We start from the raw sequence: 224106 nt of genomic DNA on the forward strand, positions 1-224106 counted from the left end.
CCGCGAAGCCGGTTGCTCCGCGTTGATGCTCACCGCCGACCTGCAGATCCAGGGCCAGCGCCACCAGGACATCAAGAACGGCCTCTCGGTGCCGCCCCGCCTCACCCTCTCCAACGCCTTCGACATGGCGCGCAAGCTGCCCTGGCTGTGGCATGTGCTGCGCGGCCCCAGCCGCAGCTTCGGCAACCTGGAAGGCTTCGTGCGCGGCGCCCAGGGCACGCAGACGCTGGCGCAATGGGTGGGCGGCCAGTTCGATACCTCGCTGTCGTGGAAGGACGTGGGCTGGATACGCGACCAATGGCCGGGCAAGCTTATCGTCAAGGGCATCATGGACCCGGACGACGCCCGCGAGGCGGTCGGCCAGGGCGCGGACGCCATCGTCGTCTCCAACCATGGCGGCCGCCAACTGGACGGCGCGCCCTCCACCATCGCCGCCCTGCCCGGCATCGTGGATGCGGTCGGCCACCGCACCGAGGTGCTGTTCGACGGCGGCGTGCGCAGCGGCCAGGACGTTTACAAAGCGATGGCGATCGGCGCCCGCGGCACCTTCATCGGCAAGGCCTTCCTCTACGGCCTGGGCGCCATGGGCCAGGCCGGCGTGAGCACCGCGCTGGAGCTGATCCGCAAGGAGTTGGACATCACCATGGCGCTGGGCGGCATCCGCGATGTCGCCCAGCTGGATCGGAGCGCGTTGTGGCAGCCCTCAGCAGAAAGCGCCAGCGCCGTGCCGGCGCCGGTGAACCTGCTGGACGCGGCCTGATCCGCGCTGCCCCCGCTGCGAAACGGCGCCCCGGGGGCGCCGTTCCCGTTTCAGCCGGGCATGAAGCACGGGGCTAGCGCTGGTAACGCTGCGCGATCTGCAGGGCCGACTCCAGCCTCTGCAGGGCGGCTTCGTCGCCACGCGAGCGGGCGCCCTGGATGCCGTCGCTGAGCTTCCCGAGGAAGTCGTAGCGGGTGCTGTCGCTTGCTGCCGGCACCTCGGCGCCGGAGCCGCCCACCGGAATCTTCATGGTCATCGCCATGAAAGCCTCGCTGCCATCGAGCGCCATCTTGCCGCTGCGGATCTGGCCGTTGAGCCAGTCCCGCATCTCCTGCCGGGTCATGCTGGTGAAATCCACCTTCTCAGCGCCACCGGCCTGGGCTGCGCTCAGCGCGGCGGCGAAGGAGCCATCGGCCGAACGCCCACTGGCGGCGGCCTGTGCCGCTTGATTCGAATAGGAATTGCCGGTTTCGACTTTCATGGAAGCCTCCTCTCGCACGCATGAGTCGGATCGCTCCATCCGCAAGTCCCGAGCCAGCAGCAATCCGGCGAGGAACGCCCGCGGTGAAAAGCCGCGATCTCCCTTGAGCCACACAGCATCCGTGGCCGCACGAAAGCCAAGCCAGCTGGGCCCCGGGGCCGCCGGGGAGCCGGGGAGCGGCAAACCCTCGCCGGCGGGGCGGCAATCCTTGCCAGGCCCTTGTCGCGCGGGCACCCGGCCACTCCACATTGCCTGGAGCAAGCCATATAGGGCACTATTCATCCAATCATTGGATGAATAGGCCTCTTCATGCCCGCCTCCTCCCCCAGCCCGGCACCGCTGCTGGGCAAGACTTCCTTGGTCGACCTCGCGGTCGCCGCGCTGCGCGAGCGCATCAGCCGGGGCGAGTGGCCGGTCGGCAGCCGCATTCCCATCGAGCCGGAACTGGCGACCCTGCTGGGCGTAAGCCGCAACACGGTGCGCGAGGCGGTACGGGTGCTGGCTTTCTGCGGCCTGCTGGATGTGCGCCAGGGCGACGGCACCTATGTCGCCAGCCGGCTGGACCCCTCCAGGGCGATGGCCGGCCTTTGCCGCGCCAGCGTGCTGGAGCACCTGGAAACCCGCGCCATGCTGGAAGTGGAAGCCGCCCGACTGGCCGCCCTGCGCCGCACCGAGGATGACCTGGCCGCGCTGCGCGCCACCCTGGCCGCGCGCAACACCCACCATGAGGGCGAAACGCCCGAGGCCTACGTCGCCCGCGACCTCGCCTTCCACCGCCAGGTGCTCAGCGCCGCCCATAACTCGGCGCTGGCGGCGCTCTACGACTTCTTCTCGGACGCCGTACAGCACGTAGTGCTGCTGATGCTGGCTGACGAGTCGGTGACCAACCCGGACGACGATGCCCACACCGCCATCGTCGACGCCATTGCCGCCGGCGATGCCGAGGCCGCCGCCTGCGCCGCCCGCCAATTGATCAAACCACTACAACAGACGGCCCCCCAGCCCAACGGAGACTGCGCATGAGCCCACCCAGCCCGAGCCCCGGCTCAACCACCGGCACGAGCACGCCGCCCGCACCCACGCACGTCGCCATGCATCCGGCGCTGCTGCTGATCGGCATGGTGCTGGTCGGCCTCAACCTGCGGCCGGCGCTGTCCAGCGTGGCACCGGTGCTGGGCCCGCTGTGCGCAGACCTGGGCCTCTCGGCCGCCGCCGCCGGCCTGCTGACCACGCTGCCGGTGCTCTGCCTCGGCCTGGCCGCGCCGCTGGCACCGCGGCTGGCACGCAGCCGCGGGCCGGAGCTCACCGTTTTCCTGGTTCTCTTCCTGCTGGCCGGCGGCCTGCTGTTGCGCACCGTGGGCGGCGTGCCTGGCCTGTTCGCCGGCACGCTGCTGGCCGGCGCCGGCATCGGCATCATCGGCGTGCTGCTGCCGGGCATCGTGAAACGGGATTTCGCCCACAAGCCGGGCGCGGTCACCGGGCTGTACACCATGGCGCTCAGCCTGGGCGCGGCCATAGGGGCCGGCGTCAGCGAGCCGCTGCGGCTGGCGGCCGACGGCCGCTGGCAGCCGGCGCTGGGTTTCTGGGCGATTCCGGCGGTGGTGGCAGCGCTGGTGTGGGCCTTGCAGCTGCGCCGCGGCTCGCATGCGCTGGGCCGGCGCGGCCATACCGTGCGGGGGCTGTGGAACGATCCGCTGGCCTGGCAGGTGACCGCCTACATGGGCCTGCAATCCTCGCTGGCCTACTGCGTGTTCGGCTGGCTGCCGACCATCCTAGTGGATCGCGGCTACTCGGCGCAGAGCGCCGGCTACCTGATGTCCGTCTCCATCCTGGTGCAACTGATCACCGCCTTCGCCGGCCCCTGGCTGGCCACCCGCGGCCGCGACCAGCGCTCCACCATCGCGCTGATGGCGGTGCTGACCGCCGCCGGCCTGCTCGGCTGCCTGTATGCGCCGCAGGAACAGACCCTGCTGTGGGCGGTGGTGCTGGGCCTGGGCCAGGGCGGCAATTTCAGCGTGGCGCTGACGCTGCTGGTGCTGCGTGCCGGCGACTCCCACATCGCCGCCCACCTCTCCGGCATGGCCCAGGGCGTGGGCTACACGGTGGCGGCGCTGGGGCCCTTTGCCATCGGCCTGCTGCACCAGTTCACCGGCAGCTGGGACGGACTGGGCTGGCTGTTCGGCCTCATCTGCCTGGCCACCCTGGCCGCCGGCATGGGCGCCGGCCGCAAGCTGCATGTGGGCGCGGTCAGCGAGCCCGTGCAGTGATCGGGAAGACGCAGCAGTTGGCCGGCGGCGGCAGGCCTCGGCTCAAGGCAGTACCGGGCTGAAGGCGCGCGGCAGGGCACCCGCCGGTGGCGGCACCGCGGCCAGCACCGCTACCAGCAGCCGCCAGGCCTTGCCCACCGACTGCACAGCCACCCGCTCGCCCGGCGCATGGGCGCCACGGATGTCCGGACCGAAGGAAATCATGTCCACCTCCGGATACTTGGCAGACAGGATTCCGCACTCCAGCCCGGCGTGGATCACCTTGACCGCCGCCTCGCCGCCGAACTCCTGCGCGTAAACCCGCTGGAACAGCGCGAGCAGCGGCGAATCCGGATTAGGCGCCCAGCCGGGATAGGCGCCGCGCGGCATGGCCTGCGCACCGGCGAGTTCAAACAGCCCGACGATCTCCCGCGCCAGCGTGGCAGCGCCTTCGTCCCGCAGCGAGCGCACCATGAAGGTGGCCTCGAACAGCGCCGGCGTCAGCCGCAGCACGCCGAGGTTGTCGGAGGTCTCGACCACGCCGGGCACCCGGCTGCTGTTGCGGCGCACGCCGTGGGGCGCGGCATCCAGCGCCGCCAGCAACTCGCGCTGGGCTTGCGCATCCAGTACGCCGTCCGGCGGCACGGTGGCGGGAGCGACGCCCAGGCGGAAGCCTTCATCCACCCCGGCGAGTTCGTCGGCGATCTCCCGCCTCGCGGCAGCCAGCGTCTCTTCCAGCAGGGCTTGCGCTGCCGGCGCCAGCAATAGCGTGGCTTGCGCCTCCCGCGGCAGCGCGTTGCGCGCGGTACCACCGGCCAGCGCTGCCAGGCGGAAATCCACTCCGGCCTGCGCCAGCCCCTGCAGCGCCCGCACCAGCAGCTTGATGGCGTTGCCGCGCTGCAGGTGGATATCCACGCCGGAGTGGCCGCCGCGCAGCCCATCCACCGTCAGCACGACGGCCGACAAGCCCGCCGGCGCGGGCTGCGGCTGCAGTTCGCGGCGGACGTCCACATCCATGCCGCCGGCGCAGCCGAGGTAGAACTCGCCCCAGTCCTCGGTATCGATGTTGATCAGCAGCTTGCCCTGCAGCAGCCCCGGCGCCAAACCCTGGGCACCGCTCATGCCGGCCTCCTCGTCGGCGGTCAGCAGCACTTCCAGCGCCGGGTGGGCGATGTTGTCCGCCTCCAGCGCCGCCAGCGCCAGGGCGACGCCGATGCCGTTGTCCGCGCCCAGCGTGGTGTGCTCGGCCTGCAGCCAGCCGTCCTTCAGCACCGGCTTGAGCGGATCACGGAAAAAGTCGTGATCGCAGCCGGCGTTCTTCTGGCAGACCATGTCCAGGTGGCCCTGCAGGATGACGCCGGGGCGGTTGTCGTAGCCGGAACTGGCCGGCTTGCGGATCAACAGGTTGCCGGCCGTGTCGATGCTGGTGGCCAGGCCGCGCTCGGTCGCCCAGTTGGCGATGGCGTCGCGTATGGCCGACTCGTGACCCGAGGGGCGGGGGATGCGGCAAAGGGTGGCGAAATGCCGCCACACGGCAGCGGGCTGCAGGCTGTCGAAGTCCATGATGAGGGCGTAAGGAAAATTGGAGACCGCCGAATGTTAGCGGCTACCGCCCGCCGCTGCCTCCCGGTCCCCGCCGGCTGCGTTGGCGGCCCCAGGGCCGGGGGAACGCCCTTGCCTTGTTCCGCCCCGCTGCCGCCCTGCCAGCGCCTTGCCCAACAGCTGTCCGTTTCTCGACAGCGGGCTGTCCGCTTCAAGCATGGGCAGCGCCGGCGGCTCGCTAGAATGCCGCCCATGCCATACGCCCGCTCTTCCGGCGGCCCCGCCGCCCAGACCTCCTGGCCTGCCGTGCTCGCCGCCACGCTGTGCGGGGTGGCGGTCGCCGCCAATGTCGGCAAGGTCGCCATCACGCTGGACCTGCTGCGCAGCCACTTCCACCTCGACCTGCTGCGCGCCGGCTGGGTGTCGTCGGCGATCAACTCGCTGGCGGTCAGCGTGGCGCTGGCCTTCGGCATGCTGGGCGACCGGCTCGGCGCGCTGCGGCTGTGCCTCTCCGGCCTGTGCGTCGCCCTGCTGGGCGGCGTCGCCGCGCTGTTCAGCACCGACTACGCCAGCCTGCTCGCCTCCCGCATCGCAGAGGGCGCCGGCTACATGGCGGTGGCGGTGTCCGCCCCGGCGCTGCTGAGCGCCGCCAGCACGCCGCGCGACCGCCGCTTCGCGCTGGGCATCTGGGGCGCCTACATGCCGGCCGGCATCGGCCTGGTGATGATCCTCACGCCGCTGCTGACCCGGCTGGGAGGCTGGCAGGCGGTATGGCTGTTCACCCTCGCCCTGCTGGCCGCCACCGCGGTCGGCTTGCTGCGCTTCCGCACTCATTACCGCATTCCGCCGCCGGCGCCGGACGCCGCGCCCATCCTGAGTTCCGCCCGGCAGGCGCTGGGCAATCCGCTGCCCTGGCTGCTGGCTTTCTCCTTTGCCTGCTGGTCGCTGCAGCACTTCACCCTGATCGTGTGGCTGCCGACCTTCCTGCGCGACCAGCGCAGCCTGTCGCCAGAGTGGGTCGCGCTGCTGTCCTGCGTGATGGTGCTGGTGAATGTGCCGGGCAACCTACTGGGCGGCACGCTGCTGCAGCGCAACCTGCCGCGCGGCTATCTCATCGCCGCCGCCAGCGTGGTCACCGGCTTGAGCGCGGTCGGCGTGTTCAGCCCCGGCCTGCCGGATGCGCTGCGCTATCTCTGCTGCCTGCTGGTGTCCTTCACCGGCGGGCTGGTGCCATCTTCCGTGCTGTCCTCCACCGCCAGCCTCGCGCGCAGCCCCCGCCAGATCGGCACCTTGCAGGGCCTGTTCATGCAAGGCGCCAACCTAGGGCAGTTCGTCGGCCCGCCGATGATCGCCGCAGCGGTCGCTGCCCGCGGCGACTGGCAGGACGCGATGGCGTTGCCGGTGGGCGCGGCCATCATCGCCATCGGCCTGGGCCTGGCGGTGCACCGGCTGGAGCGCCGCCAGCAGCGGGCGCAGGTGGCCACCGCCTGAGCCGGCTCAGACCGCCGGCGCCGGCAGCACGCCGTCTACCTCGAACTGGCTGCGCAGGTAGCGATGCACACCGCCAGCCTCCGCACTATAGAAACTCACCCCGGCCAACGCCGTTTCCGCCAACCAGGCCTGGGTAGACAGCGGCCGGTTGCCGGACAGCGCCGCAGGCGCGAACAGCGCGACGTTGATGCCCTGCGCCGGATCCCGCGCCGACGGGTACTCGAAAGCCTCTATGCCGGCCTCGCGCATCGCGCTGCCCAGCCGCTGAGGCACGCGGTAATCCACCGGATCGACCAGCGCCGCGCGCACTGCATCGAAAGGTGCCACCTGCAGCCGCAGGCCCCGCCGGGTGGCGATGCCGGCGGAAAACAGGGTGTGCTGGGTGCGCAAAGGCTGAGCGGGCGGGGTCGCCATGCCGGCGAAGAACAGCAGGCGGTAGTAGGCGGACTCCGCCAGCACCGTCTCCAGCCGGCGGGCGCCGTAGAACAGGCTGGGCTCGAAACGGCCGCCGAAGCGGGACCCGTGGCGCAGCGGCGGATAGCGGAAGGGCGTGGCGAGCAGGTAATGCAGGCGGTGGCTGCCGGCCGGCGCCGGCGGCTTGGAGGATTCCAGCAGGGACTCCAGCAGCGCCTGCTCTTCCAGCGAATCCACCAGCCGGTTGGTGGCGACCTGTTCCTGGCTCTCCACCAGGCGCAGCACCGTGCCGCCCAAGGCGACGACCGGTGCCTGCGGCAACAGCTCCACCAGGTCCGTCATAGCTTGCCGCGCATCGCGTCCAGGTATTCCACCACCCGCAGCAGTCCCTGCACGCTGGCGACCTGCTCAGCCGGCACGCCGCCGGTGTGCAGGTTGTGTGTGTGCATCCAGTGGCGCATCTGGCCCGGCTCACCGCCGACCAGCACGAACAACGCACGGTAAGCGCGGATCAGCAGCAGTGCCAGTTCGCCCGGCTTGGAGGCGGGATCAATGCCGCCGCGGCTGATGGCGCTGCGATCCTTGCCGACCACCGCGCCCAGCGCAGCCTGGGTGAGGCCCAGCTCCTTGCCGGCATTCATCAGTGCCCGGCCGAGGACTTCGGCGGGATCGGCATGAGCGAGCGTAGCGGTTTTCATGGCAGCGCCTCCGATTTGTGCATATTCACATTTTTCCACTTAAATCGTGCATATGCAACAATTCAGAACCCCCAACGTACGTCGCGCCCAGCCTGGCAGCAAAAGACCTCACGCGGGATCCAGCCGCAGCACGCGGCCGTCGCTGTCGTCCAGCACCCACAGCTTGCCGTCCGGGCCCTGGCGCACGTCGCGGATGCGCTTGCCTTCGCCCTGCAGCAAGCGCTCCTCGCCTTGCACCGTGTTGCCGTCCAGCGGCATGCGGGATATCAGCGCGAATTTGAGCGCGCCGCTGAACACGCTGCCCTTCCAGGCCGGATACACGTCGCCGGTGTAGAAGGCCAGCCCGGATGGCGCGATGGACGGCGTCCATTGGTGCTGCGGCGGTTCCACATCCGCGCGGCTGGTGCCTTCGCCGATGCGGGAGCCGGTGACGTATTCGCGTCCATAAGTGATCACCGGCCAGCCGTAGTTCTTGCCCGGCAGCACCCGGTTCAGCTCGTCGCCGCCCTGCGGGCCGTGTTCGTTGATCCACAGCTCGCCGCTGACCGGATGCAGTGCCGCGCCCTGCACGTTGCGGTGGCCGTAGGACCAGATTTCCGGCAAGGCGCCCTGACGGCCGACGAAGGGGTTGTCCTGCGGCACGCTGCCGTCGGCTTCGATGCGCACGATCTTGCCCAGGTGGCTCCCCAGGTCCTGCGCCTTGTCGCGGCCGCTGTAGCGGTCGCCCAGGGTGACGAAGAGGCGGCCGTCGCGGCCGAACACCAGGCGCGAGCCCCAGTGATTGGCCCCGGAGAGCTGGTCGCGCTGGGCGAAGATCACCTTCACCTCGCTCAGCCGCAGCGCCTGCGTATCCAGCCTCGCGCGCGCCACCGCGGTGCGGGCGCCCTGGGCGCCGGGCTGGGCGTAGCTGAAGAAGATGGTGCTGTCGCGGGCGAAGTCCGGGCTCAGCACCACATCCAGCAGGCCGCCCTGGCCGCGGGCATAGACCTCGGGGACGCCGGCGATGGGCGCGGAGAGCTTGCCGTCCGCACCGACCAGCCGCATCCGCCCCGGCCGCTCGGTCACCAGCAGGCGGCCGTCCGGCAGGAAGGCGAGCGCCCAGGGGTTCTCCAGCCCCCGCGCCACCTCCACCGCCTTGATGGCCTGCCCACCGGTGGCAGGGTTCTGAGCGTGAGCGGCAGGCAGCGCGAAGGCGGCGGACAGGGCGACGGCGAGTGCGGGCAGCAGGGGTGGTCTGGGCATGTTCCTCTCCACTTCATTGCGTATCGGCAGGATGGGCGCGACCGGCGATAATCTCGGCACCCGCAAGGGACAGCCCGCCCCGCCGGATAGTTCGGCCGCTGCCCCTCCCCTTCCCTCACGGAACCGCACCGATGCCCGACAGATTCGCCACCGTCCTGCGCCTGGCCTTTGCCGCCGCCCTCGTTGCCGTCTTCGTCCTCGCCCTGCTGCCGACGCCCGATCTGGTTCAATTTGTCTCCTGGCAGGACAAGATCGAGCACGCCGGCGTGTTCGCCACACTCTCCCTGCTCGGCCTGGCTGCCTGGCCGCAACATGCCGGCCGCCTCGCCCTAGCCCTGCTGGCCTACGGCGCCGCCATCGAAATCGCGCAGTCCTTCACCGGCTACCGCATGGGCGATCCGTGGGACTGGTTGGCCGATGCAGTGGGGGTCGCCGTTCTGCTGCCGGCGCTGATGTGGCGCCGCCGCCCGACCCCTGGCGCGGCCTGAAAAGCGGAGTGCCGAAACCCAGCGCGGCCAGGGCCATTCGTCCGTCTCTTGCCATTTCCGGCCAAAGCGGCGATTTCCCGGCCCACCCACGGCGGTATCATTGCGCGCCATAACGATTCCACGCTCGCCCCCTACAGCCATGCCCGAGAACCGCCGCATCCTGGAACTCCTTGCCCCGGCGAAAAACGCCGATTTCGGCATCGAAGCCATCAACCATGGCGCCGACGCCGTCTACATCGGCGGCCCGGCCTTCGGCGCGCGGGCAGCGGCCGGCAACACGCTGGAAGACATCGAGCGCCTCTGCGCCCACGCTCACCGCTACCACGCCGAAGTCTTCGTCGCCCTCAACACCATCCTGCGCGACGACGAACTGGAAGACGCCCGCCGCCTGATCTGGCAGATGTACGAGGCCGGGGCCGACGCCCTCATCGTGCAGGACATGGGCCTGCTCGAGCTGGACCTGCCGCCCATCCAGTTGCACGCCAGCACCCAGACCGACATCCGCAGCGCGGACAAGGCGCGCTTCCTGCAGGACGTGGGCTTCTCCCAGATCGTGCTGGCGCGCGAGCTCACCCTGAACCAGGTGCAGAAGATCGCCGCCGCCACCGACTGCCAGCTCGAGTACTTCGTGCACGGCGCCCTGTGCGTGGCCTTCAGCGGCCAGTGCTACATCAGCCACGCCCACACCGGCCGCAGCGCCAACCGCGGCGAATGCTCCCAGGCCTGTCGCCTGCCCTACGACCTGGCCGACAAGGATGGCAATATCCTCGCCCGCGACCAGCACATGCTGTCCATGAAGGACAACAACCAGAGCGCCAACCTGCGTGCCCTGGCCGACGCCGGCGTTAGCTCCTTCAAGATCGAGGGCCGCTACAAGGACCTCTCCTACGTCAAGAACATCACTGCCCACTACCGCCAGTTGCTGGACCAACTCGTGGATGCCTCCGGCGGCCACTACCGCCGCGCTTCCTCCGGCCGCTGCGAGTTCCTGTTCACCCCGCAGCCGGACAAGACCTTCAACCGCGGCTACACCGACTACTTTGCCAACGAGCGCCAGCACGGCATCGAAGCCTTCGAGTCGCCCAAGTTCGTCGGCGAGGCGCTGGGCCGGGTGGTGAAGATAGACAGCCGCCAGCGCCGCTACTTCGACATCGAGCGCACCGCGCCGGTACACAACGGCGACGGCCTGGCCTACTACGACCCCAAAGGTGAACTGGTGGGCCTGCGGGTGAACAGCGCGGAAGCGCAGGCGGACGGCATGGACCGGGTGTTCCCCTCCGAGCCCCTGCCCGCCGACCTGGTGCCCGGCACGCCGGTGTTCCGCAACCACGACCATGCCTTCGAACGCATGCTGGAGAAGAAGTCCGCCGAGCGCAGGGTGAAGGTCCGGCTGCGCCTCTACGACACCGAGGACGGCTATGGCGTGGAAGCCACCGACGAGGACGGCATCAGCGCCTGTGCCACCGTGGTCGCCAAGCGTGAGCCAGCCCGCCAGCCGGAACGCGCCCTGGAAGGCCTGCGCGAGCACCTGGGCCGCCTGGGCGGCACCATGTTTGCCGAAAGCGGGATCGTGCTGGATGTGGCCGGAGCCCCCTTCCTGCCCACCTCGGTGCTCAATGGCCTGCGCCGCGAGGCCTGTAGCCGGCTGGAGGCGGCCCGCCTCGCCTCCCATCCGCGCCCGCCGCGCCGCGCTGCGGTGGAGCCGCCGGCGCCCTACCCGCAGGACGCCCTCTCCTACCTCGCCAACGTGCTCAACGACAAGGCACGCGCCTTCTACGCCAGGCACGGCGTCAAGCTGATAGACGCCGCCTACGAGGCCAACGAGGAGCGGGACGACGTTTCACTGATGATCACCAAGCACTGCCTGCGCTACAGCTTCAATCTCTGCCCCAAGGAGGTGAAGGGCGTGCGGCCGGAGCCGATGACGCTGATCAACGGCAACGAAACGCTGACGCTGCGCTTCGACTGCAAGCGCTGCGAGATGCATGTGGTCGGCCGGCTGAAGAAGCATGTGGCGCGGCTGCACGACAGCGTGCCGGCGCAGAAGGTGGACTTCTTCCCCGCCGGCCGCCGCAGCGGCGCCCGTGCGCCGCAGTGACGCTCCTGTGAATCAATAGTGCGGCGGAATTTCGTCCTCCGGCCGCAGGCGCGCGGCCGGCTGGGCGGACTGCACCTGTTGGGCCAGCTGGCGTAATTGCTGCTGCAGCAGATCGATCTGTTGCTGCTGGCGGTAAACGGTGCGGTTCAACTCCTCGACCTGGTCCTCGGCGTACATCAACTTCGATTCCAGGCGTTCCAGGCGGTCTTCCATTGCGGGTATCAGGTCAAGACGGCGAGCATGCTCGCGGGGATGGGATTCTAGCCCTTCGCCGCAGGGGCTCGCGGCTTGTTTACTGACCGGCCGGGAGACCCGAACTGGCGGTAGCCCCCCTCAGGAGGGCACGCGGTTCGCCAGAGCCGATACTACCCAGAGAGCGCGTGGCACTTCTTTTCCCCTCTCCCCTCGCGGGGGAGAGGGGGAACAGCGGTTGAACTGGCGTCGAGCCGCCCCTTCGGGGCGCCCCCTCTCCCTCAAGGGGAGAGGGAGAAGCGCCGCGCCTCTCCTTCCTATCACCTCCTGAGAAAAAAGCGCGCCGTCCTCACCACCAAGCGGCTCATCCAAGCCTATATCGCCGCTAAGCCGTCCCCTCCAGCGCCGCCACTGCCGCCGTCAGCGATGGCACGATCTCCGCGCCATCGCCCGCATCCAGCAATTCCCTGGCGTGCTCGATCAGCGCGCGAGCCTCGTCCGCCTGGTCGCTGCTCCGCAACTCGGCGGCGAAGCGGCCTATGCTGCCGGCCACCAGGCGGGTGATGCGGCCGTTTTCGCCGGTGACCTTGGAGGTCTTGATCGCGTTGGCGATCAGGTCGGTGACGACGGCGTGGTAGTCCTTTTCCGCCATGGCCGCCCCCTTACTCCTCGACCAGCTCGGCGCTGTAGTTCTTCAGACGCTGGCCGGCGGCGACGCCGAGGATCTTCGCCAGCCAGGGCGGCGGCGAGTCGGTCATCATGCGCTGGAACTCGGCCAGCACCACCGCCGCCTCGCCGCCCTCGATGCGCTTGATCGGATAGATGCCGCCCTTGATCACCTTGGCCGCCGCCGGCCCGCCGACCGAGACCACGTAGAGCACATGGCAGTCGGAGATGAGCTGCACACGGAAGCCGTTCTTGTCCTCGGCGAAGTCCGCCTCCAGCGCGTCCCGTATGTCCACCAGCCGCGCCTCGGTGGTGGAGACTTGGTAGACCAGGTAGCGCACACAGGAGCCGAAGTGGCCGTTTAGCGCCTCGCCGCTGTCAGAGGCCAGGGCCACCCGCACCGAGCCGGGCATGTCACCCTCTTCATAAGCCAGCATCGGTGGCAGCGCCTCGCCTTCTGAGTCGCCCCAGAGAATGCGCACCGCCAGCTTCATCGCTTCCAGGCCGATGCCGATGTCTTCGCCGTCCTCCTCGCCATCGGCACTGGCGAAAGCGGTCTTGAGGTCGGTGACGGTAACGGTGCGCAGATCGTCCACGTCGATGTGGTCGCTGCCGAGGCGGTTCTGCAGTACGTCGATCAACTGCGGCAGGCTGATGCCCGGCAGCGCACGGGCGGCAAGAGCGACACGCAGCGCGGCGTCGCGGGTGATGGGTGGCAGGCTCTGTTCCATGGGGCAAGGCTCCTCTTCGTCGGGAATTTCCCCTTGCCTCTGCAGATTGGGTGCCAGCTCGAGGGCAGCGGAACTTAGCAGCCAATCACTTGATTCAATGCGTTTTCTCCGCCTACGGCCGCGTGCTCCGCCGCGCTGGAGCTGTCGGCTTCTCGACAATCCACCGCCCGTGCCGTCGCGCAATACGCCAATCAGGCCTGCGAGCGACGAACGCGCCTGTCGGCCGCCGAGCTGGCGGGAAGCGGCTCGGCGGCAAAGGCCGCCGACAGGAAATCGACGAAGGCGCGCACCCGGGCCGGCAGGTTGCGGCGGGCCGGATAGACGGCGTAGAGGTCCGCCGCCGGCAAGGTCCAGTCCGGCAGCACCACCCGCAGGCGGCCGCTTTCCAGATACTTCGCCAGGTCCCACTCGGAGCGGATCAGGATGCCGTGGCCCTCCAGCGCCCAGCCCAGCACCACGTCGCCATCGTTGCTGGCGAGGGTGCCGCGCACCTTCACCGTTTCCGTCTGCCGGCCGCGCGACAGGCGCCAGGTGCCCCAGGCATCGTCGTTCTGGCGGTGCAGGATGCAGGCGTGGGCGGCGAGTTCGGCCGGCGTCTGCGGCTCGCCCCGCGTCTGGAGATAGGCCGGCGAAGCGCACAGGAAGCGGCGGTTGGACATCAGCTTGCGTGCCGCCAGCCGGCTGTCCGGCAGTTCGCCGAAGCGGATGCCGAGGTCGAAGCCGCTCGCCACCAGGTCCAGCGGCGCGTCGGTGAGTTGCAGCTGCACCTCCACCTCCGGATGGCGGCGGGCAAAGTCGGAGACGATGGGGGCGATGGTGGTGCGGCCGAAACCCAGCGTCGCATTCACCCGCAACAGGCCCTTGGGCGCCGCCGCACGATTGCCCAGCGACAGCTCCATCTCCTCGATGTCCGCCAGGATGCGGTGGGCGTGCTCCAGGTAAAGCTCGCCCTCGTCGGTCAGGCTCACCCGCCGGGTGCTGCGGTTGAGCAAGCGCACGCCCAGGCGCTGCTCCATCTGCGCCAGCCGTTTGCTCACCGCCGGCGGCGTCAGGTTGAGTTCGCGGGCGGTAGCGGTGAAGGAGCCCTTGTCGGCCAGCAGGGCGAAGAAGGCCAGTTCGGAAGTCGCTTCCATTATTAACTTTAACGACTAAATGATTTGAATCTTCCTCGATTCTATCCTTTCCGGAATTCAATAACATGCCGCCATCTACCCCCGCACGGCGCTCGCCGGCGAGGCCCAACCCAAGGAGAGCAGCGCAATGAAGATCGTCGACATCCGCGAAGTCGCCAAGCCGATCAAATCCAACATCCGCAACGCCTACATCGACTTCAGCAAGATGACGCTGAGTCTGGTGGCGGTGGTCACCGATGTGATCCGCAACGGCAAGCCGGTGATTGGCTACGGCTTCAACTCCAACGGCCGCTACGGCCAGGGCAGCCTGATCCGCGAGCGCTTCCGCCCGCGCCTGCTGGAAGCGGCGCCGGAAACGCTGATCAACGACGCCGGCGACAACCTCGACCCGCACAAGATCTGGGCGACGATGATGACCAACGAGAAGCCCGGCGGCCACGGCGAGCGCTCGGTGGCGGTGGGCACCATCGACATGGCGGTGTGGGACGCGGTAGCCAAGATCGCCGGCAAGCCGCTGTACCAGTTGCTGGCCGACGAGTACGGCAACGGCACGCCCAATCGCAAGGTGTTCGTCTATGCCGCCGGCGGCTACTACCACCCGGGGCAGGACCTGGAAGCGTTGAAGAGCGAGATGCGCGGCTATCTGGACCGCGGCTACAAGGTGGTGAAGAAGAAGATCGGCGGCGCGCCGCTGGCCGAGGACCTGCGCCGCATCGAGGCCATCCTTTCCATCCTGCCGGCCGGCTGCAAGCTGGCGGTGGACGCCAACGGCCGCTTCGACCTGCCGACCGCGGTGGAGTACGCCAAGGCCCTCAGCCAGTACGACCTGTTCTGGTACGAGGAAGCCGGCGATCCGCTGGACTACGCCCTGCAGGCCGAACTGGCGAACCATTACGAAGGGCCGATGGCCACCGGCGAGAACCTGTTCTCGATGCAGGACGCACGCAACCTGATCCGCTACGGCGGCATGCGCGCCGACCGCGACTGGCTGCAGTTTGACTGCGCGCTGTCCTACGGCCTGGTCGAATACCTGCGCACGCTGGAGATGCTGAAGGAGAATGGCTGGTCGCCCAGCCGCTGCATTCCGCATGGCGGCCACCAGATGTCGCTCAACATCGCCGCCGGCCTGGGCCTGGGCGGCAACGAGTCCTACCCCGACCTGTTCCAGCCTTACGGCGGCTTCCCCGATGGCGTCAAGGTGGTCGACAGCTACATCGAGATGCCCGAACTGCCCGGCATCGGCTTCGAGGGCAAGTCCGATCTCATCGTCGAGATGCGCGCCCTGGCAAGCTGATCGATAACGGCACGACCACAAATCATGCATGCGCGGACGGCCACCCGCCGCCCGCGCATCGCCGCTTTCAGGCTTCGACGTCCGCCAGGACCGCTTCGTCGTCGTCGCCCATGTTCGCAAGGTCGCGAACGTTCTTCTGCACGGCAATCGCCGAGAACAGGCTCAGCACGAAAGACATCGCGTAGAAGCCTTTCTCGCTCAACGCCAGCGTTGCGTTCCACAGGCCGATGGAGAGCAGGAGCACCGCAAGTCCGAAAGACGTCCAGCACAGCCCGTAGTAGATGCCGGTGACCCTGATGCCTTCCATGCGGTCGCGCACCGTCTTCTGCAGGGACACGGCGGAAAACAGGCCGTAGAGCAGCACGGTCAGGTAATAACCCTTTTCGTTGAGCTGCATGTCGGCATTCCACAGGCCGATCAGATAGGCCAACGTGCCGATGAAGAGTACCGCCCAGGAAGCACCGACAAAGGCACCGGTGGGCTTGTGAAGCTGCTGCTGAACCGCCATGGCAATCTCCGCCTTTATGACAAACGCCAAATATATGCCAATTGCAAAATCCTGCGAAGATTTTCTTGCGCGGGCGGATCCGTTCCGCCTCCACCGTGCGGGCGGCAGGCTGCTCCTGTTTGTTCACGGCTGGTGCTGTGCGAAGATCTCGGGCTTATTAACCACCTCACCGATATGGTCATGAGCAGCGATTCCCTCACCACCCGCCACTTCGTCACCTACAGCGGCGTCAAGCTACCCTTCAAGCTGGTCAACGAACTCACCGAAGCCGAACTCGACAACCGCAACACCTACTTCCGCGGCTATTTCGACGCCGAGGCGCGGCTGACGGGCTTCGACAAGATCGTGTATGGTGAGGTGGAGCTCGCCCACCGCTATGCGTACCACGGCAATGGCGCGCTGAGGCAGGCCGAGATCACCGATGCCGACGAGGAAGTCACCGTCCTCGAGTTCGGCACCGACGGCCAGCCCTGCTGAAGTTCGCCTTCGTCCCCGAGGAAATCGACCGACATCGACGGGTCCGGCGTCCCTCAGCGCGGTGCGCCTGGCCCCTTCGGAATGGCGCGGCGGCGAGCCTCCCCAACCACAAGGAGAAGGCCATGGAATCGCCCCTACATCCGATGAGCAGCCTGTTCGCCCAGCTGGGACTTCCCGCCGATGGCGCAGCCATAGACCGCTTCATCGCCGAGCACTCGCCGCTGCCCGGCAACATCCCCCTTGCCGAAGCGCCCTTCTGGACGCCCGCCCAGGCCGCCTTCCTGCGCGATGAGATCCGCGAGGACGCCGACTGGGCGGAGATCGTCGACCAACTGAATACCCGCCTGCGCGGTTGAGCAAGCCGCCTCTCCCGGCTTCGGCGGCCATGCGCCGCCAACCTCCTTTTCCCGGCCAAGCCCCTCCGGCTCACGCCCAAGCCCTGTTGCGCTGATCGGTATTGCGGCAATTCCGCTGCGCCGCAGCAGGGCGCAAACGCTATCATCGCGCCACTCCTACCCTGCGCCCGCTTCATGTCCGAACCCGCTGCCCCACCTTCCTCCTCCGCGCCCCTCATCCCTCGTCACAGCCTGCTGGATGATGCTCAAGGGCTGGTGGTCGGCACCCTTTTCCTCGCGCTGGCGGTGACCCTGTTCCGAGAAGCCGGCCTGATCACCGGCGGCACCGCCGGGCTGGCCTTCGTCATCCATTACGCCTTCAAGCTGCCTTTCGGCATCGTCTTCTTCTTCGTGAACCTGCCCTTCTACGTCTTCGCCTACCGCGCACTGGGCAAGGAATTCACCTTCAAGACCTTCTTCACCATCCTGCTGATGTCGCTGTGCGCCGACTGGCTGCCGCGGCTGATCGACGTTGCCCACGTGGAACCGGCCTTCGCCGCTGTCATGGCCGGCCTGCTGTCCGGCACCGGCCTGCTGATGCTGATACGCCACCGTTCCAGCCTGGGCGGCATCGGCGTACTGGCGATCTACCTTCAGCAGACCCGCGGCTGGCGCGCCGGCTGGGTGCAGATGGCCTGCGACCTCGCCATCCTCTCCCTCGCGCTGTTCGTGGTGGATCTACCGCTGGTGGGGCTGTCGGTGCTGGGGGCGGTTGCGGTGAATTTCGTCATCGCGGTCAACCACCGCCCCGGCCGCTACTTCGGAATGTAGGCATGGCCGTGCAGATCGCCGAGTTGCGCCGCTGCCCGACCTGCAACCGCTGGGGCGGCAAGCGCAATCTGGGCGCGGACGGCTTCAGCGTGGAACTGGACAGCGAAGACAACCGCGGCCCCTGCCGCGAAGGCCCGTGGCATGGCTCCCCGCGCGGGCCACGCAACGCCTGTGGGCAATGGCTGCGCTGGGTGGAGATCCGGCCGGCGGACGAGGAGCAGAAGCCATCGCCGGCGCCAATGGCTGCAACAGTACCGGCGCTTGCCTCAGGCACACCCTCCGCACCAGAAGCCGGATCCGGATAACCCAGAATCCGACCTGCTACGGCAGCCGGGAGTAATACAAAGTCGCCAGCATGACCGCCACCGGGGCGGCCATGCGGCCTGCCAAGCGGGATTGGGGAGCACCAGGCCGGCGGCGGTCAAGGCGGCCGGGGTGCTTCACGCCCCGCTTTCGCCTTCGTCCTGTGCCGCAGCCTCCTGCGCTGCTTTCTCGGCGGCTTGCCGCTCCACCATCGCCGCCCGCGTCTCCGGCGTTTCCAGGCTGATCCGGCCCAGCGCACCGCTGCGGTAGTCCACCAGCAGGATCTGCGCTGCCTTCTCCAGGTCCAGCCCGCCCCCCTTGACCAGGCAACCACGGCGGCGGCCTATGGCTTCCACCAGCGCCGGGCCATCCATCCCTTCCACCTTGATCTTGTAACGTGCCGCCAGCAGGTTCGGATAGCGCGCCAGCAGCACCTCACCCAGGAAGGCCGCCACCTCCTCGTCGATCACCGCGTTGCGGCCAATGGCGTGGCTGGCGGCCAGCATGTAGCCGTCGGCGTCATAGTCGATCTTCGGCCACATCAGGCCGGGGGTGTCGGTCAGCGTCATGCCGGCGCCCAGGTCCAGCGTCTGCTGGTGCTTGGTCACCGCGGGCTCGTCGCCCACCTTGGCCACCTTGCGCTTGAGCAACGCATTCATCAGCGTGGATTTGCCGACATTTGGGATGCCCATGATCATCATCCGCAGCGGTTTGGTGCCGTCGTCGCGGTGCGGCGCCAGGCTGCGGCACAGCGCCGGGATGCGGGCAACCTCGGCCGGGTTCTTGGCCGAGATCTGCACCGCCTTCACATCCGGCTGGGCGTTGTAGAAGTCCATCCAGGCGCGGGTCGCCGCCGGGTCCGCGAGGTCGGACTTGTTCAGCAGCTTGAGGCAGGGGCGGTTCCGGAACTTGCGCAGTTCGGCGATCATCGGATTGCTGCTCGCCTCCGGCAGACGGGCATCGGTCACCTCGATGACGACGTCTATCGCGGCCATGCTTTCCGCCGCATTGCGACGCGCCGAGTTCATGTGACCGGGGAACCACTGGATGGGCATTTCTGATCCAAAACGGGGACGGGAGGCGCATTATCTCCCAGTAGGCCTCGGCCGCCGCACCCACCGCAAGGAGGCGTGACGATGAAGGATGACAGTCAGATGCTGCGGGACCGCCTACGCGAAGCCCACCGCTGCGACGAAGCCGAGGCCCTGCGCAACTGCCTCGCCGTCGCCGCCGTCGATCCACTGACCAGCGAGCGCATTGCGGGCCGCGCTCGCCCGCTGCTGGAAGCGGTGCGCAACGCCGGCGCGGAGGGCCACGGCATAGACGCCTTCCTCCACGCCCACGCCCTCTCCAGCCGGGAGGGCATTGCCCTGATGTGCCTCGCCGAAGCGCTGCTCCGGGTGCCCGACGCCGCCACCCGCGACCGCCTGATCCGCGACAAGCTGGGCGACGCCGACTGGGGCAGCCGGCTGGGCGCCTCTTCAAATCCCTTCGTCAACGCCTCCACCTGGGCGCTGTTGCTTACCGGGCGCCTGCTCCGCCAAGACGAAGATGAAGACACCAGCGCCTCCAGCCTCGGCCGCAGCCTGCGCCAGCTGGCCGCCCGTGCCGGCGAGCCGCTGGTGCGGGAGGCAGTAACCGGCGCCATGCGCCTGCTGGGCAGGCAGTTCGTGCTCGGCCGCGACATCGCCGAAGCACTGCGCCACGCGGCAGACGCCGAGCAACGAGGCTGGCGCCATTCCTACGACATGCTGGGCGAGGCCGCCCGCAGCGCCGCCGACGCCCGCCGCTACTTCGACGCCTACGCCGGCGCCATCGCCGCCCTGGGCGCCAGCGTCCGCCCCGGTACCCCGCTGCATGCGGCGCCTTCCATCTCGGTCAAACTTTCGGCGCTGCATCCCCGCTACGAGCCGCGGCAGCACGAACGCGTGATCGCCGAACTGCTGCCACGGGTGCTGGAACTCGCCTGCAGCGCCCGGGAGCAGGGTATCGGCCTCACCGTAGACGCGGAGGAAAGCGAGCGGCTGGAACTGTCGCTGGACCTGATGGAGGCCTTGTGCTGCACACCCGAACTGAGCGGCTGGAGCGGCCTCGGACTGGCAGTGCAGGCCTACCAGAAGCGCGCCCTGCCGCTGATAGCCTGGCTGGCCGACCTCGCCCACCGCAGCCATCGCCAACTCCCGGTACGGCTCGTGAAGGGCGCCTACTGGGACAGCGAGATCAAGCGCACCCAGGAACAGGGCCTGCCCGACTATCCGGTGTTCACCCGCAAGAGCGCCACCGACGTTTCCTACCTCGCCTGCGCCCGCAGGCTGCTGGCCGACCCGGTCGCCTTCCGCCCCGCTTTTGCCACTCACAATGCCCACACGGTGGCCGCCATCGCGGAACTGGCGGCCTCGGCGCCGCCCGGCGGCGACTGGGAGTTCCAGCGCCTTCATGGCATGGGAAAGGCGTTGTACGAGCGCATCGTGGGCGAGAACGGCTGGAACCGGGCCTGCCGCGTCTATGCGCCCGTCGGCAGCCATGAGGATCTCCTGGCCTACCTGGTGCGGCGCCTGCTGGAGAACGGTGCCAACTCATCCTTCGTCAACCAGGCCGCCGACACCAGCCTGCCCCTGGATAGCCTGCTCGCCGACCCGATAGAGCGCGCTGCCTCCCATCTGCTTGCGGGCCAGGCCCGCAATCCTGGCCTGCCGCTGCCGCGCGACCTCTACCTGGCCAGGGAAAACAGTGCCGGCCTGGACCTGAACGACGCCCCCACTGTGGAGAGCCTGCGCCACGCGGTGCAGGACGACCGCGGCACACCACACGTTGCCTGCCCCTTGATCGACGGCCAGTTGCGCCCAGGTGAGCCTCGCGCCCACCGGGCGCCGGGAAACCGGGAGGATGTGGTGGGCGGCACCGTGTTCGCCGACGAGGAAGACATCGCTCGCGCCCTGGATGCGGCAGCCCGCGGCTTCCCTTCCTGGAGCGCCACGCCAGCGGCCAGACGTGCGCTTGCGCTGGAACGGGCGGCCGGTCTGCTGCAGGAGCGCATGCCGGGCTTCATCGCCCTCATCGTCCGCGAAGGCGGCCGCACACTGCCGGCCGCCCTGGCCGAAGTGCGGGAGGCAATCGACTTCTGCCGTTACTACGCCCAGCAGGCGCGGCAGCACTTCGGCAGCCCACTGCCACTGCCCGGCCCCACCGGCGAGAACAATAGCCTGCAGTTGGAAGGCCGCGGCGTGTTCGTCTGCATCAGCCCATGGAATTTCCCGCTCGCCATCTTCACCGGGCAGGTTGCAGCCGCGCTGGCCGCCGGCAACACGGTGATCGCCAAGCCGGCGGAGCAGACGCCGCTGACCGCGATGGCCGCGGTCAGGCTGCTGCACGAGGCCGGCATCCCTGCCGGCGCGTTGCACCTGCTGCCGGGCGCGGGCGAAGTCGGCGCCGCACTGGTCGCCGATCCGCGCTGCGCAGGGGTCGCCTTCACCGGCTCCACCACTGTGGCCCGCGACATCGCCCGCCGTCTGGCTGCGGGCAATGGGCCGCTAGTGCCGCTGATTGCCGAGACGGGAGGCCAGAACGCGCTGATCGCCGACTCCACCGCGCTGCCAGAGCAGATTGTCCGTGACGCCCTTGCTTCCGCCTTCGATTCCGCCGGCCAGCGCTGCTCGGCGCTGCGCCTGCTGTGCCTGCAGGCCGACATCGCCGACCGCGTCATCACCATGCTGGCCGGCGCGATGGCGGAACTGGTCATTGGCTCACCAGAAGATCCGGCCACCGACGTCGGCCCGGTCATCGACGAGGAAGCCCGTGCCGCGCTTGAAAGGCACGTCCGCGGCCTGCAGGCACATGCCCGCCCCGTTCACGTGTGCGCGCTGGACCCGGCCCGTACCTCCGCAGGCACCTATTTTCCTCCGCAGGCCTGGGAGATAGACAGCGTCGTCCGTCTGCAGGGCGAAGTCTTCGGGCCGGTACTTCATGTGCTGCGCTGGCAGCCGGACGAACTGGACGCGCTGTGCGACGCCATCGCCGCCACCGGATACGGCCTCACCCTCGGCATCCACAGCCGCATCGGCCATACGGTGGCCCACATCCGCAACCGGCTGAAAGTGGGAAATACCTATGTGAACCGTAACATCATAGGCGCGGTCGTCGGCAGCCAACCCTTTGGCGGAGAAAGACTTTCAGGCACGGGCCCGAAGGCTGGCGGCCCTCATTACCTGCTGCGTTTCGCAACAGAGCGTACGCTCTCGATAGACACCACCGCAGCCGGGGGCAATACGGACCTTCTCGCCACTGATCCGGACCTTGGATGAGCATGCCAGAGCCCATCCAAATGGAATCGCCACGCCCCGCAAACCCCCGTGACACGTACTGATACATCTTTCCAACCCGTGCCGTTAAATAAATCCCCACCTCCCCCGGAAAGCGTGTATTGTGGCGGCGCAGTCGATTCAAGTAGTGGATTTCCTGGTGGTCCTTCTCCGCGTGTTCGTTCCGCGAACCCTTCCGGTCTGATTCCCTCGATCACGTTTCTTGATCGTTCCTGCAATCCCGGGCTGCGGCCCTAAAACCTAATCAATTCGGAACGCAAACATGAGCACTCAAACCGGTAAGGTCAAATGGTTCAACGATGCCAAGGGCTTCGGCTTCATCACCCCGGATAACGGCGGTGAAGACCTGTTCGCCCACTTCAGCGAAATTCAAGCCAAGGGCTTCAAGTCCCTGGCTGAGAACCAGCCCGTTGAATTCGAAGTGAAGACCGGCCCGAAGGGCCAGCAGGCGGCGAACATCCGCCCGCTGTAATCAGCGCCTCAGCTGATACTCAAAACGCGGCCTCCGGCCGCGTTTTTGTTTTTGTTGCCGCTGTACTGCAAGAAGCCGCCGTCATGACCGATACCATTTCCCGCTTCGACGAGCTCGACCTCCCCCCCACCCTGCTACAGGCCCTGGCGGATGTCGGCTACGAAACCCCCTCGCCCATCCAGGCCGCTTGTATCCCGCATCTGCTGGCGGGCGCCGACATCCTGGGTGAAGCCCAGACCGGCACCGGCAAGACAGCCGCCTTCGCGCTGCCGATGCTGGCTCGCCTGGATCTGGCCGACCGTCGCCCGCAAGTGCTGGTGCTGACACCGACGCGGGAACTGGCAATCCAGGTGGCGGAAGCCTTCCAAAAGTACGCCGCCCGCCTGCCGGACTTCCATGTGCTGCCGCTCTACGGCGGCCAGAGCATGGTGGTGCAGCTGCGCCAGCTCTCCCGTGGCGCCCAAGTCATCGTCGGCACACCGGGCCGCGTCATGGACCACCTTGAGCGGGAAAGCCTCAAGCTGGACAGCCTGCGCGCGCTGGTGCTGGACGAGGCCGACGAAATGCTGCGCATGGGCTTCATCGACGACGTCGAATGGATCCTGGAGCACACGCCGGAGAGCCGCCAAACGGCGCTGTTCTCGGCCACCATGCCGTCGGCCATCCGCGAGGTTGCCCACCGCCATCTGCGCGAACCGCAAGAGGTGAAGATCCGGTCGGCCACCGCCACCGTGTCCCGCATCCAGCAACGCTACTGGCAAGTACGCGGGGTGGACAAGCTGGATGCGCTCACCCGCATCCTGGACTCCGAAGCCACGCTGGATGCCGCCATTGTCTTCGTCCGCACCAAGATCGCCACCGAGGAACTGGCCGAGAAGCTGGCCGCGCGCGGCTATGCGGCGGCGGCGCTCAATGGCGACATGACCCAGGGCCTGCGCGAGCGTGTCATCGAGCAGCTGAAAAGCGGTGCGCTGGACATCGTCATCGCCACCGACGTCGCCGCCCGCGGCATCGACGTGCCGCGCGTCAGCCACGTCATCAACTACGACATTCCCTACGACACCGAAGCCTATGTGCACCGCATCGGCCGCACCGGCCGCGCGGGACGTGAGGGCACTGCCATCCTGTTCGTCGCCCCGCGCGAAACGCGCATGCTGAAGGCGATAGAGCGCGCCACCCGGCAACCGATCGAGCCCATCGCCCTGCCCAGCCGGGAAGCGGTGTCCAACCTGCGCGTCAGCCAGTTCAAGCAGCAGATCCTGGCGACGGTGCAGGAGGAAGAGCTCGGCTTCTTCATGGATGTGGTGAACCGTCTGGCAGAAGAGGAAGGCGTCGGCATCCATGAGATCGCTGCCGCCTTGGCCTTCCTCGCCCAGCGAGAACGTCCCCTGCAGATCGAGGAAAGCGGCCGTGGCTGGGACGTTGCCACCGCCTCGCAGGAGAGCGGCGGCCGGGGCCCGCGAGCCGAACACTTCACCACCGGCGTCACCCGCGAACGTGCTCCGCGACCGAATCGCGACGAGATCCTCGCCCGCCGCCGTGCCTTCTCCGAAGGTTCGCTGGTGCGCTACCGCATCGAAGTCGGCCGCAGCCACGGCGCCAGCCCAAAGGAGATCGTCGGTGCCATCGCCAACGAGGGCGGCATCGAAGGCCGTTTCATCGGCCAGATCCACCTGTTCGACGACTACAGCACGGTGGAGCTGCCTGCCGGCCTGCCCGGCGAACTGCTGGCGGTACTCAAGCGCACCCGGGTACGCCAGTGTCAGCTGCAGATCCGTCAGCTCAGCGCGGCCGAAGCCGCCGCCGAACCAGCCCGCCGTCCACCGCGTGAAGGCGGCAAGCCGGCCGAGCGCGACGCACGCGGCAAACCCTTCCCGCAATGGAAGGACAAGCCGCAGGCACCGCGCGAAGGTGGCGACAGCCAGCGCACGCCGCGCCGCGCCGGGCCGCCGACGACGGGCAAGCCGGCCAAGCGCCGGGAGAAATATTGATGCTGCGTCGCCTGCTCGCGCTGGCCGCCTGCCTGCTGCTAATCGCCTGCGGCAAGGAGTCGCCGCGTTTCGAGGCACTGCCGCCCGGCACCGCGGTGATGGCCTTCGGCGACAGCGTCACCTGGGGCACCGGCGCCAACCGTGGCGAGGACTATCCCAGCCAGCTGGCGGCGCTGACCGGCTGGTCAGTCATCAACGCCGGCATTCCGGGCGACATGGCGCAAACCGCGAAGCAGCGCATCGCGGCCGATCTCGGCAGCCATCAACCCCGTCTGGTGCTGATCGAACTCGGCGGTAATGACTTCCTGCGCCGTCGCCCACACGCTGAAGTTGCCGAAGATCTGCGCACGCTGATCCAGGCGGTGCGCGCCGCCGGCGCGACGCCGGTGCTGATCGCGGTTCCCGCTGCCTCACCGCTGGCCGCCGCTGCCGGCAGCCTGACGGATGCCGACTTGTTCCGGCAACTTGCCGAACAGGAAAAGGTGCCGCTGATCGAGTCCATCTTCTCCCAGGTACTGTCCGACCCAGCGCTGCGCACCGACCCCATACACCCCAACGCCGAAGGCTACCGCCGGCTGGCCGAAGGTGTGGCGACCGCCCTGCATCGCTTCGGCTTCGCTGCCGAAGCGCAGACGCACTGAGGCAGCACGACGCCGCGGCGATGACCCAGCCCATGACCCAGCCCTCTACCACGCCACCCTTCGCCGTCCTCACGCCGGATTTCGTGCTGGACGCGATCGAGTCGCTCGGCCTGCTGACCGATGGCCGCCAGTTGGCCCTCAACAGCTACGAGAACCGCGTCTACCAGGTCGGCCTGGAAGACGCGGCGCCGGTAGTGGCCAAGTTCTACCGTCCGGCGCGCTGGAGCGACGAAGCCATCCTCGAGGAACACGCCTTCAGCGTCGAACTCGCCGAGCGTGAGATCCCGGTGGCCGCGCCGCTGCTGATCGACGGCCGCACGCTGCATCAGCATGAAGGCATGCGCTTCGCCCTCTTCCCCCGCCTCTCCGGCCGCGCGCCCGAGTTGTCCGACCCGGCCACGCTGGAATGGCTGGGGCGCTTCCTCGGCCGCATCCATGCCGTGGGCGGGCTGCGGCGCTACTGCGATCGACCGGCGCTGGACATCGGCAGCTTCGGCATCGAGCCGCGCGACTGGCTGCTGGCCCACGACTTCATCCCGCCCGACCTGCTGCCCGCCTGGCGCAGCACAGTGGACCAGGCCCTGGACGGCGTACACCGCGCCTATGAACGCGCCGGCGACGTCGCCACACTGCGCCTGCATGGCGACTGCCACATGGGCAACGTGCTGTGGCAGCCGGGCGATGGCAATCGCCCGGAAGGCGGGCCGCAGTTCGTCGACTTCGACGACAGCCGCAACGGACCGGCGGTGCAAGATCTGTGGATGCTGCTCTCCGGCGAGCGCAGCGAAATGGCACTGCAACTCGGTGACATCCTGGAAGGCTACGAGGACTTCCGTGACTTCGACGACCGTGAGCTCTACCTGGTGGAGGCGCTGCGCACCCTGCGCCTGCTTCACTACTCCGCCTGGCTCGCGCGGCGCTGGGACGACCCCGCCTTTCCGGCCGCCTTTCCCTGGTTCAACAACCAGCGCTACTGGCAGGAACGCATTCTGGAACTGCGCGAACAGATCGCGCTGATGGACGAAGAGCCGGTGTGGCCGGAATGACCGCGCCAGCGGGCGGGACTTGCGCAATGCACCATCCGCGCTGGAGTCGCTAAACTGGGGGCTTCGCCTCCCTCGTTCCTCCAGAATCATGCAGCTGCAGCCCTGGTATCACTCCTGCTCGGCCGGCTTCACCCTGCGGGGTGAACACTCGGCGCCTTCCGGCAAACCGGTCCTCCATTTTGTGCATGGCAATGGCTACTGCAGCCGCACCTATCAGCCCATGCTCGAATTGCTGGCGCCGCACTTCGACCTCTTTCTCAGCGATGTGCAGGGCCACGGCAACAGCGATCACGGCGGCCGCTTCCACGGCTGGAACCGTACTGCCGACCTCTGCCTGGAAGCCTGGCGCTCCAAGGCGGCCTTGTTCGGCGACGTGCCGGTCTATGCCGTCGGCCACAGCTTCGGCGCGGTCCTCACAGGCCTGATGCTGTCGCGTCACCCCAACCGCTGCAAACGCGCGGTGCTGCTGGACCCGGTGCTGTTCACCCCGGCCATGATCGGCCTCATGGCGCTGTCGGACGTGGTCGGCCTCTATGCCCGCAACACGCTGGCCCAGCGCGCCCGCAAGCGCCGCGCCCACTGGCCGGACCGGGAAACCGCCTTCCGCGCCCTGCACGAGCGCGGCATGTTCAAAGGCTGGCGCGAGGAAGCGCTGTGGGCCTATGTGAACCATGCGCTGAAAGACGTGGAGGGCGGTGTCGAACTCAAGTGCAAGCCCAACCGCGAGGCGGAAGTGTTCGGCTCTTACCCGCGCCGGCTGTGGGCCGCACTGGAGCGGGTGCACACCCCGACGCTGGTACTGCGCGGCGACCGCAGCTACCCCTTCGCCGCCAAGGCCATCAGTCGCTGGGCGGCACAGAATCCGTCCATCCAGGAGCAGGAAGTGCCCGGCGGCCACTGCTTCATGCAGGAAGACCCGGAGACCAGCGCTGCACTGATCCGCGGCTTCCTGCTGCAGGAAATGCGCGCCGCCGCCTGATTCCCCGGCGGCCTGCTGTCGCAACCCGGTACTACCCGCCCTCCTCCGCCCTGCCGCAGACTTCGCCCACCGGCCCCGCCCGGGGCTGCCAGCGAGGAGACGATCATGGCCAAGAAGATTCTGATGATCTGCGGCGACTACTGCGAGGACTACGAAACCATGGTGCCCTTCCAGACCCTGCTCGCGGTAGGCCACACCGTGCACGCGGTCTGCCCTGGCAAGAAGGCGGGAGAGCACATCGCTACCGCCATCCATGATTTCGAGGGCGACCAGACCTATTCCGAGAAGCGCGGCCACAATTTCACCCTCAACGCGACCTTCGCCGAGGTGCGCGCGGAGGACTACGACGCGCTGGTGATCCCCGGCGGCCGCGGGCCGGAGTACCTGCGGCTGAATGAGCAGGTGTTGGCCGCAGTGCGGCACTTCTTCAGCGCCAACAAGCCAGTGGCAGCCGTCTGCCACGGTGCCCAGTTGCTGGCCGGCGCGCGGGTGCTGGAAGGCCGGCGCTGCTCCGCCTATCCCGCCTGCCGTGCCGAGGTCGAACTGGCGGGCGGCAAGTATGCCGATATCCCGGTCGATCAAGCGGTCACCGACGGCAACCTGGTGAGCGCACCCGCCTGGCCGGCTCACCCTGCCTGGCTGTCGCAGTTCCTCGCCCTGCTGGGCACCCGCATCAGCCACTGAGGACGGGCGCGCATCCCCGCTGCCCGCCCCGGCATCGCCGGGTTGCCGGCAGACGCGGGATGCGCATGCCGGCGGGCGCGCCTAGAATGCGGCATCGCCCGCCACCGTCCGGAGCCTGTCATGTGCCAGCTGTTCACCGGTGCCCGCCCCCAGCTCTACGCCTCCCGTGTCCGCTCCATCCGCCTCGGCGGCGTGGCCACCAGCATACGGCTGGAGAACATCTACTGGCAGGCGCTGGAGGAGATAGGCGCCCGCGACGGCCTCACCGTGCCGCGGCTGGTTTCCCGGCTGCATGAGGAACTGGCTGCCGCCGGTACGCTGGGTGACCGCGCCAACTTCACCTCCTTCCTGCGGGTGAGTTGCACCCGCTATCTGCAGTTGCAGGTTGCGGGACTGGTTCCGACCGATTGTTCGGTGCCGATACGCGACCTGGACAGCCGAAGCATTCTCGCCGCGGAGCGCGCCACGGCTGAGCGCACCGAAAAGCAGGCGCTGGCGGCCTGATACCTTCCGCCTCTTCTTCCGGCGTTACCGACCGGGCTCCGGCCGGCGCCTAACCAACCCATCTGCGCGAAGAAGCCCGTCCGATCTTGGTCGGAGGGAACCCCTCCGACTGGCCACCTGGCCGACCGACAAACCATCATGCAGCGAAAGCGATATTCCCGCGCTGTTGCCGAAGCGCCTATCGCTCGCTAGAATGCGCGCCGTCATTGGGGAGTAGCCTCCCTCCGGATGGAGAGGGGATCGCGTCAACAGACTTGCCTTCCAGGCATGGCGCGATCGGTTCCCGAGCTTGGCGAGACCTTTGACTGCACAGCCTCCGCATTGGGCCGGGGAAGCCGTGCAGTCATCGGTGTTCGTTCCGGCCCAGGGAAACTCATGGAAGCCCTCCTGATCTCCACCGGCATCGTCGCCCTGGCCGAAATCGGCGACAAAACCCAGCTCCTCTCGCTGTTCCTCGCCGCCCGTTTCAAGCGGCCGCTTCCCATCATCTTCGGCATCTTCTTCGCCACGCTGGTGAATCACGCCCTGGCCGGCGCCGTGGGCGCATGGCTGTCCGCCCGCCTGGGGCCGGACGTGATGCGCTGGATACTCGGCGTCTCCTTCGTTGCAATGGCGGTGTGGATGCTGATCCCGGACAAGCTGGACGAGGATGACGCCAAGCGCGCCGCCCCGCGCTTCGGCATCTTCGGCGCCACCCTGATCGCCTTCTTCCTCGCCGAGATGGGCGACAAGACCCAATTCGCCACCGTGGCCCTGGCCGCGCGTTTCGACTCGCTGGCCGCCGTCGTCGTCGGCACTACCCTGGGCATGATGATCGCCAACGTTCCCGCGGTGCTGCTGGGCGATGCCGCCGCCAAGCGGCTGCCGGTCCGTCTCGTCCACGCGGTGGCTGCGCTGATCTTCGCCTGTCTGGGGATTGCCGCGCTGTGGGGCACGGTGCCGGCCGTGCTGACCGGCCAGTAAAGCAGTGAGCAAGCGGCGCTGCCCACAGCCTTCAGCGGGCGGCCCGCAAGCCGGCGGTGAAGGCTGCAGCGTCGGCGAGGAAGGCGAGGCAGTCCGCCTCGAAACCGGCGTAATCGGCCACCAACTCTTCGCCTGCACCGGCCAGAGGATTTGGCTGGCGCAGGCGGTGTTGCGCCATGCCGTCCAGCGCACGGGCAATACGCGCCGGCTGCCGGTAGGCGCTGAACCAGTCCTCCGCCACCATGTGCCGCAGCATGCCGAAGAACACCGGCGGTAGCGGCAAGCCCGCCGTCTGCTCGTTCAGCAGGCGGTAGCTGTCGGCGGCGAAGTCCTCCAGCGGCTGAGAACTGAAGAACGGCCAATGCAGCGCGAGAAAGTGGTCGTAAAACATGTCGACCATGATGCCGGCCACCCGCCGCCGCGCCGGGCTGACGCGCTCACGGCTGCGGCGGAAGGCGGGATGAGCGTCAGCATAGCTATCTATGCGGCGATGCAGGGTTACGCCGGCCAGGAGTTCGGTGGAGTAGCCGGCCGGCGGCGGCTCCAGCCGGCCTTTGACGAAATCCCCTATCACCCCGCCCACTCGGTCCGCGTCCGCCGGACCGGCCAGAAAAGCATGGGCGAGGAAGTTCACGCTGGCGCTTCCTTGCTCAGGCCGCCGGCGCCATTAGGATTTCAGGATGCACTTCCACCGACTCGCGACCGTCCGTGACCAGGACCGCACCGTCCTGGATGGTGAATTGCAGACGCATGCTGCGCTCGGTGAGTCGCGCCAGCGCTGGCGCCGCTTCCGGCGGCAGGTTATAGACGCGGAGATTGTCCTGGCGCGCCAGCTTGCCGCGCACGCCGTTCCACCAGATGTCGGCTGCCCGGCCGTAGCTCAGCACCGCCACTTCGTCGGCCCGGCCACAGGCTTTGCGTATCCACTTTTCGTCCGGCTGGCCGACATCTATCCAGCACTCGATGGCGCCGGTGAGGTCCTTGCGCCAGAGGTCCGGTTCGTCTTCGACACAGAGACCTTTGCCGAAGGCGAGCGCCGGATCGGCGAACAAAGCGAAGGCCAGCAGCCGCACCATCATCCGCTCGTCGGTCTCAGAAGGATGGCGGGCCAGGGTGAGGGAGTAGTCGGCGTAGTGATTGCGGTCCATGTCCGCAATCTGCATGTCCGCCTTGAAGATGGTTGCCTTGAGGGCCATGGGACATCCGCGGGCCGCGAGGGCCGAAAAAGGCACTGATTCTACGCCAGCGGCCGGCAGGACCGCGGCCGTTTCAGTGCGGCCGGCGGGCCTGTTGCCAGGCTACCGCGGCACGGCCAGCATGGGCCATGACGGCATCGCGCACATCCGCCGGCAGCTCGCGCGACAACGCGGCGAACAGGGCCTGGGTAGCCTCCTGGCCGATGCCGTCACTGGCCAGCCCATCAGCCAGGCAGCGGATCTGGATATGCGCCAGCGCATCCGCCACCAGCCGCCAGCCGACCACCGGCATGGCTTGCGTCAGCCCGAGCAGCAGCCCGCCCAGGCTTGCGGTGAGGCGCATGGCTTGGTCGCGCTCCTCGGCAGCGATCGCCGAGTGCCACAGCGCCAGATGGATGCCGCGACGCAGTTCGACCTTGAAGTCCATGCCATTGCCCTCCTCCTTCGCCAGCGCGTCGTACTGCCGCAAGAAGCGCGCCTCTTCCTCCGGCGGCAGGGCAGTACGCAGATCGCCGATGAGTTTTGACAGGCCCGGGATCGCAGCGAGGCCAAAGGCTTCGGTCCAGGCCAGGCCCCATTGGTCCATGCCCGAAAGCAGCATCGCCAGCCGCAGCGCCCGGCCGTCCTCGCCGTCACCAGCGCGGGCCCAGTTACCCAGCGCAGTAGCGAGCTCTCCCTCTCCGCCCTCCTCCTGCCCCACGCTCTGGCGGAAACAGCGGCCAAAGGCGTCCTGAGCCATGTGGGCGGCCTGCCGCTGGGCGTCGGTGCCGGCAAGGTGGGCGAGATGGTCTTCGGGAAGCGGAGTATTGACGGCGGTATTCATCCGGCGCGGGAGGACGGGGGAAAGGGGCGCCATTGTGCCGCCCGGCGTCCGCACATGGCAAACCGCGCCATTGCCCGCCGCGGGCAATCCATCCAGGCAGCATGTCATTCCACTCATTCAGAATGACGTGCCCCCTCGGAGCCCTCATGCCCACGTATGCCGCAACCTCCGCCCAGCTGGGCATCGGCCCTTCCCGGCTCGTCCCCAGCCTCTGCATACTCGGCATGCTCGCCGTCATCTTCGCCGCCATGGTTACCTGGCTGCTCTATCTCGGCGATCTCCGCCGCCAGGAAGAAGAGCTCGCCCAGGCAGCGATACGCGCCGCCACCGTCCTCGACCACAACCTGACGCTGCGCGCCCACAGCCTGAGCGCGATGCGCCTCACCGCCGAGCAGTACCTGGATGGGCACGCCCAGCTGACGGTGAATCCGGCCACCGCGCTTTCCAGCACGTCTGGCGGCTATCTGCTGGCGGAGCTGTCCGGCTACCGCGGCGAGGAACTCGGCCACCTTGCCGGCCGCGGCGCCGCCCCTGGCGCGCAGTCTGCCGCCGCGCGGGAGATGGCGATGGCGCTGGCGTTGACGCCTCTTTTCCGTACCGTGATCCGCCGGGACTCGGACACCTTGCGGGTCAGCTACATCTCCGAGCGGAACTTCTCCTATGTTCTGCCGGTGTACGAAGCGCGGCCACCGGATCTGGAACGCACCCGCCGGTATTACGAAACCGTCGAAGCATCTGGCCAGTCGGTGTTCTGGACCGTACCGCACCAGGACGAAGACAGCCGCGGCCTCGTCGTCGGCGTCGGTATGCCGGTGCGCGACGGGGGGCGCGTGGTCGGCGCGGTAGTGGCCGACCTCGCCATTTCCAGGTTGATCCACCTGCTGGACGACCACGACCTCAAGGGCGCCAAGCTGCTGCTGACGACCGAGGACGGCATCTACCTCGCCGGCGATCCCTCGCACCTGCAACTACTCGGCGGAAACGGAGCGGCAAGCAGGCAGGTGGAGGGTGAATTCCTGCTCCTTCGGCAGAGGCTGGACGCCGCGCCCTGGACCCTGCAGTTGGTGGCGCCGAGGCCGCAACTGCGGCGCAACGCCATCCGCCAGGCCCTGCCCTTTGCCTTGGTCACCGTCCTGCTGTGCGGCAGCGTGGTGCTGCTGGTATGCCTGGCCCACATGCTGCGCAAGATCGCCACCCTGTCCATCCGCGACGGACTTACCGGCCTGCACAATCGCCGCTTCTTCGACGCCGTGGCTGCTCCGGCGCTACGGCGGGCACATCGCGACGCCAAGCACTTCGGCCTGATCCTGTTCGATGTGGATCACTTCAAGCGCTTCAACGACAACCACGGCCACCAGGCCGGAGACACCGCCCTCAGCATCGTCGCCACCAGCGTGGCCCGGCGGCTACGCCGGGGCGCGGATCTCGCCTATCGCGTCGGCGGTGAGGAATTTGCGGTTACCTGCGAGGCGACGAGCGGACTGGCCATCGAACGCCTGGCGCAGGAACTGCGCGAAGCGGTGGCCGCCGCCGCCCATGTCTTCCCGGAGAGCGAGTTCGGTCACCTCACCGTATCGGTGGGCGTCGCCATCGCCCCCCCCGGCGAGGAAACCGACATCGAAGCGCTGTATCGCCGTGCCGACGCCGCCCTTTATCGCGCCAAGGCCAATGGCCGCAACACCATTGAATGCTGTCGGGCCGGAACGGCCGAAGCTTGAGCGCCGGCCGCGCCAGGCATCGCATCCAACCTTCCGGGCCAGGCACAAGCGCTGCCTACCGACCGCAGGATGACTCCGCCGGCAGTTGCGCCTGTCCTCGCGCAAGCTCGCTCGAGCAAGACCGGCAGGGGAGCCGGGCATTCCCTAAGCCCACCTTGCGCCGGCAGGCGGAGCCGCTCAGCCCCAGTCCAGTCCGGAGCGGGGGCGCGCTACGGGCGGCACGCCGTTGCGAAAGCCGTTGAGCATGCGCCTCAGCGCCTCGGCATCTTCCTCGATGAAGCCGCGCTTGAAATCGGTGAGCACCAGGCGGGAGCGCGTCAGCCAGTTGCCCGGTGCGTCGTCCAGCGCACACCAGGGCGCGCTGTCCACATCCGCCTCATGCTGCGACAGCCAGGCCATCGCCTCACGCTCGCGCATCCCGTGCAGGTCGGCGCCCTTCTTGGGCAGAATATGCGGCGTGGCGCCGGCGATCCGCGGCCGGATGTCCTCCGAGAAGCGCAGCACCAGCTTGGACAGGGAGAACAGCATCCGCCAGTCGGAAGCGATCACCACCCGCGCCTCCTCGAACTCCCGCAACACCGACTCGATCAGCGGCAGGCAGCGGAAGTCCTCGACCTCGCCCCAAGGGTGGGTCACGCCATCGAAATCCATGAATATGTACGAGCTACGGGTCATCGGCTGTTCTCTGCTGCGGGAACAAGGGCTGTCCGCCGCGGTTCAATGATGTTGCGATGCGGAATATACTTCAAAGCCTGCCGTCCGAAGCGCTCCTGCTAAGGCATTCAGGGATGGTCAGTTATCCGTAACCCCGGCATGGTCAAATACGCCGGCATCGTTCTGCACCCAATGGCCATTCAAAGCCACTTCATCCCACTCCCAATCGCACTCGGAGGATTGTCCATGGCCCCCATCATCAACCTCGAAGGCAAGGTCGGCCTGATTACCGGCATCGCCAACGAAAAGTCGATCTCCACCGGTGTGGCGGAAGCGTGCGCTCAAGCCGGTGCCACCCTGATCGTCACCTATCAGAACGAGAAGACCCGCGCTTTCATCGAGCCGGTGATCCACCGCCTCGGCATCAAGGACGTGTTCCTGCTGGACGTCACCCAGCCCGAGACCATGGACACCGCCTTCGCCGAGATCGAGGCGCGCTACGGCAAGCTGGATTTCGCCCTGCACAGCATGGCCTTCGCCAAGCGCGACGACCTGCACGGCCGCGTGGTGGATACCTCGCCGGACGGCTTCGCGCTGGCGATGGACGTCTCCACCCACTCCTTCATCCGCCTCGCCCGCAAGGCCGAACCGCTGCTGGAGAAGGCCGGCGGCGGCGCGCTGGTGACCATGACCTACCTCGGCTCGGAGAAGGTCATCCCCAACTACGGCGTAATGGGCCTGTGCAAGGCCGCGCTGGAAGCCGCCACCCGCTACCTGGCCGCCGAACTGGGCGCCAAGAACATCCGCGTCAATGCCGTCTCCCCCGGCCCGCTGATGACCCGCGCCGCCTCTGGCATCGCCGGCTTCGATGGTCTGATGGCCGCCGCGGTGGAACGCTCGCCCATGCACCGCCTGGTGACGCCGGAAGATATCGGCGCGCTCACCGCCTTCCTCGTCTCCGACGCCGGTAAGCTGGTTTCCGGCGGTGTGCATTTCGTGGATGCCGGCTACAACATCATGGGCTGAGGCCGCCTGAGATGGACGAACTCGCCGCTGCCCGCGCCCGCTTCGGGCGTGAAGTCCTGACCCTGGACGACCCGGTTCCGCCGCATCCGCTGCTGGACGGCAAAGCCGAGATCGGCCGCGGCGAGTACTCCATCGTGCTGGACAAGGGCGACGGCGAGCGGGTGTACAAGCTCGTCAGTTCGCCCGCCGACTACTTCCTCTACACCGCGGACGACCGCCCGCGCGGCAAGCATTTCCCCATTGTCTATGCAGATCACGGCATCGTCGGTCGCGCCCGCTCCGGCCACCCCTTCCATCTGATGGAGATGGAGCGCCTCTACCCGCTGGACGACGGCTCTCCGGCCGGCGAACTCGCGGCCAGGCTGGCCGGCTTTTACTGGGCCGCCTGCGAGCAGTGGAGCCGCCTGGGCGCCGACATGGGGCGCATCGCCCTGCACCATCTCACCGTCAGCCCGCTGGAACTGGACGAAGGCGTGAAGGAAGCGCTGCAGGCACTGTCCGACTTCGTCGAGGAATACCAGGTGCTGCCGGACCTGCTCAACGCCAACAACCTGATGATGCGCAAGGACGGCACCCTGGTGTTCGCCGATCCGGTTTTCATCGCTTGAGAGCTCCGCGGCGCGCGCTCAAAAGCCGATCTTGCGCTTGCCCTTGGCACGACCGCCGTCGAGATCCTCAGGCTTCAGCTCGTCCCGCCCCGCCAGCTTGGCCGCGCCGAAAGCGGACATCAGCGCACGCCGCTGCTCGCGTGGCGGCAAGGCCGCCAGCACCTCCATCACCGCCGCCGGTGGCTCCTCCGGGAAGCCCCAGTCGTGGGCGGCAACGATGTCGCGGTACAAGCGGCAGGCGATGGCGAAGGATTCATCCGCATCCGGCCGCGGCACCGCGTACACATTCATGCGGTTGAGGATGGGCTCGGGGATGTTGCGCTCGTCGTTGGCAGTGGTCACCCACAGGATGTGGGAGGCGTCGATCTCCACATCCACGTACTCGTCGCGGAAGCGGCGCGCGGTGTCGTGCTCGAACAGCTCGTACAGCGGCCCCAGCGGGTCGTAGCGGCTATCGCCGCCGGCCTTGTCCACCTCGTCCAGCACCATCACCGGGTTTGCCACCTCGCCGCCCACCAGCGCCTGCGCCACCTTGCCCGGCTTGGCGTGGTTCCACTGCGCAGAGGCACCGGAGAGTATCCAGCCGGCGGTCAGCGAACTCATGGAGACGAAGTGGTAGCCGGTACCCAACTGCTCGGACAGCGCACGGGCGAAATGCGTCTTGCCGATGCCGGGCTCGCCCAGCAACAGCATGGGCGCGAAGGACACCGGCTCGTTGCCGGACACCGCCAGCGCCAGCGACTTGCGCACATCGTCGATGACCTCGCCGAAGTTGGGGCAGCGCTCGTACAGGGAGGACAGGGCGTCCGCCCGGCTGGGCTTGACCACATAGCGGGTACCGCCCGCCTCCTTCATCCGCCCATAGAAGGCGGAGAGCGCTTCGTTGCGAGCAGGCGCATTCTGCTCCAGCGCCTTGTCCACATCCTCGACGCGGTAGATCTGGCGTGCATCGGCCAGGGGAATGCAAAACTCGCTGGGTGCCATCCAAGCCTCCGTCGCAATCCATGGTCCAGGCCCGGAAGCGGGCCGCGGGTGCCACTATGGACAAGCAGAACGCATGCCGGTTTTCGCCTCGCTTCATCGGGCGTGGCCATGCATCGGCGTATGATCGACCGTAACAGGACAGAGAGCCGGGCCACAACATGAACGCCAGACACGATCACGACCATGACCATGCCGCCGTGCCGCCACCGGCCGGCATCGGCATTCCCCGCCAGGGCAGCTTCGACCCGATAGCCTTCGAGCGCGCGGTGGGCGACCTGCTCGCCGCCTGCGGCGTGGCGCCGGACAGCGCACACACCGGCCGCACCGCCCAGCGCGTCAGGGAACTATGGCAGCGCCGCCTGCTGGGCGGCTACGACATGGACCCGGCGGATGCACTGGGCGATGGTTTCGAAGATGAACGCCGCGACATGGTAGTGGTGCGCGGCATCGCCATCCACGGCGTCTGCCCCCACCACCTGGTGCCCTTCCGCGGCGTCGCCCATGTGGCCTATCTGCCCGGCGGCCGGCTGCACGGCTTCGGCCGCATCGCCCGTCTGGTGGACGCCATCGGCCACCGCTTCACTTACCAGGAATGGATGACACGCGACATCGCCGACGCGCTGATGCACCACGGCAGGGCACAAGGCGCCGCCTGCGTGATCGAAGCGGAGCAGCTGTGCCTGCTGCTGGGCGAGGACAGGCGCGGCGACGAGCGCGTCGTCACCCAGGCCTATTCCGGCGTGTTTGCCGAATCGGATCAGTTGCGCAATGAATTCCTGCGCGCGGTGGATCGCCGCATGCTGTAAGGCACCAACGGCTGGAGCGGCCTATTGCACCAGCCGCAGGCCGCGGTGGGCAGTCAGCTCCAGCACCGTCACCTCCCGCCCGAGCAGGGTGACAGAACCACGGAAACGGTCATAGCCGGACTCCGAGTACTCGAACTCGAACACCCGCTGCAGCGCCATGCGCCCCTCGTCGTTGCGGACGAGGCGCAGGCCGCGGCCGGCCACCGTCTCGTCCAGCAGCTGCAACCCCTCACGCAGGCAGGCCTGGCTGGCGGCGGCCACGCCGGCTTCCCTGGCTTTCAGACTATCCAGCCAGAACCAGGCCAGCAGGCACAGCAGCGCCAGGGCGAACACTTCGGGAAACTCCATTGCTGCTCAGCCTTCAGGCGACGAACATGCCTCGAATCATGAAGAACAGCATGGCCGCCATCAAGGCTGAGGCGGGCACCGTCACCACCCACGCGGCTGCGATGCGGATGATCTGCGAGCGCTTCACCAACTCCTGGCGATAGACCTTGCGCAGCCGCTTTCGCTCTCCCTTGGAGAAGTGGGCGGGGTCCATCTTGCGCTTCTGACGCTTCTTCAGATCGCGCAACATCTCGCCCTTCTGCTCGATGGAGGCGGCATCGAAACGCAACAGGAAGGCATCTATCTCGGCCTGGTCCGCCTCCGGGTGGTGGGCCTTGATCTCCGCCACACGGCGCGCGTAATTGCTCTTCAGGTACTCCCGCAGGAAACCGACCCCAAATACGCCCCCCACCGCGATGTGGGTGGAACTCACCGGCAGGCCGAGCTGACTGGCCACGATCACCGTGATGGTGGCCGCCATGGCGATACAGAAGGCGCGCATCTGGTCCAACTCGGTGATCTCGGAACCCACCGTGCGGATCAGCTTGGGACCATACAGCGCCAAGCCCAGTGAAATGCCGGCCCCGCCCACCACCATGACCCAGAAGGGAATCTCGGCAACCGCCGCTACGTCGCCGCCGTGGCGGACCGCATCGACGATGGCCGCCAGCGGGCCAACCGCATTGGCCACGTCGTTGGAGCCATGGGCGAAGCTCAGCAAGGCGGCGGCAAACACCAGCGGCAGGGTGAACAGGCTGTTCACGCCATCCTTGGTATTGGCGATCAGCCGGTCGCTGCGGGTAAGCCGTCTGCGCACCAGGATGAAGATCGCCAGCGCCAGCATCAGCCCGTAGAACACTGCGGGGCCGAACTCTACTGTCCAGACCTTGTTCAGGCCCTTCAGGAGCAGATAGGTGGAGAAGGTCCAGGCCATGGCGGCGACGATCCAGGGCACCACCCGCCGCGCGGCCTCCGCCATGTCCGGTTGATAGGTGATGCTGCGCTTGATCAGGTAAAGGAAGGCAGCGGCGAAGATGCCGCCCAGCACTGGCGAGATCACCCAGCTGGCAACGATGTTGCTCAGGGACGACCAATCCACCACCTCGAAGCCTGCGGCGGCCACGCCTGCGCCCAGCACCGCGCCGACGATGGAATGAGTGGTGGAAACCGGCGCGCCGATCGCGGTGGCGATGTTCAGCCACATTGCGCCGGCCAGCAAGGCGGCGAGCATGACCCAGATGAAGGTCTGCCTGTCCTGCAGCGCAGCCGGATCGACGATGCCGCTGCTGATGGTGCTCACCACCTCTCCACCCGCGATCAGCGCACCGGCAGCCTCGAATACCGCGGCAATCACCAGCGCCCAGAGCATGGAAAGCGCCTTGGAGCCAACCGCAGGGCCCACATTGTTGGCAACGTCGTTGGCGCCGATGTTGAGCGCCATGTAGCCCCCGATGATGGCGGCGGCCACCACGATCATGCCGCCCTCCCCCACGCCCTGCATGATCGCGTAGAGCATGACCAGAACGAGGAAGACGAGACCGATGCCGAGCCGCAGGAGTTCGCCCCGGCCACGCTGGGTGGCACGCTCGATCTCGCTGATATGTTGCAGTTCCACGCGATTCCTTCAGCAAATCAAAGAGCCGCGTATTGTTTCAGAAAAGTGACAGCCGCCAAAACGCAAAAGGCCCGGCGGTACGCCGGACCGTCAGCGCGACGCCTGGGCCAGAGGCCCTAGAGCTGATCGTACTTGTCGGCGCGGCCTCGGGCCTTACCCAGCGGATAGCGCTCCTCGTTGATCGCCAGCTTGCGGGCTGCAGCCTCCGCGAGGTCGACTTCCAACACATCGGCCAGGCGCACCAAGTACATGAGCACGTCCGCCAACTCCAGCGCCACCGCCTCTCGCAGTACTGCGTCCGGGGCCGCGGATTGCTCGGCGGTCAGCCACTGGAAGTGCTCCAGTACCTCGCCCGCCTCGCCGGCGAGCGCCATCGCCAGATTTTTCGGCGTGTGGAACTGCATCCAGTCGCGCGCCTCGGCGAACTCGCGCAGCCGGGCCCGCAGTGCCAGCAAACTGTCGGCCGGCAGGACTTGCGACGATCCACTCATTCGATATGGTGCTCCAGATCAAAGCCGGCCTCGTCGTCCTCGCCCAGTGCCTTCACCAGCCAGGGCATCACTGCCTCCAGCCGCTCCGGCAGCACCCACGGGGGGTTGATGACAAAGAGGCCGCTGCCGAACATGCCGAAGCCATCCGGCGACGGGCCTTTCACCGCCAGGCGCACGTCCAGCCAGCTCTCCGCGCCCAGTTCCGCCAGACGCTCCGGCAGTTGCCGAGCCTCCGGCCGAGCCAGCAGCGGATACCAGACCACATAGGTGCCTGAGGCAAAACGCTTCATCGCGTCCTTCAGCGTATCGACCACCCGACGGTAGTCCTCCTTGACTTCGTAGGGCGGATCGATCAGCACCACCGCCCTGCGGGTGGGAGGCGGCAGCAGGCCGCGCAGACCGGCGAAGCCGTCGGAGCGGCGCACCACCACCTGATCGGTCTCGCGGGCAAAGGTCTGCTGCAGCAGTTCCACGTCGGCGGGATGCATCTCGAACAGGCGCAGCCTGTCCTGCTCCCGCGCCTGGGTCATCGCCAGCGCGGGCGAACCGGGGTAGAACAACAGCCGGCCATGGGGGTTGAACTGCTCCACCGCTGCGATATAGGCCTTCAGCGGCTCAGGCAAGTTCGCCCTGTCGCGCCACAACCTGGCGATGCCGCCGTCGAACTCGGCGTTCCTGGCCGCCTGTTCGCTGTCCAGCGCATAACAGCCGGCGCCGGCGTGGGTATCGATGTACCACCACGGTTTGTCCTTCCGGGAGTAATACGCAAGCAGTTCAATGAGCAGGTAGTGCTTGAGCACATCGGCATGGTTGCCGGCGTGGAAGGCGTGGCGGTAGCTGAGCATTGGGATGGGTGGAAAGCGCGGGCGGAGAATGCTACCACCGCCCGCGGGCGACGAGTGCGGCAGGCAAAGGCTGCGGAAGATTTGGAGAAAAGCGCCAAAATCGTGACAATTCCGCCCCTGGGAGACGCGCAGCCCCCGGCCGGACCGGCACTTGCTATGATTCCCGCCCCCGCGCTGGCGCCTGCGCCGACGAGACAGCGAGAGAAAACAATGAGTATCTATGCCTTGGGCGATGTCGTGCCCCGCTTCGGCGAAGGCTGCTGGGTCGCGCACAATGCGACCGTGATCGGCAATGTGGAGGCCGGTCGTGATGTGAACATCTGGTACAACGTGGTGATCCGGGGCGATCACGACCCCATCGTGATCGGCGATGGCACCAACATCCAGGACGGCTCCGTCCTGCACAATGACGAAGGCGTGCCGCTCACCATCGGCAAGGACGTCACCGTCGGCCACAAAGTCATGCTGCATGGCTGCGCCATAGGCGACGAGACGCTGATCGGCATCAACGCAGTGGTGTTGAACAACGCGGTGATCGGCCGCAACTGCATCATCGGCGCCAATGCGCTGATCCCGGAAGGCAAGGTCATCCCCGACCGCTCGCTTGTGGTAGGTTCGCCCGGCCGCATCATCCGCGAACTGTCCGACCAGGACATCGCCTATCTCAAGGCCAACGCCAAGCACTACGTCGCCAATGCCCGCCGCTACGAAGTGGAACTCCAGACAGTGGACGTGGATGGCCTGCGCAGCCAACCGCGCTGACAGGGCCAGGCGACGGGAAGAGCATCATCACAGACTCATACAGGTCCTTACACCTCGGCGCCCCCCGCCTGTGATTGATGGGGTATAAGTCTCGGCCATCTTCACTGCGCCATCTTGCCAACGCCATGACTGTCGCCCGCCATCTGCCTCTCGCCGCGCTCGTCGCCGCACTTGCCACCGCCCTCGCCTTTTCCCCTCCGGCTCTCGCCGCCGAGGAAAAAGCGCGCACCGTGGACTTCTCCGCCGAGGCCAGCCGCCCGGCCAGCAACGATCTCGCCGTGGCCCAGCTCTACGTGGAGCAGTCTGGCGGCGATCCTGCCGCGCTGGCCCAACAGGTTAACCGCGTCATTGCCTCCGCGCTGGCGACCGCCCGCGCCTATGGCGACGTCAAAGTGCAGTCCGCCGGCACTTCCAGTTCGCCGGTATACGGCAAGAACGGCAGCAAGATCGAAGGCTGGCGCATGCGCTCCGGCCTGCGCCTGGAAACACGCAACGTCGGCCAGCTGTCGGAGTTGATCGGCAAATTGCAAGGCAGCCTGGCAGTCGCCCAGGTGTCCATGCAGCCCGCGCCGGAAACCCGCCGCAAAGCAGCGGATGAAGCCACCACCGATGCCATCCGCGCCTTCGAACAGCGCGCCGGCCTGGTCTCCTCGGCCATGGGCAAGCGCTATACCATACGCCACCTCAATATTTCCGACGGCGGCTTCCGGCCTCCCCAGGTCTATGCCCGCATACAAGCCTCCTCGGTGATGATGGACTCCGCACCGGCGCCGCTTGAAGGCGGCGACAGCGAAGTCAGCGTCACCATCAACGGCACCATCGAACTCATCGACTGATCATCGTCATCCATGCTTTTCAAGAATCGTCTGCGTACATTCAGCATCGCCCTCATCATCGGCGCCGGCAGCCTGGCCGGCACGGCCTGGACCCGTGACAGCGCCCAGGTCGCCAACTACAGCTGCGCCAACGGCGAGCGCTTCTCGGTGGAAACCCACTCCCGCCACATCCGCCTGCGCACCGGCGCCGGCATCTTCGCCCTCACCGCGGCGCCCACCGCGGATGGACTGAAGTACACCGATGGCCAGACGGTGTTCTCCAGCCATGGCAGCGTGGCCAGCCTGCAGCGGCCGGGGCTGCCGGAAAGCAAGGACTGCCGCCGGGACGGTGCCAGCCTGTGATCGCGCTGATCCAGCGCGTACTGGAAGCCCATGTCGATGTGGCCGATGAGAGGGGCGAGGGCCGACAGACGGTGGGCCGAATCGGCCCGGGCCTGCTCGCACTGATAGGCGTAGAGAAGGGAGATGGCCCGCGCAATATGGAACGGCTGGCCGAGCGCCTGCTGGGCTACCGGGTGTTTTCCGACAGCAGCGGACGCATGAACCTCGGCCTGCGCGACACCGCTGGCGGCCTGCTGCTGGTGCCACAATTCACGCTGGCGGCGGACACCCGCAGCGGCACCCGCCCCAGCTTCTCCACCGCCGCGCCACCCGAGGAAGCCAGGGCGCTGTTCGATGCGCTGGTCGCCCGGCTGCGGGGTCTGCATCCGGTGGTGGAAACCGGTCGCTTCGGCGCGGAGATGTTCGTCGGTCTGCTCAATCATGGGCCGGTTACCTTCCGACTGGACGCCTGAAAAGGCATGCCCTATCTTTCGGGCATGCCGATTTCTGTCGCCCGCACCTTGCAAACCCTTCTGCCAACTCGTTCCACCGCTTTTCGCAGCACAGGTGCCATAGGCGCCTCCCACCGTCTTCCCGCCTCTTCGCGCGTGGCGGCCCTGCTTGTCCTTGGCCTGATCGCGGGTTGCAGCAGCCTGCCTCCCCCGGCCCCTTCCACGGCGCCTCCTTCAGCACCATCAACGCCCAGCACCAGCGCTCCCGCGCGCGACTATTTCGCGCTGGAGGACGATGCGCAGACGCAGGAGATGGTGATCTTCGCCATGGGCCTGCTGGACACCGGCTATCGCTTCGGCGGCCGCAACCCTGAAGCGGGGCTGGATTGCAGCGGTATGGTGAGCTATATCGTCGAGCAGGTGAGCGGCAAGCGCCTGCCCCACAACGCGCTGCAAATCGCCCAGCGCACCCGGCCCATCCAGGTGAGCGAACTGCAGCCCGGCGATCTGGTGTTCTTCAATACCCAGAAGCGTCCGCATTCCCACATGGGCATCTACATCGGCAACGGCCGCTTCATTCATGCGCCCTCCAGTCGCGGCGCGGTGCGCATCGAGCGCATGGACAATCCCTACTTCTCTCCCCGCCTGGACGGCGTCCGCAGCCTGCTCGCCGCGAATTGATGGGGTCACCCCCACCTTGCGCCGCCCGCCTCCCCTATCTAGTGTGAAATGCCCATAAGGCGTTTTCTGGAGGAGGAAAGGTGATGCCAATGCGCAAGATTAGCGAGGTGGTGCAAGGCCAGAACATACTGACCGCCACCGCAACCCTGCCGGTACGCGAGGCGGTGCGGCAGATGACGAGGGCCAGGGTGGGCGCGATCATGATCGTCGAGCACGATCAATTGACCGGGATCTTCACCGAGCGCGACCTCCTCACCCGGGTCGTCGCCGAGGGGCGCAACCCCGACCTCACCCTGTTACAGGAAGTGATGACGGTGGCGCCGCAGGCCATCACCGGCGACAAACCGCTGGGGCATGCGATGCACCTGATGTACGACGGTGGCTTCCGCCACGTCCCCGTGGTGGACAATGGCCGCCCCGTCGGCATGGTGTCGGCCCGCGATGCGCTGGGGATGGAGATGATGGCCTTCGAAGGCGAACTGGAGCAGCGGGAGCTGATCACCGAGTTGCTTTGAAGCAGGCGCTTCGTGGAAAAGCACTCAAGGAACCGCGCCCAAGCGCGGTTCAGTGTTTCTGGGGAACCTGGACGAAGGTTTCGCCCGGCTTGGTCATGCCCAGTTCGAAGCGCGCCAGTTCCTCGATCGCCTCATTGCCTGACTTGAGGTCGCGTACCTCCGCTTCCAGGCTGGCATTGCGCTGCTCCAGGCGGAAGTTCTCCTCGCGCTGGGCCTGTACCTGGCGATCCACGTCCCACACCCGCAGCCAGCCGCCCTTGCCCAGCCACAGCGGATACTGCAGCACGACGACGAGCAAGAGAAGGATGATGACTGGCCAGCGCATGTAAGGGCTTTGCGAAGAGACGGAAGGGACGATGAAAGGGGCCGGCGGATTATCCGTCGGCCCCCTGGTTTCGGCAAATACGCCGGCCTTACCGCTTAACGGGCACGCAGGTTGTAGAAAGCGCGCTTGCCCGGATAGCTGGCGGTATCACCCAGATCTTCTTCGATACGCAACAGCTGGTTGTACTTGGCGATGCGGTCGGAACGGGACAGGGAACCGGTCTTGATCTGCATCGCGTTCAGGCCGACCGCGATGTCGGCGATGGTCGAGTCCTCGGTTTCACCTGAGCGATGCGAGATCACCGCGGTGTAGCCCGCGCGCTTGGCCATCTCGACGGCGGCGAAGGTCTCGGACAAGGTGCCGATCTGGTTGATCTTGATCAGGATGGAGTTGGCGATGCCCTGCTCGATGCCCTGCTCCAGGATGCGGGTGTTGGTAACGAAGAGATCGTCGCCCACCAGCTGCACCTTCTTGCCCAGCTTGTCGGTCAGCAGCTTCCAGCCCGCCCAGTCGCCTTCCGCCATGCCGTCTTCGATGGAGACGATGGGGAACTTGTCCGCCAGCGTTGCCAGGTAGTCGGAGAAGCCGTCGGCGCTCAGGGTCAGGCCTTCGCCGGCAAGCACGTAGCTGCCATTCTTGTAGAACTCGCTGGAGGCGCAGTCCAGCGCCAACAGCACGTCGCGGCCCGGCTCGTAGCCGGCGGCGGAGATGGCTTCCTGGATCAGGTTCAGCGCTTCTTCGGTACCGGACACGTTGGGGGCGAAGCCGCCTTCGTCGCCGACGGTGGTCGGGTAGCCCTTCTTGTCGGTGATCTTCTTCAGGTGATGGAAGATCTCGGCGCCGCAGCGCAGAGCTTCGCGGAAGCTGGTCATGCTCACCGGCATAATCATGCATTCCTGGATGTCCAGGCTATTGTTGGCATGCTCGCCGCCGTTGATGACGTTCATCATCGGCACCGGCATCGCCATCGGGCCGGAGCCGCCGAAGTAGCGGTACAGCGGCAGGCCGGCTTCCTCGGCCGCGGCCTTTGCCACCGCCATGGACACTGCCAGCGTGGCGTTGGCGCCGATGCGGGACTTGTTGTCAGTGCCGTCCAGCTCGATCAGGGTGCGGTCAATGAAGGCCTGCTCTTCGGCGTCCAGGCCAATGATGGCTTCGGAGATCTCGGTGTTCACGTTCTCGACAGCGCGCAGCACGCCCTTGCCGAGGTAGCGGCCGGCCTCGCCGTCACGCAGTTCGATGGCCTCGCGCGAGCCGGTGGAGGCGCCGGACGGCACCGCAGCGCGGCCCATGACGCCGGACTCGAGCAGCACGTCGGCTTCGACGGTGGGATTGCCGCGGGAATCGAGGATCTCGCGGGCGATCACATCAACGATTGCACTCATGGTTCTTCCTGTTTCGGTTACGGTTCTGGATCGGAACAAGCACCTGCGGGTCCGGCCTCAGAGGCCTTCGACCAGCAGCATTTCGAACTCGGCCGCGCCTTGCCGGGCCGCACGCGCGGCACCGTACTCGGGCGACTCATAGAAGCTGCGCGCCGCCGCCATCGACGGGAAGGCGACAATCACCACCCGTTCCGGCGACCACCCGCCTTCCAGCGTTTCACAGGCGCCGCCGCGCACCAGGTAGCGGCCGCCGTACTGCTCGACCGCCACCGTGGCGAGTTCGCGGTAGCGGGCCATGGCAGCCGCATCATGGATGCGGCCATCGACGACGATGTAGGCCGGCCGCTGGGATTCGCTCAAACGCCGCGCTCCTGCAGGTCGCCGGTCTTCACGAACGCGTCGAGCTGCTTGAGCGTGGTGAGCAACGCCTTCATCTTCGGCAAAGGCCAGGCGTTCGGACCGTCAGAAAGCGCCTTCGCCGGATCGGGATGGGTTTCCATGAATAGGCCGGCCACCCCCACCGCCACTGCCGCTCGGGCCAGCACCGGCACGAACTCGCGCTGGCCGCCGGAAGCGGTGCCCTGGCCGCCGGGCAGTTGCACCGAATGCGTGGCATCGAACACCACCGGGCAGCCGGTGTCACGCATGATCGCAAGACTGCGCATGTCGGAGACCAGGTTGTTGTAACCGAAGGAAACGCCCCGCTCGCAGACCATGATGGTGTCCGCGCCGCCGTTGGCTTCCTTGGCCTTGTCTACCACGTTCTTCATGTCGCCGGGGGCAAGGAACTGGCCCTTCTTGATGTTCACCGGCTTGCCGGAGGCGGCGACCGCATGGATGAAGTCGGTCTGGCGGCAGAGGAAGGCCGGGGTCTGCAGGACGTCCACCGCCGCCGCCACCGCCTCGATCTCCTCGATGGCATGCACGTCGGTCAGCACCGGCACGCTCAGGGCCGCACGTACGTCGGCCAGGATCTCCAGGCCCTTGTCCATGCCCAGGCCACGGAATGACTTGCCGGAACTGCGGTTGGCCTTGTCGTAGGACGACTTGTAGATGAAGGGCACGCCTACCTCGGCGCAGATCTCCTTCAGCGCGCCGGCGGTATCGAAGGCCATGTCGCGAGACTCGATCACGCAGGGGCCGGCGATGAGAAAGAAAGGCCGGTCCAGGCCGACCTCGAAGCCGCAGAGTTGCATGCTTGCTCCTTCAGCCCTTGCGCGCCAGCGCCGCACGCACGTAGGCGGTGAAAAGCGGATGTCCCTTGCGCGGGTTGGAGGTGAACTCCGGGTGGAACTGACAGCCGACGAACCAGGGATGGACATCCGAGGGCAGTTCGACCATCTCGCACAGATCGGTTCCCGGCGCACGGCCAGAAACGATCAAACCCTTCTCTTCCAGCTTGGAGAGCAGGGTGTTGTTCACCTCGTAACGATGGCGATGGCGTTCCATGATCTCCGGCGCACCGTAGATCTCGCGGGCGAGCGAGCCGTCCGCCAGACGGCAAACCTGGCCGCCCAGGCGCATGGTGCCACCCAGGTCGGAATCCTCGCTGCGCTTTTCCACCTTGCCGCTGCGGTCCTGCCACTCGGTGATGAGGCCGATGACCGGGTAAGGCGAGCCGGGTTCGAACTCGGTGGAGTGGGCACCGTCCATGCCGGCGACATCACGAGCGAACTCGACCACGGCCAGCTGCATGCCCAGGCAGATGCCCAGGTAGGGAACCTTGTTCTCGCGGGCGTAGCGGATGGCAGCGATCTTGCCCTCGGTGCCGCGCTTGCCGAAGCCACCGGGCACCAGGATGGCGTCCATCTTCGCCAGCACCGCGCAGCCGTCGCGCTCGATGTCCTCGGAGTCGAGGTAGTGGATGTTCACCTTGCTCTCGGTGTGCATCCCGGCGTGGTTCAACGCCTCGATGAGCGACTTGTAGGATTCGGTGAGATCCACGTACTTGCCCACGAAGGCGATCTCCACCGAAGCCTTGGGGTTCTCCAGCGCGCGGATCAGGTTCTCCCACACCGACAGGTCGGCGGCGCGGGCGAGGATGCCCAGCTTGTGGCAGACGATCTCGTCCAGCATCTGGTCGTGCAGCTGCCCGGGGATCTTGTAGATGGAGTCGGCATCCAGGCACTCGATTACCGCCTCCGGCATCACGTTGCAGAACAGCGCGATCTTGCGGCGCTCGTCGGCCGGGATGTTGCGGTCTGCGCGGCACAGCAGGATGTCCGGCTGGATGCCGATTTCGCGCAACTCCTTCACCGAGTGCTGGGTCGGCTTGGTCTTCAGCTCGCCCGCGGTCGGGATGTAGGGCAGCAGCGTCAGGTGGATGAAGCAGGTGCCGTTGCGCCCTTCCTCGATGCCCATCTGGCGGATGGCCTCCAGGAAAGGCAGGGATTCGATGTCGCCCACCGTACCGCCCACCTCGACGATGGCGACGTCTGCGCCCTCGGCGCCGCGCTTGACGTAGGTCTTGATCTCGTCGGTGATATGCGGAATGACCTGCACCGTCTTGCCCAGATACTCGCCGCGCCTTTCCTTCTTGATCACCGCCTCGTAGATCTGGCCGGTGGTGAAGTTGTTGCGCTTGCTCATCTTGGCGCTGGTGAAGCGCTCGTAGTGACCAAGGTCCAGGTCGGTCTCGGCGCCATCTTCGGTGACGAAGACTTCGCCGTGCTGGAACGGGCTCATGGTGCCCGGATCGACGTTGATGTAGGGGTCCAGCTTGAGGTGAGTCACCTTGATGCCGCGGGACTCCAGGATGGCCCCGAGCGAGGCCGCCGCGATGCCTTTGCCCAGGGAGGACACGACACCGCCGGTAACGAAGACGTATTTGGTCATGGGAATTGTGCTGCGGGAAAGCGCGATGATAACCGAAGTGCCGGTACGCCCGGAAGCCGGCCCCTGCCTTGCCGCCCCATCCTGCGCCCCGGAAGGAGCAGCCGCGCCTCCAGTGCAGGGCGCCGGCTCGACGCCCCCGAGGCTGGGCGGAAGCGCCCCCTCAGCCCCCCGCCGCAGCTCAGGAGGGGAGAAGACAGCGAGCCGCCTCAGCGGATGAAATCGCGGCTGACGGCACGGAACAGTTCGGTGCCGCCGCGCTGCAGCCACTCGAAAGCCACCATCTCACGCGACACGATGTCGACGCCATGGGCGCGCATGCGGGAGAAGGCCAGCTCGCGGTCGGTGCTGCGGCGCGAACCGGTGGCCTCGGCGACGACGAACACTTCCTTGCCCGCCCAGCGCAACTCCAGCACCGTCTGCAGCACGCAGACGTGGGCTTCGGCACCGCACACCACCACCTGCCGCCGGCGCTCGATCTCGCTGGCGCGCAGTACGCCCTCGCCCGCCGCGGAGAAATGCGTCTTGGACAGGTAGGGGGCACCGGCGGTCGCTTCCTTCACCTCCGGCAGGGTCGGCCCCAGTTTGTCCGGAAAATGCTCGGTGACCACCACCGGCACGCCCACCCGGGCCGCCACTTCAGCCAGCCACACGCAGTTGGCCACCAGCTGGGTGCTGCCTTCCAGCACCGGCGCCAGCTTCTGTTGCACGTCTATCACCAGCAGGGTCGAGGTCTCGTGCTTCATCAGCATGTTCGGTCTCCGGCGCGGCGGCAGGCGGGCTCAGCCCCCCTGCACGCACGCTGAATGTCAGTCCTGCAGTTCGGGGCGGCCCTGGAAGAAGGCCAGTGCTTCCGGGTTGGCCAGCGCTTCCTGGTTCTTCACCGGGCGGTCGTGCACCACGTTGCGCACCGCCAGTTCCACGATCTTGCCGCTCTTGGTGCGCGGAATGTCCGCCACCTGCAGCACCTTGGCCGGCACGTGGCGCGGCGTGGTGTTGTCGCGGATGGTGCGCTTGATGCGGTCGGCCAGCGCATCGTCCAGCGTCAGCCCCTCGCGCAGCTTCACGAACAGCACCACCCGCACATCGCTGGGCTGCTGCGGCGGCCAGTCCTGGCCGATGACGATGGCCTCGACCACTTCGTGCAGCTTCTCCACCTGGCGGTATATCTCGGCGGTGCCAATGCGCACCCCGCCCGGGTTCAGCGTCGCATCCGAGCGGCCGTAGATGATCAGGCCGTCATGCGCGGTGATCTCGCAGAAGTCGCCATGGCACCAGACGCCCTCGAAGCGCTCGAAGTAGGCCGCACGGTACTTGCTGCCATCCTCGTCCTTCCAGAAACCGACCGGCATCGCAGGGAAGGGCCGGGTGCATACCAGCTCGCCCTTCTCCTCCCGCACCGGGCGGCCTTCGTCGTCCCACACGTCCACCGCCAGGCCGAGGCCGCGGCACTGGATCTCGCCACGCCACACCGGCAGCACCGGATTGCCGAGGACGAAGCAGGACAGGATGTCGGTGCCGCCGGAGATGGAGGACAGCTGGATATCGGACTTGATGTCACGATAGACGTAGTCGAAACCCTCCGGCACCAGCGGGCTGCCGGTGCTCATCAGCGCCCGCAGCGTATCCAGACAATGGGTTTCCCGCGGCTTGAGGCCGAACTTGGCGGCGGCGTCGATGAATTTCGCCGAAGTGCCGAAGTGGGTCATGCCCTCGGCGTCGGCGTAGTCAAACAGGATCCGGTTGCCGGCGGCGAAAGGCGAGCCGTCGTAGAGCAGCAGCGTGGCGCCGGCGGCCAGGCCGGAGACCAGCCAGTTCCACATCATCCAGCCGCAAGTGGTGAAGTAGAACACCCGGTCGCCGGGCTTCACGTCGCTGTGCAGCCGGTGCTCCTTCAGGTGCTGCAACAGCGCGCCGCCGGCGCAATGGACGATGCATTTCGGCACGCCGGTGGTGCCGGAGGAATACATGATGTAAAGCGGGTGATCGAAAGGCAGCGGCTCGAAGGCGATCTCGGTCACGCTGTGGTGGGGTGCGACGAAATCCGCCAGCCACAGTGCATGCGGAATGCCCTGCAGGGCATGCTTCGCCTGTACATAGGGCACCACCACCACCCGCCGCAGGGAGGGCAGCTGCGGCACGATCTCCGCCAGCTTGCCCAGGCAATCCACTACCTTGCCGTTGTAGTAGTAGCCATCGCAGGCCAGCAACACCTTGGGTTCGGTCTGGCCGAAGCGGTCCAGCACGCCCTGCACGCCGAAGTCCGGCGAGGCGGAGGTGAAGATGGCGCCCAGGCTGGCCGCCGCCAGCATCGCGATCACCGTCTCCGGCATGTTGGGCATGAAGGCGGCGACGCGGTCGCCCTTGCCCACGCCCTGCTCCCGCAGCGCGGCGGCGAAGCGCGCCACCCGGCGGTAGAGCTCGCCGTGGCTGAGCCTGTCCTTGACCCTGTCCTCGCCCCAGAACACCAGCGCATCGCCGGCGTCCCGCGAGCGCAACAGGTTCTGAGCGAAGTTCAGGCGCGCCTGGGGAAACCAGCGCGCGCCCGGCATGCGGTGGCCATCTTCCAGCACCACCTCGCCGCGTTCGCCGATGACACCGCCGTCCTCCCATACGCTCACCCAGAACTGTTCCGGCCGGGCGACGGACCAGGCGTACAGCGCGGCATGGTCGGGCAGATCGGTCTGCCAGCGTTTCTCCGCCTCCTGCCGGAAGGCGGTGAGGTTGGCCTGTTGTATGCGCTCCCGGGACGGCGTCCACAGGGGCCGCTCTGCGGCGGTGCTCATGGGGGTCTCCTCCGTATTGTCTAATTTATTTGTTAATGTCTAATCAAACCTCGCGCGCAGTGTATCCGGCAAGGGCACGGATTTGCCAGTCCGGGTGTCCATCCACACCACTTTCGAGGAACCGGTGGCGTAGAGACGCTCGTCGCCCTCTACATAGAGCTCGTACCAGGTCATCACGCTGCTGCGGCCGGGCTGGCCGGCGTACATCTTCACCAGCACGGTGGCGGGGTAGTTGACCGGCAGCAGGAAGGTGCAATCGGCATTGATGATCACCGCGCCGGTGGGCACGTCCGGCCCGACGCGGAAGCCCTCCCCTTCTATCCACTCCACCCGCGCCTGTTCGAAGAAGCGGAAATAGACGGTGTTGTTCACATGGCCATAGAAATCCATGTCTCCCCAGCGCACCGGAATCCGGGTGGTAAACAGATATTTGCGGTCGGTCTCCACGGCCTTTATCCTCTGTTGGTTTGTTTGTGCGACCTACTGTAACATACGCTACCGTATGTTAAATCCACCAGCGGAAGCCTGCGCGCATGCCGCCTGCAGAGCGGTCTGGATGCGCTTCCCCAGCTGGCCCCCGCCGAGAGACGCCGAAGAGCGCAAATATTAGGAGAATAGAATGGAACGCGAATCCATGGAGTTTGACGTCCTGATCGTCGGAGGCGGCCCTGCGGGCCTCGCCGCGGCGATCCGGCTCAAGCAACTGGCCGCGGAGCAGGAGCGGGACATCTCGGTGTGCCTGATCGAGAAAGGAGCCGAGATCGGCGCGCACATTCTCTCCGGAGCGGTCATGGACCCGCGGGCGCTCACCGAACTCTTCCCCGACTGGAAGGAACGCGGTGCGCCGCTGAACACCGCCGTCACCGAAGACAAGGTCATCTTCCTCAATGAGACCGGCGGCCGCCAGGTGCCCACCAATCTGCTGCCGGACTGTTTCGTCAATCACGGCAATTACATCGTCCGCCTGGGCAATGTCGCCAAGTGGCTGGGCGAGCAGGCCGAGGCGCTGGGCGTGGAGATCTACCCCGGCTTTGCGGGCGCCGAGCTTCTCTACGACGAGACTGGCGAAATGAGAGGCGCGGTGAAGGGCGTCGCCACCGGCGACATGGGCCTCACCCGCGAGGGCGAGCAGGGCCCGAACTACCAGCCGGGCATGGAGTTGCACGCCAAGTACACCCTGTTCGCCGAAGGCTGTCGCGGCCACCTGGGCAAACAGCTGGAGGCGAAGTTCTCCCTGCGCGAGGGCGTCGATCCGCAGACTTACGGCATCGGCCTGAAGGAGTTGTGGGAGGTGCCTGCCGAGTGCCACCGCCCCGGCCTGGTGGTGCATACCGCCGGCTGGCCGCTGCCGGCCGACACCTATGGCGGCGGCTTCGTCTATCACCTGGAAGACAACCTGGTCGCGGTCGGCTACGTGGTCGGCCTCAACTACAGCAACCCCTTCCTGTCGCCCTTCGAAGAATTCCAGCGCTACAAGACCCATCCGGAGATCCGCAAGTATCTGGAAGGCGGCAAGCGCCTGGCCTACGGTGCCCGCGCCATCGCCGCCGGCGGTCTGCAGAGCCAGCCACGGCTGGTGTTCCCCGGCGGTGCGCTGATCGGCGATGACGCCGGCTTCCTCAACGCCGCGCGCATCAAGGGCAGCCACGCGGCGATCAAGTCCGGCATGCTGGCTGCCGAAGCGGCCTTCGAGGCGCTGGGCGCCGAGCGCCAGCGCGACGCGCTGACCGCCTTCCCCGCTGCCTTCCGCAGCTCCTGGCTGTACGACGAGCTGCACAAGACGCGCAACTTCAAGCCCTACATGAAGAAGGGCCTGTGGCTGGGCTCGCTGCTGTTCGGCATCGACCAGAAGCTCTTCGGCGGCAAGGTGCCCTGGACGCTGTCCAACACCGCCGACCACACCGCGCTGAAGCCGGCGGCCGAAAGCACCCGCATCGACTATCCCAAGCCGGACGGCGTGCTGACCTTCGACCGCCTCTCCTCGGTCTTCCTCTCGAACACCAACCATGAGGAAGAGCAGCCCTGTCACCTGCAGCTGAAGGACGCTGCGGTGCCCATCGCGGTGAACCTGGCGAAGTACGACGCCCCCGAGCAGCGCTACTGCCCGGCCGGCGTATATGAAATCGTCAGGGACGGCGAGAACAACGCGCCTCGCCTGCAGATCAACGCCCAGAACTGCGTGCACTGCAAGACCTGCGACATCAAGGATCCCACGCAGAACATCAACTGGGTGGTGCCGCAAGGCGGCGAAGGGCCGATCTACCAGGGCATGTGATGCCCTTGGAGCGGGCGCTCTCCCCGCGGCCCGCTGCACAATGAAAAAGCCCGGCTGAAGCCGGGCTTTTTCATTTCCGCCTGCGAGAACTCACCACTCGTAACCCAGGCCCACCTGCAGGCTGATATCGGTGGCCTTGCGGTCGTCCGCCGGCTTGCCTTCCCAATCCAGCAGCGCCTGTACCTGGGCGCTCAGGCGGTCGACGATGGGAAGCCGCAAGCCGGTACGGGTACGCAGGGTGACGTCCTTGGTGTCCTCGGTATTCATGTAGCCGTCCTGCTCATGGAAGAACTCCGCCGAACGGCCGATCAACCAGTGCCGGTAACGTATGCCCCAACCGAAGGCGGGATAAGCCTGGCTCTCGTCCTCGTAGCGCAGCTCGCGCACGTAATCCAGACCCCCCTTGACCGACAGGTTGGTGTCGTCCGTCTCCACCAGTTGCAGACCGTAGCCGGCACCGAGGGCATAGCGCCCGCGCAGATCGCGGAAGTGGTCACGCTCGAAGGAGGTACGGCCATAGACGAAGCGGCGCTTGTCGATGAACCAGTCCTTGTCGCCACTGGCCAGCCAGTTGTTGGCGGTGTCGTTGCCGCCCTCGTTGCGTTGTTCCCCGCGCAGCCGCGTCATGAAGCGCGACTCCTTGGCCACGCCCTCCAGCTGGGCCTCGGCGATCACCTGGCGGGTATCGCTGTTGCCGCTGTTGGCGCTGCCCGCCACGTTGAGCCGGCCCTTGTACTCGGTGCCTTCGCCCGACTGACTGGGCGTGGGGTTGAGGTATGCGATGCGGTCCAGCTTCAGCGGCGGCACTTCCGGCGCCTCGGTGAGCTTGACCGTACCCGGGTCGGAGGGCTCCAGCCTCGTCTCCAGCGAGCCTTCGTCACGCCGCATCAGCACGGTCACCGGCTGGTCGGTCTTCAGCGTCTCGACCATGCGCCAGTCGATCTTGACCCTGCCGGCGTAGCTGGTCTGCAGCACGAGGCCCTCGGGCGTCTTGTTGAGCACGGTGCCGGTCAGGCGGTCGCCGTTGGTGAGCACCACTTCGTCGGCCAGCGCCGCCGGCGCGGCCAGAGACAGCAAAAGGAATGGGAATAGCAGCCGCAGGCTGCGATAAGCAAAAGCGGGTTTCATGGCAATTCGGGGATTCGGCATCGGGGGAGGGAGAGGCGCCGTGCGCCATGGGGCGGAAGACTAGGCCCATCCTTCGTCGTTTTGCAATGCAGCGTAACGCCTGTTTGCAAATATGAAACACCGGACAAAAACCAAGGCCAGCATGGACTTGGCGCCGCCTTACCCGATCTGGGTGAGCATCGGGGCCTATTCGGATTCAGCAGATCGGTCCGAAGATCAGGTCCAGTTCGGCAGCGAACCTCCCGCCGATGTCCAGCACGCCCGCCTGCCGGAACAAGCTGGTGTGCAGCATCCCCAGCCACAACGGACCGCCCAGGATGTGAGGGAAGCGCGCCAACGCATCGCTGCGCAGTTCGCCCTCCGCCACCGCCTCCCGAACACCATCGTTCCCATCCTGGGCGCGGGCCTCCTCGCCGACCGCATCGGCCCGGACCTGGCGGTCTGCTTCTGCACCGCTGCCGGGCTGCTGATGGCGGCGATGCTGTGGCAGACACGCCGGCTGCTACCACTGCGCGCCGCCTAGTCCAGAGCCCGGACAGCCGCCGGCGACAACTCGGCCAGGCGCCCCTGCTCCAGCCGCAACACGCGATCGAAAGCGGCGAGGCCGGCCGGGCGATGTGTTACCCAGATCAGCGTGCGGCCGCGCAGATGCTGGCGTACCGCGGCGACGAGCGCGGCTTCTGCGGCCGGGTCCAGGCCCTCGGTCGGTTCGTCCAGGAGGGTGATGGGCGTCTCGCGCAGCAAGGCACGGGCCAGCCCGAGGCGGCGGCGCTGGCCGCCGGAGAGGCTGGCGCCTCCCTCCTCCACCCAGGTCTGCAGGCCGTCGCGCCAGGCGGAGACCATGTCCGCCAGCCCGACCAGCCGCAGCACGGCCATCATCCGTTCGGCATCCGCCTCCGGAGCGGCCAGGCGCAGGTTCTCCGCCAGCGTCGCCGCCTGCGCCCAGGAAAACTGGCCGGCGCAGCTCATGCGGGCGCGCAGCGTGGATTCGTCCAGTTCGGACAACTCGACGCCACCCAGCCGGATCTCGCCAGCGTCCGCCTCTTCCAGCCGCGCCAGCAGACTCACCAGCGTGGACTTGCCGCCGCCGCTGGGGCCCAGCAGCGCGATGTGCTCGCCCTCGGCCACCGATAGCGACAGCCCTTCAAACAACGGCAGCTGATCCGGCCAGGCGAAGGCCAACCCGCTCACCGTCAGCCCGTTGCCGGGTGGCTGCGCGCCGGCTGTGGCAAAGGCCGGGCGCGGCATCTGGCTGGCGAGACCTTCCAGCCGCGCGGCGGCGGCGGCGGTGCCGGGCAGTTCCAGGCAGGCCCCGGGCAGCGCCTGCAAGGCTTCATGCGCGCCCAGCAGCACCAGCACCACCGCCGCCAGCCAGGGGCCGGGCGCCTCGGCTGTGCCGCCCCGTGCAACAAGCATGAGCGCGCCCCAGGCGGCTGCACCGGTGAGCAGCACCGTCAGCGCCCGCAGCCAGGCGCCGCGCCGCTGCAGGCTGCGCTGCTGCTTCAGCCAGTGCCGGCTGCTGGCGAGCGCCGCCGCCCGTCGCGCCTGCCAGGCCGGCTGGTGCAAGGCGAGGTCTTCCAGGCCGTCCACGCAATCCAGCAGTTCCCGCCTCAGCCCGGCGCGACCGGCCACCCACGCGCTGGCCGGCCGGCGCCCCGCCAACCAGCCGGCCAGCGGCAGCACGAACAGCGCGAAGGCCGTCAGGCCCAGTGGCAGCCAGACCAGCACCGGCGCCATCTGGCCGACCAGCAGGGCCAGCACGGCGAAGCAGAGCAGCGCGGCCGCCAGCGGCAGCAGCAGACGGGGGTAGAGGTTGTCCAGCGCATCCACGTCCCGCACCAGCGCGTTCAGCAGATCGCTGCCGTGGTGGCGGCCGAGCTGCGAGGGCGACAGCCGGGCCAGCCGCCGGTACAGCCACAGCCGCAGCCCGGCGATCAGGCGGAAGGTGGCCTCGTGGCTCACCACCCGCTCGCCCCAGCGGCTGGCGGTGCGCAGCAGGGCGAAGAAGCGCACGCCGGCGCCGGGCAGGAAGAAGTTGAAGGCCTGGGCGCTGGCCGGCGTCAGGCCGGCGATGGCGGTGGCGGACAGGAACCAACCGGACAGGCCCAGCAAGCCCAGGCTGCCGGCCAGCGTAGCGCAAGCGAGCAGGAGCGCGCCGAGCAGCCAGGGGCCGGCGCCGGCGAGGCGGCCGGCGTAGCCCAGCAGCACGCGGAGTTCGCGCCAGCCGGCCATCAGCCGCCCTCCCCTGCCAGCTCAGTCGGCCTTGCCGGCTGCAGGCGACCGCCCTCCAGCCTCAGCACCCGGTCGGCCAGCCGCAGCGGCGCCCGTCTGTGGCTCAGCACCACCACTGTGCGGCCATGGCGCAGTTCGGCCAGGCGCGCCACCACCAGCGCTTCGGTGTCGCCATCCAGGCTGGCGGTGGGTTCGTCCAGCAGCAGCAGATCCGCCGGTCGCAGACGCACCCGCGCCAACGCCAGCCGCCGCAGCTGGCCGCCGGAGAGCTGACGGCCCCCCTCGCCCAGCACAGTCGCCAGGCCTTGCGGCAGGGTCGCCAGCCAGTCGCCCAGGCCGGCGAAGTGCAGCGCCTCGCTCATCGCCGCGGCGTCCGCATCCTGCCGCGCGATCCGCAAATTGTCGGCCAGGCTGCCGGCGAGCAGGCGCGGATGCTGGCTCATCCAGCCGATGCGCTCACGCCAGTGCTGGAGGTCCAGCGCGGAAAAAGGAAGGCCGTTGGCAGCCAGCATGCCGGCCTGCGGCTGCAACTGGCCCAGCAGCAGCCGCAGCAGCGTGGTCTTGCCGCCGCCGCTGGGGCCGACGATGGCCACCGCCTCGCCCGCCGCCACCTCCAGGTCGCAGCCCTGCAGCACTGGCTCGCCTCCGCGGTGAGCGAACACCAGGCCGGACATCCGCAACCCCGGTGCGCCCGGCGCCAGCGTGTTCATGCCGCCGGCCGGCTGCGGCGAAGGCGTCTCCAGCACCGCCTGCAACTGGCCAGCGGCCGCCAGCGCTTCGGCACGGGCGTGGTAGTGGGTGCCGAGGTCGCGCAGCGGCTGGTAGAACTCCGGCGCCAGCAGCAGGATGAAGAAGGCCAGCCGCAGGTCAGGCGCGGCGCCGTGGAAACCGAAATCCAGGTAGCCCAGCAGGCTGAAACCCAGGTAGACCGCGGTGAGCGCGATGGCCACCGAGGCGAAGAACTCCAACACGGTGCCGGAGAGGAAGGCCAGCCGCAGCACGCTCATGGTGCGCTGGCGGAAATCCTCGCCGATGCGCGCCACTGCCTGCGCCTGGCGCTCATGGGCGTCCAGCAGGCGTAGCGTGGGCAGGCCGCGCAGCAAGTCGAGGAAATGGCCGCTCATCCGCTGCAAGGCCAGCAATTGGCGGGTCTGACGGACGCGGGCGCCCCAGCCGACCAGCACCATGAACAGCGGAATCAGCGGCGCGGTGAGAAAGAGGATGCCGGCCGCGGCCCAGCTCCGGGGCAGCACGGCGGCAAGGATGAACAGCGGCGCGAGCACCGCCAGCCATTGTTGCGGGCGATAGCGGGCGTAATAGCCCTCCACCGCCTCCACCTGCTCCAGCAGCAGGTTGGCGAGAGCACCGGCCTGGCGCCGTTCGCGCCAGGCCGGGCCGAGGTGATGCAGACGATCCAGCAAGGCCTCGCGCAGCCTGCCGCGTATCCGTTCTGAAGCGCGCTGCCCTGCCTCTTCCTTCAGCACGCCGGCCAGCGCACGCGCCAGCAGGCATGCAGGCAGCGCCCACCAGGCCGCCGGCTGCGCGAAGGGATTGCTGCCTTCGACGATCAGCATGTGCAGCATCCAGGCGAGCACGCCAGCCTGGGCGATGGCGGCCAGCACCTGCAGGCCGCCGCCGAGCACGGCCAGCCGGCCCCAGGCGCCTGCACCGCGCGCCTGGGCGCGCAGCCAGCGCAGGGCGGCCGCGTCCGGGCCGCCGCGGCTGTCGGCGGCGGCTTCGGTCTGGGTCATCTCGTCATTGCTGCGCATGGGTCAGGGCCTGGCACCTGCGGACGCCGGAAGTCCGTCGTTCAGGCATCGCCGCTGCGGTCGCGCTCTTCCTGCGACTCCAGCCACATGGCGTTGACCACCGCGAAGAGGATGGCCATGGCGGTGCCGAGTATCCAGCTGAAATACCACATGATTTTCTCCTAGGATTCTGTCAGTCGGTGCCGCTTGGCGTGATCAGTACGCGCTGCGGCTGTTGGCCTGGATGTGTTCCACCGTGACCTTGCCGCGCATCACCCGGTAAGCCCAGCTGGTGTAGGCGACGATGACGGGCGTCATCACCAGCGCCACCCAGAACATGATGCCCAGCGTGCGGTGGCTGGAAACGCAGTCCCACAGCGTCAGGCTGCTTCTCGGGTCGGAGCTGGAGGGCATGACGAAGGGGAACAGCGAGGCACCGGCGGTGAAGATGATGCCCAGTTCGGCAATCGAGGTCGCAATGAAAGCCAGGCCGCCACGGCGCAGCGCGACGAACAGCAGGCTGAGCACGCCGCCGGCGAAGCCCAGCAGCGGGAACAGCCACAGCGCCGGCTGGGCGGCGTAGTTGGCCAGCAGCGCACCCTTCTGCATCACCACCGTCTTGTCCAGGGGACTGAGCACCGCGCCGTGGTCGATGGCGGAGGTGATCACATAGCCCGGCAGTTCGCCCACCATCAGGCCGGCGACGGCGAAGGCAGCCATCATCGCCCCGGTGGCGATCATGGATGCGGCGCGCGCCCGCTTCTGCACCGTGCCGACCGTGCGCAGCACCAGGAAGTTGGCGCCGTGCGCCACCAGCATCGCCAGGCTGACCACGCCCGCCACCAGGGCGAAGGGGTTGAACAGCGCCCAGAAGCTGCCGGTGTAATAGGCGCGCATGGTGTCGTCGAAATGGAAGGGCACGCCCTGCAGCACGTTGCCGACGGCCACGCCGAATACCAGCGCCGGCACCGCGCTGCCGATGAAGATGCCCCAGTCCCAGGCGCCACGCCAGGCCGGGTTGGGCAGCTTGCTGCGGTAGTCGAAGCCCACCGGGCGGAAGAACAGCGCCCACAGCACCGCCAGCATGGCCCAGTAGAAACCGGAGAAGGCGGTGGCATACACCAGCGGCCAGGCAGCGAACAGGGCGCCGCCGGCGGTGATGAACCACACCTGGTTGCCGTCCCAGTGCGGGCCGACGGTGTTGATCATCACCCGGCGCTCTTCATCCGTCTTGCCGACGAAGGGCAGCAGCGCGCCCACGCCCATGTCGTGGCCGTCCATGATGGCGAAGCCCAGCAGCAGCACGCCGAGCAGGCCCCACCAGATGAGCTTGAGGATCTCGTAGTCGATCATGATTTACTGCACTCCCTTGGAATCGTGCGGCGCGGCCGGGGCCGCCATCAGCGCGGCGCCACCGGCCTGCGGCGGCGTTTCGCGGTGGTACCTGCCGGTACCGAGGCTGGAAGGACCGAGGCGGGCGTACTTGAACATCAGGTACATCTCGGCGATCAGCAGCACGGTGTAGAGCGTGACGAAGCCGGCGATGGAGAGGATCAGCTCGCCGGAGGTCAGCGTGGAGGTGGACAGGAAGGTGGGCAGCACGCCGTCTATGGTCCAGGGCTGACGGCCGAACTCCGCCACCAGCCAGCCCATTTCGCAGGCGATCCACGGCAGCGGCAGGCCGTACAGCGCCCACTTCAGCAGCCAGCGCTGCTGCTCGAAGGTGTTGCGCGCGGCGTGGTAGAAGGACAGCGCGAACAGGGCGAGGAAGGACACGCCCAGCGCCACCATGATGCGGAAGCCGAAGAACAGCGGCGCCACCGGCGGGATGGTGTCGCTGGCAGCGGCCTTGATCATCTCCGGCGTGGCCAGGCTGACGTCCTCGGTGTACTTCTTCAGCAGCAGGCCGTAGCCCAGGTCCTGCTTCACCTCGTTGAAGTTGGCCAGCAGTTCCGGGTTGCCCTTGTCCTTGCGCAGCGCTTCCAGCGCCTGCACCGCCAGGATGCCGTTGGTGACGCGCTCCGCGTTCCTCTCCTCGATCTCGGCGATGCCGGGCACCGTCTTGTCGATGGAGCGGGTGCCGATCAGGCCCAGCACCCAGGGCACGTGGATCTCGGCCAGGGTGCTACGGGTGGCTTCGTCCGGGATGCCGAACAGGGTCAGGCCGGCGGGGGCCGGCGCGGTCTCCCACATGCCCTCCATGGCGGCCATCTTGGCCTGCTGGGTTTCAGCGGCGTGGTAGCCGGACTCGTCGCCGAGCACGATCACCGACAGGGTAGAGGCCAGGCCGAAGGAGGCGGCGATGCGGAAGGAGCGGCGGGCGAAAGCCACGTCCTTGCCCTTCAGCAGGTACCAGGCACTGATGCCGAGCACGAAGCCGGCGGCGGTGACGTAGCCGGCGCTGATGGTGTGCACGAACTTGGCCTGCGCCACCGGGTTGAACAGCAGCTCGAAGAAGCTGGTCATCTCCATCCGCATGGTCACCGGGTTGAACTCGGCACCCACTGGGTTCTGCATCCAGCCGTTGGCGATGAGGATGAGCAGCGCCGACAGGTTGGAGCCGATGGCGGTGAGGTAGGTGACGGTGAGGTGGCCGACCTTGGACAGGCGGTCCCAGCCGAAGAAGAACAGGCCGACGAAGGTCGATTCCAGGAAGAAGGCCACCAGGCCCTCGATCGCCAGCGGCGCGCCGAAGATGTCACCGACGTAGTGGGAGTAATAGGACCAGTTGGTGCCGAACTGGAACTCCATCGTCAGGCCGGTGGTGACGCCCAGCGCGAAGTTGATGGCAAACAGCTTGCCCCAGAACTTGGTCATGTCCCGGTAGATTTCCTTGCCGGTCATGACGTAGGTGGTTTCCATGATGGCGAGCATGAAGGACATGCCCAGCGTCAATGGAACGAACAGGAAGTGGTACAGCGCCGTGATCGCGAACTGTAGTCGCGACAGGTCTACAACGGCTTCGCTCATTGTTTTCGGTATTCCTTGGCAGGCGTGCCGCGCGGGCACGCTATGCAACGCACGGGCACAGCGCCGCCCTGCCCTGAAACAGCCAGGCATGGACGGACGACGGCCAGCCGCCGCCGGCAGGCAGATCAAGGCCGGCGCGGCGCGTGCGTCATCAGCGGAACCGCGCAGCCGGCGGTCCGCACCTGCCATCCGCGCGGGATGGCACAGGGAGAAAAAGGGAGATCAGGCGGGCAACGGAGGCGCGCGCGGGGACTGCTCCACCCACATGCGTTTGAAGCGCAGCACCCGCTCAGGCTCGCGCTGGCTGGCGCTGGCGAGCACGCGGGTGAGCACCGGCAGCGGACGCAAGGCCGGCAGGGCGATGCCCATGAAGCCGGCGGCGCAGAAGTCGCAGTAGGGCTTGCCCATGCCCTCGGCCGGATTCACCGGCTCGCCGGTTTCCCCCACCACGACCTTTTTCAGGCCGAAGGAGGAACAGACTTCGATGACCTTGGTGCCATTCACCGCGGCCAGCAGATAGCTGGCGGTGGCCGAAAAGCCATGCAGCAGCGCGGCGAACAACGCAGCGTGCAACAGGAAACGGCGGAAGCGGACTGACAGGGTAGGCACGGCAGGGTCGGGGGCAAATGGTTACGGTGCCTTCACGCCGGCCCTGCTGCGCCCATGTTTCCCGCCTGAGCAGGAAAACCGGAAGCCTGGGCTTCCCGGGCAACGCTGGAGCCGTGCGCGGACATCTCTATAACCACAGTATTGTCACGGTTACTTTAGACCTCGTCTATCGTAGTTTTCCCTATGGATAGCGGGCTTCCGGCGATGCGACAGGATTGGAAGCCCGCTTTCGTCTATTACGGAAGAACTACTTCAGCGCCAGCTGGAACTTGACCCAGACGGTACGGCCCGGCTCCTGGATGCGGGTATTGACCGGCACGACGAAGCCCGGCAAAGCGCTGCCGGTGCGCGACAGGTGCTCCGAGTAGCTGCGGTCGAAGAGGTTATCGATGCCCGCCGTCAACTGGGCGTCCTTGGCGGGCCGCCAGCCGGCGTTGATGGAGAACACCGCAAAGCCGGGCGAGCGGCCGATGTCCTGGCCGTTCATGACGATGTTGCCGGAGCCGATGTCGTAGCGATTCTGGTCCGCCACCATCCTCAGCAGGCCGCCGGCCGAGTACGTGCCATTGTCGTAGTCCAGCGCCAAGCGGGCTTCCAGCGGGGGCTGCTGGGCCAGTGCGGTGTCATCGGTGTCGTTCTCTCCACGCACCCAGGCCAGGGTGGCGGTGGTCTTCCAGTTGCGGGTGAAGCGCCAGCTGACGTCAGCCTCCAGGCCGACGACGGTGGCGTCGATGTTGCGCACCCGCGTGGGGGCGATCCAGGTCATCAGGATGTAGTCCTGCACCTTGGCGTAGTAGCCGGACAGCGCCCCGCTCCACGCCCCCGCCTGCCAGTTGAGCCCCACGTCCAGCTGCGTGGTCTTCTCCGGCTTCACGGTGAGGAAGGCGCTGTTCAGCGTGTCCTCGTCCCGCAGCAGGCGCTCCCAGTAATCCGGAAAGCGTTCCGCATGCCCCAGCCCGGCGTAGTAGGTGCCCAGCGCTGCGTTGCCCTCGTAGCGCACGAAGCCGCTGGTCAAGGTAGCGCGGTCGGTTTCACCCCGGGTGTGGTTTACCGGCGCGCCCATGCACATGCCTCCCATGTACATGCCGGCCACGCAGCGCCTCGAATCCTTGGCCGAGTGTTCGTCCACACGCAGGCCGGCGACGATGCGGCCCGCTTCGTCCAGGCTGTAGCTGCCTTCGCCGAAGACGCCGAACTGGCGGAAGCGCATGTCCTCCTCGTAAGGCAGGCTGCGGTAGTAGTCGTCGGCGGCATCCGCGCTGGCGCGCCCCATGGCATTGCGGGTGCGATGCACGTCCTGCTTGGTGTCCAGCCCCAGGGTGAGCCGCAGCGGCTCGGTGGGTGTCAGGCTCACGCCGACCCGGGCACCAGTGGTGATGCGGTCCGGGTTCATCGCCGAAAAGCCATTGGCGTTCAGCTGGTCGCGCAGGCTGTAGTTGTCCATCACATGATCGACATAGTTGTAGTAAGCCTGGGCGAACACCTCGTCCACCAGGGGCGACACCTTGCTCTTGCTGAACTTCAGCGCCACGTTGTCACGTGCGAAGCGAGAACCATCCATGCTCCGGTCCGCGTAGGCGGCCTCGCCATTGCTGCGGGCGAACGAGAGCTCAAGCAGCGTCTGCTCGTCCGGCGTCCACCCCAGTGCCGCGGTGCTGCTCCAGCGGGTGTAGTTGGAATGCACCTTGTTGCCGTCGCCATCCTTGTAGTCATCGGTGTGCGAGCGGGTTGCACCGGCCCTCACATAGAAGCCCGGCGCCCCGCCGGTGACATCCAGCACCTGATCGTTACGACCGAAGCTGCCCAAGGTGAGGCTGCCATAGGCTTCCCACGCCGCCTTGTCGAAGCGCGGCGCATCACGCTCGAACAACACCACGCCGGCCGACATGCCGGCGCCGTAGATCACGCTCTGCGGCCCTTTGAGCACGGTGACGCGATCGTAGCTCTCGGGATAGACGTAGGCGGTCGGCGGGTCCATGCGGCCGCCGCAGCCGCCGTAGATTTCCTGGCCGTCCAGCAGGATGCCCAGGCGGGAGCCGGACATGCCGCGCAGCAGCGGATCGCCGTCGGTGCCGCCTTTGCGGATCACCGAGAAGCCGGGGATGCTCTTGAGGAAGTCGGCGCCATCGTGGGCGGGAATGGGCTGGCGCGGCGCCTTGGGGTCGGTAACGACGGTGAGCGGCGCATCCATGGTCGGCGCGGTGACCACGACCGCGCCCAGCGCGGTGTCCTCCTTTGTGGAATCTTCCTGGTGTTCACGCAACTGAGCGGCGAAGACAGGTAGCGGCAGGGCGAAGCAAAGAGCGAGCGCCAGCGGCAGCCGGCGGAGTTTCGGCGACATCTTGATTCCTCGTTTTCCTTGTATTCCCGCCGGCAGCATGCGGAGGCCGGGCGGGAGGGTCCGCACCGCGTGGCGGGGGCCAGCGGCGTCGGGGCTGCTCGAGAGCCGGATCCAGCACGGTCCGGATGAAGCGGGACGGGTATCGCGCCATTTCCCTTTACCGGGGAACGGCGCGAAACGGGCTGCCCCTGGGGCGCTCCGCCTTCCGCCGGGGATCAGGGAGGACGGCGTGGCATCCGCTGCTGCAGGGCGCGCTGGACTGGCTTGCGGGTCAGGAAAACGCGGGCGGACCGCGAGGTACGGCGGAGAAGAACGGCGGGCGTGGCGGCGGGCCGGCCCGTTCCGGCAGCGCCGGGCGTGCTGGCGGCAGAATTGCGCGAGCGGGCGGCAGCTCCGCCGGCGGCGGCATCCAGGCCTGGGGCTCCCAACGGCACAGCGGACAATGCCCATGGCCGTCGTCCACCGCCACTTCGCCCACCGGCGAGGAGGCAAAGTGGCCGGCGCCGCAGATGTCCGCCATCGCCAGGGTTTCCGCCATTGGCAGCGCACGCGGCAACACCGCGCCCAGGATCGCGACGATGACGATCCAGGCGAGGCGGACGCGGTGGCGCAGCAGGCGGTGCATGGCGAGGCTCAATGTTGCGGGAGCGACGGCTCAGGCGGCGTTCAGTGCTTGTGCTCGTGCGCCATGCCTTCGTGGGCCGGCGCGGCCGGGGCGGCCGGGGCGGCAGCGCCTGCGGTCAGCGAACGCGCCGGCGCCTGCACTTCCACCGTTTCACGCTTGCCGTCCTTGCCTTCCACCACCAGGCTCAGCTGCACCGTGTCGCCCTCCTTGATCTGGTCCTTCAGCCCCATCAGCATCACATGGTAGCCACCCGGCTTCAGCTCCACCGCCTGGCCAGCGGGCAGCGCCAGCGCGTCGATCTGGCGCATCTTCATCACGCCGTCCTCGGTCTTCATCTCGTGGAGCTCGGTGACATTGGCCACCGGCGAGCTCACCTTCACCAGCCTGGAATCGCTGGCGGCGGTGATGCGGAAGAAAGCCCCGGAAGCCTTCTGCGCGGCCACCGTGGCCCGCACCCAGGGCGACTCGATCTGGACCTGCGCATGAGCGGCAGGCACGGAAGCGGCAAACAGCAGGGCAAGCATCAACTTCTTCATGATGGAACTCCTCGACAGTGAAAACGCCCACGGGCGGCAGAAGGCGCAGCGCCGCAGGACGGATGCCGGGCAAAGCCGGCGATGGATTCAGCATGGCCGCCAGCCCTCCCCGCTCTCGGACATGAAGCAGGACAGCCGGCGGGAACAGCAAGGGGAAAACAGGCTGCGCACCGGCCAGGGCCTGGACCGGCGGCGGTGCGGCGGGCGGCGCTCAGCCCAGGGCGGGCGGCGCGCGCGGCCTGGCGGTGGGCCAGGCAGAAGAGGAAACGTGGGGAGTTGGCGCCTGGCTCAGCTCGAAGCCGGCATCGGCCGGCGGCACTGCCGGCAGCCAGGGAGAAGCCGGCAGCGCATCGAAGGCGGCCTTGTGTACGCAGTAGGGGCAATGTTCGCCACCCGCCAGCGCCTTGGTCGGCACGCCGGGCAGGATCTCGCCGGGCAGATGGACCACGCCGGCAGCGGTACAGATGTCGATGGTGCCGCCGCCCTCCGCCATCGCCGCATTGACCGCAGGCGCCAGCGCCGCCAGCAGGATCGCGGCGAAGGCGAGCCAGCTTACGAAGCGTTGCCTGCAGGCGGAGAGGCGGAGCAAGGAAGGCAAGACGGTAGGAGCGGGAGGAAAACGTCCGTCATTCTAGCCGGCGGCGGTGCGCTCGCCCATCCATACCCCGAAAGTAATCGGGGCCTTGCGGCCCCGACGTTCACACTACACCGTCTTGGATCCGGCAATCAGCCCAGCCAGCGGCGGGCGTTGCGGAACAGGCGCAGCCAGGGCGAAGCGTCCGGGCTTGCGTGGCGCAGTTCCTGCGGCGCCCAGGACATCTGCAGGGTGCGGGCGGTGCGTTCCGGGTGCGGCATCATGATGGTGAAGCGGCCGTCCGGGGTGGTGAAGCCGGTCTGCCCGCCGGCGGAACCGTTGGGGTTGGCCGGGTAGCGCTCGGTCGGCTTGCCGGCATTGTCTACATAGCGCAGTGCGGCGATGGCCTGGGCCGGATCGGCGCCGGGCGCGAACACCACCCTGCCCTCGCCGTGGCTGACCACCACCGGCATGCGGCTGCCGGCCATGCCGGCGAGCAGGATGGAGGGGCTTTCCAGCACTTCCGCCATGACGAAGCGGGCCTCGAACTGCTCGCTGCGGTTGCGGTGGAAGGTCGGCCAAGCCTGGGCGCCGGGGATGATGGGTGCGAGGTGGGCCATCATCTGGCAGCCGTTGCAGACGCCCAGCGCGAAGGTGTCGCTGCGGCCGAAGAAGGCCTCGAACTGGACGCGCAGCGCCGGGTTGAAGAGGATGGACTTGGCCCAGCCCTGGCCGGCGCCGAGCACGTCGCCGTAGGAGAAGCCGCCGCAGGCCGCCAGGCCGTGGAACTGCGCCAGGCTCCGACGGCCGGACTGCAGGTCGGACATATGCACGTCCACCGGCTCGAAGCCGGCGCGCTCGAAGGCGGCCGCCATCTCGAACTGGGAATTGACGCCCTGCTCCCGCAGCACCGCGACTTTGGGCCGCACGCCGCTGGCGATGAAGGGCGCCGCCACATCTTCGGTGACATCGAAGCTCAGGCTGACCGACAGGCCGGGGTCGGCGGCGTCGGCCAGCGCGTCGAACTCCTCGCGGGCGCAATCGGCGTCGTCACGCAGCGCGGCGATGCGGTAGCTGGTGTCCGACCAGGCCTGCAGCAGCTCGACGCGCGAAGCGGACAGCACCAGCTTGGCGCTGCGCCAGAAGCGCAGCTCGTCCTTGTCGTTGGGCTCGCCGATGAAGTGGTAGGCCAGTCCGGCTTCGCGCAGCAGCGCGGTGATGCGGGCGCGGTCGTCGCGGCGGATCTGCACCACCGCGCCCAGTTCCTCGGCGAACAGGCCGCCGACCAGGCGGTCGTCGAAGCGGCCCTTGAGCGTGTCCGGCTTCTTCTCCAGGCCGTCCACATCGTTCATGTAAGGGTCGTAGCAGACGGTGTCCAGCACCAGCGACAGGCCGCACCTGGAGGCGAAGGCCATCTCGCACACCGCGGCGAACAGGCCGCCGTCGGAGCGGTCGTGGTAGGCCAGGATCAGGCCCTCGCGGCGCAGGCGCTGCACCGCGGCGAAGAAAGCGGCCAGTTCGGCCGGCGCCACGTCAGGCGCATGCTCGCCGACCGAGTTGAACACCTGGGCCAGCACCGAGCCGCCGAGGCGGTTGGCGCCCTTGCCGAGGTCGATCAGCAGCAGCTCGGTGGCCACGCCTTCGGGGAACTGCAGCTGCGGCGTCAGGGTGTTGCGGATGTCGGCGACCGGCGCGAAGGCGGTGGCGATCAGCGACATCGGCGCCACCACCTGCTTGTCCTCGCCACCTTCGTTCCAAGCGGTACGCATGGACAGCGAATCCTTGCCCACCGGGATGGAAAGGCCGGCGGCGACGCAGAATTCGGACACCGCCTTGACCGCGTCGTACAGCTTGGCATCCTCGCCGCGGTGGCCGGCGGCGGCCATCCAGTTGGCGGAGAGCTTGACCTCGCCCAGTTCGCCGATGTCGGCGGCGGCGATGTTGGTCACCGCCTCGCCGATGGCCATGCGGCCGGAAGCCGGCGCGTCCAGCAGCGCCAGCGGGGTGCGTTCGCCCATGGCGAAGGCTTCGCCGCGGTAGCCGTGGAAACTCATGGCGGTGACGGCGACGTCGGCCACCGGCACCTGCCACGGGCCGACCATCTGGTCGCGCGCGGTGAGGCCGCCCACCGAGCGGTCGCCGATGGTGATCAGGAAGCGCTTGCTCGCCACCGTCGGGTTGCGCAGCACGCGCAGCGCGGCGTCCTTGAGGTCCAGCCCGGCGACGTCGAAGGGCGGCAGGTAGACGGCGCGGCGGGAGACGTTGCGGGTCATCTTCGGCGGCTTGCCGAGCAGCACCTGCATCTCCATGTCCACCGGCTTGTTGCCGAAGTGGCGGTCGGAAACGGTGAGCTGGCCGTCCGCGGTGGCTTGGCCCAGTACCGCGAAGGGGCAACGCTCGCGTTCGCAGATGGCGCGGAACACGTCGAGATCGGCCGGCGCCACCGCCAGCACGTAGCGCTCCTGCGACTCGTTGCTCCAGATTTCGCGCGGGCTCATGCCCGGCTCTTCGATGTGCACCTCGCGCAACTCGAAGTGCGCACCCAGGCCGGCGTGGTCGGCTAGCTCCGGCATGGCGTTGGAGAGACCGCCGGCGCCGACGTCATGGATGGCGATGATGGGGTTGGCGCTGCCGCGCTGCCAGCAGGCGTCGATCACTTCCTGGCAGCGGCGCTGGATCTCCGGGTTGCCGCGCTGCACCGAGGCGAAATCCAGGTCGGCGGTATTGGTGCCGGTGGCCATGGAGGAAGCTGCGCCGCCGCCGAGGCCGATGAGCATGCCCGGGCCACCGAGCTGGATCAGCAGCGTGCCCGGTGGGAACTTGGGCTTGTCCGCCTGCTGCGCCTGGATGTTGCCGACGCCGCCGGCGATCATGATGGGCTTGTGGTAGCCGCGTACCTCGCCCTGCACTTCCTGCTCGAAGGTGCGGAAGTAGCCCGCCAGGTTGGGGCGGCCGAACTCATTGTTGAAGGCCGCTGCGCCCAGCGGACCTTCGATCATGATGTCCAGCGCGGAGGCGATGCGCTCCGGCTTGCCGTAGGCGCGCTCCCAGGGCTGCACCGCGTCCGGCAGATTGAGGTTGGACACCGAGAAGCCGGCCAGGCCAGCCTTGGGCCGCGAGCCGCGGCCGGTGGCGCCTTCGTCGCGGATCTCGCCGCCGGCGCCGGTGGAAGCGCCCGGGAAGGGCGAGATCGCGGTCGGGTGGTTATGGGTTTCCACCTTGGCGAGGATGTGGGTTGCTTCCTCGTGGTAGCGGAAAGCGCCGTCGGCATCCGGATACAGCCGCGGCACCACCGCGCCCTCGATCACCGAGGCATTGTCCGAGTAGGCCACCACGGTGCCCTGCGGATGCGCCTTGTGGGTGTCCTTGATCATGCCGAACAGGCTCTTCTCCATCGGCCGGGCATCGATCACCCAGTCGGCGTTGAAGATCTTGTGGCGGCAGTGTTCGGAGTTCGCCTGAGCGAACATCATCAGTTCGACGTCGGTGGGGTTGCGGCCGATGCGGCCGAAGTTCTCCACCAGGTAATCCACTTCGTCCTCGGACAGGGCAAGGCCCAGCTCGCCATTGGCCTGCTCCAGCGCAGCGCGGCCGCCGCCGAGGATGTCCACCGAACTCAGGGGCTGCGGTTCGTAATGGTGGAATAGCGCCTCGGCCTGATTCACGTCCGCCAGCACCGATTCGGTCATGCGGTCATGCACCAGCGGCAGCGCCAGGGCGCGGCGCGCCTCGTCCAGATCCTTGCCGGCCACGGTGTAGGCGGTGCCCCGCTCCACCCGCACAATCTTGTCGAAACCACACTGGCGCACGATGTCGCTGGCCTTGGATGACCAAGGCGAGATGGTACCCAGGCGCGGCACCACCAGCAGCAGGCTGCCCTCCGGCGCGCTGCCCGCCGGGCGCGCATCCAGCAGGTCGACCAGGCGGTCCAGCTCTTCCGCCGTCAGCGGCGCGGACAACTCGACGAAGTACCAGTGCTCGGCCGCCACGCTCTTGAACCTGGGCAGGGCGGCAGCAAAACGCCGGGACAGGCGCTCCAGACGGGATGAAGACAGCGCCGGAGCGCCACGCAGCTTGAGGATTTCGGTCATTTCGATGGGAAATGGAGGGGAAATTGAGGTCCGCCGACAGGGAAGGGAACGCCGGGGCGTGCGGCGGATCGAAACGGCGGATTATACCCGAGCCCCCGGCACCGTTCGCCGGCAACACCTCCGCCCGGCCACCGAAAACCGGCAAAGCGGAGCAATCGGATAAAATCACGCGTTTGCACCGACCCGCTGGCCGATGACCGTACCGAATTCCCCTCCCCGCCCGTCCACCCTGCCGTCCGCGGCCTGGATCTTCCTTCCGTCGATCCTCTCCGGCGCCCTGGCCTTGTACGTGTTCTTCGGCGGCCGCAATGAGGACTGGTTCGTCATCACCAACGCGGCGGCGCAGTACCTGCTGCCGGCGGCGCTGTGGGCCGGCATCACCAATTTCGGCGCCACGCTGGGTGCCTTTTCCATGCTGGGGCCGGTGTTGCTGTGGCGTCCCCGCTGGGTGGCGTCGGCGGTGCTGGCCGCCCCGGCGGCCATCCTCTATGCGCAAGGCCTGAAGGCGATCTTCGCCGAGCCCCGGCCAGCCGCGGTGCTGGGCGTGGATGCGATCACCGTGATCGGGCTGCCGCTGCGCACCAATTCCTTCCCCTCCGGCCACACCACCACCGCCTTCGTCCTCGCAGGCGTCTTCACCTTCTGTGCCACCGCGGACGAGCGCCGCTGGGTGGGCTGGGTGGCGCTGGCGCTGGCCGCGCTGGTGGGCTTCTCCCGCCTCGCCGTCGGCGCCCACTGGCCGCTGGACGTTTTCGCCGGCGCCGCCGGCGGCTGGCTGTGCGCCGCCCTGGGCACCTGGTGGGCGGACCGCTGGCGCTTCTGGGAGCATGCCCGGGGGCTGCGTTTCACCGCGGTGCTGCTGTTCATCCTGGCGATCGCGCTGGCGATAGAGGATCTGGGCTATCCGGAAGGTCTGTGGTCGCAATACCTGCTGGTGGCCTGCGGCCTGCTGGGCGCCGGCTGGGCCTGGCTGCATCCGCGCGCGGCGGGCAAGGCGACGTGAAGGCCAGCCGCCTGCTCGCCCTCGCGGTCAGCATCGCCCTGCTTGCCTGGCTGCTCGCCGATGCGCGCTGGCGCGAGGTGGGCGCGACCTTTGCCCGCCTCACGCCCGGCGTCATCGCGGTGACGGTGGCCGGCATGTTTTGCAGCTACCTGCTGCGGGCACTGCGGGTGTACGACGAGTTCCGCCATGATGCCCGCGGCCGCTTCGGCGCCTGTCTGCGCATCGTGCTCATTCACAACGCCATGGTGAACGTGGTGCCTTTCCGCGGCGGCGAGGCGGCCTTCCCGGTACTGCTGCGCCGTACCTTCGCCACGCCGCTGCCGCGTGCAATGGCGTCGCTGTTCTGGTTCCGGCTGCAGGATGCGTTGGTGGTAGGCGTGGTGGCGGTGGCGATGTGGCCGGGCGTGCCATTGGCGCTGCGGTTGCTCGCCTGCGCCGGCCTGCTGGTATCCGCATGGGCGCTGCCGCGCTGGGCCCGCCGCCCCCATGGGTGGGCGGAAGGCGGCGCCTTCGCCAGCAAGCTGGGCAAGCTGCGCGACGCTTTTGCCGAGTCCACCCGTCATGCCCGCTACGGTTGGCTGTGGACCATCGCCAACTGGTCGGTGAAGCTTGCCGCCCAGGCCTGGCTGCTGAGCGCACTGCTGGCGGCCGTGCCGGCGCAGGGCGTGGCCGGCGCGCTGGGCGCAGAACTGGCGGCCATCCTGCCGATACAGGGCGTGGCTGGCTTCGGCACCTACGAGGCGGGCGCCGCCGCCGCGCTGGCAAGCACCGGCATCGGCTTCGCAGACGGCTTGCGCGCAGCGCTTGCCCTGCACCTTTTCGTCATCGCCTGCGCAGTCAGTGCCGGCGCCATCGCCTGGCTGTTCCCCAATGCGGGCCCGGGCCGACAGGCCCCGTCCGACGACAACGACGCTCCGGATTCCGCGCCGCGGAACCCCCCGAACATTTCTTGCGAGACCGCTTCGAACCCATGAGCCTATCCCCGCTCCCTGCCGCCGAGCCGCAGATTCCGGCCGGCCTGCCCAAGCACACCTTGTCCGTGGTGGTGCCGATGTACAACGAAGCGGAGAACGTCGAGCCGCTGCTGGAACGCATCCATCTCGCCCTCGGCCCTTACCCCTGGCCGTGGGAAGTGGTGCTGGTGGATGACGGCAGCTCCGACTCCACGCCGGCCGAGCTGGCGCGCTGCGCCGAACTCTACGGGCCGCATGTGCGCATCATCGAGCTGATGCGCAACTTCAAGCAGACAGCGGCCATGCAGGCCGGCCTGGACGCGGCCCGCGGCACGGTGATCGTGACCATGGACGGCGACCTGCAGAACGACCCCATCGACATCCCGCGCATGGTGAACCGCCTGCTGACCGAGGACCTTGACCTGGTCGCCGGCTGGCGCAAGGACCGCCAGGACGGCCTGCTGCTGCGCAAGATTCCCTCGCGCATCGCCAACCGCCTGATCGCCCGCCTCACCGGCGTGCATCTGAAGGACTACGGCTGCAGCCTGAAGGTGTTCCGCGGCAGCGCGATCAAGAACGTGCGCCTGTACGGCGAGATGCACCGCTTCATCCCCGCCTGGCTGGCGACGGTGACCACGCCGCGGCGCATCGCGCAGGAAGTGGTGACCCACCACGCCCGCGTCTTCGGCCAGTCCAAGTACGGCATCTCGCGCACCTTCCGGGTCGTGCTGGACCTGATCTTCGTCTACTTCTTCATGCGCTACCGCACCCGCCCTGGCCACTTCTTCGGCGGCATCGGCATCGGCCTGGGCGCGCTGGGCAGCGCCATCCTGTGCTACCTCGGCGCGCTGAAGGTTTTCCTGGGTGAATCCATCGGTACCCGGCCGCTGCTGTTCGCCGGCTTCTTCCTGCTCATCGCCGGCGTGCAGATGGTGACTTCCGGCGTGCTCGCCGAGCTGCTCGCCCGCGTCTACTACGAATCCGGCAACACCCGCGCCTACCTCGCCCGGCCGAATGCCGAACTGGCGGTCGACGAGGGCTGGCGCCAGCCGGTGGCGCAATGAATCCGGTGCCGCAGGGCGCGCAGCAGCGCCTCATCACCGCGCTCGTCTTCCTGCTGCCGCTGGTCAGCTACTTCCTCTTCCTCGGCAGCACGCCGCTGTTCGATGTGGATGAAGGCGCTTTCTCCGAGGCCACCCGGGAGATGTTCGAGCGCGGCGACTTCCTGTCCACCTACCTGAACGGCGAGCACCGCTTCGACAAGCCCATCCTGGTGTACTGGCTGCAGGCCATCGGTTACCTGATCTTCGGTGCCTCCGAGTGGGCCTTCCGCCTGCCTTCGGCGGTGTGCGCCGCGGTGTGGAGCTATGCCGCCTGGCACTTCGCCCGCGAGCGCTTCGGCCCGGACGCGGCCATCGCCGCGCTGGCGGTGGCGGCCACCGCCATCGGCCCCTTCGCTATCGGCCGCGCCGCCACGGCAGACGCGCTGCTCAACATGCTGCTCGCGCTGTCGCTGTTCGACGCCTGGCGCCACCTGGAAAGCGGCCGCCGTGCGCCGCTGCTGCGCAGCTATGTGTGGATCGGCCTGGGCGTGCTCACCAAGGGGCCGATCGCCCTCATCGTGCCGGGCGCGGTCACCTTCCTCTACTGCGCCAGCAAGCTGGAGTGGAAGCGCTGGCTGCGCTCGGTGTTCGACCCGCAGGGCTGGATCATCCTGGCGGTGCTGGTGGTGCCCTGGTATGCAGCGGCGCTCATCATCCACGGTCAGAATTTCATCGACGGCTTCATCCTCAAGCACAACGTGGAGCGCTTCACCGGCACGCTGGAAGGCCACGCCGGCAGCCTGTTCTACTACGTGTTCGCGGTGCCGCTGCTGATGCTGCCCTGGACCGGCCCGCTGCTGGCCAGCCTGCGCCACCTGCGCAACGACGCCGGCACCGGCGTGCGCCGCTTCCTGTGGCTGTGGGCCGGCTTCGTGGTGGTGTTCTTCTCCCTTTCCGGCACCAAGCTGCCGCACTACGTGCTCTATGGCTCGACGCCGCTGTTCTTGCTGATCGCCGCCCACCGCGACAGCCTGCGGCGCGAATGGCCGCACCTGATCGCGCCGCTGGCTGCGCTGGCGCTGTTCGCCGTCCTCCCGCTGATCCTGCAGGTGCTGTCCACCGGAGATGCCGGCAATACCTACTACCGGGCCCAGCTCGGCCAGGCATTGAGCGCCGCCGGACCAGGCTACTACGCCGCCACCGTGGGCGCCCTCGCGATCTGGCTGCTGATCTGCCTACGCACCCGGATCACACTGTGGAACAAGCTGCTGCTGGGGGCCACGCTGCAGGTGCTGCTGCTCGCCAGCGTGGTCAGCCCCTGGATCGGACAGGTGCTGCAGGGGCCAGTGAAGGCCGCGGCAGCGGTGGCACGGGGCCAGGAAGGCGATGTGGTGGCGTGGAAGATCGACGCCCCCAGCTTCAGCGTCTATCGGCAAGCGGTGACGCCCTCGCGCGAACCCGAGCCCGGCGAGATGGCCATCACCCGCTTCGATCGCGTGCCGGCCGAAGGCTACGAGCAGCTCTTTCGCCAGGGCGGCGTCGCGCTGGTAAGACGCTTGCCGGAACCGCCCGCAGCTGAAGCCCCTCCGGTGGAGGCGCAGCCCCCTGCAAGCCCGCCGCCGGCTGAGAACAATACGGAGACCCCGGCACAATGAGTCGCCTCACCCTCACGATGGTGGTCAGCATGGTGTTCTTCGCCCTGCTGTTCACCCTCTGGCCGCAGTTGGACCTTGCCACCAGCGCCGCCTTCTTCAGCGACGGCAGCTTCAACGGCGAAAAAAACGCATTGGTGATGGCGCTCTACGGCGGCATTCCGGTGATGTCCAAAGCCATCATCATCAGCCTCTTCCTCGCCCTGTTCTTTTTCTGTTTCGTGCGTAGCGAAAAAGGGCGCCGGCGGCGCGCCCAGGTCGGCTACCTGCTGGTGGCGCTGGCGCTGGGGCCTGGCTTGCTGATCGATGTGGTGCTGAAAGACAACTGGGGCCGGGCGCGGCCGGCCAAGGTCAGCGAATTCGGTGGCCAGAGCCACTTCACCCCGGCAATGGTTCCCAGCCGTGAGTGCGACACCAACTGTTCCTTCGTCAGCGGCCATGCGTCCGCCGGCTTCTACATGGTGAGCCTGGGCTTTCTCGGCGGCGCCGTCGCTCGCCGGCGGTGGACGTTGATCGGGATGGTGGCAGGCGGCATCTTCGGGCTCGCCCGCGTTTCCCAGGGCGGGCACTTTCTCAGCGACGTGGTGTTCAGTTTCTACGCCACCTGGTTCACTGCCTGGTTCTGCTGGCTGCTGTTCCGCCGGCTGGGCTGGCTGCCGGCGCAGTCCGAGGCTGGGCACAAGGAAAAAGCGGTCGCCTAGAGCAAGGCCCAGGCGACCGCTTTCCGACAGGGAGCGCCTTTTCAGCGGGAGCCGGAGGCGCTTCCCGCCGCATGCGGCAGATCGACCACCTTCTTGTCCTCGGCGCGGCGCTCCTTCGCGTCGTCGTCCAGCCGGGCAAGCTGGCCCTCCAGCTCGGCACCGCACTCCATCTGCAGCTGACGATAGCTGATGTTGCCCGACACCCGGGCGTTCGCCTGCAACTCCAGGAAGTGATGTACCACCAGATCCCCCTGGATGGTGCCGTTCACCACCGCGTCGTAGGTGCTGACCCGACCCTTGATGCTGCCCTTGTCGCTCAGCACCAGCAGGCCATTGCTGCCTTCCTTGTTCACCACGTTGCCTTCGATGCTGCCATCGACCCGCAGGCCGCCGGAGAAGACCACGTCGCCGACGATCTGCACATTGTCGGCGATCAGGCTGGACAGTTTGGTGACTTCGATGGACTTGCTTTGCTTGCTCTGTTTCTTGCTGCCGAACATGCGCTGCCTCTCGACGATAGTTGGATATCGGTAATCGGTATTCAGCGGCGCTGCAGGCCGCCCTGGGATTTATAGAAGCCGAGCTCGCTCTTCAACTTGTCCGCCTCGCTGCTGAGATCGGCCAGTTGCTTCTCCAACTCGCCGCGGGTCGCATGCTCCATCTGCACTTCGAGCTTGAGGCGCTCCACTTCGTCCCTCAGCTCGGTGTTCCGCTGCTCCAGTTCGGCGAGACGAATCGCAGGCGCCCACTTCTTCTCAAAATAGTGCACGCCGCCGGCAAGCAGCACAAAAAGCAGAACGCCGATGCCGGCAATGGCTGCAACACGGCGGTAGCGGCGGCGCACCGAGAGTTCGAACGCCCCCGCGGTCAAGGAACGGGTGTGTGAGCGGGAGCGGCGGGAGAAAAGCATCGCGCTCCCGGCTCAGGAACTGGCGAGATACAACTCGGGGTTGGAATAACGCCCGCCCTTCAAGACCTCGAAATGCAAGTGCGGGCCGGTGGAGCGCCCTGTCGTCCCGACCGCGGCGATGCGCTGACCCGGCGTTACCACCTCCCCCGCCTTGACCAGCAGCCGGGAGCAGTGAGCATAGCGGGTGACCAGGTCGTTGCCGTGGTCGATCTCGACGGTATATCCGTAGTCGTTGCGGTAGCCGGAATAAATCACCCGCCCACCCGCGCTGGCGACGATGGGCGTGCCCGGGGGCGCTGGGAAATCCAGCCCGCTGTGGAATGCGGCACTGCGGTTGAAGGGATCCATGCGGCTGCCGAAGGAGGAATTCCTCAGGGCGCCAGGCACCGGAATACGGCTGGGGAAAGTCATCAGTTGCAGATTGCGCTCGTCGGCCGCACGAGAAATGGCAGCGAGCGTTGCATTCATGCGGACCAGATCCTGCTCCAAGAGGCTCAGGCCGCTGCCCTGGTCATCGAAACCGCTGGAGGACACAGCTTCCGCGGGCTCGACCACATCCCTCACGCTCCCGCCGGTCAATGGGATCAGCGGCCCGCCTGCGGGCGTACCCGGCTTCGCTCCTTCGTAGGCGCTGGGCGGAGGCAGCTCACGGCTGTTCTGCGCCTCCTCGAACTCCTTGACCACGTCGATGCGCCTGGCCAGGGTCAGCGCTTCATTCTCGAGCCGCAGCAGGCGGCCGGACAGTTCGCCGACGCGGTCTATCAGCATGCGGCCTTCGGGCTGGTCGAACTTCAGACCCATTGCCGGCGGCGGCTCGGGGGTCGCCTGACGGCCCAGACCCAGGCCAAGGGCGAATGCGCCTGCGCCAACCGCGAGCAGGCAAACCGAAACGATCCCCACGGTCATGCGCAGGCTCAGCGTGCGGACCTTGGACTGGGCGAGCGTTCCAGCGGAAAGAATGACCAGTGCCATCCTCGTCCTCCGGTTCGTTCCGCACCCGACCGGGACACAAGTCGTTCAGCGCGGAAGGTGGAATTCGGCTGTCTGACCGCGAACACGGCGGCAAGCGGGCCATCGTGTTCATTTGGTCAAACAGAAAAACCCCGAGAGTGTAGCACCTTTGCCCGCGTCGACAGCCCACCTGCGTCAACGGCAAACGGCGGCACACAGGCCGCCGTTCTCGCGAAAGTCAGGCGTGAGTTAGGCCTTGCCGTGGTTGGCGAGCCTCAACCAGGTGTCCACCACCGTGTCCGGATTGAGCGAGATGGTCTGGATGCCCTCGTCCATCAACCACTCGGCGAAATCCGCATGGTCGGAAGGGCCCTGGCCGCAGATGCCCACGTACTTGCCCAGCTTGTTGGCGGCCTGGATGGCCATCGACAACAGCAGCTTGACCGCGGGATCGCGTTCGTCGAAAGCATGCGCCACCAGGCCGGAGTCGCGATCCAGGCCCAGGGTAAGCTGGGTCAGGTCGTTGGAGCCGATGGAGAAGCCGTCAAAGTGTTGCAGGAACTGATCGGCCAGCAGGGCGTTGGACGGGATCTCGCACATCATGATGAGCTTGAGGTCGTTCACGCCGCGCTTCAGGCCGTGCTCCGCCAGCAGGTCCACCACGCCGGCCGCCTCTTCCAGGTTGCGCACGAAGGGGATCATGATCTGCACGTTGGTCAGGCCCAGCTCGTTGCGCACCTTCTTCATCGCCGCGCATTCCAGCTCGAAGCAGTCGCGGAAGCTGTGGGCGATGTAGCGCGAGGCGCCGCGGAAGCCCAGCATCGGGTTCTCTTCCTCCGGCTCGTAGATGTCGCCGCCGAGCAGCTTGCGGTATTCGTTGGACTTGAAGTCCGACATGCGCACGATGACCGGCTTCGGGTAGAAGGCGGCGGCAATGGTGGCCACGCCCTCCACCAGCTTCTCGATGAAGAACTGCTTGGGCGTCGCGTAGCCGCGGGAGCGGCGCTTGATCTCGTCGCGCAGGCTGGCCGGCACCTGGGACAGCTCCAGGATGGCCTTGGGGTGGATGCCGATCATGTTGTTGATGACGAACTCCAGGCGCGCCAGGCCAACGCCGCCGTTGGGGATCTGCGCGAACTCGAAGGCGAGTTCCGGATTGCCCACGTTCATCATGATCTTCACCGGGATGTCGGGCAGGTTGCCCATGTCAGTGGTGATGACCTCGAAGTCCAGCTTGCCACGATAGACATAGCCGGTGTCGCCTTCGGCGCAGGAGGCGGTGACCGATTCACCCTCTTCCAGCACCTCGGTGGCGTTGCCGCAACCGACGATTGCGGGAATGCCCAGTTCGCGGGCGATGATGGCCGCGTGGCAGGTACGGCCGCCGCGGTTGGTGACGATGGCGGCGGCACGCTTCATCACCGGTTCCCAGTTCGGGTCGGTCATGTCGGTGACCAGGATGTCGCCCGGCTGCACGCGATTCATTTCGGAGGCGTCGGCAACGACGCGGACGGTGCCGGCGCCGATCTTCTGGCCGATTGCGCGGCCATGGGCCAGCGCCTTGCTGTACTGCTTGAGGCGGTACTTCTCCATCACCAGGCCGCTGTCCTGGCTCTTCACCGTTTCCGGGCGGGCCTGCAGGATGTACAGCTTGCCGTCCTCGCCGTCCTTGCCCCACTCGATGTCCATCGGACGACCGTAGTGCTGCTCGATGATCACCGCGTAGCGCGCCAGTTCCAGCACGTCTTCGTCGGTCAGGGAGAAACGGTTGCGGTCGGCTTCCGGCACGTCCACCGTGCGCACCGACTTGCCGGCCACCGCCTTGTCGGCGAAGACCATCTTGATCAGCTTGGAGCCCAGGTTGCGGCGGACCACCGCCGGCTTGTCCAACGCCAGCGTGGGCTTGTGGACGTAGAACTCGTCCGGGTTCACCGCGCCCTGCACCACGGTTTCGCCCAGGCCGTAGGAAGCGGTGATGAAGACCACGTCCTTGAAACCGGATTCGGTGTCGATGGTGAACATTACGCCGGAGGCGCCGGTGTCGGAACGCACCATGCGCTGCACGCCGGCGGAGAGGGCGACATCGGCGTGGGCGAAGTTCTTGTGCACCCGGTAGGCGATGGCGCGGTCGTTGTACAGCGACGCGAACACTTCCTTCATCGCGTGCAGGATGTTCTCGTAGCCGTGGATGTTCAGGAAGGTTTCCTGCTGGCCGGCGAAGGAGGCGTCCGGCAGATCTTCCGCAGTGGCGGAGGAGCGGACGGCGAAGCTGCCCTCGCCTTCGGAGGTGATCTTCTCGTAGGCCGTCTTGATCTCGGTTTCCAGCTTGGCCGGGAACGGGGTATCCACGATCCACTGGCGGATCTGGGCGCCGGTACGGGCCAGCGCATTCACATCATCCACGTCCAGCGCGTCGAGCGCGGCATTGATCCTATCCACCAGCCCTTCATGAGCCAGGAACTCGCGGTAGGCATCCGCGGTGGTCGCGAAACCACCGGGAACCCGCACGCTGGAAGGTAGCTGGCTGATCATTTCACCCAGCGAGGCGTTCTTGCCGCCGACCTTGTCCACGTCGGACATACGAAGTTCGGTGAAGGGGATGACGTACTGGGTCATGGATGGCCTTCCGGAATTGTTGTGGAGAAAGCAAAATGCGATTTTAAGAGTTTTGCTGCTCTGCCGCATCGCAGGGTTTGCCCCAATACCGGATATTCCCTTCCGCCGAGACCCGAAAACCCATGAGCGACACCCCGATCCGCAGCGTCTTCTTCATCTCCGACGGCACCGGCATCACCGCCGAAACGCTGGGTCACAGCCTGCTCGCCCAGTTTCCCGAATCGCGCATGCGGCAAATCCGCATCCCCTTCGTGGACGACCTCGACAAAGCCATCGACTGTGCCAACCAGATCCGGGAAGCCCACGCCAGTGACGGCGCCCGCCCCATCGTCTTCAGCACGCTGGTGAATCCGGAGACGGTCGCCGCCCTGCGCAAGGCGGACGCGCTCTTCCTCGACCTGTTCGAGCGCTTCATCGGCCCGCTTGAAACCGAGTTGGGCCAGCGCTCTACCCATACCGTCGGCCGCTTCCACGGCATCGCCGACAGCATGGACTACAAGAACCGCATCGAGGCGATCAACTTCGCCATGGCCCACGACGACGGCGTTTCCTCCGACGGCGAACTGGCCGAGGCGGACGTGATCCTGGTCGGCGTGTCCCGCTCCGGCAAGACGCCGACCAGCCTCTACCTGGCGGTGCAGTTCGGCGTGAAGGCTGCCAACTACCCGCTGATCCCGGAAGACTTCGACCGCAACAAGCTGCCGGGCGAACTGCACATCTACCGCAACAAGCTCTTCGGCCTCAGCATCTCGCCCGAGCGCCTGTCGCAGATCCGGCAGGAGCGCCGTCCCAACAGCCGCTATGCCTCGCTGGACAACTGCCGCTACGAGATCGACGCCGCGCAGAAGCTGATGCGGCGGGAAAACATCCGCTGGCTGGATTCCACCACCAAGTCCATCGAAGAAATCTCGGCCACCATCCTGCAGAACGTGCGCCTCGTCCGCCCTGTCTATTGAAGCAGGGCGCGCGCGGGCGGAGAGACGGGCCAGTGGGCTAGAATGTCGGCCCCCGTCCGCACGGAGCCCAGGCTCCACCGGACATTCTCAGGACACGAGATGAAAAGAACGCGCCTCAAGCGCCGTGGCGGCCTAGGCCGCGACGCCGAACGACTCGCCTGGCTCGCCACCGGTCTCGCCGAATCCGGCTGCCGGGTGGAGGACCGCTACTGGGAACAGAACCTGGCCGCCGCCATCGACGAGCTGCTGGAAGACAACGACGAAGAAACCCTGAACGCCGCGCTGGATCACCTCTACAGCACCGAAGCCAGCGCCTACGACGAACTCGCCGACCAGATCGAGTCGCGTGCCGAATCCGCCCCCCGCCTGTCCGCCGAGCACGACGTGCTGCTGGTCGCGGCCCCCGTGCTGGCCTGGTCGCGCTACCGCATCCCCGCCACCGCGATTCCGCCGGCGGTGCTAGCCAACCTGCGGGTTCATCTGCAGGCCCACATCCTGGCCGACGGCGTGCGCTTCTCGCTCGCCGACTTCCTGTTCAGCCCGGACCAGTTGCCGCAGGGCTATTGCGGCACCGCCGCCTTCGCCCACGTCATCGGCGGCGCCGCGATGAACGGCCAGGACCTGCACATCGACACCGAAGGCATGCCGGAGACGGCGCAGTTCCTGTCCGACACCCGCTATCTGCTGGCCGCGGTGGCGGTCCCCAGGGGCCAGCCACTGTTCCGCTGGCAGGAGGCCGACGGCAGCCGCGAACAGGCGCTGAACCAGTGGCGCACCCAGGGCGGCGCCTGCCTTGCCCCGCTACTACCCGGCTGCGCGCTGGAAGTGGTTCTGCCGGAGGCCTATTTCGCCGCGAGTCGCAGCGCCGACAAGGACAGTCGGCCCTATGCGGTGCGCGCCTCGGTGGCCTACCTGGGCACCGCTCTAGAGGCGCCGGCGGCCAATCTGCGGGCGGTGATCGCCCCGTTCTGGGACCGCCACCTGGAGGAATACCGCATCGGCCTCACCCTGCGCGACCACGACGAGGTAGTGCATGGCGTCGTCTGGCCGCTGCTGGGCGCGGAGGACGAGAACAGCGACTGCGCCGCCCAGATCGAGGCGGTCCTGCGGGAGTGCGGGGTCAGCGAGATCGTGAACCTGGAGCACCGCTTCCCGCTCGAATACTGCGACGACTGCGGCGCCCCGATGTACCCTTCGCCGGAAGGCGAGATCGTGCATGCCGAGATGCCGGAAGAGCAGGCGGAGCAGCTGCCGCGGCATCTGCACTGAGGCCATCCGGCCCCGCCGGGGCCCTTGCCTGCCAGGCGCCCCGCCCACCAGCGCCCCACAGAGGAGACACCATGAGCCGCAAGATCAAGAAGAGCGACGCCGAATGGCGCGCCGCGCTCACCCCGATGCAATACCACGTGATGCGCGAGAAAGGCACGGAACGCGCCTTCAGTGGCGAATACTGGAACCGCTGGGAAGACGGCACCTACACCTGTGCCAGCTGCGGTGCACCGCTGTTCCGCTCGGAACACAAGTACGACGCGGGCTGCGGCTGGCCCAGTTTCTGGACCGCCGCCGAAGCCCAGAATGTGGAAACCGCCGACGACCACAGCCACTTCATGCACCGCACCGAGGTGCTCTGCCACCAGTGCGGCGCCCACCTTGGCCATGTGTTCGAAGACGGCCCGCAGCCCACCGGCCTGCGCTACTGCATCAACTCCGCTTCCATCCATCTGGACGCCGACGGCGAAAAGGATCCCTCCGGGGAGACGCGCGAAGAGCGCTGAGCGGCTCTCGATGCCCGCTTTGGGCAGCAATCCCTAAACCCGGCAATCCATCGGCCCGTTAATCCGCTTGAATAGCCGGAGAGAGGAGAAATCCGGCTAGCGCCGGCCAGCCTCGCTGCAGGCTGCCGGGACAACAACAAGAATGGGGGAGAAGCCATGAGCTGGTTCAACGATTTGTCGATACGCGGAAAGCTGCTCCTCAATTTCCTCGTGTCCGGTGGCCTCTTCATTGTTGCCATCATCATCTGTTACGTGCAGATCGGCCGGGTGGACAGCCTCGCCAGCGAAGTGGCGCGCAACTGGCTGCCCTCGGTGCAACAGGCAGCCAAGCTCAGCGAACTGCGCCTGCGCTACCGGGTGCGCAGCCTGGAGTACCTGCTGGCGGGACCGGCAGACAAGCCCAAGGTGGAAAAGGCGCTGGGCGAATTGGACACGTCGCTCCACGAGGCCATCGACGCCTACACCCCACTCATCGCCGGCGAAGAAGACAGGCGGCTGATAGAAGCCGTGCGCAGCGCGGCCCGGGACTATGCCAAGGCGGTGAATACCGCCATCGAACACGAGAAGGCCGGCCGCGACAGCGAAGCGCTGCAGGTCCAGCGCGAAACCTGGCTCCCGACCGCCAACCGGGTCCGCGACGCCATAGAAGCCCTGGTGGTGTTCAACCGCCAGAACGCCGACGCTGCCACCGCCATGGGCTCCAGCGCCGCCGCCCAGGCGCGGACCACGGCAATTGCCGCGCTGATCATCGGCACCCTCCTCGCCCTCGCCAGTTCCGTCTTCTTCTCTCGCCTGCTCAGCAACCGCCTTTCCCGCGTGGTGACGGCAGCGCAGCGCATCGCCGCGCGTGACCTCTCCGGTTCCGACCTGCCGCCGCGCAGCGGCGACGAGATCGGTGCGCTGATCGGCGCAGTCGGCGACATGCAGGCCGCCCTGCGCGACACACTGGTATCCACCAGGCAGGGGGCGGATGAGGTGTCCGGCGCCGCCCGCCAGCTCGGAGACGGCGTGTCGCAGATGGAGCAGAGCGTGGCGGTACAGAGCGAAGCCGCCTCGGCCATCGCCGCCAACGTCGAGCAACTCACCGTCTCTATCACCCATGTGTCCGACAGCACCGGCGATGCCAGCCGGCTCGCCGCGGACGCCGGCAGGCAGGCGCTCGAGGGCCAGGGCACGGTGGACAAGCTGGTGGAGGAAATCGGCCGCGTCTCCAATGTGGTGCAGACCGCGGCAGAGCGCATCGCCGGGCTGGAAACCGACTCCCAGCGCATTTCCAGCATCGTGCAGGTGATCAAGGAGATCGCCGAGCAGACCAATCTGTTGGCGCTCAATGCCGCCATCGAAGCGGCCCGGGCAGGCGAGCACGGCCGGGGCTTCGCCGTCGTGGCCGACGAGGTGCGCAAGCTGTCGGAGCGCACCGCCGAATCCACCGGCGAGATCACCGAGATGGTCCGCGCCATCCAGGAATCCACCCGCCAAGTGGTCGCCGGCATAGGCGATGGGGTGGAGGCGGTGAGCAACAGCGTTGGCCATGCGGAACACACCGGCCGGACCATCGCCGCCCTGCAGAGCATCTCCCAGCAAGTCGCCAGCATCATCGGCGAACTGGATGTCGCGCTGCGGGAACAGTCCGGCGCCTCTGCCGAGGTCGCCAAGCGGGTGGAGGAGATCGCCACCCATGCAGAGGAAACCGGCGCCGCCACCGCCGAGGCGTCCCGCTCGGCCCAGGCGCTGACGCAGGTCGCCGACACCATGCTGAGCACCGTCAGCCGCTTCCGCCTGTAGCCGCGCCGGGCCCGGCCGCAGCCGGGACACGGGGGCGCGCTCAGGACTGCAGTGCGCGCAGGGCCGCGGAAGCGAAATCCCCGGTAGAGCACCATGATGATCACCGAGGTCAGGCCGAAATAGTAGGCGCGGATAGCGCGGTTGAACTCGTCGCCCGCCAGCGAATTGACGGTGGCCAGCGGGCGTACGCCGCCTCCCGGGGGGCTCGCCCTCACCGCCGGTGGGCGTGCCGCCGATGAGGATGGACAGCACGTTGAACTGCCGGATGGAGCAGGTGAACTTGAAGTAGGCGACCACGAACGCGCCCAGCAGCTTCAGCTCCCACAGCGCGCGGCTGGGCTTGCTGGCGAAAGGCAGGCCGGCGGCGAAGCTCATCACCTGATCCAGCGTGCCCAACAGCGCCAGCAGCCCGGCGATGATGTAGATGGTGGTGTTGGCAGAGAAGGACACCGTCTGCATCAGGTCGCCGCCCAGCGCCGCATCGCTCACCCGCACTTCCCGCTGCACCATCTGCTGCGCCCAGGCGTGACGGTGGCGGCGGCTCGCCCCTTGCACCCCATGGATGGCCCAGCGGCTGCCTTCGGAGAACCAGCCGTAGCCCATCCACACCATCAGAAACCAGACCAGCGCAGCTGGCATCCACCGCCGGCAGGGGGGCGTACAGCGTCTACAGCATCCGGCTCACGCCTCGCTTTCGAGCAGGAAATCCCTCACTACCGCAATCTGCTCCGCACTCATCAGCATGGGCGCATGGCCGACGCCGGCGAACTCCACCGTGCGGGCGCAAGGGCCACGGCCAGCCATCGCCTGCAGCGTCGCCGGCTCCAGCAGGTCGGAGGCGGCGCCGCGCAACGCCAGCGTGGGGCAGGCGATACGGTCGTACACCGACCAGAGGTCCACGTCGGCAACCAGCGGCGTGTTGCGGAAGGCGTCGCCGATGCCGGGGTCGTAGCACATGGTGTAACCGCCCTCCACCTTACGCACCGAGTGCACGGTGAGATGGCGCCATTGCTCGTCGCTGAGCGCGCCAAAGGGCGCGCTGACCTCGCGGATGTAAGCCTCCGCCGCGGCCATGGAGTCGAAGCGCGGCGCCTTGCCCACGTACTGGCCGATGCGGCGCAGCGAGGCGGCGGTCACCACCGGGCCGACATCGTTGAGCACAAGCCGCCTCACCGGCGTATGCGGCTGGCTGGCAAGCAGCATGCCGATGAGGCCGCCCATGGAGGTGCCCACCCAATGCACCTCCTCCACGTCCAGCCGTGCCAGCAGGGTCACCATGTCACCGACATAGACCGGGAAGCCGTAGTCCGCCTTCACCCCCAGCCAGTCGCTGCGTCCGCGGCCGACCACGTCCGGACAGACGACACGGTAGTGGCTGGAGAGCGCACGGGCGAGATGATCGAAATCCCGGCTGTTGCGCGTCAGGCCGTGTGCGCAGACCAGCACCCGGGGATTGGCCGGATCGCCCCATTCCACGTAGGCCATGCGATGCAGGCCGTGCGGCCCCAGGCACTGCACCTCGCGCAGCCGCGGTTCGTCGGCGGGCGGCGGCGAGACCGGCGGCGGGTTGCGCAGGGGCTGGGGAGAATCGAACAGGCGACGCAAGGCGGAGATCAGGCTCATGGCAGCTCGGCGGTGGTCTGGATGACGGCCGAGTCTAGCAGCCGGCTGCACATGGCGGGCAAGCCCCGCATGCCGTGCATCTCAGGGCTCAGCGGCCATGCCAGTAACGCGGTCGCAGCGCCCGTACCGCCTCCACCGCCAGGCCCTCGCGCCCCATGCGGGCGATCAAGCCGCCCTGCTCATCGGTCCGCCAGTTGCGCGCACCGGCTTCCTGCCAGCGTGCCCACACGGCCGGATGCGGATGGCCGTAGGGGTTACGGTAACCGCTGGAGAACAGCGCCGCCTCCGGCAGCACGCTGTCGACGAAACGCGCAGTGGAGGAACTGCGGCTGCCGTGGTGGGCAACCACGATCAGTTCGCTCGCCAGCGCATCGCCCAGGCGGCCGACGAGCGCCGCCTCGGCGCGAGCCTCGATATCGCCCACCAGCAGCGCCGAGCCGCCGGCCCCGCGGACGCGCAGCACGCAGGAGTCATCGTTGTTGCGCCGAGCCGGGGCGTGACCGGGTTGGGGATGCAGCACCTCGAAGACCACGCCGTCCCAGGACCAGTTCGTCCCGGTCTCGCAGCGGCTCACCGGAAGCCCGGCCGTCGCCAGCAGGGGCAACGTCTCCGAAGCCATCGCCGCCTCCACCCGCATGCCCGCCAGTACCGCCTCGGCGCCGCCGATGTGGTCCATGTCGTCATGGGAAAGCAACAGCAGGTCCAGCCGCTGCACGCCCAGCCCGGTCAGATAGGGCAGCACTACCCTGCTGCCGGCATCCGCCGCTGGCCCGTAGGGCGGCCCGGCGTCGTAGAGCAGGTCGTGCCGCGCCGTCTGCAGATGCACCGACAGACCATTGCCCAGATCCAGCACCGTCAGCCAGAACTCGCCTTCCTGCGGCCGTGGCGGCCGCCAGCTCAGCAACGCGAGCAGCACCGCGACCGCCGCCAGCTTGCCGCCGGCGCCGCGAGGCAAAAGCAGCACGGCCGTCGCCGCCGTGCCGGCCACGATCAGCGGCAGCGGCGGCACAGCCTGTTGCCACAAGGCCCAGGGCGATGCTGCCAGCCAGTCGACCGGAATCATGGTGATCGCCATCAGCCAGTGCGCCATATGCAGCAGCGCGTCCACCGGCACCGCGGCGGCCAGCAGGGCCAGCGGCGTGACCAGGAAGCTGATCGCCGGAATCGCAACCGCATTCGCCAGCGGTGCCACCACCGAAAAGGACTGGAACAGCGCCAGCAGCGCCGGCAGCAAGGTCAGCGTGATGCCCAATTGCAGCCGCGTCGCCTCCCGCCAGCCACCGCGTTTCCCACCCAGCCGTCCGCTGGCCACCAGCAGGATGGTGGCCACAGCGCCGAAGGACAGCCAGAACCCTGGCGCCAGCACCGCCCAGGGGTCCGCCAGCAGCACGCTGAACAAGGCCAGTGCCAGTACCCGGCTGGGCGCGACCTCTCGCCCCAGCATCCACGCGACCGCCAGCACGGCGAGCATCACCAGCGCGCGCTGCACCGGCAACCCCAGGCCAGCCAGCAGGCCGTAGGCAACGCCGCCGGCCAGTGCAGCCACCGCGGCCGCCTTGCGCGCAGGCAGCCGCAGCGCCAGCCAGGGCAAGCGCCGCCAGGCCAGGCCAAGCGCACCACCGGCCAGCAGCGCGAAGAGTGAGACGTGCATGCCCGAGATCGCGACCAGATGAGTGAGGCCGGTGTTGCGGAACACATCCCATTGCGCATTCGGAATCGCACGTTGGTCACCCACCACCAGCGCCACCAGCACGCCGGCGTAGGGCGCCTCCGGCAAGGTGGCGAGGAAGCGGTCGCGCACCTCGCCGCGCAGACCATGCACCCAGGCCAGGAAGCCGCCGCCATCTGCCGCCAGCAAATGGTTGTCCGCGGAGGTGCGCACATAGCCGGTGGCCCGTATGCCCCGCTGCAACAGCCAGGCCTCGTAGTCGAAGCCATTCGGATTGACGAAGCCGTGAGGGCGTTTGAGCCGCACTTTCAGGCGCCAGAGTTCGCCGGCCCGCGCCGGCATGACCTCCTCCTCCACCTCTCCGCCCTCCCCGTCCCCTTCAACCGGTGCGGCTTCGGCCGTGCGCGGCCGCGGACGGTACCAGGAGAGCTGGATATTCTCAGGCACCTGCGGCACGGAGTCCCCCTCCGCGGGCTCCACCACCTCCACCCGGAAGCCGAAGCGCACGCCTTCCTCCATCCTCTGTGGCAGATCTGCCACCCGTCCGCGCAGCACCACGTCCCGCCCTTCCCAGACGGCCGGCAGCCCGTCCGCCAACCGGATTTCCGCCCGCCAAGCGGCCCACAGGAAGCCACCGCAGACCGCCACCATGCCCAGCAACAGCATCGCGGCGGCAGGCGAACTCCGACGCATGTGAAACGCAGCCAGGGCCGCCGCGGTCGAAAACCCACCACAGCCCGTCAGCACCTCGGCCGGAGGCAGTGCCGCCATGGACTGCAGGCCGCAGATACCGGCCGCAAACAGGAGAATCGCCATTCGCATAGAACAACATCATGAACGCCGCCCCTCCGGCCAGGCAAGCCGGGCGTGCTGCAAAAGCACGCCTGGCGGAAGCTCAATTAGAATTCCCGCCGGACTCCGCCATGCGTAAATCACTCAAGCGCTTCCTCCCCGACCACGGCAGCATCCGCGACAACCGCTGGCTGCGGCCCTTCGCCAACACCTTGCTGCACCCCCGGCTGTGGCACCTGAACCGCCACTCCGCCGCCGGCGCGGTGGCGGTGGGGCTGTTCTGCGGGCTCATCCCCGGTCCGCTGCAGATGCCGAGCGCCGCCGTATGCTGCGTGCTGTTCCGGGTGAATCTGCCGCTGGCGCTGCTGACCACGCTCTACACCAACCCGCTGACCATCGTGCCGCTCTACCTGCTCGCCTATCTGCTGGGCGCCCGCGTGCTGGGCGCGGACAGCGGCGGCTTCACCGCGCCGCCGGAGCCCAACGGCATGGGCATGATCGACTGGGCCGGCGCGCTGATCGGCTGGATGAGCGCCCTGGGCAAACCGCTCGCGCTCGGCCTCGTCCTGCTCGCTGCCATCCTGGCTGTGATTGGCTATTTCGGCGTGCGCGGCGCCTGGCGGGCTTGGCTGATCCGGGCCTGGCGGCGCCGCCGCCAGCGCCCGCCCAAGGCTCCGCCGCTGCGCTAAAATGCGCGCCTTTCCCGCCCCGGTTTCGGGGCGGTTGCGTTTCCAGGACCCGAGAATGAACTCCACCGAACTTGCTGCCGCCTATGGCCCGCTGGTGCGCCGCATCGAGAACGAGGCCACCGTCATCGGCGACCGCATCCTGCGCATCGACCACTTCCTCAACCACCGCATCGAGCCAGCCTTCATCCTCGAGCTCGGTCGGGAGATGGCGCGGCGCATCTCGGCCAGCCAGCCGAACGTCATCCTCACCGCCGAGGCCAGTGGCATCGCGCCGGCGCTGGTGGTGGCCCAGGCCCTGAACGTGCCGCTGGTGTACGCGAAGAAATACTCGCCGCAGGTGGAGTCGCCCTTCCTGTCGCGCATCATCCCCTCGCCTACGAAGGGCGGCGATATCAAGCTGGTGCTGTCGCAGCGCTACATCGCCGCCGGCGCCCGGGTCGCCATCGTGGACGACTTCCTCGCCAACGGCCGCACCGCGGTGGCACTGGTGGAGATGGCGCGCGAAGCCGGCGCCCAGGTGATGGCCGCCGGCTTCATCGTCGAGAAGTGTTTCATGCCGGGCCGCGCGCTGATCGATGCGCTGGCGGTACCGGTAGCCACGCTGGCCCAGGTCGAACGGCTCGAAGACGGCCGCGCCATCATGCGCAAATCCTGAGCCCGGCCTATGGCCCAGCGGCGGCTTTCCCCGCGCTGACGCCGGGCCTGGCTACACCTATACTTCCCAAGCGAGCTACACTCGCTTCCGCCCACCACTCGAAGAGCATGGCGATGCAAGATTTCGACTCCCAGGCCAAGGCGTTCTCGGACCAGATCGAGGAAGAGCTGCAGGAAGGCCGGCTCAACTTTCCCACCTCGCTGGACGTTTCCCTGCGGATCAAGCGCCTTGCCGACAACCCCGGCGCCTCCCTGGACGACATTGCCGCGCTGGTGCGCGCCGAACCCGTGCTCAGCGCGAAGACGGTACGGATGGCCAACGCCGTGCTGCTCAATCCCTACAGCGCGCAGATCACCAGCGTGAACGATGCAGTGAAGCGCATCGGCCTCGCCTCCCTGCGCTGCCTCGCCTTCGCCGTGGCTGCCGAGCAACTGGCGCAGGATCACCGCTCCAAGAACATGCGCCTCATTGCCTCCGGCCTGTGGATGCATTCCGTGGACGTGGCCTCCTGGTCCTACGCCTTCGCCCGCCATCTACGCACCATGAACCCGGACACCGCGCTGCTGGCCGGCATGATGGTGGACCTCGGCCAGTTCTTCCTGCTCTCCCGCGCCTCCGCCTACCCGGCCCTGGAGGAAAACATGAACCGCTTCGCCGAGTTCGTCGCCCTTTGGAACGAACCGGTGGGCCGCGCGGTGCTGGAAGCCTTCGAGCTGCCGGAAGACATCCTCGACACCTTCCAGTACGAAGACCCCTACGGCGGCTCCTGGCCGCCCGCCAACCTCCGTGACTTGGTCTTCGTCGCCGGCCTCGCGGCTGAAACACCCAACCCCTTCGAGAACCTGCTGGGCGTCAAAGGCCGGCCGGAACTGCTGGGCAGCTGCATTGCCGGCATCGAAAAAGAAAAGTTCGACGCCCTGCTGGACGCCGCCCGCGACAGCAAACAGGAGATGCTGGCCGCAGTCTGCGGCTGACACCACCGAGGACAAGGCGGCCAAGGTGCCGCGAAGTGCGCGCGGGAAGGAAGCAGCACGGGAATTCGACCGGCGGCTGCCGGTCACACCCTGACCCCAAACAGCCTGGAGGCTGCCATGTCGCCGCTCCCGCCCGGCTTCGCCCACCCCTTCGACGTCGCCACCGCGGATGCCTACCTTGCCGGCTCGCTGCCGGACGTGCTGCAGGAAGTGCGCAGTCACGTCGCCGGCGTGCATCAGGACATTGGCCGCATCGGCGCCTTCCTGTTGTCGGATGACGGCGCCGCCCTCACCTACTGGGCCGACTGCGACGGCCGGGTGCTGCCCTGCCCGGCGCCCTTCTCCGAGCTGCCGCTCAATCCCTCGCTGTCACGCTGTGGCGCCACCGGCCGCGCGCAGACCACCTTCGTCCGCCCCGATCCAGCCCTGGAGTGGGCGGGCGACGGCAACCTGTGTCCGCTGCTGATCCTGCCGATACGCCATCAGCGGGGCTTCTTCGGTTTCCTGGTGTTCGAGTCCAGCCGCACCCTGGCTGCCCCCGCCCGCCTGATCCGGGAGCTGAGCGCCTGGGGCCCCTTGGCCGCCGGCCTGGTGGCGCGCGGCATCGAGTCCATACGCACGCTGATAGACACCACCCGCTTCGCCCACGACCTCACCCTGATGCGCGATGAGGAAACCGGCATGCATCAGCTACGGCTGCGCGACTACGTACGCATCATCGCCGACGAGCTCACCCTGGCCCACGGCCTGCCGGAAGGCTTCGCCGACGAACTGGCGCTGTTCGGGCCGCTGCACGACATCGGCAAGGTCGGCATCCCCGACGAAATCCTCCTCAAGCCCGGCCGACTGGAGCGCTTCGAGTGGGAAAAGATGAAGGAACACGTGGTAAAGGGCCGAGAACTGGTAGACCGCCTGATCGAGGGCTTCGCGCTGCAGGACACACCAGGCATACGCACCCTGCACGACGTCGTCTCCTGGCACCACGAGTACCTGGACGGCAGCGGCTACCCGGACGGTCGCATGGCGGACCAGATTCCGCTCACCACCCGGGTGGTGAGCACCGCGGACATCTTCGACGCCCTCACCGGCGCCCGCCCTTACAAGCCGTCGTGGACGCCAGACCAGGCTTTCGAAGAGATCAAGTCTCTCGCCGGCACCCGGCTGGACGCGGAATGCGTGGCGGCCATGCTGTCGGCCCGCAGCCGCATCGAAGCCGCCTGGCAGGGACACCAGGCCTGAGACCCCGCAGCCAGCCGGCTGCGGCAGCGCTACAGTTCCACCTGCGTGCCCAGTTCCACCACCCGGTTGGGCGGAATGCGGAAATAGTCGGCCGCGCTGCCGGCGTTGCGGAACATCAGAATGAAAAGCTTCTCCCGCCAGCTCGGCATGCCGGAACCGATACGGGACACCAGCGTCTCGCGGCCGAGGAAGAAGGAGGTGGCCATCATCTCGAAGCGCATGCCCTGCTCGGCACAGGAGGCGAGCGCGGCGGGGATGTCCGGATCGTCCTTGAAGCCATACTTCACCTTCAGCCGGTAGAAGCCGTAATCCAGCTCGTCCAGCGTGATTCGCTGGTTCTCCGGCACATAGGGCACGTCGGCCGTTTCCACCGTCAGCAGCACCACCCGCTCATGCAGCACCTTGTTGTGGATCAGGTTGTGCAGCAGCGCGCGCGGCACGCCTTCCAGCCAGGTCGTCATGAACACCGCGGTGCCCTCCACCCGCGGCGGTGGGTTGTGGAACAGGGACTGGATGAAGCCGTCCAGCGGCATGGTGTCGGCACGGATGCGGTCGTTGAGCAGCTCGCGGCCACGCTTCCAGGTCGTCAGCAGGATGAAGATGGCGGCACCCACCAGCAGCGGGAACCAGCCGCCGGCAAGGATCTTCACCGTGGTGGCGGAGAAGAAGGCGACGTCCACCGTCAGGAACACCAGCAGGAACAGGAAAGTCCGCGCCCGGCCCCACTTCCACAGGTAGAGCACCACCACGCCGGCGAGCACGGTGTCTATCATCATCGTCAGCGTTACCGCGATGCCGTAGGCGGATGCCAGGGCGCTGGAGGAGTGGAAGCCGACCACCAGCGCGATCACCGCGCCCAGCAGCATCCAGTTGATGCCCGGCACGTAGATCTGGCCGATCTCGCGTTCAGAGGTATGCACCGTCTGCATGCGCGGCGCGTAACCCAGCTGTATGGCTTGGCGGGTCAGGGAGAAGGCGCCCGAGATCACTGCCTGGCTGGCGATGATGGTCGCCAGGGTCGCCATCGCCACCATCGGGTACAACAAGGGCTCCGGCACCAGCAGGTAGAAGGGATTGCGGACGTTGTCCGGGTGGTCCAGGATCAGCGCGCCCTGGCCGAGGTAATTGAGGTAGAGGGCCGGGAAGACCACCGAGAACCAGGCGTACTTGATCGGCCGCCGGCCGAAGTGGCCCATGTCGGCATACAGCGCCTCGCCGCCGGTGATGGCCAGCACCACCGCCCCCAGCCCCAGCCAGCCCAGCAAGGGCTGCTCGACGAAGAAGCGCACCGCCCACAGCGGATTCAGCGCGCCGAGTATCTCCGGGTGCAGCAGGATGCCATTGACGCCCAACCCGGCCAGCACCGCGAACCAGCACAGCATCACCGGGCCGAAGATGGCGCCCACGCTGCCGGTGCCGCGCTGCTGCATCAGGAACAGGCCGATCAGCACCACCAGTGAGATCGGCACCACCCAGTGCCGTAACGCCGGGGTCGCCACCTCCAGCCCCTCCACCGCCGAGAGCACCGAAATCGCCGGGGTGATCATGCCGTCGCCGTAGAACAGCGCCGCGCCGAACACCCCCAGCGTGGAAAGCACCCAGGCGCGGCGGCCGGCCGGCAGTACCCGCAGGGCCAGCGAAGTGAGCGCCATGATGCCGCCCTCGCCACGGTTGTCGGCACGGGTGATGAAGATCACGTACTTGGCCGACACCACCAGCACCAGCGCCCAGAACACCAGCGAGAGGATGCCGTACACATTGGTCGGCGTGACCGCCACCGCGTGCGGGCCGTTGAACACTTCCTTCAGCGTGTAGAGCGGGCTGGTGCCGATGTCGCCATACACCACGCCGACTGCAGCCACCGCGGTCGCGACCAGGCTGCTCTTGCGATGCGCTCCATGCGGCATCCCCTCGGCCACTGCTTCTCCCTGCTCCACGGTCTGCCTGTCCTGCTCGGCCATTTTTCGCCCTTGTTGTCTAGGTCATACCGCAAGCCTGAGGCTGCGGCGGAGGATAAATGCGCGGCCGCGACAAGCGGCATACATGCTCGCGCGTCTGTCGTGCAATCAGGCCGCGGCGAGCGACAGGCGCTGCTTCAGCCGCTCGCCGATAGCGGCGACGATCTGCGCCGATTCGGGAAAGTACTTGCCCAGCGTCAGGAAGCCGTGGATCACGCCAGGCACCGGAAGCAGCTCGATCTCGCCGTCCTCCTCCGCCACCCGGGCGGCGAAGGCGGCGCAATCGTCCGCCAAGGGATCGAACTCGGCACTCACCAGCAGCATCGGCGGCAGGCTGGCAAGCGAGGCCGCGCGCATCGGCGAAGCACGCCAGTCCTCGGTGCCGCCCTGCGGCAGGTAGCGGGTGAAGAACCACTCCAGCGTGCCCTGGTCGAGCAGGAAGCCTTCGGCGTAGCGCTGGCGCGAGGGCCGGCCGCTGGCCATCTCGGTGCTGGGATAGACGAGGATGAGGTCAGCCGGCTGCACGCCGCCGGCATCGCGCAAGGCCAGTGCGGTGACGATGGAGAGATTGCCGCCCGCACTGTCGCCGCCCAGCGCAACCCTCGAGGGGTCGATGGCCAGCAGCCCGGCATGTTCCTGCACCCACGCGTAGGCGAAGGCGGCGTCGTTCACCGCGGCCGGGAAGGGATGCTCCGGCGCCAGCCGGTAATCCACCGACAGCACCGCACAACCGGAAGCATTGGCGATCTCGCGGCAGAGCACGTCGTAGCTCTCCACGTCGCCCACGCACCAGCCGCCGCCATGGAACCACAGCAGCAAGGGCAGCACTTCCTCCGGCGCACTGCTCAGCGGCCGGTACAGCCGGCCCAGCAGCACCGAGCCGTCGCCGCGCCCCATGGGCACTTCCATGGTGGAAGCCACCGCCGGCGGCTCCGGCCGGAAGGCGTACTGCAGCTTCTGGAAGGAGTGGCGCGCCTGTTCCACCGAAAGTTCGTAGAAACGCGGCGCTCCGGTACGGTAGGCCATGGCCAGCAGGGACTGCGCTTGAGGCGTGAGGGGCATTGGGGGTATCGACCGCCGCGCGCTGAGGCAGCGGCCCTATCTGTCTTATCGAGCCGCGATTCTAACCAGCGCCTACTGCGCCGTGGTGCACTGCATCGTCAACATGGAAAGGCCCTGGAGGCAAATGCCTCCAGGGCCTTGGGCTGTCGCGCTCCAGGCCTTGAGCCCAGGATCGCTCAGCGGCCGCCGCTGTAGATCTGGTCGAAATTCGCGCCGTCGCCGAAGTGGGTCTTGGAGGCCTTCTGCCAGCCGCCGAAGGCTTCGTCGATGGTGAACAAGGTCGCCTTCGGGAACTGGGAGGCGTACTTCTCGGCGATCTTCGGATTGATCGGCCGGTAGTAGTTGCGCGCGGCAATCTCCTGGCCTTCCTCGGTGTAGAGGTATTCCAGGTAGGCCTGCGCCACCTTGCGGGTGCCCTTCTTGTCCACGTTCTTGTCCACCACCGCGACCGGCGGTTCGGCGAGGATGGACAACGGCGGCACCACGATGTCGAACTTGTCCGGGCCCAGTTCCTTGATGGACATGATGGCCTCGTTCTCCCAGGCCAGCAGCACGTCGCCCAGGCCGCGCTCGACGAAGGTCACGGTGGAGCCGCGGGCACCGGAATCCAGCACCGGCACGTTCTTGTACAGCTTGCCGACGAATTCCTTGGCCTTGTCGTCACCGCCGTACTTGCGCTTGGCGAACTCCCAGGCCGCCAGGTAGTTCCACTGGGCGCCGCCGGAGGTCTTGGGGTTGGGCGTGATCACGCTGACGCCGGACTTGACCAGGTCGTCCCAGTCCTTGATGCCCTTCGGGTTGCCCTTGCGCACCAGGAAGACGATGGTGGAGGTATAGGGCGTGCTGTTGTGCGGCAGGCGCTTCTGCCAATCGGCCGGCAGCACCTTGGCCTTCTCGGCGATGGCGTCGATGTCGTAGGCCAGCGCCAGGGTGACCACGTCGGCGTCGATTCCGTCAATCACGGTGCGCGCCTGCTTGCCGGAACCGCCATGGGATTGCTTGATGGTGACCTTCTCGCCGGTCTGCGCTTCCCAGTGCTTGGCGAAGGCGGCATTGAAGTCCTTGTAGAGCTCGCGCGTCGGATCATAGGAGACGTTGAGCAAGGTGGTCTGGGCGTAGGCCGCGCTGCTGAAAGCGGCGCCGGCGACGACTGCGGCGGCCAGCACTGACTTCAGCCGGAAGGGGAAAGCCATGAAGGTCTCCTGTTGGTGTTTGCTAAATGACAGGAAGCAATTAAATACAGGGGTACTTAGAACTCAAAACAACAAATCCTGCGAACGATATCGCCGCCGCTGCTATCACGGAGAAAGCGGCGCCCAGGCGAAACCACCCCGGGCCCGCGCCCCAGGACCTGCTTCCGCAGCGCACCTCGAGCACGCTCAATGCCCTCGGGGGCCAGGCGCGCACATGCGCAGATCCACCTGGCGCCGTCGTCCCGGCCTGGTGCAACGCTCGCCACCGCCAGGCCTGGCTCCTGGAGGGCCTGGCTCGTAGAATCGGGGATTCCATCCTCATCCGGAACGTCCGATGTCCAACGCTGATCGCAAGCCCAAGGCCAGCCCCGAAACCGCGCCCTCTGCCGCCGCCCCCGCCACCACCGCTCGCCGCGGCAATGGCAGCCGCGCGCCGCGCCAGTCGGCCCGCAGCCGGCCAGCCAGCGCCGGCGACATCTCGCCGGACCTGAGCGCCGACGGCCTGGAGCGCTTCGAGGTCAAGCAGGCTGTGGATGCGGCCCGGCAGTCGAAGAAGGCAGCGGTGGACGACATCCTGGAAGCCGCCTCCAAGGGTGACGTGCCAGCGGTGGCCAGGACGCTGGAAGTGCTGCTGGCCGGCGCCTCGCCGGACGACGCCCAGGCGCTGCGGCAGGCACTCACCCAGCCCGCCAGGCCGGCCAGGCCCACCCCGACGGTGAATCCGGACGACGAACTGGCGAACGACTGGCGCCAGGGCGGCTATCCCTACAAGAACCTGATGTCGCGCAAGGCCTACGAGAAACAGAAGTACCGCCTGCAGGTGGAGCTGCTGAAACTCCAGGCCTGGGTGAAGGAGACCGGCCAGAAGGTGGTGATCGTGTTCGAGGGCCGGGACGCGGCCGGCAAGGGCGGCACCATCAAGCGCTTCATGGAGCACCTGAACCCGCGCGGCGCCCACGTCGTGGCGCTGGAGAAACCCTCCGAGGTGGAACGCGGCCAGTGGTACTTCCAGCGCTACATCCAGCACCTGCCCACCGCTGGCGAGATCGTGCTGTTCGACCGCTCCTGGTACAACCGCGCCGGCGTCGAGCGGGTGATGGGCTTCTGCAACAACGACGAGTACAACGAGTTCATGCGCCAGGTGCCGGAGTTCGAACGCAATCTGGCACGCAGCGGCATCCACCTGATCAAGTTCTGGTTCTCGGTAAGCCGCGAGGAGCAACGCCGCCGCTTCAAGGAGCGCGAGCGCCACCCGCTGAAGCAGTGGAAGCTGTCGCCCATCGACCTCGCCTCGCTGGACAAGTGGGACGACTACACCAAGGCCAAGGAAGCGATGTTCTTCTACACCGACACCGCGGATGCGCCGTGGACGGTGGTGAAGTCTGACTGCAAGAAGCGCGCGCGCCTGAACGCACTGCGCTACGTCCTGCACAAGCTGCCCTACGCCAACAAGAACATAGACCGCATCGGCCCGCTGGACCCGCTGCTGGTCGGCCGCGCCAACGTGGTGTACGAGCGCGGAGAGAAGGACGGCGCGGCGCTGCTGTGAGGACTGCGGCCTGACCCCGGCCCCACAGAAAACGCGGCGCCACGGCCCCGCGTTTTTCGTTTCCAGGCAGGGCAATCGCGGAAACCGGCCCGACCAGGGCCGTACTCCGCCGCCTCAAGCCGCCAATACGCCTCCGCCCCGGATCGCCACCCGCGGATCACCATCCAGCGCATAACCCTGCGCCCAGGCGCCATCCAGCGCCGCCACCTCGGCGCGCTGTTCCGCCCGCTCCACCCGGGTGAACACCGGCCGCGCGCCATGCGTCGCCGCCAGTTCGGCGAAGGCGGCAAATTCCTCGCGTCTGAGCCTGCGGCTGTCTATCTTGACGAAGTTAGGTCGCAGTTCACCGAACAGCTTTTCCAGCTCGCCCACCGAGTTCACATTGACCGCCACCTTGAAGCCGTTGAGGCGGTAATTGGAAAGCACGAAGGCGAGCAGTTGCGGATCGGCGCAGGCGGATTCCGGCGTCTCGATAACCACATTGATCGACGGCCGCCCCAGCAGGTCGAGGATGCGGCGGAAGGCGCGGCCGTGATCCTCGGTCACCGCCGCCAGCAGGCGGCCGTGGACGTTGAGGAAGAGGTATTCGTCGCGGACTTCGGCCAGGGGATCATTCAGCGTATGCAGCGTACGGCACAAGCGGTCCAGGCCGACCAGGGCATCGTCATCGGCCACCATGGAGAACAAGCCCCACGGCGACAGGCCGGCGCCGCCGCCGGCGTGGCTGCGTACCAGGGCTTCACGCCCCATCCGACGTACACCGGCCTCCCCTGCCAGCGCCACCACCGGCTGATAAACGCTGGCGAGCTCGGCGGCGAAGAAGCGGCCGACGACTCTGCCGCCCGCGTCGCGCCGCAGGCTCAGGCCCGGCTGCCAGTCGAGCGGCAGCCACTCGAATGCATCGCCTCGTCTGCCCATTTCCTGGTCCCCCGCTTGTCCCGAAACCGCGGCAGTCTAGGGGCGTCAAACCTACGGGGGAACGAAGAAAGCATGCTTAGCTTTCCATGTGGCGCCCGCCCCGCCGGCCCCTTCATGCCCCTCCGCCGGTCACCCGGCTATTCACCGGGGCGCGAAATGCTATGCACAAATAGTTGGTTCATCGGCCCGCTGCCGGGTGGACATACTGCAGCCCGTTTCCGCTGCCCCTGGAGGCCAGACCATGCACACCACGCTCATCGTTCCCGGACTGCACGGCAGCGGCCCGACCCATTGGCAGAGCTGGTTCCAGCAGGTGGAGCCGGACGCCCGCCGCGTCGAACAGGTGGACTGGAGCGTGCCGGATCTGTCGGTGTGGGCCGAACGCGTGCTGGCGGAGATCGACGCCGCCCGCGGCCGCATCCTCCTCGTCGCCCACAGCTTCGGCTGCCTGGCCGCCGTGACCGCCGCCGCCGCGCGGCCGGACCGCATCGCCGGCGCCTTGCTGGTGGCGCCGGCCGATCCGCGCAAGTTCGGCGTCAGCGCGGTCCTGCCGGCCGCCCCGCTGGGCTATCCCGGCATCCTCGTCAGCAGCAGCAACGACCCCTGGGTTTCCAGCAGCACCGCGCGCTACTGGGCCGGGCGCTGGGGTTGCCGCTTCGTCGATGTGGGTGCCAAGGGCCACATCAACATCGAATCCGGCTTCGGCCCCTGGCCGGAGGGCTATGAACTCTACGAACTGCTGGCGGCGGCGGATCGCCGGCCAGGCCCGCGCCAGCGGTCCGCCGCCCCCTCCGCCGACGATCCGCCGCCGGAGCTTCCCGCGGCGGTGCCCACCTACATCCCGCTTTACTACTAAGCCATCCGGGCTTTCCCGGCACCTCACAGACAGGAGATCTTCATGTCCCTCAGACTCGGCGACATCGCCCCCGATTTCGAACAGGATTCCTCCGAAGGCCGCATCCGCTTCCACGAGTGGCTGGGCGACAGCTGGGGCGTGCTGTTCTCGCATCCGGCCGACTTCACCCCGGTGTGCACCACCGAACTGGGCCTTACAGCCAAGCTCAAGGATGAATTCGCCAAGCGCGGTGTGAAGGTGATCGCGCTGTCGGTCGATCCGGCCGACTCCCACCTCAAGTGGATAGACGACATCAACGAAACCCAGAACACCCGGGTGAACTTCCCCATCATCGCCGACGCCGACCGCAAGGTCTCGCTGCTGTACGACCTGATCCATCCGAACGCCAGCGCTACCGCCACCGTGCGCTCGCTGTTCATCATCGATCCGCAGAAGAAGGTGCGCCTCATCATCACCTACCCGGCGAGCACCGGCCGCAACTTCGATGAGATCCTGCGCGTGATCGACTCGCTGCAGCTCACCGACAAGCACCTGGTCGCCACCCCGGGCAACTGGAAGCACGGCGACGATGTGGTCATCGTGCCCTCGCTGCAAGACCCGGAAGAGATCAAGCGCCGCTTTCCCAAAGGCTTTCGCGCCGTGCGCCCCTACTTGCGGCTGACCCCGCAGCCTGACAAGGCCTGACCCCGCCTGCCGCCCCTCTGACGGAAGCGGCAGCGGGCACCACCCCGCCGGCCGCCCCCCCGCCCGCTCCAGCCGCGATGGCCGGCGGCCGACCCGCAGCCAGCCATCGCCAGTCAGCGCCGGTGCGCCATCCCCCGTTCCGGCCGCCCCTCCTCCTCCACCCGGACCGGTCAGCGCCGGTTCCTCTCTCGCCGTAAGGAGCGCCCATGGCCCGTACTCCCGACCGCAAGGCCGGGCTGCTTGCCGACGTCCGCGCCCTCGCCGAGCAGCACCTCGCCCCGCACGCCGGCGCGATAGACACCGAAGCCCGCTACCCGGCTGCCGCGCTGCGCGCCCTGGGTGCAGCCGGCGCCTTCGCCGCCGCGCTACCCGCCAGCCAGGGCGGACAGGACCTGGACCTCGCCGCCCAGGCCGCGGTCATCGACGCCATCTCCGCCGTCTGCGGCTGCAGCGGCTTCCTCGCCTGGTCGCAGGCCGCCGCCGCTGCCACCGTGGCCTTCGGCGACAACCCGGCGCTGCAGCAAGCCCTGCTGCCGGAGCTCGCCGACGGCCGTCTCGGCGCCGGCAGCGGCCTGTCCAACGCCCTGCGCCATCTCGCCGGCCTGGAATCCCTGCGGCTGGGCGCGCGGCACAGCGGCGAGGGCTACCTGATCTCCGGCGTGCTGCCGTGGATCTCCAATATCGCCCCCGGCCACGTCTTCATCAGCGCCGCCGCGCTGGAAGACGGCGGCCTCCTGCTGTTCCTGGCGCGCGGCAATGCCAATGGCCTGGCGCTGGAGCCCTGCCCACCGCTGGCCGGCCTCAATGGCAGCCTCACCCACACCTGCCGGCTGGCCGAGGTCTATGTGCCGGCGGCAGACGTGGTCGCCGGGCCGGAAACCAGCACCGCGCTGTTGCTGCGTCTGCGCGGCTGGCTGGCGCTGAGCCAGACCGGCCTGGGCCTGGGCATCGTCGATGGCTGTCTGCACGACATCCGCGAGGCCGGCCACACCCAGGCCGAACTCAACCGCCACCTGCCGGAACAGGAAGACACCCTGGCCGCCGCCCTGCACAGCGCCCGCGAGCGCACCCGCAGGCTGGCCGCCCAGTTCGACGACCCCGCCGCCTACGCCGACGTGCTGCGGCTGCGCGCCCGCAGCGCCGAGCTCGCCCTGCGCGCCGCCACCGCCGCGCTGCTACATGCCGGCTCGCGCGGCTACCAGTTGCGCCATCCGGCCCAGCGCCGGCTGCGGGAAGCCGGCTTCTTCGCCATCGTCACGCCGGCGCTGAAGCAGTTGCACAAGGAACTGGCCCAACTGGAGCGCGGGAGCCGGCGGGCGGCCTGAGCGCCTGTCCAGCGGGTGGAACCGATGTGGATGCGACGGCTCCAGGCAGCCGCGCAGCACGAGCCGGGTCCGTGCGCGGACGTCGCGGGCGGCAGGCGTTGGGCCAAGCCCACCTCAGCCCGCCCGCGCCAGTCGCGCCGCCTCCAGGAAATCCTGCAGGATGGGGCTGCCATCCAGCAGGCCAGCCTCCTTGGCGTGGAATTCCGGGTGCCACTGGCAGCCGAACAGGTAGGCGGCACCGGTGCCGCGTATGGCCTCGACCACGCCGTCGCCCACCGACAGCGCTTCCACCCGCAGGTCCGAGCCGAGGTTGCGCACCGCCTGGTGGTGGATGCTGTTCACCCGCCGCGGCGCGTCCGGCGGATAGAGGGAAGCCAGGCGGCTGTCCGGCAGCAGATCGATCTCGTGGTAATGGGCGTCGTAGAGGTCGTCATGGCGGTGGGCGGCGGCGCCCGGCACGTACTCGGAAATGTCCTGCCACAGCGTGCCGCCGCAGGCGACGTTGATCAGCTGGGCGCCACGGCATACGCCCAGTACCGGCTTGCCCTGGATCAGGAACTCCCACAGCAGCTCGATCTCGTACAGGTCGCGGATGCGGTCGCCGCCCCATTCCGGCCGCAGCGGCTGCTCGCGGTAGGTTTCCGGCGCCACGTCGGCACCGCCCTGCAAGACCAGACCGTCCAGCGCGCCCACGTAGTCGCGCACCGAGATCTGCGCCCGCCGCAGTCCCAGGTGCTCGCCTATGGTGGGCACCATGAAGGCCAGCGCCCCATGGGACATGATCCAGTGCGCCATCGACTGCTCCAGGTACTGCAGCGTCTTGCCGCGGAAGCCGAGCACCGGCGGCGGCTCGTGCAGCAGCCGCGCCGACAGGCCGATGCGCAAGGGCCCGCTGCTCACCTCCCGCCCCCGCCAGTCACACCACCTCCCCCTCCATCCAGCGGGTGCACTGGGCCATCACCACCTCCGGCAGATTGCCTTCGGCGGCATGGCGCTCGCGCAGCCAGGCGGCGCCATTGCGGCCCTCACGCACTGCCTGGCGCAGACGGCCCAGCACGTGGTCCACACCCAGCTCGATCGCATGCTGCTCGATGCGCGTCAGGCTGGCGTCGATCTCGTCGGCGATGGGGCAGTGCCAATGCGTTTCCGGGTCCACATAGGTGCCGGCATAACCGAAGCGGCAGGCCTGGAAGCGGTTGAAGGTGTAGACGAGGTAATCGTCCTCCGCCGGCTGTATCGGCCGCTCCACCACCAGGTAGCGTGCCAGCGCCTGGATGTAGGCGGTGATGGCGGCCGCCCGCTCCAGCGACAGCGGCGTATCCATCACCCGCACTTCCACCGTGCCGAATTCCGGCTTGGGCCGGATATCCCAGTAGAAGTCCTTCATGCTGGCGACCACGCCGGTGCCGGTCATCTTCTCGAAGTAGGCGCCGAAGTCGGTCCAGGTCTCGACGAAGGGCGCGCGGCCGGACAGCGGGAAGGCGAACACCGAGTTCAGCCGTGCCGACTGGAAGCCGGTGTCGTGGCCCTGCACGAAGGGCGAGGCCGCCGACAGCGCAATCAGGTGCGGGATGTAACGCGACAGGCCGTGGATCAGGTATAGCGCCACGTCCGCCCCCGGGCAGCCGACGTGCACATGCTGGCCGAACACGGTGAACTGCTTGGCCAGGTAGCCGTAGAGATCGGACAGGTGGTGGAAGCGCGGCCGGTCCACGATGCGGCGTTCGCCCCAGTCCTGGAAGGGATGGGTACCGCCGCCGCAGATGCCGATGTTGAGCCTGCGCGCCGCGTCCGCCACCGTGTCGCGCAGGTCCACCAGTTGCTCCAGCAGCATGCCGTAGTTGTCGCAGACGCCGGTGGAGACCTCGATCATGGAGTCGGTCATCTCCGGCTTGATCTCGCCCGGCTTGTCGCCCAGCGCCACCAGCCGCAGCAGATCCTCCGCCGCGCCCACCAGGTCGTAGTCGTGGGTATTCACCAGTTGCAGTTCCAGCTCCACCCCGATGGAGAGCGCGCGCGACGCGGAAAACGCCTGCAGGCTCATCGTGCTTTCCTCGCGGTAGAAAGTCGGATGCGGACATTCATGCCTCTTCTCCCTTGCGGTTTTCCTGCACGTGGATCAGCGCGCGCTGGCTCACCACCGGCCCCAGCACGCCGAACACCGCCACCAGGCAGGCCACCACCGGCAGCACCTGTGCCCCCAGCGCAGGATCCGCCAGTTGCGCCTCGTAGGCCAGCAGCAGCGCCACGCCGGACAGCGGCAGCAGCGCCAGCCCCAGCGCCACGCTCTTGGCGGTGGACAGCCCGCTGGCACGGCCGCAGACGAGCACGCCACCAAGCTTGCCCAGGCTGCGTGCCACCGCCACCGCCAGGGCCAGCAGCAAGGCGGTGCCGAAGTGGCCGATGTACAGCGCCGCGCCGGAGAACATGAACAGCGCCACCACCAGTACGCCACCCAGGCTGCCGAAATGCTGCGCCCACAACTGCGGCCGCGGGTCGCGCAGCTTCACCAGCACACCGGCCAGCAGCGGCGCCAGGATGGGCGGCAGCTTGAGCATGGACAGAATCGCCAGCGCCCCCAGCAGCAGGCCGAAGATCACCACCACCCCCTGCTCCGAAGCCGGGTTGAACAAGCGCCGCAGCAGCGCGAAGGCGCCGGCTACCAGCACCGCCACCAGCAGCGAGCCGGCCACCAGGTAGAAAGGCTGCCACAGCGCCTGCAGCCAGCCGGCGCCGGCCACGCCGCGCGCCAGGTGAAGCAGCAGGGTGAAGAGGATGACCGAGTAAGCGACATTGAGCGCGCACAGCGCCAGCAGCCGGGAGGTGACCTGGCCTTCGGCGCGCAGCTCGGCGGTCACCCGCATTACCACCGCCGGCGAGGTACCGAGCGCGATGGCCGCCAGCAGCAGCGCCGGCGACCAGTCCATGCCGAAGGCCAGCAAGGCGCCCAGCGACAGCAGGAAGGCCAGCGCCGCCTCCGCCGCGCTGGCGGCCAGCAGCCAGGGATTGGCGCGGAACCAGCGCAGATCCAGCCGCACTCCCAGCTCGAACAGCAACAGCGCCAGCGCCAGATCCACCAGGCCGCGGTAGCGCTCCAGTTCCACTGCGGAGAACCAGCCGGTCACCAGCGGCCCCAGCACCAGCCCGGCCAATGCATAGCCGCTCACCCGCGGCAGGGTCGCCCGCCGCGCCAACACCTCGCCCACCAGCGCGGTGAACACCAGCGCCAGAGCAAAGCCGAGAAAGGGATCGAATGCCGGCAGCGGCAGAAAAGCCGGCCACAGGGACAGGCTGGAAGGGGATTCCATCTAGGCCTTACCTCCGTTTGCAGCGCCCGCGGCGGCGGGCGAAGGGGAAACGAAATGCGGCACTTCAGTCGCTGCGCATGTCTCCAGACAGCCGGACGGGCGGGTAATTCCCGCCGGGGGCGGGCCACCGCCGCGGGCGAGCCGCCCGCATGGCATGCCGCATGGTAGCCGCTCAGGGAATTTTCAGCCTTCAAGGGAAACGGCCGCAGCGCTGGCCGCAGCTCAGCGCACGCCCGTCGGGCGCTCCGGCAAGGGCAGGAGCCCGTGCGGACGATGGCCGGTACTCAGCCTTTGTTCAGGAAGGGCTTTCCGTCACCCACGGCAGGATCACGCCGACTTCGAAGCCCTCCGCCCGCCGCCGGACGCTCACCCGGCCGCCATGCGCCTCGGCGATGCCCTTGACCAGCGCCAGGCCGATGCCGGCGCCTTGCGCACTGCGCGCGGCGTCGCCGCGGAAGAAGCGCTCGAACAGCCGCGGCAGCGCTTCGTCGCTCACGCCCCTACCCTGGTCGCGCACCTGCAGCGCAACTTCGTCTGCCTCCAGCGCCACGGTGACGAGGATGTCGCCGGCGCCATGCGCCAGCGCGTTCTCGATCAGGTTCTGGCAGACCTGGAACAGCAGGTCGCGGTCCCCGCGCACCCTCGCCGGCCTCAGTTCGCCGCACAGGCTGCGGCCCTCGGCCTCGGCCACCGCCTCGTAGAGCTCGATGGCATCGCCGGCGATGGCGGCCAGGTCCAGCATCTCGCGCGCCGGCATGGCCGCGCCGGCCTCGATGCGGGCGAGGCTGAGCAGCGCAGCGAAGGTGCGCAGCAGTTCGTCGGTCTGGCCGCGCAGCTTCTCCAGCCGGGCAGCCAGTGCCGGATCGCTGGCGCGGTCGCGGCGGGCTTCGTCCAGCGCGTTGCGCAGCGCAATCAGCGGCCGCCGCATGTCGTGGGCGATGGCGCTGGAAACATGCTTGGCGGCATCCACCAGCCGCTCGATCTCGTCGAAGGCGCTGTTGAAGCGCTGCGCCAGCAGGTCCAGCTCGTCACCGCGCGTGCTCACCGACAGGCGCTGGCCGAGCAGACCGCCCTGGATGCGGCCAGCCTCCTGCGCCATGCGTTCCAGCCGGCGGTGCATCTGCCGCATGAAGTGCCAGCCCAGCACCGCCGCCACCAGGGTGATGAGCGCCGCCGAACCCCACAGCCGCAGGCTCATGCTGCGCTGGAAGTCGGCCAGCGGCGAGCGGCGGCCGACCAGCAGGCGGTCGCCGCCGAACAGCAGGAAGACGCGCCCTTCCAGGGTGCCGCCGTCGGCGGCGGCGACGCGGAACCAACTCTCGTCGCGCACCGCCACGCCCGCCGGCCAGGCGGCGAGGTTGCCCACCAGCGGCGTGCCGGCGGCGTCGGTGAGCAGGTAGAGCGCGGCGCCATCCGCGGTCTCCATGCGCCGTTGCAACACCTCGCGCAGGCCGGCGAGACCGCGTTCGTGGAAGTGGGTTTCCAGGCCCTCGATCTCCAGCTCGATGGCGGCCTGCACCTCGTCGCGGATGTGGCCCTGGGCTTCGATGAACAGCGGATAGAACAGCGCGCCGACGATGAGTGCGATGACCGCCGGCAGCACCAGGGCGAAACGGTAGAACGGGCTGCGCCGCCAGTGGCCGGCGGCGGGTTCAGGCGGCATGGCGCCCCAGCCGGTAGCCAGCGCCGCGCACGGTGTGGATCAGCGGCTCGTGGCCGGGCAGGTCCACCCGGTTGCGCAGGTTGGAGATGTGTACGTCGATGACGTTGGTGCGCGGGTCGAAGTGATAGTCCCACACCGCTTCCAGCAGCATGCTGCGGGTCACCACCTGCTCCGGGTGGCGCATCAGGAATTCCAGCAGCTGGAACTCCTTGGGCTTCAGCTCCAGGCGCTGGCCGCCACGGCTGGCGGTGCGGCGCAGCAGATCCATCTCCAGGTCGGCCAGCTGCAACCGGGTGCTGTCGGCGCTGCCGGTGCCCGGCGCGCCGGCGCGGCGCTGCAGCACCTCCAGCCGTGCCAGCAGTTCGGCCAGGGCGAAGGGCTTGACCAGGTAGTCGTCGCCGCCGGCACGCAGCCCGGCAACGCGGTCATCCACCTCGCCCAGCGCGCTCAGCACCACCACCGGCGTGGCGATGGCGGACGCGCGCAGGGTGCGCAGCACGGTGAGGCCATCCACCCGCGGCAGCATGCGGTCCAGCACGATGGCGTCGAAGTTCGCGGTGGTGGCGAGGAAGAGGCCGTCGCGGCCGTCGGCGGCGTGATCCACCACATGGCCGGCTTCCTGCAGGCCCTTGCGGATGAAACGCGCCTGTTCGGCGTCGTCTTCGACGAGGAGGATCTTCATGGGCGCGGCGGCCTCGGCACGGCGGAGTGCGGCGAAAGACGGTTCAGCTCTTGCCGCCGCGACCGGTGGGGCCACGCGGCGGCGTTTCCTGCACCAGCCGGATCGCGGGTATCACGTCGGGCAGCAGGGCGAGGTCGCGCAGTTTATTCCTGTCCGCCGCCTGCACGCTATCGACCACGCACGCCGCAGCGCCGAACTGCAGGCGGTCGCGCCCGGCCTGCAGGTGGCGGCCGTGCAGCAGCAAGGCGGAAGGCGGCTGGGCGGGCGGGCGCCGGCAGCCGGCGCGCAGGCCGATGAGATACGGCTCATCCACGCCCAGCCACAACAGGCCGGTGCGCGCATCCAGCGAATGCCAACCATACACCCGGAAAACGCGCAGCGCCTTGGGCGGCGGCCCGGCGAGGGCGAGTCTGGCATAAGGCGGGCGCTGCGCCGCCGGTGCGGGGGCGGTGGCCACTGCCGGCCCGGCGGCAGCCGCCCCGCCGGCCTGCGCCAACCCGCATAACGCGGCGGCAACGCCCAGGCAGCCCAGCAGCCGGTAAACGAAAACACCCGCCAGCCATCGATCCGGGGGGGCGGGATCGACGACGGGCGGGAAGCGTCTGCACCGCATGGCGGCTACGGCCAGGCCGATGTGCCGCCGCAAGGCGAACTTACTCGGCGCTGGCCTTCTTGGCCGCGGTCTTCTTGTGGGTGCCCTTCTTGGCGGTGGAGTGCTTGGTGTGCTTCTTCACCTGGGTGGCGCTGGTGGCGGAGGTCGTGGCGCCATCCTCGGCCGGGGCGGCAACCGCAGACAGGGCAAACACGGTGGCGGCGCCGGCCAGAACGGCCTTGAGGTGCTTGGAATTCATGGAAACTCTCCTTTCGGTGGAAAACGACGCTGCTGTCGTCGTGAAGGAGAGTCTGCGCCGGCCCGGATTAAGGCGGGATTCGCGGGAGATTAAAGATCTTTAATGAAGCGGCCGGCAGCGGCGGCAGAGCGCCACCGCCCTGCTCCGGGCCGGCTTACTCCGCTTCGCGATAGGGATTCACCAGCTCGTCGATCATCTCGCGCAACGCGGCACGCACCTGGGCTTCGCTGCAGCCCATCAGCACCGCGTCTTCCAGTGCGTCCTGGGCAAGCTGGCGCAGCTCGCCGTAGTTCTCGTTCAGCACCTTGATCTTTTCGTGGCAGGAAATCGGCGAGCCATCCGGCTTGAGCCAGCGGGGAGCGAGGGAGGTTTCCATGGTCTGGGGAGTCACCTGGGAGCATCAGTAAAAATAGCGGGGCACACCCCGCAGCACGGCAAACATGATAGCCCCGCCAGGGTTCATGGGTATGGCCGCGAACGTGACGGATTTCCACAAAATCAGCGCTTTCCACTACCATTGCGCGAAAAACGCCTAAGGTAAGCACGATTAGTTCCTTGGCACTCGCCACCCAGCCCTTACACTCGGGCCAGCCGTTCCAATCCCCCTTTTCGATGACCGCAGTTCCCCATTCCCCTCCCGCCGCCATTCAGTTGCGCGGCGTCGGCAAGCGTTTTACCGGCAGCGACGGTGAAGCCGTGGGCGTAGCCCCCACCGATCTCGACGTGGCCGCCGGCGAAATCCACGGCATCATCGGTTTCTCCGGTGCCGGCAAATCCACCCTGCTCCGCCTGGTCAACCTGCTGGAGCGGCCGGACAGCGGCGAGGTGATCGTCCACGGTGAGAACCTCACCCGCATGTCGCCGCCGCAGCTGCGCGCCGCGCGCCAGCGCATCGGCATGATCTTCCAGCACTTCAACCTGCTGCATAACCGCACGGTGGCGGACAACGTCGCCTTCCCGCTGCGCATCGCCGGCGCCTCGCCGGAGCGCATCCGCGAGCGGGTGCAGGCCTGCCTCTCCTTCGTCGGCCTGTCCGACAAGGCGGAGGCCTGGCCGTCGCAGCTCTCCGGCGGCCAGAAGCAGCGGGTGGCCATCGCCCGCGCGCTGGCGCCCGAGCCGCACCTGCTGCTGGCGGACGAGCCCACCTCGGCGCTGGACCCGCGCACCACGCTGTCGCTGCTGGAAGTGCTGGACGATGTAAACCGCCGGCTGGGCGTCACCATCCTGCTGGTGAGCCACGAAATGGCGGTCATCCGCCGCCTGTGTCACCGGGTGTCGGTGATGGAGGCCGGCGAGGTGATAGAGCGCGTCGAACTCGCCAACGGCCAGGTGCCGCCGGACTCCCGGCTGGCGCAGTGGCTGACCGAGTTCGGCGGCGCCAGCCCCACCCCCGCGCAGGCGGCGGGTGCGCTGGAGAAGGAGAGCGCCAGTGTTTGATCTCTCGATCTTCGACGGCGTCATCGAGCTGCTGCCGGAAATCGGCAAAGCCACTGGCGAAACCCTGCTGATGATGGCGATCTGCCTCACCGCCGCGGTGCTCATCGGCGGCAGCCTGGGCATCGCCGTCTTCCTCACCAGCCGGGGCCAGGCGCTGGCGCGCTACCGCCGCTTCAACCTGCTGGCGAACGCGGTCATCAACGTCGTCCGCTCCTTCCCCTTCATCATCCTGCTGGTGGCGGTGTCGCCCTTCAGCCGCCACATCGTCGGCACCTCCATCGGCCCGCTGGCGGCCAGCGTGCCCTTGTCGCTGGCGGCGATCTTCTACTTCGCCCGGCTGATAGAGCAGACCCTGCGCGACGTACCGCGCGGCGTCATCGAGGCCGCCGAGGCGATGGGCGCCAGCCCGCTGCAGATCGTCTTCCATGTACTGCTGGTGGAAGCGCGCTCCGGCCTCATCCTCGCCTTCACCGTGCTGACGGTGAGCTTCCTGTCCTACTCGGCGGTGGCCGGCGTGGTCGGCGGCGGCGGCATCGGCGACCTTGCCATCCGCTACGGCTACTACCGCTTCGAGACGGACATCATGGTGGCCACCATCGTGCTGCTGGTGGTCATGGTGCAGAGCATCCAGTTCCTGGGCCAGTGGCTGGCCCGCCGGCTGGACAAGCGCTGACCGCCCCTGTTACCGCATTTCCAGAACAACCCGTTCCCTCAGGAGCCTTCCAGATGAAATTGCTGCGTACCCTCGCCTTCGCCGGCCTCGCCCTCGGCCTCGCCGCCCTGCAGCCCGCCGTGGCGCAGGAGAAGAAGACCATCACCATCGGCGCCACCGCCGGCCCCAACTACGACCAGGTGAAACTCGGCATCAAGCCGGTGCTGGAGAAGAAGGGCTACACGGTGAAGCTGGTGGAGTTCAACGACTACGTGCAGCCCAACATCGCGCTGGCGCAGGGCTCGCTGGACGCCAACGTGTTCCAGCACCTGGTGTACCTGCGCAAGTTCGCCGCCGACAAGGGCCTGGACCTGGTGGACGTCGCCCAGGTTCCGGTCGCCCCCATGGGCCTCTACACCAAGCAGCGCAAGAGCCTGGCCGACGTGCGCGAGGGCGACCGCATCACCATGGCGAACGACCCGAGCAACCTCGCCCGCGCCCTGTTCTTCCTGCAGCAGAACGGCCTGATCAAGGTGAAGGCCGACATCGACCCGCTGAAGGCCACCGAGAAGGACGTGGCGGAGAACCCCCACAAGCTGAAGCTGACGCCGATCGAAGCCGCCCAGGTGCCGCGCACCCTGGACGACGCTGCCTACGCGGTGGTGAATGGCAACTTCGCCATCGCCTCCGGCCTCAAGCTGAGCTCCGCGCTGGCGCTGGAGAAGACGCCGGAGCACTACCTGAACGTGGTGGCGGTGCGCGCTGCCGAAAAGGACAGCTCCATCACCCGCGAAATCGTCGCCGCCTTCCACTCGCCGGAATACAAGGCCATCATCGACCAGCACTTCCAGGGCTACGCCCGCCCGGCCTATCTGCAGTAAGCGCCGCAGCGGCAAACGCCAGAACAGGCCGCCCGGTTCGCCGGTGCGGCCTGTTTTCTTTTGCAGGGCTGTCTCGGCGCAGGGGCGACCGGATGGGACCAGGGCGAAAGCGAGTTGGGCTCAACTTTCGCGGCCGGGTTGCCGTAAAAGTGAATTCGGACCCTCTTGGCGACTGACACGGCACGCTGCGCGACCAGGCCACGCACTTATGCGCATGAAAGCGATGGCGCCCCCGCAGAATCCGTCAGCCCTGAAAAACCAATCCGTTCGACTATGCTCGAAGAATTCCAAGCCGTGACGCCGACGCTCTGCAGACATCGCACCACCCCTTCCTCAGCCCAACCCCGCACAGGTGCCTCATGTTCAACTCTCGCTTGAAGCAGGATCTGCAGTCCCTTCAGGAAAGCATTTCATCCATCGAGCAGGTGAAGCGCAGTCTGGACAACGAGATGCTGGCGATGTCTCTCGATCCCCAGGGGCGCATCCAGTCGGTCAACCCGAACTTCGAACACGAGATGCAATACCGCGCTGCCGAGCTCGCCGGACGCGCCATCGACGATCTGGTGCCGGAGCATGTGAAGGCGCTGGACTTCTACAGCCGGCTCAAGAACGCCATTACCCGCCAGGAACACCTGAGCGGCGTCATCCGGCTGCTGCGGGGCAATGGCCGCGAGGCCTGGCTGCGCGCCATCGTGCAGCCCGTCTTCGGCACCCAGGGCGATCTCAAGCAGTTCTCCGTCTATGCCAGCGACCTCACCCGCACCATAGAGACCTCGCGCGAGTACGAGAACCTGGTAAAGGCGCTGCAGCGCTCCACGGCGGTCATCGAGTTCAACCTCGCCGGCGAGGTGATCACCGCCAACGAACTCTTCCTTAAGGCGATGGGCTACACGCTGCCGCAGATCCAGGGCAAGCACCACCGCATCTTCTGCGAGCAGGCCGAGGTCAATTCGCCCGCCTACGCCGCCTTCTGGGACCGGCTGCGCCGCGGCGATTTCATCACGGACCGCTTCAAGCGCATCGACAGCCAGGGCCGCGTGGTGTGGCTGGAGGCGTCCTACAACCCCGTCATCGACTCCGACGGCAAGCTCTACAAGGTGGCCAAGTTCGCCACCATCATCACCGATCAGGTAAACCGCGAGATCGCGGTATCGGAAGCCGCCACCATCGCCTTCGACACCTCGCAGCAGACCGACAACTGCGCCCAGCAGGGCGCCGAGGTCATCAAGCAGACCGTCAACGTGATGCAAGAGCTCGCCGGTGCCATGGATGACGCTTCCGAGGGCATAGGCGCGCTCAACAAGCAGTCCCAGAACATCGTCGCCATCATCAACAACATCGGCAGCATCGCCGACCAGACCAATCTGCTGGCGCTCAACGCCGCCATCGAAGCAGCCCGCGCGGGCGAGCATGGCCGCGGCTTCGCGGTGGTCGCCGACGAGGTCCGCCAGCTGGCTTTCCGCACCACTACCGCGACGCGGGAGATCGTCGACGTGGTGCATCAGAACCAGAAGCTGGCCGAGGAGGCGGTGCACATCATCGACAATGGCAAGCGCCACGCCGAAACCGGGCTGGTACTTGCCGGCGAGGCCGGCTCGGTGATCGTGGAGATCCAGGATGGGGCGCAGCGCGTCGTCGACGCGGTAGGCAAGTTCGCCAGCCAGCTGTCGAAGTAGGCGCGAGGCGAACGCACCCTTTCTCCAGGGCATCGCGGACACGCCGCCAGAGCAGCCGGCGAACCCGTCTCCCGCCAGGGAAACAGCCCTCGCCAGCCGCTGATGCCACGCCAGGCACCATTTCCCGATCCCGCAGGACGCATGGCCTTGCGCCCGCCCCGGACCGGCCTCTGCCCTGCCTGCGGCCGCTCGCCGCCTTCCCCGCTCGCTCCCGGCTTTCCGCTGCCGGCGGTACCTCCTCCGCCTGCGCGGAAAACGTGGATAGGTTCTGATTTTTTCTTGGTTCGGCTGCCACATTCCGCCGGCTAATGTGGCCGGGTGAATCGCGCCGGCGCGCCGCCGGCTCTCAGCCCGAGGACCAAGCCATGCCTACCCTGCAAGCCGCGCCCGCCGCGCTCAGCCCCGAAGAAGAAAACCTGGAAGCCGCCTTCCGCCGCGCGCAGGCGCAGCGCCTGGGCTATGGCGGCGACATCGACCCGGTCACTGCCTGGAAGCTGGTGAGCAGCGGCCGCGCCAAACTGGTGGACGTGCGTACCGCCGAGGAGCTGAAGTACGTCGGCCAGGTGCCCGGCAGCGGCCACGCCCCTTGGGTGCAGGGCCTGCCGATGGCGCCCAACCCCGACTTCCTGCGCCAGCTCGGCGAGCATGCCAGCCGCGACGACACGGTGCTGCTGCTGTGCCGCAGCGGCAAGCGCTCGGTGGCCGCCGCGCAGACCGCCACCCGCGCCGGCTACCCGCGCGTCTTCAGCATCCTTGAAGGTTTCGAGGGCGACCTGGACGCCACCCGCCACCGCGGCGGCAGCAACGGTTGGCGCTTCCGCCAACTGCCGTGGACGCAGGAATGAGCGAAGCCGCCCTCAACCCCGCCGCGCCGCCGCCGCTGGCTGTGGGCGAACCACGCAACGGCGAAACCGAAGCGCCGGCCTGGGACCTGGAAGACATCGTTGCCCGCCTGCGCGCAGTGCGCCAGCGCTGGCGCGAAGCCCAGCACCGCGACCGCGAGCGCGGCGGCCGCGAGTTCCCCTCCCTGGCCGCGCTGCAGACGGTGATGGAGGGCCTCGCCGGCGCCCTGTTCCCGATGCGCCTGGGGCCGGCCGACCTGCGCCAGGAGAGCGAGGACTTCTACGTCGGCCACACCCTGGACGCGGCGCTCTACAGCCTGCGCCACCAGATCGCGCTGGAACTGCGCTACGCCCATCGCCATGAAACGGCCGCCGCCAGCCCGCTCGCCGCAAAGCAGGAGGCCGACCGCATCGCCGCCGCCTTCGCCGCCGCGCTGCCGGAAATCCGCGCGCTGCTGGACACCGACGTGGAAGCCGCCTTCCGTGGCGATCCCGCCGCCCGCACGGTGGACGAAGTGGTGCTGTGCTACCCCGGCCTGCTCGCCGTGATCCACCACCGCATCGCCCACCAGCTCTACCGCCTGGGCGTGCCGCTGGTGGCGCGCATCATCGCCGAGATCGCCCACTCCGCCACCGGCATCGACATCCACCCCGGTGCCCGCATAGGTGCCAGCTTCTTCATCGACCACGGCACTGGCGTCGTCATCGGCGAAACCACGGTGATCGGCGACCGGGTGCGGCTCTACCAGGCGGTCACCCTGGGCGCCAAGCGCTTCCCGGTGGACGAGGACGGCGGCCTGCAGAAGGGCCTCGCCCGCCACCCGGTGATAGAGGACGACGTGGTGATCTACGCCGGCGCCACCCTGCTCGGCCGCATCACCATAGGCCGTGGCGCCAGCATAGGCGGCAACGTCTGGCTCACCCGCAGCGTGGAGGCCGGCAGCAACGTCACCCAGGCGCACCTGCAGCACACCGCCCACGAAGCCTCCGGGAGGCCCTGATGCTGAGCGCCAGCGCCGAGAACGCGCCCACCTCGCCCACGGCCGGCGCACCGCAGGACGACGAGATCGCCCACCTCGTCGGCATCAACCTGCGCCGCATCCGCAGCGGCCTGCACCTGTCGCTGGACGCCCTCGCCCAGCGCTCCGGCGTCAGCCGCGCGATGCTGAGCCAGGTGGAGCTGGGCCGCAGCGTGCCCTCCATCGCCATCCTGTGGAAGATCGCCCGCGCGCTGGACCTCACCGTGTCCGCCTTCCTGTCGCGGCGGGCCGATCCCGGCGCGGTGCTGGTGCGGGTGGCCGACTCCCGCAGCCTGCTCTCCAACCGCAGCCAGTTCTCCGCCCGCGCCCTGTTCCCGCTGGAGGAAGCGCCGCGCGCCGAGTTCTACGAACTGCGGCTGGGCCGGCTGGCGGAAGAACGCTCGCCGGCCCACGCCGCCGGCACCCGGGAAAACCTGGTGGTGGCGCGCGGCTCGGTGCAGGTGGAAGTCGACGAACGCCGCTACACCCTGGCCACCGGCGACGCGCTCTACTTCGAGGCCGACGTGCCGCATGCCTACCGCAACCTGGCAGATACCGAGGCAACGCTTTACCTGGTGATGACGCGGACAGCGGTCTGACGGGCCAGCGGCAGCAGGACCCGGCAAGCCTTCCTCTGCCGTCAGCCCGGACTGCGCCCTCGCGGGGCGCACGCGGAAAAGCGGAGCGCTGCGGCATCCGCCGGAGCATGCCGTGGCCTGAAGGCCACAAGGCCAGGGCACGGAGCGGGACCGGGGGAAGGAGGCTGACGCCAGGCAGCGCCCTTCGGGCGCGCCCCCTCGCCCCGGCCCTGCCGCACAAGGCGACGCAGAATACCGCCCCGGGTGCCACATGCTCCCCGACCCACGGCGCCAGCGCGGTTTCATCCTGGACCCGCTTCTGCAAGAATTCAGGCCTTCCATCGCTGATGGGCCGGCAAATCTCCAGCGCACACCGCAGCCGGCTCCAGCCAACCCAGCCTCTACCCCGGACACCCGGCAAGAACCCCAATGACCCCCTCCCCGCCCCGCCGCTTCCCTCATCCGCTCGCGCCGCTCGCCGCCCTCGCCGCCGCCCTCTGCCTCCATGCCCTGCCGGCCCAGGCCGGCGCCACGCTGGATGCGATCAAGAAGCGCGGCGAGATCGCCTGTGGCGTCAGCAGCGGCGTGCCGGGCTTTTCGGCGGCGGACGACAAGGGCCAGTGGCGCGGGCTGGATGTGGATGTCTGCCGCGCCATCGCCGCCGCGGTGCTGGGCGACGCCACCAAGGTGAAGTGGGTGCCGCTGGGCTCGCAGCAGCGCTTCTCCGCGCTGCAGGCGGGCGAGGTGGACATCCTGTCGCGCAACACCACCTGGACGCTGACCCGCGATGCCTCGCTGGGCATCTCCTTCGCCGCCGTCACCTACTACGACGGCCAGGGCTTCCTGGTGCCCAAGCGCTTCAAGGTGGCGAGCGCCCTCCAGTTGAAGGACGCCGACATCTGCGTGCAGTCCGGCACCACCACCGAGAAGAACCTGGCCGACTACTTCCGCGCCCAGGGCATACGGGTGAAGCCGGTGGTGTTCGAGAAGTTCGACGCCTCGCTGAAGGCCTTCTTCAACGGCCGCTGCGTGGCCTACACCACCGACGCCTCCAGCCTGGCCGGCATCCGCGCCGGCGAGGCGCCCAACCCGGACGACTACGCCATCCTGCCGGAGCTGATCTCCAAGGAGCCGCTGGGGCCGGCGGTGCGCCGTGGCGACGAGGACTGGCTGGCCATCGTCAAATGGGTGGTGTTCGCCCTGATCGAAGCCGAAGAACTGGGCGTGACCCGCGACAACGCCGAAGCCCGGCTCAAGGGCAAGGACCCGGCCGCCGGCCGCCTGCTCGGCCAGGGTGAAGACCTGGGCAAGGCGCTGGGCCTGGACGCGCAGTGGGCCTATCGCGCCGTTCGCGCGGTGGGCAACTACGGCGAAATCTTCGACCGCAACCTGGGCGCCGGCTCGCCGCTGAAGCTGGAGCGCGGCGCCAACGCGCTGTGGAACAAGGGCGGCCTGATGTACGCCCCGCCGCTGCGGTGAGCGCTGCCCGCACCGGCCGCGCCGCCTGGCTGCTGCAGATCGCGCTGTTCGCCGCCCTCGCCGCCGGCGCCTGGTGGCTGGCCGGGACCGCCGCCGAAGAGATGCGCGCCCGCGGCATCCGCAGCGGCTTCGACTTCTTCGCCCAGCCGGCCGGCTTCTGGATCTCGGAGGGCGTGTTCGAGTTCGATCCGGCCGAGTCCTACCTCAAGGCCTTCGCCGCCGGCCTCGCCAACACCCTGCGGGTGGCGCTGCCGGCCATCGCCGCCGCGCTGCTGCTCGGCACCCTGGTCGGCATCGGCCGGCTGGCGCGCAATCCGCTGCTGCGCGGGCTGTGCACCGCCTATGTGGAAACCCTGCGCAACATCCCGCTGCTGCTGCAGCTGTTCACCTGGTATTACCTGCTGACGGCCATGCTGCCGCCGGCGGCGGAAGCCATCGAGCTGCTGCCCCACGTCTTCCTCGGCAGCGGCGGCCTGGCCCTGCCCTGGGTTGCCGACGGCGGCCTCAGCCTGCCGCAGCGCGGCGGCTTCGCCATCACCGGCGGCGCCCACCTGTCGCCGGAGTATCTCGCCCTCTTCATCGGCCTCACCGGTTACACCGCCGCCTACATCGCCGAATCGGTGCGCGGCGGGCTGCAGTCCGTCTCCGCCGGCCAGCGCCAGGCTGCCGCGGCGCTCGGCCTCACGCCGCGGCAGACGCTGCGCCTGGTCACCCTGCCGCAAGCGCTGCCCATGCTGGTACCGCCGCTGGCCAACCAGAGCCTCAACCTGCTGAAGAACAGCTCGCTGGCGGTAGCCATCGGCTACCCGGAGCTGGTGTCCATCGCCAACACCACGCTGAACCAGACCGGCCGCGCGGTGGAATGCATCGCGGTGGTGCTGGCGGTGTACCTGCTGCTGTGCGCGGTGGGCATCGCCATCGCCCATGCGCTGGAAAGCCGGCTGCGGCATTGGGAGCGGGCGTGAGGGCCGGCGCGGCAGCAATGGCAGGCTGCCTGCGGCTGAGCGCCGCCCGGCCCCGGCTCGCGGCAAAAGGGCAAACGCGCCCGGCCGGAAGCGAGCCAGCAGGGCGAAGGCCCTAGGATGAAGCGCCTGCCGCCACCCGCCCCCATCGGCCTGCTGCCCTGGCTGCGCAGCCGCTTGTTCGACGGCCCGGCCTCGTCCCTGGCCACCGTGCTGATCCTGCTCGCCGCCGCCTGGCTGCTGCCGGGCGCCCTGCGCTGGGCGGTGAGCGGCGCGGTGTGGAGCGCCGACGCCGAAGCCTGCCGCCAGGCGGCAGGCGCCTGCTGGGGCATGGTCGCCGAGAAGTACCGGCCCATCCTGTTCGGCCGCTATCCCTACGAGGCGCAATGGCGGCCGCTGTGCGCCACCGCGCTGCTGCTGGCCGCCATCGTCTTCAGCCTGCTGGCGCCGGCACTCACCCGGCGCAAGCCCGGCCTGCGGCTGTGGCCGTGGCTGGGCGCCGCCTGGGTGCTGGCGCCCGCCGGCTTCCTGCTGCTGATGGGCGGCGGCGCCTTCGGCCTGGCGGCGGTACCCACCGAGCTGTGGGGCGGGCTGCCGCTGACGCTGCTGCTGGCCACCGCCGGCATCGCCACCGCGTTCCCATTGGCATTGCTGGTAGCGCTGGGCCGCAGCGGACCGCTCCCGGCCGTACGGGCGCTGTGCGCGGTGTATGTGGAGACGGTGCGCAGCATTCCGCTGGTGCCGGCGCTCTTCCTCGCCTCCTTCCTGATCCCGTTGCTGGTGCCACCGCGCCTGTCCGCCGACGTGCTGCTGCGGGTGCAGGTGGCCATCACCCTGTTCGCCGCCGCCTACCTCGCCGAAGCCATACGCGGCGCCCTGGCCTCGGTGCCGGACGGCCAGCGCCAGGCGGCCGCCGCCCTGGGCCTGGGCTGGTGGGGCACCCAGCGCCACATCCTGCTGCCGCAGGCGCTGCGCGCCGCCGCGCCCTCCATCGCCAACAGCTTCGTGAACCTGTTCAAGGACACCTCGCTGGTGGTGGTGGTCGGCCTCTACGAACTCACCGGTTCGCTGGAGCTGGCGCTGTCCGGCGATCCACAGTGGCGCAGCTACCACCTGGAAGGCTATCTCTTCATCGGCGCCATCTACTGGCTGGGCTGCTACGCGCTGTCGCGCGCCAGCCGACGGCTTGAGTTCTCCCCGCGCGCCTAGGGCCGCAACAGCTTGAGTGACACCGGCAGCAGGTAGGCCAGGAAAAGGCCGCCAAAGCTGACGCCACCGCGGGCGGCGATCAACCGCAGGTGCAAGTCGTTGTCCAAGTTCATCTCGTCCACCTCGCGGATGACACGAAGGGCGCGTTTGTACAGCGCGACATTTGCCCACAAGCCGATCAGGATGCGGGTGATGATCGCATACACGATGATCACCCCCCAGCTTATCGACGCAGACGGCAGCAAGGGGCTCACCAGGAAATAGAACGAAACCGGCGCAAAGATCTCGACTACAAACGAGAAGACACCGGCACCATAGAGCTTGCGGAAAAAGAACCACTGAATGCCGTAGATGCATGCCCAGGGGTTGAAACCCGCGTAGGCGGACGTGCCTTCATGAAGCCGCCGCCACCTCTCGGGGTATTTGTCATCTCCGGCGAACCGGGCAAGTTCGATAAAGGACACTTGGTCGGGCTCGTCCTTCCCCGACTCGTCTGGCTTGGTGCTCTGCGGGGAGAGCAAGGTAGAAGCGGCGTAATCACTCGAGTTCATGGCGTGTCCATCCATTGCAGGGTCTGCGCCAGCCCACTGCTGCCGATAAAGGAAAACGGCAGCGGGGCTTGACCAATCAGGACATTGAAATAAGTCCGGACGGATAAGGCCATGAGCATGATGAACATTCAAGGGCAATTCTCACGGCGCCCCCAATACGCCTTCCGCATCGCAAGACGAAACGGACTTCACTCTCCGCATGAATCCATCTCTCTTCTGAACGGCCAGCCACATATCCGCAAACGCCGGCTTCTGCAGCCGATGCGCAAGACTTGAGCCGCCTCTATCCCGGCACGGCCTCCGTCCTGGCCCGGGCCTTGTGCAGCTTCTTGTAGCTGTCGATCAGGCGCTGGTGTCTGTCCAGGCCCTCGAGCTTCATGCTCGTCGGCGTCAGGCCGAAGAAGCGCACGCTGCCGTCTACCGAGCCCATCGCCGCGTCCATCCGGGCGTCGCCGAACATGCGGCGGAAGTTGGCCTCGTAGTCTGCCAGTTCCAGTTCATCGTCCAGCAGCACTTCCAGCACCACGTTCAGCGCCTGGTAGAACAAGCCGCGCTCCACGGTGTTCTCGTTGTACTGCAGGTAGGCGCCGATCAGGTCGTGCGCCGCGTCGAACTGCTTGAGGGCAAGCTGGATCAGCAGCTTGAGTTCCAGGATGGTGAGCTGGTCCCAATCGGTGTTTTCTTCGAACTCGATGCCGATCAGGGTGATGATGTCCATGTAGTCATCCAGCTCGCTCTCTGCCAGGCGTTCGAGCAGGGCTTGCAGGGCATCGTCGTCCAGGCGGTGCAGGTTCAGGATGTCGGCACGGAAGGACAGCGCCTTGTTGGTGTTGTCCCAGATCAGGTCCTCCACCGGATAGAACTCCGAATAGCCCGGCACCAGGATGCGGCAGGCGGTTGCGCCGAGTTGGTCATACACCGCCATGTACCCTTCCTTGCCCATGCCTTCGAGGATGCCGAGCAGCGCCGCCGCTTCCTCGGCGGTGGAGTTCTCGCCGGCGCCAGAGAAATCCCACTCGACGAAGTCGTAATCCGCCTTTGCGCTGAAGAAACGCCAGGACACCACGCCGCTGGAGTCGATGAAATGCTCGACGAAATTGTTCGGTTCGGTCAGCGCATTGCTTTCAAAGGTGGGCCGGGGTAGATCGTTCAGGCCCTCGAAGCTGCGGCCCTGCAGCAATTCGGTAAGGCTGCGCTCCAGCGCCACCTCGAGGCTGGGGTGCGCGCCGAAGGAGGCGAACACGCCGCCGGTTCGCGGATTCATCAGGGTGACGCACATCACCGGGAATGCCCCACCCAGCGAAGCGTCTTTCACCAGCACGGGGAAACCCTGTTCCTCCAGCCCCCGGATGCCCGCCAGGATGCCGGGGTATTTCATCAGCACCGCCTGCGGCACGTCGGGCAGCGAACAGATTCCGCGCTCGATATTGCCGGAATTGGTGTCGTACAGATGCAAGCCGCGCAATTCGCCATCCGGGTTATAAATCCGCAGGCAGTATTCATCCAGGATTCCAGCCGGCAATGCATCCTTGCGGCCCGGCTTGAACCAGCGCTTGTCCGGATAGTGGACGAAGGCCGCATTGGCAATATGCTTGCCTCAGAACTGGTCGTTGTAAAAATGATGGCAATTCATCCGCTCGATGAATTCACCCAGCGCCGAGGCCAGCGCGCTTTCCCTGGTCGCGCCCTTGCCGTTGGTGAAACACATCGGCGAATGCGCGTCGCGGATATGCAGCGACCACACATTGGGAACCAGATTGCGCCAGGAGGCGATTTCGATCTTGATCCCCAACCCTGCGAGGATTCCCGACATATTGGCGATGGTCTGCTCCAGCGGCAGATCCTTGCCCGCGATACAGGTCTTCGCTTCGCTATCCGGATTCAGCGTGAGCAAGGCCTGGGCGTCGGCATCCAGGTTTTCGACCTCCTCGATGACGAAATCCGGGCCTGTCTGCACCACTCTTTTCACCGTGCAACGATCTATGGAACGCAGGATGCCCTGGCGATCCTTGGCGGAAATATCCTCGGGCAGCTCGACCTGGATCTTGAAGATCTGCTTGTAGCGATCCTCCGGATCGACGATGTTGTTCTGCGACAGGCGGATGTTCTCGGTCGGGATATTGCGGGTGACGCAATACAGCTTCACGAAATAGGCCGCGCACAGGGCCGACGAAGCCAGAAAGCAATCGAACGCCCCGGCGCCGAACCATCGCCCTTGTAGCGGACGGGCTGGTCGGCGATTACCGTGAAGTCATCAGATTTGGCCTCGAGGCGCAGCTTGTCGAGGAAATTGACCTTGATTTCCATGGGGGAAACCTGAAATGGCGTTCAACAAATTGGCCGCCATTATCTTTCAACCACCCCATGCTTATTCGCAGATTTGAACCTGCCCAGGGCGTGCTGCACTTGCATTCAGCGCCTGCCCGGCGCAGCGCAGTTGGAGACCGGGCTCACAGGCTACAAAGACAACAAAAAGCCCAACCCCAGCAGCGTCAGCATCAGCAGCGACAAGATTGCAATGAATATCAGATGTGCGAGCAAGAGCGCGGCGATGCTTCCTCGGCCACGGTTGGCAACCTCCCGGAGGTGAGCCTCATCGTCCAGCTTCATCCCGGCCACCTCACGTATGACCTTCGAGGCCCTTTTGTAAAGCGCGATATTCGCCCAGATGCCGACGCAGATACGAGGAAGTAATAGAGCACCCAGCAGTGTCCAGGTGCTCATTATCCACCCTGCCCCATGCATAGATGCCGTCATAGCAACGACAAAAAACATCAGCAGCACAACAAATTCGAATGCCACCACAGCCATTCCTTCGACATACATCCTGCGAAAGAAAAACCAGTGGATGCCAAACAGGAAGGCCCAGGGGTTGAAACCAGCAAAGACGGACTTCCCCTCGTGAAGCTTCGTCCACTCCTTTAGGTAGACTTTGTTTCTCGCAAACTGCGCAAGCTCGGCCAAGGAAACCTTGCCCACTGGACCGCCTTCTGTCGTGCTCACTGAAGTGTCAAGCGTCGTGACCGCAGAGGTTGAGCTGTTCGATTCCATTGATTTCCTTTCATATGGGCTGGCGGAAGAGACACTCCGGAATAACACAAAAGCATATATCGAAACTCGGATGAAAGCCCGCAAGGAAAGTCATACGTCATCACCCATGGCTGACAGCAATGTCCGCACATGGAGCAATGCCGTCTTGCGCCAGATGCAATGGAGCGGAAAACCCTCAAGTAGAGGTGATGGCGAACGCAGAACCCCGGCCTCACTGCACCGGCCTGCCGTCAAGCCCCGTAGCGCCCCAGCGCCTGCAGCGGCACATGCGATTCCTCCCGGGCGGCGAAGGCCTCCAGCAGGTATTCCAGCGTCACCCGTACCCGCGGCGCGATCAGCGCCCTGTGGGGATACTGCAAGGCCATCTCATAGCTGACCGGGTGGTGGAAATCCGCCAGCAGCATCTTGAGCCGCCCCGCCTGCAGATGGCTCCAGCCGTGGTGCACTCCCACCTCCGCCACACCGACGCCTGCGCAAGCGATTCCGGTGACGACAAGGTGATTACCACGCTATCGATGCCCAACCTGGTGACGCTGCCGTCCGCCGCGCGGAAGTACCAAAGCGACGCCCGGCCGCCGAGAAAGCGCCGGCTGATCAGCCGGTGGCGGGCCATATCGGCCGGCTCACCCGGAATCCCATGCGCGGCGAGGTAAGCCGACACAGCCACCAGCACCATGGTGGCTGGGCTGCTACGCGCTGTCGCGCGCCAGCCGGCATCTGGAACCGCGCGGACGCTGAGCCTCGCGCCGCGGCCCAGCGTGCCCCTGCTCCCTGATCAACGAACCGGGATGTGTCGCACCCCTCCGCCACCGCAGGCGGGAAGCGCGGGTGCGGTGTCAGTTGCTGGCCGGCGCCGTCCGCCGGCTCCCGGCCCTTCTCTCCGCGCCGGCCTGCGCCCCGCTGGCAGCGCGGCGGAACTTGAAGGCGGCCGCTGCCCAGGCCGCGCCGATGAACAGCATGGCGAGATCGAAGCCGGCGAACACGGCGTCGCCCTGCGCCAGGCTGGCGAACAGGTGCCGTCCGGAGGTCATCGCGTTCAGCGCCGGCAGCAGCAGGTAGGCAAGCGCCGCCACCGCCGCCTGCTCAGCCCACAGGCGCTGGCGCGGGCGCAAGGCGGCATGGAGCAGCATGCCTCCCCAGCCGAGGAAGAGCATGTGCGCCTCCCAGGCCGGGCGGCCGGCGAGGGTTTCCGGCAGCAGGCGGTTGGCCCAGAAGTAGCAGGCGATGCCGATGGGCAAGCCGATCACCGTGCCGACGTTGAGCCGCTCCACCAGGCGCAGGCCGAAATGCGGGCTCTCGCCGCCGCGCTCGGCGCGCTGCCGGCGCTTGGTGGTCCACAGCACCAGGCCGGTGGCGATCATGGCGGCGCCAGCGAGGCCGGAAGCGAAGTACAGCAGCCGCAACGGCAGGCTGGCAAAGAGGCCTTCGTGCAGGCCGAGCAGTAGGTCGTGCGCCGCCTTGGCGCCGGCGGGCGCTGCCGGGCGGGTTTCCAGCAGTTCGCCGCTGACGCCGTCGAAAACCATGATCTCGCCGCGCCGCAGCGGCGTCCGCTCGCCCTGCCACAGCATCACCCGGGCACCGGCATCGCCGGGCTGGCGGATGTCTATGCCGTTGACCATGCCGTCGCCCCAGCGCGCGGCAGCCTGCGCCAGCATGGGGCCGAGCGCGGCCAGCGGCGCCGGCCGGCCGGCGCGGGGATAGGTGTCGCCGCCCTCGAACACTTCCGCCCTGAAGGCCTGCCTGCCGGCGGGGGTGTCGCCGTAGCTGGCCGCGGCGATCAGCGGCATGTAGGTGAAGGCGAAGAAGATCAGGCCCGAGTAGGTGATCATCAGGAAGAAAGGCAGGCAGGTCACCGACAGCACGTTGTGCGCATCCAGCCAGGAGCGCGGCCCCTTGCCGGGGCGGAAGGTGAAGAAGTCGGTGAAGATCTTCTTGTGCACCACCACCCCGGTGATCAGGGCGACCAGCATGCCCATGGCGGCGACGCCGACGATCCAGACGCCGACCGCGCTGGGCATGTAGTGCAGCTCGTAGTGCATGCGGTAGAGGAGCTGCCCGCCGTAGCTGTGCGACAGGGTGAGCGGCTGGCCGGTGGCGGGGTCCAGGAAGGCGGAGCCGCCGGCCGCGGGCGCTTGCGGCCGCCAGATGATGCGCGGCAGCGGGTCGTTGCGGTCCACCGGCAGCACGATGAACCAGCGTTCCGCCTCCGGCGAGCGCTGCTGCAGCTGGGCCAGCGCCAGCTCGGCATACTCCGCCTGGGCCTGGCCGGGCCGGGCTATCGTCAGCCCGGGGTTCATCCACTGGTCGATCTCGGTATCGAAGTAGCCGGCGGTGCCGGTGAGGAACACCAGGTAGAGCAGCCAGCCGAACACCACCCCGGTCCAGGTGTGCAGCCAGGCCATGCAGGCGCGGAAATGGGATCTCATCGCGGGGATCTCATTGCGGGAACCTCATCGGGGTTCAGGGTAAGAGGCGCGCCAGCAGGGCGCCGGCCGCGGCCACCGCGAGCAGGCCGAACCAGGCGCTGCGGGCGCGGCGGGCGGCAAAGGCCCACATCACTGCGCCGGCGTACAGGGCGAAGCTGAGCAGCGTGGCCGCCATCACCCCCTCCGCCCGCGGACCCGGCCACAGCGCGGCGACGGCCATCGCCACGGCGGTGGCCGCCAGGTAGCCGCCGGCAACGGCCGCCAGCAGACGCGAGAGAACGTCCAACCGGGCCGCGCTGGCCCGGGCCGTGCTGGACCGGGCCGTGCCGGACTTGGCGGAGGAAGGCATGAGCGGTATCAGAACTTGAGGTTGGCCGACAGCGACACGGTGCGCGGGTCGCCCAGGTAGTACTGGTTCACCCAGTAGCGCCTGTCGGTGAGGTTGTTGACATTCAGCCGCAGCGTCAGCGGGTAGCCACCCATGGCGGTGAGGTAGCGCACACCGGCATCCAGCAGGGTGTAGGCGGGCATTTTATCGGTGTTGGCGTTGTCGCCGTAGAACTTGCCGGTGTAGCTGATGCCGCCATTCACCGTGATGGCCTCGAAACCGGGGATACGGTATTCGGCATAGATCTTGGCCATCTGCTCGGACACGCCGACCGGGCGCTTGCCCTCGAGCGCCGGGCTCTGCTTGTTCTTGCGCACGCGGGCCTCCATCAGGGTGAGGCCGCCGATCAGGGTCAGGTTGCGGGTGAGGTTGCCGGTGGCGGTGAGCTCCAGCCCGGTATGCACTTGCCGGCCGCTCTGCACGTAGGCGGGGCGGGTGGGGTCGGACACGTCGTAGTACTGCAGACTCTTGTCGATCTGGAACAGCGCGCCGGTGAGCAGCATGCCGCCCAGCGTGGCTTTGGCGCCCAGCACCACCTGCTCGCTCACCAGCGGGTCGAGCACCGCGCCAGCGTTGGTGACCGCGTAGCCGCCGTAGGTGTCGCTGGCGGCGCCGCCAGGCTCCAGCGACTCCATGTAGCTGACGTAGGTGGTCAGGGAGTCCAGCGGCTTGTAGATCAGCGACAGCGTCGGCGTGGTCGCGCTCTTGCGGTAGTGGGTGGGCGTGGCGCTGGGGCTGGCCCAGGTCATGTCGTTATCCACCGTCGCCCGGTTGACGCCGGCGAGCAGGGACCACTGGTCGTTGAAGGCGATGTCGTCGCCCACCATCACGCTGGTCTTGCGATAGGCCAGGCGCTCCCACTTCTGCCCTTTGCCGACCACGCCCCAGGCCGGCTCCGGAACATGGGTGGGCGAGTCCAGGCTGGCGCCGTTCAAGGTGGTCGCGGTGGCGCCATTGAGGACGTAGTCGTAGCGCCGCCAGCTGGTGCTGATGTAGCCGGCGGTGAGCTTGTGCTGCACCGGGCCGGTGGCGAAGCTGAAGTCGACGAAAGCGTTGTAGGCCTTGGTCTTCTGCTCCTGCGGCGCGATCAGCGTGGAGCTCTGGTTGTAGGTGCCGTTCGCCTGCACGGTATTGTCCGCGGCGGCGTATTCGCGCACGTCGTACTGGTTCAGGTAGCCGGCGCGCAGGGCCAGGCGCTTGCTGAGCTTCCAGCTCAGGTTCGCGCCGAAGCGGTTGCTGTCCACATCGGAATAGGCCCAGGGCTGGGACCACAGCTCGGTCGGGTCCAGCGAGCGGGCGGAGGGGCGGGCGACGCCGCTGGCCATATACCAGTAGGGCTGCCGGCTGCTGTGGAATTCCCGCCGCGAGGCATCCACCTGCAGCAGCAGGTCGTCGGTCAGATGCCAGTCGAAGGCTGCGCTGAGGAAATCCTTGTGCACCTTGTAGTGGTCCACCCCGGTCTCGCCATCCTGGGTCACCGCGTTGATGCGATAGCCAAAGCGGCCGTCGGCGTCGATGGGGCCACCAAAATCGCCGTGCAGGTAGAAGTTCTCGCCGCCGGTGTAGCCGAGCGTGACCGAGTTGTAGCGCTCCTTCGTCGGCCGCTTGGAGACGTAGTTGATGAGGCCGCCGACATTGCCCGCGCCGTAGAGGAAACCGGACAGGCCGGTGAGGATCTCGACCCGCTCCACGTCCTCGGTGGAGGTGCCGTGGCCGTAGACGTCGCGCGGCAGGCCGTTGCGGGCGGTGGTGGAGCTCTGGAAGCCGCGCAGATAGACGTAGGGGTTGTCGTTCTGCAGCGTCGGCCAGCTCAGCTGGGTGGTCGGGTTCATCTTGAAGATCTGGTCGGGCGAGATGGCCTGGATGTTCTCGATCAGCTCGGCCGGCACCACGCTGATGGCATAGGGCGTGTCCTGCAGCTCGCGGCCTTCCCACGGACCGACGGCGGAGAGGGTCTTCGCCACATAGCCCAGTTCGGCGCTGCCGTCCCCCGCGCGCTCGGCGCTGACGGTGACCGGCGCCAGCGTCGTCTCCCGGCTGGCCGCGGGCGCCGGCACCGGCGCCGGCAGTGCGCGCAGCGTATAGACGCCGGCGGCGCCCTCCACCAGTTCCAGCCCGCTGCCGGCAAGCGCCGCGCGCAAGGCCTGCTGCGGGCTCAGGCGGCCGCGCACGGCGGCGGCCTGGCGCTTGCCCACCAGGGCGCTGTCCACCGTCAGCGCCAGGCCTGCCCCCCGGCTGATGGTGTTCAGGGTGGTGGCAAGGGGCGCGGCGGGCAGGTCGTAGTCACGGCTGCTGGCGGCGCCGGCCTGCGCCAGCACGGTGGCGGGTGCCGCCGCGCTCAGGGCGAGGATCAGCGCCAGGGCGGCGGGGCGCAGGGTGGCGCGGCAATGAGGGGGCTGGCGATGCATCGGGCGGGCTCCGGAAGGGAAAGGAGTGAGGGTGCTTTCCCTGTTTGCCGAAGCAGCTGGCAAAAGTGATAGAGGGCCGCGAAAAAAATCATTGCTCCGGCGCCTCGATGCGCACCCACCAGTCTCCCCGGCGGACGATGCGGACGGGCAGCGAGGCCGCCAGCGCCGTCAGCGCCCGCTCGCCGTCGTCCAGCGGCAGGGTGCCGGTGACGCGCAGGGCGGCCACTTCCGGCGCCACCTGCAGGAAGCCGGGGCGGTAACGCGCCAGCTCGGCGACGACCGCCGCCAGCGGCTCGCCGTCCACCACCAGCATGCCGTCCTTCCAGGCGTCGCTGTCGGCCTTCGCGGGCACCGCCGCGCCCGGTGCGCCTGCGCCCATCTGCAGGCTCTGGCCCGCCTCCACCCGCCGCTCCCCGGCACAGGCCGCGGTGCTCTCCAGCGCGCATCCCGCCGGCCGCGCCAGCACCGCGGAACGGGTGACGGTGAGCCAGCTCGTCCCCTCCTCCTGGCGGACCAGGAAACGGGTACCCAGCGCGCGCAGGCTGCCCTGCCCGGTGATGACGACGAAGGGCCGCGTTTCGGCCGGATTGCGGCTGGCCGTCTTGATGTGGATCTCGCCGCTGCGCAGGCGGATCGCCCGGGTGTGGGCGTCGAAAGCCAGGTCCACCGCCGAACGGGCGTTGAGCACGATGACGCTCTGGTCCGGCAGCGTCACCGTCAGCCGTTCGCCGGTGCCGGTGCGGTAGTCGGCCAGCAGGCCGTCCAGCGGCTGGTAGCGGTCCGCCATCGCCAGCCCCAGCCCGACAGCCGCCGCCAGCGCCATCGCGGCGGCGCCGCGCTTCCAGCCGGAGGCCCGGCGGGGCCGGCCGATGATGCCGCGCAGCGGCGCATGGGGGCGCAGCGCGACGGCGCCGGCGTCTATCATCGCCAGCTGGCGCCAGGCACGGGCGTGGTCGGGGTCCGCCGCCAGCCAGTCGCGCAGCGCCGCCTCGTCCGCCGGGTTACCGTCGTCCAGCCTCAGCTGCCAGGCGATGGCCTCGTCCAGCACCCGGCCGGATACCGGCCGCTCGTCGTCCTTCCTGTCCTGCATCGGCTCATTCCACCTTGCCGAAGCGCAACTCGTAGCACTGCCGCGCCACCTTGGCGAGGTATTGCCGCACCCGCGGCACCGAAACGCCGAGCAGCGCCGCGATCTCGGCATGCGGCAAGCCGTCGAGGCGGCTGTACAGCCAGGCGGCGCGGGCCCTGGCGGAGAGGCCCTGCAGCAACCGGTCCATTTCCATCAAGGCCTCCAGCACCAGCTGACGCTGTTCGGGCGAGGGCGCGAACTGCTCCGGCTCGGCCGCCAGCGCTTCCAGGTAGGCGCGCTCCAGGTCCCGCCGGCGGTACTGGTCCACCACCAGCCCGCGGGCGACCGCGGTCAGGTAGGCGCGCGGCTCGCGCAACTCGGCGAGCGCCGCCTGGCGGGCGCCGAGGATGCGCAGGAAGGTGTCGTGGGCGAGATCGGCCGCCTGCTGCTGGCAGCCCAGCTTGAGGCGCAGCCAGCCGACCAGCCAGCCATGGTGCCCGGCATACAGGCGGGCGACGGAGTCGGGGGAAGCAGTGGCGTGGCTCAAGCGGATTCTCCGGGAGGTCCTGGCTGGCTGAGCCCACGAACTGCGTCGGTCTCGCTGGCTAATTAGGAATGCTTCTTATTATTGCTTTGATGGCCAGAGACGGTCAATGCACGGTCACGCCAAGGCGCCGCGTCGCCACGGTCCCTCACCACCCGCTGTAGTTCTTTCCGCCAGATGTAAATACGGCCAGTGCCCGGCCCTCCCCCCCGTGCCGGATGCGCCGGCGCTGCCGGCGGCGCACAAGCCGCCAACGGCACGTCGCTTGCTGCACTTCTGCCGAGACCGGGCAAGGCCGCTCCCCCTCCTCCCCCTGCTCCTGCTGCCCGGCGCCGGAAGCGCTGCGCTTCCCCTCCCTTTTTTCCCTACGCGAGCGCCCCGGACCATTCCAACTGGAGACCGAAGATCATGAAGGCTGTCGTATTCCACGCCGTCGGCGACATCCGCCTGGAAGACGTCGCGGACCCGGTGATCGAGCAGGACACCGATGCCATCGTCCGCCTCACCACCAGCGCCATCTGCGGCACCGATCTGCATTTCATCCGCGGCACCATGGAAGGCCTGCAGCCGGGCACCATCCTCGGCCACGAGGGCACCGGCGTGGTCGAGGAGATCGGCCCCGGCGTGCGCAACCTCAAGGCCGGCGACCGGGTCGTCATTCCCTCCACCATCGCCTGCGGCTTCTGCGCCTACTGCCGCGCCGGCTACTACGCCCAGTGCGACAACGCCAACCCCAACGGCAAGCAGGCCGGCACCTCCTTCTACGGCGGACCGCAGCAGACCGGCCCCTTCCAGGGCCTGCAAGCGGAAAAGGCCCGCATTCCCTACGCCAGCGTGAACCTGGTGAAAATCCCGGACGCGGTGAGCGACGAGCAGGCCCTGATGCTGTCGGACATCTTCCCCACCGGCTACTTCGGCGCCGACATGGCCGGCATCAAGCCCGGCCACACGGTGGCGGTGTTCGGTTGCGGACCGGTGGGCCAGTTCGTCATCGCCTCCGCCCGGCTGATGCATGCCGGCCGCATCTTCGCGGTGGACGCGGTGCCGGACCGCCTGGAAATGGCCCGCGCCCAGGGCGCCGAGGTCGTGGATTTCGACGCCGAAGACCCGGTGGCCACCCTGCTGGCGCTCACCGGCGGCATCGGGGTGGATTGCGCCATCGACGCGGTGGGTGTGGACGCGGTGCATGCCCACCACGGCCCCGCCGCCGCCGACCCCGCCATTCCGGAGCAGGAAGCGCTGGCCCCCCGGCTCGCCCCCCACGCCCGTCCCGACGACGGCAACTGGCAGCCGGGCGACGCCCCGGCGCAGGCGCTGGACTGGGCAGTGCGGGCGCTGGCGAAGGCCGGCACGCTGTCCATCATTGGCGTCTACCCGCCCACCGACAAGGTCTTCCCCATCGGCGCGGCGATGAACAAGAACCTCACGGTGCGCATGGGCAACTGCAACCACCGCAAGTACATCCCCGAACTGCTGGAGCTGGTGCGCGCCGGCGTGATCGACCCCGAAGCCATCCTTACCCGCCGCGAACCGCTGACCTCGGCCACCGAGGCCTACGCCGCCTTCGACAAGCGCAAACCCGGCTGGATGAAAGTGAAGCTGCAGCCGGACACCTGAACCTCCACCTCCCCCGCCTCCCCGCGCCTCCGCCGCCCGCCGGCGCGGCGGCGCCTTCCACCCGGCAGGAGCGTGCGGTCCCCCCGGCGGATGCGTCCGTGAAAACGGCTTGACTTAGAGCGTGCTCGAACGCCTAGCATGCCTTCCATGGACACCTTCCTCAGCATCGACGAAGTCGCCCGCCGCACCGGGCTCAGCGCGCACACCCTGCGCTACTACGAACGCATCGGCCTGATCGGGCCTGTGGCGCGCGGCAGCGACGGCCGCCGCCGCTACAGCGCCGCCGATCTGGCCTGGATCGGCTTCCTGCTGCGCCTGCGCGGCACCCGCATGCCGGTCGCCAGCATGCAGGCCTTCGCCCGCCTGCGCGTCGCCGGCGACCAGACCGCCGGCGAGCGCCGGCAGATGCTGGAGAAGCACCTGGCGACGGTAGTAGCCGAGATCGCCACCCTGCAGCAATCGGCGGCCGCGCTGGCCGACAAGATCGCCCACTACCGACGGCTGGAAGACACCGGCGCCGCCCCCCAACCAACCTCCCGGAGAAAAGAATGAGCCCCCTCCCCCTGCCCGAGCCCACCCCGGCCGCCGCCCCCGAAGCCGACCGCTACGCCCGCGGCCTCGCCCGCCTGCGCGAAATCGACGGCGACGCCGGCGAACGGGTGGTGGACAGCCTCTCCGCCATCGCCCCGGACTTCGCCCGCTATCTGATCGAATTTCCCTTCGGCGACATCTACTCCCGCCCCGCCCTCGGCCTGCGCGAGCGCGAGATCGCCACCGTGGCCGCGCTCACCGCGCTGGGCAATGCGGCGCCCCAGCTCAAGGTCCACATACAGGCGGCGCTGAACGTCGGCGTGTCACGGGACGAAGTGGTGGAAACCATCATGCAGATGGCGGTCTACGCCGGCTTCCCGGCCGCCCTCAACGGCCTCTCCGCGGCCAGGGAAGTGTTCGCCGCGCCCGCCGCGGGCTGAGCAAGCCGCCGCTGCGCGCCGGCGCCCGGGTGGCCGCATCGCAGCAGCGCTGCTCCGATCCGGTCACTCCGCCCGCCCCGCCGCTGCGGGAGCGATTCCCCCGGCGCCGACGATTTCCCCGCCAGCGCTGGCACTGCCGCCCACCCGCAAACGCCCGGCATACCGGCACAACCTTTGCCTGACACCCCGCTTCCCCATACGGCGCGCCGCTGTCCGCGTGCCGGAAAACGACAGAGAGAAGCGAGATGCGAGACGAAGCGGAATTGCGCCTGCAGGCGGACGTGCTGGTGATAGGCGGCGGGCCGGCCGGAGCGTGGGCGGCATGGAATGCGGCCAGGGCCGGGGCCAGGGTGGTGCTGGCGGAAAAGGGCTACCTCGGCTCCAGCGGCGCCACCGCGCCGGGCGGCACCAACCTGCTCTACCTGCCGCCGGATGCGGCATTGCGTGAAGCGGCGGTGCAGCAGCGCATGGAGGGCGGCGGCCAGCTCTCCGAGGCGCGCTGGATACACCGGGTGCTGGACCAGGTCTACGAAAGCCTGCAGCTGGTGGAAGCCTGGGGCTACCCCTTCCGCCGCGACGAGCACGGCGTGCCGCTGCGCGACCACCTGCAGGGGCCGGAGTACCTGAAGCTGATGCGCAAGGCGGTGCACAGGGCGGGCGTGCGCATCCTCGACCAGTCGCCGGCGCTGGAGCTGCTGGTGGACGAGCACGGCGTGGGCGGCGCCCGTGGCCTCAGCCGACTGGACGGCCGCCGCTGGGAAGTACGCGCCGGCGCGGTGGTGATCGCCACCGGCGGCTGCGCCTTCCTCAGCAAGGGCCTGGGCTGCAACGTGCTCACCGGCGAGGGCCTGCTGATGGCGGCGGAGACCGGCGCCGAGCTCTCCGGCATGGAGTTCAGCCGTGCCTACGCCCCCAGCGCCGCCTTCGGCACCAACACCCGCGGCCGCACGCTGGGCTGGGCGAGCTACTACGATCAGCACGGCAAGGTGCTGCATGCAGGCGGCCCGCGCTCGCGCGACTTCCTCGCCAAGGCACTGCTGCAGGGGCCGGTGTACGCGGTGCTGGACAAGGCCGACACGCCGGAGAAGCGCGCCATCCTGCGGCGGGCGCACGCCATCTTCTTCCTGCCGCTGGAGCGCGCCGGCATCGACCCCTTCACCCAGCCCTTCCCGCTGACGCTGCGCTACGAAGGCACGCTGCGCGGCACCGGCGGCCTGCGCCTGACCAGCGACGACTGCGCCACCAGCGTACCCGGCCTGTACGCCGCCGGCGACGCGGCCACCCGCGAGCGGGTATGCGGCGGCCTCTCCGGCGGCGGCGCCTACAACGCCTCCTGGGCGATCTGCTCCGGCAGCTGGGCCGGCCACGGCGCGGCGCTGCATGCGCTGGACGCACCGCGGGAACGCAGGCTGCGCCCGGCTGGCGGCGCCGGTCTGCGGCCAGTGCAGGGCAGCGCACCGATAGACAGCGCCGCCCTGGTCGCCGCGGTGCAATCCCAGGTGCTGCCGCTGGAGATCAACTACTTCCGCAGCGAAGCCGGCCTGCGCCAGGCGCTGGGCGCGGTGGACGCGCTGTGGCCGGAAGCCGGCGGACTGCCGGACACCCGCACACCGCAGGCAGCGCTGCGCGCCCGCGAGGCAGCGGCGATGGTCGCCGCCTCGCGCTGGATCTTCAACGCCGCGCTGGGGCGCAAGGAAACACGCGCCTCCCACACCCTGGCCGAGTACCCCGAACTGGACCCGGCGCAGCGCCACCGGCTGATCGTCTCCGGGCTGGAGCGCATCGCGCTGCGTACCGAGCCGGTGCCGGCATGAGCTGGCGATCCACCCGCGCCGGTGGCCAAGGCCGTACGGCCGGCCGATCCGCACCGGTACCGCGCCTGTCCGCCCTCGTCCCCCATCGCCTGCGCCAGGCTTCACCCCAGGCCCGGCCCACCTTCCCAGGAAACGCCCGATGATCGAACTCGTCAGCACCTCCCGCTGCACCGAATGCGGACTGTGCGTCCGCGTCTGCCCCACCAACGTCTTCGACGACCACGACGGCCTGCCGGTGATCGCCCGCCAGCACGACTGCCAGACCTGCTACATCTGCGAGGTGTATTGCCCGGTGGATGCGCTCTACGTCGCCCCCTACGGCGATCAGGCGGTGACGGTGGACGAGGATGCCCTGGCCGCCGACGGCACCCTGGGCAGCTGGCGCGCCGCCATAGGCTGGGGGCGCAAGCGCGTCACCCTGGCGGCGCTGGACACCACGCCTTTCATCGACCGCATCCTGCCCTCGCAGCCGGCGCTGCCGGCGGAGGAAATCGCCTTCATCCTGGCTGCGCCGGCCAAGGAGCCGGCAGAGGCTTGAAGTGCCCCGCTGCCCGCAGCCGGACGGCAGGACGATGATTCGCTTCGCGCTGCTGGCGCCAGCCAGGGGACTTTTGCGGCGCACCCAGCCCAGCGCCGGGGCCGGCTTCCCCCGGCGGCCTTTCTTCGCGGAGCACCAATACCGCTCGGCGAGGGGCGCAACACGCCCTCCCCGCGCAAGGGCCGGGGAGAGCGTGTTGCCCCGCCAGGGGCGGCAGGGCCTATCGGCTCACAGCACTTCGACAACCTGCTCGAAACCCAAGCGCTCCGCGCGCGGGGCGGGCGAGCCGGCAAGGCCGTAGCCGAGGTTGGCGATGAGGTTGACCCTGTAGCGGCCGTCCGGGAAGAAGGTCTGGTTCAGCAAGTCCGCGTTGAAGCCGCTCATGGGGCCGACGTCCAGGCCGAGAGCGCGGGCGGCGACGATGAGGTAGGCGGCCTGCAGCGAGCTGTTGCGGAAGGCGGTGGGGTCGACGAGCGCAGGATTGGCCTCGAACAGCTCGCGGATCTTGGGGTTGGCCACATGTTCGAAGAAGCGGCTGTCCTGGGCGACGATGACCGTCACCGGCGCGGCCAGGGTCTTCTCCTTGTTGCCGGCGGACAGGGCTGGCTCCAGCCTGGCCTTGGCCTCGGCGCTGCGCACGAAGACGTAGCGGCCAGGCTGGGCGTTGAAGGCGGTCGGGCCCCATTTCAGCAGTTCGTAGAGCTGCTGCAGGGTTTCGTCGCCCACGGCGGTGGCTTCGAATTTGCCGTAGGTGCGGGCCTGCACGAAGAGCTGGTCGAGTGCGGCCTGGTGGAGGGGAGTGCCCATGGTTTCTCCTGTTGGATGGGTATGGAAACGCGGGGGAAGATCCGGCCTCGCCGGCCGGGTTGGAAAGTCGGGAAGGCGTTCAGGCCACGGCCAGCGCCACGCCGCGGGAAGCCAGCAGCGCGCGGGCGTTGGCGCTGAAGATGCGCTCGCGCTGGGCGGGCTGCAGCGGCGCCCGCAGGATCTGGTCTATCACCGGCCGCACACTGGGCGCCGGCGCGTAGTCGGTGCCGAGGACGATGCGGTCCTCGCCCAGCACCCGCGCCGCCAGCGCGATGGCCTCGGCGCCGCGGCCGGCGGCGCCGGTGTCGAACCACAGCCGGTGGAAGCGGGCGCGCACCTCGTCCGCACCGGCGCCCACGCCCAGGCGCTCGGCGTTGAGCGCCACCTGCTCGGCTACCAGGGCGATGGTGCCGGCGCCGCCCAGCATGGCGATCTGCACGGTGACGTCAGGGTAGGCGTCGAGGAAATCGCTGAAAGCCAGGGTGATGGCGGCGGCGGCGAAGCTCCAGCCGGTGTCCAGCAGCGCGCGGATCTCGGCGTTGTCGCTGTGCAGGTGCAGCGGCGGCTGGCCGGGCACCGAGGGGTGGGCGTAGCCGGTGTGCAGGTAGAGGTGGCTGCGGTTGCGCTGGGCGACCTCGAACAGCGGCCGGAAGCGCTCGGCGCCGGCCAGGCTGGTGAAGCCATTGACCGGCAGCACGCCGCCTATCAACCCCAGCTCGGCATGCGCCCGCGCCAGCTCGCGCGCCGACCAGGCCACGTCCGAGCTGGACAGCGCCGCCACCGCGCTGAAGCGCCGCGGGTGGCGCCGCACCAGCGCGGCGAGGTCATCGTTGTAGGCGGCCCACAGCGGCAGGGTTTCCGCCGCCGGCAGCGCGGCGTCCACGCCCAGCGTGGTCGGCCAGGACAGCAGCTGGTGCGCGATGCCGTGGGTGTCCAGGTGGTCCAGCCGGGCGTCGATGTCGAACCACTGCGGCCCCACCGGGAAGGCCTCGGAGCGGCCGTGCGGCGTGCCGGGGCCGGCGCGGTGCAGGTGGCGGCGGCCATCTTCGCCGCCGACGAAGCGCGGCGCCACGCCACGGGCGCTCAGCAGTTCCACCGCGCGCGGCGAGAACCAATGGCTGTGGAGGTCGATGAGGCCGCGCGGGGCGGCGGGCGGCGATGCGTCTGAAATCGTGCTCATGGGCACAGTCCTCTGGGCGGGGGGTCAGGTCGGCTTGGGGCGGAAGAAGATGTCGCGCAGCATGCCCCGCTGGGCTTCGAGATCGGCCACCAGGGCATCCGGCGGCGGGCTGCGGTGCAGGCGCCCGCGCTCGGCGGCGCTGCCGGGGTAGAAGGGCGGCGGCGGCGCGTCCGGCATGGTGCCGAGCTGGTAGGCCTGCTGCGCCACCGCCGCCTGGCCGCGCGGCGAAAACAGCCAGCTCTTCAGCAGCCGGGCGCTCGCCGGGTGCGGCGCGCCGCCGACCACGCCGAAGCCGAAGGGCACGTTCACCGAGAAGTCGGGCACGAAACGGATGGCCACCGGCGCGCCCAGCGCCCGCTGCCGCACCACCACCGCCAGGTAGCCCCAGGGGTTGAGCGCCAGCCGGCCCTGGCTGACGTAGGTCACGCCGGCATCCGGCCCGGTGAACAGGCCGGCGCGGTGCAGCGCCTGCAAGCGCGGCCGATCCACCACGCCATCGCGCAGCAGGGTGGCGAAGGCGACGTCGGTGGTGCCGACGGCGGTCACCGGCTTGATGTAGGAGAAGCGGCCCTGCCAGGCCGGCGCCAGCAGCTCGTCGAAGCGCTGCGGCAGCGCATCCGCTTCCACCTGCTGGCTGTTGTAGGCGAGGCCGAAGACCTTGGAGAAGGGGTAGTGGGCGCGGTCCGCCTCGTCTCGGTATTCATCCGCCAGCCCTTCGGCGCTGGCCGGGCGCCAGGGTTCGAAGTAGCCGCGGCGGGCGATCAGCGGCAGCACGTTCACCGGCTGCATCAGCAGGTCGCCCATGCGGTTGCCGGCCTGGCGCTCGGCGTCTATGCGCGACATCACCTGGGTGGGCGAGACGTGCATGTAGATCACCCGCAGGCCGGGGAAGTCCGCCTGGAAGGCCAGCCACAGCGGCTCCCATTCGGCATCCACCGCGGCGCCGTAGACCACCACGGTGCGCTGCCCGCCCTGCAGCGCCTCGCGGTACAGGCCGGCGAGTTCGTCGCGGGTAGCGGCGTTGCCGAACAGGGTGGCTTCGGCTGCTTCGGAAGTCTTAGCGCCCTGCCCTGCTCCGCCGCCCCCACCCTCCGCGCCGCAGCCGGCCAGCGCCCAGCCGGCGGCACCGGCGAGGCCGGCGCGCAGCAGGCGGCGGCGGCCGGCATCCGCATGGGCAAGGCCGGGGATGAAGAAGCGCTTCATGCCGCCTCCGCCACCGCGTCCAGCGCCGCGGCCGCTTCCGGCAGGATCACCGCGTCGCCCGGCGCCAGCGTCACATGGGCTTCGTGCCAGCCTGGCGGGTGATGCAGGTCGCCACGGCCATCCCAGGCGGCCAGCGGCAGGCTGGCGAGCAAGCGCTGGCCTTCCACCGTCACCTCCGCCTGGAAGCGCTCGCCCAGGTAGGCGATGGCGCCGGCGCGGGCGGCGAAGGCATTGGCCGCGCCCTGCGCCGCCACGCCGGCTTCCAGCCGCAGGTTGGCGCTGCGGAAGGCGAGCAGGCCGCGCTGGCCCACCGCCAGGGCGGCCGGCGCGCGGCCAACCACCTCGCGGCGCCATCCATCGGGGAGGAAGGAGGCGCGCTCGCCGTCGCGGCGGGTCAAGCGGCCGGGCAGCAGGTTGTCGAAGCCGACGAACTCGGCGACGAAGCGGGTGGCCGGCGACAGGAAGATCTCGGTGGGCGTGCCCAGCTGCTCCAGCCGGCCCAGGCGCATCACCGCCACCCGGTCGGCCAGCGCCAGCGCCTCCGCCTGGTCGTGGGTAACGTAGATGGAGGTGCCGCCGGCCTCCTCGTGCACCCGCCGCAGGTCCTGCCGCAGGCGCTGGCGCAGCTGGGCATCCAGGTTGGACAGCGGCTCGTCGAACAGCAGCAGGCTGGGCCGCGCCACCACCGCCCGCGCCAGCGCCACCCGCTGCTGCTGGCCGCCGGAAAGCTCGGCCGGGCCGCGGCCCTCCAGCCCGTCCAGGCCGACCAGCTCCAGCGCCGCGCCCACCTCGCGCGCCAGCTGCTCGCGCGACAGGCCCTTGCGCCGGTGGCGCAGCGGATAGGCGACGTTGTCGAACACACTCATGTGCGGCCACAGCGCATAGCTCTGGAACACCATGCCGATGGCGCGCTTCTCCGGCGGCACGAACAAGCCCGCCGCCGGATCGGCGACCACGCCGCCGCCCAGCGCGATGCGGCCGGCGGAGGGTTCCTCCAGCCCGGCGATGCAGCGCAGCGTGGTCGTCTTGCCGCAGCCGCTGGGGCCGAGCAGGACGAAGAATTCGCCGTCGCGTATCTCCAGGTCCAGGCCGTCGATGGCGCCGCGCTTGGGCGCGGTGGTGACCCGCTTGCCGGCGGCGAAATACTTGCGCAGGCCCTGCAGGCTCACGCCACTGCCATTGCTTGCTGTCACTTCTCGGATGCTCCTGTGGGAAATCGGGGAATCGGGGTGTTCATCGGCATGGCCTCAGGCGGAAGCCGCCGCCGGGCGGGAAAGCGGCGCGCCGCTGCCGCCGGCAAGCACGCCCAGCAGGCGGCGACGGCGCTGGCTGCGCACCACCACCCAGGCGCGGTAGCCGGCCCAAGCGATGCCCCAGATGGCCGCCTTGGCCAGCAGCAGGATCACCAGCAGCGCCGAGGCGGCGGAAAAGTCGCCGGAGGAATACAGGCTGTACACCACCGAGGAGATCGGGTTCAGCCCCGGCGCGCGCAGCAGCAGCGGCACCTCCAGGTTGCCGGAGACGATGATGGCGGCCATGAACCAGCCAGCGAGGAAGCTGGGCGCGATCAGCCGCAGCACCACGTCGATGGCGGCGCGGAACGGCGAGGCGCCGGCGATGCGGGCGGCCTCCTGCAGTTCCGGCGACAGCTGCGCCACCGAGGCGTTGGCCACCTGGATGGCGAAGGGGGTGACCACCACCACCAGCGCCAGGGTGACCAGCCAGAAGCTGCCGTAGAGCTGCTTCAGCCCCGGCACGCTCACCACCGCCCAGGACACCGCCAGCGCGGTCACCACGCCCGGCATGGCCAGCGGAATCAGGCTGACGAAGCGCAGCAGCGCCGCCCGCCGCGGCGGCAGCGCCCGCGCCAGCAGCGCCACCGACACCGCCAGCGCCATCGCCGCGAAGCCGGACAGCAGCGCCACCGCGAAGGTGGTCTGGATGGCGTCCACCACCCGCGGCAGCGCCAGGATGTTGCGGTAGTGCTGCAGCGAATAGCCTTCGTAGATGCCAGGGAAAGGCTGGAAGGAGGAGAACACCACCGAGCCTGTCGGCAGGATGGCCGCCAGCAGGAGGTAGAGCCCCACCAGCGCCGCCAGCGGCCAGCGCGCGCGGCCCAGGCGGATGCGGCGGCGGCCGCCGCTCTTGCCGGCCACGGTGACGAAGCTGCGGCGCCCCAGCAGGCGCGACTGCAGGATGCACAGCAGCGCCACCACCGCCAGCAGGGCGATGGAAAGCACGCTGGCGCGGGCGTAGTCCGGCGGTGCGGCGCCGTTGATGAAGCTCATGATGCGGGTGGCGACGACGTCGATGTCCTGCGGCCAGCCCAGGATCAGCACCATGTCGAAGGCCTGCAGGCCGGCCACCACGCCGAGCAGGATGGCGCCGGTGATGGCCGGCGTCAGCGTCGGCAGGTCGATGCGGAGGAAGGTGCCGAACTGGCCGACGCCGGAGACCAGCGAGGCGTCGTTGTGGCTGGGATCCAGCGCGCGGAAGGGGCCGATGAGGAAGAGATAGATCACCGAGGCCTTCTTCAGCACCATCACGGTGATCAGGCCGGTCCAGGTCTCGACGTCGAACCAGGCGGCGCCGGCGCCGAACAGGGTCTGCAGCAGCTTGTTGGCCGAGCCGGTGTAGGCGTTGCCCAGCATGGCGTAGCCCAGGGCATAGAACAGCGCCGGGGTGGCGAACATCAGCATCAGGCAGGGGGTGACGCCGCGCCGCAGCGGCAGGTCGGTGCGCTCGGAGAGAAAGGCCAGGCCCGCGGCGATCAGGGTGGCGGCCAGGGTGCTCACCAGCGACAGCACCAGCGAGTTGCCCATCGCCCGGCCGGTACCCGGGCTGTCGAAGGTGCCGGTCCACGCGGCCAGCGTCCACGCCCCGTCGAAGCCGGGCGCGGCGGAACGGAAGGAACCGGCCACCAGCATCAGCACCGGCCACACCAGGATGAAGAACAGCGCCGCATACAGCGCCAGCCGGGCCAGCGGCCAGCGCCGCCGCGGGCGGAAGTTGGAAGGCGGCAGGCGCAGCGCGCCGGCCGGGGTATCTACTGACATGGGTTCCAGCCTTGATGCTGTTCGGATGAATTGCATGTGCGGCCCTTGCCGCCATTGCCGCCATTACGGCCATTACGGCCATTACGGCCCGCCCTCCCCCGCGCGGGAGAGCGGCGGGCCGGGGCCGCAGCGCGGGCGATGCCGCCCGCATCAGAAGATGAAGTTGGCCCCCGCATACACGAAGCGGCCGGACGCCCCGTTCGGTGCGATGAAGGAGTACGGGTTGATGCCGCTGGCGCGGTTGGTGGTGTCGTACTTGTCCGGGTACTTGTTGAACAGGTTCTGCGCGCCCAGCTCCAGCCGCAGGTTGCTGGTGATGCGGTAGCCGAGGTTGAGGTCCACATACCATTCCGGCGAGAAGGTCTGGTCGTGGTTGCCGTTCACCGCGCCGGCGGCGGCGTTGTAGGTGTATTCGCCGTAGCGCGTCACCGTGGTGTCCACCGTCCAGTCGCGGTAGGTGTAGCGGCCGCCCAGCACCAGCTTGTTCTTGGGCACGCCGTCCTCGATGTCGCGCACGCGGTAGTCGTTCACCACCGTCACCGTGGTGCCGTTCACCGTCACCGTGTCCTTCACGTTGCTGGCCTTGGTGCGCAGGAAGCTGAGGCCGAGGCTGAGGTCCAGCACGCCGGCGCCATCGAAGCGCAGCTTCTTGCGGCCGACGAAGTCGATGCCTTTGGTGGTGGTGTCCCAGCCGTTGAAGTAGTAGCTGGCCTGGGTGTAGCCGTTCAGGCCGATGCCGTTGAAGGCGCTGGTGACGCCGGCGCCGCGCAGGGCGTCGGTGATGATCACCTGGTCCTTGATCTTCAGGTAGTAGGCATCCACCGTCAGCGAGGTGGTGGAATCCGGCGTGAACACGAAGCCGAGGGAGACGCTGTCGGACTTTTCCGGGTCCAGCGACTTGGCGCCGAACACCGCCGCCAGCGGATCGTCCGGCCGGAACTGGCGGGTGCGGCCGGGTTCGGCGAGGCCCAGGCCGGTGTTGGTCCAGTTGCTGGTGAAGGCGGTGGTCTGGGTGCCGAGCTGGCCCAGGCTGGGGGCGTGGAAGCCGGTGCTGACGGTGCCGCGGAAGGCCAGCGCCTTGTTCACCTCGTAGCGGCCGGAAACCTTGCCGTTCACCGTATCGCCGAAGTCGGAATAGTCCTCGTAGCGGCCGGTGACGCCGATCTGGAGTTTCTCGGTGATGTCGGTTTCGAAGCCGAGGTAGGCGCCCTTGACGTTGCGGTCCACCGTGCCGCCGTCGATCGGCATCAGGCCGGCGGAGCTGGAGGCGGTCACCGGGATGCCGTTGCTGGAGTTGGAGAGGCCGCCGTTGGTGTAGGAGGCTTCGTCGCCGAAGGAGTCTATGCCCCAGGTTTCGCGCCGCGTCAGCAGGCCGGCGTTGATCAGGATGGGCGCCGGCGCCCAGCTGGGGCTGATGCTGCGCACGTAGTCCGCCGTCACGCTGGTCTGGGTGGAGCGCCAGCCGCCCATGTCGAAGGTGGTCGGGCTGGCCGCGCCCCAGCTCGGGTTGGTGGTGTCCAGGCCCTTGATCCAGGTGACGTTCTCGCCCCAGCTCACGCCGATGTCCAGCTTGCCGGTGGCTTCCTCGCCGAAGCGGTAGCCGAGCACGCCGGCCCAGTCGGTGGAGTAGTAGTTGCGCCGCGGCTGGTAGCCGTTGGGGTAGATGGCGAGGTTGTTGGAGGTGTTGTCGCGGATGAGGTCGCCGGGCAGCCCGGTGCCGATGACGAGGCGCTCCGGGTTCACATAGTTGCCGGTGCGCTTGTCGGCGTAGTTCACCCAGGCGTAGGCGGTGCCATCGCCCAGCTTCAGCTCGGAGTTGGCGAGGAAGCTGAAGTTTTCCCGCGAGGCCTGGCCCCAGTGGCCGTAGTCCTTGTCATAGGTCTGGTTGCGGGCATCGCCTGTGGGGAAGAGCTGACGCCAGTCGTCCTCGGCGCGGTCCACCTGGCCGCTCTTGAGGTAGTCGAAGCTGAGGTTGACGAAGCCGGCGTCCTGGCCGAGCTGGAAGCCCTTCCAGCCATTCACCGCATGGGTTTCGCCGCCGCCGTCGGTGTAGCCGCCGTAGCGCACGTTCACCGCGCCGCCCTCGGCGGCATCGTTCAGCACGATGTTGATGACGCCGGCAATGGCGTCGGAGCCGTACTGGGCGGCGGCGCCATCGCGCAGCACTTCGACGCGGGCGATGGCGCTGATGGGGATGGTGTTCACATCCACCACGTTGTTCGCCGGCCACGGGTCGGTGCCCTGCAGCAGCGCCTGGGTGTGGCGGCGCTTGCCGTTCACCAGCACCAGCGTATAGGCCGGGCTGACGCCGCGCAGCGAGGCGGAGCGGGTGGCCTGGCCCTTCACCGCGTTCTGGCCCTGGGAGAAGTTGAACGAGGGGTGCAGCTTGCTCAGGGCCTGGTTCAGCGTTACCGCGCCGGTTTCTTCCAGCTCGCGGGCGCTGATCACTTCCACCGGGGCCGAGCTCTTCAGCGTGGTCTGGTCCTGGCGGGAGGAGCCCAGCACCACCACCGCATCCAGCCGGGCGGAATCCTCGCCACCGGCCTCGGCCGCCCGCGGCACCTGCTGCGCATGGGCCGCCGGGATCATGGCGCTGCAAAATGCCGCAATCGCGGTCAGCGCAAACTTTTGCATATACATCCTTTGTCTGATTGGTTTTCCTGCCTGCGGAAGCGGCGGACCTCCAGTCCGCCCGCACGCCGGGTGAGGCGCCGCTCTATCCAGATAGTCATAGATACGGGAACGCGGGGAGGCTCTTAGCGGAAACCGTGCCAGGAAATAATCTCTTTTATTTCAGCATGTTGAAGAGACGATACTGAGCCGCGGCCAGCAAAGCTGCTGCCTGCGCAACTGGGCTGCTGGGAATGGGTCAGGCGCTGCCGGCGGGCACCGCCTTGCTGGGTGGAAGCGGCGGCTTGCGGACAGGCGCACCCGCCGGGCGGCGACGCTGAGTACGCACCGCCCCGCTGACGCGTCAGCCGCCCCGGCCGATGTCCCGCTCCGACCCATGCTCCGACCCATGCCCCGACCTATTCCCCGCCCGGCCCATGCCCCGCCCTATTCCCCCGCTCAGGCCGGCAGCGCCTCGCGCCGCGCGATGCGGATTTCATCCACGCCGCTCAGCACCAGGTGATGGCGCTGCGCCGGATCTTCCTCGGGGAAATCGCTGCGCCGGTGCAGGCCACGGCTCTCGGTGCGGGCGAGCGCGGCGCGGTAGATCCAGCGCGCCGAGGCCGCCAGCGCGGCCGCCTCGCGTGCCTTCAGCAGTTCGCGCGGGCCGGCGGCGGACAGCTCCGCGCGGGCCGCGGTCCACAGCGCATCCAGGCGGCCGAGCGAGGCGGTCAGCTGCTTGCCGTCGCGGAAGAAGTTCTTCTCCAGCGGCAGGATCTCCTCCTGCACCCGGGCGATGGTCTCGCGGCCGCCGGGGCCTTTGCCGGCGCCAGTGGCGCCGCCGCCCGGCCGCAGCCCGCAGGCGCCCGCGCCCTTCACCTGCCGCGCATGCGCGCCCTTGCCCAGCGCGCGGGCAAAGGCGGCGGCGCCCTGCCCCGCCCACTCGCCGGAGGCCACGCACCAGGCCACCGCCGGGCCGGCGCCGCTGAGGAAGGCGCCGGTGAGGCGGCAGCGGTCGGTGACGTCGCCGGCGGCGTACAGGCCGGGCACGCCGGTGGCGCAGCCCTCATCCACCAGCAGGCCGCCGGCGGCGCGCACCGTGCCTTCGTAGGTGAGCTTCACCGGCCAGCGCTGGCGGAAGGGATCGACGCCGCGGCGGCTGAAGTACTGGTAGAAGTTGGGGCTCTGGCGGCGGTGGGTGTCGTGCTGCTCCGGCGCCGCCTTGTCCAGCACCACCCAGGCCTTGCCACCGGACAGCAGGGTGCGGGCGACGTTGGGCACCGCGAACCAGGACGGCAGCGGGTCCAGCCGCGCGCCGGCGTCGTCGTAGATGTGGCCGCTGAAGTACATGCCGCCCTTGGTGCAGCTGCCCTCCGCCGGGGTGAGGCCGTAGTGGCCGGAGAACTCCATGCCCTGCAGGCGGGCGCCGGCCTCGGCGCCCATCAGGTAGCCGTCGCCGGTGAGGCCGTTGGTGCCCTGGGCGCCGGAAAGGAAGGCGTTGCCGCCGGTGGCCAGCACCACCGCGCCGGCGCGCACCCGCCAGGCCTCGCCGCTCTTGCGCTGGATGCCGGCGGCGCCGGCCACCGCGCCGTCGGCGGTCTGCAGCAGCTCCAGCGCCGGGCTGTGGTCCAGGATCTTCACCTTGGCCGCCAGCAGCTGGCGGCGCAGGAAGGCCATGCTGTCCGGCCCGGGGAAGGCGCCCAGGCGGGCGCTGGCGAAGCCGGCCGCGCGCAGTTCGGTGAAGCTGCGGTAGCTCTGGTCGTACACCCGCTCCACGTAGCCGAGGTCGTCCAGCCCGCGGGATTCCTGGTGCCGCACGCCGATCACGCCCTCGCGCTGGGCCGGGTCGTCCGGCAGCGCGTAGTAGCCGCCGACGCTGGCGGCGGCGACAACGCCGGCGGTGCCCATCCAGCCCTTCTCCGCCAGCACCACCCGGGCACCGGCGCGGGCCGCGGCCAGCGCCGCCCAGGCACCGGCCAGGCTGCCGCCTATGACCAGCACGTCCGCCTTGTGGTCGATCTCGTAGTCGCCGGCGGCGATGCGGCGGCCGCTGTCCGTCGTCACTTCGGTATAGGTACTCATCGCGGCCCCTCAGTGACGGTTGATGCCGTTGGCGTAGCTTTCGCTGCGATGCAGATCCTGCGGGCTGCCGGGGTGGCCGCGCTGTATCGCCGGCGCCGCCCCTGCGCGGGCGTCCAGCTCGCCGGGCTTGCGCTGGTCCCAGCCCAGGGCGCGGCGGAAGGCGCCGATGCGGCCGTCGGCCAGCAGCTGCGCGGCATCCAGGCCGGGCAGCGGATAGGCTTCCGGCGCCACGTAGAGGGCATCCGGCGCGCAATAGGCCTCGCACAGGAAGCAGCTGCAGCAATCCTGCTGGCGGGCGACGTAGGGCAGGCCGTCGCCGTCGGCCTCCAGCACGTCGTTGGGACAGACACGCACGCAGGCAAGGCAGCGCACGCAGCGCGGCTCGAGTATCAGTTCGATCACTTCTCGCGGTTCCGGCAGTGGAAAAGCGCGGATTCCGCAAGGGGCGTGCCAAAGACCACTCTCCCAGCAGGGCCGCCTCATGCGCCTGCCAGGGCGGCACGGCACTGCTGCAGACGGGGCAGCAATTGCTGCGCGGCGGGCAGCGCTGGCCGTAGAAAAGCAGCCCCGCCGGCCCCAGTTTCAGGCCAGCTCCAGACCAGCCTCAGACCGCCTCTACCGCCTTCTCCGCCCCTCCGAACTGGCTCCGGTACAGCCCGTGATACACCCCTTGCCGCTGCAGCAATTCCGCATGGGTACCGGCTTCGGCGATGCGTCCCCCGGCAATCACCAGGATGCGGTCGGCCGTCTCTATGGTGCTCAGGCGGTGGGCGATGACGAAGCTGCTGCGGCCGCGCAGCAGCAGCTTCATCGCCGCCTGCAGCCTGGCCTCGCTGCGGCTGTCTATGCTGCTGGTGGCTTCGTCCAGGATGAGGATGGCGGGGTCGGCCAGCAGGGCGCGGGCGATGGTGAGCAGCTGGCGCTGGCCCTGGCTGAGATTGCCGCCGTTGCCGGCCACCGGGGTGTCGTAGCCCTGCGGCAGGCTGCGGATGAAGTCGTCCGCCTGCACCAGGCGGGCCACCTCCTCCACCTCGGCGTCGCTCGCCTGCGGCCGGCCGAAGCGGATGTTCTCGCGCACGCTGACGGAGAACAGCTGCGCCTCCTGCAGCACCATGCCGCAGTGGGCGCGCAGGGCGTCGCGGTCCAGTTCGCGGATGTCGCGGCCATCCACCAGGATGGTGCCGGCATCCGGCTCGTAGAAGCGCATCAACAGGTTGACGATGGTGCTCTTGCCGGCGCCGGTGGGGCCGACCAGGGCGATGCTGCTGCCGGCCTCAGCATGGAAGTCGATGCCGCGCAGCACCGGCCTGTCCGGCTGGTAGCCGAAGGACACGCCGCGGAACTCGACCTCGCCGCGCACCGCCTGCGGCCGCGCGCCGCCGCCGGGCTCGCCGGCCTCGTCCAGGATGTCCAGCACCCGCTCGGCGCCGGCCAGCGCCGACTGGGCGAGGTTGAACTGGTTGGCGAAATCGTTGATCGGCCGCTCGATCTGGCGCGAATAGTTGAGGAAGGCGATGACCACGCCGAGGGAGGTGTGGCCCCGGAGCGCCAGCCAGCCGCCCACCGCCGCCATCAGCGCGTAGGCGGCGTTGTTCATCGCATTCATCGCCGGCCCCATGGTGCCGGCCATGATCTGCGCCCGCGTCGCCGCCTCGCGCACCTGGGCGTTGAGGCCGGCGAAGGTACGCAGCGCCTCGCCCTCGCGGCGGCAGGCCTGCACCACTTTCTGGCCGGACAGGGTTTCCTCCATGAAACCGCTCAGCTCGCCCATGCTCGCCTGCTGGGCGGAGAAATGGCGCCGGGTGCGGCGCGCCACCGCGCGGGTGGCCAGCGCCACCAGCGGCACCACCAGCAGCGCCAGCAGGGTCAGCCAGGGGTCCAGCCACAGCATGATGGCGAGCGAGCCGAACAGCATCACCACGCTGGTGAGCAGCTGCGGCAGCGCCTGGTTGAGGAACAGCGCGATCAGCTCGATGTCGTTGGTGGCGCGGCTCATCAGCTCACCGTGGCTGCGGCGGGCGAAGAAGGCCAGCGGCAGGCCCTGCAGGGTTGCGAACAGGCGGCTGCGCAGCGCGGTCACCGTGCGCTGCGAGACGATGATCATCAGCCGCGACTGCGCCCAGGTGAGGCCGGCGGCGCCGAGGTAGACCGCCAGCAGCCAGGCGCAGGCGCCGGCCAGGCCGTCCAGCGTGCGCGGCACCACGTTGGCATCCACCACCCGGCCGATCAGCCAGGGGCCGAGCAGGCCGAGGCCGGTGCCCAGCAGGGTGAGGACGAAGGCCAGCACCAGGCCGCCGCGCTGAGCGCCGATGCCGGCCCACAGCCGGCGCAGGGTGGAGCCGGTATCGCGGGCGCTGCCTCCGGCGCCGGCGGCGGGCTGGGGGGCGATGCCCTGCAAGGGTTGCGGCCTAATCATGGAACACCTTCTCCAGCGCGGCTTGGCCGCGGTGGATCTCGCGGTAGGCGGCGGAGGTGCTCATCAGCCCGGCATGGCTGCCCTGGGCGAGGATGCGGCCCTGCTCCAGCACCACGACGAAGTCGGCGGCCAGCGCGGCGGCGGCGCGCTGCGCCACCATCAGGCAGGTGGCCTGCGGCAGCAGCGCCTTGATGCCGCCGAGGATGCGCGCCTCGGTGGCGAGGTCCACCGCGCTGGTGGCGTCGTCCAGGATGAGGATGGGCGGCCGCGGCAGCAGCGCGCGGGCGATGGCGAGGCGCTGGCGCTGGCCGCCGGAGAGGTCGGCACCGCGCTGGCCGAGCACGGTGTCGTAGCCCTGCGGCAGGCGCAGGATGAAGTCGTGGGCCTGGGCGGCGCGGGCGGCGGCCTCCACCGCGGCTGCGTCCGCCGCCGGGCTGGCGTAGCGGATGTTGTCGCGCACGCTGCCGGAGAACAGCACCGTCTCCTGCTGTACATAGCCGATCTGCCCACGCAGCCAGGCCGGGTCCAGCCGGCGCAGGTCCATGCCGGCCAGCCGCAGCGCGCCCTCGTCCGCATCGTAGAAGCGCGGCACCAGCCCCAGCAGCGCCGACTTGCCGGCGCCGACGCTGCCGAAGAGGGCGACGGTGGCGCCGGCCGGCACCGTCAGCGTCAGCGCGTCCAGCGCCGGCCGCAGCGCGCCGGGGTAGCGGAAGGTGACGCGGTCGAAGCAGATCTCCGGGCCGCAGCCGCGCTCCGCTACCGCCTGCAGCTCAGGCTGCTGCGGCTGCGCCGGCGCGACGATCTCCGGCCGCTCGGCGAACACCGCGTTCACCCGCTCCGCCGCCACCCTGGCGCGGGAATAGTTCATCAGCAGCATGCCGATGGAGGTGAGCGAGGACAGGATCATGGTGGCGTAGTTGATGAAGGCCACCAGCTCGCCGGCGCTCAGGCTGCCCGCCTCCACCCTCAGGCCGCCGAACCACAGCACGGCGACGATGGCGCAGTTGAGCGCGAAGGTGAGCAGCGGCACGTTGAGGGTGACGATGTGCCAGGCGCGTATCGCCGCCCCGGCGTAGTCGGCATTGGCGGCGTCGAAGCGCTGCCGCTCGCGCTCGCCGCCGACGAAGGCCTTCACCACCCGTATGCCGGCGAGGTTCTCCCGCAGCACCAGGTTCACCGCGTCCAGCTTCTGCTGCACCTGGGCGAACAGCGGCACCGACCAGCGGATCAGCAGGTAGAGCACGCCGAACAGCGGCGGCACCACCGCGAGCAGGATGAGCGCCAGCGCCGGGCTGATGCCCACCGCCATCGCCATGCTGCCCAGCACCAGCAGCGGCGCGCGCACGAAGACGCGCAGCAGCATCATGACGAACTGCTGCAGCTGGGCGACGTCGCTGCCCAGCCGGGTGATCAGCGAGGCGGTGCCGATGCGCTCCAGGTTGCCGAAGCTGAAGGCCTGGGTGGCGGCGAAGAGATCGCGCCGCAGGTCGCTGGAGAAGGCCACCGCCGCCTTGCTCGAATACACCGTGCAGCCCACGCCGCCGACCAGGCCGAGCAGCGCGCACAGCAGCATCAGCAGGCCGCTCCGGCCGACATGAGCGAGATCGCCCTGCATCACGCCCTGGTCGACGATGCTCGCCATCAGCCGCGGCTGCATCAGGTCCATGGACACTTCCAGGACCATCAGCAGCGGCGCGAGCAGGCTCGCTACCCAGTACGGCCTGAGGTAGGAAAGGAGTTTCAGCATGCTTTCTTGTTGTTTGGGAAGGCTGGCGGGGTTGAGAGGGATGGGTTTCAGGCGGCGTGGCTGGCAAGCTTGGGGAGAGTATCGCAGCGACGGGCTTTGCCCCCTCGCCAGCCCCGCGGCTTGCCGGCCACAGAGCGCTGCGGGCGAAGCGATGCTTCGCCTTTTTCCGCCTTGGCCCCGCGAGGGGAAAGGGGAAAGAGGAAAACGCTCCCGTGTGCGCGGCAGCGCTCCCCTCAAATCCCCCCGCTCTCGATCAGCGCATACGCCGAATGGTTGTGGATGGATTCGAAGTTCTCCGACTCCACCCGCCACGCCGACAGCCTGCTGTCAGCACGCAGACGCAGCGCGATATCCCGCACCAGATCCTCGACGAACTTGGGGTTCTCGTAAGCCCGCTCCGTCACCCACTTTTCATCCGCGCGCTTGAGCAGGCCGTACAGCTCGGACGAAGCCTCCTCTTCCGCCACCCGCGCCAGTTCCTCCAGCGTCAGCGGTGCGCGCGGCGCCACCGTCAGGGTGATGTGGGAGCGCTGGTTGTGGGCGCCGTAGGCAGAGATTTCCTTGGAACAGGGACACAGGCTGGTCACCGGCACCACCAGGCTCAGCGTCTGCCGGGGCGGCTCGCCGAGGGCGCCGTCCACCTCCACCGTGGCGTCGATGTCCAGCAGGCTGGCGATGCCGGACACCGGCGCGCGCTTCTCCAGGAAGCAGGGAAAGCGGAACTGGATGCGGCCGCGCTCCGACTCCAGCCGCGCCAGCATGTGGGCATGCAGGGCGGCGAAGGCGGCGCTGTCGAACACGGTGCCGCGCGACTCCTCCAGCACGGCGACGAAGCGCGACATGTGCGCGCCCTTCACCGCGGCCGGCAGCGCCACCGTGCTCTCCACCGTGGCCACGGTGTGCGCCACCGTGCCGTCGGCGCCGCGCAGCGCCAGCGGATGGCGCAGGCCGCGGACGCCGACGCGCTGTATCGCCAGCGCGCGCTCGTCCGCACTCGCCTGCACATCCGGCAGGCGCAGGAAATCCGGTGCATTCACGACTCGGCGGCCTCCTCGCCGGCGGCTTCCTCGCCCGGCGCCTGCCAGCCGGCGCCCAGCAGGCCGAAACGCTTCAGCTGGGCGCGCAGCACGTTGCGGGAGATGCCCAGGCGCTTGGCCGTCTGCACCTGGTTCTCGCGGGAGAAGGCGAAGGCGGTCTTCACCAGTTCCTCCTCCACCGCCTCGTAGAGCCGCTCATGGCCCTGCTCCAGCATGCGGCGGATCACGCAGGCCAGGCGCGGCCCCTCGGCCACCGGCTCGGCGTTCCAGCTGCCCGGCGTCGCCGCCAGCAGGCTGGCCTCGCCGCGCGGCAGGCGCAGGTCGCCCACGTCCACCTTGCCTTCGCGGGAGACGATGAGGGCGTAATGCACCACGTTCTCCAGCTCGCGGATGTTGCCCGGCCAGTCGTAGTTGAGCAGCGCGCATTCGGCGGCGGAACTCAGCGTTACCGACTGCAGCGCCAGCTTGCGCCGGTAGCGGTCCACGAAGTGCCATACCAGCGGCATTATGTCGCCCGGCCGCTCACGCAGCGGCGGCAGCTGCACCGAGGCGACGTTGAGGCGGTAATACAGGTCCATGCGGAAGTTGCCGGCGCGCACCGCGCGGGCCAGATCGACGTTGGTGGCCGCCACCAGGCGCACGTCTATCGGTATCGGCTTGCGCGCGCCGATGCGCACCACGCAGCGCTCCTGCAGCACCCGCAGCAGCTTCACCTGCATGGCCAGCGGCAGGTCGCCGATCTCGTCCAGGAACAGGGTGCCGCCGTTGGCGGCCTCGAACCAGCCGGCGCGGGCCTGGGAGGCGCCGGTGTAGGCGCCGGCCTCATGGCCGAACAGCTCGGCCTCGACCAGGTTGTCGCTGAAGGCACCGCAGTTCACCGCCACGAAGGGGCCGTTGCGACCGCTCTGCTGGTGGATGTGGCGGGCGATCAGCTCCTTGCCGGTGCCGGTCTCGCCGACGATCAGCACGGTGGCTTCGCTGGCCGCAACCCGGCCCACCTCTTCCAGCAGGCCGACCGAGCGCGGATCGTGGAACACCAGCGCGCGCGCCCGGATGGAGAGGGAATGCGCCTCCGGCGAAGAGAAGGTGAGCAGCGGCGCCGCCTCCCGCTTCCCGTCGTCGTGCAGTTGATACACAGATTGGCTCATCGTCGATCCTTCGTTTTGCGTCGCAAAAAGGATCGTCCACCGCCCGAGCGCGGCCAACCAAGATTAAGTGACTTGTAATCCATCGTTTCACGAATATGACCAACGTGTTGCGGCTGCAATGCCCGCCCCGCGCCAGTTCGCGCCCCCTGTTGTTTCGTTTTCGGTACAGGCGGGCGGCGCCCTTGCCCGCTGTTTCCGGGGTGTTCAGCAAGAAGCGCACCCAGTTGCGACCCGCGCGCTCCGCCGGGCCGCATCCCGCGTATCCATGCGGAATGCGCCATGCCAGGCGCGCTTCCGGCCGCTTCCCGTTCGCCGCGCCGGCTGCTGCAAGCGCAGCAAGTCACAACAGGAAATGCTGCGCCTGCAACATCGGCGCCGCCCCCGCAGCGCCGCCAGCCCGCTGCCTGCGGGCCTGGCGCCGTGGACCGCTAATTGCTGAAAGGCCGGCTTCGACTTTGCCGGTCGCACTTCCGTGTCCCTTCCGACTCTCAGTTCCTTGACTCACAGTTCCATTCCAGTCCCCAACGGTTCGCCCGCGCTGATGCCACATCCGCCGTCGGAGCACGCCACCCGGCCCGAACCGGCCGGCCCCGCCCAGGCTCATCCCCAAGGCCACGGCCCGCAGGCCGCGCCCGGGGAACAGCGCGCGCCGCAGGCGCCCGCCCTGCCCGCCTCGCCGCTGCAGTTCGTGCTGTATTTCGCCCGCGAACGGCCGCTGTGGTACCTGGGCATGGTGGCGCTGGAAGGCGGCCATGCCACCTGCAGCATCCTGCTGCCCTACGCCATCTCGGAGATCATCCGCGGCGTGACCGCGCTGGGCGGCGCCGGCACCGGCTGGCTGGAGGCGCTGCGCCTGCCGCTGCTGCTCTTCGTCGCCCTGGCGCTGGGCGAGGTAGTGCTGAGCCGCGCCGCCGGCACGCTGCAGTTCTATTTCGGCCCGCTGCAGCGCCAGGCGGTCACCCGCGCGCTCTACGCCTATCTGCAGCAGCACTCCCACCGCTACCTCAGCGACAACTTCGCCGGCGCGCTGGCGCACCGCATCGGCGAAACCTCGCTGGCGGTGAACCAGATCATGTGGGCCATCATCTTCGACTTCTGGCCGGTGGCCATCGTCATCGGCGTGTCGGTGGCGCTGCTGCTGGGCGCCCACCTGCAGCTGGCGGTGTTCGTGCTCGGCTGGGCGGTGGCCTTCGTCGCCCTGTCCTGGTGGCTGGCGACGCGCTGCCAGCCTTACGCGGTGCAGGCCGCCGCCGCGCGCAGCGAAACCACCGGCAAGCTGGTGGATTCGGTGACCAACCTGTTCTCCGCCCGCCTGTTCGCCCGCCTGGGCTTCGAGCGCCAGCACCTGGACCAGCACCTCGCCACCGAGCTGAAGGCGGTGCGGCGCTCGATGTGGTATTCGGAACGGGTGCGCTGGTTCCAGTTCGCCGCCGCCGCGGTGCTCAAGGTCGGCACGCTGTGGTATGCGCTCAGCCTGTGGAGCCAGGGGCTGATCGGCGTGGCCGAGTTCGTGCTCGCCACCAGCCTGTCGCTGCTCATCATCAACGAGGCGCGCAACCTCAGCCGCCGCTTCCTGGAGTTCTTCGAGTTCATCGGCAATGTGAACAACGGCGTGCGCACGCTGATCCGGCCGCACGAGCTGGTGGACCTGCCGCAGGCGCAGGCGGCCGTCATCCGCCGCGGCGAGATCGAGTTCCGCGGCATCGGCTTCGGCTATACGCCGGAGCAGCGCATCTTCGATGATCTCGGCCTGCGCATCCCGGCCGGCCAGCGCGTCGGCCTGGTGGGCTTCTCCGGCTCCGGCAAGTCCAGCTTCGTCAGCCTGCTGCTGCGCCTCTACGATCCGCAGCAGGGCCGCATCCTGGTGGATGGCCACGACATCCGGCTGATGCCGCAGGACAGCCTGCACGCCCAGATCGGCCTGATCCCGCAGGACCCCAGCCTGTTCCACCGCAGCCTGCTGGACAACATCCGCTACGGCCGGCTGGAGGCCAGCGACGCCGAGGTGGAGGACGCGGCGCGCAAGGCCCATGCGCACGACTTCATCGCCCAGATGAAGGACGGCTACCACGCCATGGTGGGCGAGCGCGGGGTGAAGCTCTCCGGCGGCCAGCGCCAGCGCATCGCCATCGCCCGGGTGATCCTGAAGAACGCGCCGGTGCTGATCCTGGACGAGGCCACCGCGGCGCTGGACTCGGTGACCGAGAAGGCCATCCAGGAGACGCTGGACGAGGCCATGCAGGGCAAGACGGTGATCGTGATCGCCCACCGCCTGTCCACCATCGCCCACCTGGACCGCATCCTGGTGTTCGACAACGGCCGCATCGTCGAGGACGGCAGCCATGCGGAGCTGCTCGCCCGCGGCGGCACCTATCACCGGCTGTGGTCCGGCCAGGCGGGTGGTTTTCTGTCGGACGAGGCGCCGGCCGGCGCCGGCAAGCCAACGCCCGCGCCGGCTGCCACCTCCCCGCTCGCCGATGCGCCGCCCAGCGATCCGCAGGACGCGCTGCCCGCCGACCCCGGCGGCGACCCGGAGGCCGAGGCGCCGCGCCCGGATCACGGCGCTTCCCTGCGGCCGGGCGCGGCGCCCTGAGATGGCGGAGTCTGTCCATCCCGCCGTGCAAACCGATCCGCCCGCGCGCAACTTCATCCTCTTCAGCGTCGGCCACGGCCTCTCCTCCATCGGCTCCTGGGCGCAGAAGACCGGCGTCGGCTGGCTCACCTGGGAGCTGACCCACTCGGTGGCCTGGGTGGGCACCATCGCCATGGCGGACCTGATCGCCGCGCTGTGGGTGGCGCCGCTGGCCGGCGCGGTGGCCGACCGCAGCAATCCCTACCGCCTGTTCTGCCTTACCCAGGCGCTGACGCTGCTGCTGGCGCTGGTGCTGTGCGCGGCCACCGCCACCGGCGCCATCACCATCCACGGCCTGCTGCTGTTCGCGGTGGCGGAATCCACGCTGCAGGGCTTCAACCAGCCGGTGCGCATGCTCATCAACGGCCTGCTGGCACCTCGCGAACGCCTGTCGCAGGCCATCGCCGCCAACTCCATCGCGGTGGCGGTGGCGCGCAGCGTGGGGCCGGCCGCCGCCGGGCTGGCGATGTACTTCGGCCCGGTGGCGCTGGTGTTCGCCCTCAACGCCCTGTCCTTCCTCGCCATCCTGGGCGTGATCGTGCACCTGCGCCGCTGGCTGGACCGCCCGCCGCTGGCGCGCGGCGCGGCGCTGGCCGGCGACGTGGTGGAAGGCTTCCGCTACGTGCTGCGCACACCGGAGATCGCCGCGGTGATCTTCCTCGCGCTGGCCTTCTCGCTGCTGGCGCGCCCCTTCTCGGAGCTCTTCCCCGCCTTCGCTGGCGAAGTCTTCGGCGGCGGGCCGGAGATCCTTTCCATGCTGATGAGCGCCCAGGGCCTGGGCGCCCTGCTCGGCGCCCTGCTGATGCTGCGCGGCCGCGACAGCCAGGCGCTGGCGCGCAGTGTGCTCGTCACCGGCCTGGGCCTCGCCGCCTCCCTGCTGGCCTTCACCGCCACCCCCTCGCTGCAGGTGGCGCTGCCGGCCATGGTGGCCGCGGGCCTGTTCCACGTCATCTGCAACATCGCCATGCAGTCGCTGTGCCAGCTGCAGAGCGCGCCGGCGCTGCGCGGCCGGGTGGTGGCGCTGTACGGCCTGATCTTCCGCACCGGCCCGGCGGTGGGCGCCTTCCTGATCACCCAGGCAGCGCACTGGGCGGCGCTGAGCGCACTGGTGGCCGGCTGCGCCCTGGCCTACGGCGCCCTGCTGATCGCCACCCTGCCGGCTACCCGTCGCGCCGGGCTGCATGCGGCGGCGAGGGTGGAGGAGTGAGTGCGGTCTTGCCCTCTCCCACCTCAGGCTCCCACCTCAGCCTCCCATCTCCCAAAACCATAAAACTCCCACCCGATGGCTCCCCAAGAACTCCCCAAGCGCATTCCCCTAATCGTTGCCGGCGCCTTCTTCATGCAGGTGCTGGACGGCGCCATCATCAACACCTCGCTGCCGCAGATGGCGGCCTCCTTCGGCGTGCAGGCGCTGGATCTCAGCCTGGGCGTGACCATCTACATGCTGGCGGTGGCGGCCTTCATTCCGGCCAGTGGCTGGCTGGCGGACCGCTTTGGCAGCCGCAACGTGTTCGCCGCCGCCATCCTCATCTTCAGCCTGGCCTCGCTGGCCTGTGGCATGGCGGACAGCCTGCCGGCCTTCGTCGCCGCCCGGGCGCTGCAGGGCGTGGGCGGGGCCTTGATGACGCCGGTGGGGCGCATGGTGGTGCTGCGCAACACCTCCAAGGCCGGGCTGCTGCAGGCCACCGCGCTGATCACCTGGCCGGCCTTGATTGCGCCGGTGTTCGGGCCGGCGCTGGGTGGCTTCATCACCACCTATGCCTCCTGGCGCTGGAATTTCCTCATCAACCTGCCGCTGGGCGTGGTGGGGCTGGGGCTGGTGCTGCGCTACATCCCCAACCTGCGGGACGAGGCGCACCGCCGCTTCGACGGCCGCGGCTTCGTGCTCGCCGCCTGCGCGCTGGTGCTGCTGCTCCGCGGCCTGGAATCGGTCGGCCGCGCCGGCGCCAACCTGGTCGTGGCGGCGCTGTGCTGCGCCATCGGCAGCCTGCTCGGCGTCGCCGCGCTACGCCACTTCCGCCGCGCCAGGGAGCCGCTGCTGGATCTCTCCGCCTTCGCCGCGCCCACCTTCACCCTGTCCACGCTGAGCGGCGGCTTTTTCTACCGCATCGCCATCAGCGCCACGCCCTTCCTGCTGCCGCTGCTGTTCCAGATCGGTTTCGGCCTGAATCCCTGGCAGTCCGGGCTGATGATCCTGGCCTATTTCGCCGGCAACCTCGGCATGAAGACGGTGACCACGCCGCTGCTGCGCCGCTTCGGCTTCCGCCAGGTGCTGGTGGGCAACGGCGTGCTGGGCGCGCTCGCCATCGCCGCCTGCGGGCTGCTGCAGGCCGACACGCCGGGCTGGATCGCCGCCGCGCTGCTGGTGGCCGCCGGGCTGACGCGCTCCATGCAGCTCACCGCGCTGAGCACTCTCACCTTCGCAGACACCGAGCCGCGCCAGCGCAGCTCCGCCTCCACCCTTTCGAGCATGGTGCAGCAGGTGTCCATGATCCTCGGCGTGGCGGTGGCGGCGCTGGTGATGAAGCTCTCCCAGGCGCTGCATGGCGCCGACGCGCCGCTGCTGGCGGACTTCCGCAACGCCTTCTTCGTCGTCGGCCTGATCGGTCTGCTGGCGGCGCTGCGCTTCCTGCGGCTGGCGCCGGATGCCGGCGCGGAGGTGAGCGGCCAGGTCGCCCGGCAGGCGGCCTGAAGCCGGCCCGGCGGCCGGCCGGCAGCAGTGCTGCTGCGCGACCACCAATCCAGCGCCGCGGGCTGTTGAATCCGCAGCAGCCCGCGGCGGGGCGGTGGGTACGAAACGCAGCCAAGCACTTGTAGCGACAGGGAAATCCCGCTTTTCACCCCAGTGGTATGGCTCTTGCTGACGGGGTAGCGGAACACGCCGGCGCCGGAGCGCCGCGCAGCCCTGGCCCACAGCGCTTGCCCACTACCTAGCCCCCAACAAGGAGCCATCATGAATCCTCCCGCCGCTGCCCTTTCCCGCCCGGCCAGCCAGCCGCTGGCGGCCAACCCGGCGGGGCACGGACGATGAGCTCGGCGCTGGGCAGGAAGGTGGCGCCGGACGCCACCGGCGGCGCGGGGGCGCAGGCCCACGAGGCACCGGCGATGCATCTGGTGGCCAGCGGCAGCGAGGCGGCGCTGCAACTGCCCGCCGCCGCCGGCCAGGCGCCTTTCGTCTGGGAGCCGATGCTGGCGCGACTGCGGCATGGCGCGCCTCTGGCCGCCCAGTACGCACTGTTCCCGCTCTCGGTGCTGCTGGTGTGGTGGTACGCCAGCGGCACCGAGCTGCTGCCGTCCAACATCCTGCCCAGCCCGGGCGCGGTGTTCGCCAGCTTCCTCGATCTGCTGCATGGCGGCGACATCTCGGAGCATCTCTTCATCAGCCTGTGGCGGGTGGCGCAGGGCGCGGCGCTGGGGCTGGTACTCGGCCTGGCGCTGGGCGTCGCGCTGGGCGCCTCGCCGGCCTTCGAGAGCTGGATAGGGCCGAGCTTCCGCATCCTGGTGCAGATTCCCTCCATCGCCCTGATTCCGCTGCTGATGATGGTGCTGGGCATAGACGACAGCCTGAAGCTCTTCATCATGACCAAGGCCTGCGTGGTGCCGCTGGCGCTGGTGACGGCCGACGGCATCCGCAACATTCCGCCCACCTACCTGGAAGTGGCGCGGGTGATGAAGCTGAGCCGGTGGACGCTGTACCGCCGGGTGGTGCTGCCGGGCGCGATGCCGGCCATCGCCACCGGCGTGCGCCAGGGCGTGGCCCATGTGTGGGTGGCGCTGGTGGCGGTGGAAGTGATGGCCTCTGCAGAAGGCATCGGCTACCTGATGACCTGGAGCCGGCAGATCTTCCAGCTGGACGTGGTGCTGGTATGCGTGGCCCTGATCGGCCTGATCGGCTTCAGCCTGGACTATGGCCTGCGCCGGGCGGAAAGCCGGCTGCTGCGCTGGCGGGGCCGGGAATGAGCGGCGCCGCCCTGCCCATGCTGCTGGCCGGCCTGCGGGCGGATGGCGCGCTCGCCTTCTCGCTTGCCTCGATGGCTGGCAGCGAAGCCGCCCGGCTGGAGAGCGGCCGGCTGGAGAGCGGCCGGCTGGAGACCGGCCCGACGCCCGTTGCCGATGGCGGCCGCGCCACGCCACGGATGCCGGCCGCCCGGCCCGCTCCCGCTCAGGGAGGCGCGCGATGAACCAGTCCGCCGCGTTTTCCCCGCTGCACCGCCTGTGGCACAGCCGCCGTTTCCGCGGCCTGGTGCCGCCCGCCTTGCTGCTGGTGCTGTGGTGGCTGGCCACCACGCATGAATGGGTGAGCCCGCTGGTGCTGGTGCCCTTCGGCCAGCTCTACGACGCCGCGCTGGACCCGCAGGTGTTCCATTCGCTGGCCGAGGGCATCGCCTCCACTTTCGGCCGCCTGCTGCAGGGCTACGGCATCGGCATTGGCATCGGTCTGGCGCTGGGCGTGGGCATGGGCCTGTCCAAAGCCTTCGACCGCATCATGGGGCCCAGCTTCCACGCGGTACGGCAGGTCGCCATCCTGGCCTGGATCCCGCTGCTCACCGCCTGGTTCGGCACCGGCGACCTGTGCAAGATCGTGTTCGTCGCCATCGCCGCCGCCAAGCCGGTGGTCATGGGCGCCTTCGAGGGCGTGCGCAGCACCCCGGCGCAGCTGCTGGAGGTGGGCCGGGTGCTGGGCTTTTCCCGGCTGAAGATGCTGCGCTGGGTGATCCTGCCCTCGTCCGCGCCGGCCATCGTCACCGCGCTGCAACTGTCGCTGATCTATTCCTGGTTCGCCGCCATCGGCGCGGAGTACGTCATTGGCGTGATGTCCGGCGGCATCGGCTCGGTGGTCATGGGCGCACAGGAACACTTCCGCACCGACGTCGTGCTGCTGGGCGTGACCCTGATCGCCGCCACCGGCGTGGCCATGAACAAAGGCCTGCGCGGCCTGCCGGACTACCTGTTCCGCTGGCGCACGCGCGCTTGAACATGCCGGGCGGAACGGCACACGGGCCTTGCCTTCTCCGGCACGCGCGCGGCGCCGGCTGGCGGCGCTTCGATCCGATCACCACGCCGCCACCGGCCTGACTTCCCGTTTTCCCTTCCCGTTTTCCCTTCCCGTTTTCCCTTCCCGCTTTCCCTTCCCACTGCCGTCCCCCGACGGACCTCCCCTTCCCCCAGCCACGGAAACTCCCGATGAAACGCGTCAGCTCCCTCTACCGCCGCGGCCTGCTGCTCCTGCTCGCCGCCCTGCTCCCCGCTGCCGCCAGCGCCGCAGCCAACACCAGCGATGTGCCGGACAAGATCGTGTTCGGCGAGGTCGGCGGCACCAACGTCACCACCACCGGTGGCAAGCCGGTCAGCGTCGGCCTGGTCGCGCTGAGTGAGCACCTGGGCTACTTCGAGCAGGAATTCGGCAAGAACGGGCCGAAGATCGAGCAGATCTTCTTCGCCGGCACCGGCCCGGCGCAGAACGAGGCGCTGGCCCAGGGCTCCATCGACTTCGGCACCTACGGCGGCGTGCCCAACGTCATCGGCCTCGCCGGCGGCATTCCGGCGCACATCGTCCTCACCCGCCGCGCCACCGGCTCCGGCACCTACTATCTGGCGGTGCAGTCCGGCTCGTCCTACAAGACGGTCGCCGATCTGAAAGGCAAGCGCATCACCGTGCAGAAGGGCACCAACCCCTATCGCTCGCTGATCCAGCTGCTGGAATCCAAGGGCCTGCAGGAGAAGGATGTGACGCTGGTGAACCTGCAGGGCGCCGAAGCGCTGGTGGCCTTCAACGCCGGCGCGGTGGACGCGGTGTTCGGCGGGGTGAACCTGCTGATCCTGCGCGACCAGGGCAAGCTGCGCGTGCTCGACGGCACCCGCGACTTCGCCAACGACAACAGCCAGAGCGGCATGCTGGTTTCCAGCAAGTTCGAGAAGGCCCACCCGGACACCGTCCGCCGGGTGGTGAAGGTGCTGCTGCGCACCGCCCACTGGGCCTCGGAAGAACAGAACCGCGAAACCCTGCTGCGCTTCGTCGCCGAACGCAGCGTGGGCTACCAGTACGTCAAGGAAGACTACGAAGGCTCGCTGAAGGCGCGCTTCAACCCGCTGGTGGACGAAACCTCGGTGGCCGCCTACGACGAGCTGGTGAAGTTCGCGGTGAAGCACAAGCTGATCCGCAAGGGCGCCGACGAGCAGACCATACGCAGCTGGTTCAAGCCGGAGTATCAACAGGCGGCGGTGAAGGAGCTGAAGCTGGAGGGGTACTGGACGGCGGAGTGAGGAAAGGCAAGCCGCTCCCCCTGGGCGGCAGCGACGGAAGCCATCGGCGCCAGCCGGTGGCTTTTTTGTTGCCGACCGTCCAGACCCACCAACTGGACGCTCATATCCATACTATGGATACTTCCCGGATCTGAAGCGCCAAGGAGCTCCGCCATGACCATGCACATCAATCTCTCGCCGGAGATGGAGAATTTCATCAAGGGCAAGGTCGCCAGCGGTTTCTATGGCAGCGCCACCGAGGTCATCCGCGACGCGATCCGGCGCATGCAGGCCGAGGAATCCCGGGTGCAGGCCTGGCACGCCGCGATCCAGCAAGGCGATGCCGAACTGGACCGTGGCGAGGGCATCCCCTACACCGCGGATACCTTGGACGACATCACCGCGACAGCCATCAAGAGCCTACGCAGCGGCAAGCGGATGGACCCGGATGTCCTCCCCTGAAGCACCGCGCAGGATCGCCCTTTCACCGCGGGCGAAACAGGACTTCATCGACATCCTGCGCTACACCGGCGAAACCTGGGGACAGGAACAGCTGCATGCCTACCGGAACAAGCTCGACGGCGCCCTTCAGCGGATCGCCCGCAATCCCTCGATAGGAAACCGCGCCCCCGAACTGCCCGAAACCCACAGGCTGTATTTCGCCGGTTCGCACGTCATCGTTTATCGCGCTCAGGATTCGTCGATCGCGCTGGTGCGCATCCTTCATCAGCGCATGAGCCTGACAAGGCACCTCTAGCTCGGAAAGCAGTGCCCTGGCGCCGGCAGCACCTGCCTATCCCGCCGGAGGACACGCCCACCTGAACAGGAGGAAAGCCGCCGGGCAGCAAGCGACACTGCTGCCCGGCGGCTGTTCGTTCATGCCAGTCCACTCCAGATGATGAAGGCCCGATGCAATCCGTGTCCGGCTTGAAAACCCTTGTCCATCAGGCACTGCTGCATCATCAGGGTGTGGAAGCGGTACTCAAGCCGGCACCGCCTCCTCCGCCACCGCCCGCAAGGGCTCCCGCGACACCCGGATTTCGTCCAGCCCTTCGACCAGGATGCGGTCCCGCTGCGCTGGATCGGCTTGCGGATGCTCCTGCAGCCGGTGCAGGCCGCGTGTCTCGGTGCGCTGGCGGGCGGCGCGGTAGATCCAGCGGGCGCCGGCGAGCAGCGCTGCGGTTTCGCGCGCTTCCACCACCTCGCGCACGCTGCCGCCGAGCAGGCTGTGGCGGTGCTGGCCCCACAGGCCGTCGAGGCGCTGCAGCGAGGCCTGCATGCCGCCCAGGCTGCGGAACACGTTCTTCTCGATGGGCAGGATTTCCGCCTGCACCGCGGCGCGCAGCTCACGCACCTGCGCTATTCCGTTCGCAGCGCCCGGCGCGCGCAGGCCCAGGCCACCGAGGCCGACCGCCGGCCGCTGGCGCACCGCGGCGCCCGGTCCGGCGGCGAAGGCGGCGGCGGCGGCGCCCGCCCACTCGCCGGAGGCCAGGCACCAGGCCACCGCCGGGCCGGCGCCGCTCATCTGCGCGCCAGTCATGTGAGTGCGGTCGGTGACGTCGCCGGCGGCATAGAGGCCGGGCACGTCGGTGGCGCCCTCGCCATCCACCACCAGGCCGCCGACGCCGCGCACATGGCCTTCGTAGAGCAGGCCCAGCGGGAACTTGTCCTTGAAGGGGTCGATGCCGGCGCGCTCGAAGAACTGGAACAGGTTGGCGGTGCGGCGGGCGAAGCGCGGCATCTCCGCGTTGCCGCGGTTGATGGTGGCGTAGGCGGCGCCGGTCTCCATCACCGCGCGGGCCACGTCCGGCACCGCGCCCCAGCCGTTCTCCGGCAGTTCGCGGCCGGCGCCGTCGTAGAAGGTGGCGCTGCCGTACCAGAAGCCCTTGGTGGTCTGGCTGCCGGCCGGGGTGATGCCGTAGTGGCCGCTGAACTCCACCGCCACCAGCCGGGCGCCGGCCTCGACGCCGAACAGGTGGCCGTCGCCGGTGACGCCGTTGGTGCCCATGGCGCCGGAACGGAAAGCGTTGCCGCCGGTGGCGAGGATCACCGCGCCGGCGCGCACCGCCCAGCTCTCCTCGCTCTGGCGGTTCACCCCGGCAGCGCCGGTGACGATGCCGTCGCTGGCGAGCAGCTCCAGCGCCGGGCTGTGATCCAGGATGCGCACGCCGGCCTTGAGCAGCGCGGTGCGCAGGAAGTGCAGCGAGTACGGGCCGTTGAAGCTGGTGAGGCGGGGCTCACCGCCGAAGGGGTTGCCGCCCGGACGGCCGGGGTTGGGCTCGAAGCCCATCTCCTTCAGCCGCAGGCCGATGCGGTAGGTTTCGTCATACACCATGCGGGCGAGGCCGAGATCGTCCAGCCCGGCGGCGGCCTCGCGGCGGCCATGGAGCACCTTGTGGTTGTGCTCCTCCTTGCCCGGCACGGTATGCGCGCCACCGGCGGTGGCGGCGGCGACCACGCCGGCGGTGCCGACATAGCCCTTCTCGGCCAGGACCACGCTGGCGCCGGCGCGGCGCGCGGCCAGCGCCGCCCAACAGCCGGTGAGACTGCCGCCGATGACGAGTACATCAGTGCTGAGGTGGAGGTTGTGGCTGTCGCCGCCCACCTCCTGCTGTTGCGGATAGAAGCTCATGCTGTGGTTTTCCCTGTTCAGGCGCGGCGCGCGCCCGGCGCCCAGCCGATGGTGCGCACATAGCTGCCGATGAAGCCGCGCGCTTCCAGCTCGTCGGCGGAGAGGCCGGATTCCGGCGTGGAATAAGGCGACACGTAGAGCGCCTCGGTGGGGCAATACACCTCGCACAGGAAACAGGTATGGCAGTCGGCCTGGCGGCCTATCGCCGGCAGGTCGCCGGGCACGGCCTCGAAAACTTCGTTCGGGCAGACCTGCACGCACTTGTCGCAGCGGATGCAGCGATCATCAAGTATCAGTTCGATCATCGGCGGGAGAGAACGGCGCCGCGCTGGAAGCCGCCGGGATGGCCCTTCGACAGACGCGGTTTCCCGAGCGGTCAGCCAGAACCATGCCATCCCGCAGAATCAAGGAGTTGGCCTCATCCCAGCTACCGAGGTGATGAGTACGCAGCAGTTTCGCGCCGCGGCTGCTCCGGATTCAGCAGCTGGCCGACAGGGCCACGGCACCCGCCCTTGCAGCGCGCTTTCCCCGCCCTTTCACCGGCTACTCCATAAGCAACACTTCCATGCTTGGAACTGCTGCCGAAGCAGCAGCACCGCATGCCGCAGCGAACCGGTGTGCGCCACATCCGGGGTGGAGCACAGAACACAAGCCACTGATTCAAATAAGCAATTCAAGCGCCATCTGCTGCAGAAACACGCCCTGGCAGGCTTTATGCGTTTTGTCCCGGACTTTCCGCCCGCAGCGGAGAGACGACAAGGCCCCGCCCCTCCAACCGAACTGTTCGCAAGAACGATGGGAGCAAGTAGATGGCAAACAGCAACATCGTGGATTTCCCCGCGCCCTCCGCGCAGGAGAGTTTCGACATCAACCTGGTGGCCGACGTACTCATCATCGGCGGCGGTCCGGCCGGTGCCTGGGCCGGCCTTGCCGCCGCCCGCGCCGGCGCCCGCGTGGTCGTGGCCGAAAAGGGCTACCTCGGCACCTCGGGCGCGCAGGCGGCGGCCGGCACCGGCGCCTACTACATCAAGCCGGACGATCCGCAGCACCGCGAAGGCATGGTCAATTCCCGCCTGCCCATCGCCTTCGGCTTCGCCGAAACCGAGTGGATCGCCAAGGTGTATGACCAGAGCTTCATCAACCAGGATCTGATGTCGCGCTGGGGCTATGCCTTCCCCCGCACCCAGGACGGCAAGCAGGAGCGCTGGGGCGGCCTGCGCGCCGGCGACGCGGTGCTGTTCCTGCGCAAGCAGCTGGAGCAGCACGGGGTGACCATCCTCGACCACAGCCCGGCGCTGGAACTGCTGCTGGCCGACGGCGCCGCCGCCGGCGCCACCGGCTGGAACCGCCGCACCGGCAAGCGCTGGCAGGTGCGCGCCGGCGCGGTGGTGCTGGCCACCGGCGGCACCGCCTTCCGCTCCGGCATCGCCGGCGGCAACAACAACACCGGCGACGGCTACCTGCTGGCGGTGGAGGCCGGCGCCCAGCTCTCCGGCATGGAGTTCAGCGGCCAGTACGGCATCGTGCCCAAGGGCAGCGCCTGCTCCAAGACAGCGGTATATGGCTCGGCCACCCTCACCGACGCCCACGGCCAGGTGGTGAGCCGCGGCAAGGGCACCACCATCGCCGAGATCCAGACCGGCCACCTCTACTGCAAGCTGGACAAGTACGACGACATCGGCCGCCAGCGCATCCAGGCCGGCCAGCCGATGACCTTCCAGTACTTCAAGCGCCACCTGCACATCGACCCCTTCACCCAGGAATACGAGGTGGAGCACATCCTGGAAGGCACCATACGCGCCTCCGGCGGCATCGAAGTGGGCGACGGCGCCACCACCACCGTGCCCGGCCTGTTCGCCGCCGGCGACACCACCTCGCGGGAAAAGCTGGTGGGCGCCAACCAGTCCGGCGCCGGCCCGGCCACCGCCTGGGCGCTGGCTTCCGGCTCCTGGGCCGGCCATTCGGCCACGCTGTTCGCGCGCAAGTACGGCGCCGACGCCGCCACCCGCAAGGTGAGCTACGCCGGCACCGCCGGGCTGCGGCCGAGCGAGCAGGCCCGCGCCGATCTGGATGTGAACGCGCTGATCGCCGGCGTGCAGGAGGAAGTGCTGCCGGTGGCCAAGTTCTACCGCCGTGACGGCAAGGTGATGAGCGCCGCGCTGGAGAAGCTGGACGGCCTGTGGCGGGATGCCCGCGGCAGCCTGGCCGGCAACGGCGGCCTGCGGGGCGCCGACTACGCCCGCTCGGTGGTGCGCGCCCGCGAGGCGGCCGCGCTGATCGCCGCCGCGCGCTGGATCTTCGCCAGCGCGCTGGAGCGCAAGGAGAGCCGCGGCCTGCAGCGCCGCGCCGACTACCCGGTGATCGACGAGAAGCAGTACAGCCACGTCATCGCCGGCGGGCTGGACCAGGTGTGGGTAAAGCGCAAGCCCGTCTCCAGCAACGCCCACCTGCATGCGAGGGCCTCATGATCGAGTACGTGTTCGAGGACCGCTGCACCGGCTGCGGCAAATGCGAGGAGCTCTGCCCCACCGGCACCTTCGACCTGCGCGCCGACGGCGTGCCGGTGATCGCCCGCCAGGCGGAATGCCACACCTGCTACCTGTGCGAGGCCCACTGCCCCGCCGACGCGCTCTACGTCGGCCCGCTGCGCACGCCGCAGCCCACCAGCCGGGAGGAAATCCTGGCGCTGGACGTGCTCGGCAACTTCCGCCGCGCGCTGGGCTTCGATCGCCATGAACCCGGCAGCTACTGTTACGCCGGCAACGAGGACAGCCGCTACGCCCCCGAGGGCAGCCGGACGCAGCAGAACCCCAACAGTCCGGATGCGGCCATCTACGCCAGCCTCGCCATCGCCCGCGAACGCGGCCTGATCGAGGTGCACCAGCGCCCGCCGATCACGAACGAGATCGTTCCGTGAGGCAGCGCCCGGCGGCACGGGCGGCGATGCCCTGAGCCTCCGCGCCGGCTGCGGCCGGCGCTCTCCCAAAACCCCAGACGGCACGTCCGGGCCTGCCCTCGGCGGCAGGCCCAGGACCTCTGCTGCCCGTGTTTCCGCATGTTCTTCCCAAAACACAAAAGCCCGCACGCATAAAACCCGCTCCCCACCCCCGACAAGGATTTTCACCACCATGGCAGACCGACAGCCCCCCGGCCTCCCCCACCCCCTGCTGAAGGAACTCACCCGCCACGTCGCCGCCGCCCTGCTCGGCGGCACGGTGGCCGGCGCCGCGCTGGCGCAGCAAGGCGCCCAGGCGCCCTCGGCCGCCGCCGGCGGCGAAGCCACCACGGTGGTCCAGGCTGCACCCACCACCTCATCCACCAACCCGCCGGCGGCCAGCGACGCCGACAGCGAGCAGGCGCTCGATACCGTCGTCATCCGCGCCCGCAACCGCGAAGAACGCCTGCAAGATGTGCCGATCCCGGTCTCGGTCGTCACCGGCCGCGAGTTGGAGCGCGACCATGCGGTGAACATCACCGACTTCGCCCGCCGCACCACCAACGTCCAGGCGGCGGAGCTCAACTCCCGCCGCTCCAGCGTCTCCATCCGCGGCGTGGGCAAGAACGTCAATGGCGAGGAATACGAGGCGGCGGTCGGCGTCATCATCGACAACGTCTTCCAGCCCTATGTCGGCGCCTCATGGACCAACTTCGCCGACCTGGAAAACATCGAAGTCGCCCGCGGCCCGCAAGGCACCCTGCTGGGCAAGAACACCACCCTGGGCGTACTCAACATCAGCACCCGCAAACCCAGCTTCACCCCCAGCAACACGGTGGAACTCACCGTCGGCGAGCGCGACCTCCGCCGCATCCAGGGCACGCTCACCGGCCCCATCGTGGATGAGGTGCTCGCCTACCGCTTCTCCTTCTTCGACGAAAAGGGCGAAGGCAGCATCAAGAACAGCAACCAGAACGACTCCACCTGGTACGACCGCGACCGCTCCGGCGCGCGGCTGCAGTTCCTGCTGCTGCCCAGCGCCGACGTCTCGGCGCGCATCATCCTTCACCACAGCCAGGCGCGGGAGAACATCAACATGAGCCCGCCAGTGGAAGACCCCGCCACCTACCTGGACGGCAGCGCCCGCGCCATCAGCTTCAGCTCCCGCCTGGGCCGCGACTGGTTCGGCAACTACAGCCCGCTGCTGGATAAATTCAAGGTGGATGCCAACTACGTGACGCCATCCAAGGACGACCAGAACGGCATCTCCGCCGAGGTGAACTGGGAGCTGGCCAGGCACACCCTCACCTCCATCACCGCCTACAAGGACAACGAGTTCGTCGCCGACAACGACTTCGACACCACCCGCTTCGACATCCGCCGCGGCGGCGGCGCCCGCACCGACCAGCAGCAGTTCTCCCAGGAAGTGCGGCTGAGCTCCCACCCCGGCGAAGTCATCGACTACCAGGTCGGCCTCTACGCCCTGTACAACGCCTTCGACCTCTCCTCCCACACCCCCTATGGCTCGGACGCCGGCGCCTTCTACGCCAGCAACGCCCAGTACAGCACACTGAACACCAGCGCCGCCGGCCGCGAACTGCTGGGCGCCTCGCTCAACAACGTCTACACCATCCAGAAGAAGAAACCGGAAACCACCAGCCTCGCCGCCTTCGGCCAGCTCAACTGGCACTTCACCGAAAAGGCGACGCTCACCGCCGGCCTGCGCCAGACCTGGGAATACAAGAAGAACACCTGGGAATTCGTCGAACTCGGCCAAGGCGCCGACCTGGACGCCCTGGGCGCCTCCAACAGCGCCACCGCCGCGCAGATCGCCGCCGCCAAGGCCATACGCGCCGCGCAGACCGGCGCCAGCGCCAAGTACGGCGCCGAGCGCTCCATCGACGACCGCAGCACCGCCACCTCGCTGCTGCTCAGCCCCAGCTACAAGCTGAACGAGGACACCCTGCTCTACGCCTCCTTCGCCCGTGGCGTGAAATCCGGCGCGGTGAGCTGGAACACCTCCGACGGCAGCCCCAACGTCACCGAACCGGAAACCGCGCTGGACCTGGAACTGGGCGCCAAGCTCGCGCTGCTCAACCGCAAGCTCATCCTGAACGTGAACCTCTACGCCACCGACATCAGGGACTTCCAGACCGAGCAGATCGTGCCCGATGCCAACACCACCACCGGCACCCGCAACATCATCGGCAACGCCAAGAAGGTGACCCTGCGCGGGCTGGAGGTGGATGGCGCCTGGTCCGCCACCAACACCCTCACCATCCGCTTCGGCGGTGCCATCAACCACGCCCGCTACGACAGCTACAAGGACGCCCCTTGCCCCGGCGACCTTACCGCCAGCCCGCCGGCCCAGTGCGACTACTCCGGCCGCACCCTGCCCGGCGCGCCCAAGTACTCCTTCAACCTCGGCGCCGACTACCGCAAACCGCTGGGCAACGGCCTGGTCTTCGACGCCCACATCCACGACAACTACGCCTCCCGCCACAACGTCGCCCTCAACCTGTCCGACTACGGCGAGGAAGACGCCCGCCACCTCACCGACGTCGGCCTCGGCATAGGCGCCGCCTCCGGCGCCTGGCACCTCGGCCTGTACGCCAAGAACGTGTTCGACGTGGAATACGCGGTGGACGCCAGCACCTTCTCCGGCAACTCGGCGGTGACCAAGCGCTGGGGCGACAGACGCCAGGTGGGAGCGACTTTCAGGGTCAGTTTCTGATCGGGATGTTCACGTAATAACGGCCCCGCGAGCTTCGCTCGCAGAGCCGTTCTCATCTTTGGCAATGCCCGTCACAAGCGCTATCACCGCGCTTCCGGATTCCGAGCCCCCTCACTAAGCCTTTTAGCAGGCTCGATCCTAAACCCCATCACACCAACCACCCATCCCGCAGCAACCAGGACCTTTGCAGCCTTTCTGTTGAGCAGCAACAGACCGAGCGTGTTGATGAAAGGGCAAAGCATCAACAAAAGCAGTCCAATCAGGGCAAATCGGTTCATTCCCAGGAGCCGCCCCATTCGGAAAAAAAGTACAAATGGAAAGGCACCGCGGCCAGGAGAAGGTAATAGCTCGAACACAGCCCAACAAAGCCGAGAAGCACCGTGCACACAGAAAACTTGTAAGTCCGGGCAAGCCTCTCCACATTCATAGCCAAGACCTCAGCAATAGAGTCAAGCCAAGAAACGGCCTTTTATACATTCCCTTTACTCCACCTTCTCTACTTTCAAAATCATGACCACCACCGGGTTTGAAGAACTCAATTTAGAGCCAAACACCCTGACGCTACCCACATCGCCCCCTTATTTCTCCCCATACCTTTCTCATCCTGAAGTAGCGGAGGGCCAAAACTAGCAAAGACAAAAACCATGCGAAGCCAGCCACACTCTCAGGCATCTCGTCTTCAGAAACTGATTCGACAACACCAGCAGAAGCAGCGCCGCAAAGAACACGTACAGAAAACAAGGCCTGCAAACAACCTCGATTTCATTTTCATTTTCATTTCTTTAAAAGAAAAATCATAGCCACTCAAAAAAATCAAATCCGATAATATTAGATCCATTTCAATAAATTAAGAAGACACCTCAAAGTCATACAAGAAGCCCTCTACTTTTCAACCTCAGCACATAGAAAACGACTGTACACATGACAATCATGCCAACAAGAATTGACATGATCACTCCTTTCCAACCCAGCGCCTCTACCGCGTACCCAGCAATCCATCCACTTGTTACCTGAACGGCTGCATTCAGGATTCCAAGCACAAGCACCCCTATAAAAAGTGGAGCGGCTATTTTTCGCATCATAAAAAGAGAAACTGCCGCAGAGAGAGCCAGCAGGGAACTAAAAGAGAAATAGATGATTTGCCAAAGGCTGAGTGACCTGTAGTAGTCACGCCCCCATTGAGCATCGGGATCGCCCGAAAGGAAGGCGTATGCAATACCTATGAGTGAGCCGACCGCCGTCCACGCGATATACGCACAGATTAGCCACACTCCCAATGGACGATTTTTCATTACGTTTCCTCTTCAAAATTCATGCGCTGAGCTTGGCTACAGACAGCCCGACAGCAATTGGAGGCCGTCAGGCTGCCTGAAAGCTAATCTGCGGAGTGAACCGACGAAAGAAATCTGAGCCTCTCAGTGTTCCAGACGCCATCGCGGGCGGCAGACTCAAGCATCCCAAGGGTGATGAGCAGCTTCGGCTTTCTCTTTTTCCATCGGGGAAGAATCCAGAGACTCTCCGGCTCGAAGTAATTCGATGAATCATAGTCCCCCCTATCTACGCCGAACTCCTCTGCATATCTCTCCATGAAGGCGAACGCATCGTCTCCGGTAAGGCCGAGGTCGGAGACGAGATCAGTAGTCCTCTCAAGCGACTTCGAGCCAGTAAGAGATGAAACTCCCACTGTGGGAATTTCCTCAATCAGCGTTAGTAATCGGGGCCAAATGGCGTCTTCTGTATTCACCACAACCTGTCTTCCTGACGGACTCGTGCGTTGTACAGGGATATGGATTTCCGCATTATCTGCAGCACATCGTAAGCCAGAACAGCCCATCCAACACCGGGAACCAGACGACCGACAAATGCACCCAGGCTTCTGGTGAAGGTGATTCTCAGCGTGGTCAGCGTCGCCCCCGTAAGCGTAGGCAAGGCAAACGGAAGTCTCTGTTTGATGAGACGCCGGGAAACGACCGACGCGACTGAGGTTCCCTTTGTTGCTCCAGCAAACTTCCCTCGTGTCGGAAGGAATGGCTGCCCGGAAAGAACAGCAATCGCTGCAACCACATCCTCACCGCCCAGTTGTTCTAATGTCTGATCTACGGCAATCCAGAGGAATAACTCTTCACGGCTGAGGCCAGCAAGGTCGTTATAGGTATATAGATTCAGCATAATTCCCTGAGAAGATAGCTAAAACCTTGATGAGGCACGTCTGCGAACCCGGCTCAAGCACTATTTCAATCATCTGCGGGGGTGGACTATATGTTTTATATATATCCAATATCAATAACCCCATCTCCATTCATCTATTTCCCCGACAGGCGCCTCCAAAACCGAAAGCGTCGAAGCGGACAGCACGCTTGAACTGATTAAGCACTACCCCCTTCCGCCAACCTCTGACTGCATCTGCTGCTGCAACAGCAGCAGCCACGTTGCCTCTGCTGCCCGCCACGCAGCACCCATCCTTCTCCTGCTTCACAAAAACAATCACTTACCGCAGGCACAGGACTTGCCCCTGCGCTCGGCAGAAGCGCGTGCCGGTCAGCCTGCTGGCCGGGCACGGACGCGACTCACCCGGCACCGGCATCCCCGCTCCACCTGCCCGCCTCCCCCATTCCAACACCCTCATCTCCCCACAGGACAACCATGAGCCTCCAACGCCATCTGCATTCCTCGCCGCGCGGCGAGCTGCCTTATCTGCGTGCCGTCGCCAGCGGCAATCCGCCTTCAAGCCCGCTGGTGGTACTGCTGCACGGCGCGCGCGACCGTGGCCGTGATCCGGAGAAGCTGCTTGCCCATGGTCTGGGGCGGCATGTTTCCCAGGCGGCGGAGCGGCCTTACCACTTTCTTGCCTTGCAGATTCCGGAGGAGACCGCCTGGGCGGACTGGGAGGACGAATTGCTGGCGCGGCTGGATGCGGTGATCGCCGAGGCCAATGTGGACAAGCAGCGCATCGTGCTGGCCGGCTTCAGTGCCGGGTCGGCGGCGGTGTGGCACTTCGCCAGCCGTCATCCGGAGCGCTTCGCGGCGCTGGTGGTGGTGGCGGGCCGGCTGCCGGAGACGGTGATCGACGATGGCCTGGCTGCGCTGAAGCGCACGCCGGTGTGGGTCTTCCACGGCGGCCGGGATGAGCGGGTGCCGGAGAGCCAGTTCCGCGCCGATCTCGCCCGCCTGCAGGCGCTAGGGCTGCCGGTGCGCGTCACCTTCTACCCGGATGCGGATCACTTCATCTCGGATGCCGCCTACAGCGATCCGGCGCTGCAGCGCTGGCTGGCCAGCGTGCCGCGGCGCACGCCGGGCGCGGCGCGGCTGGCCCATGGCGACGCCGATCCGCTGTTCGTGAACCGCTGGTCGCCGCGCGCCCTCAGTGGCGAGGCGATAGACGACGCCACCCTGTTCCGCCTGCTGGAAGCCGCGCGCTGGGCGCCCTCGGCCAGCAATTCCCAGCCCTGGCGCTTCATCTATGTGAAGAACGGTTCGCCGCAATGGGCCGAGCTCTCGACGCTGCTCTCCGACAGCAACCGCCTGTGGGCGCCCAAGGTGTCGGCGCTGGTGCTGCTGCTCTCCCGCACCACCTTCGTCCGGCCGGGCGAGAGCGATCCCAGCCCGGCGCGCAACCACAGCTTCGATGCCGGCGCCGCCTGGGCCCACTTCGCGCTGCAGGCCAACCTGGCCGGCTGGCATACCCGCGCCATCGCCGGCTTCGACAAGGAAGCCGCGCGCTCCCTGTTCGAGGTGCCGGAGGACTACAAGCTGGAGATCCTGATCGCTGTCGGCCAGCTAGGCGACGAGGCCGAATTGCCGCCGCAGCTGCGCGAGCGCGAAACCCTCACCCCGCGCCGGCCGCTGGCCGACCTGGTGGCCGAAGGCCGCTTCTTCTTCCCCAACGATGCCGCCCCCGGCACGCCCGTCGGCGCCAGCCGCGGCCAGACCGCCGCCGCCGCGGGCACGCTGGTCGGCACCACCGGCTGAGCGCAGTGCAAGGATGCGACGGCCTGCGAGACGCCGTCGCATCGGGCAATACGATCGCGCCCAAGGCCATGCCACTCCAAGACCGCCCCCTCAAGGCCGTCCTCCCCTCAAGGCGTACTCCCTTCAAAGCCGCGGCACACCCAGCAAGGACACTCGATGAGCAGCCTCACCCAGCCCCCACCGCCCGCCGCCCAGCCCATTCCGCTGCGCCCTCACTTCAACCTGCAGGCCGCCGGCCTTGTCGCGGAGGGCGAGCGCGGCCAGCGGCCCGGCTCCGCCAGCGCCCGGGCCGAGGGGCAAGGCAGCTTCATCCTCGAGCTCGATGGCGTCGGCAAGACCTTCCAGGTGGATGGCCAGCCGCTGGAGGTGCTGCGCGGCATCGACCTGCAGGTGAAGCCGGCGGAGTTCGTCTGCCTGGTGGGCGCTTCCGGCTGCGGCAAATCCACCATCCTGCGGCTCATCGTCGGCCTGGACTCGCCCTCGGCCGGCCGGTTGGCGGTGGCCGGCAAGCCGGTGGATGGGCCGGGGCGGGACCGCGGCATCGTGTTCCAGGAGCACCGCCTCTTCCCCTGGCTGACGGTGGAGCAGAACGTGCTGCTGGGGCTGGATGCCATCGCCCTGCCGGAGGCGGAAAAGAAGCGCGCGGTGGCGGAGCACATCCGCCTGGTGGGGCTGAGCGGCTTCGAGAAGGCTTTCCCCAGCCAGCTCTCCGGCGGCATGTCGCAGCGCGCGGCCATCGCCCGCGGGCTGGTGGCGCGGCCGCAGATATTGCTGCTGGACGAGCCGCTGGGCGCGCTGGATGCCCTCACCCGCACCTACCTGCAGGAAGAGCTGCTGCGCATCTGGGAGCAGAACCGCATCACCACCATCATGGTGACGCACGACGTGGAAGAGGCGGTCTACCTCTCCGACCGGGTGGTGGTGCTGGACCCGCGGCCGGGCCGCATCCGCACGGTGATCGACGTGGATCTGCCGCGCCCGCGCGCCCGCGGCAGCGCTGCCTTCGCCGCGGTGAAGGACGCGGTGCTGAGCGAACTCCGCCACTGAGGCGCCAACGCGCCCCCGGCAGGGCTGTTGCTAGCGCAGCAGCCCTGCTCCCCCGCCTGACTCCCCACCATCACCCAGGCACGTCCAGCCTTCCGCCCCAACCAGCGCAAAACCCTTTTCCGACAAGCGCTTGCACCTCCCGCCCCGCGCCGGCGCCCGACTGGCACGAAGCCTGCTGAAAGACAGGTGGGCGCAGATGCCCACCGGTGGCATTTCCACCGCCATCGCAGAACACGCAGGAAACCCCATGAGTTACGCCCTCCGCCAGCGCGACCCGCGCCGCCACCTCACCGGCATCGCCTTCGTCGTCCTCTTCCACCTCGTCCTCGCCTATGCCCTGCTCAACGGCCTCGCCCGCGAAGTCGTCAAGGTGTTCAAGGACCCGCTGGACGTGCGCCTGATCGAGGAGATCAAGCCACCGCCTCCGCCCCCTCCGCCGCCGCCCGAGCCGGTGAAGAAGATCCTCGCCCAGCCCAGCCCGGTGCCGCCCCCGCCCGCCTATGTGCCGCCGCCGGAAGTGCCGGTGCAGCCCCAGCCCGCGCCCACCATCGCGGTGGTGCAGGCCGAGCCGCCCCCGCCGGCTCCGCCCGCGCCGCCGGCGCCAGTCGCCCCGCCCGAGCCGGTGGCCGCCGCCATCGGCGTCACCTGCCCCAACCACCTCGGCATCCGCAGCTCGGTGCCCTACCCGCCCCAGGCCCTGCGCCTGAACAAAAGCGGCGAGGTACTGGTGGAGTTTGTGGTTGAGACCTCCGGGGCCATCACCGGCGTGCGCATCGCGAAGTCTTCCGATCCGGTGTTCAACAAGGTCGTCACCGATGCGGTCGGCCGCTTCCAGTGCGTCGGCCAGGGGCGGCCGGTGCGGGTGACCGTGCCCTTCCAGTTCGCCCTGGACAACTGAATGGCGGCCGGCGCGAGCCGGCTTCCTTTCCCCGATTCCTTCGCCTTCCTTTTTTGTCCTTTCCCCCGCTTCCTGCTTCCCCGGAGAACCCCCATGTCTGCTTCCCCCACCCTGCGGCGCCTGCGCCGCTTCCTCGCCGCCGCCCTGGCGCTGGCGACCTTCTCGTTCTCTTCCGCGCCGGCGGTGTACGCCCAGGCGGCAGCGTCCGCTCCTGCCGAGGCCGCCGCGCCGGCACCGCTCGCGCCCACGCCCGCCGGCGAGACCGTCACCAACCCCTACGGCCTGGATGCGCTGTGGGCGCAGGGCGATGCGGTGGCCAAGGGCACGCTGGTGATCCTGGTGATCATGTCCGCCGCCAGCTGGTATGTGATCGTCACCAAGCTCTACGAGCAGCAGAAGCTGCGCCGCCATGCGCGCGAGGCCAAGGCCAAGTTCTGGACCGCCGGCGGCGTGCAGCAGGCCACCCAGGCGCTCAACCCCGATGGCGCCTTCCACTTCATCGCCCAGTCCGGCCTGGAGGCGAAGGAGCACCATACCGGTCTGCTGGAGCACATCGACCTGAACACCTGGGTGGGCCAGTCCATCCAGCGCGCCATCGACAATGTGCAGGCCCGCCTGCAGGACGGCCTGGCGCTGCTGGCCACCGTCGGTTCCACCGCGCCCTTCATCGGTCTGTTCGGCACGGTGTGGGGGATCTACCACGCCCTCACCGCCATCGGCATCGCCGGCCAGGCCTCCATCGACAAGGTGGCCGGCCCGGTGGGCGAGGCGCTGATCATGACCGCCATCGGCCTCGCCGTCGCGGTGCCGGCGGTGCTGGGCTACAACTGGCTGGTCCGCCGCAACAAGGCATCGCTGGACGAGGTGCGCGCCTTCGGCGTGGATCTGCACGCGGTGCTGCTGGGCGGGGGCAATGCCCGCACGGCGGCAGCCAAGGTGGTCGCGGTGGCGCGGGGCTGATCATGGGCATGAACGTGGGCCAGGCCGAGGAGGAGGATGGCGTCATCTCCACCATCAACACCACGCCGCTGGTGGATGTGATGCTGGTGCTGCTGATCATCTTCCTGATCACCATCCCGGTGGCGACGCATACGGTGCCGGTGAGTCTGCCCAAGGAGGTGAACCAGCCGCGGCTGACCAAGCCGGAGAACGTGAATCTGTCGGTGACCCGCGACGGCGGGGTGTTCTGGAACCAGGAGCGGCTGTCGAACGCGGCGCTGGTCGAGCGCCTGAAGACGGTGGCGGTGGCCCAGCCCCAGCCGGAGGTGCAGATCCGCGGCGATGGCGCGGCGCCCTATGAGCATGTGGGCCGGGTGGTGCTGGCCTGCCAGCGCGCCGGAATACTCAAGATCGGCTTCATCACCGAGCCGCCGCCGCGCGGCTGAACAAGGAGGGGAACACCATGGGCATGAACGTGGGTACGCCGTCCACCTCGGCCGAACCCGAGGTGATGCTGGACATCAACACCACGCCGCTGATCGATGTGATGCTGGTGCTGCTGATCATGTTGATCGTGACCATCCCGATCCAGCTGCATTCGGTGGAGCTGAACCTGCCGCAGGGCAATCCGCCGCCGCAGGTGGTGGAGCCGGAGGTGGTGCGGATCAACATCGAGGCCAATGGCGACATCCTGTGGAATGCGGAGCCGGTGGCCGGGGGGGCGGCGCTGGAAGCGAGACTGGCCGCCGCGGCCGCGCAGGCGGTGCAGCCGGAGCTGCATGTGCGCCCGGACCGGGCGGTGGCTTATGAGACGGTGGCGGCGGTGATGGCGGCGATACAGCGCAATCACCTGACCAAGATCGGGCTGGTGGGGGCCGAGCAGTTTCTGTAAGGGCGACGGGGGCCGGCGATCTGGTCGCATCATGCAGGTCGCGCGATCGGCTCCCGGTAGCCGATGCCCGGGGAGCCCCGCCACCGCACTCCCTCTCCCCTCGCGGGAGGAGCCCGGGGAGAAGAGGCGTCCGTGAGGGCGTCAGCGCTCATCCAGAGGCTACGCCCCCTCTCTCGCCCCCGCTCCGTGGCCTGCCTGCCACGGGAGCGCTCCAGCGGCCGCAGCAGCGCATCCCCTTGTTCGCCAGCGCCCGGCCACCGCAATAGCGAAACCCTTGCTGGAACGCCGCAGTGCCTGTCATCCCGCCGGCAGGTCGCCCGGGCTCAAACCGTCCTCCGGCGACCGAACCACTCGCCGCACAGCTCCGGCGCGCCTTCCAGCGAACTCAGCAGCATGCATTGCGCCGCCACCTCCTCGCCCGGCTGCACCAGGTCCGGCACCAGGATGACCTGCATGCCGGCCGCCAGCGCCGCGCGGGCGCCGTTCTCGCTGTCCTCGAAGGCGAGGCAGGCGCGCGGGTCCACGCCGAGGCGCTCGGCGGCGAGCAGATACACGTCCGGCGCCGGTTTGCCGTGGGTAACCTCGTCGCCGGCAGCCAGCGCATCGAAGAAGTCCAGCAGCTGCGCCTGCGCCAGCCGGCGCTCCACCTTGTCGCGGTGGCTGGAAGACGCCAGCCCGCAGGCCACCTCGATGCCGCCCAGCCAGCGCAGCAGATCGTGGGCGCCGGCCTTGGCGGCGTAACCCCGGGCGGCGTGGCGCGCCTCCAGCATGTCGGCGACGCGGCTTGCCGCGCGCTGGTAGGCCTCGACGCCGAACACCTCGCCCAGGATCGCGTGCACTTCCTTCATCGTGCGGCCGATGACGCGCTGGTAGGTGGCCACTTCCAGCACCACGCCCAGCTCGCGGCCCACTTCCACCCAGGCGTCGCGTATCGGCCGCTCGGAATCCAGCAGCAGGCCATCCATGTCGAAAATCACTGCCTCGAACTTCACTCGCTCTCCCTGTCCGCGCCCGTGGGCGTGCCTCATCCGCTGAACCTTACACCAGCGGGCGGAAGCCAGACCACGCCCGGCGCCATCCTCGCGCCGTCGCGCGTCGCGGACTCCGCCGCCGGGCGCTTCAGCCCTGCCGGCCCTCCACCTCGGAAGAGCCCCCGGCCGCCACCTTTTCCTGCCGCGCCGGGGGCTCCCGCTTCGCCGCCCCGGCCGCCAGATGCGGGAAGCCGTCCATCCGCGCCAGCGTCGGGAACAGCTTTACCCAGCTGCCGGCCACCGCCAGCGTGGCCGCGCCGCCGAAGATCACCGCCGGCACCAGGCCCATCCAGCGCGCGGTGACACCGGACTCGAACTCGCCCAGTTCGTTGGAAGCGCCGATGAACACCGAATTGACCGCGCTGACGCGACCGCGGATCTCGTCCGGCGTCTCGTGCTGCACCAGGATGTGGCGCACATACACGCTCACCATGTCGCCGGCGCCGCTCAAGGCCAGTGCCGCCACCGACAGCGGCAGGCTGGTGGACAGGCCGAACACCACCATGGCGACGCCGAAGGCCGCCACGCCGCCCAGCATCCAAGCGCCCACATGCCGCCGCAGCGGCCGCCACACCAGCACCGCCGCCGCCAGCCCGGCACCCACCGCCGGCGCCGCCCGCAGCAGGCCCATGCCGGCGGAATCGACCTGCAGCACGTCGTGCGCCATCGCCGGCAGCAGCGCCACCGCGCCGCCGAACAGCACCGCGAACAAGTCCAGCGAGATCGCTCCCAGCACCACCGGGCGCGAGAACACGAAGCGCAGGCCCTCGAACACCGCGCCGGCGCCGCGCGCCGCGCCGGGCGACTGCTCCGCCGGCCGGGTGCGCACCCGGCTCATCAACCACACCGAGCAGCCGAACAGCGCCGCCGCCGACAAGTACACCGCATGCGCGCCGCCGAGATAGATCACGCCGCCCAACAACGGCCCGACGATCACCGCCACATGAAAGGAGGAGGAATGCACCGCCACCGCCTGGGCGAAGCGCGCCGGCGACACCAGGTTGATCAGCACCGCCTGGCTGGCCGGCATCATGAAGGCGCGGGCGCAGCCCAGCAGCACCAGCACCGCGTAGATCAGCCCGACCCGGCCCACATCCGCCAGCGTGATCGCCAATAGCAGCATCGCCGCCAGGCACTGCACCACGTAGCACCAGCCGATGATGCGGCTGCGCGCGGCGCGGTCCGCCACCTGGCCGGCGGGCAGGATGAGCACGATGAAGGGCGCGAACTGCGCCAGGCCGACGAAGCCCAGCGCCAGCACATCGCCGGTGAGCTGATAGACCTGCCAGCCCACCGCCACGCCCACCATCTGCGCCGCCAGCGTGGCCAGCAGCTTGGCCGCCAGGAAGTGCAGGAAAGCCCTCTCCTTGAGGACTTCCAGACGCGATCCGGCGCTCATCGCCCGGCTCCACCACGATCAACAGGGCACACGCCCGCATGCAGCTTCAAATTCCTTCTCCATGAGACAAAAAAGCGGCCCGCCTCTGTGCGGGCCGCCGCACCGGCTCCTGTCGCATCGCCAGCAGCCGGCGCAAGGGCCGCTACGATACGGGCAGCACGCCCGACATCAGCGCAGTTTTCCCGCCAAGCAATGCAGGCCGCGTTCCCAAGCCGGGCGCCTGCGCGCGCGGCCCCGCCGGAAACAAGCCGGGGCACCCTACCAGAGCGCCCCAGCGCTCGCGGCGGGACGCGTCCCGCAACTCAGCCGGCCCTCGATCTTCCCGCAGAATACCGCCTTGAATTATCGTACGATACATCTTACGATAAAAAGCATCATCACTCAGGAGCACTTCATGCACGGACATCACGAAGGCCGCGGCCGCCGCTTCGCGGGCGGATTCGGCGGCGGCATGGGAGGCCGCGGGTTGCGCAGCGGTCGCAAGCTGGGCGGCAAGGACCTGCAGGTGGTCATCCTCGCCCTGCTGGCCGAAGCCCCCGCCCATGGCTACGAACTCATACGCAAGCTGGAGGAACACTCCGCCGGCTTCTACACGCCCAGCCCCGGCGTGATCTACCCCGCCCTCACCTACCTGGAGGAACTCGGCCAGGCGGTGGTGGAAACCGAAGGCAACAAGAAGCGCTACAGCCTCACCGACATCGGCCGCGGCCGCCTCGCCGCCCACCGCGAGGTGGCCGACAGCGTGCTCGCCGAGCTGGCCCGCGTCGGCGCGCGCATGGAGCGCGCCCGCCGCGCCTTCGATGGCGAAGAAGCCGGCGCCGGGGCGGGTGCGGAGACAGGCGCGGAAGCCGGGGACGATGAAGACGATGCCGTCGCCGGCGAACTGCACGCCGCCCGCCATGCGCTCAAGCAGGCGCTGTACGGCACCCTGCCCGCCTGTAGCGGCGAACAGGCTGCGCGCATCGCCGCCATCCTGCGCCACGCCGCGGACGAGATCCTCGCCCTGCGCCAACCCGACCAGCCGGCCTGAACGCCGGCCCACCCCGACAGGAACGAAAAGACATGACAGATACAGAACGCATCAGCCGCCGCGTCCGCCACGAACTGCGCTTCCGCCTGCTGCAGGTGAAGCAGGTTCAGCAACTGCGCCCCAGCATGCTGCGCATCACCCTGGCCGGCGACGAGCTGGAGGGCTTTGCCAGCGCCGCCCATGACGACCATGTAAAGCTCTTTTTCCCGGAGCCCGGCCAGCTCAAGCCACCGCTGCCGGTCGCCACACCGGAGGGCATGAGCTTCCCGGACGGCCGCCCGCAGGCGCGCGACTACACCCCGCGCCGCTACGATGCAGCCGCCGGCGAGCTGGACATCGACTTCGCCCTGCACGAGGCCGGCCCCGCCACCGCCTGGGCGCTGCAGGCCAAGCCGGGCGACTGGCTGGGCGTCGGCGGCCCGCGCGGCTCCTTCGTGCTGGAAAAGACCTTCGACTGGTACCTGCTGGCGGGCGACGAAACCGCCCTGCCCGCCATCGCCCGGCGGCTGGAAGAACTGCCCGCCGGCGCGCGCGCCCTCGTCGTCGCCGAGGTGGACAAGGCCGCCGAGGAACTGGACCTCCACAGCGCCGCCACGCTGGCGCTGCACTGGGTACACCGCCGCGCCGGCGCCAGCCTGCACGAGGCGGTGGCGGCGCTGCAGCTGCCGCCGGGCGAAGGCTATGCCTGGGTGGCGTGCGAATCCGACACCGCCCGCCAGCTGCGCCATCTGCTGGTGGAGGAGCGCGGCCTGCCCAAGAACCGGGTGAAGGCCGCCGGCTACTGGAAACGCGGCGCCGCCGCCACGCATGAGAGCCACGACGACTGAGCTCCGGCCCTCAGCCGGCAGCGTTTCCCACGCCAGGTCGCCAGCCTTGAATCCGGCTCAGGCCGGCCCGCCGGAGCGGAGCGGATTCCCCCGCGGAATCCGCGCTCAGGTGCCGGCCGAAGCCGGCAGCGCCAGATCCCGCGCTATGCGCGGCAGCATCAGCCCCAGCACCAGCCCGCGCAACACCATGAACAGCAGCAGCGCCAGCCACAGGCCGTGGTTGCCCCACAGCGCCTTGAGGCCGAAAGCCAGGACGACGAAGCTGATGGAGCACAGCACCATGGCCTGCATCAGCTCGCGGGTGCGGGTGGCGCCGATGAACACGCCATCGAGCAGGAAGCCGGCCACCGAGGCCAGCGGCAGCAGCGCCGCCCAGGGCAGATAGCTGACGGCGGCGGCGCGCAGTTCGGCCTGGTCGGTCAACAGGCCGATGATGCCCTCGCCCGCCAGCGCATACACCAGCGAGAAGCACGCCGCGCCTATCGCCGCCCACAGCATGGAGACGCGGATGGACGCCCGCAGCGCAGCACGGTCGCGCGCGCCCACCGCCGCGCCCACCAGCGCCTCCGAAGCGTGGGCGAAGCCATCCAGCCCGCAGGCCATGAAGCTCTGGAAGTTCAGCAGCACCGCATTCGCCGCCAGCACCAGGTCGCCCTGGTCGGCGCCGGCGCGGGCGAACCAGGCGAAGCTACCGAGCAGGCAGACGGTGCGCAGGAAAATGTCGCGGTTGATCAGCATCATCCGGCTCAGCGCCGCCGGCGCCAGCAGCCCGGCCCAGGACGGCGGCCCGGCGCTGCGCTCCGGTGCACGCTCCCGCGTCAGCCACAGCAGCGCGATGCCGAGCGCGAAGCCGGCGCCATCCGCCACCGCGGTCGCCGCGCCTATGCCGCCGACGCCGAGGTCGAAGCGATACACCAGCAGCAGCACCACCAGGATGTTCACCAGGTTGATCCACACCTGCAGCAGCAGGCCCACCCGCACCCGCTGGCGGCCCAGCAGGTAGCCCAGGATCACGTAGTTGCCCAGCGCCAGCGGCGCCGACCAGATGCGCGCCGAGGAGTAAGCCAGCGCATGCGCCTGCACCGCCTCGCTGCCGCCCAGCAGCGACAGCCCGCCGCCGATCAGCGGCCCGTGCAGCAGCAGCACGACGGCGCCGATGGCGAAGGCCAGCAGCAGCGCACGCAACAGCGCGTCCCGCAGCCCGGCGGCGTCACGCGCGCCGTGGGCCTGCGCCACCAGGCCGGTGGTGCCCATGCGCAGGAAGCCGAAGCCCCAGAACAGGAAGCTGAACAGCACCCCGCCCAGCGCCACGCCGCCGAGCGCCGCCGGGTCCGGCAGATGGCCGGCCACCGCGGTATCCACCGCCGCCAGGATGGGCTGCGTCAGGTTGGCGAGGACGATGGGAAAGGCGAGGAAGAGCACATGGCGGTGCCACTCGGCACGGCTGGCGGGAAAACGGTGGGCGGTTGCGGACATCGGCTACGAATGGGGAGATGGGAAGGTATTTTTTGGAGGATAAGACCGGTTTCTACCGGCTCAGCGCGGATCGTCCATCGTCTGCCCCGGCGCCGCAAGAAGAAAAACCGCAGGCCGGTCGCGCGCCCGCGGTTCTTGTCGATCCCGCCACGGCCGCCGGCGCGGGGCACGGCCGCGCCCGCTGCGCCGCGGCCGTGCGAACGTCAGACGAGGGGGGCTGCGCCCTGCTTCATCCGTTTCACCAGTACCTCGCCCAGGCCAATGGCACAGAAGCCCAGCGCCACATGCACCACCTGGGTCAGCGCCCGGCTGTCGAACAGCGGCGCCATCAGCTGCATCATGCCGACCACCGGCACCAGCACCGCCACCGCCGCGAGGGCCAGCGCCAGGCCGGGACGCCGGCTCAGGCCCAGCAGGGCGATGCCCAGCAGCGACAGCACCATCAGGCCACCCAGGCCCATGTGGGCATGCAGCGGCACGCCCCAGCCCAGCCAGAACGCCACCCCGGTGCCCAGCGCCAGCAACCAGCTCAGGCGGGCGATCATCAGCAGGATGCGTGCAGTGTTTCCGTTCATCTTTCGTCCTCGGTAGGGGGAATCGGCGATCAGGCCTTGGCCAGTTCGGCATCTATCGCCTGCAGCAGGCGGGGATCGTCGGCAGTGACGTCCGGCGAGAAGCGCCCCACCACCTCGCCGTTGCGGCCGACCAGGAATTTCTCGAAGTTCCACAGCACCGCGGTGCGATCCACCGGGGCCAGGCCGGCACCCGCCAGCCGCTCGCGGAACGGTCCCTCGCCGGTGGCCGCCGGCTGCGCCTGCACCAGCGCGGTGTAGAGCGGATGGCGGTCAGGGCCGCTCACCGAGATCTTGGAGAACAGCGGGAAGTGCACGTCGTAGCTGAGCGTGCAGAACTGCTGGATCTCGGCATCGCTGCCCGGCTCCTGGCCCTTGAAGTTGTTCGCCGGGAAACCCAGCACCGCCAGCCCCTGGGCCTTGCGCGACCGGTACAGCTTCTCCAGCCCCTCGTACTGCGCCGTGAGGCCACACTTGCTGGCGACGTTGACCACCAGCAGCACCTGGCCGCGGAAGCTGGCGAGGGAGTCCGCGCTGCCATCGATGCGCTTGAGGGGGATGTCGTAGACGGTGCTCATGGGGTCTCCTGGGGGAAATGTTGGGGGAAATATGGGACGCAGGCGGGAAGATAGCAGGCACCAGCGGCGGCGGCGCTGGGCGGGGTGGATCGAGGGGCGAGGGCTGGACGGCTCGGACCGGCTTTCTGTTCGGCGGAGTTCGGTGTGCGCCCTCTCCCGCTGCGCGCCGCGGCCCTGCCGCCGCCCTTGCGCTCGCACGAGCAAAGCGGAGCTTCGCTCTCCCCGCCAGCACCCGGCGCGGGGCCGGGAGATGCGCCGCTCGGCAGGGGCGGCTGCGAGTCGGGCTCGCGCGGCGTTCCCCTCTCCCCCCGCCCCTCTCCCGCGAGGGGAGAAAAGCTGCGGCTGCACGGGTTTCGGGGGCGACTCTTCTCAAGGAGGCAACTCTTCCGGGGACCTAGGCCTTTCGGAAGGGTTGCGCTCCTGGTCGCGGCTTGCACCTTTTGCCGCAGTTGTGCCGTTCCAGCCCGTTGTTTTTTCGGGGCCGTTGCGCCTTCCGGCGCGACTGCTTTGAACGAAGCCGGGGGCCTGAGGCGTATGGAGTCCGGTGTTCTCGAACAGTGCGCGGCGCTTCCGGGAAAATACGCCCGGCAGGCTCTCTCGCCCGCCCGAACCGGGCCTGAGGGCCCGGGACAACGCAAAAACGCCGTTCGGCATGCGAACGGCGTTTGGTCCTGCAGCCCTGCAAGCGGCCGCGCGCCTATCCCGCCAGGGCGATCAGACCACCGCGACCGCGGGCCTGGCGTCCATCTCTATCGGCGCGTACTCGCCGTAGCCATCCGGCCAGGGGGTGAGGATTTCGAAGCCGGTTTCGGTGACGGCCACCATGTGCTCCCACTGGGCGGACAGGGAGCGGTCCTTGGTCACCACCGTCCAGCCGTCGGGCAGTTGCTTGGTGTCGGCGCGGCCGGCGTTGATCATCGGTTCGATGGTGAACACCATGCCCGGCTCCAGCTTCAGGCCGGTACCGGCGCGGCCGAAGTGCAGCACTTGCGGCTCGCCGTGGTAGACCTGCCCGATGCCGTGGCCGCAGTACTCCCGCACCACCGTGAAGCCTTCGCGGTGCGCCACCGTCTGGATGGCGTGGCCGACGTCGCCCAGGCTGGCGCCGGGGCGCACCGCGCGAATACCGGCGCGCATCGCCTCGTAGGTGGTATGCACCAGCCGGCGGGCGAGGATGCCGGGCTTGCCGACGAAGTACATGCGGCTGCTGTCGCCGTACCAGCCGTCCTTGATGACGGCGACGTCGATGTTGACGATATCGCCCGCCGCCAGCCGCTTGGCCGAGGGGATGCCGTGGCAGACCACATGGTTGACCGAAGCGCAGACGGTCTTCGGGTAGCCGTGGTAGCCGATGTTGGCGGGGATGGCGCCCTGGACCTTGACGATGTAGTCGTGGCACAGGCGGTCCAGCTCGTCGGTGGTGACGCCCGGCTTCACGTGCTCGCCTATCATGCGCAGCACATCGGCCGCCAGCGCGCCGGCCTGGCGCAGCTTGGCAAGTTCTTCCGGGGTACGCAGCGGGATGTCTTCCTTGGCGGCCATCATGCGGCCCTGCCCAGGGTGTCGGCCGCGAGCCCGGTGCCGGCCAGCGCGGAGGCGGCCTCGCCGTCCGGCGTCAGCAGCAGGCGGCAGATCTCGCCGTAGTTCAGGCCGGGGTTCAGTTCGGCCAGCATGCCGACGCGCAGCCAATGCTCCGCCTGCGCATTGATGGAGCGGCTGAACGCGCCGCTGGTGTGGCGCAGCGCTTCATGCATCTGCTCCGAAATCTTGACGATGCCCATGGCTCACCCGATGTATGGTTTGTATATGGTTCATATACTACCAGACGCACTGGCCACCTGACAGGCCATGTTCGCGGCGAGACCTCCCCATCGGCGCCTCAAGCCATTCGCATATCTGCGGAAACGCCAATCCAAATCGGAATAAATCGGAACGCAGCGGCGGCTGGCGATGCATGATGAGGCCCGCTTGGCACTCCCCGGTGCCGAGTGCTAACAGATGGCGCGCAGCCACCGGTGGCTGCGCGCGGCCGGCGGCGCATCGGCGCCGCATCGCTAACAGGAGCCCCTACATGGCCATTCGCCCTCTCCACGACCGTGTCATCGTCAAGCGCACCGAGCCCGAACGCACCACCGCCAGCGGCATCGTCATTCCCGATTCCGCCGGCGAGAAGCCGGACCAGGGCGAAGTCATCGCCGTCGGCCGCGGCAAGGCGCTGGACAACGGCGAGATCCGCCCGCTGCAACTGAAGGTCGGCGACCGCGTGCTGTTCGGCAAGTACGCCGGCCAGGCGGTGAAGCTGGAAGGCGAGGAAGTGCTGGTCGTGCGCGAAGAGGACATCTTCGCGGTGATCGAGTAAGCGCCCTCTCCCGCCCCTCTCCAATCTCAACCAGACAAAGAAACGGAGTTCTCCATGCCCGCAAAGCAAGTGCTGTTCGGCGACGACGCCCGCGCCAAGGTCGTGCAAGGCGTCAATGTGCTCGCCAATGCCGTCAAGGTCACCCTCGGTCCCAAGGGCCGCAACGTGGTGCTGGAGCGCGCCTTCGGCGCCCCCACCGTGACCAAGGACGGCGTGTCCGTGGCCAAGGAAATCGAGCTGAAGGACAAGTTCGAGAACATCGGCGCCCAGCTGGTGAAGGAAGTCGCCTCCAAGACCTCCGACAACGCCGGCGACGGCACCACCACCGCCACCGTGCTGGCCCAGGCCATCGTGCGCGAGGGCTTCAAGTTCGTCGCCGCCGGCTTCAACCCGGCCGACCTCAAGCGCGGCATCGACAAGGCGGTGGCCGCCGTCGTCGCCGAGCTGCAGCAGATCGCCAAGCCGACCACCACCAGCAAGGAAATCGCCCAGGTGGGCGCCATTTCCGCCAACTCGGACGCCGACATCGGCGACATCATCGCCCAGGCCATCGACAAGGTCGGCAAGGAAGGCGTGATCACCGTGGAAGACGGCAAGAGCCTGGCCAACGAGCTGGAGGTGGTAGAAGGCCTGCAGTTCGACCGCGGCTACCTGTCGCCCTACTTCATCAACAACCCGGACAAGCAGGTTGCCGAGCTGGACAACCCCTTCATCCTGCTGTTCGACAAGAAGATCTCCAACATCCGCGACCTGCTGCCGGTGCTGGAGCAAGTGGCCAAGGCCGGCCGCCCGCTGCTGATCATCGCCGAGGACGTGGAGGGCGAAGCGCTCGCCACCCTGGTGGTGAACACCATCCGCGGCATCCTCAAGGTGGTGGCGGTGAAGGCGCCCGGCTTCGGCGACCGCCGCAAGGCCATCCTGGAGGACATCGCCATCCTCACCGGCGGCCAGGTGATCGCCGAGGAGGTCGGCCTCAGCCTGGAGAAGGCCACGCTGGCCGACCTCGGCCAGGCCAAGCGCGTCGAGGTGCAGAAGGAGAACACCACGCTGATCGACGGCGCCGGCAGCGTCGATGCGATCAAGGCCCGCGTCGCCTCCATCGACGCCCTCATCGGCGCCGCCACCTCCGACTACGACCGCGAGAAGCTGCAGGAGCGCAAGGCCAAGCTGGCCGGCGGCGTGGCCGTCATCAAGGTGGGCGCGGCCACCGAAGTGGAGCTGAAGGAGAAGAAGGCGCGCGTCGAGGATGCGCTGCATGCCACCCGCGCCGCGGTCGAGGAAGGGGTGGTGCCCGGCGGCGGCGTCGCCCTGCTGCGCGCCCGCGCCGCGATCAAGGACCTGAAGGGCGACAACCACGAGCAGGACGCCGGCATCAAGATCGTGCTGCGCGCGGTGGAAGAGCCGCTGCGCCAGATCGTCGCCAATGCGGGCGACGAGGCTTCGGTGGTCGTCGCCAAGGTGCTCGAGGGCAGCGGCAACTTCGGCTACAACGCCGCCAACGGCGAGTACGGCGACCTGGTCGAACAAGGCGTGCTGGACCCAGCCAAGGTCACCCGCTCCGCGCTGCAGAACGCCGCCTCGGTGGCCGCGCTGATCCTGACTACCGACGCGCTGGTCGCCGAACAGGCGGACGACAAGCCGGCTGGTGGCCTGCCCGCCGGCGGCCCCGGCGGCTTCGGCGGCCCCGAGTTCTAAGGCGCCGCCTGCCCTGAAGCGCGCGGGCAGATACTGGAAGAGCGGGGCCGGGATGCACTCCCGGCCCCGCTCTTCCTTTTACGGCTCCCGCCCGCAAGATTCCGGGCGCCGCGATTCATTCAAGGACGCCGCTCGTCGCGGCGCAGCGCCTTCGCCGGCCTAGCGCGGCTCGCCACCATCCACGCCGTCGCCCGCGCCCTGTACGCGCTCCCCGCCCTTCTCCGGCGGCAGCGATTGCAGCCAGTCGCGCAGGATGGCGGTGACCTTGTCCGGCTGCTCCAGCGGCGAGAGGTGGCCGCACTCCGGAATGATCTCCAGCCGCGCGCCGGGAATGGCCTCGGCCATCTCCTTGTGCACCTCGGGCGGCGTCAGGCTGTCGTCGGCACCGCAGAGGATCAGCGTCGGGCAGCGGATGGCGGCGAGCGAGGGGCGGCTGTCTGGCCGGCCGATGATGGCGCGCTGCTGCTGCACGAAGACCTCGTAGCCCACGCTGATCGCCATCGACTGGAAGGCGCTGCCCACCTCCGGCGTGTCCGCGTGCTCGGGCAGCGCCAGCTTGGCCAGCAGGGTCTCGACCACCTTGGGAAATTCCGTCCTGCCCCGCGCTATCAGCGCCTCCCGCCCGGCGGTGGCCTCCTCGGTGTCCGGCCGGGCGCTGGTATCCAGCAGCGCCAGCGCGCTCACCCGTTTCGGCGCGCGGCGCATGATCTCCAGCGCCACGTATCCGCCCATGGACATGCCGACCAGCACGAAGGGCGTCTCCGGCGCCGCCGCCAGCACGTCGTCCGCCATGTCGGCGATGGTGCTGGAGCGGGTGAGATCGCCCACGGTGCATTTGGCGACATCCGCGAGTGCGCTCACCTGGTTCTCGTACAGGGTGGCGTCGTTGAGCAGGCCCGGCAGCATCAGTATTGTCTTTCTATCCATGTCGTGTCTCCCTCGACGATGGCGCGGAGTGACCGCGCAGAGGCCCGGAATGCCAAGGCAGCAGCGGGTTCCGGACGGGCGGCCGCGCACGCACCGGACGCGGCCGTGCCTCTTCGACAGCGCGGGCCGGCGCGCAGGTTCCCGTCGCCCGGCAGGGAAATGCCCGGAAACACCTTCGCCGGAACCCACTACGGGTACATCCGCCCCACGCCTGGGCTTGCCGGCTGGGCTACATTGAATGCGGATATTCCTGCCGTATTCCTGCCGGGCGCCGGGCGCGCCCGCTTCAATGACTAGGAGATGTCATGCCGTATTCCGCCGTCCTCCTCCAGCCATCCTGCAACTCCGGCACAGGCTTGCGGCGCGCGCTGGCCGCCGCGCTGCTCGCCCTGCTGCCCGGCCTTGCCTCCCTCGCGCACGCGGCGCCGCTCTACCGCTACACCTACACCGGGCTGCCCTACAGCCAGGGCGACGGCAACACCTATGGCGGCGGCAACACCGCGGAGAGCTTCCTGTCCGCCGAGATCACCTCGCGCATCCCGCTCGCCGCCGGGCTGGGCAATCTGATCAACACGCCGGGCCTGAGCTTCCGCATGTGGGACGACAATAGCGATTTCACCTACCAGAAGACGGTGACGCCCTACCACTTCGAGGCCAGCATCATCTTTGCCGAGCTGGATGCTGCCGGCGTGCCCATCTCGTGGGAACTGAGCCTGCAGCTCATCACTTACGACCCGGATCGCCTCGACCCATACACCCACGGGCTCTACAGCAGCAACTGGGCCGGCGCCTGGCTTGAACCCCAGGCGGATACCAACTCGGCCGGCGGCAGGGGCGGCGCCGATACCTTCGGCGCCTCCTTCAACAACCCCGGCAGTTGGCAGCTCACCGTCCTGAATGTGCAGGCGCTGCCGGAACCGGCCTCCTCAGCCCTGCTGCTCGGCGGCCTGGGCGCCCTCGCCCTGCTGCGCAAGCGCCGCCGCGCCGCTCAGCCCTGATAAGCCAGAACCTCGCCGATGGAGCGCGCACCCGGCGCCCAGGCCTCCATCGCCAGGCCCGTCAGCACCAGGAAGACCGCCGTCAGCAGGAAAGGCAGCGCCGTGCGGCGGCAGGCGGTCACCAGCCAGTGGTCCGCGTCGTCCCCGGTGCGCCGCAGGCGGCGGTAGAGCGAGTAGGAGAGCACGCCGTCGAACAGCAGTTCGGCGAACAAGGCCGGCGCGAGGTAGATCAGGTAGAAGGACGCCAGCATCAGGCCGAGGCAGAAAACCACTACCGCCAGCGGAATCGCCAGTTCGTCCGCGTCCGCCACCGAGGCCGCGCCCTTGCCCAGGGACCAGCCGCTGTCCGCCTCCGCCGGCAAGGGCACGGCCGCCGGAGCCTCGAAGGAAGCGCTGGCGCCGCCGCCGGCGAAATCACCGCCACCTCCGCTGCGCGGCGCCGCCAGCCGGCCGCCGCTCCCCGGATTCCAGTTGAAATCGCCGCTCACCAGGTCGCCGAAGCCGGGATCGTCGCCGCGGTTGCGCAGCCACAGCCACAGCATGAAGAGGAAGAAACCGTAGGCCAGGCCCAGCGCCAGCGGATAACGCACCGCCATGGAGTCGATCCCGGCCAGCAGCATCAGGAAGGAGCACAGCAGGCCGGCCAGGCCGGTGAGCAGCACGATCAAGGCCATCTGCAGCCGGGGCCAGCCATTCTGTTCCAGCCGGTGTTGCAGGCGCAGCACCGCTTTCGATCGAATCCGCAGTTTTCGGCCCATGAAATCTCCATAGGGGATGAAGGCGAGATTGAAGGCAAACACCGCCGTCCGCAGGGGCAGGCGGCGGCGGATTCTAATCAATCTGCGTTTTTCCCTCTCCCCAACCGGTCACGCTCCATGTCTTTTCCACGGCAAACCCGCGGACATCGCAGCACCAGGCCCGAACCTCCGGGCCGCCCAGCCCTAGGAGGAACACGCCGTGACGAACGCGCCGCCCCGCAGTCGTGCCATCACGAAGCCCCTGTCGAATCCCCAGTCCACCGTGGACAGGTTCGAGATCGACCCCGAGTGGTGCAGCACCTTCTACCCTGCTTTCCCTAGCGGCTGGTGACAGCGGGCTGCATTTATGTCTCCAGCATTTTCCTCTACGAGTTGGATGTCCTCGGCGCGCCGACGCTGTGGAGCGTGGTGCTGGATTACGAGTACAGCGCGGACGATGACCCCGACGTATTCCGCGGGAGATACATGCTCACCGAGAACTGGGGCCCTCCGGCGCGGTCGAGCCGCAGGATCTGCATGTCGCCGGTGCCTGGCCCGCCGGCTGGAGCCCGGTAGGCGCCAGCCGCGACAACCCCGGCTACTGGACGCCGGAAATCCTCGGCGTGCCCGAACCCTCGGCCCTCGCCCCGAGCCTGAACGGCCTGATGGGACTGATCGGCCTGCGGACCGGGGTGCAGCAACGATCTCCGGGTCACCATCCACGATCGAATGACGGCTTCTCGACGCCCGGGCCCCCGGGGGAACGCCGTTTGCTGTATCAGCGCACCGTCTCCTGACTCCGGCCGTCGATGCGCTACTTCGCCCTCGCCTTTCTCCTCGCCCTGCTCGTCCTCGCCTGGCAGTTGCACAGCGGCCGCATCGCCATTCCGCCGCAGTGGAACCCCTGGGCGCCGCTGGAGGTGGCTGCCGCACCCAACTGGCTCACCCGCTACAAGCTGCAGCGCCTGAACGGCGACCCGGTGCGCTGCCGGGCGGTGCTGGAACAGGCCGGGCTGCGGCAAACGGCGGTGCCGGATCGGGACATGGGCAATGGCTGTGGCTGGAAGAACGCGGTGCGCGTCAGCGACGAGCGCTTTGCGCCCGCTTTCACACTTACCTGCACCGCGGCGGTGTCGCTGGCGATGTGGGAGCGCCACACGCTGCAACCCGCCGCCCAGGCCCACTTCGGCCAGCCGCTCACGCGGGTCGAACATCTGGGCAGCTACGCCTGCCGCAATGTGCGCGGCGGCGCCGGCGAAGGAAGCCGCCGCAGCCAGCATGCCACTGCCAATGCCTTCGATGCCGCCGCCTTCCGCCTCGAAAACGGCCGCCGCATCCGCATCCTCGGCCACTGGCACGGCAGCGGCGCCGAAGCGGCCTTCCTGCGCGACGCCCGCGACGGCGCCTGCCGCTTCTTCAACGGCACCCTGAGCCCGGACTACAACCAGGCCCACCAGGACCACTTCCACCTGGACTGGGGCGGCTACCGGATGTGCCGTTAGCGGCGCCCCGGCATGTCAGGCAGGCACCTCAGTTCGCCCGGGTAAGATGCTTGTTGCTGATCTCCCGCGCGGCCGCAATCAACGCGGCGCCGTCCAGCCCCTTGGCCTTCACCTCCTCGATCCACTCGGCTTCCACGCTTTCCGCCGCCTTGCGCATCGCCTCATAGTCTTCCAGCTTCTGTACCACCAGCGTGTTGCCCAGCGCGGCGGCGCGCTTGCGCGAGGCTTCGGTGGCGCGGTCCCAGGAGGCGCCGAACTTCTCGACCAACGGCAGGCCGCTGTTGCGGTCTATGACCGCCTTCAGCTCGGCCGGCAGCCCCTCGTATTTCTTCTTGTTCATCAGCAGCGCCATGGAGACGGCGAAATAGGCCGGCTTGCCGGCGGGCGGTTCGGTATGGAAACGGGCGATCTCGTCGAGCTTGATCGCGGTGACCAGTTCCCACGGCGCCAGCGCGCCGTCGGCCACCCCGCGGGAGACGCTCTCGGTGATGGCACTGGCGGGCATGTTCACCGGCGCGGCGCCAAGAGCGGAGAGCAGCCTGGAAGATACGCGCGAAGGCGAGCGCAGCTTCATCCCCTTCATGTCCGCCAGCGTCTGCACCGGCGCCTTCACCGCGTTCAGGTTCTGGCCGCTGCCGCTGTGCAGGGCCAGCACCTTGTAGCGCTCGAAATCCTTGCGTGCGTGCTGCTCGTAGTAGGCCCACATCGCCCGGCTGCCGCCCAGGCCGTCCGCCGGCACCACGAAGGGCAGCTCGATGGCCTCCATCGCCGGGAACAGGTTGGGGGTGTAGCTGGGAGAGGTCCACACCACGTCGGCGATGCCGTCGCGCACATGGCTGATCAGGTTGGGCGGCGTGCCGCCTATGGCCATCGCCGGATACAGCTCGCATTGCAGGCCGCCACTGGATTCCTCGCGCAGGGTTTCGCACCAGGGCTCCAGCACATCGCGCTGCAGGTTGGAAATCGAGGGCAGGAAGTGGGCGACCTTGATCTTCACCGGCGCGGTCTGCGCCTGGGCCGCCACGGCGGTTGCGGCCAGGACGGCGGCGAGGATGAGCTTGAGCTTCATGCGGTGTCTCCTTGTTCTGAGATGGGAAAGCGGCCCGTCACCGCGGGCCTTGCGTGGCAAAGTGGGCGCGCGGCCCCGGGGCGCTGCGGCCGGGGCTTCCGCACGCGGGCGGGAATGACGCACCGCAGCCGGCATCAGCCGGGGCGGGCAGCCTCAGGGCCTCCAGGCCTTCAGGCCGCCAGCCCGAGCAGCCGGGCGGCGTTGTCCTTGAGGATGCGTTGATGCAGCTCCGGCTTGAAGCCGGCCTCCTTGAAGTCCGCCAGCCAGCGTTCCGGGGTGATCAGCGGGAAGTCGGTGCCGAACAGCACCCTGTCCTTCAGCAGGGTGTTGGCGTACTGCACCAGCGGTTTGGGGAAGTACTTGGGCGACCAGCCGGAGAGGTCTATCCACACATTGGGCTTGTGCAGGCACAGCGACAGCGCCTCGTCCTGCCACGGCCAGGAGGGGTGGGCGATGACGAACTGCATGTCGGGGAAGTCGATGGCGGCGTCTTCCAGGTGCATCGGGTTGGAATACTCCAGCTTCAGCCCGCCGCCGCCGCGCATGCCGGTGCCCATGCCGGAATGGCCGCTGTGGAAGATGGCCGGCAGCTTGTATTCGGCGATCACCTCGTACAGGGGCCAGGCCATGCGGTCGTAGGGGTGGAATCCCATCATGGTGGGGTGGAACTTGAAGCCGCGCACGCCGTGGTCCTCGATCAGCCGGCGGGCTTCGCGCGCGCCCATCTTGCCCTTGTGCGGATCGATGCTGGCGAAGGCGATCATCATGTCGCTGTTGGCCATGGCCGCTTCGGCGATTTCCTCGTTGGGGATGCGGCGGCGGCCGACGTGGGCTTCGCAATCCACGGTGAACATCACCAGCCCGAGCTTGCGCTCGCGGTAGTAGGCGATGGTCTCGGCGATGGTGGGCCGGCGGTCGGAACCGAAGTAGCGGTCGGCCGCGCGGTCGTATTCCTCGCCGTAGGGGTCCGGCGGCTGGCAGCAGGAGACTTCGGCGTGGGTGTGGATGTCGATGGCGACCAGTTCTTCCAGCTTCATGATGCGGTTCTCCTTGCGGCCGGTCAGGCGCCGGCGGGGGCGTTGAGCTGCCGCGCCAGCTCGAGGTAGAAGCCGAGGCTGGCGGGGTTGGCCATGGTGTCCGGGTTGGCGACCTTGGCCGGGTCGCCGCCCAGCAGCAGCTTGCGCACCGGCACTTCCATCTTCTTGCCGGTGAGGGTGTGCGGAATCTCCGCCACCGCGTAGATCTCGTTGGGCACATGGCGCGGCGAGGCCTTGCTGCGGATCTGGCCGCGGATGCGGTCCTTCAGCGCCTCGTCCAGCACGAAGCCGGGGCGCAGCACCACGAACAGCGGCATGAAGGATTCGCGGCCCAGGTATTCCAGGTCCACCACCATGCAGTCGCGTATCTCCGGCAGTTCTTCCACCACCCGGTAGATTTCGGCGGTGCCCATGCGGATGCCGTGGCGGTTGATGGTGGAATCCGAACGGCCGTAGATCACCGAGCTGCCGTAGGGGGTGAAGCGTATCCAGTCGCCATGGCGCCACAGGCCGGGATAGACGTCGAAGTAGCTGTCCAGGTAGCGGCGGTTGCCCTCGTCGTTCCAGAAGAACAGCGGCATGGAGGGCATGGGCTTGGTGATGACCAGTTCGCCCACTTCATCCACCACCGCCTCGCCCGCTTCGTTGAAGGCATAGGCAGCCACGCCCAGTTCGGGGCACTGGATTTCGCCGGCATGCACCGGCAGCGTGGGCGCGCAGGCGACGAAGCCGGAGGCGATGTCGGTGCCGCCGCTGATGGAGGCCAGCCAGATGTCCTGTTTCACCCGGGTGTGCACCCACTCGTAAGCCTCGAGTGGCAAGGGCGAGCCGGTGGCATTGATCGAGCGCAGGGCGGTGAAGCCGGCGTACTCCCGCGGTGCCAGGCCGTCCTTCATGCAGTTGATGAGGTAGGCGGCGCCGCAGCCGAAGTGGGTGAGCCGCGCCTCGTCGATGAAGCGCCACAGCGCGTCGCCATCCGGCGCGGCCGGGTTGCCGTCGTACAGCACCATGGTGGCCCCGGTGAGCAGGCCGCCCACCATCAGGTTCCATACCACCCAGCCGGTGCCGGCGAGGAAGAGCATGCGGTCGCCCTCGCGCAGGTCGTGCTGCAGCACCATGGTCTTGAGGTGGGTGAGCACGATGCCGCCGTGGCCGTGCACCATGGCCTTGGGCAGGCCGGTGGTGCCGGAGGAGTAGACGATCCACAGCGGGTGGTCGAAGGGGAGGCGGTTGAAGCGGAGCGGCGCCGGCTTCTCCACCGCGTCCGCCCAGGTGAGGCGGTTGCGCCAGGGCGGCGGCGTGGTGCCGGCGCCGGGGCCGCGCACATGGATGACGTGGCGCACCGTGGGCAATTGCTCCAGCAGCTCGGCGACCAGGCCGCTGCGGTCGAACAGCTTGCCGTTGTAGCGGTAGCTGTCGATGGCGAAGATGACCTTGGGCTCGATCTGGCGGAAGCGGTCCAGCACCACGCTGGCGCCCATGTCCTGCGCGCAGCTGGACCAGATGGCGCCCAGGCTGGCGGTGGCGAGGAAGGCGGCCACCGTCTGCGGCAGGTTGGGCATGTAGGAGACGACGCGGTCGCCCGGGCCCACGCCCAGTTCGCGCAGCGTGGCGGCGAGGGCGCCGGTGGTGGCGGCCAGCTCGGCCCAGCTCACCTCGTACTGCTCGCCGGCCTCGTTGCGCACGATGAGCGCCGGCCGTTCAGAGGAAGCGCGGCGGAAGATGTGCTCCGCGTAGTTCAGGCGGGCATTGGGAAACCACTGCGCCCCCGGCATCTCCTGCGAGGCCAGGACCGGCTCCGGGCTGCCATCGGCCTGGATGTCGAAGTAGTCCCACACCTCGCGCCAGAAGCTGTCCAGCTTATCCACCGACCATTGCCACAAGGCGCGGTAATCCGCGCCATCCACACCGTGGCGGCTGCCGATACGGCGGCCGAAATCGCTCAACGGCGCCTGCGCCAGCATCCCGGCATCCGGCGTCCACAGCACCTGTCCCTGCGCTATGCCCATGTCGTCCTCCATTCCCTTGTCCGGCCGTCTCTGCCCGACGGGCGCGACAGCATCTGGGGCGGAGTCTATTTTTTGGCGGCGGCGGAGGACAAACTTAGCCGTCCTAGTCCCGTATGATCATGGTCGTCCACCGCCGTCCGCCGGAAACAGCCGGACGCCGCAGCCTCCGCCTTCAGCCTTGCCGGCCCGCCTCGAGCGCCCGACGGTTGGCGGAGCCAGGTGCGCGGCTTCGACAGCGGCAATCCGGGCAGGCGCAGCTTTGCTGCCGGACGGCGGGCAGCGCCCCGGTACAGCGCAGTGAAAACGAGGTGACCGGCAAGCGTCGCCTGACGATAATTAGTCTCGAATGATCATTCCCATCTTCATCGTCTCGCCTGTCCCGCCAAGCCACTCATGAAACCCTCCCGTCTGCACCGCCGAGCCAGCACCACGCCGGAGATCCGCGGCTACATCCGCGACTCGGACAAGACCGTGAGCGCACTGGCCGCGGAGCTGGGCATCAGCCGCAACACCGTGCGCAAATGGCGGGAGCGGGCCTCGGTGGAAGACAGGCCGCACACGCCGCTGCAGCTGCGCACCGCACTGCGCCCCGGCGAGGAAACCTTGGCCCTGCTGCTGCGCCATGTACTCGCGCTGCCGCTGGATGACCTGCTGACGCTGCTGCGGGAAAGCACCGGCTGTGCCGCCTCCCGCTCCGGGCTGGACCGCTGCCTGCGGCGCCACCATTTCGCCCGCCTGCCGGCGGGCAAGGCCGGGCGCGAAGCCTCGCCCGGCATAGTGGAACTGCACTGGCTGCGGCTGCGCACCTTGCCCACCGGCCTGCTGCTCGGCGTGGATCGCCACAGTCGCTGGGCGGGCTGCGCACCGCTGCACACCACCCGCCCGGCCAACTGCCGCGCCGCCCTGCTCGCCCTCGCCGCCGCTGCGCCTTTCCCGGTACGCAACTGGCTGGTCGCCGAAGAGAGTTTCGACCCTGCCCTGCGCTGGCTGGCGGAAGAAGAGCGCTACATCCTGTTCCGCAGCACCATACGCGCCTCCGCCAAGCGGCTGGCAGCCCTGTTCTCCAACGAGGCCCGCGGCGTGCTGGCACCGCTGCTGCCGCGCTTGATAGGCGACGCGCCCTCGCCCAGCCTGCCGCCGGCGCTGCTGCAGGTGCTGGAGCGCTACAACCAGGGCTTCCGCCCGCGCCTGCTGGGCGGGCGCTCGCCGCTGGAAGTCATCGCTGCGGGCCCTGCAACCCAACCCGCAGCGGCCTGGGCGACCAACCCGCCCTCCCCTCGCCCCGCCGCGGAGGCGCCGGGCATCGTCTTCCCTGCCCTCGCCGCCAGCGCCAGCCGGCAACGCAGCCGGCCGGTCTCGCTCGGCGCCCTGCCCGGCCTGGTCGGCTACCGCATCCGCGAGACCCAGCTCGCCCTGTTCAAGGATTTCGAGCATGAAATAGGCGCGCTCAACCTCACCCCCAGCGCCTTCAGCATGCTGGAGCTGCTCAGTTGCAACCCCGGCCTGTCCGCCGCCCGCCTGGCCATGCTCATCCAGGTCGAGCCTGCCGCCCTGGCGCCGGTGGTCGACAGATTGCTGGCCCTGGGCCTGCTGCAGCGCGCCGGCCCCGCCGGCCGCCGCGGCCCGTTGCTGCTCACCGCCGACGGCGTCGCCGCCCACCGCCAGGCCACCGCCCTGATCGCCCGCCACGAGGCCCGGGCGCTGCGGGGATTCAGCAAACGGGAGCTGGCGCAGTTGATGAAGGCGCTGGAACGGGTAGTGGGCAATCTGGCCAGCGCGAAATGAACGGCCGATGCCGCCAGGAAAAGAGCCCCGCCGCTGAACTGGCAGCGGGGCACGGGAAGATCGCCGGGCAGAAGGGAGAGAGGCCAGCCGCGCCGCTGGTGATGGCAAGCCCGGCGGGATGGCGGGGGTAGGGTTGCCGCCCGCCTGGCCCGGCCCCCGTGGCCAGCAAGAGGGCCGGGAAAGCTGCCTGGGTCAGGCAGCTGGAATCAAGCGCCGGCGAACATCGGCGCGGCGCGGCGCCGCATCACGTCGGAGTACTTCAGCTTGCCGCCTGCCACCAGTTCCTTCAGCACCGTCTTCAACTGGTTGTCCAGCGTGCCGGTCAGCGCCTTCTCCGGCGTCGCCGCCATTGCCGGAATGAACACCAGGCCTATCCAGGTGGTGATCGAATCCTTGTTGGTGGCCTTGCTCACCACGGCGCCGCTGGTATCGGCCAGCTTCGCTTCCAGCGTGTAATTGTCGGTGGCCGCCGCCGGAATCACGCCGAAGGTGAAGCCGGAGATGAAACCGGCCGCCATCGCCAGACCGGTGTTGCTGTGGTTATAGATGTCCAGCCGCAGGGTGTAGTCCGCAGCCGCCTTGTCGGCTTCATCGAAGCTGTGGCGGGAGAACATGCCGGAGTCGCCCAGGCTCTTGCCCACCAGTTCGTGGATCTTGTCCCGGATTACCAGGATCTCCGTCACCGGCGCGCCCGGCTCACCGCGGAAGAAATGCGTTTCGACGAAAACCGAAGGCTTGTTTTGATAGCCGGAAACGTCCGGCAGCGCGCCGGCGTCGGCAATTTCGTTGTTCCTGAAAGAGGCGCAGCCCGACAGCACCGCTGCCGCGCAAAGCATGGCAACCCAACCCTTGAATCCCATTTTCGGCACTCACCCTTTGATTTGAAATGAAACGCTGAGAAAGCAGGCGCACAAACGCCGGCACACGTCGGGCCCCGCGGACCGGCCACCACGGCCGTTGTCCGCAAGCCCGCCGGCACACGCTCCCTTCCTGTTCCGGGGGTTGAGCGCGGCCCTCCCTGTTGGTGCCCGCGCGGGCGAAGCGGTGATACCGCCCCGGGGCGCGACGGGGCGGGATTGTATGCACTCTGCAACAAAATGGAAGCGCGCCGGTGGCGCAGCCTGTCATGCGGGGCGGGGAGATTGCCCTGCCGTCAGACGATGCTGTCGACAATTCCGCCCTCCACCCGCAGCGCAGCGCCGGTGGTGCAACTGGCCTGGGGCGAGGCGGCGTAGACACAAAGGTGGGCGACCTCGTCCGGCTCGGCGAAGCGGCCGATCAGCGAGCTGGGGCGATTCTCGGGGACGAAGCGGGCCTTCATCTCCTCATGGCTCAGGCCTCTCTCCGCGGCCATTTCCTCCACCATGGCGCGGGTGCCAGCGGTGTAGGTCGGGCCCGGCAGGATGGCATTCACGGTGACGCCGCTGCCGGCCAGCGCCTTCGCCAACCCGCGCGACAAGCCCAGCAGGGCGGCCTTGGTAACGCCGTAATGCAGCATGTCCGGCGGAATGTTGATTGCCGACTCACTGGAGATGAACTGGATGCGCCCCCAGTGCCGGGCCCGCATGCCCTGGGCGTAGTGGCGCGACAGGCGCACGCCGCTCATGACGTTGACCTGGAACAGATGCTCCCAGTCGGCGTCGTCCAGGGCGAAGAACTCCCGCGTCTCGTAGATGCCGAGCACATTCACCAGGATGTCGGTCTCCGGCTGGGCGACGATCAGCGCGGCGCAGCCCTCCGCGCCGCCCAGGTCCGCCACTACCGCGCTGTAGCTGCCCTGCGGGCTGCGCCTGCGCAGGTCCTCGCAAGCGGCGGCGGTCTTGGCCTCCTCGCGGCCGGTGACGATCACATGGGCGCCGGCCTTGCCCAGGCCCTCGGCCACCGCGAAGCCTATGCCGTCGGTGGAACCGGTAACGATTGCACGCTTGCCGGAGAGATCGATGTTCATGGCGCTTCCTCCCCGCATCGCCGGTGTGGATGGATGCGGCGGAGGAAAGCCGCCCCGCGCCGCCCGGGCGGATCAAGGATGCGGATCACACCCGCCCGGAAGCTGGCAGGCGTGCAAGCGCCATTCCCTGGAGGCGGAACAGGGGAAAGTCGTGGCGGCGGGAAGGAAAACAGGAAGGAGGCGCCGCCGCCAGGGATGGCCCCGCGGGCAGCGTCCTCCGGCCTCGGCGGCCGGCTCAAGCCCAGTGCTCAAGCGCCGGCCAATCCCGCGCCGGAGAGGGCGAAGCTCAGCTACCCGGGAGGCTGCGGCTGTTGTCGCCGGCGGCCGATGCCGATTGCGTCGGCAGCACGTAGCGCAGCTCCGCCGTCGGCGGTGCGGCACTGCCATCGGCCTCCACGCCTTGCGCCAGCAGCTTGTCCTTGATGCGCTCGGCGATCTCGTCCTCGACGGCGGCGCGCTCCTCGGCCGGCATGGCGGCCAGATCCTCTTCGGTCAGGCCCATGTCCCGGAGGATGGCGTCGCGCATGCGCTCGGCCGGCGTCTTTTCCATGTAGTCGCGGAAATCCGCCAGCACCTTCTCTTCGCGCAGGCGCTGCATCTCCGCCTTGTCCTGGGCAGTCATCACCGTCTTGGCCGGCGTCTCGGTGCTGGCGCTGTCGCTGCCGCCGCCCACCTGGCGCGCCTTGGCCAGCGCGGCCTGGAAGCTGGCCTGGCTGTCGCCGCCGGCGGCGGCGGAGGAATAGGTCTTGAACGTGGTGCTGTCGTAGCTGGTATCGATCTTCATGGCGAACGTCTCCACTCGCATTGGCCCCGGCCGCTACGCAAGCTGCGTACCAATCCGGATACATGCATGCAGACACGGGGATTTCGCCTCGCGCCCCGGGCGCGGGAAGCGGCAGACTCCGCCGCTCGCCGGCAAAAGCTGCCGTCTTGGGCGGCCGGCGGGCGGCAACAAACGCCGCGGCCACGCCGCATACCCCCTCCGGGGGATAATCCCGTGCTTGCCCTGCCCTCCATGGCGAAGGAGAACAACATGAGCCAGTCCCGCGACCGCACCCCCGCTCCGCTTGCCGCCCGCGCCCTGTCGCCGCGCACCCTCACCGCCCAGGCCCTGGGCCGCATCGCCGAGCCCTACCGCGACCTGGTGCCGCCGCTGCACCCTTCCACCACCTTCGAACGCGCCGGCGACGGCAGCTACCCCGGCGGCCGCCTGTACTCCCGCGACTTCAGCCCCGCCTACGACCAGGCCGAGGAACTGCTCACCACGCTGGAGGGCGGCCATCAATCCCTGCTGTTCGCCTCCGGCATGGCCGCCGCCACCGCGGTGCTGCAGGCGCTGGAGCCTGGCCAGCGCATCGTCGCCTGCCGCTCCATGTACTGGGCGCTGCGCAACTGGCTGGTGGCCTTCGCCCAACAGTGGAAGCTGGACCTCGCCTTCTACGACAATGCCGACCTGGACGGCATGGTCGCCCTGCTGCGCGAGGCGCCGACCACCTTGCTGTGGCTGGAGACGCCGGCCAACCCGACCTGGGAGGTGATAGACATCGCCGCCGCCGTCGGCGCCGCCCGCGCCGGCGGCACCACGGTGCTGGTGGATTCCACCGTCGCCACCCCGGTGTTCAGCCAGCCGCTGAAGCTGGGCGCGGACATCGTCATGCACTCCGCCACCAAGTACCTCAACGGCCACTCCGACGTCATCGCCGGCGCCCTGGTGTGCCGCGAGGATGGTCCGCTGTGGCAGCGCATCCGCCGCAACCGCAACCTCGGCGGCGCGGTGCTCGGCCCCTTCGAGGCCTGGCTGCTGCTGCGCGGCATGCGCACCCTGCAGCTGCGGGTGCAGCAATCCGCCGCCAACGCGCTCGCCATCGCCCAGGCGCTGGACGGCCACCCCGGCCTGGTGGAAGTGCTCTACCCCGGCCTGCCCGGCCACCCGCAGCACGCCATCGCCGCACGCCAGATGCAGGGCGGCTTCGGCGGCATGCTCTCCATCCGCACCACCGGCGGCGAAGCGCGTTCGCGCGAAGTCACCGCCCGCCTGCAGATATTCAAGCGCGCTACTTCGCTGGGTTCGGTCGAGAGCCTGGCCGAGCACCGCGCCAGCGTGGAAGGCCCCGGCAGCCCCTGCCCGCCAGACCTGATCCGGCTGTCGGTCGGCATCGAGGCGGTGGACGACCTGATAGACGACCTGAAGGAAGCGCTGGCGGACTGAGCGCCAGCCCGCGAGCCGGTGGCGCAGCTCGCCGGCATCGAGCCGGCGGCGCGGCGCAAGCTGGAATACCTGGATGCGGCAGACGATTCAAACGAGCTGCGCACTCCGCCCGACAACAGGCTGGAAGCCTTGCGCGGAAAGCGGACCGGCCGGCGCAGCATCCGTATCAACGCCCCCTGCGGAAGATCCAGCCCCGCCACGCGGCCTGACCCACCGCCTCAGCGCAGCGGCGCGCCATCCCCCGCCAGCAGCAGGTTCACCGTCTTCATCGCCTCCAGGTTGCTGAGGATGCCGGCGTGGCTGTCGTCGAAGCCGTAGATGCGCTCGGCCTGGGTCTGGGCTTCGGCGGCGAGTTCGCTGGCGACGGTGACCACGCCATCGTTGGCGCGGCCGAGGGTGTTGCCGCCACCGTAGGTGAACAGCAGGTGGTGGCGGGTGCCGGCGGGCAGGAACTGCACCTGGGCGCCCGCCTCCTGGCCGGTGTAGAAGAGCTCCCGCAGGTAGCTGCTGCCGGGCACGATGTCGCGCCACACCGGCACCACCACCGGCGAGGAGGTAATGCCGCGCAGGGCCGCCTCGTGCCCACCCCAGGGGGTGGACAGGCTGATGAACAACGGTACTTCGGCCGGCGCGTTGCGCTCGGCACGGCGCAGCAGGAAGCCGCGCGCCACCAGCCCGCCCATGCTGTGGGCGACGAGGTGGAAGCGCTTCACCTGGTAGTGCAGCTCCAGCTCCAGCATGGTGCTGGTGAGGATATCCACCGTGGTATCCAGGCCGAGCCCGGAGGCGTAGGAGAACACCCAGGGCTGGAAGCGCTTGCGGTCCAGCTGGCCGACCAGGGCGGAGAAATCGCGCGGCGAGCCGTTGATGCCATGCACGAACACCACCGGGATCTTGTCCGGGTCGTAAGGTTCCAGCAGGTAGAGGCCGCTGCGGCCGGCGAGGATGAAATCCAGCGGACGCCAGCTGCTGGCGGCGGCGATTTCCGGGTCGAAGCGGGCGTCCTCCAGCGTGGTGACGTCGCCGAAGGAGAGCAACTGGCCGCCGCTGACGGCGGGCCGGTCCACCGCCGGCCGCGGCCGCAGCTGGCCGAGGGTGGGCAGGCCGATCGCCGTCGCCGCGCCCGGCGTCGCCTCCGCCGGCACCCGCAGGGCAATGTCGGCGAAGACCTTGCCGGCGCTGCAGCTCATGCTGCTCCCGGGATCGAAGGTCAGCAGGGGTTCGCCGGCATCGTGGCGGAAGTTGCCATTGCTGTCGCGGAAGGCGGCCAGGCCATAGTTGCCGGGGCCGACGATGAAGCCCCAGGCGCCTTCCCGCTCCATGACGAAGTAATCGACCTGGCGCCAGGCGGGCTGCGCCGCGTCTGAGGCCGCCGCGTCGTCATGCAGCAGCGCCACCACATACGGGCCGGCAGCCCCGCCATCGTCGGCCAGCGTGCCGGCGATGGAGCAGGCGGTGGACATCTGCGCCAGCTGGCCGCGCAGCGAGAACATCATGCAGCCGCTGCTGGCCAGCGCCAGCAGCATCACCGCGAGCAGCGCCAGCGCCCGCCGCAGCGCCGATGCGGTGAAAAAGCCGGCCCCCGGTACCCGGCCCCGGTATGGCTTGCGTGTGCGGAGCGCAAGAGTCGCCATCGGATTTCCCCGCCGTGATGAAAGACGCCATCCGGGACAGGACGGCGCAGGACAAGCGGGATTATCGCGATGACGGCAGGGCAAGGTCCAGCCGGACAGCCGCGCCGGGCGGGCTTCTGCGCAGCGCAGCGGCGGGATTACCCGCGCCCGGCCGGGGGTCCGCCGACCTTGAGCATGGGAAACGCAGCCTCCTTTGGCCGTGGCAATGCCCGCCGGCCGCAGCCGGCGCGGGCTCACATGAAGTTGTAGCGCAGGGTGACGCCCACGGTGCGCGGGGCGGCGGCGGACACGGTGTAGGCGCTGACGGTGTTGCTGCCGGTGTAGTAGTAGCGCTTGTCCAGGGCGTTGCGCGCCCACAGCGACAGTTCCCACACATCGCTGCCGCGGCTGTACTGCCAGCCGGTGGCGAGGTTGAGCACGCCGTAGGCGGGCAGGCGGTTGTAGCGGGAATTGTCCAGCGAACCGGGGGCTTCCGAGCGCCAGGCGTAGTTGGCGCTTACGTACTGCTCCACATGGTCGGCCCACGGCCAGCGGTAGCTGCCGCCGACGTTGGCGGTCCACAGCGGCGCACCCTGCACCTGCTTGCCGCCGAGGTCGCAGCTGGCCGGCGCAACCGGGTTGTTACGCTCGGCTGGACAGGGGGCGTTGTCGAAGGAGCGGTAGCTGGCGTCGTTGTACATGCCGTTGAAGGACAGCGTGAGGCGACGGGTGGGCCGGGCTTCGATCTCCCATTCCACGCCCTTGCTCTCCACTTCACCGACGTTGGTCAGCACTTGGTAAACGACGAGGGAACTGGGTCCGGCGCGCATGCCGGTGGCCTGGTAGTCCTGCACCCGGGCGTAGAACAGGCTGGCGTTCACCCGCAGGCGCTTGTCCCACAACAGGCTCTTGAAGCCGACCTCCAGGCTGCGGGCGCGTTCCGGATCGACCTTGAGCGAATCCTCGCCCATGGTCGGCGCGGCACCGACGCCGTTGATGTTCACCCCGCCGGACTTCTCGCCGTAGGAGAGGTTGGCGAAGGCCAGCACGTCCGGCGCCAGCTCGTAGGAGAGGCCGAGCAGGCCGGAGGGGCTGACATCCTGCACGGTGATGTCGTCCGACCGCCAGGCGCCGACCTGGCTGTTGCGGCCAACCAGCAGCAGGGGCACGAACAGCGGCGCGGCGTTGAGCGGCGCGTCGCGGCGGCTGCGTGCCACCTTGCGCTCGTAGGTGGCGCGCACGCCGGTGGTGAGGTCCAGGCGCTCGGTGAGGTGCCAGTCGGCCTGGCCGAACAACGCGAAGCTGTCGGTCTTCATCTTGCCGTGGGTGGCGGAAGTGATGCCGTTCAAAACATTACTTCCCGGGAAAAGAGTCTGATAAAGCTCGGGCAGAGCCACCGTATCGGCGCCACTCCCGTAGGTCAGCCAGTTGCTGCTGGTGATGTCCTGGTGGAAGTAGTAGGCGCCGACCACATAGTCCATCGTGTCGCCGATGGGCGAAGCGAGGCGGACTTCCTGCGAGATCTGGCTGTCCTTCACCCGGAATTGGGAGTCGCGGAAGATGTCGGCGTTGGTGCCGTCGATATCGTTGTGCGAGCCGAATTCCCAGGAGCGCCAGGCGGTGATGGAGGTCAGGCGATAGCCGCCGCCCAGCTCCCAGTTGGCCTCGGCGGACAAGCCGCCCTGCTCCACCTTCATCTTCTGCGGGCCGTCGATGTTGACGTGGTAGCGGTCCGGATCGATACGGATACCGGTGGCGCCGGCCAGTTGGGCGGCGTGCAACAGGTTGTAGTAACCCGCCGGCGACGGCCCCACGCCGTAGAGCATGGTCGTGCCCTGGCTGCCGTTCTCGTGCTGGTAGTCGGCGATCAGGCGCAGGCTGAAATCGCTGTCCGGGCGGATCAGCAGCTGGCCGCGCACGCCTTCACGGGTCACGCTGTTGAGGCGACGGTTGTCGTTGTCGTTCTTCAGCCAGCCGTCGTCGTGGGTGCCCACCACCGCGATGCGCGCCGCCACCGTATCGCTCAGCGGGCCGGAGATCACCGCCTTGCCCTGGTAGTAGCCGCGCTCGCCGGCGGACAGCTCCACGCTGTTGTCCGGCGAGAAATCCGGTGCCCGGGTGCTGAGATTGAGCACGCCGGCGGTAGTGTTCTTGCCGAACAGCGTGCCCTGCGGCCCGCGCAGCAGTTCCACCCGCTCCAGGTCCACCAGATCCAGCACCGCCATGCCCGGACGGCCGAGATAGACGTTGTCCAGGTAGATGCCGACGCTGCCCTCCAACCCCTCGTTGGCCGGGTTGTTGCCGATGCCGCGCACCGCCAGGCTGAGCTGGCGGCCATTGGCGTAGCTGGCGTTCAGGCCGGGCAGCAGCAGCGGCAGGTTCTGCACCTGATACACGCCCTGCCGCTCCAACTCGGCGCCGTCCAGCGTGCTCAACGACACCGGCACCGACTGGGCGCTCTCGGCGCGGCGGCGGGCATTCACCGTCACCGTCTCCAGCTGCAGTTCGGCATCCTCGGCGGCAGGCGCCCGAGCTGCCTCCGGCACCTGGGCCCAGGCGGCCGGGGCGATCAGGGCCAGCGCCAAGGCCAGCGGACGCCAGACAGGCTGAGGAAGGGGGGAAAGAGCACGGCGGAAGCCGGCGCCCTCAGTCTCGATACGGGCGGTTGGGCGGGATCGGGAGCGCACAGCAGTCTGAAACCAGAAATTTCGGAGGCGGCATTAGAACCCGATACGCCGCCCCTGTGAACCCATGGATGGAAAGGCCTGCCGCGGCGCGTATCACCATGTCCTTGATCGAGTCGGCGGAGACCGCGGGGGTTACACCTGATACCAGGGCAGCCCGGCCGCCCGCCAGCCATTGACCACCCGCTGGCCGGCGGCGTTGGCTTCGCCCTCGAAGCCCTCCAGCACGGTATAGACGTGGCGGTAGCCGCGGGCCGAGAGCAGGCGGGCGGCCTCCGCCGCGTCCCCGGTGCCACGGCCCAGCAGCAGCACGAGTTCGTCGTGGCGCAGGCGGGCTTCGACCTGGGCGAGGAAATCCGGCACCGGCGCCCAGTCGGGAAAGCGGCGGAACTCGATCTCGAAGGCGCCGGGCACGCGGCCAACCAGCGCCCATTCCTCGCGCGAGCGGATGTCCACCAGGCGGGCGTGCGCCCTCGCCTCCAGCACCGCCCAGGCTTCGGCTGGTAGCAGGCTGCCGTTGTAGCCGTAGGCGCCTTCCCGGGCCCGCGCCTGCGCGCGCCCCAGCAGCGCCTCTATGCGTGCGCCCATGTTCCGTCTCCTTTCATCCGCGGCCTCCAGCGGCGCAATGCGCTGCATTGCCGGCCTGGGTTCTTGTGCGGCGAGGCTAGCAAGCCGGCGGGCGGGGAGAAAACGAGCAATCTTCACAAGCTTTCCACCGCCGCCGCTAAGCCGGCGGAACGCCCAGTCGCCGTGCCGATGGAGAATGTCCGTGACCAGGCCTGAGCGGGGGCGCAGTCCGGTTGCCATGACCAGGACCGCGAATTCACCCGCCAAGACGCGCAGCCGCGGCGATCTCCTGCAGCAGATCCACGAAGGCCCGCACCTTCGCGGGCCTGAAACGCGCCGTGGGATACACCGCATGGATGCCGCCTGCGGGCAGTGCCCATTGCGGCAGCACCTGGATCAACCGCCCGGCAGCCAGGTCTTCAGCCACCGCAAAGTCCGGCAGCACGGATAGCCCTGCGCCGTAACGCACGGCCTCGCGCACCGCCAAGGTAGCGTCCATCGACATCGCGGCATGCACGGAGACGTTCTGGCGTTCCAGTTCGCCGCGGGAGAAGCTCCAGCGCGTGGGCTCACGTAGCAAGGTATTGGCCACGAACGGAAGCCCGGCCACGCCCTGGGGGTCTTGCAGAGCGCTCACTTGACCTTGCCACACCGGCGCTGCGACCAGCAGTTGCCGAAACGCGCCAATCTGCCGGGCCTGCACATTCAGGTCTGTCAACCACCCCACGCGGATCGCCAGTTCCACCTGGCCAGACATCACGTCGAGCGACTGATCGCTCAAGATCGCGTCCACCTTGCACCGCGGATAACGGCGTGTGAACTCAGTGACGGCCGGCACGATGCTGGTGATGCCGTAATCCAGCGGAGCCGTCAGCCGTAGCGTGCCGGAAGGCTCCGTCACCCCTGCGCCCAGTTCATCGAAGGCGTCGTGCGCTTCCTTCAGGATCAGGGCGCAGCGCTCGTGAAACGCCTTGCCCGCCTCCGTCGCCGTCACCCTGCGCGTGGTGCGCGTGAGCAGCGTCGTGCGGAACTCCCGCTCCAGCCGCGACACTTGTTGGCTGACCACCGCCTTGGTGATGCCCAGCCGCTCGGCCGCCGCCGTGAAACTGCCTGTCTCGACCACCGCGGCGAAGTACGCCAGACGCTTGAGATTGGCGAGATGGTTGGCGCCGGACTCTTCCATATTGTTTGCTTTTAACATACGAACTATATGCTTTAACGTAATTTATCTGTCAATAGCAGCTGCATACCATCCGTGCAATGAACTGAAAACCGGGCCTCTCCAAGCCTTCGCCTCCGCCATGACCAAGACACTGCTCTATCTCTTCGACCCGCTCTGCGGCTGGTGCTACGGCGCCAGCGGCACGGTGGCGGAAGTCTCGGCCCTGCCCGGCGTCGCGCTGCGGCTGTTGCCCAGCGGTCTGTTCTCCGGCGAGGGCGCGCGCCCGATGAGCGACGACTTCGCCACCTATGCGTGGAGCAATGACCAGCGCATTGAACGCCTCACCAGCCAGCGGTTCACCGAGCAGTACCGCGGCAACGTACTGGCCGACCATAAGCAAATGTTCGACAGCGGACCCGCCACCGTCGCACTGACGGCCATCGCGCTGACCGCGCCCCAGCGCGAGCTGGACGCGCTCAAGGCCATCCAGCTCGCCCGCTACGTCGATGGGCGCGACATCACGTCGCTGGAAACGCTGATGGCCGTGTTGAAGACGCTGGGTCTGGACGAGGCCGCCCGGCGTCTGGCCCAACCGGATGCCGAACTGCTCGCTGCCAACCGTGTCCGCGTCGCCGAGGCGCAGGCGCTGCTGCAGCAGTTCGGCGCACACGGTGTCCCCACCTTCATCCTGGAGCAGAACGGGCAGCGCCAGCTGCTGCCCTCAAGCGCGGTGTTCTCCAACCCGCAGGCCTTCGCCGAGCAGCTGGCCGCCGCCTGAACCTCCCGCCCCTTGCCCCCTCATCTCTTTTGCTCCGTCGCCAAGGATCATCATGATGATTGGCAGAGACTCCGTCCAAACCGCAGCAGCAGGCGGCACAGCCACTGCCCTGGCGGCTTGCGACGCCACTGCGGCGACTGCCGTGCCACTGCAATGGAAGCGCTTTCCGGCCAATGTCGATGTCCTGACCACGGCCATGAACGCGCTGCCCCGACGCTGGCCTGGCGACCACTACAACACCCGTCCCGAGGATTTCGTGGCGTGCATGCGGGACCGTGCCCGTGGGGCGCACTTCGAGAGCCTGTTCGAACGTCTGGTCGGCCCGTTCAAGGCATCTCGCCGCCGAAGGACTGATTGACCCCGTCGCCGTGCCCGCGAGTTGCACGAATGCGGCTCCGGTGCCCGGCGTCCCTCCCCCTCCCTTCCCCCACTCTTGCGAGGCAAGCTTATGCGCAACCCGTTTGATTTCAGTGTTCCCAAAGAAAGCCTGGTCATCCCGGCAATGGCCGGCGTCTATGAGAAATTCGCCCAGCCGCTTGGATGGCTGCTGCTTCGACTGGTCGTCGGCGGCTGGCTGCTGCACGAAGGCTGGCCGAAGATTCTTAACCCCATGGGCCAGGTGCAGTTCGTCGAGATGATCGGCTTTCACCCGGGCTGGTTGTTCTCGCCCATGCTGGCCATCATGCAGGTCGTCGGCGGTGCCGCGCTGATCGTGGGTTTCCTCACACGTCCCCTGGCCTTGGCCAACGCGGTAATGCTGTTCGTGACCGTGTGGTTCCACTTTCACTTTCCCTACAACGCCGAACCGCTGCTGAGCAGCGCGGGCCTGGAGGCGATCAAGGCGCACCCGGAGTTCCTCACCCTCAACGGCGTGAAGCGGCTGATGGACGGTGGCGTCGTGTTCACCAATCTCCTGCAGGACAAGGCAGTCCAGCTGTCCAGCATCTGGGCATTCGGCTGCCTGTTCTTCGCCGCCTTCGGTGGCGGTATCTGGTCGGTCGATCGGCTGCTGAAGAAGTCCATTTGAACCGAGGTGCCGTACCCCGGTTCTTGGGATTTCTCCTGGCCACCCGGTGATCCACTCAGAATGGATTGGAGTTGAGATGAACGGCAATCCGGAACGGATCCGCCGCAGCCGGGAGGGATCGTCCGGGAAGGACGGCCGCAGCTTCAGGGCCGTTCTTCAGCGGCGGCTCGAGGGAAAGGCGGCAGAAGGCTTTCCTCCCGCCGGCAGCTGCGCGGGTACCGACGCGCTGATGGCGGGCGTGTTCTGGCGTCTGGCTGGAGAGTGGATCGATTCCTCCCTTGCCCATCGGCATGCAAGCCAGGACGGAAAAGACCACGAGCATGACGCAGCGCATCGGTACGGCGAGGGTCGCCAAGACGCTGTCCTGGTCCACAGCGTGCGTGCCCCTTGCATTCCTCCGGGGTGGCGCACCGTGAAGCCCTTGCCGTCCGCAGCTTCTATGATCAAGAACGATCGACCTTCCAATCCTGCAGGGGGCTCCGGGGCGTGGCCGAAGGCCGTGCCGTAGAAACGAGCGATGCTCCCCGCCCGCTCTCGCAGGCCGGCAGGGAGTTTTTCCCCATGTGTTCAATGACAGGAATACCCAAATGCCCTTTCTTCCATCACGTCGCACGGTGTTCAAAGCCGGCATTGCTTCGGTGCTGGCCATGACGCTGCATTCAGCTCCCTCCATGGCCGCAGCCAAGCAGCCGGTGGTCACGCTGCGCTCCGGGCGCTTGCGCGGAGTCCGCTCGAATGGCGTGGCCGTGTTCAAGCGCATTCCCTACGCCGCCAATCCTTTCAAGCCGGAAACACGCTTTCAGGCACCCCAACCGGTGGCGCCGTGGCAGGGCGTTCGCGACGCGAGCGCGTTCGGCCCGCCGCCGCCACAGCCCAGCCGCGACCCGAAGGCCGGGCTGTTCGGCGGCGCCGATGACCTGACGCTCAACATCTGGACGCCGGACCCCCAGGCCAAGGACCTGCCGGTGATGGTGTGGATTCCCGGCGGCGCCTTCATCCGCGCCGATGCCAGCGAAGCCGCTTATGACGGCAGCCGCTTCGCCGCGGACGGCATCGTCTTGGTCACGGTCAACTACCGCGTCGGCGTCGATGGTTTCATGGCCATCGACGGCGCACCGGCCAACCGCGGCCTCCTCGACCAGATCGCGGCGCTGCAATGGGTGCGCGACAACATCGCGGCCTTCGGCGGCAATCCGGAGAACGTCACCCTCTTCGGCCAGTCCGCCGGTGCGGAGAGTGTTGCGATCCTGCTGGCGTCGCCAAGGACGGAGGGGCTGTTCAAACGCGCCATCCTGCAAAGCCCGCCCATGCAATCCATGCAGCCCGCCGATGCCCAACGGCTGACGGCCGCGTTCGCCAAGGGGCTTGGCGTCGAGCCGACCGTCGCCGGTCTGGCCGCCGTTCCCCTGGACAAGCTCATTGACGCCAGCGTTGCACTAGTGGGGGTGCTCAAGGACCGCGCCGTATGGGGGCGCCTGTCCCTCGGCGGCACGGCTTTCCTGCCGGTGATCGATGGCGACCTGCTCGACGCCTCGCCGATCGATATGCTGGCGCGCGGCCCCAAGCCCAACGTGCCGGTGATCGTCGGCAGCACCGACGAAGAGGCCCGCATTTACATGGTGCCCGGCGGAGCGATCCGCCGCATCACGCCCACGGACGTCGATCTGTTCATCGGCGATTTGAACCTTCCTGCCCGAACGCTGGACGTTTACAAGAGCGTGGCCAGGGATCAGTCGCCCGGCGAGGTCTACACCGCCCTGCAGTCCGACTACACCTTCCGCATGCCCGCGCTACGCATCACGGAGATGAGAGGCGGCAACCGCATGGCGTGGCACTACAACTTCTCCTGGAGGTCGCCGGGTTTCGGGGGTGAGCTGGGTGCCGCGCACTTTGTCGACGTGCCGTTCGCCTTCGACGCGCTGGGCTCCGCCCAGGCCAGAACCTTCATTGGCGACAACCCGCCCATCTCGCTGGCCGAGGCCATGCACAGCTCCTGGGCCGAGTTCGCCAAGACGGGCGATCCCGGCTGGCCGGCTTACGACCTCGCCGAGCGAGCCACCAGGCGCTTCGATGCCAGCTCCAGCATCGCCATCGACCCGGAAAAGGCGACTCGGCTCATCTGGAAAGACGTGGCGCTCTGAGCATTCCGGCCCGCCATGCGGCAATGATGCGGGCCGGGGCAAACGCCCTGGCCCGACGCGGTGGACGGCAGCCGGCGGGCTTCCTCGCTCCCGGGCTGGACCACGCCATCGCGCTTGCCGCCGGGCCGGACCGCGCGCCGGTCCTCCAGCCCGCCAATCCCCGCCAGCGTAAGGCGCCCCCCGCGGCGGCCGGCCAGAACGAGTTGCGGCCAGATCGCCAGCGCAGGATGCGCGTGATCCAGCCCCAGGCCAAAACCCGATTCCGAGGCGCCTTCCAGGGGCCCGCAGAAGGAAAGCCGAGTCAGGTTTCGGAAAACGCCAGCATCTGCCCTGACGACTTAAGACCCTGATAAACATCATTTTCTCTGCGCAGCCTGGCAAAACACCGGGCTTGGAGTGCAGGGGAAGTAAAAAGCCGGCGCAGGGCGAGCTGCACCCGGCGCCGGCAGCCCGGCAGCCGCAAGCCGCGCGGCGGCGCTCAGTAGATGCGCCGGCTGCCCGCCAGCCGCCACAGCGCGGCGGCCAGCACGTCCACCTCGGCGCAGGTGTTGTAGAAGGCCAGCGAGGGCCGCACCGTGGCTTCCAGGCCGAAGCGGCGCAGGATGGGCTGGGCGCAGTGGTGGCCGGAGCGCACCGCGATGCCTTCCTGGTTCAGCGCCGCGCCCACCTCCTCGGTCTGGTAGCCGTCCAGGGTGAAGGACAGCACGCTGGCCTTGTCGGCGGCGGTGCCCACCAGGCGCAAGCCGGGCACCTCCTGCAGCAGGCGGGTGGCATAGGCCAGCAGCTCGTGCTCGTAGCGGGCGATGTTGTCCATGCCCAGCGCGCTCACGTAGTCGATGGCCGCGCCCAGGCCGACGGCGTCGGCGATGTTGCCGGTGCCGGCTTCGAAGCGGTTGGGTGCCGGGTGGTAGTCGATGCGCTCGAAGGTGACGTCGCGGATCATGTTGCCGCCGCCCTGCCACGGCGGCATGTCGTTGAGCAGCGCCTCCTTGCCATAGACCACGCCGATGCCGGTGGGGCCGAACACCTTGTGGCCGGAGAAGACGAAGAAGTCCGCATCCAGCGCCTGCACGTCCACCGCCATGTGCGACACCGACTGGGCGCCATCCACCAGCACGGTGGCGCCGGCCGCATGGGCCATTTCGACGATGCGCCGGGCCGGGGTGACGGTGCCCAGCGCGTTGGACACCTGGGTGAAGCTCACCAGCCTGGTCCGGGGCCCGAGCAGCTTGCCGTATTCCTCCAGCAGCACCTGGCCGCAGTCATCCACCGGGATCACCCGCAGTTTGGCACCCTTCTCCGCGCACAGCCGCTGCCAGGGAACGATGTTGGCGTGGTGCTCCAGGTGGCTGACGATGATCTCGTCATCCTTGCCGATATTCGCCCGGCCCCAGCTCTGCGCCACCAGGTTGATGGCCTCGGTGGCGCCGCGCACGAACACCACCTCGTTGGTGGAGCGGGCGCCGAGGAAGGCGCGCACCTTTTCCCGCGCGGCCTCGTAGGCATCGGTGGCGCGCGCCGCCAGTTCGTGCGCGGCGCGGTGGATGTTGGAGTTCTCGTGCCGGTAGAAGCGGGCGATGCGGTCCATCACCGCCTGCGGCTTCTGGGTGGTGGCGGCGTTGTCCAGCCAGATGAGCTGACGGCCGTTCACCCGCTCGGCGAGGATGGGGAAATCCCGCCGCACGAGGTTCACATCCAGCGCCGGCCGCGCGCTCAGCGGCACCGCCTGCAGCGCGTCGTGCTGATGGCCGGGCACGCGGATGCCGCCGCCGCCGGGGCGACGCTCATCGAGGAAGTAATAGGCCGGCGCGGCCGCACTGGGCGCGAGCTGGGCCGGGCCGTGGCGAGGCGCGAGCAAGCCGGCCAGTTCGTGCTCGCCGGGCAGGCCGAAGGCGGTGGGGTCGGCCACGCCGGGGTAGCCGCGGGCGGTGTCCAGGCTGGACGGAACCTGAGGAATCGCCGGGATCTGCGGGGAAACGCTAGGCGGTATGCCGCCCAGCGAAGCGCCACCCGACGGAACACCGCCCGACGGAACACCGCCCGACGGAACGCCGCCCGACGGAACCGCCGCAGGCGCCGCCGCCGCGCGGGCGCCCTGCCCTTGCGCCAGGCCCAGCGCTCCCGGCACCGCCGGCAGCGGTCCGGGGGCGTCCGGCGTCAGCGCCGCGGCGGACGTCGGAGCGCCGAACGGCAAGCCCGCGGGCAACCCGCCGACCGCCGCCTGCGGCGAAGCGCCGCCCGGCAGCGCGGCGAAGAAGGCGTTCGCCAGCCGGGTCAGCTCGGCGGCGTCGGGCAAGCCCGTCAGGCCCGGAGACGGCCGCTCAGCGGTACTCATTCTTGTACTCGTGGTACTTGTCCACTTCCACCCCCTCCAGCACCGCCAGCGCGTCGTCGGTCAGTACCGCCAGCGAGCAGTAAAGCGACACCAGGTAGGAGGCGATGGCGCGGTCGTTGATGCCCATGAAGCGCACCGACAGGCCAGGGCTCTGCTCACCCGGCAGGTTGGGCTGGTAGAGGCCGACCACGCCCTGGCGGCTCTCGCCGGTGCGCAGCAGCAGGATGCTGGACTTGCCATCCTCTATCGTCACCTTGTCCGACGGGATCAGCGGCACGCCGCGCCAGGTGATGAACTGGGAACCGAACAGCGACACCGTCGGCGGCGGCACGCCACGGCGGGTGCATTCGCGGCCGAAGGCGGCGATGGTGCGCGGGTGGGCGAGGAAGAAGCCCGGCTCCTTCCACACCTTGGTCAGCAGTTCGTCCAGGTCGTCCGGCGTCGGCGCGCCGGTCAGCGGCGCGATGCGCTGGTCCGGATGCACATTGGCGAGCAGGCCGTATTCCTTGTTGTTGATCAGCTCGCTTTCCTGGCGCTCCTTGATCGTCTCTATGGTCAGCCGCAGCTGTTCGCCGATCTGGTTGTGCGGGCTGCTGTAGAGATCGGAGACGCGGGTATGCACGTCGAGCACGGTATTCACCGCCGACAGCATGTATTCGCGCGGATTCTCCTCGTAGTCCACGAAGGTCTGCGGCAGCTCGCGCTCGTCACGGCCGGAGCAGTCCACCGTCACCTGGTTGGCGTCCTTCACCTTGTTCAGGCGGTAGATGCCGGCTTCCACCGGCAGCCAGCTCAGCAGATGCGTGAGCCAGCGTGGGGTGATGCTGGACATCTGCGGCACCGTCTTGGTCGCATTCGCCAGCTGGCGCGCGGCGACATCGCCAAGCGCGGTATGTACGTAGGACTCCTGGGCCATCTCTGCTTGCTCCCTTCGATTTGCTCGGTTTGAACTCGGATTGGAAAAGCGCTGTACGCCCTCAGGCTATGCTTATTCCATCAAAAGAGAATTGCTTAGCTGTTTGTTTCATATCGATTTTTCTTCCATTCGAGAGGAATATCCGTGAGAACGGAAAAATCATCGCCCGGCAATCGCAATCCGCCGCTGCAATGGAATCCCGGGGGCGGCAGACAATGACGGTGCACTACCACCCTGCCCGCCGGCGCAGGCGCCAACCCAGCCAGGTGAAGGCGAACACCACCGCGCCGAACACCCAGCCGGACAATGCCGCCGCCATCACCCCGGAGAGCAGCGTGCCCACGGTGCAGCCCAGCGCCACCATCGCGCCCCAGCCCATCAGCACGCCACCGCACAGCGCCCGCGCCAGCTCGCCCACGCCGGGCAGGCGCGGGCGGAAATCGCCGGCATACAGCGCCGCCGCCAGCGCGCCCAGCACTAGGGCGACGACGAAGGCACCGTTGGCCGACCACAACGTTTCCTTCACCGTGGTGGCGCAGCCGGCGAAGCTGTCCAGCCCTTCCAGTCGCGCCGGAAACCAGCTGGCGCCGCTGGCCGCAGTCCGCGCCAGGCTGCCCAGCTCCGCCGTCACCCCCAGCGGGCCGACGCGGAAATAGGCCAGCACCGCGATGAAGCCGACCATCAGCCCGCCCACATGCGCCGCCCAGCGCGGCCGCCGACCGGCAGCGCCTCCTGTTTCACCAGCTCGATGCCGCCGCGCCAGCCAGAAAGCGAGCCCGCCCAGCACCGCCACCTGCAAGGCCGCCGAGCCGGCATAGCCCAGCGCGTGAGGCAGCCACAGCACCGGCGCCTCCTGCAGGCTGGAGAGGTAGAGGAAATTCCAACTGAGGAAGCCGAGCACGAAACCCGCGCCCGCCCCCAGCAGCGCCACCGGCGAGGCCAGCGAACCCTCGCCCAGCCGGTACAGATGCGCGCTGATGCAGGAGCCGGACAGCGCCATGCCCAGGCCGAAGCTGGCCGCGCCGGCCACCAGCACCCAGCTCACCGGGCCGATGTGCGCCCCGGGCGGCAGCCGCCCCGGCGCCGGCACCGGCAGGAAGGCGCCGAACAGCAGGTGATAGCCCAGCGTGCCCACCGCCAGCGCGGCCAGGATGCCGAGCAGGCCGCGGGCGTCCCGCTGCTCGAAGAAATCCCGGCTGACGCAGTAGAAGCAGAAACGCGAGCGCTGCAGCACGACACCGAAGGCCGCGCCCAGCAGCACCGACAGCGCCAGCTCGCGGCCCTCGCCCGGCACCTCGGACAACTGGCCTGCAAGCAACAGCGCCACAGCTACGACAAGCACCGCAGGCAGAACCGCGCGCCACGGCGGGAGGGTGAAAAGGGGAAGAGTCGTCATGTCTTGGAAAGAGGAAATGAAATGCGGCTGGGGTGTTCGGCTGGGCAACGACAGCAGGCGCATTGCGCGGCTGCCGCCGGTCCGCGCCGTGCTTTCCCTGCCACACTCGGCGTTTCAGCAGTGGCAAAGGTGAAAAGGGGGCCCCCGCGCCAGCTCCAGCCGAGAACCGCAGGCCGCCGCCCGGTGCGGCATAGGCCTATGGGCGACACGGCATGCAACCGCGTTTCGCCTGCCCAGCGCCATGGAGCGGCGCAAAAAAATGGCGGTGCCGGAGCACCGCCGAATGCACGCACGGATTCACGTACGGGACGTGGAGACTGAACCGGGGGAATCCGGGAGCAGGGGCTAACGTCAAGACAGTTCAAATGGCAGCGTCCTTCTCCTCTCTCCCCTCGCAGGGTGTAGGCGGAAAAAGCGCGCCCGCCGGAACGCCCTGTGACTGGCAGGCCACAGGGCCGGGGCGCGGAGCGAGGGGAGGAGCACGGCGGTGCGGGCTTGCCGGGCTAGCACTTCTGCAGGCCTCGAAGTCATCCGAAGCTGCAAAAGGCTTGCGCCCCGCTCCGCTCCCCGAGGGCTTACTTCCCGCCCCAGACCGTCCCCGCCAGATTGGTCACCGGCACGCCAACAGCATTGCCGTACTCGGTCCAGGAACCATCGTAGTTGCGCACCTCATAGCCCAGCAGCTTGGTCAGCGCGAACCAGGTGTGGCTGGAGCGCTCGCCGATGCGGCAGTAGGTGATGATGGGCTTGCTGCCATCTATGCCCTTGGCGGCGTAGACCTTGCGCAGCTCTTCCACCGGCTTGAAGGTGCCGTCGGCGGCCACCGCCTCGCCCCAGGGCACGTTCACCGCGCCGGGCACGTGGCCGGCGCGGATCGCCAGTTCCTGCACCCCGGCCGGGGCGAAGATCTTGCCCTGGTATTCGTCGGCGGAGCGGATGTCCACCAGCGCCACGTCGCTGCGCTTCTCGGCGGCGGCCAGCACGTCCGGCAAGCGGGCGCGCAGCTTGTCGTTCACCTCCACCACCCGCACATTGCCCGGCACCGGCGCCTTGGCCACCGCCGCCAGCGGGCGGTTTTCCGCTTCCCACTTCTTGCGGCCGCCATCCAGCAGCTTCACGTTCTTGATGCCATACACATCGAACACCCACACGCCCCAGGCGGCGAACCAGTTGTTGGTATCGCCGTAGAGGATCACGGTGGAATCGGTGGACACACCGGCGGTGCGCAGCAGCTTCTCGAAGTTTTCCTTGCCGACGATGTCGCGGCGCACCGGATCGACCAGATCGGTATGCCAGCTGAAATTCACCGCGCCCGGCACATGGCCGCGCTCGTACACGCCGGGGTTCACGCTGACCTCGATGATCCTGAGCTTGGGATCGTTCAGGTTCTTCTCCAGCCATTCGGTGGAGACCAGCACATCCGCCGGCGCCGCCAGGACAGCCTGCAGACCGGCCAGCACCAGCGCACCCGCGGCCAGCAACTTCCTCACGCTTCTCATCTCCCAGACTCCACTCGATATTTTCGGAAGCCGCACTTTGCCCAAGGCGGACAGCCGAGCGGAACCAAGGAAATCAGATATCGAAATCACATGCGCTGAAGCCGGACTGAACGGATGCTGAATGCGCAAGCAGCTGATTTGCTTAGCAGGATTTGCCAGAAGGCGGTGCGGGCTTTCTGTCTAGGATGGCGCGCCGGAGCAGGAATGGAGAGGCTCTCCACCCGCAGCCGGGCCTGCACCGGCCGCCACGCATCCTGCATGGACGCCTGCAGCGCTTCCCCCAATCCAGAACAAAGCCAGACAACGAGACGATGAAGACGATCAATGCCCTGCGCCGCCGCGCCACCCGCCTGCTGCTGTCCGCCCTCGCCCTGCTGCCCGCGCTTTCCGCCGCGCCGGCCTTCGCCGCCGGGCAGGTGGTGCTGCGGGTGGGCGACCAGAACTACTACAACATCCGCGCCTCGGTAGAGGCCGCCAATGCGCTGGAGGGCGCCGGCTACCGCGTCGAGTGGAAGCATTTCCAGGCCGCCGCGCCCATCGCCGAGGCGCTGGACTCCGCCGCGCTGGACCTCGGTTTCCTCGGCGACTCCGGCCTGCTCTTCCTCGCCGCCAAGGGCGCGCCGGTGAAGGTGGTAGGCGTGTCGCGCCAGAACCAGGACGGCGTAGCCCTGCTGGTGGCCAAGGACTCGCCCTACAAGACCCTGGTCGACCTCAAGGGCCGCAAGGTGGCGATCTGGCCGGGCGCATGGAGCCAGCAGCTGGTCTACCGCGCGCTGGAAAAACAGGGCCTGCCGCAGGAGTACGTGGAGTTGGTGAAGGTGATGCCGATAGACGCCAGCGCCGCGCTGCAGGGCGGCAAGATCGACGCCTTCCCGGTGTGGGAGCCTTACATCTCCCAGTTGGTCGTCAGCGGCCAGGCGCGCCCGCTGCTCACCGCCAAGGGGCTGATGCCGGCCATCAGCACCATCGCCGCCAACGCCGACTCGGCCAAGACCAAGCGCGAGGCCATCGCCGACTTCCTGCTGCGGGTGAAACGCGCGCGGGAGTGGGTGAACACCCACCAGGAAGACTACGCCACGCGCTGGGCCCGCACCGCCAAGCTGGAACCGGAAACGGTGCAGCACTGGTTCGCCACCGCGCGCATGGTGATCGAGCCGGTGAACGACTCCGCGGTGGCCGACCTGCGCGACACCGCCGACTTCCTGCACAAGTCCGGCGCCATCGCGACCCCGCTCGATATCGACAAGGTGGTGGACCGCAGCTTCGGGGCCGCGCTGGCACCTTGAGCCTGGTGGTTCTGCAGCCGGGTTCCGGATCGCGGGCCGCGGAGCGCTGCAAGGCTTCGTCCAACCAGGAACGGCAAAGTGCCCACCCCGCATCCTTGACGGGGCACGGATGGCACCGGGTCCTGCTCGCCCACCGCAACGCGCAGCGGCAGGCCACAGAGCCAGTGCTTCAGGAATGGGCAGCGTTCCGCGAGGCGGCCCCCACAGCTCCCCCTGCGGGCGGCAACGCTGCAGTCCCACGCCTCTTTCCTTCTCGCCCGACGCCATCCCTTCCTTGACGGACGATATCAATTTGATATCGTTCACACTACACTTCAAGGAAAGGCCATGAAAGAAACCGACGCTCGCTCCCTGTCCGGCATTCCCGTTCTGCTGGTGCTCATCGTGCTGTTGCTGACGGGCCTCTGGCTCATCGCGCAAGCGGCGGCCGGCCACCGCGGGGTGCTGGTCCTGCCCGCGCTGGGCCTGGTTCCCCTCAGCATTTTCGGCCTTACCGGCCTGTACAAGGTCGAACCCAACCAGGCTGCGGTGCTCAGCCTGTTCGGGCGCTATGTGGGCAGCGTGCGGAATGAGGGCCTGAACTGGAGCAATCCGTTGTTCGCCAAGAAGAAGGTGAGCCTGCGGGTACGCAACTTCGAAAGCGGCAAGCTCAAGGTGAACGACCTCGACGGCAACCCGATCGAGATCGCCGCCGTCATCGTCTGGCAGGTCGCCGACTCGGCGGAGGCGGTGTACAACGTGGACAACTACGAGAGCTTCGTGCAGATCCAGTCGGAGTCCGCGCTGCGGGCGATGGCCTCCGCCCACCCCTACGACCAGCATGAAGACGGCAAGGTCTCGCTGCGCAGCCATCCGCAGGAAGTCTCGCAGAACCTGCAGGAGCAGATCGCCGAGCGCCTCGGCCGCGCCGGCGTGGAGGTGATCGAGGCCCGCATCAGCCACCTCGCCTATGCGCCGGAGATCGCCCAGGCCATGCTGCAGCGTCAGCAGGCGGCGGCGGTGGTGGCTGCGCGCAGCCACATTGTCGCCGGTGCCGTCGGCATGGTGGAAATGGCCCTGGCCGAGCTGCAGAAGAGCGGTACGGTGGTGCTGGACGAGGAGCGCAAGGCCCACATGGTGAGCAATCTGCTGGTGGTGCTGTGCGGCGACCGCGGCACCCAGCCGGTGGTGAACGCCGGCAGCCTGTACTGATATGCGGACCGACCGCGCCGGCCGGCGCGGCCGCCCGCCCTGTTGCCCGCCCCGTCGTCTGCCGGAAACATGCCGATGAGCGAGAAGAAGGCCTATCCCCTGCGCATCAACGCCCGCATCCTGGAAGCGATGCAGCAGTGGTCGGACGACGAACTGCGCTCGCTCAACGCCCAGATCGAATACGTGCTGCGCGACGCCCTGCGCAAGGCCGGGCGCCTGCCGCGGCCGGAAGAGAACAAGGAGGAGAAGGAATGAGCCGGCGAAAGAGCCCGGAGGTGAAGCCGGACCAGAGCAGCATGGCGACGGCGGCGGCGCGCCGCCATGTGCAGGCCGGCGGCGCGCCTTTCGCCCCGAGCCCCGCAGCGCCCTCCAGCCCCCAACCCGGTATTACTCCCAGCGATATCCAATCCACGATTTCTTGGTTTGCCACCGGCAGGCGGCGCGCCACCATGGCGACGTCCCGGCTCCCGTGAACAACGCTATGTGCCAGCTCCTCGGCATGAATTGCAATAAACCCGCCAGCCTGCACTTCTCGCTCGAAGGCTTCGTGCGCCGCGGCGGCGAGACCGACGAGCACGCCGACGGCTGGGGCCTGGGCTATTTCTGCGACGGCGGTGCGCGGGTGTTCCGCGACCACCGCCCTTCCGCCCGCTCTCCCGCCGCCGAGCTGGCCCGCGACCGCAGCCTGCGCTCGTGCAATATCCTCGCCCACATCCGCAAGGCCACCCAGGGCGCGGTCGGCCTACTTCCCCGAATTCAACGAAAGAGGCGCTATCCACCAGCGTCAGCAGGAAATCGCTATTGAGTTGAAAGCCATTGAGGAATTCCTGAATGAGCTGGGACCAGAACCGTGGTGGAGCCTGTTCTGAACGCAGTCCTTGCCCAGGCATGACTGCCTCGACTCATCCCGGCTGCCATGCCTGCACTTTTCAGTCGCAGTCCGGCTCTACCCTCAATCCCACTTCGGCGCGAAATCCGGGCTTGCAATGCGCTCGTTGCGATCCAGCTTGGCGATCTCCGCCATTTCCGCCTCGCTCAGCTTCAAGGCCTGCGCCTTGAGGTTGGCGGCGAGGTTCTCGCGCTTGGTGGAGGACGGGATCACCGCGTAGCCCTGCTGCAGGCCCCAGGCCAGCGCGACCTGTGCCGGGCTGGCGCCGTGGGCGTCGGCAATGCGCTGGATCACCGGCTCCTGCATCACCTTGCCGTAGGCGAGCGGCATATAGGCGGTGAGGTGAATGCCGTGCTCGCGGCAGAAGGCCGCCACCTTGCGGTTCTGCAGGAAGGGGTGGATCTCGATCTGGTTGGTGGCGATCTCGGCTGCGCCCACGGCGGCGATGGCCTGCTGCAGGTGGGCGATGGTGAAGTTGGACACGCCGAGCGCAGCGGTGAGGCCCTGCGCCCTGGCTTCGGCCAGCGCGCCGAGGTATTCCGCCACCGGCAGCGCGTCGCCCGGCGAGGGCCAGTGGATCAGGGTGAGATCCACCTGCTCCAGGCGCAGCTTGCGCAGGCTTTCCTTGAGGCTGGGGATGAGCTTGTCGCCGGCGAAGGAATCGGTCCAGATCTTGGTGGTGACGAAGAGTTCGCCGCGCGGCACGCCGCTGTCGGCGATGGCCTGGCCGACCTCGGCTTCGTTGCCGTAGATCTGCGCGGTATCCACATGGCGATAGCCGAGGGCGAGGCCGTTGCTGACGGCATCCAGGACTTGCTGGCCCTTGAGGCGGAAGGTGCCGAGGCCGAAGGCGGGAATCTGCATGTGGGGGCTCCTGTGTCAGAAACGTTGTTGGAGAACGCAGAGTGTGGCCGCTTTACCTTTGCGGAAAAACCGGGCCACACTCACAAGACCTTTGCGATTGCCGCAACAATGCCGCCTCGAAACGATGAAAACCACGCTGGAAGAACTGCTCGCCTTCGTCACCGTGGTGGATAGCGGCTCCATCACCGCCGCCGCCGAGCAGCTTGGGCAGACGGTGTCCGGCACCAGCCGGGCGCTGTCGCGGCTGGAGGAGAAGCTGGACACCACCCTGCTGCGGCGGACCACCCGGCGGCTGGAACTCACCGAGGAAGGGCTGGCCTTCCTCACCCACGCCCGCGGCATCCTCGCCGCGGTTGATGCCGCCGAAGACCAGATGGCGCTGCGCCGCCAGCGCCCCGCCGGACGGCTGCGGGTGAATGCGGCGGCGCCCTTCATGCTGCACGTGATCGCGCCCCTGGTCGGAGAGTTCCGCCGCCAGTACCCGGAGATCGAGCTGGAGCTGAACAGCAACGACCAGATCATCGACCTGCTCGAGCAGCGCACCGACCTCGCCATCCGCATCGGCCCGCTGCGCGACTCCACCCTGCACGCCCGCCCGCTGGGCGCCAGCCGCCTGCGGATACTGGCCAGCCCCAGCTATCTGGCGCGGCATGGCACCCCGGTGAGCGTCGCCGGGCTGCGCGGCCACAGCCTGCTCGGCTTCAGCCAGCCGGAAACGCTGAACCGCTGGCCGCTGCGCGATGTCGGCGGCGAGGAACTGCAGGTCCGCCCCGCCGTTTCCGCCTCCAGCGGCGAAACCCTGCGCCAACTCGCGCTGGCCGGCGAAGGCATCGTTTGCCTGGCGGACTTCATGACCGCCGCCGACCGCGCCGAGGGCCGGCTGGTGGAGCTGCTTGCCGCCGAAACGCTGGACATGCGCCAGCCCATCAACGCGGTGTACTACCGCAACACCCAGCTGGCGGCCCGCATCGCCTGCTTCCTGGATTTCGTCGCCGGGCAGATGCGGGCGCAGTGAGCCGCCATCGCCGGCCTGGCTCAGCGCGTGGCCTGGGTCTGCGCCCGCGCGCCCGGGCGGTCGAACAGCAGGAACACCAGCAACGCCACGCAGGGAAACAGGCCGCCCACCCAGCACACCCGCATCCACCCGCCATGCGCCCAGGCCCAGCCGCCCAGCGCCGAACCCAACGCGCCGCCCATGAAGAACAGGGACATGAAGAGGCCGTTGAGGCGGCTGCGGATGGCGTCGCCCAAGCTGTAGATTCCGCGCTGGCCGGTGATCAGGGTGACCGCCACCATCGCGTCCAGCACCAGCGCCGCCACCACCAGCGCGATCAGGCCCAGCGCGCCGCCCGGCTCCGCCAGCAGCCCGACGGCGAAGGACAACGCGCCCAGCGTCAACCCGGCGGCGGTCAATCCGCGCGTATAACCGCGATCCGCCAGCCGGCCCACCACCGGCGCGGCGAAGGCACCGGCCGCGCCCACCAGCGCGAACAGCGCGATGCCCTGCTGGCCGAAGCCGTAAGCCGGGCTGGCGAGCAGCAGCGGTGCGGCCGTCCAGAACAGCGAGAAG

At 68.4% G+C, this 224106-nt stretch carries 209 protein-coding genes, 4 pseudogenes and 1 riboswitch (2 of these 214 running past the window's edge); of the genes and pseudogenes, 101 read left to right on the plus strand and 112 right to left on the minus strand.

Annotated elements, in window-relative coordinates:
* Positions 1 to 760: the 3' portion of an alpha-hydroxy acid oxidase gene (locus tag C7389_RS00275; protein ID WP_281275330.1), read on the plus strand. It extends 437 nt beyond the left edge of the window; the window shows 760 of its 1197 coding nt (coding positions 438–1197); its start codon lies off the left edge, out of view; its stop codon occupies positions 758 to 760.
* 73 nt (positions 761 to 833) lie between these two features.
* Here the strand turns inward: C7389_RS00275 and C7389_RS00280 are convergent, their stop codons facing one another.
* Positions 834 to 1241 (minus strand): hypothetical protein, encoded by a 408-nt coding sequence (locus C7389_RS00280; protein ID WP_133587212.1) that lies wholly within the window; start codon positions 1239 to 1241, stop codon positions 834 to 836.
* Positions 1242 to 1550: 309 nt separating this feature from the next.
* On the opposite strand from C7389_RS00280, the gene C7389_RS00285 reads away from it, so the two are divergent.
* Entirely contained in the window at positions 1551 to 2264 is a 714-nt protein-coding gene (locus C7389_RS00285; RefSeq protein WP_133587214.1) for a FadR/GntR family transcriptional regulator, read from the plus strand.
* Entirely contained in the window at positions 2261 to 3508 is a 1248-nt protein-coding gene (locus tag C7389_RS00290; protein ID WP_133587216.1) for a CynX/NimT family MFS transporter, read from the plus strand. The genes C7389_RS00285 and C7389_RS00290 overlap by 4 nt, the downstream gene beginning before the upstream one ends.
* Positions 3509 to 3550: 42 nt before the next feature.
* On the opposite strand, the gene C7389_RS00295 is transcribed toward C7389_RS00290, so the two are convergent.
* Positions 3551 to 5050, minus strand: a complete 1500-nt coding sequence (locus tag C7389_RS00295; RefSeq protein WP_133587218.1) for an aminoacyl-histidine dipeptidase — start codon at positions 5048 to 5050, stop codon at positions 3551 to 3553.
* A gap of 231 nt (positions 5051 to 5281) precedes the next feature.
* On the opposite strand from C7389_RS00295, the gene C7389_RS00300 reads away from it, so the two are divergent.
* A complete protein-coding gene (locus C7389_RS00300; RefSeq protein ID WP_133587220.1) occupies positions 5282 to 6520 on the plus strand; it encodes an MFS transporter in 1239 nt (412 codons plus the stop codon).
* A 6-nt stretch (positions 6521 to 6526) separates the two neighbouring features.
* Here the strand turns inward: C7389_RS00300 and C7389_RS00305 are convergent, their stop codons facing one another.
* From C7389_RS00305 to C7389_RS00315, 3 genes are all read right to left on the minus strand, one after another.
* Positions 6527 to 7276: an RES family NAD+ phosphorylase gene (locus C7389_RS00305; RefSeq protein WP_133587222.1), complete on the minus strand. Its 750-nt coding sequence runs from the start codon at positions 7274 to 7276 to the stop codon at positions 6527 to 6529.
* Complete coding sequence (locus C7389_RS00310; RefSeq protein ID WP_133587224.1) at positions 7273 to 7632, minus strand: MbcA/ParS/Xre antitoxin family protein; 360 nt, start codon at positions 7630 to 7632, stop codon at positions 7273 to 7275. The genes C7389_RS00305 and C7389_RS00310 overlap by 4 nt, the downstream gene beginning before the upstream one ends.
* 108 nt (positions 7633 to 7740) lie before the next feature.
* On the minus strand, positions 7741 to 8874 hold the full coding sequence (locus C7389_RS00315) for a PQQ-dependent sugar dehydrogenase (protein ID WP_133587226.1): 1134 nt from the start codon (positions 8872 to 8874) through the stop codon (positions 7741 to 7743).
* 131 nt (positions 8875 to 9005) lie between these two features.
* On the opposite strand from C7389_RS00315, the gene C7389_RS00320 reads away from it, so the two are divergent.
* A complete protein-coding gene (locus C7389_RS00320) occupies positions 9006 to 9362 on the plus strand; it encodes a VanZ family protein (protein ID WP_133587228.1) in 357 nt (118 codons plus the stop codon).
* A 139-nt stretch (positions 9363 to 9501) separates the two neighbouring features.
* Entirely contained in the window at positions 9502 to 11460 is a 1959-nt protein-coding gene (locus tag C7389_RS00325) for a peptidase U32 family protein (RefSeq protein ID WP_133587230.1), read from the plus strand.
* 12 nt (positions 11461 to 11472) lie between these two features.
* On the opposite strand, the gene C7389_RS00330 is transcribed toward C7389_RS00325, so the two are convergent.
* The 4 genes from C7389_RS00330 to C7389_RS00345 all read right to left on the minus strand — a co-directional run bounded on the left by C7389_RS00330 (position 11473) and on the right by C7389_RS00345 (position 14182).
* On the minus strand, positions 11473 to 11673 hold the full coding sequence (locus C7389_RS00330; protein WP_133587232.1) for a SlyX family protein: 201 nt from the start codon (positions 11671 to 11673) through the stop codon (positions 11473 to 11475).
* A gap of 364 nt (positions 11674 to 12037) precedes the next feature.
* Positions 12038 to 12304 carry a hypothetical protein gene (locus C7389_RS00335; protein ID WP_133587234.1) on the minus strand — a complete coding sequence of 89 codons (267 nt, stop codon included), beginning with the start codon at positions 12302 to 12304 and terminating at the stop codon, positions 12038 to 12040.
* A gap of 10 nt (positions 12305 to 12314) precedes the next feature.
* Entirely contained in the window at positions 12315 to 13049 is a 735-nt protein-coding gene (locus tag C7389_RS00340; protein ID WP_133587236.1) for a dinitrogenase iron-molybdenum cofactor biosynthesis protein, read from the minus strand.
* 191 nt (positions 13050 to 13240) lie between these two features.
* Positions 13241 to 14182 carry a LysR family transcriptional regulator gene (locus C7389_RS00345; protein ID WP_133587238.1) on the minus strand — a complete coding sequence of 314 codons (942 nt, stop codon included), beginning with the start codon at positions 14180 to 14182 and terminating at the stop codon, positions 13241 to 13243.
* 127 nt (positions 14183 to 14309) lie between these two features.
* Between C7389_RS00345 and C7389_RS00350 the strand changes: the two genes are divergently transcribed.
* A complete protein-coding gene (locus C7389_RS00350) occupies positions 14310 to 15476 on the plus strand; it encodes a mandelate racemase/muconate lactonizing enzyme family protein (RefSeq protein ID WP_133587240.1) in 1167 nt (388 codons plus the stop codon).
* Positions 15477 to 15543: 67 nt separating this feature from the next.
* On the opposite strand, the gene yiaA is transcribed toward C7389_RS00350, so the two are convergent.
* Positions 15544 to 15984: an inner membrane protein YiaA gene (gene yiaA, locus C7389_RS00355; RefSeq protein WP_133587242.1), complete on the minus strand. Its 441-nt coding sequence runs from the start codon at positions 15982 to 15984 to the stop codon at positions 15544 to 15546.
* 180 nt (positions 15985 to 16164) lie between these two features.
* Here yiaA and C7389_RS00360 point away from each other — a divergent pair, with 180 nt between their 5' ends.
* From C7389_RS00360 to C7389_RS00375, 4 genes are all read left to right on the plus strand, one after another.
* The gene (locus C7389_RS00360) at positions 16165 to 16461 is read left to right on the plus strand and encodes a DUF6156 family protein (RefSeq protein WP_133587244.1); all 297 of its coding nucleotides are present in this window, start codon (positions 16165 to 16167) and stop codon (positions 16459 to 16461) included.
* A 122-nt stretch (positions 16462 to 16583) separates the two neighbouring features.
* Positions 16584 to 16817, plus strand: a complete 234-nt coding sequence (locus tag C7389_RS00365) for a DUF2789 domain-containing protein (RefSeq protein WP_133587246.1) — start codon at positions 16584 to 16586, stop codon at positions 16815 to 16817.
* Positions 16818 to 16991: 174 nt separating this feature from the next.
* Positions 16992 to 17627, plus strand: coding sequence for a YitT family protein (locus C7389_RS00370; protein WP_133587248.1), 636 nt, complete (start codon positions 16992 to 16994; stop codon positions 17625 to 17627).
* Between the two features lie 2 nt (positions 17628 to 17629).
* On the plus strand, positions 17630 to 17932 hold the full coding sequence (locus C7389_RS00375) for a hypothetical protein (protein ID WP_246034582.1): 303 nt from the start codon (positions 17630 to 17632) through the stop codon (positions 17930 to 17932).
* A 135-nt stretch (positions 17933 to 18067) separates the two neighbouring features.
* Here C7389_RS00375 and ylqF read toward each other — a convergent pair whose 3' ends face one another.
* Complete coding sequence (gene ylqF / locus C7389_RS00380) at positions 18068 to 18985, minus strand: ribosome biogenesis GTPase YlqF (RefSeq protein WP_133587250.1); 918 nt, start codon at positions 18983 to 18985, stop codon at positions 18068 to 18070.
* An 81-nt stretch (positions 18986 to 19066) separates the two neighbouring features.
* On the opposite strand from ylqF, the gene putA reads away from it, so the two are divergent.
* From putA to C7389_RS00425, 9 genes are all read left to right on the plus strand, one after another.
* On the plus strand, positions 19067 to 22231 hold the full coding sequence (gene putA / locus C7389_RS00385; RefSeq protein ID WP_133587252.1) for a bifunctional proline dehydrogenase/L-glutamate gamma-semialdehyde dehydrogenase PutA: 3165 nt from the start codon (positions 19067 to 19069) through the stop codon (positions 22229 to 22231).
* A 280-nt stretch (positions 22232 to 22511) separates the two neighbouring features.
* On the plus strand, positions 22512 to 22721 hold the full coding sequence (locus C7389_RS00390) for a cold-shock protein (protein WP_133587254.1): 210 nt from the start codon (positions 22512 to 22514) through the stop codon (positions 22719 to 22721).
* A gap of 83 nt (positions 22722 to 22804) precedes the next feature.
* On the plus strand, positions 22805 to 24712 hold the full coding sequence (locus C7389_RS00395) for a DEAD/DEAH box helicase (RefSeq protein WP_133587256.1): 1908 nt from the start codon (positions 22805 to 22807) through the stop codon (positions 24710 to 24712).
* The gene (locus C7389_RS00400; protein ID WP_133587258.1) at positions 24712 to 25353 is read left to right on the plus strand and encodes a GDSL-type esterase/lipase family protein; all 642 of its coding nucleotides are present in this window, start codon (positions 24712 to 24714) and stop codon (positions 25351 to 25353) included. Before C7389_RS00395 ends, C7389_RS00400 begins: the two co-directional genes overlap by 1 nt.
* 20 nt (positions 25354 to 25373) lie before the next feature.
* Entirely contained in the window at positions 25374 to 26399 is a 1026-nt protein-coding gene (locus C7389_RS00405) for a serine/threonine protein kinase (protein ID WP_133587260.1), read from the plus strand.
* Positions 26400 to 26487: 88 nt separating this feature from the next.
* The gene (locus tag C7389_RS00410; RefSeq protein ID WP_133587262.1) at positions 26488 to 27378 is read left to right on the plus strand and encodes an alpha/beta fold hydrolase; all 891 of its coding nucleotides are present in this window, start codon (positions 26488 to 26490) and stop codon (positions 27376 to 27378) included.
* Positions 27379 to 27483: 105 nt separating this feature from the next.
* Positions 27484 to 28062 (plus strand): DJ-1/PfpI family protein, encoded by a 579-nt coding sequence (locus tag C7389_RS00415; RefSeq protein WP_211168322.1) that lies wholly within the window; start codon positions 27484 to 27486, stop codon positions 28060 to 28062.
* A gap of 120 nt (positions 28063 to 28182) precedes the next feature.
* Positions 28183 to 28566: a ribbon-helix-helix domain-containing protein gene (locus tag C7389_RS00420; protein WP_133587266.1), complete on the plus strand. Its 384-nt coding sequence runs from the start codon at positions 28183 to 28185 to the stop codon at positions 28564 to 28566.
* A 196-nt stretch (positions 28567 to 28762) separates the two neighbouring features.
* Positions 28763 to 28940, plus strand: a riboswitch (yybP-ykoY riboswitch).
* 1 nt (position 28941) lies between these two features.
* Positions 28942 to 29529, plus strand: a complete 588-nt coding sequence (locus C7389_RS00425) for a TMEM165/GDT1 family protein (RefSeq protein WP_133587268.1) — start codon at positions 28942 to 28944, stop codon at positions 29527 to 29529.
* 31 nt (positions 29530 to 29560) lie between these two features.
* Here C7389_RS00425 and C7389_RS00430 read toward each other — a convergent pair whose 3' ends face one another.
* The 3 genes from C7389_RS00430 to C7389_RS00440 form a co-directional block, all read right to left on the minus strand.
* Positions 29561 to 30163, minus strand: a complete 603-nt coding sequence (locus C7389_RS00430; protein ID WP_133587270.1) for an acyl carrier protein phosphodiesterase — start codon at positions 30161 to 30163, stop codon at positions 29561 to 29563.
* Between the two features lie 16 nt (positions 30164 to 30179).
* Positions 30180 to 30725, minus strand: coding sequence for a YaeQ family protein (locus C7389_RS00435; protein WP_133587272.1), 546 nt, complete (start codon positions 30723 to 30725; stop codon positions 30180 to 30182).
* A gap of 73 nt (positions 30726 to 30798) precedes the next feature.
* Positions 30799 to 31548 carry a hypothetical protein gene (locus tag C7389_RS00440; RefSeq protein ID WP_133587274.1) on the minus strand — a complete coding sequence of 250 codons (750 nt, stop codon included), beginning with the start codon at positions 31546 to 31548 and terminating at the stop codon, positions 30799 to 30801.
* A gap of 146 nt (positions 31549 to 31694) precedes the next feature.
* Here C7389_RS00440 and C7389_RS00445 point away from each other — a divergent pair, with 146 nt between their 5' ends.
* A complete protein-coding gene (locus C7389_RS00445; protein WP_162851613.1) occupies positions 31695 to 33266 on the plus strand; it encodes a sensor domain-containing diguanylate cyclase in 1572 nt (523 codons plus the stop codon).
* Positions 33267 to 33443: 177 nt separating this feature from the next.
* Here C7389_RS00445 and C7389_RS00450 read toward each other — a convergent pair whose 3' ends face one another.
* Positions 33444 to 33941, minus strand: coding sequence for an HAD domain-containing protein (locus tag C7389_RS00450; RefSeq protein WP_133587278.1), 498 nt, complete (start codon positions 33939 to 33941; stop codon positions 33444 to 33446).
* A 225-nt stretch (positions 33942 to 34166) separates the two neighbouring features.
* On the opposite strand from C7389_RS00450, the gene fabI reads away from it, so the two are divergent.
* A complete protein-coding gene (gene fabI, locus C7389_RS00455) occupies positions 34167 to 34946 on the plus strand; it encodes an enoyl-ACP reductase FabI (protein ID WP_133587280.1) in 780 nt (259 codons plus the stop codon).
* Positions 34947 to 34957: 11 nt separating this feature from the next.
* Positions 34958 to 35554 carry a hypothetical protein gene (locus C7389_RS00460; protein WP_133587282.1) on the plus strand — a complete coding sequence of 199 codons (597 nt, stop codon included), beginning with the start codon at positions 34958 to 34960 and terminating at the stop codon, positions 35552 to 35554.
* Positions 35555 to 35572: 18 nt separating this feature from the next.
* Here C7389_RS00460 and C7389_RS00465 read toward each other — a convergent pair whose 3' ends face one another.
* The gene (locus C7389_RS00465) at positions 35573 to 36538 is read right to left on the minus strand and encodes an AAA family ATPase (protein ID WP_133587284.1); all 966 of its coding nucleotides are present in this window, start codon (positions 36536 to 36538) and stop codon (positions 35573 to 35575) included.
* A gap of 158 nt (positions 36539 to 36696) precedes the next feature.
* Between C7389_RS00465 and folE the strand changes: the two genes are divergently transcribed.
* Positions 36697 to 37344: a GTP cyclohydrolase I FolE gene (gene folE, locus C7389_RS00470; protein WP_133587286.1), complete on the plus strand. Its 648-nt coding sequence runs from the start codon at positions 36697 to 36699 to the stop codon at positions 37342 to 37344.
* Positions 37345 to 37365: 21 nt separating this feature from the next.
* Here the strand turns inward: folE and C7389_RS00475 are convergent, their stop codons facing one another.
* From C7389_RS00475 to C7389_RS00490, 4 genes are all read right to left on the minus strand, one after another.
* Positions 37366 to 37692 (minus strand): DUF3301 domain-containing protein, encoded by a 327-nt coding sequence (locus C7389_RS00475; protein ID WP_133587288.1) that lies wholly within the window; start codon positions 37690 to 37692, stop codon positions 37366 to 37368.
* Positions 37693 to 37705: 13 nt separating this feature from the next.
* Complete coding sequence (locus C7389_RS00480) at positions 37706 to 39286, minus strand: inorganic phosphate transporter (protein WP_133587290.1); 1581 nt, start codon at positions 39284 to 39286, stop codon at positions 37706 to 37708.
* 116 nt (positions 39287 to 39402) lie between these two features.
* The gene (locus C7389_RS00485) at positions 39403 to 39777 is read right to left on the minus strand and encodes a nucleotide pyrophosphohydrolase (RefSeq protein ID WP_133587292.1); all 375 of its coding nucleotides are present in this window, start codon (positions 39775 to 39777) and stop codon (positions 39403 to 39405) included.
* The gene (locus tag C7389_RS00490) at positions 39774 to 40622 is read right to left on the minus strand and encodes a 23S rRNA (adenine(2030)-N(6))-methyltransferase RlmJ (RefSeq protein WP_133587294.1); all 849 of its coding nucleotides are present in this window, start codon (positions 40620 to 40622) and stop codon (positions 39774 to 39776) included. Before C7389_RS00490 ends, C7389_RS00485 begins: the two co-directional genes overlap by 4 nt.
* Positions 40623 to 40832: 210 nt before the next feature.
* On the opposite strand from C7389_RS00490, the gene C7389_RS00495 reads away from it, so the two are divergent.
* From C7389_RS00495 to C7389_RS00520, 6 genes are all read left to right on the plus strand, one after another.
* Positions 40833 to 41384, plus strand: coding sequence for a gamma carbonic anhydrase family protein (locus tag C7389_RS00495; RefSeq protein ID WP_133587296.1), 552 nt, complete (start codon positions 40833 to 40835; stop codon positions 41382 to 41384).
* A gap of 125 nt (positions 41385 to 41509) precedes the next feature.
* On the plus strand, positions 41510 to 42220 hold the full coding sequence (locus tag C7389_RS00500) for an SIMPL domain-containing protein (RefSeq protein WP_133587298.1): 711 nt from the start codon (positions 41510 to 41512) through the stop codon (positions 42218 to 42220).
* Positions 42221 to 42232: 12 nt separating this feature from the next.
* Positions 42233 to 42562, plus strand: coding sequence for an MliC family protein (locus tag C7389_RS00505; protein WP_133587300.1), 330 nt, complete (start codon positions 42233 to 42235; stop codon positions 42560 to 42562).
* Positions 42559 to 43014, plus strand: a complete 456-nt coding sequence (dtd, locus tag C7389_RS00510) for a D-aminoacyl-tRNA deacylase (protein WP_133587302.1) — start codon at positions 42559 to 42561, stop codon at positions 43012 to 43014. The genes C7389_RS00505 and dtd overlap by 4 nt, the downstream gene beginning before the upstream one ends.
* Positions 43015 to 43113: 99 nt before the next feature.
* Positions 43114 to 43674 carry a C40 family peptidase gene (locus C7389_RS00515; RefSeq protein ID WP_425455551.1) on the plus strand — a complete coding sequence of 187 codons (561 nt, stop codon included), beginning with the start codon at positions 43114 to 43116 and terminating at the stop codon, positions 43672 to 43674.
* 89 nt (positions 43675 to 43763) lie between these two features.
* Positions 43764 to 44189 carry a CBS domain-containing protein gene (locus C7389_RS00520; protein WP_246034583.1) on the plus strand — a complete coding sequence of 142 codons (426 nt, stop codon included), beginning with the start codon at positions 43764 to 43766 and terminating at the stop codon, positions 44187 to 44189.
* Positions 44190 to 44238: 49 nt separating this feature from the next.
* Here the strand turns inward: C7389_RS00520 and ftsB are convergent, their stop codons facing one another.
* From ftsB to C7389_RS00560, 8 genes are all read right to left on the minus strand, one after another.
* Complete coding sequence (ftsB, locus tag C7389_RS00525) at positions 44239 to 44514, minus strand: cell division protein FtsB (RefSeq protein ID WP_133587306.1); 276 nt, start codon at positions 44512 to 44514, stop codon at positions 44239 to 44241.
* 95 nt (positions 44515 to 44609) lie between these two features.
* A complete protein-coding gene (gene eno, locus C7389_RS00530; protein ID WP_133587307.1) occupies positions 44610 to 45899 on the minus strand; it encodes a phosphopyruvate hydratase in 1290 nt (429 codons plus the stop codon).
* A gap of 57 nt (positions 45900 to 45956) precedes the next feature.
* Complete coding sequence (locus C7389_RS00535) at positions 45957 to 46259, minus strand: DUF1330 domain-containing protein (protein WP_246034584.1); 303 nt, start codon at positions 46257 to 46259, stop codon at positions 45957 to 45959.
* On the minus strand, positions 46256 to 47095 hold the full coding sequence (gene kdsA / locus C7389_RS00540) for a 3-deoxy-8-phosphooctulonate synthase (protein ID WP_133587309.1): 840 nt from the start codon (positions 47093 to 47095) through the stop codon (positions 46256 to 46258). The genes C7389_RS00535 and kdsA overlap by 4 nt, the downstream gene beginning before the upstream one ends.
* Before the next feature lie 10 nt (positions 47096 to 47105).
* Positions 47106 to 48734, minus strand: coding sequence for a CTP synthase (locus C7389_RS00545; protein ID WP_133587311.1), 1629 nt, complete (start codon positions 48732 to 48734; stop codon positions 47106 to 47108).
* Positions 48735 to 48940: 206 nt separating this feature from the next.
* Complete coding sequence (locus C7389_RS00550; protein WP_133587313.1) at positions 48941 to 49483, minus strand: hydrolase; 543 nt, start codon at positions 49481 to 49483, stop codon at positions 48941 to 48943.
* 57 nt (positions 49484 to 49540) lie between these two features.
* Positions 49541 to 51517 carry an acetoacetate--CoA ligase gene (locus C7389_RS00555; RefSeq protein WP_133587315.1) on the minus strand — a complete coding sequence of 659 codons (1977 nt, stop codon included), beginning with the start codon at positions 51515 to 51517 and terminating at the stop codon, positions 49541 to 49543.
* A 39-nt stretch (positions 51518 to 51556) separates the two neighbouring features.
* On the minus strand, positions 51557 to 51964 hold the full coding sequence (locus tag C7389_RS00560) for an acyl-CoA thioesterase (protein ID WP_162851614.1): 408 nt from the start codon (positions 51962 to 51964) through the stop codon (positions 51557 to 51559).
* A 172-nt stretch (positions 51965 to 52136) separates the two neighbouring features.
* Here C7389_RS00560 and C7389_RS00565 point away from each other — a divergent pair, with 172 nt between their 5' ends.
* Positions 52137 to 53792: an electron transfer flavoprotein-ubiquinone oxidoreductase gene (locus C7389_RS00565; RefSeq protein WP_133587319.1), complete on the plus strand. Its 1656-nt coding sequence runs from the start codon at positions 52137 to 52139 to the stop codon at positions 53790 to 53792.
* 90 nt (positions 53793 to 53882) lie between these two features.
* On the opposite strand, the gene C7389_RS00570 is transcribed toward C7389_RS00565, so the two are convergent.
* A complete protein-coding gene (locus tag C7389_RS00570; protein WP_162851615.1) occupies positions 53883 to 54920 on the minus strand; it encodes a DUF481 domain-containing protein in 1038 nt (345 codons plus the stop codon).
* 142 nt (positions 54921 to 55062) lie between these two features.
* Here C7389_RS00570 and C7389_RS00575 point away from each other — a divergent pair, with 142 nt between their 5' ends.
* Positions 55063 to 55443 (plus strand): hypothetical protein, encoded by a 381-nt coding sequence (locus tag C7389_RS00575; protein WP_133587323.1) that lies wholly within the window; start codon positions 55063 to 55065, stop codon positions 55441 to 55443.
* On the opposite strand, the gene cydC is transcribed toward C7389_RS00575, so the two are convergent.
* The 11 genes from cydC to purL form a co-directional block, all read right to left on the minus strand.
* A complete protein-coding gene (gene cydC, locus C7389_RS00580) occupies positions 55440 to 57152 on the minus strand; it encodes a thiol reductant ABC exporter subunit CydC (protein ID WP_133587325.1) in 1713 nt (570 codons plus the stop codon). The two genes, C7389_RS00575 and cydC, sit on opposite strands and share 4 nt — an antisense overlap.
* Positions 57152 to 58903: a thiol reductant ABC exporter subunit CydD gene (gene cydD, locus C7389_RS00585; protein ID WP_162851616.1), complete on the minus strand. Its 1752-nt coding sequence runs from the start codon at positions 58901 to 58903 to the stop codon at positions 57152 to 57154. The genes cydC and cydD overlap by 1 nt, the downstream gene beginning before the upstream one ends.
* Before the next feature lie 59 nt (positions 58904 to 58962).
* On the minus strand, positions 58963 to 59073 hold the full coding sequence (gene cydX / locus C7389_RS00590) for a cytochrome bd-I oxidase subunit CydX (protein WP_133587329.1): 111 nt from the start codon (positions 59071 to 59073) through the stop codon (positions 58963 to 58965).
* A gap of 43 nt (positions 59074 to 59116) precedes the next feature.
* A complete protein-coding gene (gene cydB / locus C7389_RS00595; protein WP_211168323.1) occupies positions 59117 to 60253 on the minus strand; it encodes a cytochrome d ubiquinol oxidase subunit II in 1137 nt (378 codons plus the stop codon).
* A 3-nt stretch (positions 60254 to 60256) separates the two neighbouring features.
* A complete protein-coding gene (locus tag C7389_RS00600; protein WP_133587333.1) occupies positions 60257 to 61870 on the minus strand; it encodes a cytochrome ubiquinol oxidase subunit I in 1614 nt (537 codons plus the stop codon).
* Between the two features lie 222 nt (positions 61871 to 62092).
* Entirely contained in the window at positions 62093 to 62479 is a 387-nt protein-coding gene (locus tag C7389_RS00605) for a DUF2946 family protein (protein WP_133587335.1), read from the minus strand.
* A 247-nt stretch (positions 62480 to 62726) separates the two neighbouring features.
* Positions 62727 to 64820, minus strand: a complete 2094-nt coding sequence (locus tag C7389_RS00610; RefSeq protein ID WP_133587337.1) for a TonB-dependent copper receptor — start codon at positions 64818 to 64820, stop codon at positions 62727 to 62729.
* A 271-nt stretch (positions 64821 to 65091) separates the two neighbouring features.
* The gene (locus C7389_RS00615; RefSeq protein ID WP_133587339.1) at positions 65092 to 65445 is read right to left on the minus strand and encodes a DUF2946 family protein; all 354 of its coding nucleotides are present in this window, start codon (positions 65443 to 65445) and stop codon (positions 65092 to 65094) included.
* Positions 65446 to 65486: 41 nt separating this feature from the next.
* Complete coding sequence (locus tag C7389_RS00620) at positions 65487 to 65981, minus strand: copper chaperone PCu(A)C (protein ID WP_133587341.1); 495 nt, start codon at positions 65979 to 65981, stop codon at positions 65487 to 65489.
* Between the two features lie 211 nt (positions 65982 to 66192).
* Positions 66193 to 66579, minus strand: a complete 387-nt coding sequence (locus C7389_RS00625; protein WP_133587343.1) for a DUF2946 family protein — start codon at positions 66577 to 66579, stop codon at positions 66193 to 66195.
* 128 nt (positions 66580 to 66707) lie between these two features.
* Positions 66708 to 70646, minus strand: coding sequence for a phosphoribosylformylglycinamidine synthase (gene purL / locus C7389_RS00630; protein ID WP_133587345.1), 3939 nt, complete (start codon positions 70644 to 70646; stop codon positions 66708 to 66710).
* Positions 70647 to 70839: 193 nt separating this feature from the next.
* On the opposite strand from purL, the gene C7389_RS00635 reads away from it, so the two are divergent.
* From C7389_RS00635 to C7389_RS00655, 5 genes are read left to right on the plus strand one after another with little or no spacing between them, the layout of a single operon-like run.
* Positions 70840 to 71649, plus strand: a complete 810-nt coding sequence (locus tag C7389_RS00635; RefSeq protein WP_133587347.1) for a phosphatase PAP2 family protein — start codon at positions 70840 to 70842, stop codon at positions 71647 to 71649.
* Positions 71646 to 72623, plus strand: a complete 978-nt coding sequence (locus C7389_RS00640) for a lysylphosphatidylglycerol synthase domain-containing protein (RefSeq protein WP_133587349.1) — start codon at positions 71646 to 71648, stop codon at positions 72621 to 72623. The genes C7389_RS00635 and C7389_RS00640 overlap by 4 nt, the downstream gene beginning before the upstream one ends.
* Entirely contained in the window at positions 72620 to 73666 is a 1047-nt protein-coding gene (locus C7389_RS00645; protein ID WP_133587351.1) for a glycosyltransferase family 2 protein, read from the plus strand. Before C7389_RS00640 ends, C7389_RS00645 begins: the two co-directional genes overlap by 4 nt.
* Positions 73663 to 75300 (plus strand): ArnT family glycosyltransferase, encoded by a 1638-nt coding sequence (locus C7389_RS00650; RefSeq protein ID WP_133587353.1) that lies wholly within the window; start codon positions 73663 to 73665, stop codon positions 75298 to 75300. Before C7389_RS00645 ends, C7389_RS00650 begins: the two co-directional genes overlap by 4 nt.
* Positions 75297 to 75998 carry a phosphatase PAP2 family protein gene (locus C7389_RS00655; protein WP_133587354.1) on the plus strand — a complete coding sequence of 234 codons (702 nt, stop codon included), beginning with the start codon at positions 75297 to 75299 and terminating at the stop codon, positions 75996 to 75998. Before C7389_RS00650 ends, C7389_RS00655 begins: the two co-directional genes overlap by 4 nt.
* Before the next feature lie 41 nt (positions 75999 to 76039).
* Here the strand turns inward: C7389_RS00655 and C7389_RS00660 are convergent, their stop codons facing one another.
* From C7389_RS00660 to ppsA, 4 genes are all read right to left on the minus strand, one after another.
* Positions 76040 to 76498: a bactofilin family protein gene (locus C7389_RS00660; RefSeq protein ID WP_133587356.1), complete on the minus strand. Its 459-nt coding sequence runs from the start codon at positions 76496 to 76498 to the stop codon at positions 76040 to 76042.
* A gap of 41 nt (positions 76499 to 76539) precedes the next feature.
* The gene (locus C7389_RS00665; RefSeq protein WP_133587358.1) at positions 76540 to 76869 is read right to left on the minus strand and encodes a hypothetical protein; all 330 of its coding nucleotides are present in this window, start codon (positions 76867 to 76869) and stop codon (positions 76540 to 76542) included.
* 51 nt (positions 76870 to 76920) lie between these two features.
* Positions 76921 to 77880, minus strand: coding sequence for a M23 family metallopeptidase (locus tag C7389_RS00670; RefSeq protein ID WP_133587360.1), 960 nt, complete (start codon positions 77878 to 77880; stop codon positions 76921 to 76923).
* Between the two features lie 228 nt (positions 77881 to 78108).
* Complete coding sequence (gene ppsA / locus C7389_RS00675; protein ID WP_133587362.1) at positions 78109 to 80475, minus strand: phosphoenolpyruvate synthase; 2367 nt, start codon at positions 80473 to 80475, stop codon at positions 78109 to 78111.
* Between the two features lie 122 nt (positions 80476 to 80597).
* Here ppsA and ppsR point away from each other — a divergent pair, with 122 nt between their 5' ends.
* The 4 genes from ppsR to C7389_RS00695 all read left to right on the plus strand — a co-directional run bounded on the left by ppsR (position 80598) and on the right by C7389_RS00695 (position 84991).
* Positions 80598 to 81431: a posphoenolpyruvate synthetase regulatory kinase/phosphorylase PpsR gene (gene ppsR / locus C7389_RS00680; RefSeq protein ID WP_133587364.1), complete on the plus strand. Its 834-nt coding sequence runs from the start codon at positions 80598 to 80600 to the stop codon at positions 81429 to 81431.
* 99 nt (positions 81432 to 81530) lie between these two features.
* Positions 81531 to 82700 carry a DUF2863 family protein gene (locus tag C7389_RS00685; protein ID WP_133587366.1) on the plus strand — a complete coding sequence of 390 codons (1170 nt, stop codon included), beginning with the start codon at positions 81531 to 81533 and terminating at the stop codon, positions 82698 to 82700.
* Between the two features lie 71 nt (positions 82701 to 82771).
* Positions 82772 to 83206 carry a peptide-methionine (R)-S-oxide reductase MsrB gene (gene msrB / locus C7389_RS00690; protein ID WP_133587369.1) on the plus strand — a complete coding sequence of 145 codons (435 nt, stop codon included), beginning with the start codon at positions 82772 to 82774 and terminating at the stop codon, positions 83204 to 83206.
* Between the two features lie 156 nt (positions 83207 to 83362).
* Positions 83363 to 84991, plus strand: a complete 1629-nt coding sequence (locus C7389_RS00695) for a methyl-accepting chemotaxis protein (protein WP_133587371.1) — start codon at positions 83363 to 83365, stop codon at positions 84989 to 84991.
* Positions 84992 to 85264: 273 nt separating this feature from the next.
* On the opposite strand, the pseudogene C7389_RS25265 reads toward C7389_RS00695, so the two are convergent.
* The 3 genes and pseudogenes from C7389_RS25265 to C7389_RS00710 form a co-directional block, all read right to left on the minus strand.
* A pseudogene (locus C7389_RS25265) lies at positions 85265 to 85630 on the minus strand (DUF599 domain-containing protein); the annotation flags it as partial.
* A 42-nt stretch (positions 85631 to 85672) separates the two neighbouring features.
* Positions 85673 to 86614, minus strand: a complete 942-nt coding sequence (locus C7389_RS00705; protein ID WP_133587373.1) for an alpha/beta fold hydrolase — start codon at positions 86612 to 86614, stop codon at positions 85673 to 85675.
* An 88-nt stretch (positions 86615 to 86702) separates the two neighbouring features.
* On the minus strand, positions 86703 to 89105 hold the full coding sequence (locus tag C7389_RS00710) for a DNA internalization-related competence protein ComEC/Rec2 (RefSeq protein ID WP_133587375.1): 2403 nt from the start codon (positions 89103 to 89105) through the stop codon (positions 86703 to 86705).
* A gap of 101 nt (positions 89106 to 89206) precedes the next feature.
* Between C7389_RS00710 and C7389_RS00715 the strand changes: the two genes are divergently transcribed.
* The 4 genes from C7389_RS00715 (at position 89207) to C7389_RS00730 (ending at position 92632) form a co-directional block, all read left to right on the plus strand.
* On the plus strand, positions 89207 to 89764 hold the full coding sequence (locus tag C7389_RS00715) for a DUF2062 domain-containing protein (protein ID WP_133587377.1): 558 nt from the start codon (positions 89207 to 89209) through the stop codon (positions 89762 to 89764).
* 55 nt (positions 89765 to 89819) lie between these two features.
* Complete coding sequence (gene xpt, locus C7389_RS00720) at positions 89820 to 90419, plus strand: xanthine phosphoribosyltransferase (protein ID WP_133587380.1); 600 nt, start codon at positions 89820 to 89822, stop codon at positions 90417 to 90419.
* Between the two features lie 113 nt (positions 90420 to 90532).
* On the plus strand, positions 90533 to 91393 hold the full coding sequence (locus tag C7389_RS00725) for an HDOD domain-containing protein (RefSeq protein WP_133588150.1): 861 nt from the start codon (positions 90533 to 90535) through the stop codon (positions 91391 to 91393).
* Positions 91394 to 91510: 117 nt separating this feature from the next.
* The gene (locus C7389_RS00730) at positions 91511 to 92632 is read left to right on the plus strand and encodes an HD-GYP domain-containing protein (RefSeq protein ID WP_133587382.1); all 1122 of its coding nucleotides are present in this window, start codon (positions 91511 to 91513) and stop codon (positions 92630 to 92632) included.
* Positions 92633 to 92661: 29 nt separating this feature from the next.
* Here C7389_RS00730 and C7389_RS00735 read toward each other — a convergent pair whose 3' ends face one another.
* The 3 genes from C7389_RS00735 to C7389_RS00745 form a co-directional block, all read right to left on the minus strand.
* Entirely contained in the window at positions 92662 to 94539 is a 1878-nt protein-coding gene (locus tag C7389_RS00735; RefSeq protein ID WP_133588152.1) for a potassium transporter Kup, read from the minus strand.
* Between the two features lie 159 nt (positions 94540 to 94698).
* On the minus strand, positions 94699 to 95652 hold the full coding sequence (locus tag C7389_RS00740) for an alpha/beta hydrolase (RefSeq protein WP_162851618.1): 954 nt from the start codon (positions 95650 to 95652) through the stop codon (positions 94699 to 94701).
* Between the two features lie 176 nt (positions 95653 to 95828).
* Positions 95829 to 96845, minus strand: a complete 1017-nt coding sequence (locus C7389_RS00745) for a sulfate ABC transporter substrate-binding protein (protein WP_133587384.1) — start codon at positions 96843 to 96845, stop codon at positions 95829 to 95831.
* Between the two features lie 334 nt (positions 96846 to 97179).
* On the opposite strand from C7389_RS00745, the gene ppk2 reads away from it, so the two are divergent.
* Complete coding sequence (gene ppk2, locus C7389_RS00750; RefSeq protein WP_133587385.1) at positions 97180 to 98394, plus strand: polyphosphate kinase 2; 1215 nt, start codon at positions 97180 to 97182, stop codon at positions 98392 to 98394.
* Between the two features lie 114 nt (positions 98395 to 98508).
* On the opposite strand, the gene C7389_RS00755 is transcribed toward ppk2, so the two are convergent.
* Positions 98509 to 99312, minus strand: coding sequence for an EAL domain-containing protein (locus C7389_RS00755; RefSeq protein ID WP_133587387.1), 804 nt, complete (start codon positions 99310 to 99312; stop codon positions 98509 to 98511).
* Between the two features lie 241 nt (positions 99313 to 99553).
* Between C7389_RS00755 and C7389_RS00760 the strand changes: the two genes are divergently transcribed.
* From C7389_RS00760 to C7389_RS00770, 3 genes are all read left to right on the plus strand, one after another.
* Positions 99554 to 100168, plus strand: a complete 615-nt coding sequence (locus tag C7389_RS00760; protein ID WP_133587389.1) for an RBBP9/YdeN family alpha/beta hydrolase — start codon at positions 99554 to 99556, stop codon at positions 100166 to 100168.
* A 42-nt stretch (positions 100169 to 100210) separates the two neighbouring features.
* Positions 100211 to 100852 carry a peroxiredoxin gene (locus C7389_RS00765; RefSeq protein ID WP_133587391.1) on the plus strand — a complete coding sequence of 214 codons (642 nt, stop codon included), beginning with the start codon at positions 100211 to 100213 and terminating at the stop codon, positions 100850 to 100852.
* 206 nt (positions 100853 to 101058) lie between these two features.
* Positions 101059 to 102177, plus strand: coding sequence for an acyl-CoA dehydrogenase family protein (locus tag C7389_RS00770; protein WP_133587393.1), 1119 nt, complete (start codon positions 101059 to 101061; stop codon positions 102175 to 102177).
* Between the two features lie 114 nt (positions 102178 to 102291).
* On the opposite strand, the gene C7389_RS00775 is transcribed toward C7389_RS00770, so the two are convergent.
* The 8 genes from C7389_RS00775 to C7389_RS00810 all read right to left on the minus strand — a co-directional run bounded on the left by C7389_RS00775 (position 102292) and on the right by C7389_RS00810 (position 109057).
* Positions 102292 to 103077, minus strand: a complete 786-nt coding sequence (locus tag C7389_RS00775; protein ID WP_133587395.1) for a gamma-glutamyl-gamma-aminobutyrate hydrolase family protein — start codon at positions 103075 to 103077, stop codon at positions 102292 to 102294.
* A gap of 16 nt (positions 103078 to 103093) precedes the next feature.
* On the minus strand, positions 103094 to 104221 hold the full coding sequence (locus C7389_RS00780; RefSeq protein WP_133587397.1) for a YbdK family carboxylate-amine ligase: 1128 nt from the start codon (positions 104219 to 104221) through the stop codon (positions 103094 to 103096).
* A gap of 37 nt (positions 104222 to 104258) precedes the next feature.
* A complete protein-coding gene (locus C7389_RS00785; protein ID WP_133587399.1) occupies positions 104259 to 105485 on the minus strand; it encodes a cation:proton antiporter in 1227 nt (408 codons plus the stop codon).
* Between the two features lie 295 nt (positions 105486 to 105780).
* Positions 105781 to 107148, minus strand: coding sequence for a sensor histidine kinase (locus C7389_RS00790; RefSeq protein ID WP_133587401.1), 1368 nt, complete (start codon positions 107146 to 107148; stop codon positions 105781 to 105783).
* Positions 107138 to 107830: a winged helix-turn-helix domain-containing protein gene (locus C7389_RS00795; RefSeq protein WP_133587403.1), complete on the minus strand. Its 693-nt coding sequence runs from the start codon at positions 107828 to 107830 to the stop codon at positions 107138 to 107140. The genes C7389_RS00790 and C7389_RS00795 overlap by 11 nt, the downstream gene beginning before the upstream one ends.
* Positions 107831 to 107873: 43 nt before the next feature.
* The gene (locus tag C7389_RS00800) at positions 107874 to 108443 is read right to left on the minus strand and encodes a DUF6491 family protein (protein ID WP_133587405.1); all 570 of its coding nucleotides are present in this window, start codon (positions 108441 to 108443) and stop codon (positions 107874 to 107876) included.
* Positions 108444 to 108483: 40 nt separating this feature from the next.
* Positions 108484 to 108681, minus strand: coding sequence for a hypothetical protein (locus C7389_RS00805; RefSeq protein WP_133587407.1), 198 nt, complete (start codon positions 108679 to 108681; stop codon positions 108484 to 108486).
* Between the two features lie 154 nt (positions 108682 to 108835).
* The gene (locus tag C7389_RS00810; protein WP_133587409.1) at positions 108836 to 109057 is read right to left on the minus strand and encodes a hypothetical protein; all 222 of its coding nucleotides are present in this window, start codon (positions 109055 to 109057) and stop codon (positions 108836 to 108838) included.
* Positions 109058 to 109293: 236 nt separating this feature from the next.
* On the opposite strand from C7389_RS00810, the gene C7389_RS00815 reads away from it, so the two are divergent.
* The 11 genes and pseudogenes from C7389_RS00815 to C7389_RS00860 all read left to right on the plus strand — a co-directional run bounded on the left by C7389_RS00815 (position 109294) and on the right by C7389_RS00860 (position 119416).
* Complete coding sequence (locus C7389_RS00815) at positions 109294 to 110118, plus strand: methionine ABC transporter ATP-binding protein (RefSeq protein WP_133587410.1); 825 nt, start codon at positions 109294 to 109296, stop codon at positions 110116 to 110118.
* Positions 110111 to 110791, plus strand: a complete 681-nt coding sequence (locus C7389_RS00820; protein WP_246034585.1) for a methionine ABC transporter permease — start codon at positions 110111 to 110113, stop codon at positions 110789 to 110791. Before C7389_RS00815 ends, C7389_RS00820 begins: the two co-directional genes overlap by 8 nt.
* Before the next feature lie 53 nt (positions 110792 to 110844).
* Positions 110845 to 111651 (plus strand): MetQ/NlpA family ABC transporter substrate-binding protein, encoded by an 807-nt coding sequence (locus tag C7389_RS00825; protein ID WP_133587412.1) that lies wholly within the window; start codon positions 110845 to 110847, stop codon positions 111649 to 111651.
* Positions 111652 to 112109: 458 nt separating this feature from the next.
* Positions 112110 to 112778: pseudogene (locus C7389_RS25820) on the plus strand (PAS domain-containing protein); the annotation flags it as partial.
* A gap of 108 nt (positions 112779 to 112886) precedes the next feature.
* Positions 112887 to 113327 (plus strand): annotated as a pseudogene (locus tag C7389_RS25825) (methyl-accepting chemotaxis protein); the annotation flags it as partial.
* A 365-nt stretch (positions 113328 to 113692) separates the two neighbouring features.
* Positions 113693 to 114172 carry a rhodanese-like domain-containing protein gene (locus tag C7389_RS00835; RefSeq protein WP_133587416.1) on the plus strand — a complete coding sequence of 160 codons (480 nt, stop codon included), beginning with the start codon at positions 113693 to 113695 and terminating at the stop codon, positions 114170 to 114172.
* Entirely contained in the window at positions 114169 to 115170 is a 1002-nt protein-coding gene (gene epsC / locus C7389_RS00840) for a serine O-acetyltransferase EpsC (RefSeq protein ID WP_133587418.1), read from the plus strand. The genes C7389_RS00835 and epsC overlap by 4 nt, the downstream gene beginning before the upstream one ends.
* A complete protein-coding gene (locus C7389_RS00845) occupies positions 115170 to 115787 on the plus strand; it encodes a helix-turn-helix domain-containing protein (protein WP_133587420.1) in 618 nt (205 codons plus the stop codon). The genes epsC and C7389_RS00845 overlap by 1 nt, the downstream gene beginning before the upstream one ends.
* A gap of 408 nt (positions 115788 to 116195) precedes the next feature.
* Positions 116196 to 117245: an amino acid ABC transporter substrate-binding protein gene (locus C7389_RS00850; protein ID WP_133587422.1), complete on the plus strand. Its 1050-nt coding sequence runs from the start codon at positions 116196 to 116198 to the stop codon at positions 117243 to 117245.
* Positions 117242 to 118210 (plus strand): ABC transporter permease subunit, encoded by a 969-nt coding sequence (locus C7389_RS00855; RefSeq protein WP_246034586.1) that lies wholly within the window; start codon positions 117242 to 117244, stop codon positions 118208 to 118210. The genes C7389_RS00850 and C7389_RS00855 overlap by 4 nt, the downstream gene beginning before the upstream one ends.
* Before the next feature lie 117 nt (positions 118211 to 118327).
* Positions 118328 to 119416, plus strand: a complete 1089-nt coding sequence (locus C7389_RS00860; protein ID WP_133587424.1) for an amino acid ABC transporter permease — start codon at positions 118328 to 118330, stop codon at positions 119414 to 119416.
* Here the strand turns inward: C7389_RS00860 and C7389_RS00865 are convergent.
* From C7389_RS00865 to C7389_RS00905, 10 genes and pseudogenes are all read right to left on the minus strand, one after another.
* Positions 119413 to 119967 carry a DUF2628 domain-containing protein gene (locus C7389_RS00865; RefSeq protein ID WP_162851619.1) on the minus strand — a complete coding sequence of 185 codons (555 nt, stop codon included), beginning with the start codon at positions 119965 to 119967 and terminating at the stop codon, positions 119413 to 119415. The two genes, C7389_RS00860 and C7389_RS00865, sit on opposite strands and share 4 nt — an antisense overlap.
* Positions 119964 to 120095 (minus strand): hypothetical protein, encoded by a 132-nt coding sequence (locus C7389_RS25645; protein WP_281275331.1) that lies wholly within the window; start codon positions 120093 to 120095, stop codon positions 119964 to 119966. The genes C7389_RS00865 and C7389_RS25645 overlap by 4 nt, the downstream gene beginning before the upstream one ends.
* Positions 120096 to 120250: 155 nt before the next feature.
* Positions 120251 to 122274 (minus strand): annotated as a pseudogene (locus C7389_RS00870) (YcaO-like family protein).
* A gap of 150 nt (positions 122275 to 122424) precedes the next feature.
* Positions 122425 to 123018, minus strand: coding sequence for a DUF2628 domain-containing protein (locus tag C7389_RS00875; protein ID WP_133587428.1), 594 nt, complete (start codon positions 123016 to 123018; stop codon positions 122425 to 122427).
* 230 nt (positions 123019 to 123248) lie between these two features.
* A complete protein-coding gene (locus tag C7389_RS25040; protein ID WP_211342495.1) occupies positions 123249 to 123464 on the minus strand; it encodes a type 2 periplasmic-binding domain-containing protein in 216 nt (71 codons plus the stop codon).
* 390 nt (positions 123465 to 123854) lie between these two features.
* Positions 123855 to 125444 carry a PepSY-associated TM helix domain-containing protein gene (locus C7389_RS00885; RefSeq protein WP_133587430.1) on the minus strand — a complete coding sequence of 530 codons (1590 nt, stop codon included), beginning with the start codon at positions 125442 to 125444 and terminating at the stop codon, positions 123855 to 123857.
* Positions 125445 to 125478: 34 nt separating this feature from the next.
* Complete coding sequence (locus C7389_RS00890; RefSeq protein WP_133587432.1) at positions 125479 to 125730, minus strand: iron transporter; 252 nt, start codon at positions 125728 to 125730, stop codon at positions 125479 to 125481.
* A gap of 71 nt (positions 125731 to 125801) precedes the next feature.
* On the minus strand, positions 125802 to 128240 hold the full coding sequence (locus tag C7389_RS00895) for a TonB-dependent siderophore receptor (protein ID WP_133587434.1): 2439 nt from the start codon (positions 128238 to 128240) through the stop codon (positions 125802 to 125804).
* An 88-nt stretch (positions 128241 to 128328) separates the two neighbouring features.
* On the minus strand, positions 128329 to 129330 hold the full coding sequence (locus C7389_RS00900) for a FecR domain-containing protein (RefSeq protein ID WP_133587436.1): 1002 nt from the start codon (positions 129328 to 129330) through the stop codon (positions 128329 to 128331).
* A 4-nt stretch (positions 129331 to 129334) separates the two neighbouring features.
* Complete coding sequence (locus C7389_RS00905; protein WP_133587440.1) at positions 129335 to 129856, minus strand: sigma-70 family RNA polymerase sigma factor; 522 nt, start codon at positions 129854 to 129856, stop codon at positions 129335 to 129337.
* A 405-nt stretch (positions 129857 to 130261) separates the two neighbouring features.
* Here C7389_RS00905 and C7389_RS00910 point away from each other — a divergent pair, with 405 nt between their 5' ends.
* The 5 genes from C7389_RS00910 to C7389_RS00930 all read left to right on the plus strand — a co-directional run bounded on the left by C7389_RS00910 (position 130262) and on the right by C7389_RS00930 (position 134793).
* A complete protein-coding gene (locus C7389_RS00910; protein ID WP_133587442.1) occupies positions 130262 to 131470 on the plus strand; it encodes a zinc-dependent alcohol dehydrogenase in 1209 nt (402 codons plus the stop codon).
* Positions 131471 to 131617: 147 nt separating this feature from the next.
* Positions 131618 to 132022 (plus strand): MerR family transcriptional regulator, encoded by a 405-nt coding sequence (locus C7389_RS00915; RefSeq protein WP_133587444.1) that lies wholly within the window; start codon positions 131618 to 131620, stop codon positions 132020 to 132022.
* Positions 132019 to 132441: a carboxymuconolactone decarboxylase family protein gene (locus C7389_RS00920; protein WP_133587446.1), complete on the plus strand. Its 423-nt coding sequence runs from the start codon at positions 132019 to 132021 to the stop codon at positions 132439 to 132441. Before C7389_RS00915 ends, C7389_RS00920 begins: the two co-directional genes overlap by 4 nt.
* 245 nt (positions 132442 to 132686) lie before the next feature.
* A complete protein-coding gene (locus tag C7389_RS00925; protein ID WP_133587448.1) occupies positions 132687 to 134255 on the plus strand; it encodes an FAD-dependent oxidoreductase in 1569 nt (522 codons plus the stop codon).
* Positions 134256 to 134394: 139 nt separating this feature from the next.
* On the plus strand, positions 134395 to 134793 hold the full coding sequence (locus C7389_RS00930; protein ID WP_133587450.1) for a 4Fe-4S dicluster domain-containing protein: 399 nt from the start codon (positions 134395 to 134397) through the stop codon (positions 134791 to 134793).
* Positions 134794 to 135021: 228 nt separating this feature from the next.
* Here the strand turns inward: C7389_RS00930 and C7389_RS00935 are convergent, their stop codons facing one another.
* The 12 genes from C7389_RS00935 to C7389_RS00990 form a co-directional block, all read right to left on the minus strand.
* Complete coding sequence (locus C7389_RS00935; RefSeq protein ID WP_133587452.1) at positions 135022 to 135600, minus strand: malonic semialdehyde reductase; 579 nt, start codon at positions 135598 to 135600, stop codon at positions 135022 to 135024.
* Positions 135601 to 135679: 79 nt separating this feature from the next.
* Complete coding sequence (locus C7389_RS00940; protein ID WP_133587454.1) at positions 135680 to 136780, minus strand: amidohydrolase family protein; 1101 nt, start codon at positions 136778 to 136780, stop codon at positions 135680 to 135682.
* Between the two features lie 24 nt (positions 136781 to 136804).
* On the minus strand, positions 136805 to 137983 hold the full coding sequence (locus tag C7389_RS00945) for an ABC transporter substrate-binding protein (protein WP_162851620.1): 1179 nt from the start codon (positions 137981 to 137983) through the stop codon (positions 136805 to 136807).
* Entirely contained in the window at positions 137980 to 139176 is a 1197-nt protein-coding gene (locus C7389_RS25025) for an ABC transporter ATP-binding protein (RefSeq protein ID WP_211168553.1), read from the minus strand. Before C7389_RS25025 ends, C7389_RS00945 begins: the two co-directional genes overlap by 4 nt.
* Before the next feature lie 54 nt (positions 139177 to 139230).
* Positions 139231 to 141039, minus strand: a complete 1809-nt coding sequence (locus C7389_RS00955) for an ABC transporter permease (protein ID WP_162851621.1) — start codon at positions 141037 to 141039, stop codon at positions 139231 to 139233.
* Positions 141040 to 141189: 150 nt separating this feature from the next.
* Positions 141190 to 143628 carry a TonB-dependent receptor plug domain-containing protein gene (locus C7389_RS00960; RefSeq protein ID WP_162851622.1) on the minus strand — a complete coding sequence of 813 codons (2439 nt, stop codon included), beginning with the start codon at positions 143626 to 143628 and terminating at the stop codon, positions 141190 to 141192.
* Between the two features lie 480 nt (positions 143629 to 144108).
* Complete coding sequence (locus C7389_RS00965) at positions 144109 to 145731, minus strand: FAD-binding protein (RefSeq protein ID WP_133587463.1); 1623 nt, start codon at positions 145729 to 145731, stop codon at positions 144109 to 144111.
* A gap of 9 nt (positions 145732 to 145740) precedes the next feature.
* Positions 145741 to 146133, minus strand: coding sequence for a 4Fe-4S dicluster domain-containing protein (locus tag C7389_RS00970; RefSeq protein ID WP_211342496.1), 393 nt, complete (start codon positions 146131 to 146133; stop codon positions 145741 to 145743).
* A gap of 202 nt (positions 146134 to 146335) precedes the next feature.
* Entirely contained in the window at positions 146336 to 148147 is a 1812-nt protein-coding gene (locus C7389_RS00975; protein WP_133587466.1) for an ABC transporter ATP-binding protein, read from the minus strand.
* Entirely contained in the window at positions 148140 to 149894 is a 1755-nt protein-coding gene (locus C7389_RS00980) for an ABC transporter ATP-binding protein (protein ID WP_133587468.1), read from the minus strand. Before C7389_RS00980 ends, C7389_RS00975 begins: the two co-directional genes overlap by 8 nt.
* A gap of 233 nt (positions 149895 to 150127) precedes the next feature.
* Complete coding sequence (gene folE2, locus C7389_RS00985) at positions 150128 to 150931, minus strand: GTP cyclohydrolase FolE2 (protein WP_133587470.1); 804 nt, start codon at positions 150929 to 150931, stop codon at positions 150128 to 150130.
* Entirely contained in the window at positions 150928 to 152079 is a 1152-nt protein-coding gene (locus tag C7389_RS00990) for a sigma-54 interaction domain-containing protein (protein ID WP_133587472.1), read from the minus strand. The genes folE2 and C7389_RS00990 overlap by 4 nt, the downstream gene beginning before the upstream one ends.
* A 541-nt stretch (positions 152080 to 152620) precedes the next feature.
* Between C7389_RS00990 and C7389_RS00995 the strand changes: the two genes are divergently transcribed.
* The 9 genes from C7389_RS00995 to C7389_RS01030 all read left to right on the plus strand — a co-directional run bounded on the left by C7389_RS00995 (position 152621) and on the right by C7389_RS01030 (position 161711).
* Positions 152621 to 154672: an ABC transporter ATP-binding protein gene (locus C7389_RS00995; protein WP_162851623.1), complete on the plus strand. Its 2052-nt coding sequence runs from the start codon at positions 152621 to 152623 to the stop codon at positions 154670 to 154672.
* 25 nt (positions 154673 to 154697) lie between these two features.
* Entirely contained in the window at positions 154698 to 155918 is a 1221-nt protein-coding gene (locus tag C7389_RS01000; RefSeq protein ID WP_162851624.1) for an MFS transporter, read from the plus strand.
* 75 nt (positions 155919 to 155993) lie between these two features.
* Positions 155994 to 157403, plus strand: a complete 1410-nt coding sequence (locus C7389_RS01005; RefSeq protein ID WP_133587476.1) for an MFS transporter — start codon at positions 155994 to 155996, stop codon at positions 157401 to 157403.
* 335 nt (positions 157404 to 157738) lie between these two features.
* A complete protein-coding gene (locus C7389_RS01010) occupies positions 157739 to 158671 on the plus strand; it encodes an ABC transporter permease (RefSeq protein ID WP_133587478.1) in 933 nt (310 codons plus the stop codon).
* A complete protein-coding gene (locus C7389_RS24765; RefSeq protein ID WP_162851625.1) occupies positions 158668 to 158892 on the plus strand; it encodes a hypothetical protein in 225 nt (74 codons plus the stop codon). The genes C7389_RS01010 and C7389_RS24765 overlap by 4 nt, the downstream gene beginning before the upstream one ends.
* Positions 158889 to 159686 (plus strand): ABC transporter permease, encoded by a 798-nt coding sequence (locus tag C7389_RS01015; RefSeq protein ID WP_162851626.1) that lies wholly within the window; start codon positions 158889 to 158891, stop codon positions 159684 to 159686. The genes C7389_RS24765 and C7389_RS01015 overlap by 4 nt, the downstream gene beginning before the upstream one ends.
* A gap of 209 nt (positions 159687 to 159895) precedes the next feature.
* Positions 159896 to 160975: an ABC transporter substrate-binding protein gene (locus C7389_RS01020; RefSeq protein ID WP_133587482.1), complete on the plus strand. Its 1080-nt coding sequence runs from the start codon at positions 159896 to 159898 to the stop codon at positions 160973 to 160975.
* 153 nt (positions 160976 to 161128) lie between these two features.
* The gene (locus tag C7389_RS01025) at positions 161129 to 161416 is read left to right on the plus strand and encodes a type II toxin-antitoxin system ParD family antitoxin (protein ID WP_211168566.1); all 288 of its coding nucleotides are present in this window, start codon (positions 161129 to 161131) and stop codon (positions 161414 to 161416) included.
* Positions 161403 to 161711, plus strand: a complete 309-nt coding sequence (locus C7389_RS01030; RefSeq protein WP_162851627.1) for a type II toxin-antitoxin system RelE/ParE family toxin — start codon at positions 161403 to 161405, stop codon at positions 161709 to 161711. The genes C7389_RS01025 and C7389_RS01030 overlap by 14 nt, the downstream gene beginning before the upstream one ends.
* Before the next feature lie 225 nt (positions 161712 to 161936).
* Here C7389_RS01030 and C7389_RS01035 read toward each other — a convergent pair whose 3' ends face one another.
* On the minus strand, positions 161937 to 163586 hold the full coding sequence (locus tag C7389_RS01035; RefSeq protein WP_133587486.1) for an FAD-binding protein: 1650 nt from the start codon (positions 163584 to 163586) through the stop codon (positions 161937 to 161939).
* A gap of 17 nt (positions 163587 to 163603) precedes the next feature.
* Positions 163604 to 163891, minus strand: coding sequence for a 4Fe-4S binding protein (locus tag C7389_RS01040; protein WP_133587488.1), 288 nt, complete (start codon positions 163889 to 163891; stop codon positions 163604 to 163606).
* A gap of 504 nt (positions 163892 to 164395) precedes the next feature.
* On the opposite strand from C7389_RS01040, the gene C7389_RS01045 reads away from it, so the two are divergent.
* The 3 genes from C7389_RS01045 to C7389_RS24770 all read left to right on the plus strand — a co-directional run bounded on the left by C7389_RS01045 (position 164396) and on the right by C7389_RS24770 (position 169255).
* Positions 164396 to 166054: an FAD-dependent oxidoreductase gene (locus C7389_RS01045; protein WP_133587491.1), complete on the plus strand. Its 1659-nt coding sequence runs from the start codon at positions 164396 to 164398 to the stop codon at positions 166052 to 166054.
* A complete protein-coding gene (locus tag C7389_RS01050; RefSeq protein WP_133587493.1) occupies positions 166051 to 166503 on the plus strand; it encodes a 4Fe-4S dicluster domain-containing protein in 453 nt (150 codons plus the stop codon). Before C7389_RS01045 ends, C7389_RS01050 begins: the two co-directional genes overlap by 4 nt.
* A 211-nt stretch (positions 166504 to 166714) precedes the next feature.
* Positions 166715 to 169255, plus strand: a complete 2541-nt coding sequence (locus C7389_RS24770; RefSeq protein WP_162851628.1) for a TonB-dependent receptor — start codon at positions 166715 to 166717, stop codon at positions 169253 to 169255.
* An 866-nt stretch (positions 169256 to 170121) separates the two neighbouring features.
* Here C7389_RS24770 and C7389_RS01060 read toward each other — a convergent pair.
* The 3 genes from C7389_RS01060 to C7389_RS01070 form a co-directional block, all read right to left on the minus strand.
* Positions 170122 to 170547: a hypothetical protein gene (locus C7389_RS01060; protein ID WP_133587495.1), complete on the minus strand. Its 426-nt coding sequence runs from the start codon at positions 170545 to 170547 to the stop codon at positions 170122 to 170124.
* 83 nt (positions 170548 to 170630) lie between these two features.
* Positions 170631 to 170999 carry a DUF1493 family protein gene (locus C7389_RS01065; RefSeq protein ID WP_211168606.1) on the minus strand — a complete coding sequence of 123 codons (369 nt, stop codon included), beginning with the start codon at positions 170997 to 170999 and terminating at the stop codon, positions 170631 to 170633.
* Complete coding sequence (locus tag C7389_RS01070; RefSeq protein WP_133587499.1) at positions 170996 to 171424, minus strand: STM2901 family protein; 429 nt, start codon at positions 171422 to 171424, stop codon at positions 170996 to 170998. Before C7389_RS01070 ends, C7389_RS01065 begins: the two co-directional genes overlap by 4 nt.
* 474 nt (positions 171425 to 171898) lie before the next feature.
* Between C7389_RS01070 and C7389_RS01075 the strand changes: the two genes are divergently transcribed.
* The 6 genes from C7389_RS01075 (at position 171899) to C7389_RS01100 (ending at position 177000) form a co-directional block, all read left to right on the plus strand.
* A complete protein-coding gene (locus C7389_RS01075; protein WP_133587501.1) occupies positions 171899 to 173224 on the plus strand; it encodes a nitroreductase family protein in 1326 nt (441 codons plus the stop codon).
* Positions 173225 to 173380: 156 nt separating this feature from the next.
* Positions 173381 to 174271, plus strand: coding sequence for an ABC transporter ATP-binding protein (locus tag C7389_RS01080; protein ID WP_246034587.1), 891 nt, complete (start codon positions 173381 to 173383; stop codon positions 174269 to 174271).
* 247 nt (positions 174272 to 174518) lie between these two features.
* Complete coding sequence (locus C7389_RS25650; RefSeq protein WP_133587503.1) at positions 174519 to 175169, plus strand: energy transducer TonB; 651 nt, start codon at positions 174519 to 174521, stop codon at positions 175167 to 175169.
* A 93-nt stretch (positions 175170 to 175262) separates the two neighbouring features.
* The gene (locus C7389_RS01090; protein WP_133587505.1) at positions 175263 to 176129 is read left to right on the plus strand and encodes a MotA/TolQ/ExbB proton channel family protein; all 867 of its coding nucleotides are present in this window, start codon (positions 175263 to 175265) and stop codon (positions 176127 to 176129) included.
* A gap of 2 nt (positions 176130 to 176131) precedes the next feature.
* The gene (locus C7389_RS01095; protein ID WP_133587507.1) at positions 176132 to 176554 is read left to right on the plus strand and encodes an ExbD/TolR family protein; all 423 of its coding nucleotides are present in this window, start codon (positions 176132 to 176134) and stop codon (positions 176552 to 176554) included.
* A gap of 17 nt (positions 176555 to 176571) precedes the next feature.
* On the plus strand, positions 176572 to 177000 hold the full coding sequence (locus C7389_RS01100; protein WP_133587509.1) for an ExbD/TolR family protein: 429 nt from the start codon (positions 176572 to 176574) through the stop codon (positions 176998 to 177000).
* Positions 177001 to 177323: 323 nt separating this feature from the next.
* On the opposite strand, the gene C7389_RS01105 is transcribed toward C7389_RS01100, so the two are convergent.
* Together C7389_RS01105 and C7389_RS01110 are read right to left on the minus strand one after the other, a co-directional pair.
* Positions 177324 to 177992: an HAD family hydrolase gene (locus tag C7389_RS01105; protein ID WP_162851629.1), complete on the minus strand. Its 669-nt coding sequence runs from the start codon at positions 177990 to 177992 to the stop codon at positions 177324 to 177326.
* 127 nt (positions 177993 to 178119) lie between these two features.
* Positions 178120 to 179430 carry an MFS transporter gene (locus C7389_RS01110; RefSeq protein ID WP_133587513.1) on the minus strand — a complete coding sequence of 437 codons (1311 nt, stop codon included), beginning with the start codon at positions 179428 to 179430 and terminating at the stop codon, positions 178120 to 178122.
* 394 nt (positions 179431 to 179824) lie between these two features.
* Here C7389_RS01110 and C7389_RS01115 point away from each other — a divergent pair, with 394 nt between their 5' ends.
* Both C7389_RS01115 and C7389_RS01120 read left to right on the plus strand, forming a co-directional pair.
* Positions 179825 to 180460, plus strand: coding sequence for a PadR family transcriptional regulator (locus C7389_RS01115; protein WP_133587515.1), 636 nt, complete (start codon positions 179825 to 179827; stop codon positions 180458 to 180460).
* 32 nt (positions 180461 to 180492) lie between these two features.
* Complete coding sequence (locus C7389_RS01120; protein ID WP_133587517.1) at positions 180493 to 181287, plus strand: siderophore-interacting protein; 795 nt, start codon at positions 180493 to 180495, stop codon at positions 181285 to 181287.
* A 105-nt stretch (positions 181288 to 181392) separates the two neighbouring features.
* Here C7389_RS01120 and C7389_RS01125 read toward each other — a convergent pair whose 3' ends face one another.
* The 5 genes from C7389_RS01125 to C7389_RS01145 all read right to left on the minus strand — a co-directional run bounded on the left by C7389_RS01125 (position 181393) and on the right by C7389_RS01145 (position 185694).
* Positions 181393 to 182763, minus strand: coding sequence for an MATE family efflux transporter (locus tag C7389_RS01125; protein WP_133587519.1), 1371 nt, complete (start codon positions 182761 to 182763; stop codon positions 181393 to 181395).
* 203 nt (positions 182764 to 182966) lie between these two features.
* On the minus strand, positions 182967 to 183338 hold the full coding sequence (locus tag C7389_RS01130) for a hypothetical protein (protein WP_133587521.1): 372 nt from the start codon (positions 183336 to 183338) through the stop codon (positions 182967 to 182969).
* Between the two features lie 29 nt (positions 183339 to 183367).
* Entirely contained in the window at positions 183368 to 183913 is a 546-nt protein-coding gene (locus tag C7389_RS01135) for a glutathione peroxidase (protein WP_133587523.1), read from the minus strand.
* Positions 183914 to 184627: 714 nt separating this feature from the next.
* Positions 184628 to 185455 carry a type I methionyl aminopeptidase gene (gene map, locus C7389_RS01140; protein ID WP_133588167.1) on the minus strand — a complete coding sequence of 276 codons (828 nt, stop codon included), beginning with the start codon at positions 185453 to 185455 and terminating at the stop codon, positions 184628 to 184630.
* Positions 185455 to 185694: a ParD-like family protein gene (locus tag C7389_RS01145; protein WP_133587525.1), complete on the minus strand. Its 240-nt coding sequence runs from the start codon at positions 185692 to 185694 to the stop codon at positions 185455 to 185457. The genes map and C7389_RS01145 overlap by 1 nt, the downstream gene beginning before the upstream one ends.
* A 290-nt stretch (positions 185695 to 185984) precedes the next feature.
* Between C7389_RS01145 and groES the strand changes: the two genes are divergently transcribed.
* Entirely contained in the window at positions 185985 to 186272 is a 288-nt protein-coding gene (gene groES, locus C7389_RS01150; RefSeq protein ID WP_133587527.1) for a co-chaperone GroES, read from the plus strand.
* A gap of 54 nt (positions 186273 to 186326) precedes the next feature.
* The gene (gene groL, locus C7389_RS01155; protein ID WP_133587529.1) at positions 186327 to 187967 is read left to right on the plus strand and encodes a chaperonin GroEL; all 1641 of its coding nucleotides are present in this window, start codon (positions 186327 to 186329) and stop codon (positions 187965 to 187967) included.
* Between the two features lie 159 nt (positions 187968 to 188126).
* Here the strand turns inward: groL and C7389_RS01160 are convergent, their stop codons facing one another.
* On the minus strand, positions 188127 to 188894 hold the full coding sequence (locus C7389_RS01160) for an alpha/beta fold hydrolase (RefSeq protein ID WP_133587531.1): 768 nt from the start codon (positions 188892 to 188894) through the stop codon (positions 188127 to 188129).
* Between the two features lie 305 nt (positions 188895 to 189199).
* Between C7389_RS01160 and C7389_RS01165 the strand changes: the two genes are divergently transcribed.
* Entirely contained in the window at positions 189200 to 189892 is a 693-nt protein-coding gene (locus C7389_RS01165) for a PEP-CTERM sorting domain-containing protein (RefSeq protein WP_133587533.1), read from the plus strand.
* Here C7389_RS01165 and C7389_RS01170 read toward each other — a convergent pair.
* Positions 189883 to 190650 carry a hypothetical protein gene (locus C7389_RS01170; RefSeq protein ID WP_211168455.1) on the minus strand — a complete coding sequence of 256 codons (768 nt, stop codon included), beginning with the start codon at positions 190648 to 190650 and terminating at the stop codon, positions 189883 to 189885. The two genes, C7389_RS01165 and C7389_RS01170, sit on opposite strands and share 10 nt — an antisense overlap.
* Before the next feature lie 788 nt (positions 190651 to 191438).
* Between C7389_RS01170 and C7389_RS01175 the strand changes: the two genes are divergently transcribed.
* Complete coding sequence (locus C7389_RS01175) at positions 191439 to 192131, plus strand: extensin-like domain-containing protein (RefSeq protein WP_133587535.1); 693 nt, start codon at positions 191439 to 191441, stop codon at positions 192129 to 192131.
* A gap of 28 nt (positions 192132 to 192159) precedes the next feature.
* Here C7389_RS01175 and C7389_RS01180 read toward each other — a convergent pair whose 3' ends face one another.
* The 3 genes from C7389_RS01180 to C7389_RS01190 all read right to left on the minus strand — a co-directional run bounded on the left by C7389_RS01180 (position 192160) and on the right by C7389_RS01190 (position 196258).
* The gene (locus C7389_RS01180; RefSeq protein ID WP_162851630.1) at positions 192160 to 193200 is read right to left on the minus strand and encodes a TRAP transporter substrate-binding protein; all 1041 of its coding nucleotides are present in this window, start codon (positions 193198 to 193200) and stop codon (positions 192160 to 192162) included.
* Positions 193201 to 193370: 170 nt separating this feature from the next.
* Positions 193371 to 194237, minus strand: coding sequence for an amidohydrolase family protein (locus C7389_RS01185; protein WP_133587539.1), 867 nt, complete (start codon positions 194235 to 194237; stop codon positions 193371 to 193373).
* Positions 194238 to 194260: 23 nt separating this feature from the next.
* Positions 194261 to 196258, minus strand: coding sequence for an acetoacetate--CoA ligase (locus C7389_RS01190; RefSeq protein WP_211168456.1), 1998 nt, complete (start codon positions 196256 to 196258; stop codon positions 194261 to 194263).
* Positions 196259 to 196639: 381 nt separating this feature from the next.
* On the opposite strand from C7389_RS01190, the gene C7389_RS01195 reads away from it, so the two are divergent.
* Positions 196640 to 198031 carry a MarR family transcriptional regulator gene (locus C7389_RS01195; RefSeq protein ID WP_133587541.1) on the plus strand — a complete coding sequence of 464 codons (1392 nt, stop codon included), beginning with the start codon at positions 196640 to 196642 and terminating at the stop codon, positions 198029 to 198031.
* Between the two features lie 206 nt (positions 198032 to 198237).
* On the opposite strand, the gene C7389_RS01200 is transcribed toward C7389_RS01195, so the two are convergent.
* From C7389_RS01200 to C7389_RS01210, 3 genes are all read right to left on the minus strand, one after another.
* Positions 198238 to 198867: a hypothetical protein gene (locus tag C7389_RS01200; protein ID WP_133587543.1), complete on the minus strand. Its 630-nt coding sequence runs from the start codon at positions 198865 to 198867 to the stop codon at positions 198238 to 198240.
* 317 nt (positions 198868 to 199184) lie between these two features.
* The gene (locus C7389_RS01205) at positions 199185 to 199979 is read right to left on the minus strand and encodes an SDR family NAD(P)-dependent oxidoreductase (protein ID WP_133587545.1); all 795 of its coding nucleotides are present in this window, start codon (positions 199977 to 199979) and stop codon (positions 199185 to 199187) included.
* Positions 199980 to 200265: 286 nt separating this feature from the next.
* Positions 200266 to 200763: a hypothetical protein gene (locus C7389_RS01210; protein WP_133587546.1), complete on the minus strand. Its 498-nt coding sequence runs from the start codon at positions 200761 to 200763 to the stop codon at positions 200266 to 200268.
* 249 nt (positions 200764 to 201012) lie between these two features.
* Here C7389_RS01210 and C7389_RS01215 point away from each other — a divergent pair, with 249 nt between their 5' ends.
* Together C7389_RS01215 and C7389_RS01220 are read left to right on the plus strand one after the other, a co-directional pair.
* Positions 201013 to 202188, plus strand: a complete 1176-nt coding sequence (locus C7389_RS01215) for a trans-sulfuration enzyme family protein (RefSeq protein ID WP_133587548.1) — start codon at positions 201013 to 201015, stop codon at positions 202186 to 202188.
* A gap of 18 nt (positions 202189 to 202206) precedes the next feature.
* Positions 202207 to 202506: a type II toxin-antitoxin system RelE/ParE family toxin gene (locus C7389_RS01220; RefSeq protein ID WP_133587550.1), complete on the plus strand. Its 300-nt coding sequence runs from the start codon at positions 202207 to 202209 to the stop codon at positions 202504 to 202506.
* Here C7389_RS01220 and C7389_RS01225 read toward each other — a convergent pair.
* From C7389_RS01225 to C7389_RS01240, 4 genes are all read right to left on the minus strand, one after another.
* Positions 202407 to 203822, minus strand: coding sequence for a lipase family alpha/beta hydrolase (locus C7389_RS01225; RefSeq protein WP_133587552.1), 1416 nt, complete (start codon positions 203820 to 203822; stop codon positions 202407 to 202409). The two genes, C7389_RS01220 and C7389_RS01225, sit on opposite strands and share 100 nt — an antisense overlap.
* Positions 203823 to 204055: 233 nt before the next feature.
* A complete protein-coding gene (locus tag C7389_RS01230) occupies positions 204056 to 206386 on the minus strand; it encodes a TonB-dependent receptor (protein WP_211168457.1) in 2331 nt (776 codons plus the stop codon).
* A 234-nt stretch (positions 206387 to 206620) separates the two neighbouring features.
* On the minus strand, positions 206621 to 207073 hold the full coding sequence (locus tag C7389_RS24775; protein ID WP_162851631.1) for a rhodanese-like domain-containing protein: 453 nt from the start codon (positions 207071 to 207073) through the stop codon (positions 206621 to 206623).
* A gap of 235 nt (positions 207074 to 207308) precedes the next feature.
* On the minus strand, positions 207309 to 208235 hold the full coding sequence (locus C7389_RS01240; protein ID WP_211168458.1) for a LysR family transcriptional regulator: 927 nt from the start codon (positions 208233 to 208235) through the stop codon (positions 207309 to 207311).
* 118 nt (positions 208236 to 208353) lie between these two features.
* Between C7389_RS01240 and C7389_RS01245 the strand changes: the two genes are divergently transcribed.
* The 3 genes from C7389_RS01245 to C7389_RS01255 all read left to right on the plus strand — a co-directional run bounded on the left by C7389_RS01245 (position 208354) and on the right by C7389_RS01255 (position 210019).
* Positions 208354 to 208992, plus strand: a complete 639-nt coding sequence (locus tag C7389_RS01245) for a DsbA family protein (protein ID WP_133587558.1) — start codon at positions 208354 to 208356, stop codon at positions 208990 to 208992.
* Between the two features lie 52 nt (positions 208993 to 209044).
* Complete coding sequence (locus C7389_RS25045; protein WP_211168459.1) at positions 209045 to 209350, plus strand: hypothetical protein; 306 nt, start codon at positions 209045 to 209047, stop codon at positions 209348 to 209350.
* Between the two features lie 90 nt (positions 209351 to 209440).
* Positions 209441 to 210019 (plus strand): DoxX family protein, encoded by a 579-nt coding sequence (locus C7389_RS01255; RefSeq protein WP_133587560.1) that lies wholly within the window; start codon positions 209441 to 209443, stop codon positions 210017 to 210019.
* Positions 210020 to 210074: 55 nt separating this feature from the next.
* On the opposite strand, the gene C7389_RS01260 is transcribed toward C7389_RS01255, so the two are convergent.
* The gene (locus C7389_RS01260) at positions 210075 to 210374 is read right to left on the minus strand and encodes a hypothetical protein (RefSeq protein WP_133587562.1); all 300 of its coding nucleotides are present in this window, start codon (positions 210372 to 210374) and stop codon (positions 210075 to 210077) included.
* A 232-nt stretch (positions 210375 to 210606) separates the two neighbouring features.
* Here C7389_RS01260 and C7389_RS01265 point away from each other — a divergent pair, with 232 nt between their 5' ends.
* A complete protein-coding gene (locus tag C7389_RS01265) occupies positions 210607 to 212160 on the plus strand; it encodes a carboxylesterase/lipase family protein (RefSeq protein ID WP_211168460.1) in 1554 nt (517 codons plus the stop codon).
* Positions 212161 to 212638: 478 nt separating this feature from the next.
* On the opposite strand, the gene C7389_RS01270 is transcribed toward C7389_RS01265, so the two are convergent.
* From C7389_RS01270 to C7389_RS01285, 4 genes are all read right to left on the minus strand, one after another.
* Positions 212639 to 214495, minus strand: coding sequence for a family 2A encapsulin nanocompartment cargo protein cysteine desulfurase (locus C7389_RS01270; protein WP_133587564.1), 1857 nt, complete (start codon positions 214493 to 214495; stop codon positions 212639 to 212641).
* The gene (locus tag C7389_RS01275; RefSeq protein ID WP_133587566.1) at positions 214482 to 215411 is read right to left on the minus strand and encodes a family 2A encapsulin nanocompartment shell protein; all 930 of its coding nucleotides are present in this window, start codon (positions 215409 to 215411) and stop codon (positions 214482 to 214484) included. Before C7389_RS01275 ends, C7389_RS01270 begins: the two co-directional genes overlap by 14 nt.
* 226 nt (positions 215412 to 215637) lie before the next feature.
* On the minus strand, positions 215638 to 216753 hold the full coding sequence (locus C7389_RS01280; RefSeq protein ID WP_211168461.1) for a YeeE/YedE family protein: 1116 nt from the start codon (positions 216751 to 216753) through the stop codon (positions 215638 to 215640).
* 629 nt (positions 216754 to 217382) lie between these two features.
* Positions 217383 to 218306: a sulfurtransferase gene (locus C7389_RS01285; RefSeq protein ID WP_133587570.1), complete on the minus strand. Its 924-nt coding sequence runs from the start codon at positions 218304 to 218306 to the stop codon at positions 217383 to 217385.
* Between the two features lie 311 nt (positions 218307 to 218617).
* Between C7389_RS01285 and C7389_RS01290 the strand changes: the two genes are divergently transcribed.
* From C7389_RS01290 to C7389_RS01305, 4 genes are all read left to right on the plus strand, one after another.
* The gene (locus tag C7389_RS01290) at positions 218618 to 219592 is read left to right on the plus strand and encodes an ABC transporter substrate-binding protein (protein ID WP_133587572.1); all 975 of its coding nucleotides are present in this window, start codon (positions 218618 to 218620) and stop codon (positions 219590 to 219592) included.
* Between the two features lie 327 nt (positions 219593 to 219919).
* Entirely contained in the window at positions 219920 to 220783 is an 864-nt protein-coding gene (locus tag C7389_RS01295; RefSeq protein ID WP_133587574.1) for an SPFH domain-containing protein, read from the plus strand.
* A 75-nt stretch (positions 220784 to 220858) separates the two neighbouring features.
* Positions 220859 to 221038, plus strand: coding sequence for a type II toxin-antitoxin system antitoxin (locus C7389_RS01300; RefSeq protein ID WP_133587576.1), 180 nt, complete (start codon positions 220859 to 220861; stop codon positions 221036 to 221038).
* Positions 221039 to 221264: 226 nt separating this feature from the next.
* Positions 221265 to 221588 carry a class II glutamine amidotransferase gene (locus C7389_RS01305; RefSeq protein WP_133588177.1) on the plus strand — a complete coding sequence of 108 codons (324 nt, stop codon included), beginning with the start codon at positions 221265 to 221267 and terminating at the stop codon, positions 221586 to 221588.
* A gap of 147 nt (positions 221589 to 221735) precedes the next feature.
* On the opposite strand, the gene dkgB is transcribed toward C7389_RS01305, so the two are convergent.
* Entirely contained in the window at positions 221736 to 222536 is an 801-nt protein-coding gene (gene dkgB / locus C7389_RS01310) for a 2,5-didehydrogluconate reductase DkgB (RefSeq protein WP_133587578.1), read from the minus strand.
* Positions 222537 to 222660: 124 nt separating this feature from the next.
* On the opposite strand from dkgB, the gene C7389_RS01315 reads away from it, so the two are divergent.
* Positions 222661 to 223551: a LysR family transcriptional regulator gene (locus C7389_RS01315; protein WP_133587580.1), complete on the plus strand. Its 891-nt coding sequence runs from the start codon at positions 222661 to 222663 to the stop codon at positions 223549 to 223551.
* A gap of 20 nt (positions 223552 to 223571) precedes the next feature.
* Here the strand turns inward: C7389_RS01315 and C7389_RS01320 are convergent, their stop codons facing one another.
* A protein-coding gene (locus C7389_RS01320) for an MFS transporter (RefSeq protein ID WP_133587582.1) crosses the window boundary here: on the minus strand, positions 223572 to 224106 show its 3' portion. Its footprint extends 725 nt past the window's final position; only the last 535 of its 1260 coding nucleotides appear in the window; the start codon falls outside the window, past its right edge — the gene reads right to left on this strand; it ends in the stop codon at positions 223572 to 223574.

The sequence above is a fragment of the Azoarcus indigens genome (assembly GCF_004361735.1).
Classification (GTDB): Bacteria; Pseudomonadota; Gammaproteobacteria; order Burkholderiales; family Rhodocyclaceae; genus Azoarcus; species Azoarcus indigens.

Coding starts and splice junctions, on each gene's coding strand:
- C7389_RS00280 (WP_133587212.1), bottom strand. CDS start 1,241: ATGAAAGTCGAAACCGGCAATTCCTATTCGAATCAAGCGGCACAGGCC.
- C7389_RS00285 (WP_133587214.1), top strand. CDS start 1,551: ATGCCCGCCTCCTCCCCCAGCCCGGCACCGCTGCTGGGCAAGACTTCC.
- C7389_RS00290 (WP_133587216.1), top strand. CDS start 2,261: ATGAGCCCACCCAGCCCGAGCCCCGGCTCAACCACCGGCACGAGCACG.
- C7389_RS00295 (WP_133587218.1), bottom strand. CDS start 5,050: ATGGACTTCGACAGCCTGCAGCCCGCTGCCGTGTGGCGGCATTTCGCC.
- C7389_RS00300 (WP_133587220.1), top strand. CDS start 5,282: ATGCCATACGCCCGCTCTTCCGGCGGCCCCGCCGCCCAGACCTCCTGG.
- C7389_RS00305 (WP_133587222.1), bottom strand. CDS start 7,276: ATGACGGACCTGGTGGAGCTGTTGCCGCAGGCACCGGTCGTCGCCTTG.
- C7389_RS00310 (WP_133587224.1), bottom strand. CDS start 7,632: ATGAAAACCGCTACGCTCGCTCATGCCGATCCCGCCGAAGTCCTCGGC.
- C7389_RS00315 (WP_133587226.1), bottom strand. CDS start 8,874: ATGCCCAGACCACCCCTGCTGCCCGCACTCGCCGTCGCCCTGTCCGCC.
- C7389_RS00320 (WP_133587228.1), top strand. CDS start 9,006: ATGCCCGACAGATTCGCCACCGTCCTGCGCCTGGCCTTTGCCGCCGCC.
- C7389_RS00325 (WP_133587230.1), top strand. CDS start 9,502: ATGCCCGAGAACCGCCGCATCCTGGAACTCCTTGCCCCGGCGAAAAAC.
- C7389_RS00330 (WP_133587232.1), bottom strand. CDS start 11,673: ATGGAAGACCGCCTGGAACGCCTGGAATCGAAGTTGATGTACGCCGAG.
- C7389_RS00335 (WP_133587234.1), bottom strand. CDS start 12,304: ATGGCGGAAAAGGACTACCACGCCGTCGTCACCGACCTGATCGCCAAC.
- C7389_RS00340 (WP_133587236.1), bottom strand. CDS start 13,049: ATGGAACAGAGCCTGCCACCCATCACCCGCGACGCCGCGCTGCGTGTC.
- C7389_RS00345 (WP_133587238.1), bottom strand. CDS start 14,182: ATGGAAGCGACTTCCGAACTGGCCTTCTTCGCCCTGCTGGCCGACAAG.
- C7389_RS00350 (WP_133587240.1), top strand. CDS start 14,310: ATGAAGATCGTCGACATCCGCGAAGTCGCCAAGCCGATCAAATCCAAC.
- yiaA (WP_133587242.1), bottom strand. CDS start 15,984: ATGGCGGTTCAGCAGCAGCTTCACAAGCCCACCGGTGCCTTTGTCGGT.
- C7389_RS00360 (WP_133587244.1), top strand. CDS start 16,165: ATGAGCAGCGATTCCCTCACCACCCGCCACTTCGTCACCTACAGCGGC.
- C7389_RS00365 (WP_133587246.1), top strand. CDS start 16,584: ATGGAATCGCCCCTACATCCGATGAGCAGCCTGTTCGCCCAGCTGGGA.
- C7389_RS00370 (WP_133587248.1), top strand. CDS start 16,992: ATGTCCGAACCCGCTGCCCCACCTTCCTCCTCCGCGCCCCTCATCCCT.
- C7389_RS00375 (WP_246034582.1), top strand. CDS start 17,630: ATGGCCGTGCAGATCGCCGAGTTGCGCCGCTGCCCGACCTGCAACCGC.
- ylqF (WP_133587250.1), bottom strand. CDS start 18,985: ATGCCCATCCAGTGGTTCCCCGGTCACATGAACTCGGCGCGTCGCAAT.
- putA (WP_133587252.1), top strand. CDS start 19,067: ATGAAGGATGACAGTCAGATGCTGCGGGACCGCCTACGCGAAGCCCAC.
- C7389_RS00390 (WP_133587254.1), top strand. CDS start 22,512: ATGAGCACTCAAACCGGTAAGGTCAAATGGTTCAACGATGCCAAGGGC.
- C7389_RS00395 (WP_133587256.1), top strand. CDS start 22,805: ATGACCGATACCATTTCCCGCTTCGACGAGCTCGACCTCCCCCCCACC.
- C7389_RS00400 (WP_133587258.1), top strand. CDS start 24,712: ATGCTGCGTCGCCTGCTCGCGCTGGCCGCCTGCCTGCTGCTAATCGCC.
- C7389_RS00405 (WP_133587260.1), top strand. CDS start 25,374: ATGACCCAGCCCATGACCCAGCCCTCTACCACGCCACCCTTCGCCGTC.
- C7389_RS00410 (WP_133587262.1), top strand. CDS start 26,488: ATGCAGCTGCAGCCCTGGTATCACTCCTGCTCGGCCGGCTTCACCCTG.
- C7389_RS00415 (WP_211168322.1), top strand. CDS start 27,484: ATGGCCAAGAAGATTCTGATGATCTGCGGCGACTACTGCGAGGACTAC.
- C7389_RS00420 (WP_133587266.1), top strand. CDS start 28,183: ATGTGCCAGCTGTTCACCGGTGCCCGCCCCCAGCTCTACGCCTCCCGT.
- C7389_RS00425 (WP_133587268.1), top strand. CDS start 28,942: ATGGAAGCCCTCCTGATCTCCACCGGCATCGTCGCCCTGGCCGAAATC.
- C7389_RS00435 (WP_133587272.1), bottom strand. CDS start 30,725: ATGGCCCTCAAGGCAACCATCTTCAAGGCGGACATGCAGATTGCGGAC.
- C7389_RS00440 (WP_133587274.1), bottom strand. CDS start 31,548: ATGAATACCGCCGTCAATACTCCGCTTCCCGAAGACCATCTCGCCCAC.
- C7389_RS00445 (WP_162851613.1), top strand. CDS start 31,695: ATGCCCACGTATGCCGCAACCTCCGCCCAGCTGGGCATCGGCCCTTCC.
- C7389_RS00450 (WP_133587278.1), bottom strand. CDS start 33,941: ATGACCCGTAGCTCGTACATATTCATGGATTTCGATGGCGTGACCCAC.
- fabI (WP_133587280.1), top strand. CDS start 34,167: ATGGCCCCCATCATCAACCTCGAAGGCAAGGTCGGCCTGATTACCGGC.
- C7389_RS00460 (WP_133587282.1), top strand. CDS start 34,958: ATGGACGAACTCGCCGCTGCCCGCGCCCGCTTCGGGCGTGAAGTCCTG.
- C7389_RS00465 (WP_133587284.1), bottom strand. CDS start 36,538: ATGGCACCCAGCGAGTTTTGCATTCCCCTGGCCGATGCACGCCAGATC.
- folE (WP_133587286.1), top strand. CDS start 36,697: ATGAACGCCAGACACGATCACGACCATGACCATGCCGCCGTGCCGCCA.
- C7389_RS00475 (WP_133587288.1), bottom strand. CDS start 37,692: ATGGAGTTTCCCGAAGTGTTCGCCCTGGCGCTGCTGTGCCTGCTGGCC.
- C7389_RS00485 (WP_133587292.1), bottom strand. CDS start 39,777: ATGAGTGGATCGTCGCAAGTCCTGCCGGCCGACAGTTTGCTGGCACTG.
- C7389_RS00490 (WP_133587294.1), bottom strand. CDS start 40,622: ATGCTCAGCTACCGCCACGCCTTCCACGCCGGCAACCATGCCGATGTG.
- C7389_RS00495 (WP_133587296.1), top strand. CDS start 40,833: ATGAGTATCTATGCCTTGGGCGATGTCGTGCCCCGCTTCGGCGAAGGC.
- C7389_RS00500 (WP_133587298.1), top strand. CDS start 41,510: ATGACTGTCGCCCGCCATCTGCCTCTCGCCGCGCTCGTCGCCGCACTT.
- C7389_RS00505 (WP_133587300.1), top strand. CDS start 42,233: ATGCTTTTCAAGAATCGTCTGCGTACATTCAGCATCGCCCTCATCATC.
- C7389_RS00520 (WP_246034583.1), top strand. CDS start 43,764: ATGCGCAAGATTAGCGAGGTGGTGCAAGGCCAGAACATACTGACCGCC.
- ftsB (WP_133587306.1), bottom strand. CDS start 44,514: ATGCGCTGGCCAGTCATCATCCTTCTCTTGCTCGTCGTCGTGCTGCAG.
- eno (WP_133587307.1), bottom strand. CDS start 45,899: ATGAGTGCAATCGTTGATGTGATCGCCCGCGAGATCCTCGATTCCCGC.
- kdsA (WP_133587309.1), bottom strand. CDS start 47,095: ATGCAACTCTGCGGCTTCGAGGTCGGCCTGGACCGGCCTTTCTTTCTC.
- C7389_RS00545 (WP_133587311.1), bottom strand. CDS start 48,734: ATGACCAAATACGTCTTCGTTACCGGCGGTGTCGTGTCCTCCCTGGGC.
- C7389_RS00550 (WP_133587313.1), bottom strand. CDS start 49,483: ATGCTGATGAAGCACGAGACCTCGACCCTGCTGGTGATAGACGTGCAA.
- C7389_RS00555 (WP_133587315.1), bottom strand. CDS start 51,517: ATGAGCACCGCCGCAGAGCGGCCCCTGTGGACGCCGTCCCGGGAGCGC.
- C7389_RS00565 (WP_133587319.1), top strand. CDS start 52,137: ATGGAACGCGAATCCATGGAGTTTGACGTCCTGATCGTCGGAGGCGGC.
- C7389_RS00570 (WP_162851615.1), bottom strand. CDS start 54,920: ATGAAACCCGCTTTTGCTTATCGCAGCCTGCGGCTGCTATTCCCATTC.
- C7389_RS00575 (WP_133587323.1), top strand. CDS start 55,063: ATGGACTTGGCGCCGCCTTACCCGATCTGGGTGAGCATCGGGGCCTAT.
- cydC (WP_133587325.1), bottom strand. CDS start 57,152: ATGGCCGGCTGGCGCGAACTCCGCGTGCTGCTGGGCTACGCCGGCCGC.
- cydD (WP_162851616.1), bottom strand. CDS start 58,903: ATGACCCAGACCGAAGCCGCCGCCGACAGCCGCGGCGGCCCGGACGCG.
- cydX (WP_133587329.1), bottom strand. CDS start 59,073: ATGTGGTATTTCAGCTGGATACTCGGCACCGCCATGGCCATCCTCTTC.
- cydB (WP_211168323.1), bottom strand. CDS start 60,253: ATGATCGACTACGAGATCCTCAAGCTCATCTGGTGGGGCCTGCTCGGC.
- C7389_RS00600 (WP_133587333.1), bottom strand. CDS start 61,870: ATGAGCGAAGCCGTTGTAGACCTGTCGCGACTACAGTTCGCGATCACG.
- C7389_RS00610 (WP_133587337.1), bottom strand. CDS start 64,820: ATGTCGCCGAAACTCCGCCGGCTGCCGCTGGCGCTCGCTCTTTGCTTC.
- C7389_RS00615 (WP_133587339.1), bottom strand. CDS start 65,445: ATGCACCGCCTGCTGCGCCACCGCGTCCGCCTCGCCTGGATCGTCATC.
- C7389_RS00620 (WP_133587341.1), bottom strand. CDS start 65,981: ATGAAGAAGTTGATGCTTGCCCTGCTGTTTGCCGCTTCCGTGCCTGCC.
- purL (WP_133587345.1), bottom strand. CDS start 70,646: ATGACCGAAATCCTCAAGCTGCGTGGCGCTCCGGCGCTGTCTTCATCC.
- C7389_RS00635 (WP_133587347.1), top strand. CDS start 70,840: ATGACCGTACCGAATTCCCCTCCCCGCCCGTCCACCCTGCCGTCCGCG.
- C7389_RS00645 (WP_133587351.1), top strand. CDS start 72,620: ATGAGCCTATCCCCGCTCCCTGCCGCCGAGCCGCAGATTCCGGCCGGC.
- C7389_RS00650 (WP_133587353.1), top strand. CDS start 73,663: ATGAATCCGGTGCCGCAGGGCGCGCAGCAGCGCCTCATCACCGCGCTC.
- C7389_RS00655 (WP_133587354.1), top strand. CDS start 75,297: ATGAGTCGCCTCACCCTCACGATGGTGGTCAGCATGGTGTTCTTCGCC.
- C7389_RS00660 (WP_133587356.1), bottom strand. CDS start 76,498: ATGTTCGGCAGCAAGAAACAGAGCAAGCAAAGCAAGTCCATCGAAGTC.
- C7389_RS00670 (WP_133587360.1), bottom strand. CDS start 77,880: ATGGCACTGGTCATTCTTTCCGCTGGAACGCTCGCCCAGTCCAAGGTC.
- ppsA (WP_133587362.1), bottom strand. CDS start 80,475: ATGACCCAGTACGTCATCCCCTTCACCGAACTTCGTATGTCCGACGTG.
- ppsR (WP_133587364.1), top strand. CDS start 80,598: ATGAGCGACACCCCGATCCGCAGCGTCTTCTTCATCTCCGACGGCACC.
- C7389_RS00685 (WP_133587366.1), top strand. CDS start 81,531: ATGAAAAGAACGCGCCTCAAGCGCCGTGGCGGCCTAGGCCGCGACGCC.
- msrB (WP_133587369.1), top strand. CDS start 82,772: ATGAGCCGCAAGATCAAGAAGAGCGACGCCGAATGGCGCGCCGCGCTC.
- C7389_RS00695 (WP_133587371.1), top strand. CDS start 83,363: ATGAGCTGGTTCAACGATTTGTCGATACGCGGAAAGCTGCTCCTCAAT.
- C7389_RS00705 (WP_133587373.1), bottom strand. CDS start 86,614: ATGAGCCTGATCTCCGCCTTGCGTCGCCTGTTCGATTCTCCCCAGCCC.
- C7389_RS00710 (WP_133587375.1), bottom strand. CDS start 89,105: ATGCGAATGGCGATTCTCCTGTTTGCGGCCGGTATCTGCGGCCTGCAG.
- C7389_RS00715 (WP_133587377.1), top strand. CDS start 89,207: ATGCGTAAATCACTCAAGCGCTTCCTCCCCGACCACGGCAGCATCCGC.
- xpt (WP_133587380.1), top strand. CDS start 89,820: ATGAACTCCACCGAACTTGCTGCCGCCTATGGCCCGCTGGTGCGCCGC.
- C7389_RS00725 (WP_133588150.1), top strand. CDS start 90,533: ATGCAAGATTTCGACTCCCAGGCCAAGGCGTTCTCGGACCAGATCGAG.
- C7389_RS00730 (WP_133587382.1), top strand. CDS start 91,511: ATGTCGCCGCTCCCGCCCGGCTTCGCCCACCCCTTCGACGTCGCCACC.
- C7389_RS00735 (WP_133588152.1), bottom strand. CDS start 94,539: ATGCCGCATGGAGCGCATCGCAAGAGCAGCCTGGTCGCGACCGCGGTG.
- C7389_RS00740 (WP_162851618.1), bottom strand. CDS start 95,652: ATGCCCCTCACGCCTCAAGCGCAGTCCCTGCTGGCCATGGCCTACCGT.
- C7389_RS00745 (WP_133587384.1), bottom strand. CDS start 96,845: ATGGCTTTCCCCTTCCGGCTGAAGTCAGTGCTGGCCGCCGCAGTCGTC.
- ppk2 (WP_133587385.1), top strand. CDS start 97,180: ATGTCCAACGCTGATCGCAAGCCCAAGGCCAGCCCCGAAACCGCGCCC.
- C7389_RS00755 (WP_133587387.1), bottom strand. CDS start 99,312: ATGGGCAGACGAGGCGATGCATTCGAGTGGCTGCCGCTCGACTGGCAG.
- C7389_RS00760 (WP_133587389.1), top strand. CDS start 99,554: ATGCACACCACGCTCATCGTTCCCGGACTGCACGGCAGCGGCCCGACC.
- C7389_RS00765 (WP_133587391.1), top strand. CDS start 100,211: ATGTCCCTCAGACTCGGCGACATCGCCCCCGATTTCGAACAGGATTCC.
- C7389_RS00770 (WP_133587393.1), top strand. CDS start 101,059: ATGGCCCGTACTCCCGACCGCAAGGCCGGGCTGCTTGCCGACGTCCGC.
- C7389_RS00780 (WP_133587397.1), bottom strand. CDS start 104,221: ATGAGCCTGCAGGCGTTTTCCGCGTCGCGCGCGCTCTCCATCGGGGTG.
- C7389_RS00785 (WP_133587399.1), bottom strand. CDS start 105,485: ATGGAATCCCCTTCCAGCCTGTCCCTGTGGCCGGCTTTTCTGCCGCTG.
- C7389_RS00790 (WP_133587401.1), bottom strand. CDS start 107,148: ATGCCGCCTGAACCCGCCGCCGGCCACTGGCGGCGCAGCCCGTTCTAC.
- C7389_RS00795 (WP_133587403.1), bottom strand. CDS start 107,830: ATGAAGATCCTCCTCGTCGAAGACGACGCCGAACAGGCGCGTTTCATC.
- C7389_RS00800 (WP_133587405.1), bottom strand. CDS start 108,443: ATGCGGTGCAGACGCTTCCCGCCCGTCGTCGATCCCGCCCCCCCGGAT.
- C7389_RS00805 (WP_133587407.1), bottom strand. CDS start 108,681: ATGAATTCCAAGCACCTCAAGGCCGTTCTGGCCGGCGCCGCCACCGTG.
- C7389_RS00810 (WP_133587409.1), bottom strand. CDS start 109,057: ATGGAAACCTCCCTCGCTCCCCGCTGGCTCAAGCCGGATGGCTCGCCG.
- C7389_RS00815 (WP_133587410.1), top strand. CDS start 109,294: ATGACCGCAGTTCCCCATTCCCCTCCCGCCGCCATTCAGTTGCGCGGC.
- C7389_RS00825 (WP_133587412.1), top strand. CDS start 110,845: ATGAAATTGCTGCGTACCCTCGCCTTCGCCGGCCTCGCCCTCGGCCTC.
- C7389_RS00835 (WP_133587416.1), top strand. CDS start 113,693: ATGCCTACCCTGCAAGCCGCGCCCGCCGCGCTCAGCCCCGAAGAAGAA.
- epsC (WP_133587418.1), top strand. CDS start 114,169: ATGAGCGAAGCCGCCCTCAACCCCGCCGCGCCGCCGCCGCTGGCTGTG.
- C7389_RS00845 (WP_133587420.1), top strand. CDS start 115,170: ATGCTGAGCGCCAGCGCCGAGAACGCGCCCACCTCGCCCACGGCCGGC.
- C7389_RS00850 (WP_133587422.1), top strand. CDS start 116,196: ATGACCCCCTCCCCGCCCCGCCGCTTCCCTCATCCGCTCGCGCCGCTC.
- C7389_RS00860 (WP_133587424.1), top strand. CDS start 118,328: ATGAAGCGCCTGCCGCCACCCGCCCCCATCGGCCTGCTGCCCTGGCTG.
- C7389_RS00865 (WP_162851619.1), bottom strand. CDS start 119,967: ATGAACTCGAGTGATTACGCCGCTTCTACCTTGCTCTCCCCGCAGAGC.
- C7389_RS25645 (WP_281275331.1), bottom strand. CDS start 120,095: ATGTTCATCATGCTCATGGCCTTATCCGTCCGGACTTATTTCAATGTC.
- C7389_RS00875 (WP_133587428.1), bottom strand. CDS start 123,018: ATGGAATCGAACAGCTCAACCTCTGCGGTCACGACGCTTGACACTTCA.
- C7389_RS00885 (WP_133587430.1), bottom strand. CDS start 125,444: ATGAGATCCCATTTCCGCGCCTGCATGGCCTGGCTGCACACCTGGACC.
- C7389_RS00895 (WP_133587434.1), bottom strand. CDS start 128,240: ATGCATCGCCAGCCCCCTCATTGCCGCGCCACCCTGCGCCCCGCCGCC.
- C7389_RS00900 (WP_133587436.1), bottom strand. CDS start 129,330: ATGCAGGACAGGAAGGACGACGAGCGGCCGGTATCCGGCCGGGTGCTG.
- C7389_RS00910 (WP_133587442.1), top strand. CDS start 130,262: ATGAAGGCTGTCGTATTCCACGCCGTCGGCGACATCCGCCTGGAAGAC.
- C7389_RS00915 (WP_133587444.1), top strand. CDS start 131,618: ATGGACACCTTCCTCAGCATCGACGAAGTCGCCCGCCGCACCGGGCTC.
- C7389_RS00920 (WP_133587446.1), top strand. CDS start 132,019: ATGAGCCCCCTCCCCCTGCCCGAGCCCACCCCGGCCGCCGCCCCCGAA.
- C7389_RS00925 (WP_133587448.1), top strand. CDS start 132,687: ATGCGAGACGAAGCGGAATTGCGCCTGCAGGCGGACGTGCTGGTGATA.
- C7389_RS00930 (WP_133587450.1), top strand. CDS start 134,395: ATGATCGAACTCGTCAGCACCTCCCGCTGCACCGAATGCGGACTGTGC.
- C7389_RS00935 (WP_133587452.1), bottom strand. CDS start 135,600: ATGGGCACTCCCCTCCACCAGGCCGCACTCGACCAGCTCTTCGTGCAG.
- C7389_RS00940 (WP_133587454.1), bottom strand. CDS start 136,780: ATGAGCACGATTTCAGACGCATCGCCGCCCGCCGCCCCGCGCGGCCTC.
- C7389_RS00945 (WP_162851620.1), bottom strand. CDS start 137,983: ATGAAGCGCTTCTTCATCCCCGGCCTTGCCCATGCGGATGCCGGCCGC.
- C7389_RS00955 (WP_162851621.1), bottom strand. CDS start 141,039: ATGTCAGTAGATACCCCGGCCGGCGCGCTGCGCCTGCCGCCTTCCAAC.
- C7389_RS00960 (WP_162851622.1), bottom strand. CDS start 143,628: ATGATCCCGGCGGCCCATGCGCAGCAGGTGCCGCGGGCGGCCGAGGCC.
- C7389_RS00965 (WP_133587463.1), bottom strand. CDS start 145,731: ATGAGTACCTATACCGAAGTGACGACGGACAGCGGCCGCCGCATCGCC.
- C7389_RS00975 (WP_133587466.1), bottom strand. CDS start 148,147: ATGATTAGGCCGCAACCCTTGCAGGGCATCGCCCCCCAGCCCGCCGCC.
- C7389_RS00980 (WP_133587468.1), bottom strand. CDS start 149,894: ATGCTGAAACTCCTTTCCTACCTCAGGCCGTACTGGGTAGCGAGCCTG.
- C7389_RS00990 (WP_133587472.1), bottom strand. CDS start 152,079: ATGAGCCAATCTGTGTATCAACTGCACGACGACGGGAAGCGGGAGGCG.
- C7389_RS00995 (WP_162851623.1), top strand. CDS start 152,621: ATGCCACATCCGCCGTCGGAGCACGCCACCCGGCCCGAACCGGCCGGC.
- C7389_RS01005 (WP_133587476.1), top strand. CDS start 155,994: ATGGCTCCCCAAGAACTCCCCAAGCGCATTCCCCTAATCGTTGCCGGC.
- C7389_RS01010 (WP_133587478.1), top strand. CDS start 157,739: ATGAGCTCGGCGCTGGGCAGGAAGGTGGCGCCGGACGCCACCGGCGGC.
- C7389_RS24765 (WP_162851625.1), top strand. CDS start 158,668: ATGAGCGGCGCCGCCCTGCCCATGCTGCTGGCCGGCCTGCGGGCGGAT.
- C7389_RS01015 (WP_162851626.1), top strand. CDS start 158,889: ATGAACCAGTCCGCCGCGTTTTCCCCGCTGCACCGCCTGTGGCACAGC.
- C7389_RS01020 (WP_133587482.1), top strand. CDS start 159,896: ATGAAACGCGTCAGCTCCCTCTACCGCCGCGGCCTGCTGCTCCTGCTC.
- C7389_RS01025 (WP_211168566.1), top strand. CDS start 161,129: ATGACCATGCACATCAATCTCTCGCCGGAGATGGAGAATTTCATCAAG.
- C7389_RS01030 (WP_162851627.1), top strand. CDS start 161,403: ATGTCCTCCCCTGAAGCACCGCGCAGGATCGCCCTTTCACCGCGGGCG.
- C7389_RS01035 (WP_133587486.1), bottom strand. CDS start 163,586: ATGAGCTTCTATCCGCAACAGCAGGAGGTGGGCGGCGACAGCCACAAC.
- C7389_RS01040 (WP_133587488.1), bottom strand. CDS start 163,891: ATGATCGAACTGATACTTGATGATCGCTGCATCCGCTGCGACAAGTGC.
- C7389_RS01045 (WP_133587491.1), top strand. CDS start 164,396: ATGGCAAACAGCAACATCGTGGATTTCCCCGCGCCCTCCGCGCAGGAG.
- C7389_RS01050 (WP_133587493.1), top strand. CDS start 166,051: ATGATCGAGTACGTGTTCGAGGACCGCTGCACCGGCTGCGGCAAATGC.
- C7389_RS24770 (WP_162851628.1), top strand. CDS start 166,715: ATGGCAGACCGACAGCCCCCCGGCCTCCCCCACCCCCTGCTGAAGGAA.
- C7389_RS01060 (WP_133587495.1), bottom strand. CDS start 170,547: ATGAAAAATCGTCCATTGGGAGTGTGGCTAATCTGTGCGTATATCGCG.
- C7389_RS01070 (WP_133587499.1), bottom strand. CDS start 171,424: ATGCTGAATCTATATACCTATAACGACCTTGCTGGCCTCAGCCGTGAA.
- C7389_RS01075 (WP_133587501.1), top strand. CDS start 171,899: ATGAGCCTCCAACGCCATCTGCATTCCTCGCCGCGCGGCGAGCTGCCT.
- C7389_RS01080 (WP_246034587.1), top strand. CDS start 173,381: ATGAGCAGCCTCACCCAGCCCCCACCGCCCGCCGCCCAGCCCATTCCG.
- C7389_RS25650 (WP_133587503.1), top strand. CDS start 174,519: ATGAGTTACGCCCTCCGCCAGCGCGACCCGCGCCGCCACCTCACCGGC.
- C7389_RS01090 (WP_133587505.1), top strand. CDS start 175,263: ATGTCTGCTTCCCCCACCCTGCGGCGCCTGCGCCGCTTCCTCGCCGCC.
- C7389_RS01095 (WP_133587507.1), top strand. CDS start 176,132: ATGGGCATGAACGTGGGCCAGGCCGAGGAGGAGGATGGCGTCATCTCC.
- C7389_RS01100 (WP_133587509.1), top strand. CDS start 176,572: ATGGGCATGAACGTGGGTACGCCGTCCACCTCGGCCGAACCCGAGGTG.
- C7389_RS01110 (WP_133587513.1), bottom strand. CDS start 179,430: ATGAGCGCCGGATCGCGTCTGGAAGTCCTCAAGGAGAGGGCTTTCCTG.
- C7389_RS01115 (WP_133587515.1), top strand. CDS start 179,825: ATGCACGGACATCACGAAGGCCGCGGCCGCCGCTTCGCGGGCGGATTC.
- C7389_RS01120 (WP_133587517.1), top strand. CDS start 180,493: ATGACAGATACAGAACGCATCAGCCGCCGCGTCCGCCACGAACTGCGC.
- C7389_RS01125 (WP_133587519.1), bottom strand. CDS start 182,763: ATGTCCGCAACCGCCCACCGTTTTCCCGCCAGCCGTGCCGAGTGGCAC.
- C7389_RS01130 (WP_133587521.1), bottom strand. CDS start 183,338: ATGAACGGAAACACTGCACGCATCCTGCTGATGATCGCCCGCCTGAGC.
- C7389_RS01135 (WP_133587523.1), bottom strand. CDS start 183,913: ATGAGCACCGTCTACGACATCCCCCTCAAGCGCATCGATGGCAGCGCG.
- map (WP_133588167.1), bottom strand. CDS start 185,455: ATGGCCGCCAAGGAAGACATCCCGCTGCGTACCCCGGAAGAACTTGCC.
- C7389_RS01145 (WP_133587525.1), bottom strand. CDS start 185,694: ATGGGCATCGTCAAGATTTCGGAGCAGATGCATGAAGCGCTGCGCCAC.
- groES (WP_133587527.1), top strand. CDS start 185,985: ATGGCCATTCGCCCTCTCCACGACCGTGTCATCGTCAAGCGCACCGAG.
- groL (WP_133587529.1), top strand. CDS start 186,327: ATGCCCGCAAAGCAAGTGCTGTTCGGCGACGACGCCCGCGCCAAGGTC.
- C7389_RS01160 (WP_133587531.1), bottom strand. CDS start 188,894: ATGGATAGAAAGACAATACTGATGCTGCCGGGCCTGCTCAACGACGCC.
- C7389_RS01165 (WP_133587533.1), top strand. CDS start 189,200: ATGCCGTATTCCGCCGTCCTCCTCCAGCCATCCTGCAACTCCGGCACA.
- C7389_RS01170 (WP_211168455.1), bottom strand. CDS start 190,650: ATGGGCCGAAAACTGCGGATTCGATCGAAAGCGGTGCTGCGCCTGCAA.
- C7389_RS01175 (WP_133587535.1), top strand. CDS start 191,439: ATGCGCTACTTCGCCCTCGCCTTTCTCCTCGCCCTGCTCGTCCTCGCC.
- C7389_RS01180 (WP_162851630.1), bottom strand. CDS start 193,200: ATGAAGCTCAAGCTCATCCTCGCCGCCGTCCTGGCCGCAACCGCCGTG.
- C7389_RS01185 (WP_133587539.1), bottom strand. CDS start 194,237: ATGAAGCTGGAAGAACTGGTCGCCATCGACATCCACACCCACGCCGAA.
- C7389_RS01190 (WP_211168456.1), bottom strand. CDS start 196,258: ATGGAGGACGACATGGGCATAGCGCAGGGACAGGTGCTGTGGACGCCG.
- C7389_RS01195 (WP_133587541.1), top strand. CDS start 196,640: ATGAAACCCTCCCGTCTGCACCGCCGAGCCAGCACCACGCCGGAGATC.
- C7389_RS01200 (WP_133587543.1), bottom strand. CDS start 198,867: ATGCTTTGCGCGGCAGCGGTGCTGTCGGGCTGCGCCTCTTTCAGGAAC.
- C7389_RS01205 (WP_133587545.1), bottom strand. CDS start 199,979: ATGAACATCGATCTCTCCGGCAAGCGTGCAATCGTTACCGGTTCCACC.
- C7389_RS01210 (WP_133587546.1), bottom strand. CDS start 200,763: ATGAAGATCGATACCAGCTACGACAGCACCACGTTCAAGACCTATTCC.
- C7389_RS01215 (WP_133587548.1), top strand. CDS start 201,013: ATGAGCCAGTCCCGCGACCGCACCCCCGCTCCGCTTGCCGCCCGCGCC.
- C7389_RS01225 (WP_133587552.1), bottom strand. CDS start 203,822: ATGGCGACTCTTGCGCTCCGCACACGCAAGCCATACCGGGGCCGGGTA.
- C7389_RS24775 (WP_162851631.1), bottom strand. CDS start 207,073: ATGGGCGCACGCATAGAGGCGCTGCTGGGGCGCGCGCAGGCGCGGGCC.
- C7389_RS01240 (WP_211168458.1), bottom strand. CDS start 208,235: ATGGAAGAGTCCGGCGCCAACCATCTCGCCAATCTCAAGCGTCTGGCG.
- C7389_RS01245 (WP_133587558.1), top strand. CDS start 208,354: ATGACCAAGACACTGCTCTATCTCTTCGACCCGCTCTGCGGCTGGTGC.
- C7389_RS25045 (WP_211168459.1), top strand. CDS start 209,045: ATGATGATTGGCAGAGACTCCGTCCAAACCGCAGCAGCAGGCGGCACA.
- C7389_RS01255 (WP_133587560.1), top strand. CDS start 209,441: ATGCGCAACCCGTTTGATTTCAGTGTTCCCAAAGAAAGCCTGGTCATC.
- C7389_RS01265 (WP_211168460.1), top strand. CDS start 210,607: ATGCCCTTTCTTCCATCACGTCGCACGGTGTTCAAAGCCGGCATTGCT.
- C7389_RS01270 (WP_133587564.1), bottom strand. CDS start 214,495: ATGAGTACCGCTGAGCGGCCGTCTCCGGGCCTGACGGGCTTGCCCGAC.
- C7389_RS01275 (WP_133587566.1), bottom strand. CDS start 215,411: ATGGCCCAGGAGTCCTACGTACATACCGCGCTTGGCGATGTCGCCGCG.
- C7389_RS01285 (WP_133587570.1), bottom strand. CDS start 218,306: ATGAGAAGCGTGAGGAAGTTGCTGGCCGCGGGTGCGCTGGTGCTGGCC.
- C7389_RS01290 (WP_133587572.1), top strand. CDS start 218,618: ATGAAGACGATCAATGCCCTGCGCCGCCGCGCCACCCGCCTGCTGCTG.
- C7389_RS01295 (WP_133587574.1), top strand. CDS start 219,920: ATGAAAGAAACCGACGCTCGCTCCCTGTCCGGCATTCCCGTTCTGCTG.
- C7389_RS01300 (WP_133587576.1), top strand. CDS start 220,859: ATGAGCGAGAAGAAGGCCTATCCCCTGCGCATCAACGCCCGCATCCTG.
- C7389_RS01305 (WP_133588177.1), top strand. CDS start 221,265: ATGTGCCAGCTCCTCGGCATGAATTGCAATAAACCCGCCAGCCTGCAC.
- dkgB (WP_133587578.1), bottom strand. CDS start 222,536: ATGCAGATTCCCGCCTTCGGCCTCGGCACCTTCCGCCTCAAGGGCCAG.
- C7389_RS01315 (WP_133587580.1), top strand. CDS start 222,661: ATGAAAACCACGCTGGAAGAACTGCTCGCCTTCGTCACCGTGGTGGAT.